A 218,034-nucleotide genomic window follows, 5' to 3' on the forward strand; every position below is an offset into this window, starting at 1 on the left:
AGTCAATTGATCTCATAGAAAAAAATACGACAATTATGAATCGCGCACTCTTATCAGTGGCAGGGCTGATCTTTACCCTTTCCTGCCTGGCACAAACGGACACGACAGGACACCGGACGGATACCGCCCGTCCTAACAAGGGGTCATCGGGCGATACCATCCGCGTTGGCAGCCTCATCATCGTCCGTGGCGGCGGCGGCAGCGACGAAATGCCACATCTCAGATTGCACAGGCACTACCACGATTATAGCCCACGCAATGTCAGCACCAACTGGGTGATCATCGACCTCGGGATCGCCAACTATGACGACAAGACCAACTATGCAACGGCCGGTGCTCAGACCTTTGCCCCTGGGTCCAACGCCAACTGGTTCAAGCTGCGCCACGGTACAAAATCCGTCGACGTCAATATATGGCTGTTCATGCAGCGCCTCAATCTGATCAAACACGTCGTCAATCTCAAATACGGACTGGGTATCGAACTCAACAATTACCGCTATATCGAAGACATCCGGTTCAAAACCAATCCGACCCGCGTCGTAATGGACACCATCCACTACAGTAAGAACAAGCTGGCCGCGGACTATCTCACCGTCCCCTTCCTCCTCAACTTCAATTTTACGCCGCACCGGCAGCAGGGCTACGGCTTCAGCGTGGGAGCCAGCGTCGGATGGCTGTATTCTTCGCGGCAGAAGTTCGTAAGTAAGGCCACGGGGAAGGAAAAGACCTTCGACGACTTCGATATGGAGCCCTGGAAGATATCCTATATAGCGGAATTACAGCTCGGTTTCCTGAAGCTCTACGGCTCGTGGGCGACCAAAAGTATGTTCAGCAAGGGATTGGATCAGACGCCCTATACGACGGGGATCAGGATCGGGTTTTGGTAGATGCTCCGCGGAGATTCGGAACGGGTTCTGGTAGTTTGTCCGGGATTCCCTGGTCATATGTTAAAACTTTTCCACATTAAAAATAATCGCCGGAGGCAGTCGTTGAAGTTGTAGTAAACAGACGTACCATGACCTCACGAAAATTGCTCCTCGGCAGCCTGCTCGTATTCACCCTTTTCTCCTTCCGCGACGCACACCATCGTGCCGCCAGCCGAAGATTTTTTCACCGCAAACCGGACGGGGACGTTTACATCCTCGTAGTAAAATCCAACTACGAATTACAGGTCTATGACAAGGACGGGTGGTACGCCACATACCCCGCAGTTTTTGGCAATAAATCGCTCGACGATAAGATGGTGCAGGAGACAGAAAAACACCCGAAGGGACGTATCATATCGTTAGCAAACGTCCCCATGAAAAATGGGACAAAATAATGGACCTCGACTATCCGACCGCATCGGATCAGGCCAAGTTCAATGATCGCAAATCAAAAGGACTAATCCCGAAGAATGCAAAAATTGGTGACGGCATCGCTATCCATGGAACCTGGGCCCACGACGATAACGCAGTAGACGCCTACCAGAACTGGACCAATGGATGTGTGTCCCTGAAATGTGAGGACATGGACGAAGTGTATAAGATCGCGCCGGTGGGTACGAAGGTTGTGATACAGCACTAGGCTGGGATCGGTTCACGCCGGCCTGCGGTTCATGCCGACGGGATCGTCGGGACTGCGGTTCACGCCGACGGGATCGTCGGGACTTGCGGATGGTTCACGCCGGAACCCGGCTCGGCCCGCGGTTTATAACCGCCCGTTCTTTATCTCCTCCACCACTGCCGGATCCAGCAGGGTCGATGTGTCCCCCAGATTCTGCAACTCGCCCTCCGCAATCTTGCGCAGGATGCGCCGCATGATCTTACCGCTGCGGGTCTTTGGCAGCCCTTTTACAAACTGTATTTTGTCCGGCTTGGCGATCGGACCGATGATCCTTGCCACCGTTTGTACGATATCTCTTCGATGCCAGGTCGTTGCCGTGTGACTCTCCGCTAAAAACGACGTATGCATAGATCCCCTGCCCTTTATTTCGTGGGGGTATCCCACCACCGCGCTCTCCACGACACCCGTATGCATGTTGATCGCATTCTCAACCTCCGCCGTACCGATGCGGTGACCGCTGACATTCAGCACGTCGTCGACACGGCCGGTGATCCGGTAGTTGCCCACCTCATCCCGCAGCGCGCCGTCACCCGTGAAGTAAAGATTTTGATAGGTCGCGAAATAGGTTTGGCGACACCGCTCGTGATCGCCCCAGGTCGTCCGGATGATCGAAGGCCAGGGGAATTTGATGCAAAGATTCCCGCTGATGCTGTTGCCGTGTAACTCCTCGCCCTTTTCGTCGACCAGCATCGGCTGGACCCCGGCAGCAGCAGGGTAGCGTAGCGCAGGCTTGCCCGGCGTAATCCCGGCCACTGCTGGAGATCGGAATGCCACCCGTCTCCGTCTGCCACCATGTATCCACGATGGGGCAGCGCTTCTTGCCGATGTTTTCGTCGTACCAGTGCCAGAGCCTCTTCATTGATCGGCTCGCCGACGGTCCCCGGGACCTTCAGCGAACTCCAGAGTCTTTATTCTTTACAAAGTCCAGCCCAAATCCCATCAGGCTGCGGATGGCCGTGGGCGCCGTATAAAGGATATTTACCTTGAACTTGTCCACCACGTCCCAAAAACGTCCTGCGTCGGGCCAGGTCGGAATACCCTCGAACATCAGCGTCGTCGCGCCGGCGGCCAGTGGGCCGTAGACGATATAGCTATGGCCCGTGATCCAGCCGATATCCGCCGTGCAGAAGTAGACATCCCCCGGCTGATACTGAAAGACGTTGACAAAACTATAAGCGGTAAAGACCATATAGCCTCCGCAGGTATGCACCACGCCTTTCGGCTTGCCCGTCGATCCGGAGGTGTACAGGATGAAGAGCACGTCTTCCGCATCCATTATTTCTGCGGGACAGACCGGGTTTCCTGCGTCTCCACCTTGCGGACCTCGTCTTCCCACCAAACGTCCCGACCCTTTATCATGCTCACGGGAACGCGTGTACGGGTAAGTACGATGACCTTTTTTACGGATGGACACTGCACCAGTGCGTCGTCGATGACGCTCTTCAGCGAGGATTTCCTTGTTACCGCGAAAGGCCCTGTCGCAGGTGATGACGAGACTGCACTGTGCGTCCTGTATCCGGTCGGCGATGCTCTGCGCAGAAAATCCGCCAAAGACCACCGAGTGGATGACCCCCAGCCGCGCACAGGCCAGCACGGCAATGGCCAGCTCGGGAACCATCGGCATATAGATGCATACCCGGTCGCCCTTCTTCAGCCCGTTGTTCTTTAGAACATTGGCGACCTGACAGACCTTAAAATGCAGCTCTTTATAGGAAAGTACACGGAAGTCTTCTTCCGGATTGTTGGGTTCCCAGATGATCGCCGGCTCGTCGCCTCTTTCCGCCAGATGACGGTCGAGACAGTTTTCCGTTATGTTGAGTTGCCCCCTGGAACCATTTGATACGGGGCTCGCTGAAATTCCAGTCCAAAACCTTATCCCACCGGCGATGCCACTGAAAATTGCCGGCGACGTCCGCCCAGAATCCCTCCGGATCTTCTATGCTTTTTTTATAGACTGAATCGTACTGTTCCCGGGACCTTATCTGATAAGGATAATTATTCATGGCTAAAACGCTGATTTAATTGGCGCCGCCGGTCTTCAACCAAATACATCCCGGCAGCGCCAATTCGCTGATGCCGGGCCTTCGGCCAAAGAGCCTGCGGCTCTTTTTTGGGCTATAAAAATAGACTTTAATCCCTAATAAAATATTATAACTTTATCCCCGGCGCAACAAAACACAACCACTAACGGTCTATGTCATCCACATCCATCGCTCCTGCAAAAGCAATCCGCAAGATCATCATCGCTTCGTCCGTAGGTACCCTGATAGAGTGGTACGACTTCTACATATTCGGAAGCCTCGCCACTGTGATCGCCGGCCAGTTCTTCCCGAAGTCGAATCCCACCGCCGCGCTGCTGTCCACACTGGCGACCTTTGCGGCCGGCTTTGTCGTTCGTCCCTTCGGCGCGCTGGTCTTCGGTCGTCTCGGCGATCTCATCGGTCGTAAATACACATTCCTGCTGACGCTAATTCTGATGGGGGTTCCACCTTCGCCATCGGTCTCGTACCGGGCTACGAAAGCATCGGGTTTCTGGCACCCCTGCTGGTGCTTCTTCTCCGGCTCATCCAGGGGACTGGCGCTGGGCGGCGAATACGGCGGCGCCGCGACCTACGTGGCGGAACATTCGCCCATTAACCAGCGCGGCTTTATACATCCTCGGATACAGGCCACGGCCACGGTAGGACTTTTTGTAAGCCTGGGTATCATCCTGCTGACCCGGCACGTCCTCGATCCCGACACAGCCAAAAGCATCGAAAAATTCAACAGCTGGGGCTGGCGCATCCCCTTTCTCGTCTCGATATTGCTGGTTGCCATCTCGGTCTATATCCGTCTGAAGATGCAGGAGTCTCCCCTATTCCAGCAGCTAAAGACCGAAGGCCGCCTGTCTGCCAACCCCTCAAAGAAAGTTTTGGGCACAAGACAAATCTCAAGGTCGTCCTGCTCGCCCTCTTCGGCGCCACCATGGGCCGTGGCGTTGTTTTCTATACGAGCCAGTTCTACGCGCAGTCGTTTCTCGAGACCGTTTGTAAGATCGACTTCGACCAGGCCAAGACGATGCTTCTCTTCGCCATTCTCCTGGCCACGCCATTCTTCGTGGTGTTCGGCGGCTGGAGCGACCGCGTCGGAAGAAAATGGATCATGATGGCGGGCATGCTGCTGGCGATCGCGACCTATCCTTTCTTATTCCGGCAACTGCTGACCATCTCCGGCACCGAAGGGAGGACCGCGCTGAATGACCAGAAAGAGATCAGGTCTTCCGTCTCCTTCATCGCCGGCAGCCGCGACCTGATCCGCACTTCGTCCACACTCCTGCACTACGACGGCGGCCTTCTGATCACGGAGACCCAAAAAGATACCGTCTACGCCAGCGGCAAAGCGGCTGCCAAACCCGCCGTCATCACCAGCAGGACCCTCGGCGACGCCGACTACTGGAAAATGGTGGGCATCCTCTTTCTGATGGTCCTGTACGTGACGATGGTCTACGGTCCGATAGCGGCCTTCCTGGTCGAGTTGTTCCCGACGCGGATACGCTATACTTCCATGTCCCTGCCCTACCATATCGGCAACGGCATATTCGGCGGTATGACCCCTTTTATCGCGACTCTGCTGACCACGCTGACCACCGGTAACAAACTGGTCGGACTCTGGTACCCCATCGCGGTGACGGGGATCTGTCTGATCATCGGAGTTCTCTATATCCCATCCAGACCCCGCGAACTAGAGGCGTAAACAAAAAAATCACTACAGTATGAACCTACTCAAAAGAGCCCTCGGTATAGTTTGGATCGTCCTGGGTCCTGTCATTCTCTACTGGCTGATCCGTACCGGCGCGGCTGAGATCGCCAAAAACCCCGCGGCCAACACCAAAATTCAATGGAGCGTATTTATCGTGATCTTTATCCCGATCGTCGCAGGGCTGGTTCTCTTCGGCTATTATTCCGTTAAAGGTGAGTACGACGACGGTAAGTAAACCACTCCATCAAATCCCCAGGGAAAAGATTTCCGCCCCGAGGCGGTCCGACGCCGCCCATGGTAAGACGGTGGGGAGGGAAAAAATTATTTTTTTTGATAATCTTTCCCGATCCCTCAAATTCGCGTAGTAATTTTTTTAAATGTCTATTGAAGTTAGGGACCTTACGAAAATCTATGGCGAGCAAAAGGCGGTCGATTCCATCTCCTTCACGGTAGGTAAAGGCGAGATCGTCGGCTTTCTCGGACCCAATGGTGCGGGCAAGTCCACCACCATGAAGATCATCACGGGCTACCTCGGACAGGATGGAGGTGAAGCCGTTGTATGCGGTATCTCCGTCAGGGAAAGGCCGCTCGAGACAAAGAAGAAGATCGGCTACCTTCCGGAAGCCAACCCGCTGTACCCGGATATGTACGTGAGGGAATATCTGGACTTTATCGCCGATGTCCACCAGGTAAAAAGCAAAAAACAGCGGATCGAGACCGTCATCACCCTCGTAGGCCTTACCGTCGAAAGCAATAAAAAGCTTGGACAGCTGTCCAAAGGCTACAAGCAGCGCGTGGGACTGGCCGCCGCGCTGATCCACGATCCGGAGGTGCTGATCCTGGACGAGCCTACCAGCGGCCTCGACCCCAACCAGATCATCGAGATCAGGGACGTCATCAAACAGCTGGGGAGGGACAAAACGGTCCTTTTCTCCTCGCATATCCTGCAGGAAGTAGAGGCGCTCTGCGACCGGGTAGTGATCATCAACCGTGGCCGCCTCGTGGCCGACAGCCGAGCTCAGCCGCCTCCGCCAGGAGAACAGCCAGTCCGGAAAGATCAGGGTGGCCTTTGAGGGCGGCCCAACAGCCGATCAGCTAAAACAGCTCGCCGGCGTCACCCGGGCAGTCTCCGTCTCTGCCCATGAATGGGAACTGGAAACCTCCGAGCCCGACGAGCTAAAAAAACTATTGCTGACCCTCGCTTTGCAGAACAATTGGAACATTGTTTCTTTGCAGAGCAAAAACCAGAGCCTGGAAGAGATCTTCCGGAGCCTGACCAGCAGCCCGCAGACCCCGATTGCCTGAGCCAGCCTTGTCAAAATATTTTAAACTACAGTAAGTAATTATTAAAACCAAGAACCAACATGAGCTACATTGCCGACATCCATGCAAGACAGATCTTAGACAGCCGGGGTAATCCTACCGTCGAAGTCGACGTCGTTACGGAAAACAACCATCGCGGCCGCGCCGCAGTGCCCAGTGGCGCTTCTACCGGTATCCACGAAGCGGTTGAGCTGAGGGATGGTGACAAAAATGTCTTTGGCGGAAAAGGGGTCCTGAAAGCAGTGGCCAATGTAAATGATATCATCGCCGACCAGCTGATCGGTTTCCCGGTCAACGAACAGGCTTCGCTCGACGCGCGTCTTATCGAAATGGACGGCACCGAAAATAAAAGCAAGCTGGGCGCCAACGCGCTGCTCGCTGTCTCTATGGCTGCAGCTAAAGCGGCGGCTAAAGAAAGCAAGTTGCCCCTCTACCGTTACCTCGGCGGCACCAACGGCACGATACTGCCCATGCCCCTGATGAATATCCTCAACGGCGGCGTGCATGCAGACAACAAGATCGACTACCAGGGAATATATGATCGTCCCCGTCGGCGCCGAGACCTTCAGCGAGGGCCTGCGCTGGGGTGTGGAGATCTTCCACCAGTTGAAATCCGTTCTCAAGAAGAAAGGTTATAGCACCAACGTCGGCGATGAAGGTGGCTTTGCCCCGGATATCCAGAGCAACGAAGAAGCCATCGAAACGGTTCTCGCGGCTATCGAAGCAGCAGGCTACAAGGTAGGCAGCCAGATCGGTATCGCCCTCGACGCGGCCAGCAGTGAAATGTTCAAGGACGGCAAATACAAATTCTATAAGAGCAGCGGCAAAGAGCTGACCAGCGACCAGATGGTGGATTACTGGACCTCCTGGGTAAACAAATACCCCATCATCTCCATCGAGGACGGAATGGCGGAAGAAGACTGGGACGGCTGGAAAAAGCTGACAGACGCCATCGGGAATAAGGTTCAGCTTGTCGGCGACGACCTGTTCGTGACCAATACCAAGATCCTGCAGAAAGGTATCGACCGCGGCGTAGCCAACAGCATTCTGATCAAGGTCAACCAGATCGGTACGATCACGGAAACGATCAACGCAGTACAACTAGCTCAGACTCATGGTTATACAACAATCATGAGCCATCGCAGCGGCGAGACCGAGGACACTACGATCGCGGACCTGGCGGTAGCCCTCAACTGTGGCCAGATCAAGACCGGCAGCGCCTCCCGTACGGACAGGCTGGCCAAGTACAACCAGTTGCTCCGCATCGAGGAAGAACTGTCTGACGTTGCTATTTATCCAAAAGGACGTATCAAATTCAAGAAATAAGTTGTAGCTTAAGGTCCCGGACTGGTGGTAAACGACCGCTCCGGGATCCTTTTTTAAGAGATCGGTTCACAAATTCCGGATCCCTAAATACGTCCCGGCTGCATTCCCGGGACAGGACATAATGAAAATTTTAACACATATCCCTCCTTTTCTCAAGAACAAGTACCTCCTTACAGGCGTTGGATTTACTGTGTGGATACTGTTCTTTGATAACCGGGATTTCATTACAAGCCATTTCAGGGAAAAGGGAGAGTTGTTGAAACTTCAGCAGAGCAAAAAGTACTATGAGCAGCAGATCGCGCTTACCAAACAGGAGCTTGATCAGCTGAAGACGAATCCGGCACTGCTGGAAAAATACGCCCGTGAAAAATATCTTATGAAACGGGACAACGAAGACCTCTTTCTGATCCGGGAAGAAAACACCGCTAACAAGCACTGATAATCAGACATTTGCACTTTCCCGCCCCTTTTTAGCTAATACAGTGGATATTGCGTCCGGCTGGCCGGAGGCCTTGAGAAAGGCTCATAATAATTTCATAACGGACAATATCCCAATCCAAATCCCGTTTTTAAGGAGGACGTTTCACTTTTACTACTTTCGGACATTATTAGGACATTAAATGGTTTTGCCTATGACACTCTTTACACCGGAGGATCTTTTGCGGTATTTGTATAAAGAGTCTTCCCGGAATTAACGGCGGCAATTGATGCTGCCCTGAAGGAGGACTGGATGCTTCGGGAAAAATTGGAAGTTTTGCGCTCTTCGACGAACGAACTGGACAAGGTTACTGTTGCACCTCGTATGGAAGTTATCATGCGCGTAATGGACTACGCGAGAAAGACTGCCGTACAGGAACCCACCGTATCACATCACTGATCGTTGTACCAAGCCGCCATTGTATTCCATAACAGACAACAAGAGGTCCTGTGAAGGACCTCGTCCGAAGGACGGACTTTAACGCATTGCCGAAGATTCGCAAAATTTTGGCAAGCGAATCTTCGGAGCGCATTTCGTAAATTCGCGGTCATTGAATATTCTCCGATGACCAGAAAGGAACGATATCAATTCGTACTGGACTACTTCAGCAAACACAATCCTGATGCAGAGACAGAGCTCTTGTATGACAGCCCTTACCAGCTGCTGGTAGCTGTTATCCTGTCTGCTCAGTGCACGGACAAGCGGGTCAATATGACGACCCCGGCGATCTTCGGGCAATACCCGGACGCGGAGTCCCTCGCGCGCGCCAGTTTTGACGAGCTGTTCCCGCTGGTGCGCAGTATCTCATACCCCAACAACAAGACTAAACACCTCATCGGCATGGCTCAAATGCTCGTGGACAAATTCCACGGCCAGGTGCCTCTTACCGTTGAGGAACTCATCGAGCTGCCCGGCGTCGGCCGCAAGACGGCCAATGTCATCACCTCCGTCGTCGACAACCAGCCCAATATGGCTGTTGACACGCACGTCTTCCGCGTCGCCGCGCAGTTGGCCTCACGCTGAACGCCAAAACGCCGCTGGCCGCCGAAAAACAACTGCTGCAGTTCATTCCCCGTGAGCAGGTGCATATCGCGCACCACTGGCTAATACTTCACGGGCGCTATGTCTGTAGTCGCCCGTACGCCGAAGTGTGAGCAGTGCCCGTTCAGGCCGGCCTGTAAGTATTATCAGAAAAATTTGAAGAAGATAGTGGAGAAAATAAAGGAGTAGGTTATTCGGGCTGAGGAAGCCAGCCTCCCTTACATTCTCTGTCCGCGGCGCCGGGCGGGAGTCTACTTCTTCTTCTTTTTCTTCCCGTGAACCGGCGCTACGGCAGATGCGCCTGCATCCACGCCCATCGCCTGGTAGACCGTCTCCTGGATCCTCCCGCGTATACTCAGACCCGACAACCGCGGATTGTTCTCAATAGGATTCACGCGGTTCGAAAGGAAGATAAAGATCAGATTATACTTCGGGTCCACCCATACGCAGGTGCCCGTGAAGCCGGTATGTCCAAAGGTTGCCGGCGAAGCCGAGAGGCAGGGATAGGGCTCCTTGCGGTGCGCGTTGTCTTTCTCCGGCTTGTCGAAGCCGAGGCCGCGACGGCTGATATCGCTGTGATAGCCTGTGAAGAGCTGGATTGTCGATGGCTTAAAGAATGTGATACCGTTCATGCTGCCACCGTTGAGAAGCATCTGCTCGAGAACAGCGAGATCGTAGGCATCGCTGAACAAACCGGCATGGCCTGCCACGCCGCCAAACATCGCCGCACCGGGGTCGTGTACGTCTCCACGGATCAGCTGATGACGAAAAATGGGCTCGTCGGCCGTTGGGGCTATACGCCACAACGGGAACCGCTGCCGCGGCTTGAATCCGGCGACCGTCATGCCCAGCGGATCATAGAAGGTCTTTTTGACGTACTGGTCGAGGGTCATCCCGCTGATCGCCTCTACGATCATTCCGAGGAAAATGAAATCGTTATCGCTGTAGATGTATTTTCGCGGCAAAAGATGGCTCTGAACGATACGCAGGTTCATCGTATCCCGCCAGTCGTTGCGCAAATACATCTTGTCGGCAACCCTTACCCCGTGGGTGCTATCGGGCGTCGGCATAAAAAAGCCAGGAAAGGGATCCTGCTGTTTCGTCGTATCGACTATCTCTTTATAAAAAACGACGTCAGGTACGAGCCCTGCCTGATGTAGCAGGATATCCCAGAGCCGCAGCGTATCCTTGTCACTTCCCTTCACCCAGGGCAGATAGTCGCCCAGCGTTTTCTGCAAGTCGAGGCGCCCCTCGTCATAGAGCTTCATCACGCTGACGGTCGTCGCGCAGATCTTGGTGCAGGAAGCCATATCATAGATGGTCTCGGGATAGACGGGCTCCTTCCGGTCGTAGGTCATATATCCAAAGGCCTTTTCATAGGCAATCTTACCGTCTTTGGCCACCAGCACGACGCAGCCCGGTGCGGCCCTTTGTCCGACGGCTTCATTGGCGATCGCGTCAATTTTTTCCAACTTCACCGAATCCAGCCCCACCGCCGAGGGTGACACATCCTTTAGCGCCCGTGCCGGAACGATGCCAGCTCCGGCCTTCCATTCGTCGCATACCGACACCGGCAGGCGGCCACGCGCCATGAATTTGCCGTTGAGAAGATCGGCGGCAACGGTCTGAGTAACGGAATCGTCTTCGTAGCACGCGATCAGCGTATGCGCGTCGCAGCTATTCCTGATCGCATAGGGATTACCAAAGAAAAAGGTGACCGCCTTTTCTTTCTGCTGCAGCTCGTGCAGCAGCCAGGCAGCGGGGCGGCTGATCGCGAAGTTGCGCGCGGGAAACCGCGCGTAGTTGTGCATGCCGATCACCACCGCCTCGTAACGGCCGCTCAGCAGTTGCAGTGCCGCGGCGGCCTTGGCGCTGTCGAGGTCGTAGTCAAAGAAATAGACATGAGCGCTGTAGTCGTTTTGCATGCGACGGCTGAAGGCATTGTCTTCTGTCAGCCCCATTCCGATATACGCGATCTTTTTCTCTTTTTTCTTCTAGCGGTCAGCCCCGTACCCACAAGGTCGATCCCATCACCGCCTTCGCTCTGCGAAGCGGAACGAAGGGGAAAAACGGAGGAGTCCTCACGTAATACGGTCAGCGCATCCACGGCCACGTCGTGCCGAATTTCCGTGATACCCGTGTTGAGGTCGGCGGTCAAATGGTCCTTCTTTACAGGCTTCCATTCGGACAGTCCCAGGTTGTACTTGGCATACAGGACTTTTTTGACCCGCGCGTCGATGTCTTTCCATTTGAGCTTTTTGTCCTTGATGGCGGCCCTGATCTTTTCCAGCGCCTGACCTATGTCTCCGGGCAGGCAGAGCATGTCGTTGCCCGCGATAAGTGACTGCACTGAGGCGTCGCCGTCGGGAAAGTACTTCGACACGCCTTTCATTTCCAGCGCATCGGTAAAGCTGATCCCGGTATAGCGCAACCGCTTGCGCAGCAGTTTCGTTACGTTATTATAAGAGAGCGAGGTCGCCCTGTTGGGCGTATTGTCGATGGCAGGGATATACAGGTGGGCGATCATCACGCTGCCGACACCGGCGTCGAACAGCTGGCGAAACGGATAAAGCTCAAGAGAGTCCAGTTGTTTTTTGCTCTTGTTGATGACGGGCAGATCGAAATGGGAGTCGACCGCAACGTCACCATGGCCCGGAAAGTGTTTGGCACAGGCCATGACGCCTTCGGCCTGCATCCCTTTAACATACTGGACGCCGTATTCGGCTACTTTGTATTTGTCTTCGCCGAAGGACCGGTCGTTAATTACCGGATTGTCGGGGTTGTTATTGACGTCGACCACCGGCGCGTAGTTGACACTGGATACCGATGCGCCTGCACTGTGCGCCGACCATCCGGCCATACCGGTGGATCAGCGCGGGATCGCTGGTTGCTCCCAGCATCATCTGCCGCGGCAGACCCCCGACGCTGTCCATACGCATGCCGAGCCCGTTCTCTGCGTCGATACAAAAAAGGATGGGCGTACGCGTGATGCTCTGGTAATAGTTGATATGATCGGCCTGGCTCAGCGGCCCCCCTGAAACATGCAGATCCCGCCCACGTTGTACTTTCGTACTGCTTCCTCCACCTGCTGGTCGTAGAACACGGCGCGGCGGGTCGTAGCGTCGATCCCGGAGCCCCGCACGACCATCAGCTGGGCAATCTTCTCGTCGGGGGAAAGGGTCTTGAAAACGCTGTCTACCCAGCTATCGGCGGTAGGTCTCTTCGTTTCCTGGGAATAGTTTTTAAGGGCCAGAGTAACCAGGGGACAGTTACAAGGAGCGACTTTCTCATAAAGGAAAATGTGTCAAAAAATATCCAAAAAAATATAATTTTTTGCCGCAATATCTCTAATATCTGTCCGCTCGGCCTTTTGGCCTCGCGTAAGAACTGGACTCCGTCCGGTTCCGCTAATAATATTCGGCGTAAATTGCACACAAATTAAGGTAGAATTGCCAGACATCATTCAATTATTGCCCGATAACATCGCCAATCAGATCGCGGCAGGGGAAGTGATCCAGCGTCCCGCCAGCGCCGTTAAGGAGCTGCTCGAGAACGCCGTCGACGCCGGGGCTACCGAGATCCGTCTCTTCATACAGGACGCCGGCAAACAGTTGATACAGGTGGTGGACAACGGTAAGGGGATGAGCGAAACGGACGCCAGGATGGCTTTTGAAAGGCACGCGACCTCCAAGATCCGCAATATTGACGATCTTTTCCATATCCGGACGATGGGCTTCCGCGGCGAGGCGCTGGCATCCATAGCCGCCGTGGCGCAGGTCGAACTGAAGACGAGAAGACCCGAGGACGAGACAGGTACCTGCATCGAAATAGAGAACAGCCGCGTCGTCCGCCAGGAGCCGGCAGCCCTCCCCACCGGCAGCAGCATCGCCATGAAAAACCTCTTCTTCAACGTGCCCGCCCGGAGGAATTTCCTGAAAAGCAACCCCGCGGAAATGCGCCATATCGTCGACGAGTTCATCCGCGTGGCGCTCTCCTTCCCTTCCATTTTCTTCTCCCTGAGCAGCAACGGGCAGGAAGTGATGCACCTCGAAAAAGGAAGCCTGAAACAACGGATCGTCCAGATCCTCGGCAGCTCGCAGGCGCCCCGGCTGGTATCGGTACAGGAGAACACGGACTATCTCAACATCTATGGCTTCGTCGGTAAGCCGGAAACGGCAAAAAAGACCAGGGGGGATCAGTACTTCTTCGTCAACAACAGATTTATACGCAGCGCCTATCTGAACCACGCGGTGATGAGTGCCTACAAGGACATGATCCCGCAGGAGAGTTTCCCCTCTACGTGCTGTTCATCGACCTCGACCCCGAACAGGTCGATATCAACGTCCATCCGACAAAGCAGGAGATAAAATTCGAGGATGAGAAGATCGTCTATGCCTTCGTCCAGGCAGCCGTAAAACACGCGCTGGCCCAGTTCAGCGTCACGCCAACCCTGGACTTCGACCTGGACCCCTCTATACAGGGCCTGGATGCGGTCAACAAGCCGATATCCGACGAAAAGAAGGCGGAGGTCGCCTCGTCCTCGCTCTATCAGACCTTTACCAAAAAGAACCAGGCGCATTTTATAGAGCCCACCAATAAGAGTGAGCTCCGTCACTGGAAAGACTTTTATGAAGCCCCGGCCGATAAGCAGGCCAGGACCGATACCGGGAACCAGGACCTGGGTGCGCTGGCGGGAGCCATTCAAAAAGATTCCTCCACGGGGGAGCAGACGGGCGCGGCCCCTACTTCCGGCGGCACCCTCCTGCAGGGTAATATCCCTGCCAAACCGATCATGCCCCTCGAGGACGCACCGCCGCAGCAGCTGCTGAAAACCTATATCTCCACCCCGACGACGCGGAGCTTTATCATCATCCACCAGCAGGCCGCCCACGAACGCATCCTGTACGAACGCTATAAGGCGGCGTCAGTCGGCAAACAGATACCCAGCCAGAAAAGTCTGTTCCCCGCGACGCTCCCGCTGTCCGCGCCGGACGCTATTCTGCTCAACGAGCTGCTGCCCGATCTTAACCAGCTGGGTTATACGATCGAGCCGTTCGGCAAAGACAGCTATATCATTCAGGGGACGCCGGCGGACACCAGCCACGGCGATGACAGGGCGGCGCTCGAGAATTTGCTGGAACAGTACAAGAATTTTACGAGCGAGATCAGGTTTTCCCGGCGGGAGAAACTGATCCGGACGATGGCCCGGCAGCAGGCCATAAAACCCAATACGGCACTCTCCGAAAAAGAGATGCGCATCCTCGTCAACGACCTCTTCGCGTGTACGCAGCACAACGTGACACCGGGTGGGGACCCGACCTTTATCGAGTTCAGGCCGGACTACGTCGAAAAGTTGTTTGGCCGTTAATAATTATCCCTGAAAGAATGGATCAGCTGTTCCATCTGGCGGCGAACCGTCACGCCGCTGCCCGTGTAGTTGTTGATCAGAATGGAAAATAAAAGAAGGTGCCCCTTCTTCGTGATCAGATAGCCGCTGAGCGCCACCACGCCGGAAAGGCTCCCGGTCTTGGCAAATATAAAGCCGCTGTCCTGACGGTAGTAAGACGACAGGGTCCCGGTACCGCCCGTGGGCAGGATCCTTTTCATGCGGTCGAGTCCGAACTCGCGCTGAAATTTATCGAGCAGCCAGACAAAATCCTGTGGCGTAAAGAGGTCGTTGCGGCTGAGCCCCGAGCCATCTACCCAGTTGGGGCGCTGCGGAAGCCCCTTCAGATCGGTCTTCAATAACGTATCGATGATGCGCGAGTCGCTCATCTCCCCCAAAAGAGAATCGCTGACCATCAGCAGCGTCTGTTCCGCGAAAAAGTTGTCGCTGTTATACATCATGGGCCGGAACATCGAGTCGACGGGGCGGGAGTGTACCAGACCAACTTTGGCAGTTGCGCCAGCTGGGCACTGGTCATCGCGCTGACCGGAGGATACGAGGTCCAGCCGGAGTTCGATACTTTCTTCACGGTCACCGGCTTTCCGACCGTGTCCTTCAGCAGCAGCGCCGCGGAATTGACGCCCTCCGTGATAGAGGGAACGTCCAGCTGCCTTGTCCTGCCTTTTCCTTCGGTGATCTCGAAGGCATTGCTGGTCCAGTCGCGCTGAACGTGAAAGGCCTTTTTGGTGGTATCGGCAGAGAACCGCACCGGCCAGTTGATATCCGGTATCGAATAGACCGACTCGGAAGCCGAGTCCTGCACCCACCGGATGAGGTTGCCATAAACGGGAAATGCGCTCCTTTCGGGCATATAGTCGTCATTGTAGTCGTCCCATGCCCAGCCCCTTCCCAGCGGCTTGTCGTTCCAGTTGTAGGAGGTGATATAAAGATTCCGCTTGGTGGCCTGCAGCACGCGGATAACGGGCTGATCGGGGTAGTCGGGATGAAGCAGCGTGGGGTCTCCCGTCGGATAGATAAAGAGCGCTGTATCCGTCACCACATAACGCATACCTATCAGCGAATCCCCGAGGTATTTCATCCCTGCGTACAGCGAGAATAGTTTCGTATTGCTCGCCGGCATAAAGTATTTGTCTCCTGGTAGTCGACCTTGAAGGTCGCGGTGGCCGGGTCATAAAGACAGATCCCGACCTGCGCCGGCCGCAGCCCAGGCTGTTTCAGCATCGAATCCAGTACCGCCGCCACTCCGGACGGAAGGGACGGGCCGCCAGCAGGGACTGCCGCGGCGGAACCCGCAGGCACCGCGGAACCCGCGGAACGCGCCGGAGAACAGGACTGGAAAATATAAAAGCCAAGGAAAATGGCCGGGGCCAACCGGGAATGCAACCTCATGAGAGACCTATTTTGAAGGAAAATTAGTTCAAATATACCAACCCTGATGGATATACGGTCGGTCTACCCCCTCTCCTGCGCCCTCAGCCATCTCTCGGGGATCTCGTTGCTGCTCGCCAGCACGTAGTCCCTGTACGAACAGGCGATGTATTTGCTGTCCGGCAGCTGCATCCACCAACGCTGGGTCTTCTTGCTCTGGAGAAAGGTCGTCTCCACCTCGGCAAAGGCCGTACGGTACTCGATAAAGAAGTCCCGGTCCGACAGCGCGGCCTCCCTGCGCCCCTTGCTCTTCCCGTCGATCAGGTACCAGAGCATGTGGCTGATCTGTTTGGCGGTCAGCTGTCCCCTGGTCGCGTCCCTTTATATAGCCGTAGATGCCCACGGTATTCACGTTGGGGCTGAGGCCGGCATAACGCATAAGTATACAGGCTTCTTCGCCGTTGAATCCATTGGGCGAAAGCTGGTTGGCCGGGGCAAAGGAGTGGGCCATGGCGGAAATGTCGAAACTGAAGAGGTGCGAGTTGCGGATGACCGGCTCCATCTCTTCGATACTGTCTTTTACGCTGCCCAGCCGGAAGCAGTCGAACCGCAGCTTGTCCATCGTCTCCAGCATATGCGGGTGCACGTAATAGCTCTGAAAACCGATATGGTTGTAGTGGTGGATATAGTTGGGTTCGCCCGTCAGCATCTCCATCAGAAAATTCTCGCTGCGGTGGCGGGATTCGATATCGAGGTCGATCAGCGCATCCACGCAGGTCGCCTCGATGATGTGTTTTTTGTCGGAATAGGTATAGTACTGGGCCAGAGTGAGGTCGTGCGAGCCACCCAGGATCACGACGGTCTTGCCGATGCCTGTCAGCTCCCGCAGGACAGTCTTCAGCGCCGCGTAAGTGTCGTTGAGGGTTGCCCCGCTGCGAATATTTCCCGCATCCGCCAGCCGGATATCGGGATGCCAGTAGTACAGCTGATAGAATTGTTCCCGGATGGCTTCAGGTCCTCCGGATTCCCTTCTGTCGCGACCGATCCCCCTTTCCTCTTCACAACCCACGAGTATCAGATCGGACTCATACAGGTCCGGAAAGGTCTCGTCATAGGCATCGATAAGCTTCCCGATCTGGCCGTCCTTATACCCCTGATCCTGGGAGATTTCGGCGAGACTTATCGGGTTGAGAAAATCGCTTATATGCAGATTCGGCGACATGAAATGGGTGTTTTTGGGGCAAAACTAGGTATCTTTGCGAACATGGACCAATTGTTACAACAGATTGAGCAATACAAACAAGAAATATCTTCCGTCGTCCCTGACGGCGCTGAAGCGCTGGAAGCATATCGCATTCGTTTTCTCGGCACAAAGGGGATCGTAAAAGGCCTTTTTGCTGAAATGAAGAATGTGCCGGGCGACCAGAAAAAGGAGTTTGGTCAGGTCCTCAACGACTTCAAGCAGCTGGCCGAAGGGAAATACGAGGACTGGAAGAACAGTCTTGGCGGAGCGGCGACTGGTAAATCAGCCGCTATCGACCTCAGTCTGCCAGGTGACGCCCTGCCCCTGGGCACGCACCACCCCATCACTCTCGTACGCGACCAGATCGTCCATATCTTTGGCCGGCTGGGCTTTTCCGTGGCGGAAGGTCCGGAGATCGAGGACGACTGGCACAATTTCACCGCGCTCAACCTGCCCGAGAACCATCCCGCCCGGGATATGCAGGACACGTTCTATATCAACCAGAATCCGGACTGGCTGCTTCGCACCCACACCAGCAGCGTACAGGCCCGAACGATGGAGAAGCAGAAGCCTCCGATAAGGATCATCTGCCCGGGACGCGTGTATCGTAACGAGACCATCAGCGCCCGCGCGCATTGTTTCTTCCACCAGACAGAAGGGCTCTATGTCGACGAGAACGTTTCGTTCGCCGACCTGAAACAGACGCTCTATTTCTTCGTGCAGGAGTTGTTCGGGAAGGACGTCAAAATCCGTTTTAGGCCATCCTATTTCCCTTTTACCGAGCCCAGCGCGGAAATGGATATCAACTGCCGTATCTGCGGCGGCAGCGGCTGTGCCGTCTGTAAACACACCGGATGGGTAGAGATCCTCGGGAGCGGCATGGTCCATCCAAAAATGCTGGACAACTTTGGCATCGACAGCAATAAATACACGGGGTTTGCCTTCGGGATGGGTATCGAGCGCATCTGTCAGCTGAAATACCGCATCAACGACCTGCGATTGTACTCGCAGAACGACGTCCGGTTCCTCAAACAGTTCACCGGCGCGGTGTAGCATCAACCGACTTGCTTATGATAAAAACAATCTGTGTTTGCGGAGCTGGTACCATGGGGAGCGGCATCGCCCAGGTAGCTGCAATGGCAGGGTATACCACCTTCCTTTACGACGTAGACGCAGCCATGGTGCAGAAGGCCGGGGATGGCATCGAAAAAAGTCTCGTTCTCCTGAAGGAAAAGAATAAGATCTCTTCAGCGGACCAAACCGCCGCCCTCAGCCGGCTCTCCTATCACTCGGGCGACGAACTTGCTGACTGCCGGGCCGGCCTGGTGATCGAAGCCATCGTGGAGAAGCCGGAAATAAAGGGAGCGCTGTTCATGAGGCTCGCGGAGATCAATGGTCACGAAACCATTTTCGCGAGCAACACGTCGTCCCTTTCGTTGACCGCCCTCGCCGAAAAGATCCCGTATCCCGAAAGATTTGCCGGCCTCCATTTCTTCAACCCGGCCCCTCTCATGAAACTGGTCGAGGTGGTCCATACTCCCCTGACAAGCGAAAAGACAAAAGAGACGCTTATAGCCGTCGCGCGGCAGATGGGCAAGACACCCGTCAGCTGTAAGGACGCCCCCGGATTTATCGTCAACCACGTCGCGCGGCCCTACTATCTTGAGGCGCTGCGTCTGGTGGAAGAAGGGCTGGCGGACTTTGTGACGATCGATAGGATCATGGAGGCTACGGGCTTCCGCATGGGCCCTTTCCGGCTGATGGACCTGATCGGTAACGACATCAATTATACAGTGAGCTGTTCGGTATGGGAAGCCATGGGCCGGCCTGAGCGACTGAAGCCGTCTTCTATCCAGGAGGCGCAGGTGCGGCAGGGTGCGCTCGGAAGAAAGACAGGAAAAGGATATTATCGGTATGAACAATAATCTGAAAGGACTGGTACTGGTCACTGGCGGCACCGGATTTCTCGGTGCTTATCTCATCAAAGAGCTGCTGGACAACGGATATGCCGTGCGCGCCATCCGCCGCGGCGACCACCTGCCCGTTTTTGTCCCTGCGCAGGTCCGGACAAATGTGGATTGGGTGTCTGCCGATATTCTCGACGTGGTCGGTCTCGGAGAGGCAATGGAAGGTGTCGACGCGGTAGTTCACTGCGCTGCAAAAGTGTCTTTCTCCGGCCGCGAACGGAAACTGCTTTTCAAGACCAACGTCGAAGGCACGGCAGACGTCGTCAACGTCGCGCTGGAAAGCAATATCAAACGCTTTATCTACGTGAGCAGCGTCGCGGCACTCGGTCGCACCGGCAATGGCGAACGCGTCACGGAAGAAAAGAAATGGACCGACAGCCGCTACAATACCAACTACGCCATCAGCAAGTATTACGGAGAGATAGAGGTATGGCGCGCCATCGGAGAGAGGCCTTCCGGCAGTCATCGTCAACCCCAGCACGATGCTCGGCTATGGCGATTGGAACAATAGCAGCTGCAAGCTGTTCCGCACCGCATACGACGAGTTCCCCTGGTATACCGAGGGGATCAACGGATTCGTCGACGTGACCGATACTGCGAAAGCGATCGTCGGTCTCCTGGACAGCGACGTCACGGCCGAACGGTATATCCTGAACGGCGACAACTGGACCTTCCGGAAGTTGTTCGACACCATGGCCGACGGATTCGGGAAAAAGCGTCCGCACCGCGAAGCCACCCCTTTTCTCGCGGGCCTCGCGTGGCGCATGGCGGGACTTAAGAGCAGCTTTACCCGCCAGCCCTCCATACTGACGCGCGAGAGTGCAAGAGTAGCCCGGAGCAAGACCTTTTTTGACAACAGCAAGATCCTCCGGCAGCTGCCTGGGTTTCGGTTCACTCCGCTGGACGTTTCGATCCGGGCCGCCTGCGAATCCTATCTGTCGGGATTAAAAAACAGTTGATTAAATAATTTGATTCGCTTTCAAATTCGCGCGTCAGTCACTACCTTACTGTCTCAAAACGATATCCATGAAATCGGGCATCACTCTTCTTTTTCTTCTTCTATCTACCGCCGTCTTTTCACAGGACAAGACCTTTACGATCGACGGCATCGTTACCGACGCCAAAACCGGCCTGCCCCTCACCGGAGCCTCGGTATTCTGTCAGAACACCACGGTAGGAACGCTCTCCAAAGAGAATGGCGGATTTCATCTCCGGCTGGCGAATGGCGGATATGACCTGATCGTGTCGTATACGGGGTATGAAACGCAGTCCCTCCGGATCGGAAAGGACCATCTGGACAGCGACACTATCCGTATCCAGCTGAAAGAGCAGGACAAAAGCCTCGAACAGGCCGTGGTCACCGGCAGTGCGGAAGTCGCGGATGGCTGGAACCAGTACGGGCAGTTCTTCCTCGACCATTTCATCGGTACTACGCCCAATGCCGCGCGCTGTACCCTCGACAATAAAGAGGTCCTGAAATTCTATTTCTATAAGAAGCGCAACAAGCTGCGCATAAAAGCCACCGCAGACCTGCAGATCACCAATAGTGCGCTAGGATACAAGATCCACTACCAGCTGGATTCCTTTGTCCACGAATACAACACCAATGTCAGTACCTACTCGGGGTACCCTTTGTTCGAGGAGATACAGGGCACGCCCGAACAGCAGGAGGCGTGGAAGGACAGCCGGTACACCGCTTATGTCGGTTCGCGCCTGCACTTTCTTCGTAGTTGGTATGACAGCACGCTGCAGACAGAAGGTTTTGTGCTGGAGGTCAGCGACAGCGTCAACAAAAAAATGAAACCGCTCGAAGACCCCTACAGCGGGAAGATCTACTCGGTGGACAGCGGTGACGCGCAGATCGATATTTCCGGAAGGCTGAGGATCAGTTTTACGGGTCAGCTCCCGGATAAAAAATACCTGCAGGAGAATAAATTCCCCCTTACTACCAAGGTACAGATATCGGCTCTGGATATCCCCAACGGATTTGTGATCCAGGAGAACGGCTATTTCTACGACCAGTCGGAGATAACGAATATGGGTTACTGGGCATGGAAGAAACTGGCTGAACTGTTGCCTTATGACTATAACCCGCCCCAATAAATGGACGGGGGTTAACCCATCACTTTCTTCCAGAGCTCGGGGATACGCTTGATCCAGACCAGCTCTTTCTTCTTTGTCAGGGCGTCTTCGGCGGGAGTGCCGAAATAGGTTTTCCCTCCTTCAAGGGAAGCCGGCACCCCGCTCTGCGCGAAAACGACGGCGTTGTCGCCGATGGCAAGGGTCTTGCTCACGCCTACCTGTCCCCAGAGAATGACGCCATTCCCGATCTCCACTGCACCTGCAATGCCGACCTGGGCGGCGAAAAGGCAATTTTTACCGGTGACCGTGTCGTGACCGATATGGATCATATTGTCCATCTTGGTTCCTGCGCCGATACGCGTATCGTGGCTCACCCCCCGGTCGACAGTACAGCCCGCTCCGATCTCGACGTTGTCTTCGATCACCACGCGGCCGCAGCTGGCCATCTTCCTGTACCACATGGGCCGGTCTTTCTTTGTGTTGTAATAGAACGCGTCCGAACCGATGACGGTACCGGCCTGGATGATCACGTTGTCGCCGATGACACAGTGGTCGAGGATGGTGACGCCGGGGTGGATCGAACAGTTCTTGCCGATGGTCACGTGATGACCGACAAAGACATTCGGATAGAGATAGGTACCCTCCCCGATGGTCGCGGTATCGCTGATCATCTTCGTCGCCGGCTCGAACGGCCGGAAATGCCCCACGATCTTCAGATAGGCCTCGAAGGGTTGGTCCACTACCAGCAACGCTTTACCCGGCGGGACTTCTACAGCCTTGTTGATGATGATGAACGTGGCGGCTGAGTGCAGACAGGTATCATAGTATTTGGGATGATCGACGAATACGAGATCGCCTTCCTCCACTTTATGTATCTCGTTGATACCCGTAGCCTGACCATTTTTATTGCCGATAAGCTCAGCGCCCAGGAACTCACTGAACCACTGGATCGCTACAGGAGATGGAAATCGCATAGACAAAATTTTCCGCGAAGTTACATTCCCGATGACCGTGAATCATCACCCTTTTCCACAGGTCAAAAAAATGTGAATAAAATTTGTTGGAAAATTTTTTTAGATAGAGAAAATTATTTTTAATATTGTGTAGGGAAATTTATTTCCCGGTACTTACTAACCCATCCATATATTGAAAGCCCGGTTTCGCACCGGGCTTTTTCTTTAGAACAACTCGCTGAAACTTGCACCAGTACTACGTTATATACAAACCCTTTCAGGTCCTCTCACAGTTCACCTCTCAGGAAGGGAAAAAAACACTAAAGGATTTCTTCCCGGTACCGGCCGATGTCTATCCCGTCGGACGGCTGGATTTCGACAGTGAAGGGCTCCTGATCCTGACAAATGACACGGCCCTCAACCACCGGCTGCTGAATCCCCGATTCGCTCACGACCGGGAATACTGGGTACAGGTCGAGGGGGCCATCACGGCCCGGGCCCTCCACCAGCTGGAGACGGGCGTGACGATCGCCATCGATGGCAAGAGCTATCGGACCAAACCCTGTACCGCCACAGCGATGACGGCAGACCCGCCGGTGCCGCAGCGCTTCCCGCCGATCCGCTACCGGGCGCAGATACCGACAAGCTGGATCAAAATGATCCTGCGCGAGGGCAAGAACCGGCAAGTACGTAAAATGACCGCGCAGGCCGGTTTTCCGACGCTGAGACTGATCCGTTACCGGATAGAAGGCATCACGGTCGGGGAACTGAATCCAGGAGAAATGAAGTCGCTGAAAAAGGCGGATATCTATTCGTTGCTGTTTGCCGAAAGGAATCACTAACTTTCCATCACAAATTCACCAATATGCTCAAATCGATGACCGGCTTCGGTCGTGCAGAACAGACAGTAGGAGACAAGACATTTCAGGTAGACATCAAGTCACTCAATGGAAAACAGTTCGAGCTGCAATTAAAACTACCCGCCTTTCTGAAACCCTTCGAGTTTACTATCCGCAAGCTGCTCTCCGACAAGCTGGGACGGGGATCGCTGGACTGCACGATCAGCCTCAAGGGGACCGGCAACGCCAAACCCGTAAGCATCAATACCGACCTGGCCAAAGCCTATTACCGGGCGCTGGCGGACCTTTCCAACGAACTAAATCTAGACCCCTCCAATATTCTTTCCACCCTGGTGAAGTTACCCGAAGTGATCACCCCGACCAGTGACACGCTGACTGACCAGGAGTGGCAGGAATTCGAAACGGTCATCCTCTCAGCCATCGACGACCTCAACGCACACCGGCTCAACGAAGGCGCCTCTCTCGAAGAAGACCTGACCCTGCGGATCGACAACATCCTCAAACACCAGGAAGAGGTCGTCAAGCTGGAACCCCTGCGTCAGCAGAAGATCCGGGAAGGCCTTAAAAAACTGCTGGAAGACAATGTCGGCAAAGAGAACTACGATCCCAACCGCCTCGAGCAGGAGCTTATCTACTACATCGAGAAAATAGACATCAGCGAAGAGCAGGTCCGCCTGAAGAACCACTTGCGACTATTTCAGGTCCATCCTCGGCGGACAGGACGAAGGCAAGGGCAAAAAACTATCCTTTATTCTCCAGGAGATCGGACGCGAGATCAATACGACCGGTTCAAAAGCATACGATTCCACCATCCAGCAGTGCGTGGTGTTGATGAAGGACGAGCTCGAAAAAGCAAAAGAACAGGTTTTGAATGTGTTATAGTATTTTTGTATAAACGCGTCTTCTTGAAAAATATCCTTTTACTTGTCGCGGCCGCTGGCTGCCTCTGCTGGATTTCCTGTTCCATACCGTCCGGCGTCTTCGAAAAGAATGTCGTAGTACCGGGACAGCAGTGGGCGAGCAGCTTCAAACCGACCATCAATTTTGAGATCTCTCCGCGGGACACCGCGGGTCTCTACAACGTCTATATCGTCTTACGCCATACCGACGCCTACAATTATAACAATATCTGGATAAGAGGGACGGTAAAGACGCCGGGAGACACCGTCGGCAGGAGCGAACGCTATGATCTCTCCCTCGCCGACAACGAAAAAGGCTGGAAGGGTTCGGGAATGGACGACATCTTCGAAAACCGGATCTGGATCCAGCAGCAGACCCGCTTCAACCGGCCGGGCACTTATTCCTATACCCTCGAGCAGATCATGTGGGACGATCCTCTGAAGAACGTCCTGAACGTCGGTATCCGTATCGAGAAGGTCCCATAACAGGGGTACTATGTTATTCAAGAAAAAACGACTGGCAGTCGCCACCACGGTCTACTGGATCCTTCTGGCCTATATCATTACGGGGCTGGCCTGGTGGTTCATCGCCCTCCAGACCACCAATCACCAGATGACCGAATACCGGTTGCGGCAGCGCGACCATGGACGATCCGCACTACCTGGCCAGGGCGGAGGCCATCCTCAAAGAACAGGACCGGAAGACAGCCGGGTACATCGGCGAAGGCAGTACATTCCTGCTGCTCATCGTCATCGGAGCTATCTTCGTCTACCGGGAAGTGCGGCGCCAGATACGTCTGCAGCTGCAGCAGCAGAACTTCATGATGGCCGTTACGCACGAACTTAAAACACCCATCGCCGTTACCAAGCTGAATCTGGAGACCCTGCAGAAGCACAAACTGGACGAAGCGAAACAGCAAAAAATGATCCAGGCGGCGCTCCAGGAGACCAACCGGCTGGACACACTCGCCAGTAATATCCTCGTCGCATCGCAACTGGAAGTGGGCGACTACGTCCAGACCAAAGAGCCGCTCGACCTCTCCGCCCTCGTCGGGCACTCGGTGCATGACTACCGGGTGCGCTTTCCCGAACGCCGCTGGGACGAGCAGCTCCAGCCCGAAATCAGCGTCGTCGGTGACCATATGCTCCTCCAGATGCTGGTCAACAATCTCGTCGAGAACGCGATCAAATATTCTCCCCGGGAAGGGGTGATCACCGTCGAACTGGCGAAAAAAGGCCGTCACACCCATTTGTCGGTAAAGGATGAAGGACAGGGGATACCCGATGAGGAGAAGAAAAAGATCTTTGCCAAATTCTATCGTGCCGGTCAGGAGACTACCCGGAGGACAAAAGGTACCGGACTAGGGCTCTATCTGTGCCGGAAAATAGCCGAAGACCACAAAGCAACTCTTAAAGTGACGGACAATTCGCCCGTTGGGAGTATTTTTACGGTAATATTTTAGCCATGAGCTCAAAAAAAACCATCTTACTGGTAGAGGACGAAGAGAACCTTCACGAAGCACTAAAGCTGAACCTCGAGCTGGAAGGCTATGAGATCACGTCGGCATTCGACGGCACCCAGGCGCTGAAGGCGATTCAGACGGAATATTTTGACCTCATCATCCTGGACGTGATGCTGCCAGGGATAGACGGCATCAGCATCGCCGAGACCATCCGGGTGCAGAACAACGACGTGCCCATACTTATCCTCAGCGCGAAGAATGCCAGCGCCGACCGCGTGCTGGGTCTGAAAAAGGGAGCGGACGACTACCTCACCAAACCCTTCAACCTCGAAGAACTGCTGCTCCGCATCCACAAGCTGATCGAGAAGAATAAGAAGATGCAGGAAAAAGATAGTTTCGGCGACGTCTATAGTTTTGGAAGGAACACCATCGACTTTAAGGCGCAGGAAGCCACGACAAAGGACGGCGAACGCATCCAGCTGAGCAAGAAGGAGGCGATGCTCCTAAAGCTGCTTATAGAGAACAGGAACGAAGTGGTCACGCGGGAAAAGATCCTGCAGGCCGTCTGGGGGTATAACGTCTATCCCACTACCCGGACTATCGATAATTTCGTGTTGAATTTCAGGAAATACTTCGAAGAGGACAGCCGTCATCCCAAATATTTTCATTCCGTTAGGGGTGGGCTATAAATACACGGAGTAGCATTTTACCCGTGGCCCGTGGCTCCTTTAGGCTAGTCTGTCGACCATCCACTCCGCCTGTCGCAGCAACTGCTGCATATTATACCGGTCGTATGCGGGGGTATAAAGATTCATCTCGCACTCGCTGAGGATATTCTCCAGAGAAATAATTGCCGTTTCGTCCCAGCCTCTTATCTGTAGCTGGCGGATAGTATTTTGCTTGTTGAGCTCGCTGGCCGGCAGGTTTAGCTTTCTTGCAATTGCTTTCCAGACGGCCCTGTTCACCTCGCGGTAAAAACCTTTCGGGTCGGCCTCTTCCAGCGAGCGTCGGGCGTCCTGCAGCGGATCGACAGCGGGAGCAGCGGGCACATAGCTGTTGCTGGCCATTCCTGGCGTATCGGGCGCGGTCGCCTTCTCCAGAGCCTGCCGCTCGCGCTCGGCGGCCTGTGCGGCCTCCCAGGGCGCAATTGGCGCATTTCCGCGCGACGCATTCATTGGCGCTTCTGCCTTTGCCGGCTCCGCCTTCTTTTCGGCGGGGGTCTTCTTCTTCAGGCGCTGATTCTGCCGCCAGAAATAGACCGCAACCCCGGAAATAAGAATGACGGCGAAGATCCATTCGAGGTGGGCCTGGACGAAACTTCCGACCCGGTCCGTCAGGGTTGGCTGGGTTCCGATGGCTGCGACGGCGCCGGACGCAGGAGAAGAATGGCCCTTTCTAACGGCGGGCGTCACCTGAATATCCTGGGGCTCCGCGCTGGCCGATTTATAGGTCTGGCTGGCGGGATCGAAATAAGAAAAACTCACCGCGGGTATGGTGTAGTGACCGGGGTCCTTTGCCGTAAAAACATAGTCGAAGGACTTTGAGCCGCTGATGGGTGCTACGGTTTTATTGATGTCCTCCTTTGCTGTAGGTTCAAAGGATTCAAAACCCGTTGGCCAGTTGACCGTGGGGGCGGTAACCATCGGGAGGTTCCCCCTGCCCTTTACGACGACGTGCAGGGTCATTTCGTCCTGTGCCGCCACGGTCTTATTGCCCAGCGAGGTCACGACCGAAAAATCGCCGACGGCGCCGTTGAACGTGGCGGGTCTGGTCTCCGGCAGAGGCTTGACGGCGATCGTTACGGGTTTGGTATCCAGCGTCACGTTCTCTTCCACTTCCGGGCCATAGCTGTTGTCGTCCATCATCTGGTCGAGCATGTCCTGAAGGCTGCCCCCGTGATGCTCCTGATGTCCCGTGCCCCGGACAAAATGAACCGTGTTCTCCACTCCACCGGATCGAGGTCGATATTGCCCGCCTGCAGCGGGATCAGCTGGGTCTTGCGGATGATGTGAACGGTATATGCCTTTCCGTTAAGCTTCTCGACGGATACCGGGTCCGAGCTGGGGTCGACCATATCATAGACGCTGAAACCGTTGAGAGAGGGTCGTTTGGTGATGCGGGATTCGCTGCTGACCCGCGTATATAGTTTGTAGGTCGCGACGATCGGCTCGCCGACAAAACAACTGTTCTTGTCTACCTGAACTTTGAGAAAGAGGTTTTTGCGGATCTTTTCCTTTACATTTTCGCCGGGCCGGAGTATGTAGTCGCGGTCGACTTCATGGGGCTCTGCCGGGCCGAAGGGATCGGCGCCAAAGGGCTGCATATATGGATTCCCACCCCCGGGGCTGCCACCGCCCTGATTTCCGGGGCTGCCGCCGGCGTGAACGTTAACCGTTACCGAATTGGACCGCATCGGGTGACCATCCACTGTGGCAGAGGCGCCGCCGATGGTAAACTTACCGGTGCGGACGGGCTGCAGTACGAAAGAAAGTCCTTTGTACTGGGACATCGCGCCATTGACGATGCTCATGCCGCTGGACTGTATCGGTCCCTGTACAACCTTGAAACCCGCGAAATTGGGAGGAGTCAGTTCGTCTATCTGCTTCGCATTCTCGACCACGTATTCCAGCTGCAGGTAGTCCTTTTGTCCGACGTCCTGGCTGCTGACCACTGTGGTAAACTTGACCTGCCCGGACGCAAAAAGTCCGGGCAGCAGGGCTATCATGATAAACAGCGAAGAGCGTACAACTGTGGCGATAACGGTTGATTTAATTGGTCTTACCGGCTTCATATCTCACTACACAAATATAAAGCTTGAATATGTTAAAGATCTCCCAATTGGGGCCGCAGCAGGATCTCTTCCACCGTAGCCTGAGGTGACAGCCGGCTGGCCGTATAGACCATCTCCGCCACGTCCGCTGCTTCCATTATGCGCTGAGGATCAACGCCACTTCCCGCCCATGAGTCGGTGTAGGCGGCGCCGGGATAGACCGTGGTTACCTTGACCCCGTGTGGCTTCATCTCTTCCCGGAGGTTGGCGGAGAAACCCGCCAGGGCGAACTTGCTGATACTGTAGGCCCCACCGTTGGGATAGGCCTTGAAGGAGGCTACGGAGCACATATTGAAGACGTGCCCTTTTCGTTGGGCCATCATCCCTGGCAGGAGCATTCGGGTGAGGTGATAGGCGCTGTACAGATTGACGGCGATCATTTTTTCCAGGGCGCCGTCGGGTTCGTCGTAAACGCCGCCCGGAATGAACTGTCCGGCATTGTTCACCAGTACGTCCACAGAAATTCCCAGACCGAGGATCCAGTTGCCAAAAGCCTGCACCTGCTCTTTTACCGCCAGATCGAATGCCGCGGCCCGGATGGTAACCGACGGGTAGCGGGAGCTAAGCTCGTCCTGGGCGGCGGAAAGTATTTCGGCGTTGCGCGAGCAAAGGCAAAGGTCGTATCCGCCCGCCGCGAATTTTTCGGCAACGGCCCTGCCCAGTCCCTTTGACGCTCCGGTGATGATACAGTTCATAATTGTTAACTTGCGGCATGCAATATAAACACCTTTTCTTCGACCTGGACCATACCCTGTGGGATTTTGAGGCAAATAGCCGGCTGACGCTGCAGCAGCTGTACCATTCGCTGGACCTGGCCGCGAGAGGGGTGGACGATTTCGATCTGTTTCACCGGCGGTACAGCGCGCACAATGACAAGCTGTGGGACCGGTACCGGAAAGGTTTTATAAAGGTCGACGAGCTGCGCGTCAAGAGGATGTGGCTCACTCTTCTCGACTTTAAGATCGGCGACGACACCCTCGCCCGGACCCTCGACGTGCAGTTCCTCGAAGGGCTGCCCAACCGGAATATCCTTTTTCCCTATACGCTGGAGATCCTGAATTACCTTACCGATAAGGGCTACCAGTTGCACCTGATCACGAACGGTTTTGAAAAAGTGCAGCAGAGCAAGCTGTATAATTCGGGGCTGAGCGGCTATTTCCGGGAAGTGATCACGTCGGAGGGATCGAATAGTCTGAAGCCGCAGAAGGAGATCTTCGAATATGCGTTTCTGAGGGCGGGGGCGGTGCCAGCGGAAAGCATCATGATCGGAGACAGCATCGAAGCTGATATACAGGGCGCGATCAATGCGGGGATCGATCAGGTCTATGTCAACCATCTGGGGGTGGCACCGACAATAAAACCCACCTATACGGTGGGTTCGTTGAAAGAGTTGGAAATGATTTTTTAGGGTGGGGCCCGCGGTTCACGGATGGCTCACGCGCGGCGGAACTAACTCCATTTGGCGAGAACGGTTACTCCTCCCTGGACGGTCTGGTTCAGCTGAACCGTCACTTTGGTTCCCGGAGGCAGCAGGACGTCGACGCGGGAGCCGAATTTGATAAAACCCATCTCTGCGCTCTGCTCGACCTTCTCTCCTACGTGCAGATAATTGACGATCCGGCGGGCCAGTGCACCGGCGATCTGTTTTATCAGTATCTCGCCGTGCGGGTTCCGGATGACAACGCTGTGACGTTCGTTCTCGGTGGAGGATTTGGGGTGCCATGCCACGAGATATTTTCCCTTGTGATACCGGCTGTAAGCCACTTCGCCGCCGACCGCGTTGCGGTTCTGGTGTACATTGGCGGGACTCATGAAAATAGAGACCTGCAGCCGCTTGTCCCTGAAATATTCTTCGTCGACCATTTCCTCGATGACCACTACTTTCCCATCGGCCGGACAAATGATCTCGTTGTCGCCGGTCGTCAGTTTGCGATTGGGCACTCTGAAAAAAGAGATCAGGAAAAGCAATACCCCCAGTGTCAGAATAAAGATGATACCGGTAAGCCAGGCCTCATGCGCGCTGATAAAATAAAAGGAGAGCAGGTTGATCACGGCAAAAGTCAACGCGCCGATAGCAATGGACTTATAGCCTTCTCTGTGGATTTTCATCCGCCAAAAATAAGGATTTCTTCGGTCATCGCGCCATGGAAGGGGTCCAAAGGCCGCGGGGTCAGCCGATGGTGAGGCAGCATTCGCAGCAGCGGGCTCAGCCGATGACCCATACCAGATAGCACCATGCGAAAGGGGTTGCGATCAGCAGGGAATCGAACCGATCCAAAAAACCTCCGTGGCCCGGCATGATCTGGCCGCTGTCTTTGACGCCCGCCATCCTTTTGAGCTTGCTTTCGAGCAGATCACCGGCGGTGCCCGTGATGGCGCAGATTGCGGCGACGGCCATCCAGTGAATGGGGGAATACAGGGTAAACCCTTCGGGATTGTGAATGCTGCGCGCGATGAGTCCCATCACCACGATGGAGAGGATGACCCCGCCGACGGTGCCCTCCCATGTCTTTTTTGGTGAGATGGAAGACAATGGCCGTTTGCCGATGAGGGAGCCGACGATATAGGCCATCGTGTCGTTGATCCAGATCGCGCCGATGATCATCAGCACGGGCACGCGATCTGCGAAAGGGGGCGCGGGAGCGCGGTACAGCAGCGTGCGCAGATAAGTGAGCAGCGCGAGGGAAAGAGATATATAAAGCAGTCCCAGCGCCGAACGGCCGATATTATTGAAGTTGATGGTCCGGTACTGCGCGACCTCGCCGACAACGAACAGCGCGAGAAATCCCATGCAGCCCCACCACGCGATATCGTGCAGGTATACCCCACCGATACTAAAGCCGCCGTTGCCGAAGTACAGCATCAGGCACCAGCCCGCAATGATCACGCTATAGCGGTGCAGGGCGGAGATATTCGCGTAGTCCTTATCGATAAGGACCATGATCTTCTCGTACTCGATCCAGCAGCCGAAATGGATAAAGGAGAACAGCACGAGAAAACTCCAGGGGACTCCACAAGAGCCCCGCCAGCATGACTGCTACGAATACGGCGGCCGTCAGCGACCGTGTCTTGAATACAGATGGATTTAGTGCCATGACGTTAATTTAGGATACAAATCCCCGGTTCAGCTATACACCTGCTCGTAGGAGGCGGTCGACTGTTTACGGATCAGTCCCAGCAAACCTACGACTAATACCAGGCTCCCCAGTCCCAGCCAGGCCGGCACGGAAGGGTTTTCGTCGATCATTTTCGGATAGTAGCTGGCGACGATGACCTGTATACCGTTGTAGAACATGTGCGCGAATATGGCCGTCCACAGACTTCCGCTATACCAGAAAGCGGCGCCCAGCAGTATACCCAACATCATCCGGGGCAGGAAGCCCTGGAATTGCATGTGAAAGGCCGAGAACAAAGCCGCCGCAACGATAATGCCTCCCCAGGGATTGCCGAATACCTGTATCAGTATCCGCTGGATCACGCCGCGAAAACAAAGCTCTTCAAAAATGGCGGGCAGAACGGCCATGATGAGGAGGTTTATGACGATATCCAGGGGCGAACGAACCTTCAGATAGGCCATCACCTGGCGGTCAGTCGCTTTTTCCAGTTCGATCATCGGGGGTGGCAGCGGGAGCTTTCTGTTGAGTACGCCCAGCCAGCCTTCCAGCGGAATGGCCAGGACCAGAAGGACGATCGCCAGAATATAAAAACCGGTATTTTGCGCCGGCCGGAGGCCCAGCTCGAATAAGGGTCGTTCCCTGAAAGTGGCCCGGGCATAGATAAGAGAGGGCAGCCCGAAAAGGCAGATGGTCCAGAGTGCCTGCATAAGTTTTTGAAGCGCAAGCACCTGGGGTTGGAAAGGTCAGGGGCAACCGATCCGCTATGGAGCGTCAGCTGTATGACGGCCGCCACTAAAATAAAAACACCCCCAGCGACAGCATAAAAATTGCCATCTGCGCCCAGGGAGAACGAATTTTAAGGTTGTTGTACATATATCATTCTTGCTCACGGCTAAACCCGCGTTTTCCGCATCCGGCTTACCCGTTACCCGCCCCCGTCGTGTTGCGCCGCTCTCACCGTGAACCATCTGGTTCACTCCTTTGGGGCGTCCCCCATCCCGTCCAAATGCCGGTTCACATTGGGAAATCCGCGGGTAAGTGCGTAAATTTGGGCTTTTATACCGTGATAAACATCGGCAAGATACAAATTCCTGAGTTCCCGCTGTTGCTCGCACCCATGGAAGACGTGAGCGATCCCCCTTTCCGCTATGTCTGCAAGCACAACGGCGCCGACCTGATGTACAGTGAGTTTATTTCCAGCGAAGGTCTGATACGCGACGCCATGAAAAGCCGGCAAAAGCTGGATTTTTTGAGTACGAGCGTCCCTTCGGTATCCAGATATTCGGCGGCGACGAGGAGGCCATGGCCATGAGCGCCCGTATCGTGGACACGGTACAGCCCGACCTCGTCGACATCAACTTCGGCTGTCCCGTAAAGAAAGTCGTATGTAAGGGGCAGGAGCAGCCGTCCTCAAAGATGTTCCCGCGATGACGCGGCTTACGGAAGCAGTCGTAAAAAGTACGAGCCTGCCGGTAACCGTCAAGACCCGTCTCGGATGGGACGACCTGTCAAAAAATATCGAAGAGGTAGCCGAAAGGCTGCAGGACGTCGGCATCAGGGCACTGACGATACACGGCCGCACCCGATCGCAGCTCTACAAGGGAGAGGCCGACTGGACGCTGATCGCAAAAGTGAAGGAAAATCCCCGCATCCATATTCCCATCTTCGGCAACGGAGACATCGATTCTCCCGAGAAAGCGCGCCTATACAGGGACCGTTATGGAGTTGACGGGATCATGATCGGCCGCGCCGCGATAGGATATCCCTGGATATTCAACGAGATAAAACATTTCCTTGCAACCGGAGAGCACCTCGCCCCTCCTACCATCGAACAGCGCATCGGGGCGATCCGGGACCACCTCCTCCGTTCGGTAGAATGGAAAGGCCCGGTAGTAGGGATCCTCGAGATGCGCCGCCACTATACCAACTATCTGAAGGGATTCCCGCATATCAAGGAGTTTCGTAACCAGCTGGTGCAAAAGGCGACGGTTGAAGAGATCGAAGACGTCCTGCGGCAGGTACAGAACCGTTATACCGGATTTGTGCCCGTTAGGATCGCTGCCGGCTTTTCGGCGGGTCAGCTCGAAGACTGCGCGTATTAGGGCTGGGAATGGAGGCTGCCATATCAGGGTCCAATGTCGCGACGGTAAGACATCGGGGAAGGTTCCCTGCTTGGGTTTTCCGGGTATCCGGAACCCCTACTTCAAAAAAAATTTGAACCATTTCATCTTCCCCTTAAATGGAGGGTACTTTACAGGAGGATCCGGAAAAGCGGGCGTCTTCATCACTGCTTTTTCGCGGGTGAACGTATCGAACGAATTTTTCCCGTGATAGGCCCCCATGCCGCTATTGCCGACCCCGCCGAAGGGAAGGTGCGGGTTTGTAAAATGCCAGTCGGTATTGTTGATACAACCTCCGCCGAATGAAACGTTTTCCGTCCACATCCTCTCCGTATCCCTGTCCCCCGTAAACAGATAAAAGGCCAGGGGATCCGGATGCCTTCTGACGACCGAGACCGCCTCCTCCATCGCATCGAATGTTACTACCGGCAACAGGGGTCCGAAGATCTCGTCGTTCATGACCGGTTGGTCCGGGGTCGCCGTCAATAGTGTGGGGGCGATAAAAAGCCGGTTCCGGTCGTACTGTCCTCCGAAGAGTACGGTGGACTGCTGCAAATATCCGACAAGCGTATCGAATCGTTTCCCGTTGATGATCCTCCCGAAGTCGGGGCTCTCTTCCGGCTTTTCTCCATAGAATTCCGCGATCACTTCCCGCAGCACTGGCCACCAGTTCGTCCCTTACCGACCTGTGTACAAGAAGGTAGTCCGGAGCTATACAGGTCTGCCCCGCGTTAGTGAATTTTCCTACTGCGATACGCCTCGCCGTTATCCGGAGGTCGGCGTCGGCAGCCACTACTACGGGGCTCTTTCCCCCGAGTTCGAGCGTAACGGGAGTCAGCTGCTGCGCGGCCAGCTGGTACACCGAGCGTCCGACGGCCACGCCGCCGGTAAAAAAGATATGGTCAAACTTAAATTGTCTGATCAGGTCGGGGACCACCGTCGCGCCGTCGCCCTGTACAACGCATATACATTCCCGTGGGAATGTCTTTATCAGCATCTTTTCGATGACGGCCGCGGTAGCGCATGCCAGCTCGGAGGGTTTGAGCACGACCGCATTTCCGCCGGCCAGTGCGGCGGCCACGGGCAGCAAGGACAACTGCAGGGGATAGTTCCATGGCGCGATGATCAGGACGACGCCAAGCGGGTCGCGGTAGACTCTGGAAGAAGAAGGCCAGTTGACGAGATTGGTTCCTACTCTGCGAGGTCTCATCCAGCGCCGCAGATGTTTCAGAGCAAACCGTATTTCCGAAAACACCAGCCCCAGCTCGGAGCCGTAGGCTTCCTCCGGGCTCTTCCCAAGGTCTTTGTGCAGCGCGGCATAGATCTCCTGTTCGTGGTCCAGTAGCGACTGGCGCAGTGCCAGCAGTTGCTGGCGCCGCCACTCATATGGGCGCGTGACGCCGGATTCGAAAAATTGCCGGAGAAGTTGTAAGTCGTGCATATGCGTATCCATTTTTCCCGCCGTGGAACACCACAAAGTTTCACAAAATTGAATTGATCAAACCATTTATTTTTGAAAAAAAGCCTTAACTTATGTCTATCATCAGGCATTCGTTACTATACGTAGGTCCGAAAGGGGAACTCCCGGACGAGTTTCCGATTGTACCCGGTCTCAGTGAAGAAGCGATCATAGGAGCGGAAACCCTGCAAAAATGGCGGATCAAACTTGACTTCGAACATGACCAGGTGTTAGTTGATCCAAAGGTTGCCAGGCTCCAATTGATTTAACTACCTTTACCCCTTTTACCCATGACCGACGAATACTACATGCAGCAGGCACTTAAGGAGGCCCGTCTTGCATATGAAGAGGAGGAAGTGCCGATCGGCGCCGTAGTTGTGATGAACAACCGCATCATCGCCCGTGGTCATAACCAGACCGAACGCCTCAACGACTGCACGGCCCACGCCGAGATCATTGCGCTCACTTCCGCCTTCAATAACCTCGGCAGCAAGTACCTTCCCGAAGCCACGATCTATGTCACCGTGGAGCCCTGTCTGATGTGCGCCGGCGCGCTTTACTGGAGCAAGATCGGCCGCGTGGTATTCGGCGCCGAGGACGACAAGAACGGCTATCGCCGCGGCAGTCCCGACGCAACGGTTGACGGCTGGCCCTTCCATCCCAAAACAGATTTGACCGGGGGCATCCTCCGGGACGAATGCGCTACCCTGATGCAGGAGTTTTTCCGCGCCCGACGATAAGTTGCTTTGTTGAACTTTTCCGGGCCCGAAGGCAAGTTTGCCCAATAAGGGCAAGTTTGCTCAATTTTACGTAGGTTTGTTATCCCTTCAGGCATTGACACAACTATAATTTTTTAATTTAAAACATTCGTTATGGCATTTACACTTCCCGCGCTCCCTTATGCGTTTGAAGCATTGGAACCGCATATCGACGCTACTACCATGCAAATACATCATGGTAAACACCATCAGGCATATATCGACAATTTGAATAAGGCAATCGCCGGCACACCCAACGAAGGCAAATCGCTCGAAGAGCTGGTTGCAAAAGCGGGTTCGATCAGCCCTGCCGTTCGCAACAACGCAGGCGGTCACTGGAACCACAGCTTCTTCTGGCAGATAATGAGCCCGAAATCGACAAAGGCTCCCGCCGGCAAGCTGGCCGACGATATCCATACTACGTTCGGCAGCTTTGATGCCTTCAAGGAAAAATTCAACGCAGCCGGCACGACCCGTTTTGGCAGCGGCTGGGCCTGGCTGATCCTGAAAGACGGCAAGCTCGAAATTACTTCCACTCCCAACCAGGACAACCCACTGATGGATGTAGCGGAAGTTAAGGGAACTCCGCTGCTGGGCGTCGACGTGTGGGAACACGCTTATTACCTGAAGTATCAGAACCGCCGCGCCGACTATCTGGGCGCATTCTGGAATTTGGTCAACTGGGAAAAAGTGGCAGAGCTGTACGCGGCTGGAAAATAAAGAATTGTATATTTATCCGGGCCGGCTCCAGCGGGGCCGGCCTTAAATTACCATAAACCATCATTACTTCGTCATGAAAAGAACATCCCGTTTCCTGTTAATCTCAGCAGTGGTCTGCTTTGCCGCCTGTAAAGGTCACGAAAAGAAAATATTGGTATACGCCAGCGGCGATATTCAGGTCGACAATACCAGGCAGCATATCACCGTAGCAGACGGCACCACCCACCATGAACAGGAACTGGATTTCACCAGCGGCGACCCCGTCAACCTGGATATCCAGGCCCCACAGGGAAAGATCACCCTTACCGCCACCGACGACGGTCTGTATATCGCCAACCTCAAGAATGACACGGTCGTCGGCAGCATGCAGCACGTCGGCGCGGAAGGCGGCGAAGCAAGGATCACCCAGGACGCACTGAAACAAAAACTCGACAGCCTGCAAAAACTGGCCGTCGGTCAGAACGTTAGCGAAGCCAATAAAAATTATTTTATCGTTCCCGGCAAGATCCAAAAGATCAGCTCCGATCCCAAAGGCAAGGTCTTCGGCCCCTTCACTACCATCCCCGGTTCTTTCGACGCGGCATCGGTACCGGAGATCTATAAATTCTACAGCATGAAAGAGATGAGAGAGATCATCGGCAATCTGGAGAAAATGGCCGGCGGAACGCCACAGGTACAAGCCGGACAGCCGGCAGACGACCAGTCAAAGAAAGCCTCCAAATAAAAAGAATTGAATTGATCGCAATCAGTAGTCCCGGTCCACCGCCGGGATTATTTTTTTGTGGGGCAACGGTAGCCGCGGCGACGGGGCGTGTCTCAGGGTACCGGATCCACCCCGTGTCCGCCCCGAGGGATGGCAGCGGCTGATCCGCCGCATCGCCAGCCAGGTTCCTTTGAAGATGCCGTGTTTCTTCAGCGCTTCGATCGCATAGTTCGAGCAGCTCGGCGTGAATCGGCAGCGAGGCCCGATGGCAGGAGAGATCACCCATTGATAGATCTTTATCAACGCGATCAATGGCAAACCAAGCACACGCAATACCTTCCTCATCGTATCTCCTTTATTAGTTTGTGTAAAGCTACGCCGATCTTTTCGGTCACGGTCGGATAATCGGGGAGGTCCCTGCCCGTATAGATAAAGAAGACGGCCATCGACAGCCCCTTTTCTTCCAGCCGCCGGAGGAGCGGCTCTTTCTGAAGGCGATAGCCTTCCCGGCTCAGGCGCTTGATCCGGTTACGGTCGACTGCCCGTTTGAAGTTACGCTTGCTGGCGCCGAAACCGGCGTGGAGGGGGCCTTTGGCCTTGTATGGTTCGCGGGCTGAGGTGGATGCGCCGGCCGGGGTTGGCCCGCTGTCTGTGGTTGGCTCGCGGTCTGGGGTTGACTCGCGGTCTGGGGTTGACTCGCGGTCTGGGGTTGACTCGCCGGCCGGGGTTGGCCCGCTGTCTTTGGTTGACTCGCGGTCTGGGGTTGACTCGCCGATCCCGGCGGTCGGATCGGGTGCCCCATTCAGCGGGTGGGAGGCGTGCCCAACCTGGGCCGTTTCGAGTAGGAAATAGACCCTGTAGGGGAAAAGCCCGAAGCTCCTCCCCTCCTTAAAAACCTGCTCGATCCGCTTGCGGCTTTTAAGTTTCTCTTTCTTCCAGGTAAAATTGCGATCCATTGGACATAACAAAAATAGCTCCGGGATACCCCGAAGCTATCAATTCTTTATTGAAGAAGACACCGCCTATTTTAATTTCGATTCGTCAGAAATAGTCAACTTCTTACGACCCTTCTTGCGACGGCTAGCCAGAACCTTGCGGCCATTGGCAGTCTGCATACGCTTGCGAAAACCGTGAACAGTCTTCCGGCGACGTCTGTGTGGTTGAAATGTACGTTTCATTCTATAAATTTTGTCTTGTCAGAAAATCAATTTCAATCATGACTACGGGTCACCATACCCGTCGCCGGTGAAAGGGACGGCAAAGGTAAGGAAAAAGTGGAAAACTATACCAACCCAACATGCTCTGAGCGCAAATTTTCCCCATAAAATATACTGGCATGATTATCAAAATCTTCCGGAGAGTCTGTGGTGTAAAAACTGAGCCGGCCCCCTTTGCTGCAGCGGGTTTCCATCTCCGGGTGACGGCCGAGGTAGTCGGCCAGACTGTCGGCAACGATCTCCCCCTGCGAGATCAGCGTCGCTCCCTGGGGCAAAAACCGGGAGATCTTGTCCTTCAATAGCGGATAGTGTGTACAGGCCAGCAGAACCGTATCGATACCGGGCGCCTGTTCCTGCAGCTGGTCGAGGTATTCCTTTACAAAATAGTCGGCTCCGGGTTTGTCGTGCTCGTTGTTCTCGATCAGGGGCACCCAGAGCGGGCAGGCCTGCTGATAAACGGCCAGGTCCGGAAAGAATTTTTCAATCTCGATAGGATAGGAGCCCGACAGCACCGTACCACGTGTAGCCAGTACTCCCACCTTGCCGCTGCGGGTAAAATTGCCGATCACTTCCGTCGTCGGCCGGATGACCCCGAGTACCCGGTTGGACGGAGCGATATTCGGCAGGTCATTCTGCTGAATGGTGCGAAGCGCCTTGGCGCTGGCGGTGTTGCACGCAAGGATCACCAGCGGGCAACCCTGATCGAATAACCAGCGGACACACTGTAAGGTATAGTGGTAGACGGTTTCGAAAGACCGGTTGCCGTATGGCGCCCGGGCGTTGTCGCCGAGATAGACATAGTCGTACTGAGGAAGACGGCCCACCATGGACTTGAGGACGGTGAGGCCGCCGTAACCGGAATCAAAAACACCAATTGGATGCCGCATGGGACAAAGATACTGGACGCGCGTGAACCGCGCAACGGAGGGACGTGAACCATGTGAACCGCAACCACGGCCAGGCCCGGGGGAGGTCAGGCCCGGGGGTGGGCCCGAGGGACCCACCCCTAAAATACGAAAGCGCCAGAGAGAACTCTCTGGCGCAAGCGTTATCGTGGTACAATGAACTCGGACTATTTAACCCCCAGCTTCTTCTTCACGAGGGGCAGGATATCTTCGGCGGGCGGGCTAACGAGCAGCGCCTCTTTCGTCAGCACGTATGCATAACCATTCTCTTTGGCTACGGCCTGAACAGCGTCAACAGCCTTTTTCTGGATCGGAGCGATCAACTCCTGCTGCTTCTGCTGATACATCTGCTGAGCCTGCTGCTGCCAGCCCTGCAGCTTGACGAGCAACTCATTCACTTCCCTTCTCTTCATTTCCAGCTGAGCTTTGGTGAACTTGACGGAATCTTTGGAGTTAAGTACGCTGTCTTTCTCGTAGTACTCCTTTCTCATATCATCGAATTGCTGACCCAGCGCACCCCTGGTAGTCGTTCAGCGCTGTATCTGCCTTCTTGTATTCAGACATGGACGGGATCAGCTCTTGCAGGCTGATATAGCCGATCTTGTTACCGGCCTGAGCCTTAACAGAATTGCCCGCCATCATCAGGCCCATAACCACCGCTACGATTGAAACAATCTTTTTCATTTTGTTTTGATGTTTGTTTGTAAAGACCGCAGGGCAAATACGCATGCCGCCTGTCTCTTATAGTTTTTGTTGTTTTGCTCCTTTATGTGAACCGCTGAACCGCCGAACCTCGGATCACCCGGGTCGGGTTATTTTATACCCAATAATTTCAGCACATCTTCGCTCTTGTCCAGTTTTGGGTCGGCAAATATAACAGTAATTCCCTCACTTTTATCCAAAATAAAGTCGTACATTCTGTTAACAGCGAGTTGTTGAATGGCATTGTAGACCTTGTCCTGGATCGGCTTCACCAGGTCCTGCCTCAATTTAAAAAGATCTCCTTCGAAGCCGAACCGCTTGCGCTGAAGGTCGCGTACTTCCTTCTCCTTGTTGAACAGCTGATCCTCCCTCTTTTTCTTCAGCGTATCGCTCAGCATAACCTGTTCTGCCTCAAAGTCCTTATACATCTTGTCCAGCGCCGACTGTCTGTCGTCGATCTCCTTCTGCCACTGCATGCTGGTCTGGTCCAGCCTCTTCTGCGCATCCTTGTAGTCCGGCATCTTGTCGAGAATGTATTTGGTGTCTACGACCGCATAGCGTGCCTGGGCATGGCCGGCGAAAGCAAAAGCCAGCGCGCAGACAACGGAAAGAATTAGCTTTTTCGACCGTACGCTACTTCTTTTAAATTGCCGGTCGGAACCTCGCAGGTCATTCGCCTGCGTCATTAAATGGGTGTTGCTCGGTTTCATGGTCAGTCCTGATTAGGAGGTCAATATAATCAATTAATCCGGTTCATATCCTAACATAAAGGTAAATCGGGTAGCGTCCCTGAGTGACCCGTTCTGGATGCGATCAAGCCCGATACCGTAGTCGAAGCCCAGCAGACCAAACATCGGGAGGAAGAAGCGCATCCCCACCCCCACACTCCTACGAAGACGGAAGGGGTTGTAATCCGTATAGTTATACCAGCCATTCGCCGCCTCGAAGAAGGTCAGACCATAGATGGTGCTGCTGGGATTCGTCGTGAAAGGGTAGCGCAGCTCAAGGGTATACTTATTAAAGATGGTAAAGAACTGGCTTGCCTGCTGCTGGTCGGGGTTGACCTTGGGATCGGAGTTCTCATATACCGGATAACCCCGCTGCGAGATAATGTCGTAGCCCAAAAGGCCGAAGTTATTGGTCAGGCCGGCATCCCCCACCTGGAAGCGCTCAAAGGGAGAGAAGCCCAGACCGGCATTGTAGCGACCCATGAAGCCGTACTTGGCAGAAGCCTTCAGCACGAACTGTCTGCTCTTGTCGGCGCCCATCGCGTTCCCGATCGGCAGGTACCAGTCGCTGGTGAAACGCCATTTGTGGTATTCCGGCAGTTTGTAACTATCCGCCTGTGTCAGCCCGTGGTCGATCGCCGAATAGGGCGGCGTGAGCTGAACGCTTAGCAACAGGTTCGAACCGCGTCTCGGATAGATCGGCTGGTCCAGATCGTACCGGCTCAGAGCCAGCTTGAAACTGAAGTTCGTAGACCGGCCGTTACGGAACGCCGAGGTGAACAGTGGGTAGTTATTCAGGTCATACTGCGTATAGTTGACGGAGTAGGTCAGCGTAAAGAAATCGTCCGGCCATTTCAGCTGCTTGCCCAGCGCGACGGTCACACCGAAGTTCTTCAGGGAGTTGGTGTCGCTGAACGAATAGGTATTGGTACGGAAGTTATAGCCACCCGTGCGGAAGACGCTGCGGTAGAGACTTACCGTCAGTGAATTTCTTTTTTGCCCCCAGCCAGGGCTCGGTGAACGAGAAGTTATAGGACTGGTAGGCCTTACCGTTGGACTGGATACGCAAACTCAGTTTTTGGCCGTCGCCTTCGGGCAGGGGCTGCCAGGCGTCCTTATGGAAAATATTCTTGATGGAGAAGTTGGCGAATGTGATACCCACGGTACCCGTCAGACCGATACCACCACCCCAGCCGGCTGAAAGCTCCAGTTGGTTACCCGACTTCTCTTCCACGGTCCAGTTGATATTCACCGTCCCGTCTTCCTCGGTTCGGAGTCACGCCGGGGTTGATCTTCTCCTGGTTGAAGAAGCCGAGGTTGGCGATCTGGCGGGTCGAACGGACGATATCGCTTCTGCTGAACTTGTCGCCGGGCACTGTGAAAAGTTCGCGACGGATCACGTACTCGTTGGTCTTGTCGTTGCCGGCGATGGTCACGTCCTTGATGGTCGCCTGAGGACCTTCCGTCATACGGATCTCAAAGTCGATCGTGTCATTATATACAGAGGTCTCTACCGGGTCGACGTGGAAGAACAGATAACCGTCATCCATATACAGACCGCTGATGTCGCCGCCTTCCGGGGACATTTGCTTGCCGAGTTTCTTGTTGAGGATGTCCAGGTTGTAGACGTCGCCCTTGTGGATACCCATGATCAGGCTCAGGATGGAATCGGAGTACTTTGTATTCCCCTTCCAGGTGATATTACCGAAATAGTATTTATGGCCTTCGTCAACCTTGATGGCGACGTTCAGGTGTCCGCGGCTGCGGAGATTGGTCGTGTCGACATAGGTCGTATCCTTTACGATGGTCGCGTCGCGGTAACCCTGCGAGTTATAGTAGTCGACGACCTTCTGCTTGTCGGTCTCGAATTTGGTAGCATTGAACTTCGCCGAGCTGAACATCTTAAAGCGGAACCACGGATCGAGGAATTCTTTGGTGCTGGTAAAGGACAAAAAGCCCCAGTTCCTCAGGTACTGTCTCAGCGTGATCGAATCGTGCGGCCCGTACGGAGTCTGGTTCGACGGCGGAAAAAGGGTCATGCGGCTGAGTTCCTTGGTGTCCTTTAGTTGCTTTTTCAACTTGTTCTCGCGGACGGCGTCGTTGCCGAAAAAGCTGATCTGATAGACCCGGACCTTGGGGCCCTTGTCGATCATAAAGGTCAGGATCTCCGAGTTGGCAACAGTTGGATCACGGACCTCCGAAGTGGTCACCGCGACAGTCTGGTATCCCTTGTCGGCATAAAAACGTTTGATCGCCTGGATGGCCGACCGCTTCATGTCCTCCGTAATAACCCGGCCCTTGATCAGCCCGGTCTTGGTCGTCAGGTCATCCCCATCACCCTTCTTCACGCCTGGTCCCCTGAAATAGAAATTACCGAGGCGGGGACGTTCCGTCACATTGATCTCAATATATATATTGTTACCTACGACGCGGGTGAAGTAGATGGCGATATCCGCGAACAATCTTTGTTTCCAGAGGTTACCAATAGCCTTGCTGAAGTTGTCTCCGCCAGGGATGGTTATCTTATCGCCGACGGTCAATCCGGAAATAGAGGTCAGAAGCGTTTCGTCGAGATATTTGGTACCGGTGATCTTTATGCCTGCAATAACGTATTCGTGTGGAGGATTTTTAGGATTGGAAAGGTCTATAAGCGCCGGGTCGATGGAAGTCGGATGCGTAGTATCGGCGGCTGGGATCGTGTCGCGTTTGGGAACGTTCGTCGTGTCCTGACTTTTTGCAGCGAATGTGTTCAGTAAGCAGTAAGTGGTCAATAAAAAAACGCAAATCAGCGATCTTCGTTGCATCCAGTCGGTTTTTTAAATGTGCCGGAAACTCGCTTTAAGAGATCGGTGCATTCCGGCAATTGCACTGATTTCTGTCCCTGGGACGCCCGCATAGCGGCTTGAGGCGGCAAATTAAGGGGATTTATACAAAGTCTTTGTTAAGAAGTTTCGTCACAGCCACTTAATCAAACTTAGTGACTGTGCCGAAAGGGTCTAACGATTGTCCTTTGGACAAAATGCCTCCGGCGTTTTAGGAGTGCCCTCAGGAGAGATCAAATCTTGTTGAATCTGAGCGCTTGTCTTTCCAAAACGCCTCTCCCGGCCTTGAAAATCGAGGATGGCCTCATAGAGATTCTTCTTACGAAAATCCGGCCAGCGAACACCGGTGAAGTATAATTCAGCATAAGCGAGTTGATATAGCAGAAAATTACTAATACGATATTCGCCACTGGTGCGAATCATGAGTTCGGGATCCGGAAAGTCCTTTGTCGAAAGGTACTGCTGGAGTGTGTCCTGGGTAATAGCGGCAGGGTCAAGCTTTCCGGCGCGTACGTCCTGGGCGAGGCTCTTAACGGCTTCGGTCAACTCCCAGCGGCTGCTGTAGCTGAGGGCCATCACGAGATTCAGTCCGGTGTTGGCGGCCGTGAGCTCGAGGGCCTCATTCAGCTCGTTGCGGGCATATTCCGGCAGCATGGTCATATCCCCGATGACGTGCAAACGAATATTGTTCTTATTCAGTGTGCCGACCTCGTTGCGAATCGTCTCGACCAGCAGCTCCATCAGTCCGGTGACCTCATAGGCCGGACGGTCCCAGTTCTCAGTAGAAAAAGCATACAGGGTAAGATAGCCGATGCCCAGTTCGGCGCAGCCTTCCACGATATCCCTCACGCTTTCCACGCCGTGAAAATGACCAAATAGCCGATCCTGACCCTTCTCCTGGGCCCAGCGACCATTCCCATCCATAATAATTGCTATATGGCTGGGCAGCTTCTTTAAGTCTATTTTTTCCTTCAGCTCGTCCATGGAAGACGTTTATGACCCCTTTCGGGATTTGGGGCACAAAGATAGGGCTATTTCGCCGAAGGGCATTTATAGGAGGTTAAATTAAAGCTCAGCGTCACCTGCGCCGTCAGATAGCTGTCCTTCTGATTGGAGTAGCCCCTTTGGCGGCCCTTGATCCCGATGGGCTCTCCCGTCGCACCCGACCGGTCCTGAAGGGCATACCACACCGTCGGCGTGCCGTCCGGCAGGGTCTGCGGACGAGCATCCGGGGCGTAGGTCGTGCTGACGTCGTCGATATAGTCGGTAGTCGTGAACCGGTAAAGAACCTCAAAACCCAGGTTCATCTTCCTGTTAAGGCTGTATTTGACGCCGACCCCCAGCGGAAAGCAAACCGCCATCGATCCGTAGGGTTTCCGGTCCGGATACAGGGAAGAGCCCTGACCCTCCGTCCCAGCTGGCGCAGATAGACTTTTGTCCCTGATAATAGGCATAGGGATCGTAGTTGAAGACCCCGACGCCGAAAGTTATATAAGGAGTAAACCGGTTGTATGCACTACCCGGAATGAATTTCAGGAAATTGAAATCGCCCTGCAGCGCCAGTTCCCAGATATTGCTGTTAAAACTGAGGTTCCGCCGGTACATGAACTCATTCGACTTGTTGTACTTGTCGGAATACCCCACGAAGCCATACTGCCCCCTATTCTGACGGCTACATAATTACCGAACTGTTTCCGGAAAAAGGCGCCCACTGCCAGTCCCGGCCTGTTAAAACGGGGGTTCGGATTCAGGTCGCCAAAATAATGTGCAGCCCCCAGCGAAACACCATACTCTCCCTCCTGCACAATCGCTTCTTCCTGCGCTGAAGCCCGAAAACAGAAGGTCAACGCCAAAAGAAGGCCCAAAAAAGACTTTTTCATCGTAGTAAAAATTTATTTACCGGAGATCCGCTTCCCCGAAAACTAGCGAATCTCCGGCAAAACGCTAATTATTGAGATCTTCGCCACCCAACACCGTTGGGTGTCTTGATCGGCGACTTCGCTATCCTCGTCCCCGGACGAGGTCTTTCCATGGCCTCGGGTAGTGTAAAATTGGCTTATATGGGATAGTTGGAGAGTGAGCTTTTTTAGTTCCCGGTATCAAGCCCCCAGGAGAGCTTTCCCCGCAATGTCTGCAGGAAGTTATTTTCGTTCAGGCGGATGAGGCTCAGCGTAAAGCTTCCCTGCGTACCGCCAGTTGAACCTGCTTGTCGACGATCTCCTTTCGGGAATCGAGGACACAGATAAAATTCTCCGCACGTCCTTCCACTTCGAAAGAGATGATATTATTATCAGGTACAACGATGGGACGCACGTTCAGATTGTGTGGCGCCACCGGAGTAATTACAAAACTGGCCGAATCGGGGAAAACTACCGGTCCCTGGCAGCTGAGGGAGTATCCCGTCGACCCTGTGGGGGTAGCGACGATCAGACCGTCAGCCCAATACGTATTGAGAAATTCTCCATTAAGATAAGTGTGGATCTTGATCATCGGAGAAGTGTCCGTCTTGTGGATCGCAAACTCATTCAGACCGTAGGGCACCTCCCCGAAAAGCGGCAGGTTGGCGTCGAGGTGTATCAGAGACCGCTGGTCCACCAGAAAAGTGCGGTTTGCCGTGGCAGTGACCGCCGTGGTGACGTCCTCCCTGCCGATGCTCGCCAGAAACCCAAGCCGGCCAAAATTAATGCCCAGGACGGGGATGTTCTTGTCCCTCACCAGCGACACCGTATCCAGCAGCGTGCCGTCCCCGCCCAGACTGATGATAAACTCGATCGACTCATCCAGATCGCCGGGATCGGTAAATGAGCCGATCCCCTCCGGCAGGTTGAGCGAAGGACCGATCTTTTCCAGGAATGGTTTGTACATCACCGGATGCAGATTCTGGCGGGTCATTTCCTCCAACAAATGCTGTACGTCTTTCTGGAACTCATACTCGATAACCCTGCTGTATATTGCTACCCTCATTTGGAATAATTATGTGCCGGACGAAACTTTTTCAGCGTTTCCTGGTCACTCAGAAATCGTTTCGGATATGTAAAAATAGCCCGTTTTGCCCTAATTGGTTAAAGCCATAGTCGAACTTGAAGGAAAGGTCGTAAAAAGTAACTATATCCAGGCCAATTCCGGCGGTATAAAGTCCCCTGTTGACCAGCGAATTTGCGGTAAAATCCCGATTGTAGGCATATCCGTAGTCGGAAAAGGCCGTGGCGAAGACCCGCAGGGGGATATGGTCGTGGGAGACGCTGCCCCGGATGGGGATATTGACGTTGACCAGTTCGCGAAACAGGGTATTACGCAGGACCATACCCGCCGTTCCGTCGATGACATAACGGTCCAGGCCCCGGATATATACGTCGCCGTAGCCGATAAGCGTCTGATTATAGAAAGGCTGGCTGAGCGGTCCTTTCAGAACATTGATGTTCTCGAAGCCAAACCATAGTTTCCTGCCCAGCGGCCAGCTGCGGACCAGACGGGTGGACAGCAGCCAAAGGTTCATATCCCGGTCGATACCCCTGCGCGTAAGCGAAGTCTCGAAGATGATCCCCCTCAGCGGATAGGATACGTAGTCCACGTCGGTGTAGTTGAGGGTATAGGTCAGCTGCGGATATACTATACTTCTTCTTTCGTTCTCCAGATAGTGCGGATTCCAGACGGTGACCGCGCTGTCGATACGGGTAGAGGTGAGTGTAAAGTTGAGGACGTGCCGCACCTTCAGGCGGGGCCGGTAAAAATAGCGGGCTGAAAATGACAGCTGTCTGCTGAGATATTTCCCTGCATAGGGAATGGTATCCGAGTTGATAAACCCCTGCTGGTTGCCCACCGTCCGGACGTCCAGTTCTTTCTGCGCGATATAGTTGAAGCCAAAGCCAAACCCGTGTTTCAGCTTGCGGTCGAGATAGGGCAGGTTGTAGTAAAGTTCCAACTGTTGGGCATAGCCGGTGATGAGCCAGTGCGGTCAGGTTGTCATTGCGGCCTGTAAAATTATAATAGGTGAATTTGGCCCCGTAGTTGATCCGGTTGAGGTTGTAGTGCTTCTGCGACCAGGCGGCGAAATTACGGTCGACGGGTTTGAAATAAGGAAGGGGGAAAATATACCATCGCTCTTTCACGTCGATCTCGACGTCGACTACCTTGCCGTTGAAGGACCTGGCAAATACTACGACCTCGTTGAAAAGATGGGTATTGATCAGCCGGTCGTGTACATCCCTGAAACCTTTTACCAGCTGACCCAGCGTGAGCGTGTCGCCTGTTTTAAAGGAGAGTTCCCGCGTCACGATATAGGTCCTCGTCTTGTGGTTGCCTTTGATCAGGAGGTCCCCCACGACACAAACGATCGGGTTGAGGGTATCGGACGCGGGGACCGCGGCGGTGTCGGGTACTGAGGGAATAGAGGGGGGTAGGGTACGTAGGGAATGGAGGGGGCCACGCAGAGGGCGGGGGTGAAGCGGGCATACCAGCCGGAAAGGAGAAATGAGGCGGGTTTTGCGCGAAAACAGAAAGATCCAGGGAAACGGCCAGGATTATAAAGAATAATCTCATCCCCGCCTTAGATATTCAGGTAGTTCATCAGGTGGTCGTAGTTGCTGCGGAGCTCGTTCTCGTACAGCTCTTCGCCAAAATAATATTTTATCTGGTATTCGTACCGCTGAAAAGTAGCGACGATATCGGAGATCTCGGCCTTGTTGATCCTTAGGGTGATATAAAAGTTGCCGGACGTGCCGTCCTTGTAGGTATTCAGCTGGATGATCTGCGCGTCGTTGGTTTCCACCAGCTTGGCTATCTCGCTGAATGAAAAGCTCACTTTTTCCATCTCCAGGACGATGATCCCTCCAAGGTCGTTGACGCCTGCCGTCCGGCCCAGCGTGTCTCAGCAGGTCGGTGGCGATGATGGCGCCGGCGTATTCCGATTCGCCCGAGACGACGGGGATTACGGTCAGGCCATTCTCGTTGACCAGCTGCACCGCTTCATAGAAGAACCCGTCGGCGTGTGCTGCGATCTTCGAGAAGGATGGCTGCAGCTGTGCCAGCAGCATTTCGTCATTCTCGACATTCAGCAGGTCGTCCTCGCTGACCAGGCCGGCCAGTTTGTCTTCCACGACCACCGGAAGATGGGTGACGTGAAAATCAGCCATCAGGTCCAGCGCCTGGGACACCGGGTCGTTAAGATGCAGGGAAGGAATGGCTGATGATATGACTTCTTTGTTTAGCAAAACTGCTGTTGTTTCCTTTATTTCGTGGCGTACTGCGTACGCCGAATATAATTCCCGTTAATAATTGTTGCCCTTCGACCCTCGCCACTTGCGCGGCCCCCGGTCGTGGGCTCCGCCCAGGGACGCAGACGCTACCGCGTCTTCCTATAGACGAAAAAATCAGGCTACCGCTGCTGGCTCGTTCAGTTTTCGCAAAAATTTAAGCAAAATAGTATTGAACTCTTCCGGCCGCTCCATCATGGGGGCGTGACCGCATTTGTCAATATAATGGAGCTCGCTGTTGGGTATCAGTTTACGGAACTCCTCTCCCACAAAAGGCGGAGTTATCGCGTCGTTCCTGCCCCAGATAAGCAGGGTAGGCTGTTTTATCTGGCTGACCTCTTCGCCGAGATTGTTCCGGATCGCGCTTTTTGCCAGGGCGATGATCTTGACGGCCTTGATGCGGACGTTGACGGTCTCGTATAATTCGTCGACGAGCTCCTTGGTAGCCATCGCCGGATCGAAAAAGGTCAATTCAGTTTTTTCCGAATATATTCATAATCCCCTCTTTTGGGGTAAGTATCGCCCATTCCGTTCTCAAAAAGTCCGGAACTACCTGTCAGGATCAGGGATTTGACCCGTTCGGGATGTCTGAGGACGTACATCAGGGCGACATGGCCGCCAAGGGAGTTACCCAGTATATTGATATTTTTATAGTCGCGGTATTCGACGAACTTATGGACAAATTTCTCCAGGCCGCCCACGGTCGTATGCAGCAGGTCCAGATCCAGCAACGGCAACAGGGGTACCACCACTTTATACTGATGGCGAAAATAGTCAAGCTGACCGCTGAAATTGCTCAAAGCCCCGAACAACCCATGCAGTAATAGCAGCGGCTCACCTTCTCCTACCTCGATGAATCTGAACTTTTCTTCTTGTTTGATTTCGTATTGCATCAGCTAATAAGATACTTTATGCCATTTATAACCGGCAAAAACTTGTCACAAAAATAGGAACTTCGATCTTGCCACCGGCAAGATCTCGTTCGCAACCTTCGGCAAAACCTCGTTTGTGCCGTAATCCGCTAATAATTTGAACCGGACTCCGTCCGGTTTGGACGCTAAAATAAACGTTTTAACCCAAATAAACACCTACCCTAAAGGTACAATCTACACTCCGGTCTCTTCCTACTCTCAGAAGGCACACAGATCACCATTATAAGGACAATTATAATTTAAAACTGCCTGCATTACAACAATAACCGACATTTTTTAAAATGGTTTTCCGGTTTTTACAGTTTGTTGCCAAGCCGGCCGAAAAAATCTTCCAGTTGGGCGAACATTCCCTTGAACCACGGTACAAATTTACCGAATTCGTCGATTACTACCGGACCCCATGGCCGGATAAAAGGGTATATAACAGAAGCGGCGACCGTATCCGCAGACAAAAGATGGATCTGCACGGCATAGAACAGCAGGACGCTCAGTATTATGGTATATATCGCCGCGAAGAAAAGAACTCCGGCCAGTTTGTTCAGCCAGCCCAGCAGGGCAAGGTCGACGGCCTTCTCCGCCAGTTTGCCACCGGCCCGCACTGCAATCACCACTGCCAGGAATACCGCCAGGAAAGCAAGTACCGGAAGCCAGCGGGAAGAAATGGAAGAGTGAACCCTTCCATAAGCGGCCACGACGGCCGATAGTTTGATGGCGGCCGCCAGCCCAATGACGAGTGCCACCGCAGAGACGATGGCGATGATGAACCCCTGCCTCAGCCCCCTGAAAACAGCCAGGACCATAAATATCAAAAACAGGACGTCGATCGTCATTATTTCGACAATAGCTGTTTTGCAGCGGCGCTGATCGCTTTTCCGTCGGCCTGACCCGCCAGCTGTTTGGTCGCGGCCCCCATCACCTTGCCGATATCGGCGGGCGAGGACGCGCCGGTCTCAGCAATGATCTTTGTCAGAGCCGCCTTCAGGGCCTCCTCGTCGAGCTGTTTGGGCAGAAACTTTTCGATGACCGCGATCTCTTCCTCTTCCTTTTTCGCCAGATCGGCCCGATTCTGCTGCTGAAAGATCTCGAGCGAGTCCTTCCGCTGCTTCACTAATTTTTGAAGCAGTTTGGTTTCGTCGTCCTCCTTTAGCTCGCCGCCGGCGCCTTCGGAGGTCTTGGCCAGGATGATCGCGGCCTTGATCGCGCGAAGTCCCCGCAGTGCGCCTTCGTCCTTTGCCAGCATAGCCGTCTTCAGTTCGGCCATTACTTTTTGTTCCAGTGCCATATGCTATGAGTTATAGTTTGTTTGTCTTCATCTGCTGTTCCCTGAACTTCTTATAGAAATCCTCGGCAAACCGTTTGATATCGCTGACCTGTATCGGGTCCTGGGTTGCCCGCTGCCAGGTGTCGGCCATTGTCATCATGGTCTGGTAAAAAAGTCGGCCATTTCGTCGATCATCATGTCTTTTGTCCAGAGATCGATACGCAGCGCGGACTTATCCTCGCCATCCCAGAAGGCCAGCATCATTGCCTTTGCCCTGCGGGCCTGTTCCGGTCCTCGAATCCGACGCATTCCAGCGGATCTCTTCGGGCACCCGGTCCTTGTCAAGGGTTACATCAATATTTATAGAAGAAGTTGCCATAGCGCGCAAGTTAACGGTTTCTTACATACTTCCCGCTGCCGGAGGCATGATCACCCGCGACAGTGCTGCCCATATGGCGTCCGAGGGACCGCTGTGGCCGGAATTCCGCGACCCGGGCTCCGCCCTTTTCTATAAGCTCCCTCCGCAGGCGCTCGTCCTTATAGATCGTCATCATCTGTGCCGCCAGTGAAGCCGGCTCCTCCATCTCCGCCACCAGTACGGCATCCCCGCCCACTGCCGGAGTCCGGGATTATTTCCGATGATCACGGGCACCTCAGACCGCCAGGCATTGAGTACCGGCACGCCCAGCGTCCTGGACGGGTACGGGAACAAAAAGCATAGGCCGCGGCGGCTAGTTTTTCTTCCGCCTCTCCCTGCTGCGTCCAGCTGACGTCCTCCCGATATTTGTAGGTCTCCAGCCGCTGACGCAGGCCCGTTTCCGGAAGGGAATCCCCACCGGCGAGGATCAGTTGTAAATTAGACAGCTGCCTTTTCTTGAAGAGGGAAAAGGATTTCAGCAGCTGGGTGATGTTCTCTTCACCAGTGGCGGACACGTTTGCCAGAAAATATTCCTTACCGGTGGCGTAGGTTTGTTTGATAGCCTCTCTTTCGTCGGGAGATAGTGGCGGCGTCTCCTGCGATGGCCAGGCGGACAATACGATGAATTTGTCGCCGCCGCCCAGACGATCTTTATCAGTCTCAGAAAAACAAAATACCAGCGAGGCCCGGGCCACGCTTTCCTTCACGCGGCTTGAATATAGCGGCAGGTATCCCCCGCCGTTCGCGGCATTCACGGGCATCCAGAGGATCTGAGGGATCGCCCCTTCGCTGCGGCTATTCCCCCCGTTAGTACGACCGCGTCGGCCCGATACTTTTTCGCCAGGCGGGGAATCAGCCAGTCGTACCATGCACGCCAGCCGGCCTTTCCGGGAATAGCCCTGCGGGCAACCACAGAAAATCCAGCGGGCAGTTCGGTGATCCCCATCCACTTCAGCAGCTGTTGGTGACCGTTGGTCCCGCCGACGAGAAGGGTCCATTGCACTCCGTGCTGGCGGCTAATCGCGGCGGCGGCGGATAAAATAAAACTAGGTCTTTCGGCGACTGAACCCTCTGCAAAAAGGGGCCGGCAATCCATCAGAATGAGCATGGTTCAAAGGTACTCCAGATGGCGGTAAACCGTGACCTGAAAGGTTTTATCCACATTTTGCGGAGATCATATATTTGATAATCAATGGAATGAGTATAACAAATAGTTTGTAAAAATGTGGTTTTTACGATCCCGGCAAATCGGGTAGTAACGCTTTGGCTCCATTCTTGTAGTTTAATAATTTTACCATGAAGCCCTTTGGGGGTTTCTTTAATCCGATATTCTCACGAAAATCCGTGCTTATGAAACGTGTGTACACTCCTGTGCTTGTCGCAATATTCCTGTCCATATTGTCGGCAAACCCCATCCACTCACTGGCCCAATGCAACTGTAGCGTTGGTCACCCAGCCACTCCCATCGACTATTATGTATCGATGCCGCTGACCAACGCTTCCACGTCGTATGTCTTCTTTCCGAAATTCGATCCTTCCGTCGGGACGTTGTTCTGTATGAGGATCAGCGATTCGGTTACCTGCGTGTCCCAGATGGACTGTTATAACAAGTCACCCGATACGACGATCTATAAATGGCTGCTCACCATGTCCGGCGATCTCACGGGGCCATCGATCGACGTCAATCAGAATACCTCGAAGATCTATGGCCCGGATACCCTGGCCGGTTACGACATCGTCAACAACGTCAACGGCCCGGGGTCTTATATTACCCATGGTCCGGATACGATCTTCAACAATACCACCGGAACGCAGCAGATAAGCTCTCCTCCCGCCGGCTACATTGGCGCGGGCAACTTTGCGTTCTCCTTCCAGCTGACAGGCGGCGCAATCCCCACTCTGGGCGGGTCGAATTACAACGCGCAGGTCGTTACTAACTACTGGGGCACATTTCATCTGACCTATTACTGGTGTCCCGCCGGGCCACTGGCAACGGATATAACAGATTTTACGGCTACCCCGGACCGCAGCATCATACTGCTGCAATGGCAAACATCCAATCAACAACCCAATACCCACTATGAGATCCAAACAAGTACAGACGGCAAGAACTTCTACAGCATCGGAGAGACACAAGGCGACGCTTCTCCAGCAGGTACTACTTCAAAATACCAGCATCAATACCACGCTGATCCGGCTAATATGGCCAAGCTCTATTTCCGGGTCCAGGAGACGAGCCTTAGCGGGAAGGTGAGTTATTCGGCGATTGTCATTATCGATCCGAAGGGCGCGGCGCCAGGACCGGATGACATCAGCTACCGGACCTTTCCCAATCCCGCTACGGGCAGCCTGACCTTTCAGTTCAATATGAACCAGACGGGTCGCTTCCTGATAGAGCTGATCAGTACCTCCGGTCAGTCCGTCCAGCAAAAGCGGTTACCCTCACCGGTACCAGCCAGATCAAACTCGACCCGGCGTCCCGGCCGGTAAAGGGGCTCTATTTTTTGAGGACCTCCGACCTGACCCATAACCGTCAATACACCAGTAAAGTGTTTATTGAATAGTTTCATAGCTTCATGTTGACTCCATGATGGCTGGGTTAGCCCCAGCCATCTTTTTGTTGCGCAGCCGGGTCCGATCCGGCGGGTATCTTATTATTGGGTCTTCGGCCCTTTTTCCTATATTTGTTACCTAAATTAAGTGTGTAATGGAATATAATACCACGCGGAACCACCTGATCATGCGTGAATACGGACGGCATATTCAAAAGATGATCGAATACCTGCTGGTCCTCGAAGACAAGGAAAAACGGCAGCGGAACGCACAGGCCGTCATCGAGCTCATGGGCTTTCTCAATCCCCACCTTAAAAACGTGGAGGATTTTCGTCATAAACTCTGGGATCACCTTTTCCTGATCTCCGATTTCAAGCTGGAGGTCGCATCCTCCTTACCCCATCCCCACCCGTGAGACGCTGCGGGCCAGGCCGCAGCCCCTGCGCTACCCGAAAAGGTATCCGAAGTTCTCCCATATGGGCAAGAATCTCGAGATCGTGATCAACAAGGCTCTCGCGGAAGAGAATCCCGACAAGCGCAACGGCTTCGCCAACGCCATCGCCTATTACATGAAGCTGGCCTATAACAACTGGCACAAGGAGACCGTCCATGACGACGCTATCCAGCAGGAGCTCTCCAACCTGACCAACGGCCAGCTGGAGTTCACCAACACGCCCTATGTCAAGTTCCGCCCCGACCAGCCCCGCGAACGCGAGCAGCGCAGCGGCAATTTCGACTACCGGAAAGGCCGCAACCAGAAGTTCCAGCAGCGGAATAACAACCGCAACGACCGGAACAACGACAACCGCGGAGGAAATAATAATAACAATAACAAGTTCAAAAAGAAAAGATACTAGCCGCTGCCCGGTGATCATTTCCGGTTAAAGCGAAAACCCTAATTTTACGGCGATACTGACCCTGGTCACTATCGCCTTTTTTGAACCGCCGGCGGCGGTTCGTCCGCAGAGACAGACGTTAGCGCATATGCTACGGGTGCGCGATTTTTTCTGGTTGCGCATCCGTAGCAAATTTTTTGAACCGCCGGCGGCAGTTCGTCATTCGCAAAAAAACCAATAGTCTGTGAACTCTTTCGAAGTCATCGGCGGCAAAAAACTAAAAGGGGAGATCATCCCACAGGGCGCAAAAAACGAGGCCTTACAGATCATAAGCGCCGTACTCCTCACGCCGGAGAAAGTAACGATATCCAATATTCCGGATATCCTCGACGTCAACCTCCTCATCGAGCTGCTGGGCGAAATGGGCGTTAAGATCGACCGGACGCAGCGGGACACCTGCACCTTCCGGGCAGATTCCGTCGATATCGACTTTCTCCGCAGCGACGCCTACCTGAAAAAGAGCGGGAGGCTGCGCGGCTCGGTAATGGTCGCCGGTCCTATGCTGGCCCGCTATCGTAAAGCCTATATCCCCAAGCCCGGCGGCGACAAGATCGGCCGCAGGCGACTGGACACGCATATCATCGGATTTGAAAAGCTCGGCGCGAAGTTCGACTACCAGGAAGCCAAGGGCATATTCCATCTGGAAGCGCCGCACCTGAAAGGCTGCTACCTGCTGCTGGACGAGCCCTCCGTCACCGGAACGGCCAATATCATCATGGCCGCGGTCATGGCCGAAGGCACGACGACGATCTACAACGCGGCATGTGAACCCTATATCCAGCAGCTATGCAAGATGCTGACGCGTATGGGCGCGAGGATCCGCGGCATCGGCAGCAATCTCCTCGTCATCGATGGGGTCAAATACCTCGGCGGTACCGAACACCGGATGCTGCCCGATATGATCGAGATCGGATCGTTTATCGGCACTGGCCGCCATGACGCAGAGCGAGATCACGATCAAAAATGTAAGCGTCGAAAATCTTGGCGTCATCCCGGACAAGTTCAGACAGCTGGGCATCCAGCTCGAGCTGCGCGGTGACGATATCTATATTCCCGAGCAGGACGTATACGAGATACAGAGTTTCCTGGACGGCTCGGTACTGACGATCTATGACCACCCCTGGCCCGGGTTTACGCCGGACCTGCTGAGCATCGTCCTGGTGGTAGCCACGCAGGCAAAGGGATCGGTGCTGATCCACCAGAAGATGTTCGAAAGCCGCCTGTTCTTTGTCGATAAGCTCATCGATATGGGCGCCCAGATCATCCTCTGCGACCCGCACCGCGCCGCCGTCATCGGCATGGGGAGGCAACACCACCTGCGGGGTATCACGATGAGCAGCCCCGATATCCGCGCCGGGGTAGCCCTGCTGATCGCCGCACTGAGCGCAGAGGGGAAAAGCACCATCCAGAACATCGAACAGATCGACCGGGGATACCAGCATATCGACCAGCGCTTGCGACAGTTGGGTGCCCAAATCAACAGAATATGAGTGAGTTAGCACATAAGATAATCATTATTACCGCCCCATCCGGCGCCGGAAAAACGTCCATCACCCGTTATCTGCTGGACAAATACCCCGGAAAGCTGGCCTTTTCAGTTTCGGCCGCCACCCGGAGCCCCCGGAGTTATGAGCAGGATGGGACGGACTACTATTTTCTTAGTCTGGACAATTTCAAACAAAAGATCCAGCACAACGAATTTGTGGAATGGGAAATGGTCTATGAAGGGAAATACTACGGTACCCTGAAAAGTGAGCTGGAACGCATCTGGAAGGCTGGGAAAACGCCCCTTCTGGATATCGAGGTCAAGGGAGCCATCCATATCCGGGAACAATACCCGGACACCACCCTCGCCCTCTTTATCGAGCCGCCTTCCGTCGACGAGCTGCGCCGGCGCCTCGAGAACCGCGGCACGGAAACGGTCGAAAGCCTGCTCGCCCGGGTAAATAAGGCCTCCTATGAGCTGTCTTTCAAGCACCATTTCGACCAGATAATCGTCAACGACGACCTAAATAAGGCCTGTAAGGAGGCGGAAGCGGCTATCGACGCTTTTGTGGGGCTACAGTAGCCCGGGGCCCGGAGTTTGCGGGCTACCTTTTTCGCGGTTCACACAGTACCGGCCAGGGGATGGGCTCCGGGCTCCCCTGATTTAAAAACCTCGGTTTTTCGAATTATCTTACAGCCGTATGCATTTCATCAATACCAATACGCTGGTCGGAATAGTGCTTTCCCTGCTGGCCCTTGCCTTTTTCGCAGGTATCGAAGTCGCCTTCGTCCGCGCCAACCGGCTGGCTATTGAGCTGAAGAAGAAACAGGGGCTCTCCAGCGGGCTCATCCTGTCGAACTTCATGGATCATCCGGCCCTGTTCATCGGCACCACCATCGCCGGGTTCAATATATTCCTCGTCATCTTCGCCCTGATGATCGGCGAGACCTTTATCCCCCTCTGGAACTGGCTGATCACTATCGTGCATATCCCGGGCGGGTACGTCAACGCCTTCCGCCTCTGCGCGGAAACGGTTTTCGCGTCGTTCATCATCATCCCTTTCGGCGAATTCATCCCAAAAGCCTTTTTCGGCGCAAAGAGCGACAGGGTCCTGAGCGTATTCGCCAGGCCGATGGAGCTGCTGAGCCGCCTGTTATACCCCATTTCCGGCTTCTTCGCCGGGATCTCGCAGTGGGTGCTGAAATACGTTTTTAACGTGCGCATCGACGACCGCAAGGCCATATTCGCCGGCATCGACGTGGACAATGTCCTCGAGCAAACGGGCGATTCCGAAGAGGACTCCAAGGACCTGAGCCTGATCAAGGCGGCGATGGCCCTGCCCAATGTCCGCATCAGGGAATGTCTCGTACCCCGGAAGGAGATCGAAGGCGTGGACATCAGTATGACCATCGAAGAGGTCAGGAAGAAATTTGTCGCGACCCGCCTCAGCAAGCTGATCGTCTACGACGGCAACCTCGACCACGTAATAGGATACGTCCACCAGCTGGACCTCTTTAAGAGCGCGCCCACTATCAAGGCTATTCTGCACACCATCCCGGCGGTACCCGAAAGTATGAGCGCCACGGACCTGATCACCAAGTTCAGCCGGGAAAGAAAAAGCATCGCCTGGGTCGTCGACGAATTCGGGGGCACGGCAGGCGTCGTGACGATGGAAGACCTGCTGGAAGAGATCTTCGGCGAGATCCGCGACGAGTATGACACGGAAGAGTTCGAAGAAAGAAAGCTTTCCAACGACGAATTCATCTTCTCCGGCAGACTAGAACTGGACTATATCAATCGTAAATACGGGCTCGACCTCCCGGAGAACGAATCGGAAACACTTTCCGGCTACATCATCAACCAGCACGAGGCTATCCCGCACCTGAAGGACCGTATCATCATCGGAGACTACGAGTTCGAGATCCTCAACGTCAGCGAGACGCGCATCGAAGAGGTGCGGTTAAAGGTGCTGAAATAGCTCTCTATCCCCTGCTCGCAGGCATTCAGTGCCCCACGTTAACCTATGTTAACCCGTGGTTAAACAGGCTCCGTTATTTCTCCATCTCTTACAAATTAGACAACTTTGTTCTCACAAGACAAAACAGTCACACACCCCTTCTTACAGAAGGTAAAGTTTTTCATAGGTCAGTTAGGAGTAAACAATGCACTCTGTCATGGAGTGCTTGTTTTTTTATACCTATACCAATGATTGACATTTTCAGGTTAACTTCGCGGAGCTTTTTGCATGGAGAATTTCAAAAATCAATGGCTTTTAATCTGTTAAACAGGAATCCTGGCCAGGAGGAAATGTCTTTTGTAGACCACCTGGAGGCTTTGCGCTGGCATATTGTCCGTTCGGCTTTTGCTATTGTCATTATTGCCATTGTGCTCTTTATCAAGATGGACTGGATCTTCGACGTTATCATCCGGGGCCCTATCCGCAATGATTTCGTCAGCTATGTCGGTCTCTGCAACCTCGGCCACAGGCTGCATCTGGGCGATGCCCTCTGCCTCCAGTCCGTCAAGGGCCTTACGCTTCAGACCACCCAGTTCGGCTCCCAGTTCATTTCCAGCATCAATATCGCCATCATCGGAGGCTTCATTGTAGCCTTCCCGTACGTTTTCTGGGAACTCTGGCGCTTCATCAAGCCCGCGCTCACCACGAAAGAGCTGAAAAGCAGCCGGGGAGCCATCTTTTGGGTCAGTTTCTTCTTCCTGACGGGAGTCGCCTTCGGCTATTTTCTGCTGGCGCCCTTTACCTTCAGCTTCCTGTATAACTATACCATCGGTACCGGCGGGGGATCCGGACGATCCCTACCCTGGACGACTATATAGAGAACCTGATTGACATCATCGTCGGCTCGGGTTTGGCCTTCCAGCTGCCCCTGGTCAGCTTTGTACTGACCACCATCGGCCTCGTCACGCCGCGTTTTCTCCGCACCTACCGCAAATACGCCTACGTCGCAATTCTCTTTATCGCCGCAGTCATCACGCCGTCTCCGGACTGGATGAGCCAGACCATCGTCGCGCTGCCCCTGATTCTTTTGTACGAACTGAGCATACGCGTCTCCGTACGGGTCACCAGGCGTCAGGAAAAACGAGACAGGGAAGAGTGGAGCTAGGTGAGACAGGGAATGAGCGAGTCCATCCCGTCGCAGTCGCAAATGATCGTCCCCGAAAGGGATCTTTCGGGGACCCAAATAAAAAGCCGGCCTCATAAAGGGGCCGGCTTCATTTTCAGCAACAGCTTATTCTCCGTGTTTCCTGCGGATATCCATCTTCATCTGACACCGCTCGATATCCGAACGGTAGTCCTTGATCTTGTCGTCGTTCTGGCTTGCCAGTATCGCCTTCTCGAAGTAGAAGATGGCCAGGTCATATTTCTGGCGCAGCTCTTCCGACATTGCAAAACGTCCGTACACCCAGGATTTGTCGATGGTCCGTACCCGCAGACATTTCTCGAGGTGTGACTGCAGCTCGTCGAAACGCTCCATATCCATCAGCAGTGCGGCTATATGAAAATAGGAGTGCGGATACAACGGGTCGCACTTGACGGCGGTCTGAAAATGGTTCTCCGCCTTGGCATAGTCGTCAAACTGCGTCTTGTACAGCCATCCCATCGAGTTGTGGGCCGGAGCGCTATCCGGCTCCTCGTACAGGATGCTTTCATATTTCTTGAACGCCTCCGCGTAGTGGTTATTCTTAATGTCCGCTTCGGCCTCCAGGTACAGCTCTTCAGAATTTGCGTTCATATTGTATATATATTTATTCTACAACCCCAATACCCACGCGAAGATCAGCGGAGCGACGATGGTGGCGTCGCTCTCGACGATAAATTTGGGGGTATTGATGTCCAGTTTACCCCAGGTGATCTTCTCGTTGGGCACCGCGCCGGAATAGGACCCGTAGGAGGTCGTGGAATCGGAGATCTGGCAGAAATAGCTCCAGAACGGTACGTCGTGCCATTCCAGGTCCTGGTACATCATGGGCACCACGCAGATGGGGAAGTCGCCCGCAATACCGCCGCCTATCTGGAAAAAGCCGACGCCTTTTCCGCCGCTGTTCTCACGATACCAGCCGGCCAGCCAGGCCATATACTCGATGCCGTTCTTAACCGTGCTCGCCTTCAGCTCATTCTTAATGACATATGATGCAAAAATGTTGCCCGTGGTGCTGTCCTCCCAGCCCGGGACGACAATGGGGATATTTTTCTTGGCTGCGGCGACGATCCAGCTGTCCTTCGGATCGATCTCATAATACTGTTCCAGCTCGCCGCTGAGGACCACCTTATACAAAAATTCGTGGGGGAAATACCGCTCTCCCTTTGCTTCCGCGTCCTTCCAGACCTTTACTAGGTGTTTCTGCAGACGGCGGAAGGCCTCTTCTTCGGGGATACAGGTATCCGTAACCCGGTTGTAGTGATTTTCCAGCAAATCCCACTCCTGCTGGGGAGTAAGGTCCCGGTAATTGGGAACCCGTTTGTAGTGACTGTGCGCCACAAGATTCATGACGTCCTCCTCGAGATTGGCACCCGTGCAGCTGATGATATCGATCTTACCCTGGCGGATCATTTCGGCCAGAGAAATACCGAGCTCCGCCGTGCTCATCGCGCCGGCGAGCGTAACCATCATCTTGCCTCCTTCCAGTAAATGCGTTTCATATCCTTTGGCAGCGTCGACCAGAGCCGCTGCATTGAAATGCCGGTAGTGGTGGGTGATGAATTGGGAGATAGGACCTTTGTTCATGATTTGCGCTTTTTTAATTGTGGACCGCAAAAATAGCTGATTTTTCCCGATCTCTATATTAAGAAAGGGACAATGGAGCGGCCCGCGAGTCACGAATGATCCGCCGGAACCGAGGCCCGCAGGCGCGGCTCCGGGCCGTTCGTACAAAAAAGAAGGGCTGCCTAAATAGGCTGCCCTTTTCCAACTAAAAACTAACCTGGGGAGAAACTATCTTTTATTTCTTTACATCGATCTTTCTTAGATCGAATCCTTTCTTGTTTTGCTGAATACGCTCCAGAAATTCGTACCCTCTGATTTCAGCACGATCTTCTTGTCGCCGTTCTCGAGCGTGATGTAGTAGGTCGTCTGGTTGTCCGTCGCCATCTCGAACAGGTCGGAGATCCAGTAGTCGGAGTAGTCCTTCTTCAGATCGGTCAGCAGGGTTATGGGCAGCTGGTCGCTCACGATATTGCGAACTACCGCCTGGAGCTCTCCGTTAGTACCATAATAAGCAAAAAGGACCTGTCCGTTCAGCGAAAACGTCGCCCGGCTGTAGCCATTTTTGACTTCCCAGCTGACGTTGCTGGCGGCCGTGAATTCGTTCCGGAATGAGCGGAGAGCCTGTTGATTGACGACTTCATCATTATTAGCGGCGAAAGCGCCGACACCCATCATAAGCATGGTAGCGATGGATAAAACAATCTTTTTCATTTTTTTATTTTTATAAGTTTATGACGTTTGGTTGATGTGAGCTCTATTATAAGACGCGCTCTTTTCTTCCATGTTGCAGCAGTCCGAAAATTTTTTTAGTGGTGCGGCCGTCGATTTATAAAAGAACTATTACTAAGACGAGGGCAAAGCTATTCAGGTTACACCCGCCGCGCAAGCCAATATTGACCAATGGCTGCAGTTGTTAAGCGGGTGTAAACAAGTGCGGGCCGGGAAAGTTTGTGCCTGGCCTAAAACCCTTGCCAGACAAGCATTAGCGCCGAATTCTTAATAAAAGTATAAAATCGTTATTCGTGCTGTTAAAATAAATCTCCGGTGTCCGGCACTCCAAAATTTGATAAATTGTATAATGAATTATCTGGCGCACGCCTTCCTGTCGTTCGGCATACCGGAAATAACGGTGGGCAACCTTATCAGCGATTTTGTAAAGGGTAAGAAAAGATATGACTTCCCGCCGCGAATCCAGCAGGGGATCTCGCTGCACCGGGCGATCGACGATTTCACGGACACCCATCCGGTCAACCGCCGGGCGAGGGCAGTTTTTAAAGAGGCCTACGGCCTCTATTCCGGCCCCATCATCGACGTGGTGTACGACTATTTTCTGGCCAACGACCCGGTAAATTTTGCCGGCGGCAACCAGCTGGCGGAATTTGCCCAAAAGACCTATACCGATATCGCCGGCTGGCAGGCCGTCCTTCCCGAACGCTTTGCCCGGATGTTCCAGTACATGCGCGCCCAGAACTGGCTCCTTAATTATCGTGAGCGGGAAGGCCTCTTTAACAGCCTGCATGGGCTTGCCCGCCGCGCCGCCTATATGGGCGATGCCGGCCGGGCGACCGGGCTCTTCGAAACCGGTTATGACGAGCTCGCCGCCTGCTATACCCTCTTTTTCCCCGAACTGAAGGATTTCGCGCTCCGCACGCTCGGACAGCTGCAGCAGGACGCCGGGGGTGGTCCTCCGGCAGGGACCTGATTTACCCCACTCCCGTACAAGAATTTTGGATAATTTTGCCCCATGAAGAAGATCGCTGTACTTGCAGGCTTTTTATTAAGCGTGGCCCTTGTCAGGGCACAATCCACCGGAGGCGCGGAACAAACGCCCACCGCCCAGTCTCCCCTCGACAGTTCGCCGCTCGACATGACCTACTACCCGGTCGACTACCCCGTCCTCAAGATACAGGACAAGGTCAGTGAGCCGTTGATCGCGAGAGTAGTATACAGCCGTCCTCAGAAAAGAGGCCGTCGGCTGTTCGGAGAGCTGGTCAACTACGGTCAGGTCTGGCGTCTCGGCGCCAACGAGGCCACCGAGATCGAATTTTTCCGCGACGTAAAGGTCGACGGAAAGGCGATCAAAAAGGGCCGCTACACCCTGTACGCCCTCGTCGATTCAGACAAATGGACCATCATCTTCAATAAAGAGACCGACACCTGGGGCGCGTTCCGCTATGACTCGTCCAAAGACGTCCTGCGCGTGAGCGAGCCGGTGGAAAAACAGTCCGGCGTGACCGAGATCTTTTCCATCGCCTTCCGGAAAGCAGCCAAAAAGGGGGCCGTCCTTTCCTTCAGCTGGGATGACGTCCTCGTAAAGCTGCCGGTCGAGCGGTAATACCAACCCTCAACCACCAAAACTTTTCGCTATGTGCGGCATTGCAGGCATCCTTTCTCCCGATCCGTCAAGGGTCACCCACCAGCGGCTGAAGGATATGACCGGCGCAATCGCCCACCGCGGTCCCGACGGGGAGAGGACCTGGGTCAACAATTCCTGCCAGGCAGGACTGGGCCACCGGCGGCTGTCGATCATCGACCTCAGCCCCGCGGGTGATCAGCCCATGCACTATCTCGACCGATATTCCATCGTCCACAACGGGGAGATCTATAACTACCGTGAGATACGCGAACAACTGCAGTCCAAAGGTTATGTCTTCGACTCCCGGACCGATACGGAAGTGATCCCGGCAGCCTACGACTGTTACGGCGCGGGATGCCTGCAACATTTCGACGGGATGTTTGCCTTCGCCATCTGGGACGAAAAAGAAAAACAGCTGTTCATCGCGAGAGATCGATTTGGCGAGAAACCGCTGTTCTACTATCAGGACGAGGAGCAATTCCTTTTCGCCAGCGAGCTGAAAGCGCTGTGGGCCGTTGGAGTGAAAAAGGAAAGCAACAAGAAAATGCTTTTCAACTTTATCACCATCGGCTATACGCAGAACCCGGCCAACGCCTTCGAAACTTTTTTCCAGGGAGTCTCCAAACTCCCTGCCCGGTCGTACCTTTTGTATAATGCCGTCACCGGTGATACGGGGATCAACTACTACTGGGACATCGAAGTCGAAAACACGCGTATCTGCAAAGAATCGAATGCCATCGACGACTTCTATCAGTTGCTGATGGGCTCGGTCAACCGCCGTCTTCGAAGCGACGTCCGCGTCGGTACAAGCCTCAGCGGAGGCCTGGACAGTTCGTCAATAGTCGCCTGTATCCAGCGCCAGCCGGACGCGCCGTCTGACATGCCGACTTTTTCCGCCGTCTTCCCCGGATTTGAAAGGGACGAATCGGCGTGGGTCCGGTCGATCACCAGCCATCTCGGCCTCGCCAATTACACGACGACGCCGCAGGTCACGGATTTGGTGAGCGACTTCGAAAAGCTGGTCCGTCATCAGGAAGAACCTTTTGCGTCTTCCAGTACCTACGCCCAGTACAGGGTATTCGGGCTCGCGGCCGGCCACCAGGTGAAGGTCATGCTCGACGGGCAGGGCGCCGACGAGCTGCTGGCCGGCTATCATAAATACTACAGCTGGTACTGGCAGGAGCTCTACCGCAGCGACAAAAAAGCGTTCGCGCTCGAGTTGGAAGCCGCCAGGGGATCGGGTATCGAATGGACGTGGAAGAACCGCCTCGCCGCCCATCTCCCCGTCTATGCCGGTCTCTTTCTGAAAAAGAAACGAACGGCCCAGCAGCGCAACAACAGTGACCTCTCCAGGGATTTCGTCCGGCAATTCGGCGTGTCCTACTATGATATCCCCCATTTCGACCGGCTCAACGGCGTGCTTTATTACAATACGTTCATGAACGGCATGGAAGAACTCCTGCGCTACGCGGACCGCAACTCCATGGCCCACGGCGTGGAGGTGCGACTACCCTTCCTCAACCACGAGCTGGTTGAATTTGTCTTTTCGTTACCTGCGCATTTCAAGATCCGCGATGGATGGACGAAGTGGTTATTGCGGATGAGCATGGACAGCCTCTTACCCGCGGATATCACCTGGCGCAAAGACAAGACCGGATTTGAGCCTCCTCAGATGAACTGGATGCAGGACCCGACGCTCCGTGAATATATCCATGAGGCCCGCCGGTCGCTGGTAAAAGCAGACGTCCTTTCCGGGTCGGTCCTGCATAAAAATTCAGCCGCATGAGGCTCATGCGGCTGAAAGTCATGACTGGCGATATCTTGTCGCCTCGGCCACTATGGCCTAGTTCGCTTTTTTGTATTTTTCAACGACCTGCATATTACCGTCGGCGTTCGATTTGACGGTTATCCAGTTGCTGGCGTCTTCCAGCTTGATATAATATTCGACTACGTTATCCGAAGTCACCTCGGTGACGCCGAATACTTTCTTGTCGGTATATTTCTTCTGCAGACGAACGAGTACGTTGACGGGGAGATTCTTTTCGGAATAGTACCGGATCGAACTCAGGAAATTTCCTTCCTTGTCGTATTCGATCTTGGTCAGGATCTCTCCCTGCTTGAAATTGACCATGTATTTATCTTCCATCTCCGCCCATTTTACCTGTTGTGCGTCGGGGAAGGCTTGTTTAAAGGCCTGCAGCAGCTTGTCGCTGATGGTGTAGGTCATGCCGCCATCCGATGCAGGTCCGGAAAGCGTTCCATTGGCAAAAACTCCGGCGCTTAGCGCGATCAGGCAACACGTCAGGAGCAGGTTTCTACGGATAAAATTCATCGGTGTCATGGTTGCATTTTTTTAAACTTTTGAATGAATCATTTTCGATTTGATACCGTAAAGCTAGTGTGATGTTTCGCGGTAGTCAAGTGAAACTACACTTCCGGCAAGCTTTGATGCGAGCGTAAACGGCGCAGTACTGACCGCATTTTCCCAAAGGCGGTAAAAGCAGAATGCGAACCGGGTTAAACTTTGCCCGAATCGGTAATTGGCATGTTGCTTTTTGGGGTTAAGCTTTTGTTAAACTGGATGATCGTGGATGAGTGGTAGCGTGATGCGGGGGTTGGGCCTCATTTGGTTTTCCTTTGTATCTTTAATCCATGAAACTCTCCACTAAGCTAATCCATGCAGGCGTAGAACCAGATCCCTCGACCGGAGCGATCATGACTCCTATCTATCAGACGTCGACATATGTTCAAACGGCTCCGGGCGTCCATAAGGGCTATGAATACGCCCGTTCGCAAAACCCGACGCGGCAGGCGCTGGAGTCGGCGATGGCGCATATCGAGAATGGTAAACACGGACTTTGTTTCAGCAGCGGCGTAGCCGCAACGGATGCTGTGCTTCGCCTGCTGGTACCCGGCGACGAGGTTATTGCGGCCAACGACATGTACGGCGGCACCTATCGCCTCTTTACAAAGATCTTCGAAAAGGTGGGCATCCGGTTTCATTTCGTCAACATGCAGGAGGTTTCGGCGATCGAGCCGTATATCAATAGCAACACGCGGCTTATCTGGGCAGAGACGCCGACCAACCCGCTCATGAATATCGTCGACATCGCGGCCCTCGCCGCCCTCTCCAAAAAACACAAGCTCCTGCTCTGTGTCGACAATACCTTTGCTTCCCCCTATCTTCAAAACCCGCTGGACCTCGGCGCCGACCTGGTGCTCCACTCGGCGACAAAATACCTCGGCGGCCACAGCGACGTCATCCATGGCTGTCTTGTCATGAATGACACGAGTCTCCGTGACCAGTTGTATTTTATCCAGAAAAGCTGCGGAGCGGTCCCGGGACCACAGGACTGTTTTCTGGTGCTGAGGGGTCTGAAGACCCTGCATGTCCGTATGGACCGCCACTGCAGCAACGGCGAGGCCATCGCCCGCTGGCTGCGCAAGCACCCCAAAGTAGGGAAGGTGTACTGGTGCGGATTTGAGGACCATCCGGGCTATGCCGTCGCCAAAAAACAAATGCGCGGTTTCGGAGGTATGATGAGTTTCACGCTGAAAGATGATAGTCTTGAGGCCGTCACCAGGCTGCTTTCTTCCACAAAACTTTTTGCCCTCGCGGAAAGTCTTGGCGGGGTAGAGTCTCTTATCAACCACCCGGCGAGCATGACCCATGCGTCGATACCCCGCGATGAACGGATAAAGAATGGTCTCACCGACTCCCTTATCCGTCTTAGCGTAGGTATAGAAGACGTGGATGATCTTATCGGAGACCTGAAACAGGCGATTGGATGACCGAAGAACTTCGCGCCTTCCTCGACCGGAAGGTAGCCGAATACAACCGGCCGTCCTTCGTACCGGACGACCCGGTCAGCGTGCCCCATCGGTATACCCGGAAACAGGATATCGAGATCGCCGGTTTTTTCGCCGCTGTCTTCTCGTGGGGGAACCGCAAGACCATTATCCGGAAGTCGCTCCAACTGATGCAGCTGATGGACGACGCGCCCCGGCAGTTCGTCCGGCACCATGAGGAGAAGGACCTGAAGAAGCTGCTCGGCTTTAAACACAGGACCTTCAACCCGACCGACCTGCTCTATTTTATTGCCTTTTTCCGGTACCATTACTCCAGGTATGAGTCCCTGGAAGATGCATTCCTGCTACCATGGGAGAAGAGAGGAATGGCAGGCAATTCCGTGACCGGGACTGCCGCGGCGACGGGGGTCAATCCGACCTATGACACCCGGTCCGCCTTCTCCGCCTTTCACCACTATTTCTTCTCGCTGGAGGAAGACGGCGAGCGTATTGCGCCTCCCCGTACAAAAACATATCTCTACGCCCGAAAAGAATTCCAGCTGCAAACGGATAAATATGTTCCTCCGATGGATGGTCCGAAAGGACGAAAACGGGGTGGACTTCGGCATCTGGCAGCGGATCCCGATGAGCCGCCTCATCTGCCCGCTCGACCTGCATGTCGCCCGGGTCGCCCGGCGCTTTGGCCTGCTGACCCGCGAAAAGGCTGACTGGCAGGCCGCCATACAGCTGACTGGGGGTTTATCCTTATTGGATAGTGAAGATCCTGTTAAGTATGATTTTGCGTTATTCGGGCTTGGCGTAATGGAGAATTTTTAAACCAAAAGGCTGTAACTTACTGTTGAATTTTATTTCGTTGAACTATGGAAAGAACGGCTGACAGGTCGGCTCTGATACAGGACCTCAACCGGTCGTATGGATGGGAGCTGGCGGACTCGCTTACGCTGCAGCAGCTGGAACAGCTACTGGCGGAAACGCTGAATGAGTGGATCCGGTCTGACTTTGACAGGCTTGTACAATTCCTGTACAGGATCGATATCAGCGAAGCGAGGCTCAAGCGGCTGCTGGAAGAGAACAAGGGACAGGATACGGGTCAGCTGCTCGCCGGGCTGGTCCTCGAAAGGCAGTGGCAGAAAATAGAAACCCGCCGCCGATTCAGGCCGGACGATTCAATCAGCGACGAAGAAAGATGGTAATATGCGACTCCTCGAAGTAACCGATCGTTTGACTGCCCAAAAATTCCTCGATCTGCCCAGGGCTTTGTACAGGGGCGATAGCGCCTGGGTATGCCCGCTCGACGGTGACATCGATGCAGTATTCGATCCCCGCCGCAATCCCTTCTTCACGCACGGCCGCTGTACGCGCTGGATACTGGTCGACGACAGCGGAAAGACCGTCGGCCGGGTAGCCGCCTTCATCAACGACCGGAAAGCGGGCAAACATACTGTGCCCACCGGGGAGTGGGTTTCTTCGAGTGCATCGACAGCGACGCTGTCGGCCACCTGCTGCTGGATACGGCCCGCCGATGGCTCGAAGCAGGCGGCATGGAGGCGATGGAAGGCCCGGTCAATTTCGGCGAGAACGACAAATACTGGGGACTGCTCGTGGAAGGTTTTCACGCGCCTTCGCTCGGCATGAACTATAACCCGCCCTACTATCAGCGTATACTCGAATCCTATGGCTTCCAGCGGCAATACGACCAGCTGACGAATTTTCTGGACGCCACCGTCCCTTTGCCCGAGCGGTTTACGAAGATCGCCGACTGGGTGATGAAGAAGCCGGGATATGCCTTCGAGCATTTTTCGGTGGCAAAGAAGGAGAAGTATTTTTCCGATTTTCTTTCGGTCTACAACGACGCATGGAGCGAGTTCGATTCCTTTACACCGCTGGAGCTTCCGACCGTGAAGGAATCCTTCCGGCAGATGCGTCCGATCATGGATGAGAAGATCATCTGGTTCGCCTATTATCAGGAAGAACCCATCGCCTTTGTCCTCTGCCTTCCGGATGTCAACCAGCTGCTGAAACCCGTCAAAGGCCGTCTCAACCTGATCGGCAAGCTGAAGTTCTTCTGGTACAAACACACGCGTACCGTCGACCGCCTTCGGATCACGATTATGGGGTGCAAGAAAAGTTTCAGCAGCACGGTCTCGAGTCGGCCCTCATCCGCTGTCTGCAGCTGGAAGTGCTACCGCGTAATACGATAAAAGGAGTGGAACTCGCCTGGGTGGGAGACTTCAATAAGAAGATGCTGGCTCTTCACGAGGCTACCGGCGCGCGGAAAGAAAAGGTACACCGCACTTATCTATACAGCTTCCCGCCCCGAAACGCTGACAGCATGGCGCAACAAAACCGGCCCGGGCGCCCGGAACAATACGCTAATTCCGGGGATGGGATCAATACATTAGTTCCTTGACCTTCTCCTTGTCTTCTTTTCCTTCTTAAGGTCGAACATAGTCCCGAAAACACGGTCCCAGATGGTGCTGCTCACACCGAAACCTTTGTGATCGTCCTTGTAGTGGTGGAGATGGTGGTTCCTCCACAATGGCTTCATCCATTTGAAAGGAGGATTCCAGGCATGAATGGCGTAGTGCATGCTGCCGTATAGCAGATAACCCAGCATAAATCCGGGGAAGAACATAAATACGTTGGTCCCGATCGCCAGGCGCATCAGGAAGAAGATCACGGAGGAGATGATCAGACTGGGTACCGGGGGCATGAAAAGCCGCTCTTTGTCCCGGGGAAAGTGGTGGTGGTTGCCGTGGAGGGTATAGATGAACTTCTGCGCCCGCTGGCTTTCCGCAATCGCGTGAAACGCAAAGCGGTGCATCAGGTATTCAAAAAAGGTCCAGAAGAACATACCACCCAGAAAAGTGAGCGCGATCCTCGCCAGCGGATATCCCAGCGACGATCCTGCGTAGTAGAGGAAATAGGAGATCACCGGCACGTACATACCCCAGATGACCAGGGGATGCGTCTTCGTCAGCATCTCGAGGTACTGATTCTTAAATAATTGAGCCTGCCCTTTGTTATTTATCTTTTCGAATTTCATGGTATCAGCATTAGGATTATCGACCCCGGGCCCCGCCCGGTCCGGCAAAAATACGAAGAAACGGCAAAACCACCCACGTCTGGCCGTCTACGCCTGCACGAAGCCTATTCTGCATCCGGCGGTGGTTTATTAGCATGGTTATCAATGGATAAGAACTGATAGGGAAGCCCGTTTTCCGTCGGGCGGCCGCTTGTGGCCTTCCGGCCCGGTGCTATTCTCCGCTGTCGTGGCCGTACTGCAGCTGAAACTTCTTCAGATCGGGGGTGGTCTCTCTTTTCCTTCCCAGTTCGTACTGATAGATGATGTCTCCCACCTCCTTAAAAAAGGGATATCCGATCTCGTCGTAGTCGTATTTGTCGTCATTCAGGACGCCATCGCTGTTGACGTAGATCGTGCCGGAGAGCATGAACTCCACGTTGTTTTTAAAGTCGGCGATATAGGCATAGTCCGTCAGGAAACCATAGGCCCAGCCAGGCTTATTAAAGACGCGAATATAGGAAGGTATCTGACCGCGACCGGACTTGAAGAGAAAGAACTTGGTATAGCTGTCGAAGTATTCGCCGGTATCGTATTTCGGATGCTCCGACTCGTGCGGGTATTCCGACATATAGCGGTAGAGGAAAGCATAGTCATCCGCGTGCAGGTTGAACTGCTGTTTCTTTGGCACCGATCCGGGGAAAAGAACGGACTGCAGGATCCGCTGACCGTCTTCGAGGGGAAAGTTGTTGTGCGTGGTGAAGTCCATCGGCTCCCTGATCAGGGAGTCGTGCCGGTCCAGATGGCCGTTCCCCATCAGCACCTTGTGGCTGAAGTCGAACGGCACCGTGCTGTAGGCCGGAGGCTGTGTATACAGGGTCTTCCCCGCCGACACGAAATCGATCTGATTGGTATGCCGGTTCTCGTCCTCATTCATGGGGACAAAGCGGCGGGTGATGCGGATATCGGGATAGCCCATCTGCCAGAGCCTCCTGTTGATCCATTCCTGTCCGAGAAATTCATACAGTCTGCTATAGGCGTCGTTGTCGCTGACCAAAAATATCTTTCGGACGTACTGCGCCACCGAGGGCAGGCTATCCGACGCGCTGGTATCTTTTATTGCCACTGACTGGCCGCTATATGAGCTATCTGTCAGCATCGGGGTGCCTCTGGTGATGCCATAACGGTGAAGGCTATTTATTTTTTCCATCGCCAGAAAGGCCAGCGGCATCTTCACCGTCGAAGCAGGATTAAAATATTCCTGTGGGTTGACGCGAAGGTAATAGTTGTGGAAGCCTGGGCGGTTGTGTTTGTCGCGGTCGATGCGCGTGTAGATCAGCTGGTACCGGAAGGAGTCCGGCTTATTCAGCACCCGCAGCAAAAAGGGGGAGGCCTTTGAACGCAAAAGATCCACCAGGAAAGGGTCGGTCTTTTCCGGGGTAGCCCCAGGGGATGCAACTGTTCGCGGCCGCGCGACCGGCGACTGAGCGGCCGCCGCCTGCGTGACTGTCGGCTGAGCTAAGGTCGGCTGCCCGGCCGACGACTGAGCTGCAGCAATCCGGGGACAAAACCCCGCCAGCAGAAGGACGTATACAATTTGCTTCATCTACCAAAGATATTCCTTTACCTTTGAGCGCCGCTCCAAAAATGGAGTTCTTCCATTTCGGATATGGAGTGGTCCGACATTACCATGAAAATTGTTTCCTATCTCAAAGAAGAGCACGAGCAGCTGGCCTTGCTCGTGGATGGTTTGGTTTATGACGCCGACCGGATCCATCCGGACCTCCCCAACACGATCAACATGGTCCTCAATTACTGGGACGATATGATCCCGGTACTGCACGCCGGAGACCAGGCGATCCGCGAGGGCCGGATGGGTCGCAGCAAGGGTACCCCAGTGGAAGACGTGCAGCTGCTGGCCCCGGTGCCGTTTCCTCCCGCTGCCGCGACGGCTATGCCTTCCGCCAGCACGTAGCAGCGGCAAGGCGCAACCGGAAAGTGCCCATGCTCCCGGAATTCGACCAGTACCCCATCTTCTACTTCACCAACCATCACAGCATACAGGGTCCGGGCGATATCCGCTGCATGCCCGACCAGCTTCGACAGACTGGACTTCGAACTTGAAGTAGCGATCGTCATATCCCGTCACGGGCGCAACATCCGCGCGGCGGAAGCGGACGACTATATCGCAGGCCTGATGATCATGAACGACATGAGCGCCAGAACCCTCCAGATGGAAGAAATGCTGCTCAACCTGGGGCCCGCTAAGGGAAAAGACTTTGCGACTGTCATCGGCCCGGCCCTCGTCACCCTTGACGAGCTCGAGCCCTTCGAAGTACCCTGTAAAGAGGGACATACCGGAAAGAACTGGAATCTGCGGATGCAGTGCAGCGTCAACGGTATTCCTGTCAGCGACGGCAACCTCTCCGACATGGACTGGACCTTTGCCGAGATCATCGAGCGGGCATCCTATGGAGCCGACCTCTACCCTGGCGACGTCATCGGCAGCGGCACAGTAGGTACGGGCTGCTTTCTGGAGCTCAACGGCACCGGCAGACTCAACGACCCCGGCTATACCGAACAGTGGCTGAAAGAGAACGATATCATCGAAATGGAAGTGGAGGGACTGGGCCTGCTGCGGAATACGGTGGTAAAAGAAGACAGCGAGCTATCGCTGCTGGCCATTAAAAAAGGTAGTACCAGCCATGCAAATCGACCTGAAAGCGCTGACTCCCGTCGAACGACAGCACTATCTGCAGTCCGCTGTCGCGCCCCGCCCCATCTGCTTCGCCAGCACCATCGACGGGGAAGGGCGGGTCAACCTCAGCCCTTTTAGTTTCTTTAACCTCTTCGGCACCACGCCCCCCATCCTTATCTTTTCCCCCTCGCGCCGGGTGCGCGACAACAGCACCAAACATACCTGGCATAACATACAGGAGGTTCCCGAGGTGGTGATCAATATCGTCGACCTTCCAATGGTGCAGCAGACCAGCCTGTCGAGCTGCGACTATCCCAAAGAAGTCAACGAATTTACCAAGGCCGGGTTCACCGAAGAGCCGGCAACGCTGGTCAGGCCCCCGATGGTGAAGGAGAGTAAGATAAAGATCGAGTGCCGGGTGGTGGAGACGAAGAGTCTGGGCGAAGAAGGCGGTTCCGGCAACCTGGTCTTCTGCGAGGCCCTGCGCATGCATATCGACCCTTCGATACTCGACGACAATAAAAAATTCATCGACCAGCGCCGGATCCGGCTGGTAGCCCGCCTGGGCGGCGACTGGTACTGCCACACGGGCGAACAGAACCTTTTTCTGGTACAAAAGCCGAATACGCGCCTGGGCATCGGTATGGACGCGCTGCCCGACCCGATCAGGAACAGCCGGATCCTCAGCGGCAACCACCTGGGGCAGCTGGCTAATGTGCATGAAATGCCCGCGGTCGACCCCTCCTTCGAAGACGACCGCCTCCGGCAGATCTTTCAGTACTATTCGGTCAGTCCGGAGGAAATGGAAAAAGAACTGCATGCCTATGCCGCCCGGCTTCTGGACGAGGGGAAGGTGGCGGAAGCATGGCAGGTGCTGCTTGCGCTGAATTGACGGGACCCGGCGCGGCCCCATTTGCGAGCCCGACCGCCTGTTCCCGTTGACAAATCGCCGCATCCGGGCATTCGCGCGGTTCACACTTGGTCCCTCTCACCGGATGCCCTATCTTCGCGTACTTTTTGAATCGTTTTATGAGCACATCACATTTATCAGAACAGGAGCTCATCCGCCGGGACAAACTGGCGGAGCTGAACCAATTGGGTATCGACGCATATCCCGCGCCTTTATTTCCCGTCAGTATAACCGCGGCCTATATTAAGGAGAACTATAAAGAAGGCCAGAATAACGCCGACTTCGCTGATGTCACCCTCGCGGGCCGCATTGTGAGGAGCCGCGATATGGGAAAAGCCTCGTTTGCCGACCTGCAGGACAGCACCGGCAGGATACAGATGTATATCAAACGGGATGAGATCTGCCCCGGAGAGGACAAGAAACTTTATGACAAGGTCTGGAAACACCTGCTCGACCTCGGCGACATTGTCGGCGTAAAAGGTTTTGTATTCACCACCAAGATGGGGGAGATATCCATACACGTAAAGGAGTTTACCCTCCTGACAAAATCACTCAAACCGCTGCCCGTACCGAAGGAGAAGGAAGGTGAGACCTTCGACACCGTCACCGATCCGGAGTTCCGCTACCGGCAACGCTATGCCGATCTTGTGATCAACCCTCAGGTGAAGGACGTTTTTGTGCGCCGGACGAAGATGATCAATGCGATGCGCAGCTTCCTCAACGAGCAGGGTGCGATCGAGGTAGATACCCCCGTGCTCCAGAGCATACCCGGGGGCGCCGCGGCGAGGCCCTTCATCACGCATCACAATGCGCTCGACATGCCGCTATACCTCCGCATCGCCAACGAGCTCTATCTGAAAAGGCTGATCGTCGGCGGGTTTGACTGGGTCTATGAATTCAGCCGCAATTTCCGTAACGAGGGCATGGACCGTACCCATAACCCGGAGTTTACCGTGCTGGAATTTTATGTGGCGTACAAAGACTATCTGTGGATGATGGAGACGACCGAAGCCCTGCTCGAGCGCACGGCGATCGCCACCAATGGTACCAGCATAGTGACGGTAGAGGGAAAAGAGATCGACTTTAAGGCGCCCTATCGCCGGATAACGATGTACGACGCGATAAAGGAATACACCGGCTTCGACATCAGCGGCATGGACGAAGCCGCGCTGCGGGAAGTGTGCCATAAGCTGAGCATCCACGTGGAGCCATCGATGGGCAAGGGCAAGCTGATCGACGAGATCTTCAGTTCCAAATGCGAAGAGCATTTCATCCAGCCGACCTTTATCGTCGACTACCCCGTCGAGATGAGTCCCCTGACGAAGAAACACCGGACCACTCCGGGGCTTGTAGAGCGGTTCGAGCTTATGGTCAATGGTAAGGAAATTGCCAACGCGTACAGCGAACTCAACGACCCCATCGACCAGCGCGAGCGCTTCGAGGCTCAACTGCAGCTAATGCAGCGCGGCGACGACGAGGCGATGTTCATCGACTATGATTTCCTGCGCGCCCTTGAATATGGCATGCCGCCGACTGCCGGCATCGGATTTGGTATCGACCGGATCTGTATGCTGATGACGGGGCAGCCGAGTATACAGGACGTGCTTCTGTTCCCGCAGATGAGACCGGAAATCCGTCCCGACGGACTGGCCGGGTCCGTTGAAAATACGTAATGGCCGGGGCAAAAATCCGCGGAGTCTGTCCCCGGAACGGAGACTCCGGGTCAATAGTTTCCGGAGGATGGCCACAAAAAGGTTGAGCAGCCGGGTACGGGAATGCCGAAGGGATGGACCTCTGGTCTGCGGCCGAAACCCGTGACCGCGTGTGCTGCGCCCGATTCACGGACCAGTTCCACTCCCGCCCAATCTACGATCAAACCCTTTCCCAGCGATCAAAGCTTCCCCCGCGGGTATTTCATGCGGTTCACGGGCCTGGGTGTCCCACGGATGACCTAACGTCGTCGCGTAACCCTGTGCAAAGATTCTAAGGGGAGTTTCCTGAAATTTCGTTAAATTGGGAGTAGCTAAAAACGATTGCCGTATGGATAATACCACGATCACCAAGATTGGAACTATTTTCTATGCCCTCGTTATTGGATTCTTCGGTGTCAATCATTTTATGCAAGGCACCGGTATGGCGAAAATGGTTCCGTCCTTCCTCCCTGGCGGCGTTGTCTGGGTCTATATTACAGGATGCTGCATGCTTTTGGCAGCCATCGCTTTTCTTATCAACAGACAGACCCGTCTTGCAGGACTTTTACTGGCGCTTTTTCTGTTGCTGATTGTTGTCACAGTTCACCTGCCCGCGGTCCTCAATGCGCCGGACATGAGCGCGCGCAGGTTTCCAATGGTTAACATGATAAAGGATACCGGACTGGCTGCCGCTGCGCTGCTGGTGGCTGGTAGGGGCTCTGTTGTCAGCGGTTAGCCACCCGACCTTATCGATGCCGGTCATACCCCGGCCAACAGTATTGAATTAGTACACGGCCTGTCCTCCCTGAAGCCAGCCAGTCGGCCAGCCAGGATATCTATGGCTCAGCCGGCGTGAACCACGCCCCTCCGGCCGCTGTCCGTGCGTGAACCAGCCGGCAACGACGCTGACGGTCCCTTATCCAGCGTGAACCGTCCCCATGTGAACTGTAATCCCCGTCCCCGCGTGAACCGGCCCGCCACGGGGCCCACTGAGCTCAGCGGTTGCTGCCGCGAGCGGTACCACCAACAAAAAACCTCCCGCTCTAAGCGGGAGGACGATGTTGCCTTTTACCCAAAAGGATTAAAATGAAAAGCGTTTGACGTGGCTGTGTTACAAAAACAGGTCATTCATCAGCTTGTGGTCGGGATTGATGGCATACTTGCCAAAATCGGAAATCCCTTCCTGCTGTAGAACGTCCTCGTCTATATAAAAATTGCCTGTCGCTTCAAAAGAAGGTTTTTGTAATATATAGTAGGCTGCGTCGGCCACGATATCGGGTGTGCGACTGCGTTGCATCAGAAAATCCCCGCCCAGCAAATTCCTAACCGCCGCGGTGGCGATAGTCGTCCGGGGCCACAGGGCATTCGCCGCTATCCGGTACTGTTTCAACTCCTCGGCCAGACCGAGCACGATCATGCTCATTCCATATTTGCTGATGGTATACGCCAGATGAGGGGCAAACCAGCGTGGGTCCAGGTTGAGGGGTGGCGAAAGATTGAGGATATGGGGGTTGTGCGCCTGCTTCAGATAGGGGATACAGGCCTGGCTCATAAAAAAAGTGCCCCTGACATTTATATCGTGCATGAGGTCCCAGCGTTTGGGCTCTACCTGCTCGGTAGGGGATATATTGACCGCGCTGGCGTTATTTACCAGGATATCGATGCCCCCGAATGTATTAACCGTCTGGTTGACAATATTATGGATGCTTTCCTCGAAGCGGATATCCCCCTTTATCGGCAGGACCTTGCCTCCGCCGGCCGCCGCAATCTCTTCGGCTGCCGTATAGATCGTCCCCTCCAGCTTGGGATTGGGCTCATCCGTCTTGCCCGCGATGGCTATATTCGCGCCCGCTGCGGCCAGCCGAATGGCAATCGCCTTGCCGATACCCCTCGTTCCCCCCGAAATAAGCACTGTCTTGTTTTCAAATGACTTCATCGGATAGAATATTAAGATTCCGGTAATATAGCATATTTCATTCAAACTCATGGCTTCCCGGATACTACTTTCGGATTTCTTCGTATTTCTACGAAATGCACCGTAAAATCAGCAGTCCAGAAATATAGCATTTTCTCTCTTGTATTGATTGATTTCCAATTGTATGTTTGTATTGTTAAGTATGATTTGATAAGCGATTCCAAGTCCAATGTCCGAAGAAAGAACCGTCCAATGAATGAATGAAAATCCAAAGAAAAACCAATCCAAATCCGAAGAAAAAACCCGTTTTGATCTAAGATCCTTTAAAAACCAAAGCAACCAAAAATCCAAAGAAAAGCCCTGAATCCTTAATCGATCAAACTTATTCTGTAAATCCAAAATCCAAGTCCAAGCATCCAAATCCTAAGAACAAGCCGATTTAAAATTTGTACCTATTGATGGCCGTGAATTGTTGGTTAAGTATCGTACAAGTAATTGAAAAGCCCCGGATAAAACCGGGGCTTTTTGTTGCATGGACTCCTGTGGTTTGAGCTGTTGGTTTGGTTTCCTGTCTAATGGTTATTTCCTTTCCTAACTATTTTGTTGGGCCGCGGCGTGAACCAGAATGTGAACCGCGGAATGTGAACTGCGCCCCGGGCTGCTAACCGCGCCACTGGCCGCTAACCGCGCCCCGGGAGTTGCCCCGGGGTCGGCTGCCGGCCCGCGCACTAGTGCGCATCCGCCGGCATCGCCGTAGGCGTCTTCTTGAATTTCTGCAGATACACTATCGGTATACAGCACAACACGAATACCCCAATGATCAGGTATAAATTATCATAGGTGACCAGCAGGGTCTGCCGGATAACCGTCCCCTCGAGCGCCTGGTTCGCCATCCTCGTAGCGTCGAACAGGCTATATCCTTTGGCCGTAAAAGCCTGTATCATCTGAGCCTTGCGCGCTACTGCGGCCGAATTATAGTCGCTGATATATGAGACCAGATCGCTCCGGACGATCCCCGATTTGATGTGGATCAGCGTGGTCAGTATGGCGATACCAAAGGACCCGCCCAGCTGACGCATCATATTGTTCAGACCCGTACCCTGTCCTATCTCGGGGCCCTTCAGGTCCTGGATGGCCAGCGTCGTCAGCGGAACGAAGAGGATCGACATCCCGACACCACGAACGATCAGCGGCCAGAAGAAATCGCTCACTCCCGACTCCAGCGTCGAGTTGGACAGCATCCACGTAAACACAAAGAACAGGAAGAACCCTCCGGTGGCCATCAGCTGCCCGGGCACGCCTCTTTTCAGCATCGCTCCCACGAATGGCATCATACAAATGGTCGCCATCCCGCCGGGGAACAGCAGTTCCCCCGTCTGCTGGGCCGAAAAACCCAAAAGGTTCTGACAAAATACCGGGAATATGAAGACCGATCCGTATAGCGCAAAACCCAGGACGAACGAAGTGACGATCCCGACCGCAAAACTTCGGTTCTTGAGGATCCGGAAATTGACCACCGGGTGATCCGTACTCAGCTCGCGCCAGATGAACAGTATGGCTGCGACTACCGTCGTAAAGGCCAGCACCGTAATATAGGTCTTCGAAAACCAGTCCTCACTCTCGCCCTTTTCCAGCACCACCTGCAGACTACCCACGCCAATGGCGAGAAATAGAATGCCCCACCAGTCGACGGGCTTGCCTTTCGCGTATTTCGGGGATTCCCGTACAAAGACCGACACACAAAAAGCGGCGATCGCACCCACGGGTATGTTTACATAAAAGATCCAGGGCCGGGAATAGTGGTCGGTGATATATCCGCCGATGGTAGGACCTACCGTCGGACCAACGACCGCACCCATACCGAAGAGGGCCGTCGCCATCCCGATCTCTTCTCTCGGCCAGGTCTCCATCAGGATCGCCTGAGCCGTAGACAGCAAGCCGCCGCCGGCCAGCCCCTGTAGCAGGCGGAACGCCACCAGCTCGGTCAGGCTATGCGCATTACCGCAGAGGAAAGAGAACAGTGTAAATGCAAGGATGGAAGTTATAAAGTAGTTCTTCCGGCCGAACCTGTCGCCAAGCCAGCCCGACATAGGGAGTACGATCACGTTGGCCACGGCATATCCGGTCACGATCCAGCCCGCGTCATCCAGGGTCGCTCCCAGGTTGCCCATGATCTGCGGCAGGGCCACATTCACGATCGTCGTATCGATCAGCTCAAGCAGGGAGGCGACGATCACCGTGATCGTGATGATCCATTTTCTAAAGCCATGTTCTGCCATGATGAATATTTTTATTTAGTATGTACGACTACGAATACGCTCATCCCCGGACGCAGGTTCCTGCGGATAAAGGAGGAGTCGGCTTCGATCTTTATCCTCACCGGCACGCGCTGTACGACCTTTACGAAGTTGCCCGTTGCATTGTCGGGAGGCAGCAGGGAGAACTTGGCGCCGGTGGCACCCGAGAACGACTCGATCGAACCCTGGAACGCGCTGTCGGGAAAGGCGTCCGCCGTAACGTCGACCTTCTCGCCGATCCGCAGTTTTTCCAGCTGCGTCTCCTTGAAATTGGCGGTTATATAAATGCCTTTGTCGTTGACGACGGCGAACAGCGTCTGACCGGCCTGTACCAGCTGACCCAGCTGGATATTACGTTTGGAAACGACCCCGGTCGCGGGAGCGGTGATCACCGTATAGGACAGCTGCAGCTTTGCAAAATCTACGTCCGCCTGGCGGGATGCGATATTGCTGGCCGTGGCGCCTACCTGCTTCTCGTTGGTGCTGACCCTGCGTGCCTGTGTAGGCACCTGGCTCTGTGCTATTGTTAGGGCAGCCTCGGCAGATTCCTTTTCCGCCTTCGCATCGTCGAACTGCGCCTTGGTGATGGCGTGGTCATTATAGAGATTTTCATAACGGGTGTAGTCCTCGCCCGCCTTCCATACCCGGACCTTCGCAGCAGCGACGTTGGCCTGGGCCGTGGCGATGCTGGTCTTTGCCTCGTCCACCTGATACTGCGACACGTCCACGTTCTGGCGGCTGGAGGACAGCGCCGCGGTGGCCTGCTGCAGCTTTACCTGATAGTCCCTGTCATCCAGTACGACAAGGGTATCGCCCTCGTGGACCAGCTGGTTGTCCTGAAACCGGATCTCCTTTACGTATCCGCCGACACGCGCAACCACAGGGCTGATGTCCGCATCCACCTGGGCGTTATCCGTCGTCTCGTGGCTCTGGTAATACAAATATTCCTTTACGGTAAAGATCAAAGCGCCCACCAGCACCAGCGAGAGGATGATGGGGAAAACCAGCTTTTTGCGACCTTTTTTCGGAGTGTTATTCTGTTCCATATAATTTACAAATGCGATTTAGAATTTAGAGATGAATTTTTCCGGTTGACCTCAGGACGTCGTAATAGGAAATAGTAGCGTCCGACTTGGCCAGTTCAAGGTTGACCCTCGCCTGATACAGCTGGGTCTGTGCGTCGATACGATCGGTCGTGTTGACCAGGTTGTTCCTGAACTTCGATTCCGTTATCCGCTCGTTCTCCGTCGCCTGATCCACGGCTACCTGGAGGATCTTTATCTTTTCCAGCGCCGTTTGATAGAGCATGAACTGCCGGTGAACGTCCTGATGGATATCGTCCATCGCCTGGTCTTTGGCCGTATTCAGCTCCTTCCGCTGCAGGGAAGCCTCGCGCTCCTTGTTCTTATTCTTATACAGTGTACCGATATCCCATGAGGCTCCGATGCCGAGGGTGATAGGGGCGATGAGGTTGTTATTCGTCGGGATCACCTGACCGGTCGGGTTGATGTAATAGGCTCCGGCAGGGCCGCAACCGTCGGCAGCCGCTGGTCGTGGATCTTCTTTACGTTGATGTCGGCGATCTTCGACTGATAGCCGAGGTCCTGCAGTTCGCGCCGGTTGGTCTCAGCCTGCTGAACCAGGTCCGTATAGACAAAGGTCTCGTTCACCTTGTAGTCCAGCTTCGGAAGAATGATCTGCGTAGAATCGGGAAGACCCAGCAGCACGTTCATGTTGTAGTTGGCAATTTTTCTGTTGTTCTCCAGCTCGACCTCGGTCAGCAGGATCTGCGACTTCTGCAGCTGATAGCGCAGCACGTCGTTCTGCGTGGCAAGACCACGGGACTCGTATTTCGTGATCTCCTCCAGCTTGCTCTGTACGTCCTGCATATTCTGCGCAACGATCAGCTGGTTTTCGAGGATCTTGTCGTAGTTGAGATAGGAATTGATCACCAGCCAGATGATGTCTTCCTTGTCCTTGTCCGCATCCAGTCTGTTCATCTGCACCAGCAGGTCCGCCGACTGCCGCGCATACTTAAACTGGTTACCGTTAAAGATCGGTTCGCTCACCGACAAGGTTCCCACATAGGCGGGGAAGTCAAACGGTATCTTGACCGGGTCTTTGGTCACGCCGGGAATGTTTATCAGACGGGAGAGCATCAGCGCGTGCAAATACTGAAAGCTGACCTTTGCATCGGGCAGACGCAGGTCTTTGGCCTGATCAAATCTTGCCAGCGCTTCGTCGATCTTATACTGTGACCTCTTGAGTTGTTTGCTGTTCTGTATCCCCATCTGCACCGCTTCGTCCAGGTTGAGCGTCCTGGTCTGGGCATCGGCGATAAAGACAGTAAAAGTAAGAAGCATAGAACTCCTAATAGCCTTTTTTCCATTTTTTGCTTTATTTAATTCTTCGGTTCGTAAGTTGGGTGATCGCAAACCTCATTCCCTATTGAGGGTCGACCTCGTTCCTGATGTCCAGGTGGGCCCTAAGCAGTTGCTTGAGGTGCGATTTGAGACGGACGGCGAGTCTCTGACGGTATGTTTCGTCGTTGACATTTTCCTGTAAGGCAAGAATCAGGCAGCTGTAAGATCGGGATTGGGTATAGGAGGAGATGGTCCCCATGATGGTTCCCACCGTCATGGGGATATCCACCTGCCGAAACAGCTTTTTCTGCTGTCCGTCCGCTATGATCTTCGTTATCTGATCCAAATTGCGCATCTTGATCGTAATCACCTTGTTTTTTATCTCATCCGATCTATAGTTCGTCGCGGACTCCTGGTACATGATGTTGTGAAAAGGAAGGTTGTTTAATATCCGGTCTACATAAAACTCTACCAGTCTGTCTATCTTATCCCAAGGACTTAGCGATTCATTTTTATTCAGTTCTTCGAGTATGCCATAGGCATACATGGCGCGAAAATTCTATCAGGGCTTCCAGTAACTTTTCCTTCGAGCCAAAGTAATAAGAGATCATTGCGAGGTTGACGCCTGCCAGTTGAGCAATATCCCGGACCGATGTCCCATCAAAACCCTTCTCTGCAAATAACTTCTCCGCCGATGTGAGAATATGTTCTCTTTTATCTGACATGTATTGATTTCTCCTGATTACCCGGCAAAGTTAAACAAACGTTTGAATTAAACAAACGTTTAATTGAATATTTTATAATTGTATCGGGTTTGGGACCGCCCGAAAACGGCAAAGGAGCCTCTTACGAGACTCCTTTTCAGTAGTTTATATATTATCGACCATATTGGAAAATTGGTCGGTTCGTCGCTAGTTGCTATCCCAGAACGGCTTGTTCTCCAGTATCCCTTCAATTTCTTCCAATACAGCGGGCGTTAATTTCGGCAATACGTCCAGCGCTCTGAAATTTTCCAGCAGCTGTTCCTTCTTCGTCGCTCCGACAATAGCGCTCGTCACGTTCTTGTTGTTGATACACCACGCGATCGCCAGCGCCGCCAGCGAACAATCCAGCCGCTGGGCCAGACTTGTCAGGCGTCCTACCTTGCCGATCCTGTCTTCCTGCAGCCAGCGCTTCTTCAGCCACTCGAAGCCAGGCAGGGACAGTCTCGAACCTTCGGGTATCCCTCCCTGATATTTACCGGTAAGGAAGCCGGCCGCCAGGGACTGAAGATGGTTGTACCCATTCCGACGTTGCGGAAGATAGAGGTATAGTCCAGCTCCATCTTGTAGCGCTCGAACATATTGTACTGGGGCTGCTCCATCGTCGGGGCTATCAGGCTGTATCGCTGGGCCACGGCGTGCGCTTCCATGATCTCCGCGCCGCTCCACTGACTGGTTCCCCAGTAGAGCACCTTTCCCTGCTGAATCAGATTGTGCATCGTCCAGACCAGCTTCCTCCATCGGCACGTTGGCGTCGGGGCGGTGACAGTAGTAAAGGTCGATGTAGTCCGTCTGAAGGCGCTGCAGCGCCTCGTTGCAGGCTTCCACCAGATGCTTGCGGCTAAGTCCGGTCTGGTTGGGCAGCAGCTTTTTCCGGGAACCGAAATAGGCCTTGGACGAAAGCACATATGACGTACGGTCCCAGCCCTTCTTCTTCAGAACCCGGCCCATCATGAGTTCGCTCTCGCCGTCGGCATAGGTCTCGGCATTGTCAAAGAAATTGATCCCCCTGTCATAGGCAATGCCCATCAGTTCGTCGGCGTGCTTGTCCTCGATCTGGCCGTGAAATGTCACCCAGCTCCCATAAGAGAGTACGCTCAGCTGTAGTCCCGATCTTCCTAAACGACGATATTCCATATTTTTTAGCTTGAATTTACGACTCGCTTCCCGCGGGTCGCCCGCGCGGCAGGCTCATAATTTACTTAGGGTGGCCCTTATTTCGGAATATTATTCCCCGCTGTCAGTACGGTACCCGTCAGCTTGCGGATGGTGTACCAGCGGAAGTTCTGGTCCGCTTCCATCCCGGTGCCGAACAGGATCTTGTCCTTAGTATAGATACGTACCGGCTTGTCGGTCGTAAACCGCTCTGTATGCTGGTCCCACCACAACTCCTGACAGCGCACGGTGTCGCCTTTCTGGATGTTCTTTACGACTACGGAGTCCCGGAGAAAGACCTTTTCCTGGTTCTGCAGGTATTTGCCATATAGGGCGTCCAGCTGGCTCTCCACCTGCATCGCAGCATTATAGAAATCCACGTGCAGGGTCCGTGGGAATTCGGCATAGGGCGAGTCCGTACGCTGATATCGGAGCATGAACGGCGCGGTCAGCTTGCCTTTGACCTTTGCATCGAGCTTTCCGGTCGAGTCATTGTTCGGCTCGCTCAGCAAACCTTCTATATTCGTCGCCTCCTCCGGCACGATCTGCCGGGGGAGGGTAACCTCCTTTTCTTTTTTCTTATCGCAAGCGGCAAAAAAGAGACCGAAGACCCCCAGCAGGACGAATATTTTTTTAGTTGATCTCACTGATGGCATATAGGCCTTTATAGATTAAGAACGGGTCTGCAAATATCTTCTTTTTCAGGTGGCGGGAAAAATAAGCCGAGTCTCCGCCGCTTAAGAGCACGTTAAAATTGTCGTATTTCTCCCCGTAAGCCTCAATGATCCCGTCGATCTCCTTCGCCATCCCCAGAATAACGCCGCTGAGGATATTCGTCCGGGTGTCATAGCCGGCCAGGGGAAGTTCCAGTCGGCCTTTACCAGCGGGAGTTTTGCCGTAAATGCGTTCAGGGATTTGAACCGCATTTCCATGCCGGGGAGATGCCGCCGCCGATGAATTCGCCGTATTTGTTGACAAAATTATACGTAATGGCGGACCCCAGACCGATCACCAGGTTGTTTTTACCGGGGAAAAGCGTAACCGCGGCGGCGGCGAGGGCGAGCCTGTCTGCACCGATAGTTTCCGGTTTACCGACGGGTGTGGTTACCGGCAGCCGCGAAAGATGACCCAGTCTGTGAAAATGGGTGGACTTTTTCAGCAGCTCTTCCATTTCCGGATCGTGTTCAATTACTGAAGACAGGATGGACCTGTCGGGTCGCCAGGCTGCGATCAGCCGACCGATGGTCTCGTGGCCGTCGTCTTCCAGCACGAGTTCTTTTGTGAAATTCCCATCTACGAATACGGCGCATTTCTTCCGGGTGTTGCCAAAGTCAAAACAGAGGGTCGTAGGCATGTCTAGTCTTCAAATTTGAATGAGGAGAGGTTTTTGAAATGGCCGTTCAATTTCACCCTTTCCTTCAGCGTCTCCATCTCGGCGATCACGGGCAGCACTTTTCCCAGGTGCCGTTTGAGATATTCCTGCCGCTGCACTTCCTGAAGCAGTCCCAGCAGCTCGTATTCCTGTTCGAGGGTCAGCCCTGCGTGATGGGCGATATCGTAGGTCGCGAGCTCTTCGTCGGGCTTGTGAAAGTCCTTGGATATGTTCAGCAGCCGGTGCAGCTCGCGTACGGCGATGATGACCTTGTTCATCAGGTCCCGCTTGCCCGGCCCTTCGATATTGTCGGGATAGTTGACGATAGCGCCGCTGAACAGCTTGTCCGGGACGGTCTTGATCAATTCGAGCACGCGGAATACGCGCATGCCCTGTGTCCTGATATCCATTTCGCCGTTGTCGTATACCTTCACCAGCTCGGTAATTCTCACCAGTGTCCCCATCTCATTCAACCTGTTATCGATCACCGTCGGGATGCCGAAAGGTTTCCCCTCTGCATGACATTCATTGACAAGTTGTTTATAACGCGGTTCAAATATATGCAGGTTCACCATCTCTCCCGGAAATACTACTATGCTCAGGGGAAAAACAGGAATGAAATTCGTCATAACTACAAAACTAGGTTTTTTTCAGGACCTGTCCCGCCGCTGAAGGGGGTTAGCTATATCCGTCAGCCGCGATAACCAAACTTCTTTGGCCTGCGCGGGGAGGATATCGCGGATACAGGTGCAGTTCATCGTTTTTCTGCAGGCGTTGCAGGCAATATCTTTTACGAGCACGCTCGCGCGGGGTCCGATCGGCGCCCAGCGTCCGGGATGTATGGGGCGAAGAGGCGGGAAGATGCCGACGGCGTAGATGCCCAGCGCAGCAGCCAGATGAAGGGGGCCGGTGCTAGCCGCCATCAGTCCGTCTGCCCGGGCGATAAAGGCCATCAGTTCAGCCAGGCTGAGCCGGCCGGTCATATCGGTGACCGATGGGCAGGCCCGAAGCAACGGCTCCAGGAGTTGGCCTTCGGCGGCTGTACCCGTGACAAAGATCTTAAAATGCCCGGGCGGAAGCAGGTCGATCAGCCCGATAAAATGGTCCAGTCCCCATTCTCTCGCGTGCCCCCGCGATTTGGGATGAAGTATTAGATTGAACCGGACGGGGTCCAGCTGATCCGCGACCTGGTCGGGTAACGGGACCAGTCTGTTCAGACCATAGTATTGCCCGATCTCTTCCGGAGAATAGAGTTCTTTGGCGCCCAGCAGTGTGAGCAGCCGGAGGTTGAGCTGCGCCTCGTGGAGCGAAGACCGTTTTCTCGTCAGCGGGATCAGCCGGTTGCAGTAGGTCCAGTGGTAGATGCGGTTCGTCGTGCCGATGCGTTGTTTTATACCCGCCAGCTTTGCCAGCCTTGCGATCTCCGGCCGTGGAAAGACGTGAATGATCGTATCGGCCCCCGTGGCCGCCAGTCTGACTGCCGCCTCTTCTTCAGGCAGCTGGTGCAATTCATCCCAGTTGAGGAACCCGTCGACGTACACACAACTGTTGATCAGGTCTTCCGTATAGCTTCGCCCCAGGAAGAGGATCCGCGCGTCCGGATACAGCTCCTTCAGTACCCCCGCGACCGGCAGTGTAAGCACGACATCTCCGATCGCGTCCGACCGGCTGATAATAAAGGTTCTTTTCATTGCTTTCTTAAATGCTTGTCGAGGCCATTGATGCACCGGGTATTGCCGAGGGCCTGTTTGGCTTTCATAATATCATAGTTGGCGTTTGCGGCCTCTTCTTCCTCGTTGAGTTTGGGCCGGTGATACAAATGATAGACGATCGCCCGGTGCTTCATCGACCGGAGTCGCGCGCCGTTGCCGAGAAGCCGCCACTCTATATCGACGTCCTCGCCTACGCCATACGACGTGTAGTCTTCGTCGAACCCGTTGATGTCAACGATGTGTTTCTTAAGTATGCCCCAGTTGCAGCCCATGAGACCGTTGCTCTTCGACTTCCTGTAGAACGGCAGATAAATGCCGTCCTCCAGCCGCGTAGATCCATACCTGACCTGGTTGACCAGCGACAGCAGCCCGAAATCACCTGTGTCGAGCAGCTGCTGCGTCAGCCTGCCGCTCATCAGCAACCTCCTCCCCGCAAAAAGGATACCTCCTGCGGCCTGTCTGTGGTATTCTTTTACCAGCCGGCTATGGGGAATACAGTCCCCGTCCAAAAAGATCAGGAACTCGCCGCTCGCGGCAGCCACGGCCTTGTTGAGGATCACATTCTTCCGGAAACCAAGGTCCTCGTGGCTGATATGCAGTATCGGATAAGGCATCTGCGCGGATACGGCTTTCAGGTAGTCGAGGGTGGCGGGAGCATTGTCGTCTTCTGCGATGATCACTTCGAAATCCTTGTGCGTTTGTCTTTTCAAGCCTTTCAGGATAAGGTCCACAAACGGGATGTTCTTATACAAAGTTATGATCACCGACATTTTCATTCCGCCAAAAGTAAGTAATTTGGGCATTCCTATGCCTGAAAATGAATTGGCCATATGGTCTGCAGTCCGGCGGGGCGAGTTCCGTGCTCTCGCGAGGGCGATATCGTTTGTTGAGAACGGTATCGGTGATTTTCATAAGCAACTGATGGGGCTGTCGCCGGATGCATCCAGCGTCATCGGCATCACGGGTCCGCCCGGCGCCGGTAAGAGTACGCTGGTCGACGCGCTGATCCGCCAGTTGGTCTCGGAGCAGAAAAAGGTGGCCGTTCTTTGCGTTGATCCCTCGTCCGCCTTTCACTCCGGCGCGCTGCTCGGCGACCGGGTGCGGATGAGCGAGATGGTATAGCAACCCCGGCGTCTTTATACGCAGTCTCTCTTCCCGCGGAGCGATCGGCGGCCTTCATCCGCAGATAGTGGAGATCGCGAGTCTGATGCAGGCGGCAGGGTTCGACTACGTGCTTTTGGAAACGGTAGGGGTAGGGCAGACAGAAGTGGAGGTCGCGGCACTCGCCGATATGACCATGCTCGTACTGGTGCCGGAAGCCGGTGATGACGTGCAGATGATGAAGGCGGGTGTGATGGAGATCGCCGACCTGTTCGTCGTCAACAAGGCCGACCGGCCGGGGGCAGACGCTTTTATCCGCCACCTCGTAGCGATGCAGGCCTACTCCAGTCGCTGGAAAGACCGTCAGATACCCGCCGTGAAAACAGTTGCTACAAAAAATGAAGGGATCGCCCAGGTTGTTCAGCTGGTACACGAACTGCTGAAAAAAGAGGAGAACCGGGAGAAAAAATGCCATATTCTGGCCGAAAGGGCCTTCCTGCTGATACAGCAGCAGCGGATGCGCAATGTCAAAAGAACGGACCTGTACCGGAAGATCGAAGCAGAGTTGTCGGCGAAAGGAACCGTCAATCTTTATCAGCTGGTCGCGGAGTGGAAGTGATCCAACGACCTATTTCTGTTCCCTCTCGTTCCTCCACCAGCGATAGCCAATAAGACCGAAGATGGCGAGCGGCGTTACTGCGAGGTATACGATCCCCTTGTTGAAGCGCCTTGGCGGGCCGCTCGCCCAATTGCTGGGCCGTGCGGGTGCAGATGGAACACTGCGCCCTGGCCGGCTCGACGCCAGCCAGGAGCAGCATTATAAAGAAGATATATAAAAGCTTACGTTTCATAAGCTACAATTTTTCAAATTCCCGCGACCGTCGGCGGCTTGTCCGGGTGTCGCATTCAACTATCCGACCTCTTCGGACTTCATGCTACGGGCGACGCGCTTTCTTTCTTCCTCGTCGAGGATGCTCTTGCGAAGACGGATCTTCTTCGGCGTTACCTCGATGCACTCGTCCTGCTGGATATATTCCATGCACTCTTCCGGGTCATTTGCTTTTTCGGAACGATCCTCACGGAGTCGTCACTTCCGCTGGCGCGCATATTGGTCAGTTTCTTTCCTTCCGTCGCGTTCACGATCAGGTCGCCCGGCTTGATGTGCTCGGCGATGATCTGACCTGCGTAGACGTCTTCGCCCGGATCGACGAAGAAGGTACCGCGCTCCTGCAGCTTGTCGATGGAGTAAGCGGTGGTTTTTCCTGGTTCTTGGAAAGCAGAACTCCGTTGTTACGGCCGGGGATCGGGCCCTTCCGGGGTTTGTATTCCAGGAAGCGGTGGGCCATGACGGCTTCGCCGGCGGTGTTGGTGAGCATATTGCTACGCAGACCTATGAGACCACGCGAAGGGATCTCGAACTCGAGGTGCTGCATATCGCCCTTGCTCTCCATGACCAGCATTTCACCTTTGCGCTGGGTAACCATGTCGATTACCTTGCCACATGAACTCGCCGGGCACGTCGACTACCAATATTTCAAACGGCTCGTTCTTCTTGCCGGCGATCTCTTTTACCAGTACCTGAGGCTGTCCCACCGTCAGTTCGAATCCTTCGCGGCGCATCGTTTCGATAAGGATGCCCAGGTGGAGGATACCACGGCCATAGACCAGGAAGCTATCGGCGCTGTCCGTATCTTCAACCTTCAGGGCCAGGTTCTTTTCGGTTTCCTTCATCAGCCGGTCACGGAGGTGACGGGACGTAACGAATTTGCCGTCCTTTCCGAAGAAGGGGGAGTTGTTGATGCCGAACAGCATGCTCATCGTCGGCTCGTCCACGCTGATGACGGGCAATGCCTCGGGATTCTCCGCATCGGCGATCGTGTCACCGATGTTGAAGTCTTCCAGACCGACCACTGCACAGATATCTCCGGCAGTCACTTCGGAGGCCTTTTTCTTACCCATACCCATGAAGGTATAGAGTTCCTTTACTTTCGACTTTTTGATCGTACCGTTCGCCTGCACCAGAGCGATATTCTGGTTTTCTTTGATCGTGCCGCGGGCGACCTTGCCCACCGCGATACGGCCTAAGAACGAAGAGTAGTCGAGGGAAGTTATCTGCATCTGCAAAGTACCTTCCGATACTTTCGGAGCGGGTACATATTGGAGGATACCATCCAGCAGGGGGTGATATCGGCGCATTGTTCGTTCTTGCAGTTGAACCAGCCATTTTTACCGCTTCCGTAGAAGGTGGGGAAATCCAGTTGTTCTTCGGTCGCGTCGAGGTTGAAGAACAGCTCAAAAACTGCGTCGTGCACTTCGTCGGGACGGCAGTTGGGCTTGTCGACCTTATTGATGACGACTATCGGCTTGAGGTTCAGCTGCAGGGCTTTCTGTAGTACGAAACGGGTCTGCGGCATCGGCCCTTCGAAGGCGTCTACCAGCAGGATGACCCCGTCGGCCATTTTTAATACGCGTTCTACCTCACCGCCGAAGTCGGCGTGACCAGGGGTATCTATTACATTGATTTTCACGCCCTTGTATTCCACGGCGGCGTTCTTGCTGAAGATGGTGATCCCTCTTTCCTTTTCGAGGTCGTTGTTGTCCATGATCAGTTCTCCGGTCTCCTGATTGTCACGGAATACGTGAGTAGCGTGTAAGATCTTGTCTACCAGGGTAGTTTTACCGTGGTCAACGTGCGCGATTATCGCAATGTTTCTGATTTCCATAATATTAATCTCTCTGGCCTCTGGCCGGTTTTTTACTCTGGCCAATGGCCGACGGGACTACGCCCCGTTTGAAGCCGCAAATGTACGATTTAACGGACGGATTTCCTAGCCGGTCAAGGAGGCCGTGGAGAAATAACACAAAAAACATACAAAACCCTTAAATTTCGTCAAATTTTGAACCCATGCGTAAAAGATGGTGGCTTCTTCTCCCTATCCTCCTGATCATTCTTTATTTTCTTGGCCCTTCCCCTGCAACTCCCGTTTATAGTAAAGCAATGCCTGTCCTGCCGTCAGAGCCGGCCGCGCTGGAAAAATATATCAGCGAACAGGAATCCCATCACCACATCAAGCCCGACAACGAGGCCCGTATTGTGTGGGCCGACACGACGCGCCGCAAAACGCCCTACGCGATCGTCTACCTGCACGGCTTTTCCGCCTCACAGGGTGAGGGCATTCCGCTGCATCGCGAAATAGCCACTCAATTTGGCTGCAATCTCTACCTTCCCCGGCTAGCCGAACACGGTCTCGACACGGCCGATGCGATGGTAGGCCTTACCGCCGACAACTACTGGGAGTCCGCCCGTGACGCGCTGGCTGTCGGCTCCCGTCTCGGCGATAAGGTGATCCTGATGGGTACTTCGACGGGGGGCACGTTTGCGCTGCAACTGGCCGCCGCATATCCGGATTCTGTCGCGGCGCTTGTCCTGCTCTCTCCCAATATTGCCATCAACGACCCCAACGCATGGCTGCTCAACGATCACTGGGGCCTGCAGATCGCGCACCTCGTGACCGGATCGAACTATATCATCAGCAAGGAAGATTTCGGCCCGCAGTGGCGGCAGTACTGGTATCCCAAATACCGGTCGGAGGCAGTCGTCGCCCTCGAAGAACTGCTGGAAACGACGATGAATAAAAAGACCTTTGCCGCCGTCACCCAGCCGGTGGGTTTGTTCTACTACTATAAAGACAGCGTTCATCAGGACAGCACGGTAAAGGTGTCGGCGTCACTCGCCATGTTCGACCAGCTGGGTACGCCCGCGGCGATGAAATATAAGCAGGCCATACCCGAAGCGGGCACGCACGTGATCGGTTCGTCCGTCCGGTCGCACGACGTCGGGGGCGTGGAAAAAGGCGTAGTCCACTTTCTTACATCCATTGTACATTTGCCGCATGCGCCAAACCGACAATAGAAAGTTCATTTTTCTCATCAATCCAATATCGGGTACCCGCGGAAAATCGTCCCTGCAGCAGCTGATCGCCCAAAAAACGTCGGAAAAGGGCATCGAATTCAATATACTTCCCACCAACGCGGAGGGGAACTATGATTTCCTCCGTTCCGTCATCGAACAGGAAGGCATAACCGATATCGTCATCTGCGGCGGCGACGGCACCGTTAGCGCCGTCATGGCTGCCCTGCAGGGCAGCCCCACCCGCGTCGGCATCATTCCGATGGGTTCGGGCAACGGTCTCGCCTTTGCGGCGCGCATCCCGAAAGATCCGGTAAAGGCCCTCGATATCATCTTTTCCGGAAAAGCATCCCTTATAGACGGTTTTCTGATCAATGGTCATTTTTCGTGTATGCTGTGCGGCATCGGTTTTGACGGCAAAGTGGCCCACGAGTTCGCTCTGGAGCATACGCGGGGGCTACAGACCTATGTGAAGGTGAGCATGAGGAATTTTTTCACCGCCCGGCCGTATCCCTTCCGGATCACGATTCCCGGCAATAGGGATCCTGGTGTTGGTGCTTCGGCCAACGGCGGGACGGTTAGCCTTTCCGTCGATGCTTTCTTCATCAGCGTCGCCAACGGCGATCAGTTCGGCAATCATTTTACGATCGCCCCGAAGGCCAGTCTGGAAGACGGCCTGCTCGATATCGTCGTGGTAAAAAAGGCGGGGAGGTTCTCGTTCCTGTTGTCCGTGATCCGTCAGGTGCTCGGGGGCTATGCCGTACAGACCAGCCCTGGCGCGAAAGACCGGCGGCAGGTCCTCTATTTCAGGACTCCCTCCCTGGAGATCGCCAACCCCGAGTACGCGCCGCTGCATATCGACGGTGATCCGGCGGCTCCTTCACGGGAGTTGAGTATAAGGATTGTACCGAAGGCAATTTGGCTGATACAGCCGTGAACCGTGCGGCTCACACATCGGCGGCTCAGTGGCCGGCAGGAGGGCCATTAGTCCGGGTCAAAGTCATTTGCCGGCTAACTCCCTAAAAGTCTGAAAGGCCTGCCGGTTCAGTTCATTGTCCAGGGACCCGGTAATATTCAGCTTCTCCTGGCGGGTGAGGTGAAAGTTTAGCGCCGCCCCCGCGTCTTCCGTCTTGGGAACATACTGGAAGATCAGTTTCCGGAAAGGAAAGCCCATCCCGTTCTGCGAAAGGCTCAGCAGGTCGTCCTGGTTGTATTCCTGCATTTTGTACCAGTTGTCCTGGAGCAGGAGAATTGGTTTTGTAACGATCTCGGTGACGTCCTCCGACTCGTAGGGATTCTCCCATCCACCCGCCTTCCGGTCTCTGATCTGCAGCAGCACGACGCCGCTGGTGTTCTCCTGGATCCATTCGCGGAAAGCGTTCAGGTACCGGATGGCGTTCATCTCCCCAAAATTATCCCTGAAGCCCGCGTCCATGACGTCGATGACCGGTCTCGTCGGCAGCCAGACATTGGGCAGCACATAGGGGAAGGTGGCATTCATCCGCAATGCGGTCAGCAGGCGCAGGTTCATCGGCTCCTGCTTCGCAAACAGCGCTCCGAAGTCCACGGCGTCGGGGTCCATCGCGGGGATCCTCGTGCTGTCGAACCTTGGGCGCATCAGAAAGCTCACCGGCTGCGTACTGATGACGAGCGCCCGGCTGTCGCGGGTGATGACGGGATTGAACAGCATCACCGGCATTTTAGCCGCGGATTCATCGGCGGCGATATCTTTTAGCTGGCGGTTGAGGACGCCGTGTGTGTTCTGATTGAGTTTTTGTTCGAAGGCAAACCCGCGGTCCTTCACGTACTCGTGTCCGTCGACGGTGAATTTCTGGGCGGGGGACGCCAGGTCGCGCGCGACAAAGGAAGAGAAAAGGGTGTTGAGCAGGTCGCGGGAAATATCGCTGATATAGCGCTTGCTTTGGAGATGGATAGAAGTGTCTCCTCTGTCGCGCAGCCTGGCCAGCTTCACGGAAATAGGCCGCACCCAGCATCCCGCCCGAAGCGCCCGTGATCAGGACGGTCTTCCGCATCAGCTGCCCGTTGCTCAGGCTGTCCAGCCTCTGCAGGATATTCATGGTGAAAGTGGCGCTGCGGCTGCCCCCTCCGCTGGTGTTGACCAGAAAAAGTATCGGCTTTGCCTCGGACTGACGGGCCTTCCACCGGTCGAGAATGCTCACCATATTCGCCCTGTCCTTCCGGAGGTTCTCTTCCGAACACAACTGCAGCAGGGTTTCCCGGTCATAGAGGGGCCGGTCTTCCTTCGTATTGTAGAACAGTCCATAGGCCTTGTTCGTCGGATCGATGACATTGTATTTGTAGAGCAGGTTCAGGATCAGAAAAATCACTACAAAAAAGGAATGCTCCAGGACTGAAGAAAATAAGAGAATGCTCCCGACAGAGAGACCAGGATGGCAAAGAAGATGAGAACGCTTGCCGCAGCGGGCAGCTGGAAAAACCTCGAGTCCATAAAGAATCCGACGACTATCAGAAAGATAAAGGCGACGAAGATGGAAAGGACCGCGGAGATATGGTGCCGGTTGAAAATGCTTTCAATAAAATCTTTGCTGTAGTGCGCCACGTCCCTTGTCTTGCGGATCGTCCGGAAAGAGTTGAGATACCAGTGTACGCGCATAAGGCGGCTCTCGTTCAGTTTCACCTCTTCTTTTTCTGAACTGCGACTTGAACAGTCTGGGGTTGCTGATCACCGGCGTCATCCGGCGAATGATGCTCTTGTCCGCGCGGAAAAAATAGAGCATCGAGACAATGACAATAAAGAAGAAGCCGGAAAGAAACCCGGCGACAAGGTAGAAGATGGGCATCGCGGATAGCAGTTCGCGGCTGACGTTGAACTGAACCGCTTTGATAAAATAGAAGACCAGAAAGATCAGCGGAAGTATTGTGTTGTTGATGCAGTATTTCAGAAAAGGCTTGGTCGTCGTCGCGAGGAAGCGGAAATGTCTGCTGAACAGGATGAAGGTCGTGATATTCCAGCTCATGATAAAGATGCCGGTCGCCATACCGACGATGGAGGTGCTGATTGGGCTTACGTCCCCCAGATATTCCGGGGAGAGAAAAGAGCCGCAGCGCCATATGCCCGCATAAAACCGCCGTTCAGGGTGCTGAAGAGGATCAGCCAGAAAATCAGCAGAATCTGGAACTTTTTTACATGCAGCAATAGCAGTTGAACCGGAAAGAAATAATAGATCGCTTTTAAGATTCGCATCATACGGTGACAGGATGTTGTTGCACAGGTATCACAAGATACAACATCCGGACCATTGTCAAAAGGAACAGCAAACCGACTATTTGGTGCAGCTGGGCCAGCCAGTCGAAGAGCCCCCAGTGCTGCGGAACGATGCCGGGACTGGTCAGCAGACTGCTGACGCCGAGCGTTACCTGAGCCAGGATCAGCGCCAGCGGGAGCCAGCGAAGACGACGAAAGGACCCCGCCACGGCAGGGTCTGCCCCCGGCCCGGAATTTCCGCCGAACCCGGCCCCGGGCCGCGGGTTGCTGCCAGACACGGGCCCGGTCACAGGCTGCGGGTTCCTGCCGAACACAGGCCCGGCCAGTACCGACCAGACGATCACCAGTGCTCACCAGCAGATAGGCCAGCCCGCGGTGGATAAAATGGATCGTGATCCGGTTGCCGGCCAGGTCTTCCAGAAGGGGATGCTGAGTGAACAGGCTTTCGGGTATCCAGCTGCCATTGATCGTAGGCCGGTCGGAGCGACCGTCGCCGCCTTATGCCCGGCCATCAGGGCTCCGTAAAGTAGCTGGAAGAACAGCACCGCGATTATGATGATCGTCCAGCCCCGTAGTTTTCGTGTATTGACGCTGAAGCGCGGGCCCTTCGGGACAGACAGCTGCAGCGCAAACCAGTAGGTATAGACGATCAGGCCCAGGGCGAAAACAAAGTGCAGCGCCAATTTTGTCGGCTTGACGTAGATCGCGTCTCCCGTCAGCCCGCTCGCTACCATGATCCACCCGATGGCCCCCTGAAGGGCGCCGAGCAGGAACAGGATGATCAGCGGCCGGACCATCCACGACTTCATTGCTCCCTTAGCGAGCAGCCAGAAAAAGCCCACCAGGAATACGACACCCACCGTCCGGGCCCAGAACCGGTGGAACCATTCCCAGAAAAAATGAATTTGAAGTCGGAAAGCGTAAACCCGCTGTTTAGCAGCTGGTACTGCGGGGTCGCCTGATATTTGGCAAATTCGGCCTGCCATTGTGAGTCATTCAGCGGCGGCACGGCCCCCGTTACGACGTTCCATTCCGTTATAGAGAGACCGGAGCCCGTCAGACGGGTAATACCTCCGAGAACGACCTGTATCAGCAACATGATGACGCCGGTGTAGACCCAGATGGCTACCGGTCGGGTGGATCGGGATTGCGAAGACTCTAGCATACTTGCGCGCAAAGGTAAGTCCGAAACTTTTCCACTGCCCATTCTTTCGATCAAAAGAAGGTCTATTTTTGGTCCATGGAAAATCCGCTGCGAAGTCACTACCAGGACGAGCTGATAGAAGCCGGCTGCGACGAGGCAGGACGGGGCTGCTATGCAGGACCTGTTTTTGCGGCGGCGGTTATCCTTCCGGCAGGTTTTTTCCATCCGCTGCTGAATGACTCCAAGCAGGTCACCCTGGAGAACCGCAACGAGCTGCGGATCTATATCGAAGCCAACGCCCTGGCCTGGGGCGTCGCCCAGGTGGACCACGACGAGATCGACCGCATCAACATCCTCAGGGCCTCCTTCAAGGCCATGCATCTGGCGCTGGACAAACTGAGCATCCGTCCCCGACTGCTACTGATCGACGGCAACCGTTTCACGAAATACAAGAGGGTTCCGCACCGCTGTATCATCAAGGGCGATGGCATTTTCGCCTCCATCGCAGCGGCCAGCATTCTTGCCAAGACCTGGCGCGACGAGTATATGCAGGGGCTGCATCAGGAATTTCCGCACTACCGCTGGGACTGCAATAAAGGCTATGGAACGAAAGAGCACCGCGATGCGATCGGGAAGTTCGGGCTCTGCAAATACCACCGAAGAAGTTTTAATATCAATCCGGAGGGGGAAGAAGAACAGCTGACGCTGCCAGTTTAGGACGGCTCGGCTCCCGCCGTGAACCACCTGTGAACTACCTCGCCGACGCGGCTCCTTAGGCCGCCTCTACTTCCGGCCATGGGCCCAGTCCTTTTCTGACGACGATGGGTTCGTCCCCGGTACAATCCACAATAGTTGAAGGCAGGATACCCCCGATGCCTCCGTCCACCACGATATCCACCAGCTTCTCAAATTTATCGTGGATCATATCGGGATCGGTGTATTCCTCTACCATTTCCCCCGGCAGGGAGGAGCTAAGTATGGGATGTCCCAGCTCCCGGACCAGGCTTCGGGTAATGATATTGTCCGGAACGCGGAGACCGATGGTATCCTTCTTGCTTTTCAGTATTTTGGGCACTTGCTTGCTGGCGGGCAGGATAAAGGTGTAAGCCCCTGGCAGATAGGTCTTTAGCATCCTGTAGAGGGGGGTGGAGATGCTCTTGGTATAGTTACTAAGGTCGCTGAGGTCGTAGCAAACAAAGGACAGCTGGGCTTTGGCCGGGTCCACCTGCTTGATCCGGCAGATCCGTTCAACCGCCTTGTGCTGAAAGATATCACAACCAAGTCCATAGATGGTATCCGTAGGGTAGATGATGACCCCGCCGTCGAGCAGACATTCCACTATGGTCTTTATGTTCCTGGGCTGTGGGTTTTCCGGATGGAGATGTAAAAGCATAAACGTGAATTTCGGCAAAAAATGGGTAGGAAGGTAATTTTTTGCCTCAATACCGCTGAAGTCTTTGACTGCGTCCAGTCGGAGGTATTAAAAAATTGCTGCAAATCGGTTGCCACTGATGGCTAACATTTCCTTAACATAGAATTAGTCTTAAATTTGTCCAAATCTTCTTTTAACGAATGCTATTACAAGCGGTAGACAGGGTGGACAGCATCAGCGCGGAAGACTTCAGGGATAACTATTATTCTCCCATGAAGCCCCTCGTGATACGGGGGATCTCCAAAGAATGGCCGGCCTACCGGAACTGGACCTGGGACTACTTCAAGTCGATCGTAGGAGACGTCAATGTAGGCGTTTACAACAACATTAAGAGCGACGCATATACCCCCATCAATACGGCGGACGATTATATGAAGTTCGGCGAATATATCGATATGGTCCGGAAAGGCCCCGCGCAAGTGGCGGATCTTCCTTTTTAATATTTTCGACCACGCCCCCGAAGCTGACCAGGGACTTCGAATGGCCGGAGCATCTGATGAAAGGATTTGTCAAACGCTACCCCATGCTTTTTGTGGGCGGAAAAGGCTCCGTAACCCATATGCACTTTGACATCGACCTCTCCCATATCGTTCATACGCAATTTGTTGGAAGGAAAAGGGTCCTGCTTTTCCCGTTTGAAGAGCAGCACAAGCTGTACCGCAAGCCATGGGAGGTATTGAGTTTTGTCAATTTTGAGAACTATTTCGACGAGAACCAGAACAAGCTGGAACTCGAAAAATATCCCGCCCTCCGGCTGGCCCGGGGATACGAGGTTATACTGGAACACGGCGACACCCTCTTTATGCCCGCCGGCTACTGGCACCATATGGAATATCTGGACAGCGGTTTTGCAATGAGCCTCCGCGCGCTGCAGACCTCTTTCACCGGGAAATTGAAGGGTATCTGGTACCTGATGGGCATGCGCAACATCGACACCCTTATGAAGCGGACGGCGCCGGAATGGTGGTTCAACCGAAAAAAGAAAAAACCTTCAAAGCGGCCGACAGAGAGCTCGAAACCCTTATTCAGTAAGGGTTTTAACGGTCCGTATTCGCGGAGTGGAGGGGTATTGCCGCCTGGGCGTAGAAAAATTGGAAAAAAATATTGCTTTTTAACAAAACTGTCTTTACTTTTACCGCGCTTACACACTCTGAATAATCGTCTTGATTACGGACAGCCACCAAAAGCTCATCCGAATCCAATTTCCTCAATTCCGACCGTCCAATTTCCATCCGAAGACTCCAATTCCATAGATATCCGGGTTCAGTCCAAACATATGAGGTTAAAATCCTTCGTATTGTTTACTTCCCTATCCCCTGTTCTGTTATAATCCCGTTGTTACCCTTTTAAATCGACACGATCCCCAATTGTCCGTCAAAACCAAATTTTACCCGATCCTGAGGACTCATTGAGCACAATCTAACAGTGCCGGATATCCGGTATGACCATTCATAGTAACTAGCGAACAATTCGCAATGAAAAATATTTCGAACTTTTTCTTTTTGTGGTTTCAGAGGTAAGCACAGGCCGGCGATGTCTATCGCTGGCTCTTTTGTTTGAAGTCCCGTCCAGCGCACCGATACGGGAAACAGAAAAATAACTTCACTGTGAAAAAACCAAAAAAAGAGGCGGCTCAATCCTGTCGAGCTGACCTCTTTCTTTACAGAAACTCCCGACCAATGGCCGGGAGTTGTTATTTTTAATATCGTAGTTCACGAACCTACCGCTGGCCGTTGTGGTTCACGCGCGTCGCGAGACGGAACCATCGCGAGACGGAACCGTCGCCGGGCGGAGCCTTCGCTAGGCGATCGTCCAGGTCTCGTTCCCCCGCAACAGTTTGTCCAGATCGCCCTTCCCCTTGCTGAGGATCACTTCCTCGACCTGAAGATTGAGCATGTCTTCGTAGCAGGGTCTGTCCGTTTCATAAAATACGCCGAATGGTCTTGGCAGGTGTCCTTCGATCCGCGGATCGTCGAACATCCGGACCAGGGCCTGAGCCTTGTAAAAATCCTTTTCGTCGTGGATCCAAAGATCGCTTTCGCTGAAACCCTGGCCCAGTTCGACGACGACGGGACGAAATCCATCCAGTCTGATCCCTTTCTCACGCTGTGCGCCAAATACGAGCGGCTTGCCTTGTTCGACCATCAGCGTCTCCACGGGCTCGGTACCCTTCTCGGTAAAGACCTCGAAGGCGCCGTCATTGAATATATTACAGTTCTGATAGATCTCGAGGAAGGAAGCCCCGCGGTGTCCGTGACTGCGAAGCAGCATTTGCTGCAGGTGTTTGGGGTCCCTGTCCATGCTGCGGGCTACAAAGCTGGCATCCGCGCCCATGGCCAGCGCCAGCGGATTGAAGGGATGGTCCAGGCTTCCGTAGGGCGTCGACTTGGTGACCTTCCGTTCTTCCGATGTAGGTGAATACTGTCCCTTGGTCAGTCCGTAGATCTGGTTGTTGAACAACAGAATATTGATGTCGAAATTCCGCCTCAGCAAATGGATGGTGTGGTTGCCGCCGATGGAGAGGCTGTCTCCGTCGCCGGTCACTACCCAAACGGACAGCTCGGGACGCGTTGCCTTCAATCCCGACGCGATCGCCGTAGCCCGGCCATGGATCGAGTGCATTCCGTAGGTGTTCATATAGTAGGGAAAACGGCTGCTGCATCCGATCCCTGATATAATTACAATATTCTCCCTGGGGATCCCCAGCGAAGGCATTACTTTCTGTACCTGTGCGAGGATGGAATAATCCCCGCATCCCGGACACCAGCGGACCTCCTGGTCTGTAGCAAAATCTTTCGCGGTCAAGGTCTGGGACGGGACTGTCTTAGTTTCACTCATGATAAATACATCCTTTCATAGAGGATGGACTGCAAAGCTACCAATTTGTGCCGTAACACGGTTTCGTATTGGGGAAATCCCACCTCGGCAAATCGTTAAAACTCCTGATTTTGACCTCCGGAAGTCGATGGCATGCATTTCGCCTTAGTAATGCCGGTACCGGTGGAGACACCGCTGCCTTAACACATCAAATCTACAGTTATGCAAAAGTTATTGATAACCATAGCAATAATAGGCTCCCTTGCGGCTACCGGCTGTGCGGTGGATGGCTATGTGGAGTCCCAGCCGGCGGATGTTTATTATACCCGGCCCACGGCGCCCGGCGCCGAATATGTCTGGATTGACGGGGACTGGGTTTGGACCGGCGGAAGATATACCTGGCGTAATGGCTACTGGAGCCGCCCGCGCGGAGGCCGCAGATGGGAACGTGGTCACTGGGATCACACCGACCGGGGTTATCACTGGAACCGCGGACACTGGAGGTAAAACATCAGGAATACTCTATATATACAGGAGCCTGGGCGAAAGCTGCAGGCTCCAATTTTTTCCGGTTGGTCCGGGATTGACACGGAGGGCCCGGGAATGGCGGACGGCCCGGGAATGGCGGACGAACTGGGACTGGCGCAACGCAAACGAGCCCGGGTCCGGCGATACTCGTTCTAGATGACCTGCTTTCCGAAGGGCATCAGGGACAGCTCCACCAACTTGAGATGCTGACGGGCAAAGGGTATCCCGATGATGGTGATGAACAGCAGCGCCGCAAAGAACAAGTGAACAACTGCCGTATACAGTCCCCCGCAGAGCAGCCAGATGATGTTGAAGATAATAGAGAAACAGCCGGTGCTGCTCCCCGTAGAAACGACCTGACGGCCAAAAGGCCAGAGGACAAGTCCGGCTATTTTAAAGCACTGAAGACCGAACGGTATTCCGACGATGGTCAGGCAGAGCAAAAGCCCTCCGACGACATATCCGAGTGCAGCGGCAAAACCGCCGAAGAGCAGCCATATAAGGTTTCCTATTAAATTCATAACCTGCTTGATTTACGGTAAAAAATAGCAAAAAAATAATTTTTCACCATAAAACCTCCAATGTCTGAACCAGACCATGTCCGGTCCAGGAATAAATCGAAAATAATTTGATCCCCACTCATAAAGTAATGACCTACTGCGTTACATTTACACAGTAAAACGTTATAGCCCTTAAAAGCCCCCTTAATAAAATCCTGTATCAATAATGGCTACTGACCTGACCACCACTATATCCCTCCATCGCTTTGTAGACGAGTTGATGACGGGCCTTCTACCACGAGCCGTAAGTCGCAAAACTCTCATTATTAATCAAATAGATAGAAATATCGAAGTCGGTTCGGACGAAAACATGCTGGCTTTCGTACTCTGGAACCTTCTCGACAAGGTCGTCGACTGTACGCAGAATGAATGTATCACTATCGAATCGGTTGATCTCGGCGGGAGCGTCATGATCCGGGTTAGGAATGCCGGGATCTATTTCTACCGGAGCTGCGCCAACTGTTTTAGGCAGGTGCAGCATGCGGCTGAGAAGATCGGCGCGACCATCAGCATCGACTATGATAGTGCGGAGACATGCACGACTGTGGCTCTGACGCTGCAACGTGCGGCGTAAGTGAACCCAGACGGGGTTGGCCCCGACGTGAACCGCGGGACTTCTCTAAAAACAAAAAAGGACCCCATCTCATCGAAAGGGTCCTGATATCTTACAAAAAGATTGACTTAGTAACGGCTGTTGCTGTAGTTGTTGTTTCCACGGCGCTGGAAAGATCCACCACCTTTGTTGCCACCTGCACCACGATCTTCGCGGGGCTTGGCTACGGATACGCCGATTGTTCTGCCGTCAACTGATGCGCCGTCCAGTTCCTGGATAGCCTTCTTTGCTGCTTCGTCATCGGGCATTTCCACGAATGCAAACCCGCGGGACTTGCCAGTGAACTTGTCCATAATAACCTTAGCAGAAGAAACCTCACCGTATTCTGCAAAATAATCCTGTAAGTCTTCGTCCGTAACGTTAAAACTTAAATTCGAAATGTAAATGTTCATACTAACTAATAACTGGTTAAAAAAAATTAAAGAGCAATAATCTGAGTAAAAAAGCAGAGAGTAAAGACGACTAACAATTGCCGGAGAGTTAATAGCGGAAACGATCATTCAATTACTTATCAGCTCAAATTTACTCCGCAAAGATAGTCCAAATTCGTGAAAAAACCATAGCTAAAATGGTCAAATCAGGCATCGGATCAATTATTAATTTGTTAAGGCCGGTCCCAATTTGCTGCTCAGGCCGCTCCGGACCAGTTGTTAAGGCCACTCCAAATTAGTTCACCAGCGGCCCCGTCGCCCTCCTGTAAGTGAGCCCATAAACTGCAAATGCCGCCGCGGTCAGCACCATCCCCGCTACACAAACCCCCGGCCATTTGGCCATGTCCCGAGCCACGACACCAAGCGCCGAGCCCAGCGAGGTCCCCGTGAAACTCACGGTCATGTATACTGTATTAAGGCGGTTGCGCGCACCAGGGTTCAGCGCGTAGACCCTGCTCTGGTTCGAGACGTGGATACACTGCATCGCCAGATCCAGCAGGACGATACCCGCGACCATACCGGTCACGTAGTCCGCCCATATATACAACAGAATAAAGGAAAACAACAACAACCCGAGCCCGTACCCGATGGTTATCCTCGGATTCCTCTTGTCGGCCGAGCCTCCGACCAGCGGCGCCGCCAGCGCACCCGCCGCGGCCGCCAGCCCAAAAAGTCCGATCAGATCGCTGCGGAAATTAAAAGGCGACCCGGAAAGATGAAAGGTCAGCGTGGTCCAAAACATCCCAAACGTCGCAAAACCCAGCGCATTGATCACCGCCGCCTCCCGCAAAACAGGCTGCTCCTTTATCAGGGTCAGCAGGGTCCGCATCAGGGAGCCATAGGATCCGCTGAAATTCGGTCTGCTCACCGGAAACGTATACCGCATGATCAGCAGCAGACACAGACTAATGCCCGCCGCCACCCAGAACATCCCGCGCCAGCCGAGCCAGGCCCCGACAAAGCCGCTCAGCGTCCGCGACAGCAGGATCCCGACCAGCAACCCGCTCATGATGGAGCCGATCACCTTGCCCGTCCGGCTGGGAGATGCCAGATGCGCCGCCATGGGCAGGATCAGCTGCGGTATGACAGAAGTAGCTCCGATCAGCACGCATGCGATCTCCATCGTCAGTAAATTGGGGGATACCGCCGCCAGGATCAGCGCCGCAACCGCGAAACCCGCCATCCAGACGATCTGTCCCCGACGCTCGAGCTTGTCCCCCAGCGGCACAAAGAACAATAGCCCCAGCGCATAACCCGCCTGAGTCAAAAATGTTATCCGGCCACCCTTACTCTCCGGTATCCCGAATGACTTGCTGATCAATACCAGCAGCGGCTGACAATAATAAATGTTGGCTACGATCAGTCCGGTGCAAACCGCCATCAGCAGAATATGCCCCCTTTTCAAAAGGTCCTCTTCCATATTTTTCATTTCGGCCGCAAAGTTACGGGACGCGGCCCATACGGTCACCGATCACCGATGCGGGTAGCTGCAGTGCGGCCGGACTACCTTTGTTTAGTCCGATTGTCAAAATATTGTCAAATATTCTGTGGATTTCTAACTGCTTTCCCTAAATTGGGGGACCAAAATTCCGAATATGTTGCATCGCAAAAAACTCATCATTTCCCTGTCCCTTTTCGCCCTCGTGCTCACCGGTCTGTCCGCCTTCCGCTCGCAGGACGAAAAACCCAAGCACAATTTCAAGGTTCTGCCCAAGGATATCAGCCATGACGACCTGAAAAAAGTGATGGACGGCTGGTGCCAGGCGCTGGGTGTAAAATGCGGGTTCTGCCACGCCCCGTCGGCGGACAGCACCAGCCATCGTCTGGATTTTGCCAGCGACGCCAAACCGGAAAAAATATCGCCCGCAGCATGTATAAGATGACCGGGAAGATCAATAAGAAATATTTTAGCTTTAATAAAGACGAGAAAGGCGACGTTATTCCCGCGATCAGCTGCATTACGTGCCACCGCGGAAACCCGCATCCCGGCGAAGTGAAATAGAAATAAGACAACTAAAAATTTTGCAGAGCGCTCCACCCGGAGCGCTTTTTATTTTTAGGCATTTCCCGACATTATTTTATTGTATCTTTTACCGTTTGTGTCTCTCCAACAACGGCTTGTCAGCCCCCGGACGTGTTTGGGATGCATAAATTACCTAAATTTAGGCCCTCATAATTCAATCATGGCAAACAATTCTTTTAAATTCGGCATGATCGGCCTCGGCGTTATGGGGCGTAACCTACTGCTTAATATGGCGGACCATGGTTTCCCCGTTGTCGGCTTTGACCTGGATGCACAGAAGACAGCAACACTGGAAACTTCCGCAACATCCAACACTACGGTGAAAGGAGTAAATACGCTCGCGGAAATGATCCAGGTACTTGAAAAACCTCGCAGGATGATGATGCTCGTTCCCGCCGGCAAGCCGGTAGACGATGTTATCAACAGTCTTTTACCCCTTCTCGAAAAAGGAGATATCGTCATCGACGGCGGTAACTCTCACTATACGGATACACTGCGCCGCGTAAAGTTCATGGAAGAAAAAGGCTTTCACTTTATGGGAGTCGGTATCTCCGGCGGTGAACAGGGCGCCCGCACAGGCCCCAGCATCATGCCCGGCGGTGACCCCGAAGCGTATCAGCACGTCAAGCCCCTGCTGGAGGCCGTGGCGGCAAAAGTCAACGGCGTCCCCTGTGTCGCCCACCTCGGAAAGGGCGCGGCCGGTCACTATGTAAAAATGGTGCACAATGGCATCGAATACGCCATCATGCAGCTGATCAGCGAAACCTACGACCTGCTGCACCGCGGACTGGGTCTGGACAACGACGAACTGCACAAGATCTATAAGAACTGGAACGACGGCGACCTGCAGTCCTTCCTCGTCGAGATCACCCGCGATATCTTCCTCAAGAATGACGACAAGACGGGCAACCGCCTCGTAGACATGATCCTCGACAAAGCCGGCGCCAAAGGCACGGGCAAATGGACCTCCCAGGACGCTATGGACCTGGGCATTCCCATACCCGTGATCGATATGGCGGTCTGTATGCGCGAGCTCTCCGCCTACAAGGATGAAAGAACCCAGGCAGCCGCTATCTACAAAACGCCTTCCACGGATATCCCCGTCCCCAGAGAGGTCTTTATCCAGCAGGTGCAGGATGCCCTCTTCTTCGCCACCATCATCAGCTATGCCCAGGGCCTGGCGATGCTGCACGTCGCGTCGAAAGAACTGGCTATGGAGATCCCGATGCAGGAAGTGGTCAAGGTATGGCGCGGAGGATGTATCATCCGGTCTTCCCTGCTCGAAGTCTTTTTCAAAGCCTACGAGAAGAACCCGCAGCTCTCCAATCTGCTGCTGGAAGGCGAGATCGCACAGCTGCTGCAGGGCAAGAAACAAAATATGCGGAACGTCATCATCCACGCCATCCATATGGGCTGCCCCGTGGCAGGCCTGATGGCGGCGCTCAGCTATTTCGACGCCTACCGCAGCGAACGTATGCCGACCAATCTCATACAGGCCCAGCGGGACTATTTCGGCGCGCATACCTATCAGCGCATCGACGAGCCCGGCATCTTCCATACGGAATGGAATAAGTAATTGACACAATAGACAGTATATGCAAAATCACAAAAGGCCACCCGCATCCCTGATCTTTATTTTCGGGGGCAGTGGCGATTTAAACTTCAGAAAGCTTTCACCCGCCTTATACAACCTGTTCATTGACGAGTGGATGCCCGAAAAATTCGGCATCGTCGGCATCGGCCGCACACCTTACAGCGACGAAGAATACCGCAAACGTCTCTGGGACGGGATCAACCAGTTCAGCCGCCGTAAAGGAGATGAGCCCAACGGCCACTGGGCCGATTTTTCCCAGCACGTCAGCTATCTCCAGATGGACGCGGAAAAGGACGCCAGCTATGACAAGATCATGGACGTCATCAAGGCAAAGGAATCAGAAATAGGCGAGCACCCCAACGTCCTCTTCTATCTCTCCGTGGCGCCCCAGCTGATGCCCGATATCGCCAAGAAGCTTGGCGCGCTCAAGACCTGCTCCGAGACGGCTACCACGCGTATCGTGATCGAAAAACCGTTTGGGCACGACCTCAAGAGCGCACACGAGCTGAACCAGCTGCTCACCAGCATGTTCAAGGAAGAACAGATCTACCGCATCGACCACTACCTCGGTAAGGAGTCGGTACAGAATATCCTGTCCCTCAGGTTTGCCAATGCGCTCTTCGAACCCATCTGGAACCGCAACTATATCGAGTCGGTACAGATCACAGCGGCTGAAACGGTTGGCGTGGAAGGCCGCGGCGGCTACTACGAGAGCTCCGGCGCCCTTCGCGACATGGTGCAGAACCATATCCTCCAGCTGATGTGTATGGTGGCGATGGAAGCCCCCGTCTCATTCGAAGCCAACGAGATCCGTAATAAGAAGGTAGACGTCCTCAACGCCATCCGCAAGATCAGCAAGGAAGACGTCAATCAGGTGGCGGTCCGCGGACAGTACGCCGAAGGCTGGATGAAGGGCCAGAAGGTTCCCGGCTACAAACAGGAGAAAAGCGTCAATCCCACTTCTCCCGTCGAAACTTTCGCCGCCGTCAAATTCTATATCGACAACTGGCGCTGGCAGGGCGTGCCGTTCTATGTCCGCACCGGCAAGCGCATGAATCAGAAGACGACCAATATCACCATTCAGTTCAAGACGGCCCCCAGCTATGCCTTCCCCCGGAAGCAGCAGAGACCTGGCGTGCCAACCGACTGACCATCAGCATTCAGCCCGAAATGGAGGTCAGACTCAGATTTCAGGCGAAACGCCCGGGTCAGTCCATGAATCTGGACCCCGTGGACATGGTCTTCAACTCTGACTCCAGGCACGAGCCGGAAGCCTACGAGACGCTGCTGCTCGACGTCATGGAAGGCAACCCGACGCTGTTCATGCGCGCCGACCAGGTGGAAGCCGCCTGGAAGATCGTCATGCCGATACTCGAGACCTGGGAAAGCCGCCCTCCTGTAGACTTCCCCAATTACACGCCCGATGCGTGGGGTCCCGAAGACGCGGAAGCCCTGATCGCAAGGGACGGACACAACTGGATCACCGTCACCCCGGCGCAATAAAATAACAGAGAGCGGGCCAGAAATGGCTCGCTCTTTTTAATCTCATAACATGGAACTACATGTATACGCGGATGCCGGCCAGCTCAGCCAGGCGGCAGCCCGGTGGATAACAGACCTTATCAGTACTACGCTGAAAAAAGAGACCGGTTCACCATCGCCCTGTCCGGTGGCAGCACCCCCAGGGCGCTGCACAAGCTGCTGGCGGCTGCGCCATACAAGGACCAGATCGACTGGTCAAAAATGCATATCTTCTGGGGAGACGAGCGTGCCGTCCCTTTCGAAGACGACCGCAACAACGCCAAAATGGCCTACGAGACCCTGCTCAATTTCGTCACCGTTCCCGCTTCACAGATCCACGTGATGCGAACGGATATCGGCCCCGACGAGTCCGCGGCAGAATACGAAAAGATCCTTCACCAGTATTTCGATTCCATTCCCGGCGCAGCCACGCTACCCAATAGCTTCGACCTGGTATTGCTGGGAATGGGTGATGACGGTCATACCCTCTCTCTTCCCGGGATTGCCGGATCGTACACGAGGAGAAAGCCTGGGCAAAGGCGTTCTGGCTGCCCGCGCAGGACATGTCCCGTATCACCCTCACAAAGACTATCGTCAACAAGGCTGCTCATATCGCTTTCCTGACGACAGGGCCCGGAAAGGCCCACGCCCTGAAGGAAGTGCTGAAAGGGGCCTACAACCCGGACCTCTATCCGTCGCAGGAGATAAAGCCGGTCAGCGGCGACCTGCACTGGTTTGTCGACGAGGCGGCGGCAGCGCTGCTGAAGTAGGTGCGGCGACGGGGAGGCCCCGTCTGCGGCCCGGCCGAAAAATAAGTGGTTAAAAGAATTTCCTGATCAACTCATCCGTGAGCTTGCGGTCTCCCTTCGTCCAGAACTCATTGGGTGGTGGGAACTCGTTGATATTATAGCCGCCCTGCGCTTCGAAGTCGAACAGCGCGTGGGCGAATCCGTCGATGACGAGCGCGCATTTCAGCCAGTCCTTCGACCAGACGATCAGCAGGGGGCGACCCCCGCCGGCTGGCGAATCCAGGGCATCCTCTTCCCGCTGATGAATATGCAGCGCGTCAAGAATCCGCAACCCCGATCCGTCCCCGTCCTTTTCCACCGCATAAAAATAGGCCGATTCACCGTCGTCCTCGAACACGACCCCATAGCGGTTCTCCGGCGCAAAACTTTCTATAAAAAGGTCCTCGCCTGGCGTCCACTGCTTCTCCTGCATCAGATATCCGTTCATGGCTTGTTCGCTATTTTTTTGAGCCAGTCCACGATGCCGAGATAGATCTTCTGCGCCACCGCTTTCTGAAATTTGGGACTAAGTATTTTTCTTCTCGTCTTCGGGATTGCTGAGGAAGGCCACCTCTACCAGGACGTTCGGGTAGTCGGTAGGACCGCTGAGCGAAAAATTGAAATTGCCTACATTGCCGAATTCCTTCAGTCCCAGACTCAGCATCCTCGTCATAACCGCCTCGCTCAGCGGCCGGAAACCGATATACCGGTAGTAGGTGCTCGTGCCGCGCACCGTGTCCTGGCCCGCGGAATTCAGATGGATACTGACCAGCAGGTGCGGGTCGTACTGTTTCAGCATCTCTATCCGTTCGGGCATACTCAGCGAAGTATCCTTCGTGCGGGTCATGAACAAATTCGTGACCCCGGCCAGCTTCAGTGTCCTGCGCAGCTGTTCGGCGATCAGCAGGGTATAGTTCTTCTCCAGTATTTTGCTGGTCACACCGCTGGCGCCGGAATTGTCCCCGCCATGTCCGGCGTCGACGGCAATCCTGAGCTTGCGGATATCCAGTACTGCCGGCTGCCTCCTGATCCGGATGACGAGCCGCCTGCCGGAACTGTCGTATGAAAGCGCGTAGCCCCAGTGCTGCGTATGCTTCAGCTGGATGTAAACGCGCAGCACGTCGTCTTCCACCTGCTCGTACCAGGTATTTTTGATCTCCTTTGCCGAACGCAGCTGGGTGATCCAGTTGGTATTGCTGGTCACTCCGAAGATATCGACCGCCACCCTCGAGGGATCCAGCAGCTGTGTGCCGCGGTAGGGGAGTCTGTCGTCGAGGCTTACCAGGACATAGTCCGAAGCCGTGTCGCCAAAGACCCTGATGCTTCCGCTGAGATGGGGATTGTGTGCCGGCAGCCGCCCCGATATCTTTGCCTGCCTCACCACGCTGCTTTTGGCAATATAGGCGTAGTGCTGGCTGGAAAGACGGATCTTATAGTCCGTCCCATTGCTGTCCACGACCCTCACGAGTACATTTGAATCCAGAAAGCCCATTTTCGCCCCGCCGAGCCGGTCGTCGCCGATGCCATATTCCATAAAAGGCAGCTGTCCCGTCGTCCGGGCAAGCCAGATACTGTCCTGCGAATGGCCGGTGCGGAAGGCCGCCAGCAGAAGGACACACAAGCATATCTTACGCATGGCCAAATATAGCCAAAAACGGAAAAGCCACGCCCGGAAACTCCGGTGTGGCCTTTCTTTCCTCATGTGTAACCCGGGATATCCTACAGCGGATACCTGTTATCGTTGATCAATTTGTCTGCAATCCTTCGTTTTGCTTCCTTGCTGTTGAACGGCTCGACCTTTGTAAACCGTTTCAGGCCCAGCAGCATCATCCGTTGTTCGTCGCCGTCCGCAAAAGCGTTGATAGCGTCCTTGCCGGATTTGTTGATGCTGTCCGCCGCGTCATACAGCCAGGTGCGCATAATGTCCAGCTCAAAAGCCGCTCCCGACTCTCCCCGCTGGTCTGCCAGCTTCCAGGCTCTCAACAGCGCGCTCTCCGCGACAAAGGTCCGGATGGCCATATCAGCGATATGCATCAGCACCTCCTGCTCCTGCTCCAGCTTCATCATCAACTTTTGAGCGGCAGCCCCGGCGGTCAGCAAAATAGCCTTTTAAAGTTCTGTACGATCTTTTTTCTTTGGAAAACGGCGTTTCTTCGCCGGGACCAAAATCCGGAATACTCATCAGCTCTTTCGAGACCGCCATCGCGGCTCCCATAATGTCCAGCCTTCCTTTCATTGCCCTCTTGAGTACCATATCGACCGTAAGCAACCGGTTGATCTCGTTGGTACCTTCATAGATCCGGTTGATCCGGCTGTCCCGATAGGCCTTCGAGATGATATATTCGTCGCTGAACCCATTGCCGCCATGGATCTGAACCCCTTCGTCGACCACGAAGTCCAGCATTTCGCTGCCAAATACCTTCAGAATGGCGCATTCGATCGCGTATTCCTCCGCGGCGCCCAGCACCGCTTCGTTGAACGGTTTGCCTTCGGCCGCCAGACCGACCTCTTTATCGTCGATCCACTTTGTCGTGCGGTACAACGCGCTCTCCGAAGTCCATATTTGGATCGCCATTTCAGCAATCTTGTTCTTGATGGCTCCGAAATTTGCGATCGGGGTTTTGAACTGCTCGCGCGTCTTTGCATATTCGATGGACGTAGTCGCAGCCCGTTTGGCTCCGCCCAGAGCCGCGGCACAGAGCTTTAGCCTTCCGATGTTCAAGATATTAAAAGCGATGATATGCCCCTTTCCGATCTCGCCCAGCAGATTCTCCGCGGGCACCTTGCAGTCCTGGAAATACAGCTGAACCGTCGACGATCCCTTGATCCCCATCTTGTGCTCTTCCGGACCCTGCGTAAATCCCTCAAAGCCACGCTCCACTATAAAGGCTGAGAATTTGTCCCCGTCGATCTTTGCGAATACGGTATAGATATCGGCAAACCCGCCATTGGTGATCCAGCATTTCTGGCCGTTGAGCAGGTAGTACTTGCCATCCGCGGAGAGCCTGGCCGTCGTCTTCGCTCCGAGCGCGTCGCTACCGCTGTTGGGCTCGGTCAGACCATAGGAACCCTTCCACTCGCCCGTGGCCAGCTTTGGAATATATTTCTTCTTCTGTTCGGGAGTTCCGAAATAAAGTATCGGCAGGGTTCCGATGCCCGTATGCGCCGAAACGCCGACTGAAAAAGAGAAACCGCCACCCAGCCCCTCATTGACCAGGGTAGCCGTGATAAAATCCTTTCCCAGTCCGCCGTATTCCTCCGGGACAGCGGCGCCGAGCAGGCCCTGATCGCCCGCCTTCTGTATCAGCGAAGGCATCAGTCCCGGCTCCAGCTTGTCAATACGGTCGATGACCGGCAATACCTCGCTGTCCAGAAACGAGTTACACATATCCTTCACCATCTGCTGCTCTTCGTTGAAATCTTCCGGGATGAACGTTTCGAAAGGAGAGCTTTCCTTTATCAGCCATTCGGCCCCCTTGAGAGCCTGCTTTTTTTCGGTAGACGTGCTCATAGATAATAGTTTTATTGGTTAGGCTTATCTCAAATTGTCATAAACAAGTTGCAACACTTCCTTACAAATATCTATACGATCCGCAGGCACCCCTTCCAGCGCCTCGTTCAGCGTAGCCTCCGCCAGCTGCATCGTCTCTTCCTGCAGCCGCTGCGCCTGTCGCGTCAGAAAGATCAGGTTGATCCTCCGGTCGTCGTCCGAGGGCACGCGTCTGACCAGCTGCAGCTTCTCCAGATTGTCCACCAGCCGGGTAATGCTGGGCTTGTCCCTGAACGTCGCATTACACAATTCCTGCTGACTTTTGCCATCCTCCTTCCACAAATGATACAGCACGCTCCACTGCTCAATGGTTATCTTCAAACCGGCCGTATTGAACTTTTTCTGCAAATTCCGCGCAATCGCCGTCGACGCTTTACCGGTGATAAAACTATAGAGCTCCCCTTTCTTAAATTGGTTGTTTGGCATACAGTTAGTTAAACAACTAAATAAAGTTAAGGATTTGCGGCGATAATTACAAGATTTAATCCAAATTAAATCGGGGCATTTTGTTATCCTTTGGGCTTTTTCGTAACTTTCCATACTCTCTTTCACCGAAGTCCTATCTTATAAAATTCTGCCTCCGCCCCTCCAGGTATCTTAATTGCTATCGGTTCCACACCCCTAAAATGACCATTTATGCGTCACCTCCTCATCCTCTTATGCTGGGTACTCCCAGTCGCGCCTGCTTATTCGCAACACAAGATCTTCGCCGGTATGGGCTCATCAACAATGGCAGGAGTAGGTTCAACGCCTACAACCCCGCCAGGTTCGAGTCAACCTCCCGTCAACGCCTGGGCAAGCATACTGACCCGATACTATCAGGCCACAGGGTATATCGACAGTCTGTACAATCTGGGCAGACCCGGGACTACCACTTACAGCGGTCTTCCCACCAGCTATACCATTCCCGACGGACTGGAGCACAATCCCGACTATGACGTGGACGGCGCTCTGAACTCCCGCTTCGCTTTTGGCCGCCCCACGGATATCGTCATCGTCAACTACGCCAACAACGATGTCGGAAATGGCTATACACTGGCACAGAGCATGGAAAACCTCCAGATCATCTATAACACGGTGATCGCTGCCGGCAAGATCGCTTTTATAACCACCACACAGCCGAGGACGGGGTATACCACCGCGCAGAAACAGCTGCTGAAAGTTGAACGGGACTCGATCATGAACCGTTTCGGCGTTTATGCGATCAATTTCTACAATCCGATCGTCGCCGCCGATTCGCTGAACATCAACCCAATTTATAGCGCCGGAGATAATATCCACGTGAACAATGCCGGTCACCAGGTGCTGTTCGAAGCGGCGAGGGACGTCATGAACAATGTTCTGTTCGGCGCTCCCCTGCCCATTACGCTGACCGCCTTCAACGCAGTGAAGCAACAGCAGAAAGTTGTCCTGAGCTGGACCGGAATGGACCAGACGGGGGCTCCCGTCTTTATCGTTCAGCGCAGCGGTGACGGCAGTTCTTTCGATGATATCGCTTCGGTGCCGGCCGTCGGCGCCGCGACAGCGCACAACTATACCTGGTCGGATGCGCAGCCGCTTGCCGGAAAAAGTTTTTACCGGATAAAAGTCACGGAGCACGGAGAGACGGACCACTATTCGGTGATCGCCACCGTTATGAATATCGCCACCAACTGGAAGATCGGAAAGCTTTACAGGGCCACGGGATCGACATGGAATATCGAGATACTGGCAGAAAAGAATACCCGGCTCCAGCTGCGGGTGGTCGACGCCAACGGTAAATCGCTGATGCAGCGCGCCGTCTCCGTCACTTCGTCGTCCCGAGCCGATCCCCCTGAATCTGTCGGGCCTGTCCGGTGGTCAGTACTTCGTGCAGCTGGTGTCCGATGAGGGGGAGGTCTCCGCGAGGGCGATCCAAAAAGAATGACGGGCTTCGCCTTTTGGACGACCGGCCAGGAGTCCGTAGATTAGCCGGGAAACCCGGGATATGCAGCATGGCTATTATCAGCTGAAGGACTCGAAGATACACTACTCCGTCGGAGGAGGCGGCAGCCGGCTGCTCATCTGTCTGCATGGCTATGGCGAATCGGCGGAATCCTTTGCCTTCCTCGAAGCCGCCCTCGGTGACGGCTACACGCTGCTGGCGATCGACTTCCCCTTCCACGGCGAGACTGTCTGGAAGGACGGGTTCTATTTTGATCCGCGCGACCTCGTTGCAATGCTGGAAGAGGTAACGCGGGGCCTTGCTGCAGACGGCTCCCCCTGGACAGTGCTCGGATACAGCATGGGCGGCCGTATCGCCCTGCACCTTCTCCGGATGATCCCGGACAAGATCGGCCGTCTCGTCCTTCTGGCACCCGACGGCCTCACCATGAATCCCTGGTACTGGCTGGCCACCCAGAGCCGGCCGGGCAGATCGCTCTTCCGCTTCACTATGGACCATCCCCACTGGCTCTTCGGCTGGCTGCGCGCTGCAAATAAATTCAAATGGGTCAACCCGGGTATTTATAAATTCACCCGCCGCTACATCGACGACGAAAAGGTCCGCCACGAGCTCTACGCCCGATGGACAACCATGCGGGGTTTCCGGCCGGACCTGGGGCAGCTCCGCAGCACCATACGCGAACGCAAGATCCCCGTATTCCTTATCTACGGCCGCTATGACCGTATCATAATAGCAAAAAGGGGAGAACGCTTCAGAAACGGCATCGAAGATCAATGCCATCTCCAGCTTCTCCCCACAGGCCACCAGCTGCTGCAGCCGGACAACCAGGATATCATAGTTACAGCGATTACTTCATAACGATCACCTGATGGATGCTGATATGTCCATCGGCCGTGGTGATCTTCAGCATATACATACCGCTGCTGAGACGGGGGTTGAGTGTCGCCAGACCGCCCGCCACCGGCGCAGTCTCCTGCAACAGCAGCTTGCCGCCCGCGTCATACCATTCTGTCCTCACGCTGCCGAGACCGGCGCCCAGACCATTTACGAATACCTGTCCCCTTGTCGGGTTGGGATAGACGGAGAGACGGGCGGCCGCGTCAAAGTTTACGACACGCACGGGTGAATAGGTTTCCTTTCCGTCCTTATCGGTCTGTTTCAACCGGTAGAAGCTGGTCCCGCCGTAGGGCTTCGCGTCGATCGCCGTGTAGTCCAGCTCCGCGTCGCTGTTGCCGTCTATCGCCTTCGTGGCCTGCTTTGTCACGTCCTCATAGCTTACGCCGTCCTTACTCCTCTCCACCGTAAACCAGGCGTTGTTGGCCTCGGAGCTTGTAGCCCATGAAAGGTCGGTCCGCCCGTTGTTGGCAATTGCGTTGAAATAGAGGAGGCCGACAGGGAGTATGTTCATGCCACCCGCCTTGTTGCCAAGCGCAAATGTCGAGAAGGAATTGAAGGGTGAAGGACCCGACATGGAGGTGATGCTTCCGGTAAGCATCGAACCCGCGCTGTATGCCGGCCCGCCCGTACCACCGATGTCTATCCAGCTGGTCGTTGCGGTATAGGTGTTCTTCACGACGGTGAGCGAGCCGCCGTCGGTCACCCAGTCATTGTATCCAAAAAGATCTGGATGGTCTGGTTGCCGCTGAGGCCCGCGTTGGGCTGGTTGGCGCCCGCAGCGTCGGTCCTTCCGATCGTATAATAGTGTACGTCGGATACGTGGTCTACGGTCGGCGGGAGCGAATAGCTCAGCAGTTTTGCGCTGGCATTGAACAACTGCGCCTGATACGTATACAGTGTGCCGTTGCTGTGACTGACCGTGAGCACCACGGGCCGGCAGTCCGGCGCCGTGCCTATCGGAAAGTTCAGCGTTGTCGCGCCCGAGGTCGATTTCTGGTAGCGCATCGGACCGTTGACATAGCTCGTCGAAAGCGCGTCGCCGGGTGCGGTTACCGAACCGTTCAGCATGGTCAGGATACGCGCCGTAGTAGTATTCAGCAGACCCGAGGTCAGCACGAGGCTCTTCGAGACGTTGATCGAGGTCGTGTTGAGGGTAACGCCGCCGCCGGTATTGGCGACGACCAGCCGGGCAAATACAGGGATCGGCGTACCCGCTGTGGCATTCATATTCTGAACCCCCGAGCCCGTCATTACAGCCGTACCGTTGCCCGCACCGAACGTTATCGCGGACGCTGAGGGGCTCGTGACGCTGATGCTGCCCGCATAGTTGCTGGTATTGTTATAGTTCGGATAGACCAGACCGGTATTACTCTGGACGAAGTTCACGTCGTTGTTATAGAAGTCGCCCGCGTTGTTGGTCATCAGGAGATAACCGGTCCCGTTGTTGGTAAAGGTGGCCGCGCCGTTAAATATGTTGTTCCCGTAGCTCTGGTCGCTGCTGGAGCCCGTTTTTGTGCAGTTGACGGTACCGTTGAAGGTGCTGTTCTGGAAGAACAGACCTGGGCTCGACGAGGTCAGCGATGCATCGAAGGAGGCGCTGTTCCCATACTGGATATAGCTGGTACCCGTGGTAGTGATATTCTGCGCGGTGTTGCCCGACTGTGTAAAACTCCGGAAGACCAAGCCACCGGAATTGAATCCACCCGATCCCACGCTGATCGTTTTCCCGCTGGAAAGAACCGACGTTCCTGTTCCGTTGCCAAAATATATACCGCCGCCGTTGACATTGTTGACGATGACATTGCCATTGTACTGGGTGCTGATCCCATAGGCGTTGGGATAGATCCACAGATTATTCGCACCGGGGCTGTTGTTGAAACTGACGTCGCCGTTGAAGACATTACCTGTACTGTTGTAGGCGACATACATATGCTGTGCCGGACTCTGGTTGTTGAAGACCGCCGTGGACTGCCAGGTGTCCGGATTGCCGTTGCCCATCATGAAATAACCCGTACCCGTATTCGTCATGGTGAATGCACCGTTGAAGAGATTGTTTCCCGGGCACTGGTCGCTGCTGGTGCCATTCTTCAGGGAAGTCACCGTTCCGTTGAAGGTGCTGCTGTTGAAGAAAAGGGTAGGGCTCACCGTGGTCAGATTTCCGCCGAAGTTCGCCAGAGGGCCAAAATACAGGCTCGCTGTACCCGTCAGAGTCAGTGACTGTGGCGTAGGCCCCGTCTGCGTAAACTGCCTCAGCAATAAAGTTCCGGCAGAGAATCCGCCAGCGCCTATCGAGATAGTCTTTCCGGCCGCCAGCGTCGCCGATGCCGAGGTCGACGAATTACAGAACGTGACTCCGGTGCCGGCTGTCGACGTGGCGACGATATTGTCGTTAAAGACGGTTCCGGAGGAATACGGACTGACGGTGATGCCCGTGTTGGCCGTAGGGCTGTTGTTGAACGTGGTCACCCCGCCGAAAACGTTATTCGGACTGTTATACGCCACAAAAATATTACTCGTACCCAGGTTGTTAAAGGTCGCCGCGGACATGAACTGGTCCCTGTTGCCATTTCCCATCAGCAAAAAGCCCGAGCCCTGATCGGTCAGGACTGCCGGACCGTTGAATATATTGTTCCCCGCGCTGTAGTCATTGGTTGCACCATTCTTCGTCGAATTGACGGCGCCGTTGAACGTGCATCCGTTGAAATACAACGACGCGCTGGTCGATGTCAGGTCGCCGCCGATCGTCGAGGTCGGCCCAAAGGTCAGCGCACTGGTGCCTGTCAGCGGAAGGTTAACGGGAACACTGCCGAGCTGAGTAAACCGCATGATCTGCAGATAGCCCGTACTGAATCCGGCTGCGCCGATCGAAATGGTCTTTCCCGCCGCCATGGTCAGATCGGTAGCAGCGCTCCAGCCGAAGGCGATGCCGACAGAAGAGCCGGTTTGCGTCAGTATGATATTCCCGTTGAACTGGTTACCCGTCGGGGAATTTCCGAAAATGACGCGCTCGGTAGAGTTATTATTTACGTACAGATCTCCATTATAAATATCCGGTGCGCCATTGGCGAAGCCGAAATAGCCGCCGCCCTGCTGGTTGATCGTGGTCGTCGAATTGAACGTGTTCCCGCCAAAAGACCATTCCCCCGCAGCGCCCGTCTTGGTCAGCGCGGTCACGCCGGAAAAAGTAGTCGTATTGAGAAGGATACGGGGAGACACAGCGGTAAAGTCCCCGCCGAAAGAGGAAGACGGACCTGTCTGCAGTAGTGTATTGGTCCCCGTCAGACTGAGGCTGGTGGGGGTGTTACCGAGCTGGGTGAATTGCCTCATATAAAGCGTACCCGTGGAGAACCCGGCCGCCCCGGTCTGTATGGAATAGCCCGCGGCCTGCACGGCCGTGGACGCGCTGTTCTGGTCGAAATAGACTCCCACCGAAGTACCGGTGCTGGAGACGGTGATATTCCCGTTGAAGGCATTTCCCGGGGAGTTCCAGCCTACGCCGATATAAGAAGAGCCGCTGCTGTTGAAGGTGACGTCGCTGTTCCAGGTGTCGGGATTCCCGTTGCCGAGGATCAGGATGCCCGATCCGCTGTTGTTGAGGGTCGTGCTGGCCTGGAATATATTGCCGCCGCTGCTGTAGTCATTGCCGGCGCCGGTCTTTGTTGCCGTGACGGTGCCGTTGAACGTACAGCCGTTGAAGAACAGATTGCTGCTGGTGGCGGTCATATTGCCATCGATGGTAGACGTCGGGCCAAAATACAGCGCCGTTGTCCCCGTCAGCGGAAGATTTACCGGGGTGTTGCCCAGCTGGGTAAACCGCATGATCTGAAGATAGCCCGCGCTGAATCCAGCCGCGCCGATGGATATGGTCTTTCCCGCCGCCATGGTCAGGTCACTGGTCGCGCTCCAGCCGAATGCGGTACCGACGGACGTACCCACCTGCGTGAGGATGATATTCCCGTTGAACTGATTACCTGTCGAGGTGTTCGCAAAAATGACCCGCTCGGTAGAGTTGTTATTGACATACAGGTCTCCGTTATAGATATCGGGAAAGCTGCTGGCAAAGCCAAAATAGCCGGCGCCCTGCTGGTTGATCGTGGTCGTCCCATTGAAAGTATTGCCGCCTGTGGACCATTCGCCGGTCGCTCCCGTTTTGGTCAGCGTGGCTGCGCCGGAGAAGCTGGTCGTATTCAGCAGGATCCGCGGAGATACGACGGTAAAATCTCCGCCAAAGGAAGAGGCAGGCCCCGTCTGTAACAGGGTCGTAGCGCCCGTCAGGCTGAGGTCGATCGCCGTATTACCCAGCTGGGTGAACTGCCGCAGCAGCAAGCTGGCCGGAAGAGAAACCGCCTGCGCCGACCGAAATGGTCTTTCCGGCCGCAAGGGTCGCAGCCGATCCTGTATTCTGACCAAAGTATATGCCGGCCGAGGTGCCCGAACTGGAGACGATGATATTCCCGTTGAACGCATTTCCCGCGGAGTTGAATCCGGCACTGATATAACTGCCGGCGCCGTTGCTGGTGAAGGCGGCATCGCCGTTAAAGACATCGGGGTTGCCGTTGCCGAAGAACAGAGAGCCCGTACCCGTATTGGTAAATGCAGCGCTGCCCTGAAAGGTATTTCCGCCGCCGCCGTAGTCGTTACCCGCCCCTGTCTTCGTTGCATTGACCTGGCCATTGAACGTAGCGCCGTTGAAATATACGTCGGGCGTGTTCGTGGTCATGTCCCCGCCGATAACCGAAGCCCGGGCAATGGCGAGATAGGTACTGGCCCCGGTGAAATTGAGATTCATCGGCGCACTACCCAGCTGCGTGAACGTATTCAGATAGAGAAAGCCGGCGCTGAAACCGGACGAGCCCACGAGGATCGTCTTGCCCGCTGCCAGTGTAGGTGTGCCTGTGCCGCCCAGCCAACCCAGATAGATGCCCCCTTTGCCGGAAGCGGTGACGATGATATTGTCGTTGAACTGGTCATTGGAGTTATATCCCAGCATAAAATAGCCGGTATTGCTCTGCTGGTCGATGGTACAGGTAGAGTTGAAAATATTTTGATACTGGTTGTTATGATTCGACGAGCCGCCCGTCTTGCTGAAAGCGGCCGGGCTGTTATAGGTGGCGCCCTGGGCCCAGATATCCGGCGCCGTGGCGGTAAAGGACCCGCCAAAACTGCTGCCAGGTCCCAGGATCAGCGAAGAGGTGCCCGAGCCTACGAGGTTGACGGGGGCGCTCCCCAGCTGTGTGAACTGTTTCAGGTACAGGTAGCCCGCGGTCAGGCCTCCTGTACCGGCCTGGATAGTTTTGGTGGCGGCTAGCGTCGCGGTTGCGGTCGTATTCCCGCCGCAGAACTGGACCCCTGTCGCGCTGCCGGAAGTATTCACATATATATTCCCGTTGAACTGGTTGCCTGTGCTGCCCCAGCAGGGTAAAAGGCGTTCGGATCCGTTATCCGAGAACGTTACGTCTTTATTCCAGATATCGGGATTGACGTTGCCCAAAAGAAAATAGCTGCTTCCGTTGTTGGTGAAGGTAGAGACGCCATTGAAGACGTTCCCGCCGCTGCTCCAGTCGCCGGTAGAACCCGTTTTGGTAAAATTCGTGACCCCGTTGAAAACGGTCCCGTTCAAAAGTATGGTCGGGCTGACGACGGTCACATCTCCGTCAAAAGAAGAGGACGGCCCCAGCGTAACGGCTCCGCCGCCGGTCAGCGACAGACTCTGTGCCGTTGGCCCGGTCTGTGTAAACTGTCTCAGATTCAAACTGCCGGAAGAAAATCCGCCCGCGCCGATCGTGATCGTTCTTGTCGCCGCCAGCGTAGTCGTCGCCGACGCGTTACCGCCGAAGATGATGCCGGCTCCGCTGGTCGAACTGACCACGATATTCCCGTTGAATACGGTCCCTGCGGAATTCTGACCGACATAGATCGCGGTATTCGAAGCCGGCGTGTTGTTAAAGGTGGTCACTCCGCCAAAAACGTTATTCGAACTATTGTATGCGACATAAAGATTGGAGTTGCCGCTATTATTGAAGGTCGCCGCGGCGTTGAACTGGTCGGGGTTGTTGTTTCCCAGCAGCAGGTAGCCGTCGCCGGCATTGGTCATGGTCGTGACGCCGTTGAAGATATTGTTGCCTGAGCTGGCGTCGTTGCTGGGTCCGGTTTTGGTCAGGGTGAGTGCTTTCTGAAAGGTCGTATTCCTTATGGTTACGGCCGACGAGTTGATCGTGACGATACAGTTCATAACGATGGGTCCGTTGCCAAAGGTCGTGGAGCTGGCCGCCGGGATGGTAACCGTTCCATTCTGTACGGTACCGGTCGTGAACGTGGCCGTGCTACCGCCGATGGTCAGGGTAAAGCCGCCCATGTCGAGGGTGCCGCTGGTCAGTTTGAAATTGGAGATTCCCACGCTGGCGGGCATCAGACAGCTGTTGCCGGCCGTCACAATGGTCACATTGTCCACTGCGCCGGGGACCCCGTTGGGGGTCCAGTTGGCGGGAGTATTCCAGTCGGTCGATACGCTGCCATTCCACGTATAGGAAGTTTGGGCGTTTGCCGTCCGGGTACAGACAATAATAAGGAGGAGGGAAAAATACAGGATTGTTAGTAGAGGTCTTTTCATAGAAACAATGAATTTTGAATAAATTCAAGTCATATTGGATTTTACATATAGGTCTATACCTAGATACGCCAATAGTATTCCAACTTTCCAATCAACTGACTGTCATTATATTGCGGTTTTATCGATATCAAATTTTTTCCCAAAACAGGAATTTCTTCCAAAAACGCAGGCATTACTATATTTACTCGTTCATCATGGGTCCTTTATACATTCTTACATTTTTAAGTTGTCTGCTCCTGATCGTTTATGGGCTCCTGATAGTCTGGTATTTCCGGGCCTGGGCCTCGATCCCTCCGGTTGCGCAGCCTGCTGCCTGGAGGACCTGGCGCACCTGGATAACCGTGGTGGTTCCCGCGCGGAATGAGGAGGAGAATATCCTTCGATGTCTCGACTCGCTGGCGGCTCAGTCCTATCCGAAGCATTTGTATGAGGTCATCGTCGTAGACGACCATTCCACGGATGGTACGGTGGAGCTGGTTGAGGCGTTTGGCGGTCGGGCTGGCGACCTCACGATAAGATGTATTCGCCTGTCTGAGCAGGAAGGGGCCAGGACGGCGCATAAAAAATGGGCGATCGAATCGGGTATAAGGCTCGCCCGGGGGCAGCTTGATCGTCGCCACGGACGCCGATTGCACGGCGGAGCGCGACTGGCTGGCGGCTATAGCGGCTTGTTATGAGGACAGGGGCGCGAAGTTTATAGCGGCGCCGGTGCGGATTGCTTCTGAGCCGGGGCATATTCTCGGGGACCCTACTGATCATCCCGGTCTTCAGGCCCGGACCACCGAAGGTTCACGGCCTCCCCGCGGTCCACGATCCCACGGCCTTCTGCCGATCTTCCAGACCCTGGACTTCATTACCCTCCAGGGCATCACCGGCGCGGCCGTATACCGCCGGGTCCATTCGATGTGCAACGGCGCCAATCTGGCCTACGAAAAGTCGGCATTCGAAGAGGTCGGCGGATTCAGCGGCATCGACTCCATTCCATCCGGCGACGACATGCTGCTGATGCACAAGATCTATTCCATGTATCCCCAAAAGGTGTTCTTCCTGAAGGACCGCCACGCCGTCGTCACGACGCGGCCACAGTCCAACTGGTCCGGGTTCCTGCATCAGCGGGTCCGATGGGCGAAGCAAGGCAGACCGGTACGACGACAAGCGGATCTTTTGGGTGCTGCTGCTGGTATATCTGGTCAACCTGCTGTTTGCGGGACTTTTCGTCGCAGCCTTCTGGAATAGCTGGTGGCTATGGATATTATTGCTGCTGCTGATCGCAAAGACGGCCGTGGAATATCCTTTTGTCCGGTCTGTTGCGGGCTTTTTCGGACAACAACGATTGATGGTGTATTTTGCGGTCTTACAGCCCATTCATATCCTTTATACCATCGTGGTCGGCTGGCTCGGGAAGTTCGGCAGCTACCGGTGGAAGGGCAGAAAAATAAGTAAATGACAAACACCCGCACACATATCGGTAAACGCCTGCTTCGCAACAAAGGAACGCTGTTCGGGCTCATCGTCATCGGCTTGTCGGTCCTTGTGTCGATCGTCGTCTATTTCATCGCCCCCGACCCTTCGCCAAATGCCAACCGCATCGTCGTGGAGATCGGCGGCCGCCCGCCGGGATTCCGCCAGACGTTCCTGCTTTTGCCCAAAGAGCGTGTACAGGCGCCGGTATCTTTCTTTAGCCGGTTGTTCAACGGCAGAGAGGACGCTTTCGACTATATCCCCATCAATAGTTATTCGGTGCAGGGGGACAGCCTCATCGTTCAAAAGTTCGTCGACGAAGGGGTAGCCGAGAGAAGGGCGTGGTTGACGGGCGGCTCCGCCCCGATCCTGAAAAACTACCGGATAAAAACCCAAACCTTCTGGGTGGGCACCGACAAATACGGCCGGGACATTCTAAGTCGGTTGCTCATCGGCGTTAGAGTAAGTCTTGCCGTGGGGCTGGTAACGGTGCTGCTTTCTCTCAGCGTAGGCGTACTGCTGGGGGCGCTCGCCGGCTATTTCAGGGGACGGGTGGACGAGATGATCCTCTGGCTGGTCAACGTCATCTGGAGTATCCCGACGCTGCTGCTGGTCTTCGCCATCATGCTGGTACTCGGAAAGGGCTTCTGGCAGGTCTTTATTGCCATAGGCCTTACGCTGTGGGTCAACGTCGCGCGGATCGTCCGCGGTCAGGTGATGGCCGTGCGGGAGAGGGAGTACGTGGAGGCAGCGCGGGCCCTGGGCTATTCCCATAGCCGCATTCTGTTCAGGCATATCCTTCCCAACGTGATGGGACCCGTATGGGTCGTAGCCGCGTCCAATTTTGCGTCGGCCATCGTGATCGAAGCGGGTCTCAGCTTTCTCGGAGTGGGAGTTCAGCCGCCGCAGCCAAGCTGGGGGCTGATGATCAAGGAGAACTATAATTTCATTATTACGCACAATCCAATGCTGGCGCTCGCGCCCGGTCTGGCGATTATGCTGCTGGTGCTGGCGTTCAACCTGCTGGGGAATGGACTAAGGGATGTGCTGGTAGGCTCAAGGGGCTAACTACTAAATTTTCGCCCTTTCGCCTACCGGCTAATGGTGGGCCTTCGGGCAGCGGACTTGTGGTCCGCTTTGGTGAGAGTGTGGAAGGCGGCACGCGCACGGGGATTGCGCCGCCCGTGAGGTCGGGGAAAACTACTCTTTAAAAACTTGTACGTTGCGCGTAAAGCTCTCATCAAGAGAGATAAAGGTCTCGGTCCGTTCGATCCCCTTTATCTTTTGCAGCTCGTCATGCAGAACAGACCGCAGCTGATTGATGTCTTTACAAACTATCTCCGCAAACATGCTGTAATTGCCCGTCGTATAATTGAGGCGGACGATTTCGGGTATCTTTTGCAGCTCCCGGGCGACACTGTCATAGAGCGAGCTCTTTTCAAGGAAGATGCCTATGAACGCAATTACGTCGTAACCAAGCTGTTTCAGATCAACGTGCAATTTTGTACCTTTGACGACGGATAGCTCCTGCAGCTTCTTGATGCGGACATGGATCGTACCTCCCGAAACGAACAGTTTCTTACCCAATTCAGCATAAGATATCTCGGCATTCTCCATCATTTCATGGATTATCTGTAAATCCAATTTGTCGAGATTCAATTTTACGGCCATCTTGAATATAGTTTTTGAATTTTCTCTACAGTGTATTGCAAATATTTGAATAAAATTGAAAATACAAAAATTTTTATTGAAAAACTACAAACATTTCCAGCATTTCTTTAATTTTACTTCATCAAGCCGATAGCCGGTCACCGACCGGTTCCCGGTCACTCACTGTGGAGTGATGAAATTTGGCAGACATGCCCTCTTGTCTCGGGGGTGGGGAATCTGGGATAAACATAGTGTAATGCCGGATCCGACCAACATCGGGTTCGACTGGGGTTGACCACCGCACATTGCGCTACTGCTAACTACCCCGTGGAGGTTCGAATCCTTCCTCTACAGCATCAGAAAGCCCCGCGTTATGCGGGGTTTTTGTTTTGGGTCCTAATAATATTCCAGTAACATATCTTTCCTTTCTTCGTGGTGACCATCATTTAACCAAACATCCTCCGATATGCGCCACAAACAGTATTATCTGACCCTCCTCTTCACCGGCTGTTTCTTCGCCTCCTGTTTCAAGCAAATGTCGCCGCGCGTTGTGCAGGCGCCGTCGACGACGGCCCGCACCACCGGGGTGGAGCTCGCCGCGGTGCAAAGCCTTTTTGAGAACTTCGAGACCGGCAGCAAGACTGCGTATGCCGCGGGTAGTGTGAACTTCTCCACCGGTTCCTGGACCCTTACCGACGCGCTCGTCGGCACCAGCGCCTCCGACGCAAAGGACGGCAGCCAATCCATCCGCGTCCGTAACACCGGCATCATCAGCATGAATTTCGACGTCACCACTGGCGCCAGTACCGTGACAGTGAAGCATGCCGTATATGGAACCGACGGCTCATCGACCTGGGGCCTGTGGGTTTCCGCCGACGGCGGCGCGACTTATTCGCAGTCAGGCCCAGCCGTTACCAGCAGCAGCACCAGCCTCGCGACGGCGACCTTTACGGTCAACGCGGCCGGCACACTGCGGTTCGATATCCGTAAGATCAGCGGCGGAACAAATCGTATCAATATCGACGACATCACGATCAACAGCAGCGCCGGTGGCGGCGGAACGGCCAGCGACAACTCCAACCTCCTGCTCGGCAATCCCAGTGGCGCGACCAACAGTATTTCCAATCCCGACAACTATCTCTACGACCTCGGCTATTATATCGAGTCCTACAACCGCGACCGCGGCGAACCCAACTGGGTCAGCTGGTATGTAGGCGATACCTCTCTCGGTTCGATCGACAGGTCCAACGACTTCCGGCCCGACCCCAATCTCCCGACGGGCTGGTACGAAGTGCCCGCAACCGCATATTCCGGTTCGGGTTTTGACCGCGGCCACAACTGCCCTTCCGGAGACCGTACAAACACGACGGCAGCCAATCAGGCCACCTTCCTTATGGATAACATGATCCCGCAGGCGCCCAACAACAACGAGCACACCTGGGCCAACCTCGAAGCCTATGGCCGGACGCTGGTCGCCGCCGGCAATGAGATCTATGTGGTCATGGGCAGCTATGGTTCGGGCGGGACCGGCTCGGGCGGCAGTGCAAGTACCGTCGACAACGGCAGGGTAGCGGTACCCGCACAGATCTGGAAGGTTATCGTCGTCCTTGCAAAGGGTAACAGCGACCTCAGCCGTATCACGACCAGCACAAGGGTCATAGCCGTCAACACCCCCAATATCAACACTATCAGCACCGACTGGACACAGTATATCTGTACCGTAAAGGACATCGAGAACGCAACGGGCTACACGCTACTGTCCAACGTCCCCGCCAACATCCGGAGCGTCCTGGAGACCAAAAAAGATGCCGGCAACTAATCGCGGTACCGCCGGTCATGGGCGCAGGCCGCCGACCAACGCCACTCCCAGTCCCGCTCCGACGGGACTGGGTTTTTTATTTACCTTTGCCCTCTTATGGGTCAGAAAAAGCTCATCCGATTTGAAGCGATCAAGAATTTCCCCAACGTCCTCCAGTACCCCGAAGGAATGGCCGGTCAGTGGGCAAAATTTTATAAGAACGACCAGCCCCTGACACTGGAGCTGGCCTGCGGGAAAGGCGAATACACGGTGGGCCTCGCGCGGATGTACCCTCACCGGAATTTCCTTGGTGTCGACATGAAGGGCAATCGCATCTATATCGGGGCAAAAAAGAGCCTGCAGGAGAACATCGCGAACGCAGCTTTTTTGCGTACGCATATCGACAAGATCGCGACCTATTTTGACAAAGGCGAGGTGGCGGAGATATGGCTGACCTTTCCGGACCCGCAGCTTCGCAAATCCCGTTTTACGCGCCGGCTGACCCATCCCAAATTCATCCGCCTCTATCAGCAGATCCTCAAACCCGGCGGATGCATCCACCTGAAGACCGATTCCCCAATTCTCTATCAGTTCACAAAATGGGTGATCGACATGTATCACCTGACCTTGCTGGAGGATTCCGACAATGTTCATGCGGAACCCGATTCCGTAAAAGACGAGCTGAAAATAAACACCCACTACGAAAACCTGGATATTGCTCAGAGCGGCCGGATACACTATCTCAGTTTTGCTGTGCCGGAAGGGCCGCTGCCTGCGGACCTGGATGGAGTGTTGCACGAGCGGGTAAAGAACGAGGAACCGACGCCTCCCGAAAGAGTAAGACCTCCGCGGAATCAGGGTGCCGGACCTGTGGGTGAGGGCACCGGCCCCTTCGGTCAGAGCATCGGACCTGTGGATCAGGCCACCGGCCCCGTGGGTGAGGCCGCACCGAATACACCCAATAAATGAAACAGCTGCAGGAAGGTATCGATTTCTATTTCAATGAACAGGGCCTGATGGTCCTGACGGCCAAATACCATCTGGAAAGGGGATATTGCTGCGGCAATGGCTGCAAACACTGCCCTTTCAACTACGAACGCGTCGGCGAACCGCGTCGCTCGCAGCTGATCGCACAACAACAACAAAATGCCACCGAAAAAAGAAGACCGCGAATAAGGCTGCGCGTAGCGCCACGGCCCGCGAAAAGCTCGCCTCTGTCAAGCCTTCGGGCGGCAGGGACGACTCTTTTTCGACCTTGTCCATGAGGTAGCGCGACAGATACCCCGCGGGCGCGTCACCTCCTACGGCGCCATCGCTGCCTGTCTCGGCACGCGCCTCTCGGCACGAATGGTCGGATGGGCCATGCTTAGCGCGCACCAGGTGCAAAAACCCGTTCCCGCTCACCGCGTAGTCAACCGGGTTGGACTGCTAACGGGTAAACATCATTATAATCCCCAGGAAGAATGCAGGAGTTGCTGGAAAAAGAAGGCGTGGTCGTAAAGAACGACAAGGTCGTGAATTTTGCCCAGTTGTTCTGGGACCCCGCGAAAGAATTGTAAACCAGCATCGCGTGACCGCCGATAGCCGGCCCGCCTCGTGAACCACGGAACTCCGAGGGGTCGGCAGGATGCCTGAACCACGAAACCTGGGCGGATGGCCCGCCTCGTGAACCACGCAGACCGTATGAACCGTCAGCGTCGACGACGTGAACCGTGAGAACTACTGAATCCCCGCGGGCGGGCTACCTGAACCGCGGGTCGACGACGTTGAACCGCTGGCCCCCTCAATAATACGGACTGATCATCACGTACACCACAACCCCCGTAACCGCGACATACAGCCACATCGGCCAGGTGATCCTGGCCAACTTCCGGTGCTTGTCGAACTTCTCCTGGTACGCGCGCTGCAGGGTAAACAGCACGAAAGGAATAATGATCCCAGAAAGGATGATATGGGAAGAGAGAATAAAATAATAGATATACCTCGCCACACCCGCCTGCTGTTTCTCCGGCTCGCTCAACAACCCGTCATGGTTCAGATCGCCGAAACGAACGGAAGGATTCGACGCGTGGTAAATAATATAAGAGACGAGAAATATGGAACTCAGGGTGATCGCCACCCAGTTGGCCCGCCGGTGTGCCTTTACCTGTCCGTTACGAATAAAGTAAAGACTCGCGAGCAGCAGGATCGCCGTACTGGAGTTCAGGACCGCGTGAAACAACGGCAACACCCGGGTATTAAAGCCAAAATCAATTTTTGCCTGCGGAACCAGGATCAAAAAAGCCACCGCCGCCGGAATAGCAATCGACACCACGATGATCGCCTTTGTAAAGTTAAACTCGCGTGAACCTTGTGAACCACCGGACCCTACAGAACCGCGCGAACCACGTGAACCACCAGACCCGACCGGACCACGTGAACCAACAGAAACCTCATTCATATCATTTCTTTTTTACTTTTCCTACTAAAATAAACCACCCCGACCACGACCAGCAGCATGATCACAGCGATCGGGATCATCAACGGCCTTAGCTCGCTAAATGCCGTCGATTTCTTCTTTTTATCCTTCTCCAGCATAATGAACACCAGGTCGTCGGCCAGCCGTGCAACCGCCGCGGTATCCGTACCATGATAGTACCCGCGGATGACCCTGTCCTTGTCCAGCAGCGCAATATAGTCCGTATGAACAAAATTGGAATCGACGCTCACGCTGTCCTGGAGCCCCAGTTTTTAGCTCGTTGAGGGCAAAATCATAGATCGTCCTCTTTGGGCCGGTCAGCAGCCACCATACGTCCGGATTGATCCCGTATTTGTCCGCATATTTTTTGATCACCGGCACGGAATCGTGCGCCGGGTCCACCGTCAGCGACAGGAACTGCACAAAGGTAGTATCAATACCCTTCATATTGTCCCTCAGCTTGAGCCCGTCCTGAAGATGACGCATATTTGTGGTCAGGATCGGACAAATACTTGCGCAGTGGGTAAAGAAAAAGTCGATGATGACCACCTTCCCCTTCAGCTGGTCGAGCGAAACGGTCTGTCCCAGCTGGTTTTGCAGCGTGAGGTTCGCCACTTTGTGCCAAACGGTATCCGTGACCTCCTTTCCATCCTGCATCTTCGTCACCACCGAATCCGGAAAATAGCGCCCCGGCATAGCCACTCCGTACTGTCTCGCGATCATGTAAAAGAACAGGGGTATCGCCACCGCTATACATATCGCCAATAATGCCTTCTTACTCACTGTCTGTATAATTAAAAAAGAACCACCGCAAGCAGCGATGGTTCCCGTAATTTATTTTCTGTTGATCCGGACTCAGGCTCTGCCTTAGTCTTGCTGTCCGGGTTTCTTCGCTGCGGGTTCTTCTCTCGGCGGAGCCTTGATCAGGTTCTGCTCGGAGTGGTGCTTGTCATAACGGTTGCGCAGTTCGCGGTAGGAATTGCCATCCCAAAGGAACGCAATGATGAACCATACGAAAAGCAGCGCCGGCACCGCGATGGTCATGATCATGTTTTTGATCTCATGACGAAGGTGCATGAACTCCGCGATGATATAGAATGCCTTGGCGCAGGTCAGGATCAGATAAAGGCCATTCAGCACTAACTTGGGGGGAAACCCGTTTTCAGGTGAATGGTCGCCAGCACCAACTCGACCATGGTGATGCCCAGCAGGATCCAGAAGGTTCTCCAGATCGGCCTGGTGTCGAAATGCGCTTCTGCAACGTGACCGGGAGGTGTTTCGATATGAGCCATATACTTATAAGTTATTAGTCGTTAAGAAATGTGCACAGGTCTTTCAGAGACTAGAGCAGATAAAAACAGGTGAACACGAATACCCAAACCAGATCTACAAAGTGCCAGTACAGACCAGCCTTCTCAATCATGAGATAGTGACCGCGCCTGGCGAAGTCGCCACGCAGGTTCTTGATCAGCATGATGATATTGATCACCACCCCCGAGAATACGTGGAAACCGTGGAAGCCCGTGATCGTAAAGAAGAAGTTGGTAAAGTTGGTAGAGGCTACAGAACCGTCCGCATTGGGGAAGGGGTTTCTTCCCCACCATGCGTGCTCACCGTGCAGGTGCGTCCATTCCCAGGCCTGACAGCCGAGGAACATCAGACCGCCGATAATCGTCAGGATCATATATTTGGTAACGCTCTTCTGGTCGTTGTTGTGACCGGCAGCCACGGCCAGTACCATGGTGACAGAGCTGGCGATCAGTATAAAAGTCATCAGGCTCACGAATACCAGGGCAGGTTCGTTTCGCCCATCAGCGGAAACGCCTTGAAAACTTCATTCGGGTCGGGCCAGCCATTGCTGGAGAAACGGATCGTGCCGTAGGAGATCAGAAAAGCGCCAAAGGTAAAGGCATCACTCATCAGAAAATACCACATCATCAGCTTCCCATACTCCACATTGAAGGGGCTCTTCCCGCCACTCCACCATTTCTGACCTGCCGGTACTGCTTGTGCCATGTTGTTAATTTGTTGGTTTGTAAAGATATTTAACTAAACTGAATATTATTTTATGGCCATAAAGAAAATGAACAGGTAGATCCACAACAGGTCCACGAAATGCCAGTACGTGCTCATCAGCTCGACGGGTACGGCATTATAACTGCGTACCCTCGAAGCGAATGCTTTTCCAAACATCACCACCAATGCAACTATCCCGCCCAGCACGTGCAGACCGTGAAGACCCGCGATAATATACAAGAACTGTCCGCCTCCCGAACCCCTCAGCGTGATCCCCGTGTGCCAGATCTGTCTAAACCCGGTCCACTGCAGGACTACGAAAAGGATCCCCAATATTGCCGTAGTGGTCAGAAGATTGCGATAACGCAGCATCTCCCTGTCCCTAAAAGCTTTTAATGCCATTTGTATCGTCAGGCTGCTCACCAGAATGACCACCGTCGAATACCAGAATGCCTTCGGGATCTCGAATGTCGTCCAGTTCGGCTGATCCCTCTTCACTACATAAGCACTGGTCAGACCGGCAAACATCATGATAATGCTGCCCAGCGCCACCCATAAGGTAAACTTATGGGGATGTATCTTTTTTCGTTGTTCGTTCACTGTCTGCTTTCCTTCAATTGTTTGTATCATACTCATTCTCCCCGTTTTTTCCGCGTGAATCGCGGAATCTTTATCCGGGCTCCGTCTCGCGGCGCGAACCGCGTGAACCGTCAGCGGTCGGACTTCCTCCGGCCTGAACCGCGGAATCCCGAAGGCCCCGGCCCTCACAGGCGGCTAGCCCATCTTATTCGCCAATAACGCCAGCAACACCACCGGCAGATATATATAACTCCCAAACATCACCCTCCTCGCGGCCTTGACCGTCATCTCACGGTAGAGCCTCACACATATCCCAACCATAAACAAATTAGCGATCAGCACGACTACCATACTCACCAGACCGCTCATCCCCGTGAAATAGGGCAGCACACCTACCGGCAACAACAACAGCGAATAGATGATCGCCTGTATCGCGGAGTATTTTGTCGGCCCCTCATTGGACGGCAGCAACTTGAACCCCGCCGCCGTATAGTCCTTGTGCGCGATCCAGGCAATCGCCCAGAAGCTGGGGGAACTGCCAGAAGAACTGCAGCGCGAAAAGTACCCAGCCGCCGGCGCTCAGATCGTCGTTCCCCGCCGCCCAGCCGATAAGACAGGGCAGGCTCCCGGGAATCGCCCCAACAAGCACCGAGATCGAGCTGACCTTCTTCAGCGGCGTATAGATAAAAGCATATACAAAAAGACTGAAAGCCGCCAGTGCGGCCGTCAGAAAATTGAAATGCCAGAGGATCAAAACGCCACCGACACCCGCCAGCACGGCAAATGTCGTCGCCTCCTGCACGCTCATCCTACCCGAAGCCACAGGCCGGTTGGCCGTCCGCTTCATCATCGCGTCGGTATCCTTCTCCACGATCTGGTTGATCGTATTGGCGGCGCCGGTAACCAGCAGACCACCCAGGAAGAAGAGACCGATCGCCGCCCAGTCGAACTCCTTCACTTTCGGTGCCAGCAAATAACTGATCAACGCAGAGAACACGACCATGAAGCTGAGGTTGAACTTGATCAGCAGTTTGTAATCCTGCAGTTTGCCGGCAAATTTTAAAGAACTAGGTTGCTTCACGGTCTCCTCCATATCAATTTATTTTCTTCAAGCGAAGGAACGCCTGCGGCGTTCCTTTTCCCATATTTTTTTCGCGCTGCGCGCGTGAATCGGCCCTTTACATTCTTCGAACTCAGGTCTATTTAATGGGCCGATTCATTAGAGCCCAACGGCTCCGTCTGCGGGATAAAATCACGTCCATCCTTCGCATAGTCATAAGGCCAGCGATGAACTTCGGGGATCTCACCAGGCCAGTTGCCGTGTCCGGGACGAATAGGCGCCGTCCACTCCAGCGTCGTAGAACCCCATGGGTTTCTCGACATTACCCTTCTGCCCTTGAAGATGGAATAGAAGAAGTTGAAGACGAACAGCAGCTGCACCGCAAAAACGATGATCGCCACGGTCGAGATGAAACGGTTCAGGCCACCGAACTGGTTAAAGGAAAGCCAGTTGCTATAGTCGAGATAGCGACGGGGCATCCCGGCAAGACCTTCATAGTGCATCGGCCAGAAGATCAGATAGGCGCCGATCAGCGTGATCCAGAAGTGAATATAGGCCAGTACATTGTTCATATATCGGCCGTACATCTTCGGGAACCAGTGATAGATGCCTGCGAACATACCCAGTATCCCCGACACACCCATTACGATATGGAAGTGGGCGATAACAAAGTACGTATCGTGCAGCTGGATATCCAGCGTAGAGTTACCAAGGAAGATACCTGTCAGACCGCCGGAGATAAAGGTGGACACGAATCCAATGGCGAACAGCATCGCCGGTGTAAACCGGATATTGCCCCTCCACAGCGTCGTCAGCCAGTTGAACACCTTAATGGCCGAAGGCACGGCGATCAGCAGGGTCAGCAGTACGAATACGGAACCCAGGAAAGGATTCAGACCCGTAACGAACATATGGTGCGCCCATACCAGGAAGGCGAGGATCGCGATCGCAAACATCGAACCAACCATCGCGATATAACCGAAGATCGGCTTGCGGGAATTGACCGACATTACTTCGGATACCAGACCCATCGCAGGCAGAATGATGATATATACTTCGGGGTGACCCAGGAACCAGAACAGATGCTGGTAGAGGATCGCGCTGCCGCCTTCGTTCGGCAGAGCCTTGCCGGTCGTAGCTAAAAAGATATCGGAAAGATAGAAGCTCGTACCACCGTGACGGTCGAACAGCAGCAGGATGAAGCCGGACAGCAGTACAGGGAAAGAAAGTACACCCAGGATCGCCGTAAAGAACAGCGCCCAGATCGTCAGCGGCAGCCGCGTCATGCTCATCCCCTTCGTACGAAGGTTGAGAACGGTAGAGATATAGTTCAGACCACCGAGCAGGGACGAGACGACGAACATGGCCATCGAAATGATCCAGAGGTCCATACCCGTCTTCGAGCCCTCGGACGCGTCACCCAGCGCACTGAGGGGCGGGTAAGAGGTCCATCCGCCGCTGGCGGGACCGGTCTCGATGAAGAGGGAAGACAGCATCACTACGCTGGCGCCGAGGAAGAACCAGTACGACAGCATATTCAGCATGGGAGACGCCATGTCGCGGGCGCCGATCTGCAGGGGTATGAGGAAGTTGGCGAACGTTCCGCTGAGACCACCCGTCAACACGAAGAATACCAGGATGGTACCGTGCATGGTCACGAGCGCATAGTAGAACTCGGGCTGGATCTGACCGCCCTTGGCCCACTTGCTGCCCGAGGATGTCCTCGAGGAACTGGAAGTGCGCGTCGGGATAACCCAGCTGAAGACGGAACAGCACAGACATCAGGCCACCGATGATAGCCCAGATCATCCCAGTGATCAGGAACTGCTTGGAGATCATCTTGTGGTCCTGGCTGAACACATATTTTGTAATGAACGTCTCCTTATGATGGTGTACACCGTGCTCGTCATGATGCGCGTCATGGGAGGTGTGTATATCAGGATGTCCGTGTAAGGTTGCTTCGTTGCTCATTAGAAAACTTTTTATGGATACTCTATACTACTCTTATTCTTTTTTATTTGGCAATGCTCGCCGTAGCCGCAGGCGCCGGTACGGTCAGCGCTGCCTTCGTGCTGTCGGCGGTTTTGGCGGGAGCCGCACTCGGGTCCTTGTCAGGAAAAACCTGGACGTAGTTTGGCTTCTGCTTCAGCAGCCACAGCTTGTATTCGTCTTCCGTGACGACTTTGATGATCGCCCGCATGGTGTAGTGGCCGCGGCCGCACGTCTGGTCACAGGAGAGCTCGTATTCAAAGTCGGAGGTTGCCCAGCTTCTTCTTCATTTCGTCCGTCGTGTGACTTCGGCACAAACCACAGCGTGGTCGGCGTACCGGGCACGGCGTCCATCTTCTGACGGAACTGTACCAGACCTACGTCATGGATCACGTCGCGGGAGTTGATGATCAGCTTTACGGCCTGGTCCTTTACGATATACATTTCATTGCCGACAACGACGTCGTCGTGCGCATTCGGGTCGTCCCATATCAGACCGAGGGAGTTGTTGTCCTTGTCGCTGATATTCTGATAGTATTTTTTACCGAAGACCTTGTCTTTACCGGGGTAGCGGAAGATCCAGCCGAACTGTTTGCCCGTCACTTCGACCTGCAGCGCGTTCTCGGGGGCGTCGCCGGTGATACGGAACCAGTAGAACAGACCAAAACCAACCAGCACCGTCAGCGCGATAGCGGGAACTACCGTCCAGATGACTTCCAGGCGGTTGTCATGCGGGAAATAGTGGGCTTGCCTTTTTTCTGAATACTGGTACTTGTATGCGAACCAGAACAGCAGGATCTGAGTGATCACAAATACAACGCCCGTGATCGCAATGGTGATATAGAGCATGGTGTCGATCTGCTCGCCGTGTTTGGAGGCGGACTCGCCGAGGATCTTACCCCTGAAGAGCTCGTTGCACCACCAGCAACCGATGAGCCCGAGCACGAGGAACACGATCATCAGGAAGCCATTGACACGGTTGTTCGCTTCGAAATTCTTTTTTCTCCTTTCAATACACCGACATACTCACTGGCCTTCGCGATCTGGAAGGTGATCAGGAAGCCGAAAAACAGGATCAGTAACAGAAAAAACGTTGACATGGTATTAAAAAGATTTTAAGTATGATGGATAATACTTTCTTTCAGTAAAGGATGGTTTCTTTCCAGCAGCGGGAACTTCGCCAGAACCCTTCCTGTCTGCCACATGATCAGCCCTACAAATCCGAGTGCGATACCGAAGTCGAACAGGTTCATAGGTACGTGGTCCTTGCTCGTCGAGCCGAAGACCATCTGGTAGAGGTCGAGCCAGTGACCGAACACCAAAAGTACGGACATAAATGTTACTGTAGTCCAGTTCCGCTTGGCGCCGCGGCTCATGAAGATCAGCAGCGGAGCCAGGAAGTTGATTACCAGGTTCAGGTAGAAGATGCCCTGATATGCCCCGACAAAACGGGTCTTGAAATATACCGTCTCTTCCGAAATATTCGCGTACCAGATCAGCATGAACTGGTCGAACCACAGATAGGTCCAAAAGATCGAAAAAGCGAACTGGAACTTGCCAAGGTCGTGCAGGTGCTCTTCGTTGACCAGCTCGAGATAGCCCTGGTTCTTCAGGAAAATGACGAACAGCGTGATCAGTGCTATACCGGAAACGAAGGTCGAGGCGAACGTATACCAGCTGTACATGGTGGAGAACCAGTGAGCGTCGAGGCTCATCAGCCACAGCCACGGAGTAACGGAAGCCACGGTCAGTCCGAACCAAACGATATATACTGCGGCCCAGATAGTAGTTTTGAACATGAACTTCCTTCCTTGCTCTACGTTTAGCGGAGTACTGTCGATCGAACGGGAGAGCGCACGCAGTTTCCAGCCGAGCACGATCCACAGACCGATGGTGAGGATCGTATATACAGTAAAGAATCCGACGCTCAGGAAGCCGCTTTTGCCGAGCAGGACCTCGTCTTTCGCAACGACGCTTTTATCCAGCCACTGATAAATGGTAGCCTTTCCTCCGAACACGATGCACATCAGGATCACGAAGGTGATCGTGCCGATGGGAATGACGCTGGCGGCGATCGCCTCGGTCACGCGGCGGAAGGCCATCTGAAAGCCACCCCACGCCAGTGTTGTTGCAGCAAAGAAGAACATCGCAGCATTCACGATCAAAAGGAAATATACGCTATTCTGCAAAAGCGCCGACCAGAAACGGGTCCCCTCGCCATGCGTACCATAGAGTGCAAATCCAACGATCAGGGAAAGTACTCCGACCGCCATCAACCCCATAGACCACTTCTTATATCGGCCGGGTATTTCAAAATGTTCTTTAAAGGATGCCATTCGACAAAGATTTAAATGTGTTCGTTATTTTTTTGCTGCTGTTGAGTCGGATTTTGTTGCTGCGGCGGCCGATGTAGCGTGGCCATCCGCCGGACCGCCCGCGCCGCTCTGACTTGCGGCGCCTGTCCGGCTTCCTCCCGATTGCTTCGACTTGATATATGCGATCACCATCCAGCGCTGTTTGGTATTGATCTGGGAAGCATAGCTGCCCATCTTGTTCTTACCATAGGTAACGGAGTAGAACATCTGTCCTTCCGGCATCGACTCATACTTGGCGTCGCCTACCAGCGTAGCGGGCTTGGCGGGGAAAGGACCATCGCCGCCCTTGTACAGCGGGCCATTGCCGTCCAGCTTGGGACCGTGGCAGATGCCGCAGTTGACCAGGTAAAGCCGCTCGGCCTCCACCGTATCCATCGAGGTCAGAGGATTCTTTATCTGACGGGAAGCAAAATAGTTGGTCGTGTCGCCGTCCTTGTCTTTGGGCAGGCCAAACGGGAACAGCTCGCCGCGCTTGATAGTGCCCGGCACGGGGTATTGCTGAAATGAATACCCTGTTTCAGCCACTCGGCCTTTTGCTCTTCAGTGACAGAGTAGGTCTCGACGGCGCGGCTATACGCCATATCCGGCATATAGATCTTGCCTGGATCGCGCTGAACACCGCCGCAGCTGACGGCAAGTACTACAACTATTACAATGGACGATGCTATGAGTAACTTTTTCATGCTTTATATGCTTAAGCTTACGCTAATACACTTCCTTCTTTTTGAAATGGGGTTTTATCCTTGGCATAGGAGCCCAGCCACCAGCCTGTTTCCGCCATCTGCGTATTGATGCCCGTAGCACCTACGCTCTGCAGGAATGCGGTCACCTCGGCTTCGCTGGTCTTGTCCGAACACTCGATGACCATCGTGAACTGGTCGTCCGTGCTCCTCAGGTTGAAATGGTGCTTGCGTACGAACGGCGCCATCTGGCAGAGATAGCAAAAGGTCAGCACCATCCCGACGGCCGAGAACAAAACCGTCAGTTCGAATGTAATGGGTATCCACGCCGGCAGATCGAAGTGGGATTTACCACCGATATTGACGGGCCAGTCGCTGTTGAAGACCCAGCCGATCCCGCTGAGAGCCGTCGTAGTCCCCGTAATGCCGTAGATGAAACCGGCGGTATGCAGAGAGGTATCCCTCAGGCCCAACGCATGGTCGAGGCCGTGGATCGGCATCGGCGTATATACGTCATGGATCTTGTAGCCCGCGGAACGAACCTTCTTGATGGCCGGGAACAGCACTTCTTCGTCTGTAAAAATGCCAACAACAAATTTTTTAACTGCCATACTATTTAGCTTTTAGCTCTTGTTATTTAAAATCTGCCGCCTGCGCGGCAACGGACTGCCCTAGTGCGCGTGTGTGTGCTCGTGTGCAAACTCCTCTATAGACTGGGCTGTCAGATGATCCATCTTGTCCTTATAGCTTTCACCGGATTTCTTCAGGATATGCTTGATCTCGGCAACCGCGATAACCGGGAAGAACTTCGAGAACAGGAAATAACAGGTGAAGAACAGACCGAAGGTACCGACGTAGAAACCGATCTCCCAGATGGACGGAGCATAGTAGGTGGACCAGCTGGACGGCAGGTAGTCGCGGTAGATGGACGTTACGATGATCACGAAGCGCTCGAACCACATACCTACGTTCACCAGTACCGACATAAAGAAGGTGACGGTGATATTGCGGCGCATCTTGCGGAACCAGAAGATCTGGGGCGAAAGAACGTTACAGCCCATCATCAGGTAGTAGCTCCAGCCGTAAGGACTGAAGATGTTGACCCTGTTCTGAGCGAAGGCCCAGTTCTCGAATTTATTCTGACCGTACCAGGAGATGAACAGTTCGGTCAGGTAGGCGATGCCTACGATCGAACCGGTCAGTACGATAACCTTGTTCATTACTTCGATGTGCTCGATGGTGATATAGTCCTTCAGGTTGAGCACCTTCCTCGTGACCAGCAGCAGGGTCTGCACCATGGCGAAACCGGAGAAGATGGCGCCCGCAACGAAATAGGGGGGAAGATGGTCGTATGCCAGCCGGGGATGACCGAGGTCGCGAAGTCAAAGGATACTATCGTGTGTACCGAAAGTACCAGCGGGGTACTGAGACCGGCGAGTACAAGGGAGAGGGCTTCGTGGCGCTGCCAGTGCTTGGCGGAGCCGGACCAGCCGAATGCCGCGACGCCGTAGAACGCCTTTCGCCATTTCAGTTTGGCGCGGTCACGAACCGTTGCCAGGTCGGGCAGCAGACCCGTATACCAGAACAGCAGAGATACAGTAAAGTACGTCGAGATAGCGAATACGTCCCAGAGCAGCGGCGAGTTGAAGTTGGGCCACAGCGGTCCGCGCGTGTTGGGGTAAGGCATGATGAAGAAGCAGAGCCATACGCGACCCATGTGCCAGATCGGAAACTGCCCCGCACACATAACGGCGAAGATGGTCATGGCTTCCGCGGCGCGGTTTACACCCGTACGCCAGCCCTGGCGGAACAGCAGAAGGATGGCAGAGATCAGCGTTCCGGCGTGACCGATACCGACCCACCAGACGAAGTTGGTGATATCCCAGCCCCAGCCGATGGTCCTGTTCAGGTTCCACTGACCGACACCATAGATGACCTGCGTGGTTACCGATATAATGCCGAACGCAAGACACGCCACGGCGACTATAAAGCCTATCCACCAGCTACGGGTCGGAGCGGCCTCGATCGGGCGTATGATGTCTTCCGTGACCTGGTGATAATCCTTTGTTCCATCTACCAGCGGGGCTCTTACCTGTGATTCGTACCTTAATGATGCCATATTATTTCAAGCTTTTTCTATGATCACTAATTTTATTAAGAATGCTTTTCAGCGGGAGCGGCCTTCTCCTCTTCCTTCTCGGCTCCATAGGCGGCTTCCGTGTGACGGACCTTGGCCAGATAGCTGACGTTGGGAAGGGTGTGTACCTCTTCGATGACGCCGTAGATTCTCCTCGAGTTCTCGACGCGGGTTTTGCTGATCAGGCTCTTGCTGTCGTTGACGTTGCCGAAGACGATGGCGTCCGTAGGACATGCCTGCTGGCAGGCGGTCTGGACGTCGACCATGTCCTGGAGTACGCGGTCTTCTCTCTTCGCCTTCAGCTTGCCTTCCTGGCAGCGCTGGATACAGAAGGAGCATTTCTCCATCACACCACGGCTGCGGACTACGACGTCGGGGTTCAGCACCATGCGCGTCAGTTCGTCGGTCATCTGGAAGATAACGGGGTCGAGCTTGCCGACCGTCGACTGGTCCCTGGTTGTTCGGGAAGCTGTCGGCGCCGGTGTAGTCCGCCCAGTTGAAACGGCGCACTTTATAGGGACAGTTATTGGCGCAATACCGGGTACCGATACAGCGGTTGTAGGCCATCTGGTTGATGCCTTCCGAGCTGTGGTTGGTAGCGTTCACCGGACAAACGTTCTCGCAGGGAGCGTTGTCGCAGTGCTGGCAGAGCATCGGCTGGAAGACCACCTGGACGTCGTCCGGGTTGTCCAGCTTGCCGCCGGGTGTAGAGTAGTAGCGGTCGATACGCAGCCAGTGCATGTCGTGGAAACGCATCACCTCGCTCTTTCCGACCATCGGAACGTTGTTCTCTGCATGACAGGCTACCACGCAGGCGCCGCAGCCAAAGCAGGTGTTCATATCGATCGACATACCCCACTTGATGCCGGGCTTGTCGTAGATGGGATAGAGTGTACCTTCTTTTTCGAAGTTCTCGATGCCGCCATAAGGTTTCAGTTCCTTTTCCCGCTCTTCCTTCACTACCTCGGGGTTCTTTTTGAACTCGTCCAGTGTTAGTTCGCGGACCACCTCTTCACGGCCTTCGTAGCCGAAGTGGGTCTGCGTTATCGCTACCTTGAACTTTTCTTTTGTATCCTCGAAGCTCGCGTCGGTGCCGAACCAATCCGTAGTCGTGCCATTGAAGCTGAGTAGCGGGAAGGCGTTCTTGCCAACTCCTGCGGCGGCGCGGCCGATATTGGCGGCTGTATTTTCAGCCTTGGCGCTCTGACGGCCAAAGCCGACGGCGATACCGATGACTTCGTTATGTGTGCCGGGAACGATCACCGCGGGAAGAGAGATCTCTTTTCCGTTGACCTTTACCTTGATGACCTGCTTCTCGGGATATACTTCGTAGCCGTCGGACTGGCGGCGGTCGGAGAGGTCGAGTTTCCGTGTCTTCTTTGCAAATTCGGGGCTGACGATCGCGTAGTTGTCCCAGGTTGCGCGGGTCAGGGGATCGGGCAGTTCCAGCAGCCAGGGGTTGTTGCCCTGTGTGCCTACGCCGAGCGATACCTTTTGGTAGAGGACCACTTCGTATGCTCCGCCTTTCTTCGCGGAAGCAAGTGCGGCGGCTGCGGCGCCGAGGCTGCCGGCATTGAAGCTGGCGCCGGCTACGGCAGGAGCCGTTGCGGGCTCTACCACACCATCCTGCAGGGCTTTCTCGTAGGCTTCCGTGCCGCCGAGCTTGCCGATCCAGTATTGTTTGAAGAATGCTTCATAAGTAGTGCTGTTGCCACTCCATTTCATCAGGGTCTCTTCGAAAGCCCTGGTCTTGAAGAGGGGAGCGATGGTTGGCTGGAGGAAGGAATAGTAGCCGGGTTTCGCTTCCGTGTCACCCCAGCTCTCCAGGAAGTGCGGTGCGGGCAGGGCGAATTTCACCAGCTCGGTGGTCTCGTCCATACGTTCGTTGAAGGAGACGGAGACCTTTGTCTTCTGCAGGCCGGCTTTGAACTTGTCGGCTGCATAGAAGTCGTAAGCGGGGTTTACGCCATAGATCAGCAGCGCTCCGACCTTTCCGTCGTTGAGGTCGCTGACCAGCTGATTCATATCTCCGTCGAGGCCCTGGCGGGTCATAAGGGGCAGCGCCCAGTCGACCGTTGTGCCGTTGGCTCCGATGGCTTCGTTGATCGCGTTGACGATCACCTGAACATTCTTGTCGTTGCTGCCGCTGACGACCAGGGCCTTGCCCTTGTTTTCGCTCAGCTCTTTTGCAGCTTTGGCGATACCGGCCTTGATGTTCTCGGGAACGGCAGGAGCGGTAACCGAACCACCCAGTGCGGCCAGCAGGGCGAGGGCTACGGCGCCGGTCTCAGAAGGACGGTGCGTAAAGCGCTCGTCGGCGTTGGCGCCGGTGACGGAAAGCAGGCTTTCGAACTGGAAGAGCTTGCTCATCTCCGGGTTTTTCTCGTCGATCCTTCTTCCCTTGGCGAAGTCCGCGCTGAACTGCTCGGGCGCCAGCCGGTACCGAGGAAATCGGCGCCAAGGCTCACGACGACCTTTGCGTTGTCGAACCGGTAGGAAGGGATCACCCTCTTACCGAAGGAGGCTTCGGAAGCCAGCAGGATGCCGCTGTAGGTGTCGGCGTCATACTGTACGTGGCGGCTGCCGGAATATTTCGCGAGGAACTCTGTGATGACCTGTTTGGTAGTCGGAGAAGTGATGGTACCGGTAAGGAGTACCACCGGGCCGCCAGCGGCAGCCAGTGCATCCCCAACCAATTTATCGAATGCTTCAAAAGTGCTTACTTCCTGTGCTTTGCCGTCCGCGATCTGTACGGGGAAGCGGAGGCGGGCGGTATCATACAGGTCCAGGACCGAAGCCTGTACCCGGGCAGAAGCGGCACCCCTGCTGGCCCCGGCAAGCGTATTTCCTTCCAGCTTGATGGGACGGCCGTCGCGAACCTTGGCGACAACGGGAACTACGTCCCCGCCGATCGTGTAGGTCGTGGCATAATAATCGGCAACGCCGGGAATGGTATTCTCCGGCTTATTGAGATAGGGGACTACGTGGCGAACGGGCATTTCGCAGCTGGCGGCCAGGGTAGCGGCGGCCGTGGAAAAGCCCAAATATTTAAGAAAGTCCCTGCGGGGTGTCTTGGCGTCGAGCAATCCTTTTCCATCCAGGCCTTCCAACGGTAAACTCTCGTTGAATTCGTCTTCCGTCGATTTCTGAAACGCTTCGCTGTTATTGCGCTCTCCGAAACTTTGCCAGTATTTTTTGTCGCTCATAGCTGAGAAGTTAAGCTAGACCCCATCTCCGGGATAAGTACCGGATAGCTTTAGGGGGCTTGTATTTTATATGATATATAATTCTTCCAATTCTTTTCTTGTCTCCGGGTCAGCGGAGGGGAGATTAGTAGTGGCATTTCTGACACTCGGTACCACCGATGTTTTCCACAGTCACGCTGTCCATCTTCCCGCTCTTCAGGTCCTTGTGGAACTTCTCGTAGATGCTGTAGAACTTGTTCCCGTTGTTGCCTGTGCTGTCGGGGAAATTGACCTTCGTGGTACGGTGACAGTTGATACACCAGCCCATGCTCAGGGGAGCGAACTGTTTTACTTCATCCATCTCCTGGATAGGACCGTGGCAGGTCTGGCACTGTACCTTGCCGGCCTTTGTGTGCTGGGCGTGGCTGAAGAATACGTGGTCAGGCAGGCTGTGGATCTTGATCCATTCAACGGGCTTGGCGGTAGCTGTATTGCTAGCGGCTGGTTTTGGGATCGTAGCCGGTGTAGGAGTACAGTTTGTTGATCTCGGCGGTTCCGTCGACCTCGCTGCCGTCTTCGCGGTACAGTTTGGGGCCGTGGGTATAGTCGTTGATCGCTGCGTGGCAGTTCATACAGACGTTCAGCGGCGGTACCGTAGCGTGTTTGGAGTCCAGCGCGTTGCTGTGACAATATAAACAGCTCACCTGGTTGATACCGGCGTGAACCTTGTGGGAGTAGAAGATCGGCTGCTCCGGCTGATAGCCCTGCTGGCGTCCCAGGCCGATAGCGCCCTGAACTACGCAGTAGCCGAAAAGCAGGAATACGACGAGGATCCCAAAAGAGATATAGACTTTATTTCTCCAGAAAGGAACCGGCTCGGAGGAGGGAATGCCTTCCTTGTCGTCGGAGAGTTTTTTCAGGCTGCTGTTCACCTGGAGCAGGACGAACATGATGACAGCGAGAATTAATGAAAGGATACCATAGAGGAGCGTGTTGTCGCTCTCCTGGTTCTGGGATTCGGGCGATTTGCCGTCCACCGCTGTCGTTTGGCCGCCACCGCCGGGAGGCGTTGCCGTTTCCACATACTTGAGGATGGCGTCGATCTCTCCATCGCTCAGTCCGGGAAAGGTGTTCATCGGAGTCTTGTTGAACTTCACGAAGAGATCGTTGAAGTACTTGTTCCCCGTAGCCAGGACTTTCTGGTTGTTGTGAATCCACTCGTGCAGCAGCTTCGTATCCGTCACCCTCGACGTAACTCCTTTCAGAGCAGGGCCGGTGATGTCTTTAAAAGGGCTGTGACACGAAGCACAATTTGTTTGGAATAACGCCTTACCATCCTGAGCAAATGAAGTATTTCCTAGTAGAACCAGAGAGGGGAGGAGGATACTGAAAATTAACGCTCTAACAATTCGTCTATGGTTGATCATATATACAATATGTTGTATAAATGTGGAAAAATCTCCTTAACAGGTTGCAAAAATAAGTCAGGATTTTAACAATATATCAACATGCGAAAAATTTTTTCCCGCTGTGGGCGTGGATTTCAGCGAATTACGCCAAATCGCCGTGACCTTCTGTCATAGTAGTGTCAAGTACCCTCCGAACAAAAAACGAGTTTCAAATTCCACGGTCTTCGGCGCTAAAATACAAGGCAGTGCAGTAGTTTTGACCAATGAAGAAGATCGCCATTTTCGCCAGCGGGGCGGGGTCCAATGCCGCAAAAATTATAGAATACTTTCAATATAACAAGGGCATCAGGGTGAGCCTCATCGTCTGTAACAAGCCCACGGCGGGGTTCTGGACATCGCCGCCAGTGGCGGGCATACCGGTCCTGCTTATTGAAAAGGAGAACTTCTTCCGTGGCTCCGCCTATCTCGGCGAGCTCGGCGAGCTCGGGATCGACTTCATCGTACTGGCCGGCTTTCTGTGGAAGATACCGGCAGCCCTGGTAAAAGCCTATCCCGGCAGGATCATCAATATCCACCCTGCACTACTGCCCAAATACGGAGGAAAGGGGATGTACGGTCATTTCGTACACGAGGCGGTGGTCCAGGCAAAGGAGACCCATACGGGGATTACCATTCACTATGTGGACGAGTTCTATGATCATGGGCAGATCATCTTCCAGGAAAAAGTGGAAGTTTCGCCCGACGATACGCCGGAAGCCGTGGCACAGAAAGTGCACCGGCTGGAGCATGAGCATTTTCCACGGATAATAGAGGCCGTGATCGAGGGGGCTGGCGGGCAGCCAAAGAATGCGACCGGTCTGCCAAATCATCGTTAAAAATTCAACCGGCAGCGCCAGTTAGCCGTTTGATAATTAATATTATCACCTAAAAATTAGCCTTTGTCTTTTTTTACCCATAAGCTCCTGCCGGTCGCCTTATCTTTCTTTCTTGTTTTCGTCGGCAGCGAGGCCCGGGCCCAGATCACCATACACGGTACCGTATATAATATGTACCGGACCAAACCCTCGACGGGGTCAGCGTCCTGACCACTTCGGGACGGGGTACTGCCACGGACTCCCTGGGTAACTACTCCATAACGGTCGCCGGTCTCGACGACTCTGTCTATTTCTCCTATCTCGGCCAGTCCACGGCCCGCTATCCGGTGAGGTCGATGAATTTTTATAATGGCTTCGACATTGCCCTGCACGTGGATCCGGTGGAGATGAAAGCCGTAAAAGTCATGCCACGGAGCTATCACAACGACTCCTTGCAGAACCGGCAGGACTATGCTAAGATCTTCAATTTCAAAAAGCCGGGTTTCAAGATCGCGGGGGCCAACCCTGACGGAGCGGGGGCGGGTGTCGACCTGGACGAGCTGATCAATGTGTTCCGCTTTGGAAGGACTAAGCGGATCCAGGCGTTCCAGCGAAGGCTGGTGGAGGAGGAGCAGGACAAATACGTCGACCACAGATTTAACAGGTCGCTGGTGCTGAAGGTTACGCATCTGCAGGGCGATACGCTCGACGCTTTTATGGCGAAGTACCGGCCGTCGTACGACTTCTGTCAGCGGGCCACGGACTATGACCTGATGGATTATATCAAGCTCGCGTTTAAGGAATACCAGAAGGACCGCAAGGAGAGACCGTGAACCATTGACTTTCCCTGCGATCCCCTCTTGAACCACGCGGTTCACGATCCTCTTTTTATATTTGCCAAAAACCCAACAATGGACCAACTAACGCTCGGTATCGGGACACGTCTTCAGCACACCCAGTTCGGGCCGGGGGTGATCGTCGGAGTAAGGTACGCCGTCTACCTCATCAGTTTTATTCACCACGGTATAAAGGAGGTCGACAAGAACGACAGCCATCTGGACGAGATATTGCCGGAGAATGTAACGGAAGAAATAGAGACCCATTCGGAAATGGAGAAGTCGTTGCTGAAGATACTTCGTCTCTGGGGCGGGCAGCAGGAGGTCGTCGCTCTTGGCGACAAGTGGAAGGGCGGCATCATGGTTCTGCAGCCCGGCGACAAGACCGTAAAGCCGAAGGAAGTTCCGGTCGAGGCCTTCTTTCACAAGATAGTGATGGCCCGTGACCGCCTCCGTGTGCTGGAACAACAGATCAACGGACACAAGAGCCTCAGCGACGAAGACAAGATCAATTTACAACAATATATAACGCGTATCTATGGCTCGTTTACGACGTTCAACGTATTGTTTAAAAATAAAGAGCACTGGTTTGTAGGGGAGAAGGGGGCAGGGGAGTAGAAACGTGAACCGTCGATCCCGTCGCGTGAACCATCAAATTAATTGGAGAAAAATGCCGGTGGGGAGTAAGTAAGATCTTATAGGACGTCAAGAAAAACCTCCCTTTGAGGGGGAGGTTGCCCTAATCAGTTCCATAACCATTAAACCTTATCCTATTTACATAAAGATATGTAATCTTCATTCATATTTCAAACAATGTGCGCTAAAAGTGCAAAACTTGACCGCTCTCGTTTGCAGCTTCAATAATCCATTAATTTCTGTACGTACTCTTCGAGACGCGACACTGCTAAAAAATTTCTTTCGAGCTGAGCGTTGAAAGGAATCGGCGTATCCAGCGACGCGCATCGCAGCACCGGCGCGTCCAGCAGCTGAAAACAAAACTCGCTGATCCACGCCGCAATCTCTGCGCCGATGCCGCCGGTAAGCGTGTCTTCATGCAGCACCAGCACTTTGCCGGTGCGTCTCACTGCAGCCCTTATCGCATCATGGTCGATCGGCAGCAGCGAACGCAAATCCAGAATATCTATAGACAGTTCCGGGTGCCCCTTTGCATAGTCCGCCGCCCAGTGCACCCCGGCGCCGTAGGTAATAATCGATACGTCCTCCCCTTCCTGCACCACTCTTGCCTTTCCGATCTCCACTTCATAATATTCCTCCGGCACGGGCCCGCTGACGCTTCGGTACAGCGCCTTGTGCTCGAAATACAACACCGGATTGGGATCATTGATCGCTGCGATCAGCAGTCCCTTCGCATCCCGCGGCGTCGAAGGATAGACGATCTTGAGACCGGGGGTATGCACGAACCAGGCCTCGTTGCTTTGAGAATGAAACGGTCCTGCAGCCACACCGGCGCCCGTCGGCATCCGGATCACCACATTGGCAGCCTGCCCCCAGCGATAGTATATTTTGGCCAGATTGTTTACGATCTGATTGAAGCCGGCGGTCACAAAATCCGCAAACTGCATTTCCATAACGCTTTTATAGCCTTCCAGGCTCAATCCGAGTGCGCAGCCGACGATCGCGCTTTCGCAAAGCGGCGTATTCCGGACCCGCGACTTGCCGAACTGCTGCACGAATCCTTCCGTTATCTTAAAGGCTCCGCCATATTCCGCGATGTCCTGGCCCATCAAAACAAGATTGTCGTGGCGAACCATCGACTGGTTCAGGCCTTCCGTAATGGCGTCGACAAAGCGTTTTTCGGGACCCCCTTCCGGTGCCTCCGCGGCCGAAGTTGCGCCGGCTTCCGCCGGTGGCCGGGTCTCGTCTTCCCCGTCCGCGAGCGGCGGCACGCCGGTCACACGCGGTGCGTACACATCCCCCAACTCGGCCTTCGTATCCGGCACCAGATTCACAGGGTCGAGAACCCCGCTCAGTTCTTCTTCGATCTCCCTTTTTATCTCTTCGTGGATATGCTGCATTGCCTCCTCCGTCAACACCCCTCCCCGCGGAGCCAGTTCTCATAATTGGCGATCGGATCCTTTTTTCCCCAGTCCTCCAGCAACTCCGGCGGTACATATTTGGTGCCACTGGCCTCCTCATGCCCCCGCATCCGGAAAGTCATGCACTCGACCAGGTAGGGTCGCTGATATTTGATACAATACTCCCGCACACCCCGTAGCGTATCGATGACGGTAAGAATGTTATTCCCGTCGATGCGAACCCCCTCCATGCCATATCCCTCCGCCTTATATACAATACTCTCGCAACGGTACTGCTCAGAAACAGGCGTGCTCAGGCCATACCCGTTGTTCTCCACCAGAAAAATAACCGGCAGGTCCCAGACCGACGCCACATTCAGCGCCTCGTGAAAATCTCCTTCACTCGTACCCCCTTCACCGGAAAAAACAAGCGCGGCCCTACTCTTCTTCGCCAGCTTGTAGGCCAGCGCGATCCCGTCGGCTACCCCGAGCTGTGGCCCAAGATGAGAGATCATCCCGCAGATGGCGTGCTCGCGGCTGCCGAAGTGAAAGCTCCGTTCGCGTCCCTTGCTGTACCCCGCAGAGCTACCCTGCCACTGGAGAAAAAGACGGGACAATGGCATCCCGCGCCCGGTGAAAACGCCCAGATTCCGGTGAAGCGGAAGGACCCACTCCTCCCTGTCCATCGCCAGTGTGGCCCCGACAGCGATAGCCTCCTGTCCGATGCCGCTGAACCACTTGCTGATCCGTCCCTGACGCAACAGCACCAGCATTTTCTCCTCAATGATCCTAGGTAATAAAAGGTTCCTGTAGATGCGGACCAGTTCGTCGTTGTTAAGCTGTTTTCTCTCGAAATACATAGGACTCCTCCCGGCTGTTTAGTATTTATCTGCCCGTTCCTCCCTGTCTCTGTCTTTGTAAAGGAGTGATGTAAGCAGGGATAACAGAAGACTGAACAGCAGGGCCCAGCCAAAGCTGTCCACTTCGAATCCCTTCACAAATTTACCGGCAAGCAATACGATGAGGGCATTAATTATAAAGAGGAAGAAACCAAAGGTGACAATCGTGATCGGAAGGGTCAGAATGATAAGTATGGGCTTCAGCAGGAAATTCAGAAAAGCCAGCACCAGCGAAAGTACGATCGCCGTCCAGAAAGTATTGATATGAATGCCCGGAAGAACTGAAGACAACGCAAATGCAACTACCGCCGTAATAACAATGCGGAGCAGGAAATTCATTTGATAGTTTTGTTCAAGTTAAGGGATATTTAAACTACCACCAACTCGAATTACTCGCCGCGTGAACCGCGGAACTCGCCACTTGAACCGCGGAACTCGCCACTTGAACCGCGGAACTCGCCGCGTGAACCGCTATACCTTGTTGCGTGAACCGCGTGGTTCACACTACCACCAAAAGGCTTACGTCACGATCATGTGTCTCAAACAACCACCAGCTCATAAAAATCCTCGGGATTCAGGTATTTTTTCGCGAGCTCCTGCAACTCCTCCGGTGTGATAGTCTTGACAATTTCGATACCTTTCTCAAAATAGTCGGAGTCCAGTCCGTTCAGGATGATATTCTTCCAGCGCCCCGCCACATGAAACGGCCCGTCCAGGTCTCCCAGCACCGTGCCGATCGCAAAGTTCCGCGCCATCTGCAGCTCTTCGTCGTCGATCGGCTCGTCACGCAGACTCTCCATCTCATTATAAACCTCCTGAATAGCCGCCGCGCAGACTTCCTTCCCTGCCTCCGTGCTGATCATCAGCCCGCTCTCCTGGATATTGTTCATCAAATAGCTGTAGATACCATAGGTGTAGCCCTTCTCCTCGCGGATATTGGCCATCAGCCTCGACCCGAAATACCCGCCAAAAACGTTGTTCAGCACCTGCACCCGCTGAAAGTCCGGGTGGTGCCGGTTGGGGAAATTCCGCGCAATACGGATAGAGCCCTGCACGCCGTTGGGATCGTTGACAATATTGTATTTCCGCGGTCCTTCGGCCGGCTTTATCGGGAAAGAAGGCCGCTGTCCCCCGGGTACCCGTAGGGGTAACTCCCCAAACCACCTGTCCGAGGAGCGTGATCAGATTGACCGGCAGCTTACCGGCGACGATGATCCGGCAGGCGCCTTTCTGATAGTAGTCATTATAGTAGCTAACCAGGTCTTCGCGCTGCGGCTGCTGATAGTCTTCCATCCTGCTGTACTTGCCGTAAGGGTGCTCCTCGCCATAGAGGTAGGCTTCGATGAGCCGGCCCGCCACAAAATCGCTCTTCTTGAGACTGACCTGCAGCCGCTGCTGGGAATTCTTCTTATAGATGTCCAGTTCTTCCTGCGGGAAGACCGAGTCCGTGACCAGTTCGGCAACCACGGGCAGCAGCTCCGCCACATATTTGTTGAGACAGTGCAGGGTGATCTCCGCCGTCTCGTGCTGCGAGCTCCGGTTGAGATAGGCGCCATAGTATTCAAAATGCTCGTTGATCTGGAACGCACTCCTCTGCGAGGTTCCGTTCTTCAGCAGGCCGCTGACGGCCGCCGCCACGCCGTGCTTCTTCTCGTAGCTGTTGCCGGCGTCAAAGATCCAGTTGATCATCATCGCGTCGACATCGCCAAGGTCGACCATAAAGACTTCGATTCCGTTCTTCAGGGTATGTTTCTGATAAGGCGGTAATACCAGCTCAAATTCTACTGCGTCCTTTATAGGTGGTGCGATCGTTCTGTTAAGCATACTCTTTTTTGTACCATTCTAGCTCTTTTTTCACTGCGGTAATACATGGTGTTGCTGTTCTTTACATCGAACAGCTGGCGGCTCGCTTCGAGGATCTCCTCCGCCGTAACGGCCTGGTATTTCCCCAGCTCGGTATTCATCATATTCACGTCTCCCAGCAACTCGTAGATCGCCAGTGAATTCGCCCGGTTCATCACGCTCATGTCCTCGAATACGATCGCCGACTCGGTCTTGTTCTTGATCTTCGTCAGCTCTTCTTCCGTGATGGGCGCGGCCATCAGCAACTCCAGCTGCTCGACCACAGCGGCGTCCGCGTCCTCGAGGCTCACGCCTTTTATCAGCTTGCCTTCAACGACGACTAGGCCGGGATCTACCGAACCCGTATGATAGCACTCTATCTGACTGAACAGTTTTTTCTTTTACCAGGGTCTGAAACAGCCGGGATGAAGCCCCGCCGCCCAGCACTTCGGTGATCAGGTCTGCTATATAGTAGCCCTTTTCTGTCCTGGACGCCATCGGATAGCATTTATAGAGTGCATCCAGCGGAACGTCCGCGGTGACGTCCATCTTCCTGGCCTCCTTTTGTACGGGCTCAGCCGGCAGGTCGCGCACATACTTCTCTCCGGCGGGAATATCCCCAAACCATTTTTCCGCCAGCTGCCTCACCTGCCCGGCGGTAACCTTCCCGGCCACGACGAGGATGGCATTCATGGGCCTGTAGTATTTGAAAAAGAAGTTCTTCACGTCTTCGAGCCGGGCCTCTTCGATATGGGACAGCTCGCTGCCGATGGTCATCCAGCGGTAGGGATGCTTTTTATACACCATCTCCCGCATCTTGAACCATACGTCCCCGTAAGGCTTGTTGATATAGTGTTCCTTGAACTCTTCCATTACCACCTTGCGCTGCACTTCGAGGCTTTTCTCGCTGAAGGCCAGCGAAAGCATGCGGTCGCTTTCCAGCCAGAAGGCGGTCTCGATATTCTCCGCCGGCAGCTGGATATAGTAGTTGGTAAAGTCGTTGGTGGTGTAGGCGTTGTTCTCTCCTCCCGCCAGCTGTAAGGGCGTTTCGAAGTCCTCGATGTTGACCGAGCCGCCAAACATCAGGTGCTCGAAAAGGTGGGCAAATCCGGTCCTTTTCGGGTCCTCGTCCCGGGCGCCGACGTCATAAAGTACATTGACAACAACCATTGGGGTGGAAGCGTCCTCGTGGACTATAACCCGTAAACCGTTGGAAAGGCTGAATTTCTCAAATTTTATCATAGTTGCGCTCCGTTCCCGGGGACCAAGAATCCCGGGCGGGGTTGCAATTTATGCTATTTAATACTCTTTACCTTCAGGAACGTCTGCTGAAGCTCGCCATTTCTCTTGACGATGATCTTTACCTTATCCCCGGGATTTTGTAGTAAGTTCTTGTAAGTCTGTATGTTATTACTGAAATTATTGCCCACTGCCAGGACGATATCGTCCTCCTTCAGCCCCGCCTTGTCTGCCGGCGAGTCCTTCATGACGTCCCCGACCCTGATCTCCCCGTCGATCCAGTAGATGCCCAGTCCGGTGTAGGAATAGTCGAACTGTTCCCGGTAGTGGGAGTTAGGCATCAGATAGATCATCCGACGGTCATAGTTGAGGATGACGTTGAACCGCCGCAGGATATCGTTGCCGATCAGTCCGCCAAGATTGGGGTAGGAGGTCACATTGTATTGATCGTCAAAAATATAGGTTGGTACCTTTCGAAATTTGTAGGGGCCGATCCTGAGTTCCCGCAGCGTCGTCAGCTTCATGGTAGCCTTTCCCCCAGGCCCTGCGCCTGGGTGAAGAACGCCGGTTTCCTTGAGTCCAGCAGGTTGCTGTCGCTGGCAAAATCTGTGGAAAGCAGGCTGCAGAGACCCGCTCCGGTGTCGAAATAAAATCTGTTCTCGACCTTCCGGGCGTCCGAGACCTGAGCCGACATGATCGGCAGACTGGCGATCACGGGCCGCAGCATAAGGCCTCCTTTGGGATAGCGGAAGGTGCCCTTGGAATATACCGATATCCGGAGGCTGTCATAGTTGATCTGGACGATATACCGGGTGAAAAAACTATACCCGATGATCCCGTCGATCTTTTCGCCATACACGCTGGTGAGAATATCGTAGTCGTTGACGTGAAAGTTCAGGCTGTCCACGGTGAGCCCCGGCAGTCGCAGCCGCTCGTTGTACAGGAATTTCACCTGCCGCACCCCCGCGATCCCGAGTATGGTCCGGTCCGAAGGTTTCGGCGTCATTTTGAGCCGCAGACAGGTCATCGAATCCAGCGAGATGCCCCCGCTGCCCGTATCCAGGATGAAATTCAGCGTGTCGGCAAAATTGTCCAGCTGGGCCTTCAGGAGGATGACGCCGCCCGTGAACATAGTAAAGGGAAATGTTGTAATAAGTTTCGCCGGCTGGGTAAATGTCTCCTGCGCGCCGGCGGACCGGCCGGTGAAGAGCACGAGAAAGACCGGCATGAAAAGGAGTTTCCGGTATGCACGGATCTTCAGCCGGTAAGACAGTGAAGGGTGTTTTTTCTGGCTAAGCATAGTTAGTGTGGACTTGGCCTCTTAAATATAGTACATTTGCACAGCATTTTCTAAACCACTGGTCACAATGAATTTATCCGTATTGTACGATAGAGCGCTGAAGAAAGAATTCCTGTCCGTTGAGGAAGGCGTATTCCTGTTCGAACAGGCTCCCCTGACCGAACTCATGTATATAGCCGACGAGCTGCGCAAGCAGCAGGTACCCCACGGAAAAGTGACCTGGCAGATCGACCGCAACGTCAACACCACCAATGTCTGCGTCGCCAACTGCAAATTTTGCAATTTCTACCGGATACCCGGCCACGCAGATGCCTATATCACCGATATCGATACCTATAAAAGAAAGATAGAAGAGACCTTCCGCTGGGGCGGCGACCAGCTGCTGCTTCAGGGCGGACACCACCCCGAGCTGGGTCTTGGTTTCTATACCAACCTGTTCCGCCAGCTGAAGGAATTATATCCGAACCTCAGGCTCCACACTCTCGGACCTCCCGAAGTTGCCCATATCTGCAAGCTGGAGAAAATGGGCCACCACGAGGTGTTAGCCCAGCTGAAGGCCGCCGGTATGGATTCGCTCCCGGGAGCAGGCGCCGAGATCCTGGTTGACCGCGTCCGCCGCCTCATCAGCAAAGGTAAATGCGGGGCCCAGGAATGGCTCGATATCATGCACGAAGCCCACAAGCTCAATATCACCACCTCTGCGACCATGATGTTCGGGCACGTCGAGACCCTGGAGGAAAGGATGGAGCACCTGATAAAGATCCGCGAGGTACAATCCCGTAAGCCGGCCGATGCCAAGGGTTTTCTCGCCTTTATCCCGTGGACCTTCCAGGACGTCGACACCCTCCTGACCCGCATCCGCGGCGTACACAATCTGACCACACCGGAAGAATATATCCGCATGATCGCCATCAGCCGCATCATGCTTCCCAACGTAAAGAATATCCAGGCTTCCTGGCTCACCGTCGGGAAACAAACGGCCCAGATCTGCCTTCAGGCGGGCGCCAATGACTTCGGCAGTATCATGCTGGAAGAGAACGTCGTGAGCGCCGCCGGCGCCCCGCATCGTTTTACAGCGAAAGGGATACAGGAGGCTATCCGCGAGGCCGGTTTCGAACCCCAGCTGCGGAATCAGCAGTACGAATGGCGGGAGATCCCGGCTGCAATCGAAGAGCAGGTCATAAACTATTAAAAATCAATAGCGACGGCCATCCCAGCTCCTTGCCGGGGCTTTTTTGGGGTCCTGGAAACTTAAAATGCCGATTTTGCGTTCCTATAGGTGAAGATCAGCTTAATATTCAATGAAAAGCCCTTTTCGCAAACTGATTCGCATATCGGTAGTTTTACTGGTGCTAGTACTCCTTTTTAATTTCTTTGGGTACTACTTTAATCATATTAAGTCCCTGGAAAACAAGGAGCTGATTGAGTCTATCAATCGGTCGGCCCAGCAGCAGGCCCTCAGCCAGCGCATCGCCAAGGAATCCATTCTTTTGCTGAACAATCCCGGACAGACCCCGGCGTCCCCCTTCCGCGACAGCCTCTCCTCGCAGCTGGAAGCCCTGCAGCGACTGCAGACCCAGCTGCAACAGCAGGCCAACACGATCCCGCCACCCGTCCCCCAGCAGATCTTCCAGATCAAGCTGCTGCTCTCGTCCTCCCAGTCCTATTTCCAGTCGATCATGGCCATCGGACTCGAGCTGACACAGGCCGACTCCGGTCTGCTGGTGATGAACAAAAAGCTCTACCTCCGCGATATCCTCTATAACGAGCAGAAATACAGCTCCCTCATGGACGAGATCAACCAGCACTATTCCGAGCTGGTCCGGGAGAAGAACTCCGAAGTCGCAACCATCGACACCGGCAAGATGATCTCACTGCTCCTCGCCATCATCGGCCTCGTTATCCTGGTGCTGGAGCCCGCGTTTAAAAAAGGCGAAAAGAATTATAAGGAGCTGCAGAAGGCCCGCAACGAGCTGCTCAACGAAAAGAAGTTTCTGGCGTCCATCCTGCGTTCGCAGACCAACTATGTCATCCGCATCAACCGCGCGGGGCAGTTCACTTACGCCAACCCCGCCTTCCTGAAGACCTTCGGCTATACGGAACAGGAGATCCACACCATACTATTTTATACAACGATCTTCCCGAAAGACCTCAACCGCTGTCAGCAGGTCGCCAACGACTGCTGGAACAACCCCGGCAAGGTAGCGCGCCTGCTGATCCGCAAGCCCATCGGCCATACAAGGGAGTTTCTCTGGACCGAATGGGAGTTTCTGGCCCTGCTGGGAGAGAACGGTGAGGTCAACGAGATACAGGGCATCGGTCTCAACGTGTCGGAAAAACTACAGATGGAACAGGGTAAAGAGGAGGCAATCCGCACCCTCTCCTATGCCATGACCTATGCCAAGATGGGCTCCTGGAAACTGGACTTCATGAACAACGAGCTTTCTCTCAGCAAGGAGTTCAAGGCGCTGCTCGCCATGGACGAGGAAGATCCGGACAAGATATCGTTCGACAGTTTCATGCACGTATACGTGGTCCCCGAGGACTTCAACCACGTGGCGGAGGAGTTTGCAAGGGCTATCCAGCACAAAGAGAATATCGGCTATGAGACCTCCCTTTCCTGCCGCGTCATCACCAAGCAGGGATGGATGCGCTATCTTTCTATAAAGGGAAAGGTGGTGGACGAGCAAATAGAGTTTGGGATCGCCCAGGATATCACCTTCCAGAAAGAGGCGGAGAACGCGCTGCTGAACAGCGAACAAAAATTCCGTCTGCTGGCCGAGAACTCCGAGGACATCATCAGCGTTCACGCCGTCGACGGGACCATCTGGTATCTTTCCCCCTCCGTCACGACGGTACTCGGCTACGAAGTGGACGATATCATCGGCCGTTCGTTCGAACAATACGTACACCCGGAGGACCGGCATAAATTCCTGCCCGTCGATCAGGTCCCGGCCTTCGCGGAGGTCTCGATCTCGCGGGAGACCAGCATCACCGTCCGCTACCGCGTACTGCGCCGCAACGGCACCTATGTCTGGCTGGAAAGTATCATCAAACCCATTGTGGACGAAGAACAGCTGGTCAAGCTGATCTGTACATCCCGGAATATCACCGACCAGAAGATCGCGCAGGAAAAACTGAAGAAGAAGGACCACCTGCTGCACGCCGTGGCGCAGGCGACCCATTCCCTGCTGATCAATACGGACCTGAACCAGGCGATCAACGATTCCATACAGGTGCTGGGAAGTACGGCGATGGTCAGCCGCGTCTATCTCTTCCAGAACCATTTCGACAAGGAGACGCGCCAGTGGTTTACCACCGAAACGCACGAGTGGACCGAAATGGCGGGCGATTTCCGGCTCAACAACGACTATATGCGGGATATCCCGTTCGATAGCATCAAAAAGATCGTAGAGCCGTTGTTCGACCACCTGCCTTTCGTCAGCTATAAGAGCAGGGAGGACGACCCTCAGCTGAAGGGTATCCTCGACAGGACGGGCGTTATCTCCAGCGTCGCCCTGCCTATTTTCCTCAAGGACGACACATTCTGGGGCTTTGTCGGGTTTGACGAGATGAAGGAAGAGCGGGAGTGGTTCGAGGCCGAGTTCGCCATCCTGCGTTCGTACGCTTCCTCGGTAGCCGCCGCGGTCGAGCGCAAGCAGATAGAGGTCGAGCTGGTGCAGGCGAAGGAAATGGCGGAGTTGGCGAGCCATGCGAAGAGCGAGTTCATGGCCAATATGAGCCACGAGCTGCGGACGCCCATGAATGGCATTATCGGTTTTACAGACCTTGTGCTGACCACCGAGCTGCAGAAGTCGCAGAGGGACTATCTGCAAAATGTCAAAAAATCCGCTTACGGGCTGCTCGAGATCATCAACGATATTCTGGACTTTTCCAAGATCGAAGCCGGCAAGCTGCTCATCGACAATACGCTGTTCAAGCTGGAAGAGCTCATCGAGGAGACGATCGACATGCTCACCATCAAAGCCTTCGAGAAGAAGCTGGAGATGCTCTACCGCGTCGATCCCACGATCCCCTCTCAGTTCTATGGCGACCCGGTCCGCATACGGCAGATCGTCGTCAACCTGCTGGGCAACGCCATCAAGTTCACCGGGGACGGCGAGATCATGGTATCCGTGCGCAGGGACGGCGACAGCTTCGCCCGGGACGGAAAGAGCTATACTCGTCTGGCGATCGAGGTGAAGGATACGGGCATCGGTATCAGTAAGGAGAAGCTGGAAAAGATCTTCGAAAGTTTTACACAGGCGGATACGTCCACTACCCGTAAATATGGCGGGACCGGCCTCGGTCTTACCATTTCGCGCAGCCTCGCCGAGCTGATGGGCGGACAGCTCACCGTACAGAGCGAGCCCGCGAAGGGCAGTGTCTTCACGCTTCACCTGCTGCTCGAGATAGCGAACGAGCAGCCCGAGGTGCAGCTGCCGGAGAAAGCCATGCTGAAAAAAGTGCTCGTGGTGGACGACAACGAGAGCAACCTTCAGCTGATGCAGGAGATCTTCGGCTACTTCCATATTCCCGCGGTGCTGGCCTCCAGCGCAGAGATGGCGCTGGAGAAGATCAGCGAGGCCCGCGCAGGCAAGGATCCGTTCAGTCTTATCATTACCGATCACCTTATGCCCGGCATGGATGGGATAACGCTGGTAAAGGAGATCAAGAGGGCATTCCCGATCATCGGCGGTCAGCAATTCATACTCATGCTCTCGTCGCTGGAAAAGAATATCTACCAGCACGAGGCGTCCAAGACGGGGATCAATAAATTTTTGTCCAAGCCGGTGAAGATGCACGAGTTGTTTGGCGCGCTGCTCTCGCTGTCGGAGATGAACCTGCAGCAGGAGAACCCGTCTTTTGCGATGCCCGGCAATGGAGTGGAGAAGATCTCTTCCGAGCCTGCCAGCATTCTGGTGGCGGACGACGACCCGATCAATATGCTGCTGATATCGGAGGTTTTGCGTCGTATGGGATTCGAGGTGATACAGGTGAGCAATGGAGTCGAGGCGCTGGAAAGGCTGCCGCACTGCGATCCTGTCATGATCTTTATGGACGTGAATATGCCCGAGATGGATGGTTATACCACGACCCGTCATATAAGGAAGATGCCCGAGCCCTGGTGCAGCCTGCCGATCATTGCCCTGACGGCCGATGCTATGAAGGGGGACAGGGAGAAATGTCTGGAGGCGGGGATGAATAAGTATATCTCCAAGCCGTTCCGGCTGGAGGAGATCGATGAAGTGTTGAGGGATTACACGTTAATGGTGTAGTTGCGGGTTCCCGCGGGTTGGCTTGCTGCCGGTTTGTGGTTCACGGGTCCCGGCCCCGCCGGCCTCGCGGTTCACATGGTTCGCGTCCCGGGTTTACGCCCCCGACCTCCGATTCGGCGGTTCACTTCCCGTAGCCCCGCGGTTCACATGGTTTACGCCCCCGACCTCCGATCCGGCGGTTCACACCGTCCAGGCTAATTCCCCATCGCTACCTGGCTATGATCCTGCAGGTCCTTGTCCTGAACGCTCAGGACGATCTTCCATCCCTTTTCTGCTTCCAGCAGGGACAGCTCGACCTTGAGGTTCTTCATTTCGCCGACCCCGGGCAGGAGGGAAAATACGACGCGGGCAGTCTTGCGGTCTTCCGTAGGCGCTTCATACTGACCGCTGAGGATAAATGTCTTTTGATTTCCGGAAGTTATGATACTGTTGCTCAGCTGAGAATAGATCTCCGAATAACGGGTCTTCGCCGTTTCAAAGTTCTCCGTATCGAGGACGACACAGACCCATCCCGAACCCGGTGCGGGAGAAGTGCTTAGGGTAACCGTGCCCGAAACGGCACCAGGCAGTTGGAGCGTACTGCGGTAACACGCCGCCTGCGACGCCTGACCGATCAGCTCACCCTTTATATTGCGGAAATGGTTGGGATAATCCTGGATGACCTTTTCCAGCACGACCTGGGTCTTGTTGGAAAAGACACTTTGCGCGGACAGAGTGGCGGATAACAGGGCCGGCGCAAACGCGAGGAGCAAAACTTTACTTCCAGTGATTGCGGTTCTCATAGTAAGGATTTGAACCGGTAAGATACGGCAGAAGTATCCCGGATGCAATAGTAAAAACCCCTTACGGGGGTCTTCGCGGTTCACGTACCCGGGAGACCCCCGATTCACCCCTTCACCGCAACAACTCTGCGTCCAACTATCCTAAATGGTTACATGTATTTAACAACCTTTTGCGAAATAATTTATTAAATTAGACGTTAAAATCCCAACTGTAACCTGTTAACCCTTAGTCTAGTAAATCCAATGACCAGAAACCACATGCAGTACGACGTGCGCAAAGCGCGTATTTACAGGGAGGCATACCGCCCCAATCCCTTCCGCTTTTTCGTCAACCTCCTCTCCATTATCCTCCTCGGTCAGTCGCAGGTAGGAGGCTCCGCCGCGCTTAACCGCAGGGCGAAATAAGCCGGGGAGGCCGGTCATTTTCTTTTGGCGCCTTCCAGGTCTATGACTGCGCGGGAGGACCGTTATGCGCATTCCGGGAGTATGCGGACCTCAAAAAATACACCACTAGCGGGATCAGGCCCAGAATACAAAACGACAATACGTCGTTCGGCTGCAGCCGGGAAGGCAGCGTCTCCGTATCGATTGCCTGATGCGTAACAAAGAATACCGAATTGCCGGCCCAGTGCATGGCCGTCGTAAACCAAAGACTACGGGTGATCATTACAGGGATCATAAAGATCACGCCCAGCAAAATAATATAGATCCAATTCCCGGGTCCCGTCCCCAGTTTGTAAATATGGTTTAGCCAATATACCAGCGCCGACACAAGGATGACCGGCAGATTCCCGATCCTCTCTTTGAGGTGAAAATAGATATATCCCCGCGTCAGGATATCTTCCGAGCACGACGAAAGGAAAACGCCGGCGACAAAGGGCAACACCTTCAGTATTAGCTCACCGGCGGCGGGTACGGCGGTCACCTTTTCGATGCCAAAAGAATATTCAGCGCCCAGGCGGCGCCATAGAGCACTATCCCCGCCAACAGCCCTGAAACAAACAATTTCACGCGTAACTGGTCGAAGCCCAGCCCCCAGGTCTTCAGGCCGCTGCCGCCTGCCACGCCGCGATAAAATAAGCCGAGGCGAAAAAAGCCAGCTGGAACGATAGAAAACCGAAAATGCTGTTCCTGAAAACGATCATATATTCTGCACTGTGATACAATAAAAAGAGGAGAAGAAACCCGACAAATGGTTTTAATAAATGTTTCATCGACCTTGGTTTACAGGCGCCGAACAGGCCTGCAATAAATATAGATCATGCCGGTATAATGATTCTTGATCAAAGTCATTTTTTTGCCGGCTGGTGACTGACGGGCATCATCCTTTGGGTCGGGCAAGTCCGCTAGCTTTATAAGGATGCCGGTAAACCGCCGGCTGTAGTTGGATACGCTATGACAAGAGGCCGTCAAATATCTGCCCCCGGGTTTCAAACCCAACTCACCGAAAGCACCGATTTTAGCCGGTTATATAGTTATCTGACAAAAATCACCCCGCAAATAAGTGAAGAAAGCTGGCGCCTGATCCAAACTGTTTTCAAATCCGGGCGGTACCGACGGAATGAAATGATCCTGCAGCCGGGCAGTACCTGCGATCACATCTGGTTTATCAATCACGGCATTGTTGAGAAGTTCCATATTATCGACGGAAAAGAACAGGTAAACGATCTGGTGGTCGAAGGCGATTTCTTTTCAGATTTCAACAGTTTCCTTTTCAGGATCCCGTCGGATTTGGGCATCAGGGCGCTGGAAGATACCGCAACGCTGATGGTCAGCTATAACGACGTTCAATCGCTGTATGCAAATATGCCGGAGGCGGACAGGATCGGCCGGCTGACAGCGGAAAGAATGCTTGTTAGCCAGGCAAAGAGGATCGAGCAGCTCACATTGCTATCGCCCGAGCAGCGGTACAGGTCCTTTCTTGCGAACCATCCCCATATCCTTCAACGGATTCCGCTGTATCTGGTTGCGTCTTACCTGTCACTGACGCCAGAGTCTCTCAGCAGGATCAGGTCACGGATAAAGAGTAGTAGGTAAGAAAAGCTTCGCCACACGCGCCTGGTTACTAAATCGCTAACGACCGGTCACCCGCTTCCAAACCAGATCCTGTCCATTCCGCCTTTCCCGCATGATCATATCTCCCGACTCGTCCCGGACAAATAGTCGCCTGCCACGCGTATCGCTCATCCGGAAGAAGACATTGTCCGTTTCCGCCAGTAGGGCCTCGGGCGGATTCCTGCCTTTTTGGATGAAGAGCGTATCCCGCTGCAGACTGACCACCGCCTGGCGATCCGCCGTCATTCGGTAGGTACCGGTATATTGCTGGAGGACCGACGTCTTTACGCGGATGGCTGAGGAGCAATTGGGGTATCTCGAAAGTGAGCGCACTCAGCATGACCCACGACGAATCGCTCTTATACCAGGTGTTGGCCATTCCATAGGTGGTATGCAGCTGCTGTCCCAGGACGGACTCGTGTTCGTCGGCCACATAGTGGATCACCGCAAGATTGCCATGAAATACCAGCACGGGTTTTGTCACCTGAATATTGCCGGAAAAGCCGCTGGGAAACGCAGAAAAACTATGTAAGAACGCCTCCCTGAAATATCCGGTGCCGTCTTCGGTCGTACAATACCAGTTGGGCGCCAGGTATTTGTTCCAGGGTATCGTATCGCCGGGCAGGGCGTTCATCAGCGTTTGCTCGATCCCGATGATCTGCCGGGCCTTTGCCGCGCTGTCATCCTGGGCGGAGCTCCACAGGGAGAACAAGATCATAAAACCGGTAATCACGAGACATTTCAACATGGCGGACAATTTCCTCGTAATATAGCAATTCGCATAGTCCTCACTTAGGGTAGCCGGAATTTTTCAATGGTCGCAGGATTATTTTCAACCACCGCGCTGGGCCCTCTGTCAACGGGGGCTATTCCTTCTCTTTATGGCTAAACCTTCCGCTGAGCGCGATGCTGATGAATGGGCTGTATGCGCCGCCGAGCCCGGGCCGCGGTCAGAGAAAGGCTAAAAGGCAGGATAGGATCAAATTTCTGGAGGATAAGTGCATACCGCACAAATATGCATTATTGCCGGAATGTTGCGCGCTCTACGCAGGATTATAAGTGTGGAGGACTACTCCGCCGGGAAAAGTCTTCGCTGATAGAAGTTTCAGATCGAGCTGTTTTGTGAGACCGGAAAAGATCGGAAGGCCACCGCCCAACGCAACCGGATGGATCACGAGGTTGTATTCGTCGATGAGGCCTGTCCCAATAAGGCTGCGCATAAATCCGGCGCCCCCGAAAGCTATGATGGGCTTACCCGTCTCTTGTTTTAGCTGCGTGATCCTTTCGGCCAGATCGCCGTCGAGAACCCTTGTCTCAGCCCAGGACTTTGCTGCCGGCGAGGAAGAGGCTGCTGGTGGCACTTTAAACCCTTTTTGGGTAAACACGGCCTTGGGAATCTCGTTCATCGCGTCGGCTAATGGACCAGTCGCGGTCGGCCAGTAGGGTGACATCTCTTCAAACGCCTTCCTACCCATGATGATCAGGCCCGACTCGCGGGTGGACTGGAGTACCAGGCCCTTGACTGCTCGTCCGAGCTCCTGAAGACCCAGTCTTTCTCGTTATTTGGACCGCTGACAAAACCGTCGACTGAAATGGACATCTTCATTATTAACTTGCGCATACGTAAATGTTTTATTTTTCAAAAATAATCCATCTACGCACGGAAGTCCGGTGGGTATAGCGACAAAGCTGGGGGGCGATCTCGCCGGCATTCCAACAAAAAGCCGGGATCGTGGACACCGGCCTTGAAATATTATGGCACATCGAACCCGCCGCCCCTCATCCCACCACCACCGCCGCCGCCACGGAACCGGCCGGGGAAGAAGCCTGGCATACGACGCTGATTGGCGCCGGCAAAATTATTGAGGTTGTAGGTAAACGTGAGCATGGCGTAACGGCTAAGCACATTGCTGCGCTGATAGGATACCGCACCCAGTGCGCCCACCGTCTTGCTGACCGAAGTGTTCTTGTTCAATACGTCAAAAACCGTCAGCCGCAGCTCGCCATTCTTCTTCTTGAAGAGCTGCTTCGCAATCGACGGCGTGAACAGCGGCACGCTGGCGTTGAAAGTTTTTGAGTGCGTATAGGTATAGATGTAGTCGAAGGTCGCCGATATCAGCCAGCCGTTGTTGGTGTAGGCGGTAAATTCCGCACCCAGCGTCTCCGAGAAAGAGTTCAGGTTCTGGTTGACCTTTGCACCCGTGCTGTCCTTGGTGGAGGTGCCGCTGCCCGCACCCGGAATGGTGGGAATGGTATAGGTGGAAGCGGCGCTCAGGTTCATATCAAAATTCTTCTTGATATTGGTCGTCCAGGAGATCGTCTCCCCGAGCGTCGTATTCTTGGTGTACAGGTGGGTATAGTGGCCCAGCAGCGCTTCCTGCTCGTTATCCGCGCGGAGGGTCTGACTCTGTGTATAGCCAAGATTGGTGATCAGGTTCATATTCGACTTCGGCGACTTCAGCGGGAACCCATAGTTGAAATATCCATTGATATTATAGGTACCGTTCAGGTTGACATAGCTGGATACGGTCCCCAGATTGCCCGGCCGGTAGTAGACGGCTGACTGGATATCGTTCACGATGGTGCTGGCATTCAGCGTGGCAAAAATGACCTTCTGCGTCGACGGATCGAAATGGGTATACAGCATCCGCAGGCTGTGTGTGAACTGCGGCTTCAGACCCGGATTGCCGCTCGTAAAGTTGACACTGTCCGAGGTCGTCGTCAGCGGCTGCAGCTGTGATGGGCTCGGCGTCCCCGTCCTTCCGTTATAAAAGAGCCTGAAATGTTCTGTCGAAGAGAAGTTGTAGAGGAAGGCGAAGGTCGGCGTCAGATTGACGTAGTTGTGCGCAACCGTGATCCCCTTGGTCGTATTGTCGCTGTTGAAATTTGTCCACTGTACGCCGGAGCCCGCAGACAGGTTGAACTTTTTGGCCGCGATGCGCCAGGCCAGCGATACCTGGTCGGAGTTGCTGCGAAATTTATAGGAGTTGCTGAATATGCTGTCGAACTGCGTATAGTCCTTTGTGGCGTCGTTGTATGCGTAGGTGTTGTTGATCGTTGTGCTCCTGGTATAGCCGTGGTTGTAGCTCAGCTGCAGGTTCATACGTTTCCCCAGCGGCTCGGTATACGAGAGGGTAGGAGACAGGTTCACCGAATGCAGCGAGTCATTGTAGTGCTGGTTCAGCGTAAAGACCGACGGCAGACTGTCTTTCCTGAACTGCGTATTGACGGAATAGTTATAGCCTTCCCCGTTGTTGACGTTGACGGTCCCGTTCACGTCGAGGGTCAGGGTCCGGCCCGGCTTTCCAAAGCGGTGGCGGAAGGTCAGGTTCGACCCATTGATATTGAAGCCGTGATTCATGCTCGAGGTATGACCCACCTGAGAAAGAGCGGGCACGCCGTGCTCGTCCGTCGTATAGGTGTCCGAGTTCCCGAAAGGCGTACTCTTCTGAAAGGCGATATTCGGGCGGAAGACCAGGGAGTTATTGCTGTCGAGCTTCGATTCGAGATTGATGGCTATCTGGTGGTTCTCGATCTTGCTGACCGACCAGCCGTGTCCGGAAGAGATCTTGCCGCTGGTATCCGAGGTCGGCGACAACGAACTGTCGGTCTGGCTCAGGCTGACGTGCTGGTTGTTATAAAAATAGCTGGCCGTAAGATCGGTGCCTCCGAAGGAGTTGCGATAGTTGGCCCCACCCGCCCAGACGGTCGTCACGCCGGTAGAAGAAGGACTGGTGCTGGCCGCAGGGCCACCGCCCCCGCCAAAACCACCTCCGCCCCCACCCCCGCCGCGCCGTCCGCCGCTGCCACCGCCGCCTCCGAGAATATCCCGGGGCGTAAAATTCTGTTTGTTGACGTCGTTGGCCTGTCCGAGCAGGGAGATCTGCTGATTCCCGTCGAAGCGGTGAAGATTTATACTTTCGTCATAGTTCTCGTTGCTGCCGGCCCCGGCCACCAGCTTACCGAAATATCCCTTTCGGCTGCCCTTCTTGGTGACGATATTGATGGTCTTGACGCGATTGCCGTCGTCAAAGCCGGAGAACTTGCTCTGATCGCTGAGGTCGTCAAAGACACTGGATCTTGTCGATGATATCGGGGGGAGGTTGCGTGTAGCCAGTTTGGGGTCGTCGCCGAAGAAACGTTTTCCATCTACCATTACGCGGGTTACGGTCTCGCCCTGGGCGGTGATATTCCCGCTCTTGTCGACCTGGATGCCGGGGAACTTCTTCAGCAGGTCCTCCGCCACGGCGTTGGGCTTCACAGCAAACATACTGGCGTTATATTCTACCGTATCTTTTTTGACGCCCATCGGCGGCCGCTGGATGACCACTTCTTCCAGCATCTTGTCGGCGTGCGCCATATACAGCGTGGAAAGGTTGATATCCATAGTGGAGTCGCCGGAGTTGGGGACCGTAAACGTCCTGCTCACCGGTTGGTATCCTTCGTAAGTAATGAGGATATGATATTTGGCGGGCTTGAGACCCCTGACCCAGAAGCCACCTTTCTTGTCGGAAACGACGAACTGCTCGGTCGTGGAGTCCGCCCCGTCAGCCAGGACGCCGATCGTCGCGTTGCTCAGCGGCTGCTTTCCCCCCGAGGTGTCGATGAGGGCGCCCTTTACGGAACCCTTCGTTTTGGTCGGTGGGTTCGTTTGTGAGAATGAATGTGTTGCGAATAACAGCCCGCTTGTTAACAGTATGAGATGGTACTTGGTCATAGCCGATCATTGACTGTAAAAATAACCGGTCGTTTACTCGGGTCATACCCGCAAATTACAAGTGGCAAAATTGACTGCCGGTAGGGTGAAGAGAGGAGCACGTGCGGCCTCGCCAAACCGGGGGAATCGGTGAATTTTTAATCCCGTATTAATGTGAACCGCAGACGGGGGTGAACCACGTGAGCCGTTCCCTTTACGAGAACAGATACTCCACGTCGGCCCGTGTCAGGCTCTTCACAAATCCGTCGTCGTCTGCGATCAGGTCCTTGGCCAGAATCCTCTTCTTCTCCTGCAGCTGCGGGATCTTGTCCTCGATCGTATCCTTACAGATCATGCGGTAGGCAAAAATGTTCTTGGTCTGACCGATACGGTGGGTCCGGTCGATGGCCTGTTGTTCCACGGCAGGGTTCCACCGAGGGGTCGACGATGTAGACATAGTCCGCGGCGGTAAGGTTGAGACCCACGCCACCGGCCTTTAGCGAGATCAGGAATACGCGGCAGGTGTCGTCATTCTGGAAGGCCTGGATCGCTCTCTCCCTCTCAATGGCGGTCGTACTGCCATCGAAGTATTCGAAGGGGATCGCCAGCTCTTTCAGCCTTTCCTTTATCAGCGCCAGCATGCCCAGAAACTGTGAGAAGATCAGCGCCTTGTGGTCCCCGATGTTCTCGCTGATCTCGCGCGCCAGTTCGTCCAGCTTGATGGAGTTGTTGGGATAGCGGTCCGACTCGTTGAGGATCGCGGGAGAATCGCAGATCTGCCGCAGCTTCATCAGGCCCTGCAGGATGGTCAGCTGCGAGCGCTGTATGCCCTGGGTCTCGATGGTGCCCGAGGATCTTGTCGCGGTAGTCGTTGCGGTAGGCCTCGTATACCTTTCTCTGCTCGTCTTCCATTTCGCAGAAAAGGATCGTCTCCGTCTTTTCGGGCAGGTCCTTGGCGACCTGTTCCTTGGTACGGCGGAGAATAAAGGGATATAATAGCTTGCGGAGGTGTTCCTTTCGGTCCTGCTCTCCGAATTTGTCGATCGGAACTGCAAATTCCTGGCGGAAGAACTCGAGGCTGCCGAGCATTCCCGGGTTCAGGAAGTTCATCTGTGCGAAGATGTCAAAGGTATTGTTCTGCAGGGGCGTACCGCTCATACAAAGGCGGTGTTTCGCCTGCAGCAGACAGGCCGCCTTCGTGACCTTGCTGCTCGGGTTCTTGATCGCCTGCGATTCATCGAGCACGGCATAGTCGAAATTCATTTCGAGCAGCAGCTTGATATCGCTGCGCAGGGTGCCGTAGGTGGTGATGATCACATTGAACTGCGACAGCGCCTCTTTGCTTCGGGTGCGGTCGCCGCCATGATGGATATGATAGGTCAGTTCGGGCGTGAACTTCTTGATCTCATTCTCCCAGTTGAACATCAGGGTGGTGGGGCAGACGACCAGTGCGGTCAGCCGGCCATGCTCCGTGCGGAAATGGTTGAGAAAGGACAGGGCCTGTATGGTCTTACCGAGACCCATGTCATCGGCGAGGATCCCACCCCAGTTGACCTCCTGAAGATAGTTGAGCCAGTGAAAACCGTGCACCTGATAGGGCCGCAGTATCGGCTCGAGATGGGCCGGCGGCGGGACTTCGCGGATCCGGTTGAACTCGCGCAGCTGCTCGTATTTTTCTTCCAGCCGGATGACCAGCTCTTCCTCGTTGCGGCCTTCATAGAGCTCGTCGATCACGCTCATATGGTACTTGGACAGGCGCAGCTGGTTGCTCTTGCCTTCCCCGACGCGGAAAAGAAGCGAATATTTCTTGATCCATTCTTCGGGCAGCACGCCGAGGGTCCCGTCGTGGAGGGGAACGAACTGCTGCCTGTTGCCAAGCGCTTTCTTGACGTCGGCGATGGTGACCTTCTGGTCGCCGAATACGATGTCTACCCCGGCGTCGAACCAGTCGGTATTGCTGCTGATATGGATCTTGGTCTGTGGCTTGGCGGTATTGAAGCGGAAATTCTTCAGCGCGTCGAAACCATATACCGGCACCTTCATCTCCTCCATGGCGTCCACGAAGAGGAAGAACCAGTTGTTCTTGAGTACGTCAGCCCCCTTCAGGGCCAGACTATGCGAACTTTCGGGGTGGATGAACTGCGAGTGAAGGGATTCCAGCTTGCGGAAGAACTGCAGCTCGGCCTCCTTGTTGCGGTGCACGATCAGCACCTGCTCGCCATCGGGGACGATGATCTCGCCCTTCCCGCCGGGTCTGGTTTCGTAGCCCTTGTAAGAGAACAGCGGCTGGAAGATGAGGTAGTCGCCCTTTTCCTGCAACAGCAGTTTCTTTTCCGGGTCGCCGTCCTTGACCTCGCGGACCACGCCATTGTCGAAGTCTACGTGGTATTCCATGGTCAGGGGCAGCACAAGATCTTTCAGCCGCGCCGGCCAGTCAGCCTTGCTGATCGACCACTTCTCCTTGCCACTGAATTTTTCCACCAGCGAGATATCTTCCGGGCGGTTCCACAGATAGATGTTGTTATTATAAAGAGAAGACCAGCGGACTCCTGCATTCGTTCTTCGCGATATCCACCGGCTGGCCGTTGATCTTGACGAAACAGGACAGCTCATACCCATCCCCGTCCCTTGCCACGCTGAAAAAAGGCGATACTACGTCGCCGGACAGACCCACCGGCTGGAGGTTGCTGGTTTTAAAAGGCTGGTGGCCGTTGAGGTAGAAAACAAAAGGATTGGCGTTGAGGTCGGAGAACAGCTTCTTCAGCTTTGGGTGAAGATATTCCACCATCAGCTTCTTAGTCTCTTCGGGAAGGTCGTCTTCCTCGTGATGGACGATATTCTCCCAGATGCCGCTGAAGGGGGAGTTGCGGTTCAGGTATTTATTGATCTCGGGGCCCTGCATCTTGCGCAGGGAGGGGATCATCTGGCGGTCGGTCTCGCTGAAGGGGTCGCTATTGACGAATTTCGTCAGGTCCATTTTCTCCACCTTGCCCGTAAAGGCCGACTGCTCGTCGTTGCTCTCGCCGGCAATTGCGTCCAGCGCGAATCCTGGAAAACCCTCGTGGTTGAAATTGAACACTACCCCCAGCCGCTGCGCGTTGCTGACCAGCGGCTTTTCTTCTTCAGAGATGACGGCGGCGGGAGCTTCTGCTTCGACCGGCCGGGGACGGCTGCTGGCCAGTGGCGCCACCCTCTTGATCGTCGTATCGAGTACGCGAAGAAAAGGCTTGCCATCCTTATAGGTAAACTCGAACTTCCCTTTCAGGTCGTCGGACAGGGAGTAGCCATAGGCTTCGAGCAATTTGTTCTTTTCCTTGTCCCAGTTGCGGATGCTGTCGAAATAGTAAGCGCCGTGCATTTGCAGCAGCTGTAAAAAGACGATGACCTTGGGTAGCGACAGCGGATGGACGGGATCGGGATAGTCGCTGCTCGTATCAAAATTCCGCTCTTCGTTCTTCCAGAAGGACCACTGGTAGACCTGTCCGTCCATCTCCACCGAGGCCTTGACGACCTCGTCCTTGGCAAATTCGATTTTCGCGCGTTCCGTCCGAAGATATTTTTCGGCATCCTGCAGCGTCTGCGGGGAACACAGCAGCCGGATGCTTTTGAGGTCGATGAACTTCATCTTAACGACAGTATGCCGCTGGTCATACTGTACCTCTTCCGCCTTGAGCATATTTCTGTCCAGCAGCTCCTGCAGCTGGATCAGCGCTCCGGCTTCGTGGCGACAGATATCTCCCAGGTTGTAGGGACAGCTGCAACGGATGGATAGTGTCTTTGGGTCCTTGAATTTCTGGACGTATACTTTGTAATAAGTGGAGTAGCTGTCGTCCTTAACCCGGAAGGTCACGGACTCGAATAGCTCGTCGTATTCGATCAGCTCAACATAACCAATAGCGTGGATCTTCTTACCCCGGCGAATTACTTCATCGGTCCCATTGGTATATACATACTTAATAAGGTGCGGTAGCGCCATACATAGTTTTAACAAATCCACCCTCCGGCACCCTGTACGCAAGCCAGGGGCCTCTCCGGAAAGGCCAATCTGCAAAACTAAAGGAAAAAAGGTGAGTGTAGAAAATAAATCCATCTTACCTTTGAAAGCCTCTGTTAAACCGGCTTTTATGAACTTTCGTACTATCTGGCTTACGCTTATCCTTGTATCCCTTGTTTTCCTCCCCGGCCGCAGTCAGTCTCCCAGTCAAACCAGTGTTCCGGCATTCCCCTCCCGGCTGAAAAAAGCCGATAAGGTCACGATTTCCAACCTGGAAAGACATATTCACTATCTGGCCGACCCCAGTCTGGAGGGAAGGCGGGCGGGAAGTCCAGGCGAGAAGGCGGCAGGCGCCTATATCAGCGCAGAATTCGCCGAAGCAGGCCTGAAACCGAAAGGCGGCGACCCCGACAACGGCTGGCTTCAGGGGTTTTCGATCGACGAGGGACGATTTACGGACAGCGGCACTTCTTTTTCGGTCAATAACCGAAATCTGGTTCTCAACCGCGATTTCTTTCCGCTGACCGTCAGTCCCGCGGGTACGGTTACGGGATCACCCGCCATTGCCCTGCAGGAGAGCGGGGGTACCTCCTGGTTTTGGACCTGCGCGAACTCATACAGGCCCATGGCCGCAGTCCCCATTTCGATCTGGAGAACGCCATCCGCGTAATGGCGGGGACGTTTGCAAAGAAGGGGGGCTACGGCGCTGATAGTTTATAATACGTCAAAAATGCCCGATGGCCTGGCCTTCGATCCCCACGAAGCGGCCCGACCCGGCCGCGATCCCGGTCCTGTATCTGACCCCTTGCCGCCAAACGGAAATATTTTAAGGACGAGTCCGCCTCGGCAGACCTGAAGATCAATATCGGGTTTTATGAGAGACAAGCGTACGGCGCATAATGTCGTCGGCTGGCTGGATAACGGCGCGCCCACAACCGTCGTCATCGGGGCCACTACGACCATCTGGGTCACGGCGAGGACAGCAATACCCTATACAGGGGCGCCGACAGGGCCGTTTTCAACGGAGCTGACGACAATGCCAGCGGTGTGGCGGGGATGATCGAACTCGCGCGGCTGCTGGGCGCTTCGAGGGCTGAAAGCGAATAACTATCTTTTTGTAGCTTTTTCAGGCGAAGAACTCGAGGCTTTTCGGATCCAAATATTTCGTGGAGCACCCGACCATCGACCTGAAATCGGTAAATTACATGGTAAATCTGGATATGATCGGACGCCTCAGTGATTCGGCGCATGTGCTGACGGTCGGTGGCTACGGCACCTCCCCGGCATGGGCAAGGGCTTTCCGGCCGGCGCGTCGTCCGCGACCGGGAGGCTTTCAATTTCCGGTTCGACAGCACCAGTCTCGGCCCCAGCGATCACACGTCGTTCTACAGAAAAGACATTCCCGTGCTCTTTTTCTTTACCGGGACCCATTCCGACTACCACAAACCCAGCGACAATTATGACAAGATCAATTTCCCCGGCGAGCTGCAGGTAGTAAAGCTGGTCTATTCCGTAGTGGAGGGGTTCAATAAAAAAGGGCGTATCGCCTTCACCCGGACCCGTGACCTTCCCGCCCCGGGGATGGCAAGCTTCAGCGTGACGCTGGGGATACTCCCCGACTATTCCTTTAGCGGCAGCGGCGTTCGCGCCGACGCCGTCAGCGAAGAGCGGCCGGCCCAGGGCGCCGGATTGCAGGCCGGGGACGTTATCGTCCAGCTGGGCGAGTATCCGGTGACATCGCTCGGCAACTATATGGAGGCCCTGGGAAAGTTCAGGAAGGGAGACAGGACGACCGTAAAATATCGCCGCGGTGACGCGATCATTGAAAGACCGGTACAATTTTGACGGACCGCTGATGACCTAACCAACAAAGACCAATGAAGCTAAAGCTGAACATAGACGACATGACCGGCGAGTTCTTCGAGGATACCCGCCTGCTGGGCATCGTGGCCCCCATTAAGGACTACCAGTTCTGCTGGCAGCTGAACAACCGTCTCCGCTTTGACTTCCGCATCAACAACGGAATCGAGATCCAGTTGACGAAGAAACAGCGGCACTATTTCTTTGCCGTCTACGAGTACCAGGAGATGGGTACCGCGCAATCGCATTTCCTGTACAATAACCAGTTCGACGGCGAATACCTGCTCCCGGAGTTCAAGCACCTGGATTTCCTGTGGCTGCTGAAGGGGGATATCGTTCAGGATGAAAAGATAAGCCAGCTGATCGAGTGTATCCGTACGATCTCCGGCGTGCAGCTGGTGATGGAACTGGTTCACGAAAAGATCAGGAACAAAGGACATCTCATTTTTTGACTGCGGGGGCACCGGACGTTGGGTCCGTGGTCCGCGCTTTGCGGCCACAATCGGTCCACCAAACTTTTTTATGTGGGAAGAAAAAAACAACACGCTCTACCGGAAGTTCGAGTTTAAGAACTTCTCCGAAGCCTTTGCCTTTATGACCCGTGTGGCGCTCGAAGCGGAAAAAATGGACCACCATCCGATGTGGACCAACGTCTATAACAAGGTAGAGATAAGCCTCTCCACCCACGACGCGGGGGATATCGTCACCGATAAAGACAGGAAACTGGCAAAAGATCGACCGCGATGGTCTGACGGCTCACGCTATGGACACGGGGTCGGCCCAGGCTGGGACCTGATCCGACGCCCGGTAAGGTTTATCCATTCATGCTGGCCGGGAACTCTTCGTTGCTCTTGGTTCCGCGCATGCGTTTGAGCAGCTCGTTCATTGCCTCTTCGGCATTCATATCGTTGAGATAGACGCGGAGCAGGTTCATGCGCTGCAGCACCTCTCTTTCGAGCAACAGGTCGTCACGACGGGTGGAAGACGCCACGAGGTCGATGGCCGGATAGATACGGCGGTTGGCAAGGCGGCGTTCCAGCTGCAGTTCCATATTACCCGTACCCTTGAATTCTTCAAAAATCACCTCGTCCATCTTCGAACCGGTGTCGATAAGGGCGGTAGCGAGTATTGTCAGCGAACCACCGTTCTCGATCTTTCTGGCGGCGCCGAAGAATTGTTTGGGTTTCTGCATTGCGTTGGCTTCCACACCACCGGAGAGTACTTTACCGGATGCAGGGGCAACTGTATTGTGTGCGCGGGCGAGGCGGGTGATGGAGTCCAGCAGGATTACGACGTCGTGGCCGCACTCGACCAGGCGCTTAGCCTTCTGGAGGGCGATGGTCGAAACCTTGACGTGTTTCTCGGCGGGCTCGTCGAAAGTAGAAGCGATGACTTCCGCCTTTACGCTGCGTTCCATATCGGTAACTTCCTCCAGGACGCTCGTCGACGAGGACGATCATCAGGTAGCACTCGGGGTGGTTGGCGGCGATGGCGTTGGCCACGGCTTTCAGCAGCATCGTCTTACCCGTCTTGGGCTGTGCCACGATGAGACCGCGCTGACCCTGCCGATCGGCGTGAACAGGTCGATGATCCTCGTGGAGTAGTCCGAAGGAGTGGTAAAGAGAGTCAGCTTTTCGAAGGGGAACAACGGCGTCAGATAGTCGAAGGGGACGCGGTCGCGGACTTCTTCGGGGCCTTTGGTTGTTGATGGTCTCTACTTTCAGCAGGGCGAAATATTTTTCACCTTCTTTCGGGGGACGTACCGAACCGAGGACGGTATCGCCGGTCTTGAGGCCGAACAGTTTTATCTGGGAAGGGGAAACATAGATATCGTCGGGAGAGGAGAGATAATTATAGTCGCTGCTGCGCAGGAATCCGTAGCCGTCGGGCATCATTTCGAGAACGCCTTCAGCGGAGATGACGCCGTCGAACTCGATGTTGAAGACCTCGTTGCGACGCTGCGGATACAGCCTGTTGGCCTGAGAGTCGCCGCCGCGGTTGTCGCCGCCGTTGTCCTGGTCTTCCGGCATATTTATTCCATCTTCCTGTTCGTGCTGCTCTTCGGATTCTTCGCCACGGTTGTCGCGGTTGGCCTGCTCGGGCCTTTCTGCGCCCTGTCTTTCCAAACGTTCCCTGTCAGGACGTTCGGCTCGTTCGGGCCTGTCGTTGCGCTCGATCCGCTCCGCACCTTGTCTTTCAGGACGCTCGACCCGCTCGGTCCTTTCGGGACGATCGTTATGACGCTCAGCGCGCTCTACTACCGGCTGGGGACGAGCCGCAGGAGCGGCTTTCGAAGGAACAGCAACTTCCTGCACTTCTTCTTTCTTCTTCGGCGCCGCCTTCTTCAGCATCGGCTTTTCTTCTTCTTTTTTATTTTTGGGAGCTTCTTTTTCGCTTCTACCTTTTAGGTTTCTCTTCTACACTTTCGACAATCGCTTCTTCTGTGGAGTTGGCTGTGGTAGCCTTTATGATGCGTTTACGTTTGGGCTTGTCGTCGGCTGCGTCTCCTTTTCCTTCACTGGCAGCAACGGCTTGTTTATCGAGGATTTTGTAGATGAGCTCCTGTTTATCCAGCTTCTTCGCGCCTGTGATCTTTAACTGCTCAGCAATATCGAGGAGTTCCGGAACGAGCATGTCGTTCAATTGGAGAATATCGTACATAAAATGACTTGAGAGTTGAAAACTATTCTCAAACAGAGGGTCTGTCTTGTTGAGAAAAATGAAATGAAATTTTGATTAAAAATGAACAGAATGAGTTAAAACTGATGAGCTGTGAGCATTGGAAAAGGAAACTAATCAGCTTAATTCCACTTGCAATTTTAATATAAAAAAATAAAAATCAAAAATATTTTTTAAAATGGCCTGAATTTCAGTGCTTTTTTCGCTCAGAATTTTACGCCTTCAGGGTCTTTCCCGCGCTTGCTCTATATTTGTCCCACTAAAAATTTCTACAGAGACCATGTTTAACACAAGAGTGAAGGTAAAAGCGCTGCTGGCTACAAAACCGGAAAATCAGGAAGTCATCGTAATGGGGTGGGTGCGGACCTTTCGCAACAACCAGTTCATCGCCCTTAACGATGGTTCTACCAATAACAACATCCAAATCGTAATAGAGTTGGGTGCTTATGATGAAAATCTTCTTAAAAAGATCACGCCTGGCGCCAGCCTCAAGGTTACCGGACAGCTGATCGCCTCCTCGGCAAGGGTCAGTCAGTAGAAATAAAAGCAACCGCTCTGGACATTCTTGGCGAGTGCAACCCGGAGAAATACCCTTTACAGCTAAAGAACAGACCGAGCCTGGAATATCTCCGCGAGATAGCACACCTCCGTTTTCGTACGAATACATTCGGCGCGGTATTCCGCATCCGTCATTCGCTGGCCTTTGCCATTCATAAGTTCTTTAACGAAAAGGGGTTTGTCTATCTGCATACTCCCGTCATCACCGCTTCTGACGCCGAGGGCGCCGGCGAGATGTTCAGGGTGAGCACGCTGCCCTTCGACAACCCGCCCCGCAAAGAGGACGGCACCATCGATTTCGCCGAGGACTTTTTCGGTCGCGCTACTAACCTGACAGTAAGCGGACAGCTCGAGGGCGAGCTCGGCGCAACGGCTTTCAGCGAGATCTACACCTTCGGCCCGACTTTCCGCGCGGAGAACTCCAACACCGCGCGTCACCTGGCGGAGTTTTGGATGATCGAGCCGGAAATGGCCTTTTGCGACCTGGAAGACAACATGAACCTCGCGGAATCCTTTATCCGCTACCTCATCCGGTACGTCATGGAAAACAACAGGGAAGACCTCGAGTTCCTCGCCACGCGCCTCGCAGAGGAAGAAAAGCAAAAACCTCAGGCCGAACGCAGCGAGATGGGTCTCATCGAAAAGCTGGAGTTCGTGGTAAACAACGACTTCGAACGCATCACCTATACCGAAGCCATCGACATCCTCCTGCAGTCTCCCGCCTACAAAAAGAAGAAGTTCCAGTACGAGGTAAAATGGGGCATCGACATGCAGAGTGAGCACGAACGCTACCTCGTGGAAAAGCATTTTAAAAAGCCCGTCATCGTCACCGGATATCCTGCCGCCATCAAGGCCTTCTATATGCGGCAGAACGACGACGGAAAGACGGTCGCGGCCATGGACATCCTCGTCCCGGGCATCGGCGAGATCGTCGGCGGCTCGCAGAGAGAAGAACGTCTCGAAAGGCTGGAAGCCAGGATGAAAGACATGCATATTCCCACGGAAGAGATGTGGTGGTATCTCGACACCCGTCGTTTCGGTACGGTACCGCACGCCGGCTTTGGGCTCGGATTTGAGCGCATGATGCTGTTCGTGACCGGTATGACCAATATCCGCGACGTCATCGCCTTCCCGAGGGCCCCGAAGAGTGCCGAGTTTTAGTTTATGGAATAAATCCGGTCTGCCATCTAATTAGTAAATCAACTTTTTTATGGCAGAGCTCAACACCCCTGCCGGCAACTCCCATAAAAGGGGAGGCCGGCGTTGCAGGAAATTGTCTACCCGTGTCGACATGACCCCGATGGTAGACCTCGGATTTCTACTGATCACTTTCTTTGTTTTCACCACGACAATGTCCAGGCCAAAAGAGCTGGAGGTGAGGAAGCCGGCCGACGGCGATCCCACAACAACTGGCGCTAACGCTACGCTCACACTCGTAGCCCTCGGAGGCAACAAGGTCTTTTACTACAACGGCGAATTCTCCGAAGCACTGCACAATGGCAGCTTTGGAACGGCGGGCTATGGTCGCAACGGCGGCATCGGCGATATCATCCGTGACAAGCAGGCGGCCATGGACCGCTATTATAAAGGCGGGAGAAAGAAATGATGCTGCTTATCAAACCGTCGCCCGAATCCAGTTACGGCAATGTTGTCTCGCTGCTGGATGAGACGCAGATCAACGACGTCAAAAGATATGCGCTAGTGGAACTGACCCCGGAAGAGAAGTCCGGTATTTCTTCAAAAAATCTTTAACTTTACCAAAGGCCCTTTTCAGGGCCTTCAATCATTAGCAACAAAAAATACCATGGCCATACCTACCGTCGACCTCGCCCAGTTCTCGGGAACTCCAAAGGAGAAAGCAGCTTTCGTGGAAGGACTCGGTAAAGCGTACGAAGACGTAGGGTTCGTCGCCGTAAAGAACCATGGTATTCCCGATTCCACGATCGAGGCGCTGTACTCCAATACAAAAGAATTCTTCTCGATGCCGCAGGAGGCCAAACGGAAATATGAGATCCCGGGTCTTGCCGGCCAGCGGGGCTATACTTCTTTCGGGAAAGAACACGCGAAGGGCAGCACCGCTCCGGACCTCAAGGAATTCTTCCAGTTCGGACAGACGGTGGTAGACGGCGATCCCATAAAGGCCGAATACCCGGACAACGTCATCGTATCGGAGATAAAAACCTTCAGCCCCATATTTGCTGACGCGTACCGGTCGTTCGAAAATTCCGGCTCCGCCCTGCTGCGGGCCATCGCCCTCTATCTGGGCCTGGACGAAAAATATTTCGACCAGTATGTGCACAACGGGAACTCCATTTTTGAGGGCTATTCATTATCCCCCGATAAAAGAAGAGCCGAAATCGGCCATCCGTGCCGAACAGCACGAGGACATCAACCTGATCACCCTGCTGATCGGCGCCAGCGCGGACGGCCTCGAGATCCCTGTCCAAGCAGGGGACCTGGGTGCCGGTGACCTCGCTCCCGGAACAGATCGTCGTCAATGTGGGTGATATGCTCCAGCGGCTGACCAACAACCGGCTGCGTTCGACTACCCACCGCGTCGTCAATCCTCCCAGAGAGTTGTGGGGCAGCCCCCGATTTTCCATCCCGTTCTTCCTGCACCCCAAAAGCAGCATGAGTCTGGCCTGCCTTCCCAGCTGTATCGACGCACAGCATCCAAAAGCCTATCCGGATGCTACGGCCGGGGAATACCCGGACGAGCGCCTGCGCGAGATCGGACTAAAGAAATAATGGTGAATTTACTGTCCTGATTCCTAGACGTGAAGGAGGTAGAGAAGCAGCCAGGCGGCAGCTGCACCTGCCAGAAAACAAAGGATAAGTTTCATCGCTGAGATAGCCATTTACGGGGTTATTATAACTGTCGTTGTCAATTTTGCAGTTTGCTCAGGTTCAGCTGTAAGGAAAGCAAACTTACTACAAATTACCGCTCGTTTTAATGCATTTTTAATCTTTTATGCCCTTTCGGGACCAATTCGTCCCTTCTATAACCGGGTCTGCCCGGCTATTCAACCATTTATATTACATTCCCGCCATTCATCCCTACATTACCTGCCTATAAAAATTACCTTCCAAAAAACAGTACTTTGTGTTGCATAGTACTGGAAAACATCCTATCTTTGGTATGTGATCACGATGAATTTTGTTTTACTTAAAAATCTCAGCGTATGAATATCGAGAACACCCAGAGCCAAATGCGCAAAGGCATTCTGGAGTTTTGTATTCTCTCCGTTATCAGACGCGGCGAAGCCTACCCCTCCGACATTGTGGAAGAGATGAAAGCCGCCAATCTGAATATTCTGGAGGGAACCCTTTACCCCTTGCTGACAAGGCTAAAGAACGCAGATATGCTCACCTACAGGTGGGTAGAAAGCAACTCCGGACCTCCAAGGAAATATTTCTCCCTGACGCCAAAAGGGGAGGATTTTTACGGTGAGCTTCAGGCCACCTGGAATGAACTGGCCAATGCGGTTCACACCCTAACCAATAATAAGTCCACCCTCTAAGACCCAATGACCGCCGGTGGCGGTCGGTCCAAAGGACAGACATTAGCGCTTTACTGTGGATGCGCTAATTTTCTGGTAAGCGCATCCACAGTAATTTGTCCAACTCTCAAACTCCAACCTCCAAATAAAAGAACATGAAAAAGATTATTAATATCAACTTTCATAGCCGGGTGATCCCTATCGAAGAAAGTGCCTATGAAATACTCCAGCAATATATAAGTAGTCTGCGCCGGTATTTCGCCAATGAAGAAGGCCGCGACGAGATCATCAGCGATATCGAGAACCGGTTCGCCGAGCTTTTCTCGGAGACGCTGAAAAAGGGCGCCGCCTGCATCACCGACGCCGACGTCAACACCATCATTGCCAGCATGGGACGTCCCGAAGAGTTTGAGGGCGAGGAAGCCCCCAGCCCGGGGCAGCTGCCGCTGCCGGTCAGCAAGCTGGTTCCGGCCCCAACTGGCAGTCCTCCGGCACAGGTGACGAACCCCGCCGCCTCTACCGCGCCGATAACGACAAGATCCTCGGGTGGCGTCTGCGGCGGCACTGGCCAGCTATCTCCGCCTCGACCCTGCCATTGTGCGTATCATCTTCGTGCTGATTACGTTTGGTTGGGGCGCCGGCTTCCTGCTCTATCTTATTCTGTGGATCGTACTTCCTACTAGGTCGCTGCCGGTCAACGTCCGCAAAAGGCTGTACCGCAATTCGGATGACCGGGTCATCGCCGGTGTAGCCAGCGGTCTGGCCGCTTATTTTCATATCGACGTCTGGATCCCCCGTCTGGTCTTCGCCCTGCCCCTGATCCTTGGTATCATAACCTCCATACTCCGAAACCTCGCATTCTGGCATTGGTATGGACCGAGTTTTATCACCGGCGGTTTTGGCGGTACCCTGTTCGTTACCTATATCGTCCTGTGGATCGTTCTGCCGGAGGCGGTTACCGCCTCTGAGAAACTGGAGATGCGCGGCGAGAAGGTCGACCTGGAGTCTATCAAGAACACCGTGAAAAGCGATCTAGAGACCTTTAAAGGCCGCGCGAAAGAAATGGGTAGCGACATGAGTGAAAAGTTCCAGCAGGCGGGCCAGCAGCTGAAGCAGGGTGCCCAGACCTTCGCCGCTGAGGCGGGTCCTGTCATCCGGAGAAGCGGCAACGGATTTGGCCACGCCATCGGCGTACTGTTCAAGGCCTTTTTTCTCTTCATCGCGGGGATCATCACCTTCGCACTGATCACGGCCCTTGCGGCCCTGGCCTTTCGCGGCGACAGCCTGCTCCACCTGAAGGGGTATATCCTTGAAGGTTTCTGGCAGAACTTCCTGGCCCGGTCAGCTTTTGTTCTGTTCCTGGTCATTCCGGTGATCGCTCTGCTGACCTGGCTGATCCGCCGCATCACCGGGGTCCGCTCGCGGAACCACTACCTCGGTTATACTTTCGCCACCCTCTGGGTCATCGGCCTCTTTTGACGATCATTCTGGGCGGTATGGTCATGAGTAATTTCCGTGCCCGCCAGCACGTCGAGGAAGGCGTGAATATGGCCCAGCCGACGCATAACAAGCTGATTGTCCGGACAACGGAGCATACCAACCGCTATGACGACACCGATTTTTGGTCCGATATCGACTTCGGCAAGCACGGCCCGCTGTACAGCATTTCTGAAGACAGCTTCCTGCTGACGACAGTTCGCCTGCGGGTGCTGAAGAGCGAGGATACGGCCTACCACGTCCAGCTGGTCAAGATCAGCCGTGGCAGTTCCGCAACCAAAGCCCGTGAGACGGCCGGCCGCATCGAGTTTCCGGTCCGGCAGACAGACAGCGTACTGACCCTGCCGCAGGGATTCGCCATCAGCAGCCACGAGCGGTTCCGGAACCAGCAGGTGATCGTAGAAGTCGCCGTACCCGTGGGCAAGCGCATCCTGATCAACCGGAGTGTCGAGGATTACCACTGGTTCACGATTAACCCCAATAACCGCCATATCCGCTGGAGGGACCGCAACTGGAACATGGACTGGGATCAGGACGACGACGACGGGGAGAGCTATTCCTGGAGCAGCAATGTGGAATACGTGATGACGCCGACGGGGTTGTCCCGGACCGGATCGGACGGGGAAGGACGCAATTTCCGCCGCAAGGATAAAAAGGATAACGGCAATAAGGAAGAGGACCTCTATAAGGAAAGGCCTGAAACACCTGAGAAAGCCGAAAAGCCCGAGAAGCCCGGCGGCAATGACGGATACCGCTACAAGGGTCCCGGAACTGCGCCGAAGGCTCCGGACACCACAATCCCCAAGAAGACGGCCCAGGTGACGGAAAAGGAGGAGGCGATGATTCAGCCCTACCCCTGCTGGCCATATTTAACTCTTAGATTATTTGGCCTCCCGAAAAGGGCCGGCATATATAAAGAGCATCGTTGGTTGAAGTTGGAACATAAGCCCCCCGTATCCACGGGGGCTTTTTCGTTGGGTCCAGTCCTGCTTTTGTCCCAGTGCCTTTCTGGTCTTATAGATAAAACCTACATTTGCGGCTCAAAACCCATTACACTACATGAAGACCACTCCCTTTACAAAGAAGCACCTGGCGCTAGGCGCCAAAATGGTTGAGTTCGCGGGATATAGCATGCCCATCAGCTATACCGGCATCAACGACGAACACCAGGCCGTACGTACCAACGCCGGCGTCTTCGACGTAAGCCATATGGGTGAATTTATCGTAAAAGGAGAACACGCCCTCGACCTGATACAGCGCCTGACCACCAATGACGCGGCGAAGCTTACCGCCGGAAAGGCCCAGTACAGCGCCCTCACCAATGACAAGGGTGGCATAGTGGACGACCTCATCGTCTATTGCATCGAAGAGAATAAGGTCTATATGCTGGTCGTCAACGCCGCCAACATCGAAAAAGACTGGAAATGGATCGTCAGTCACAATACCCGCAGCGCCGAGCTGCACAATATCTCCGACAAGACCTGTCTGCTCGCCATCCAGGGCCCTAACGCGACCCGCATGATGCAGGCCCTGACCGATATCGACATCCTCAACCTGACCTACTATACTTTTGCAAAAGGAACCTTCGCCGGGGTGGACAACGTAGTGATCAGCGCAACGGGCTATACCGGCGCCGGCGGCATAGAGATCTATTTCGAGGACAAGGACGGCGCCGCGGACAAGATCTGGGACAGGATATTCGAGGTCGGCGGTCCGCAGGGACTCAGGGCCATTGGTCTGGGAGCCCGCGACACCCTCCGGCTGGAAATGGGCTACTGTCTTTATGGGAATGATATCGACGACACGACCTCGCCCCTCGAGGCCGGGCTGGGGTGGATCACCAAGTTCACCAAGGACTTCACCGCCCGCGGGATCCTCGAAAAACAAAAAGCCGAAGGCATCCAGCAGAAGCTGGTGGGCTTCGAAATGATCGACAGGGGCATCTGCCGCCACGACTATGAGATAAAGGACTTTTCCGGCGCAACCATTGGAAGAGTGACTTCCGGCACGCAGAGTCCGACGCTTGGAAAGGCGATCGGTATGGGTTATGTCCGGCCGGCTTTTTCGCGGATCGACGCCCAGATCTTTATCAAGGTCCGGGACAAGCTGCTGCTCGCTAAGGTAGTTAAGCTGCCGTTCAGCTAGGGGGCTCTGGTCGGTTCACGGCCCCGGCGGACAGCAGCAGGTTTTTGGAGATAACCCCGTCGACGCGGCCACTCCAAAGGTTTTGGAATGATTTTTTCTTGGAAATGGACGTCTATATCCAACACCCAGCCAAAATGCCAACCATTCACCTAACGACCTTTATCGCAGCCCCTCCTGAACGAGTCTTCGATCTTGCCAGAAGCATCGACCTCCATCGGAAATCCATGGCCCATACCGGCGAGGAAGCCATTGCCGGAACCACCTCCGGCCTTATCGGGCTGGACGAGACGGTCACCTGGAAGGCAAAACACCTCGGAAAGACAAGGGTTCTGAGGTCGAGGATCACGGAAATGAAGCCTCCGTTCTCCTTTACAGACGAAATGGTAGACGGGGACTTCAGGAGCATCCGGCACGAGCATCATTTTAAGCGAATAGACAACGGGACCCTGCTCATCGATCTCTTCCACTTTGAATCTCCTTACGGGGTAATGGGCCGCCTGCTCAACCGGATCTATCTTACCAACTACATGAAAAACTTACTGGAGCTGCGCAACGAGTCCATAAAGGAATACGCAGAATCTGACAAGTGGAAATTTATTTTAGATAAATAGGTGAATGCCTACATTTGCGCTATTGATGACAAATTCCAAACCCAGTCTCTATACAGCTCTGTCCCCGGCCTTGCTGCATTTATATGATCTGAACCATGCAGTCGTGGTGATCATCGATGTCCTTCGCGCAACATCAACCATCGCCACGGCCCTCTACAACGGAGCCAGATGCGTCATCCCGGTGGACAGCGTCGCCAAATGCATCGAGCTCGGAAGACAGATCGACGGGATCACCGCCGGTGAACGCGACGGTATGATCGCGGAAGGACTCGAGCACGGCAACTCGCCCTTCGAATACCCGAAAGAATTTATCAATAACAGGACGCTGGTGCTTACCACGACCAACGGTACAAAGCTCCTCCATATGGCCCTCGACCGGGGCGCCGGTCAGATCGTCACCGGTTCCTTCCCCAACCTGCAGGCGGTCTGCGACTATTTAGTTTCTCAGAACCAGCCGGTTGTTCTGGGCTGCGCAGCCTGGAAAGACCGCGTCAACATTGAAGACATGCTCTTCGCCGGCGCCGTCATAGACCAGGTAAAGGAGCATTTTTCGATCAACTGCGACTCTTCCCAGATAGCGGCAACGGTTTATGGGCAGGCAAAGGGTGATCTTTTTGCCTTTATGCAGTCGAAGGATGCGTCCCACTATCACCGGCTGATGGGTTTTGGGCTGGAGAAGGATATCCGCTACTGCCTGACGCCGGATGTGGCGAATGTTTTGCCACTGTATGAGAATGGCAAACTGATTGTGCTTTAACGACGGACCCTGCCTCGCCCCGACCACGTCAGCTATTCTGCGTGAACCACACGGTTCACAGCTCCTCGCTGCAGCCTTGACCTTCCCCCTTTCCCGCATGAACCACACGGTTCACAACCACCATGACCTTCTTTCCTCATTTCGTAACCCCGAACGGCTGCAACATCGTACATTTGTCCCCTTGTATCATGGATCTCACGTTTGAATAAGAACAACCTCCATATCGCGCTGGTGGGCAATCCCAATAGCGGGAAAAGCTCGCTCTTTAACGCGCTGACGGGCCTCAACCAGAAAGTGGGCAATTTCCCCGGCGTTACCGTAGACAAAAAGACCGGCATCAGCCAGCTGGCCCTCGGACTTTCCGTCAATATCGTCGACCTCCCCGGTACCTACAGCCTCTACCCCAAACGGGCAGATGAATGGGTCACCTATAAGGTCCTCCTCAACCAGGACCCCTCGGTCCGGGCCGATATGGTCGTCCTGCTGGTAGACGCCAGCAACCTCAAACGGAACCTCCTGTTCTGTTCCCAGATCATCGACCTCAAGATACCGGTGGTCGTTGCCCTTACCATGATGGACCTCGCCGCCCAAAAGGGGATCGAGATCGACGTGGACGGACTGGAAAGAGAGCTCGGTATCCCCATTGTAGCCGTCAACCCCCGGAAGAACAAGGGCATACCCCAGCTGAAAAAGATCGTCGAGCTGCGGGCCCGCCAGTTGCGGCAGGCATCTCCAAGGGCTTTCATCGACAACCAGGCCCTGGCGGCCGGCGCCGTCCAGGACGTCCGGAAATTATTTCCCGAAGCCAGCGACTACACGGCCATCCACTACCTGATCAACCATGAACACTTCGACTTCAACCCGGATCTCCAGCATAAGATAGAAAGCATCGAATCGGCCCATGCCTTTAACCATACGCGTATCCAGGCCGACGAGATCCTGCAGCGCTATGGCCGGATCAAGCAGATCATGAAGCACACCGTCGCGGAGCCCGACCCGCTGGAAAAGACCCTTTTCACCGAAAAGCTGGACAGGCTGTTTTTAAACAGGACCTGGGGTATATCATCCTGCTGGGGGTACTCTTCCTGCTGTTCCAGAGCGTGTTCTGGATCGCACAGTATCCGATGGACGCCATCGACTGGACCTTCTCGAAACTGGGTGGCTGGCTAGGCCAGCTGCTGCCGGAAGCATGGTGGAGCGACCTGCTCGTCAACGGGCTCCTGGCCGGACTTAGCGGCATCCTCGTTTTTGTTCCTCAGATCATGATCCTTTTCGGCCTGATCACCGTCCTCGAAGACACGGGGTATATGGCGCGTATCAGCTTCCTGACCGATAAGCTCATGCGAAAGGTGGGGCTCAACGGCAAAAGCGTCATGCCCATGATCAGCGGTTTCGCCTGCGCCGTCCCGGCCATTATGAGCACCCGCAACATCGAGAACAAGAAGGAAAGGCTGCTGACCATCCTCATCACTCCGCTGATGAGTTGCAGCGCGCGCCTCCCCGTTTATACCATGCTGCTCGCCCTGACCATCCCGCGCAAACACGTGCTCGGCTTCCTGAGCCTGCAGGGCCTCGTGATGATGGGACTCTATATGCTGGGATTGGTGATGGCCATGATCGTCAGCTATGTGGCGAAGTGGTTCATCAAAATGAAAGAGAAAAGCTTCTTTATTCTGGAGCTGCCCATCTACCGCGCCCCCGCTGGAACAACGTCATCGTCACCATGGTCAGCAAGGCGAAGATCTTTGTCGTGGATGCCGGAAAGGTGATCATGGTCATCAGCCTCATCCTGTGGTTCCTCAGCTCGCTGGGCCCCGGAAAAAGCATGGAAACCGCCAAAACCAGATACGACCTCGAAATAAAACAACACCCCGACCAGGCCGCCGAGCTGGAGAGGTCCAGGCAGGCCGCTATCCTAGAAAGCTCTTATGCCGGGCACCTCGGCAAGATCGTCGAACCGGTGATCCGCCCCTGGGATATGACTGGAAGATCGGGGTCGCCCTCATCACTTCCTTCGCCGCCCGCGAAGTCTTCGTAGGCACTATGGCTACGCTCTACAGCGTAGGAGGCGGAAAGGACGCCGACCAGCAGACACTGCGCCAGCGTATGCAGTCGGCACGGCGCGATGACGGCAGACCCGTTTATGACCTCGCTACCGGCGTTTCGCTGATGGTATTTTACGTCCTGGCGATGCAGTGTATGAGTACGCTGGCCGTCGTCCGCCGCGAAACCCGCAGCTGGAAATGGCCGGTCATACAGCTGATATATATGACCGGACTCGCGTATGTTGTAAGCTTTATTTTTTATCAGCTTTTGAAGTAGTGGCCGCTCGCCCGCGTCACGCCGCCCCGCTTTCAGTAAGCCCGCTGTGAACCACGCGGTTCACGCCATCTAACCCGCCGGCGCCTGCTTCCGGTATTTGTCTCTATACGCGACCGGCGTGAGGCCGGTAATCTTTTTAAACAGCTCCCGAAAGGTTTGACTATCGAAATATCCTACGTCCGTCATTATTTCCTCAACAGACTTCCTGCCCGCTTCAAGTGCCTTCTTACTCGCCTCTATTCTGACTTTTTGCAGGTATTCCAGCGGTGAGCAGGTAGTACAATTTTTAAATCGCCTCTCAAAGGTTCGCCTCGTCAAAAACAACATCTCCGCGAGCCCCTCCACCGTTATCTTCTGAAAATAATACTGCTCAATAAACTCCTGAGCCTGCAACACCTTCTTATCGTTGTGCTCCTTCAGGCCATTAAAAACTATAAAAGGTGTTTGCGCAATCTTATCCAAATTCACCACGAAATATTTGGCGACCAAAATTGCCATTTCCCGGTTGACATACTTCTCAACCAAAAAGATCAGCAAGTTCCAGTAAGCATTGCTTCCCCCGCTGGAATACAGTCCATTTTGCTCGACGATGATCTTTCCATCCACCAGTGTAATATCCGGATAAAAGAACCTGAATTCATTCGCATACTGCCAGTGGGTCGTGCATTTTTTGTTTTTCAGCAGGCCTGTAAACGCCAGCATGAAAGCGCCGGTACATAAGGCAGCAACCTCTGCGTTTATCTTATATTGTTTGATGATCCAGTCTACAAAAAACCGATTGTGGTGCCCGGCACTAAGCATATCCCCCTCAGCGCGGGTATGATGATCAGATCGGTTTTGTCGATCTCGTGAGACAACAGGTCGACCGTAACGGAGACCATTCCGTCTTCAATCACCAGTTCGGAGCTTTCTCCGATGACCTGTACCTCGAACAGCTCTTTTTTACCCTGGGCTTTTAATAGCTCGTTTGCCTTTTTAAAAACCGATCTTGCATCGACGATCGAAGCATAGTTCGCATTTTTCAATGCCAGTATCGATATATGTTTCTTTTGGCTCATCGACTGCCCTGCAATATAGCCAAAAACCATGTCGCAAATGCCGTTATCAATATGTCGCATTTGCATATGTGAAGGAAGGTGTTTAGGTCATAGCTTTGTCTCCAATCAAATCAACCACGGGCATGCACGGCACAGATATTTATTTACACTTCAGGGGGAACAGCCATGACGCATTCTCCTTTTACAGATCCGTTTTCGGGGGTGAATTCATTACGGCTCAGCGCTATAAGGACGTGCCGGGGGGCGAAAAGATGGATCCGGAAACGCAGGAAAAAATGATCCATATCTCCCTGAAGATCTCGCCGCACACCACACTGATGGCAACAGACAGTTTGGGAAATGAAGGAGGCGAACTGAATTTCGGCAACAACTTTCATATTTGTTTACAGACGGACAGCGAAAAGGAAGCCGACAAACTGTTTCACTCGCTATCGAAAGACGGCAAAATAGAAATGCCGATGAACAAAACCTTTTGGGGCGCCTATTTCGGGATGTGCCTCGACAAGTTCGGCATCCAGTGGATGATCAACTATACTTTCCCTTCCCATAAATAATACAAAATGGAAATGCAGAACACCATCCCGAAACCCGTCTGGTGGACGGGCACGATCGTAAAAAGTTTGTTGTGTCTTTTTATGGCTTTCGATGCGCTCATGAAAATAATCAAGCACCCGTCGGCCGTTGAAGGCAGCGTGCAAATGGGCCTTCCTGAAAGCAGTATCCCATTCCTCGGGGTTTATTTACTGCTGGCCACGGCCCTCTATATCTACCCCAAAACCGTGATGCTGGGTATGTTGCTTCTCGCCGCCTGGCTTGGCGCTGCTGCCGGTATTATGTACAGAGACGGAATAGCGGGACATCCATACATTTTCCCAATAGTATTTGCCGTCCTGATCGTGATAGTCGAGTTCCTGAGAAATGGCAGGATCCGGACGATGGTACCTTTTACAAAATAAAAATCAGAACCATGTCATTTCAGGCATACATTGACAATATACAGGCAAAGATAGGAAAGTCGCCCGCGGATTTTAAGAAACTTGCCGAGCAAAAAGGTTTTCTCCGCAAGGGGAAATTGGTGGAGGGAATAAAAGCCGGGCAAATAGTGGCCTGGCTAAAAGAAGACTTTGATCTGGGTCACGGCCACGCCATGGCGATCTACGCGGTTTTTAAGGGAAAAAGCAAATAGTTTTTACGTTGCCCTGCCTCGGAATCCCGCACGTGAACCATGCGGTTCACGCCTCCAGCACCCCCAACCCCACCAACTCCTCCCTGAACTGCTGAGGCGAACGGAAATGGATGCCATGGAAGCCCAGCTGCTGCGCCGGCACGACGTTCCGGAGATTATCGTCCACATAAATGGCCTTTGTAGGATCGATCCGGAATCGCTCCGCCAGGCGCTGGTAGATCTCCGGCGACGGTTTCCTTATCTTCTCCTCTCCGGACACCAGCCGCCCGTCAAACCAGTGTAGGAACTCATACAGCTCCAGCGCGACAGGAAAGGTCTCCGCGCTCCAGTTGGTCAGCGCGTACAGCCGCAGTGAGGTCTTTTCCTTCAGCTCGCGGAATATTTCCACCGTCTCGTGGATAGGGCCGCCAAGCATCTCTTTCCACCGGTCGTAGTAGGCGCGGATCGCGGCTTCATGCTCAGGGAACTTCTTCACCAGGTGATCCGTCCCTTCCTGCAGGCTTCTCCCTGCATCCTGTTCCTCATTCCAATCCAGCGTACAGATCGTAGAAAGAAACCATTTCCTCTCTTCGTCGCTGGGAAAAATGTTCTTATAAAGATATTCCGGGTTCCAGTCAACCAGCACACCGCCCAGATCAAAAACCAGTACATCGAATGTTTTCATATCATTTGTTTTAAGGAACCGCTTCCAGCGGTTCGTCCGAAGGACAATTATTAGCGGTTTTGCCGGGATGCGCTAATTTTTTAGGGTGTGCATCCCGGGCAAATTTTTCCAGACATAGTATAAGACCCCGTTGTGGTCATCGGTAAAAAAGAAAGAAAGGCTGTCCGCCTGCAGCACATCACAGGGCCGTCCCTTGCGATCGGCGGTCGTCCTCCCACTCAAAAATCCGTCCACGACCGGTGCATAGCTGCCCTGCCGCGTTATCCGTACGATCGCATTCCCCGCTGGCGCGCGACGGTAGTGGAGCCGTGCAGACAAACCAACGCGTGGTCATTCAGTAAAGAGTCGCCAAACCCCCTGAACCAGGCAAACCCCAGCGGCGCCGAGTGCGCCCTGAAACCACAAAAAGCCAACGGCGGTTTCGCGGGGACCTTCACCTGCTGCTCCCGCGCCATTCGCTGCATGGCCGTATCGGCATAAACACTGTCTTTGTACTGAAAATAATAAGGCCACCCATAGAACCCGCCCATCTCTACCTGTTGGAACAGGTCTTCCGGTTTGTCGGGTCCCAGCAGGTCACGTCCCATGCTCGTAACCCAGAGCTTGTCGTCTATCCATTTCATCCCGACTGAATTCCTCAGCCCTGTTGCATACAGCGGCTGCTTGCCGCTGCCGTCCGGGTTCATCTCGACGATGGACGCCCTTACATTCTCCTGCTCTATACAGGCATTGCAGCTGCTGCCAACGCTGACATAGAGTTTGTCGTTATGGAAGGCAAGGCTTCTGGTAAGATGCCAGCCGCCGTATTTATAGCTCAACCCATAGTCAGGAAATGTCGCGACGGTGTCCGGCTTCCCGCTGACTGTCGTATCACCGGCATGATACCGCCAGCGAGTGAGCACGCCCGTTTCAGAGATATAGATGTAGTCCTGCCCTTCGTCATTATAAAACGCGACCTGGTTGGGGTTATGCAGGCTGTCCTTATAGGTGACGACTCGTCTGAATACCCGGTCTGTGCTGTCCCAGTCACCGAAAATATAGACCCGCCCTCTTTTGTTGTCGCTGGTGTTGAACATATCCGTCGCAAACAGGCGGCCATCCGGACTTTTCGTGAGAAAACGCAGCCGCCGCAGACCTTCGAAAGCGACGTCGATGCCATACCCTTTCGGAACGTTCAGGTTCAGGTCTACTCCTTTTTGTAAATGGATGGGATGCGGCTCGAGTTCGATAGCGGCGTCGCGGTCATACGACGGAGTGGTCACTACTCTTTCTGTATCCGGCTCGGAAAATACAGGCGTATCGGCGGAGTGAAGCGGTGCGCTGTCCGCCACCGTGGTCCGGATCCCGGGTCCGCCGCAGGAAATGAATAGAACAAGAATAAACAACGGGCCGTATCTCATCGGTCTAAATTTTTATCAGCCGCTCCGCCGCCTTCTCCAGCGTTTCGTCCTTCTTCGCGAAACAAAAGCGGACGACGCGGTCGTCTTTCCCCGCCGTATAAAATACCGAGACAGGGATTGTTGCCACTCCGTACTCTTTTGTAATGCGGATCGAGAACTCCTTATCCGGTTCGTCGCTGATACGGTCGTATTTGTACAACTGAAAATAGCTTCCGTAAGAGGGTAGGGGGTGAATTTCGTGGCGGTCATCAGGCTGCCGAACAGATCGCGTTTGCGCTGCAGGAAGCTGCTCAGCGACAAATAGCTATCCTTGTCCGTGAGATATTTTGCCAGCCCGACCTGCGACGGTGTATGGCAGCTGAAGCAGTTGAACTGGTGTACTTTCCGGAACTCCTTCATCAATGCCGGTGACGACACGCTATACCCCAGTTTCCAGCCGGTACAGTGATAGACCTTGCCGAAGGAAAAGGAGACAAAACTTCTTTCGAGCAGATCGGGATAACGGAGTATCGAACAGTGCGGAATCCCGTCGAAGATCAGGTGCTCGTATACCTCGTCGCAGTGAACGAAGATTGGCGTTCCCGCCACAATGCTTTGCAGCTGCTCCATATCCTCCGGTCTTAAGACAGAGCCCGTGGGGTTATGGGGGGTATTGAGCATGATCAGCCGGGTGCGGGGGGTAATCTTTCTTCTCACCTCCTCCCAGTCGATCTTATATTCCGGAAAGCTCAGTGCGATCCGCACCGCTACCCCGCCGTTAATAATGACATTGGGGATATAGCTATCGTAGGCGGGTTCAAAGACGATGACCTCGTCGCCGGGCCGCAGTATCGTCGTCAGCGCCGTATAGATAGCATATGTTCCGCCTGGAGTTATCGTGATCTGGGTATCGGGGCTCACGGCGGTGCCGTACAGTCCCGCGATCTTTTCCGCCAGCACTTCCCTGAGTGACGCGAGGCCGTTCATATGCGCGTATTGGTTGTAGCCATCCCGCATGGCCTGGTCAACAAGAGCAACCAGCCGTTCGCTCATCGGAAAATCGGGAAAACCCTGTCCAAGATTGACTGCTCCCAGCTCTGCGGCCAGCGAGCTCATAACGGTAAAGATCGTAGTGCCGACATCGGGGAGTTTGCTTTCAATTCCTGGAGTTGACGTGCTCATGATTTGATTTCTATGTTTTCGGGACGTATTTGGGTCTCGCCCTGCAGACGGAGATAGACCTGCGCCGCGGTCACCACGTCCTTTTGGCAGTAGGTCACGATCCGAAGGAGATCGCGCTGTGCCCAATAGACCTCTCCGACCTGGCTGCCGACGATATCGTCTTTCGGCGTCGGTATTCCCAGCGCGTGGGCCAGCAGGTTCAGCGAGATAAAGTTCTTGTACTCTCCGAATTTCCAGAGTTCCATCGTATCGATATGGGGTATCTCCCACGGCTTTTTACCCGAGAGGTTCAGGACGGAAGGCAGCTTCATACTGTGGATGACCATGCGCCGGCAGAGATAGGGAAAGTCGAATTCCTTTCCGTTGTGGGCGCAGAGGTATTTTTGTCCCTCCGATCCCCAGCTTGTTGAGCAGGTCGCAGAATCGGGTCAGAAGGTCTTTCTCATCGTCGCCATAAAATGACTTGATCGAAAGCTTTCTCCCGGCGGGAGGCCCGGAGAGGACGCCGCAGCTGATGCAGACGACCTTGCCGAATTCGGCATAGATAGCCGAGCGGCCATAGATCTCTTCGGGTGTAGCCGGCAGCTTGTCCCTGAGCAGGGCCTCGGCCTTATGGCGCCAGAGCTCCTGCCATTCGGGAGGAAGCTCGCCGAATGCGGAATACTGGGACACCGTTTCGATGTCGAGGAATAATATAGTATGCAGCGGATAGGGAGAGGCCATATCTTTCGGTTCTCACCTAAAGATACTGATCTCCTTTATTCCGTCTTACTTCGGCTACATATTCTTTGATCTCCTGTTCTTTATCCCGTTTGCAGATCAGCAGGACATCATTCGTGTCCACGACGATAAAATTGTCCAGACCCTGAAGGAGCACCAGTTTGTCATTGGGCGCGTGCACCATACACCGGCTGGCGTCGATGACGATGACATTGTCTCCGGCAACGGCGTTCTCCAGGTAGTCCTTTTGCAGATTTTCGTAGGCGCTGTTCCAGGTACCCAGGTCGCTCCATCCAAAAGAAGACGGGATAACATAGACATTATCCGCTTTTTCCATGATACCAAAGTCGATGGAGATATTTGTACACAGGGGATAGACGGACTGAAGCGCTTCTTTTTCGGCGGGCGTATTGAACTTGTCCTTGTCCGCGGAAAAGACGTCGTACATCTCCGGAAGATATCTTTCGAAGGCTTGTATGATATTCTTTACCTGCCAGACGAATATGCCGGCGTTCCACAGGAAGTCGCCGCTGGCAAGAAAGGTCTTGGCCAGCTCGAGGTTCGGCTTTTCGGTGAAGGTCTTTACCTTGAAAACGTTGTCCGAAACGGCGTGCTGTTCGTACTGGATATAGCCGTATCCCGTGTTGGGGTAGGTGGGCTTTATTCCGAGGGTAATAAAGGCGTTGTGCTTGTTGACAAAGCTTAGCGCCTCAAGGCAGACCTTTACAAAACCCGTTTTGTCGAGGGATCAGGTGGTCGGCAGGCGCTACGATAAGGGAGGCCTGTGGATCCTTCTGCTGGAGTTTGAAAGAGATATAGGCGATACAGGGGGCCGTGTTCTTGCGGGAGGGTTCTCCGAGGATATTCGCGACGGGCAGATCGGGCAGCTGTTCCTTTACGATCTCCGAATATTCCTGTGAGGTCACAACATAGATATTTTCCAGCGGGATAAAGCTGGCAAAACGGTCAAATGTCCATTGGATAAGCGTTTTCCCTGTGTTCAGGATGTCGAGGAACTGTTTGGGAAAGTCCTGACGGCTCATGGGCCAGAACCGGCTGCCAATGCCTCCGGCCATGATGACCACGTAGTGATGTTTGTTCATTTTTTATAAGTCTTCTGTTGTTCAACTATTCCGGCGGCGGGATCCCGTATACGGATGGTTTATAGTATCCCTTCGCTTATAAGATTATTCAAATCTACAAATCCAAGATATTGATCGCTGCTCGTCACGACAAGACGGGTTATGTCATGAACCCGCATGAGGTCGGAGCGCTTCGATGGCAAGAGACTCTGCGTCGATCGTTTTGGGTCGCACCGTCATAATATCTTTCGCCAGCAGTCCCTCCGTCATTCCCTTCGTCTCCAGCATCCGGCGGAGGTCTCCGTCGGTGATGACACCCAGCAGCTGGCCGCCTTCGTCGGTGACCGCGGTCGCGCCCAGCCGGCTTCCGGTGATCTCGATAATGACCTCGCGAAGGGCCGTTTCCGGGCTTACCCGGGGTTTTTTATTGTGGATATAAATATCCTGAACCCTTAAGTAGAGTTTTTTCCCCAGTGTCCCACCGGGATGAAAGCGGGCAAATTCATCGCTGCCAAATCCGCGCAGCTCCATCAGGGCTATGGCAAGTGCGTCTCCCATAACGAGCTGCGTCGTCGTACTGCTGGTAGGAGCCAGATTATTCATACAGGCTTCCTGCGAGACCGAGGCATCCAACACAATATCAGACTGTCGTGCAAGCACCGATTGTACATTTCCAACGATGGATATCAGGGTGTTGCCGAATCCCCGTATCAGGGAGAGCAGCACTTTGATCTCGGGGCTTTCGCCGCTCTTACTCAGTATCATGACCACGTCCTGCTCCTGCACCATACCCAGATCTCCATGTATCGCATCTGCTGCATGCAAAAAGACTGCCGGAGTTCCGGTTGAGTTAAAAGTCGCAACAATCTTTTGTGCGATAATGGCGCTTTTTCCGATGCCGCTGACGATAACTCTGCCTTTACAGGAATGGATCAACTCAACTGCTTTTTCGAACTGGTGGTCGATCAGCTGTTCCAGGGCTGCAACGGCAGCGGCCTCCATCCGGACCGAATTCTTTCCTATCTCGATGATGTTCTTGCCCCTGCTCATAATAATATAAGTCACAAACTTATATCAAATTGACTAAACGGCCTCCCATTCTCTGATACCGCATTTCTGATTTGGGGATAACTGTTCATCCTTTAGGCCCTTTATAGAATAATTGCCGGGGTTGCGAATAAAAAAGTTGAAAGACAATGAATTAGCTTTTTAGCAAACCAGAGACGTATGATGAATTTTCATATAAACTGCGATCCTGCTTCTCAATTTTAACACATTCCAGCTTCGGGCTTACCCCCTTTTTGTGTAACTTCGCCATCCCTTAAAAAACCAAGAACAGCCCGGGCTTATCCTTCACTGGACGACCTCCAGTACTGAAATATCAATATTCCTAAGGGGTTCTTTCGATAGTACGCTCCGCCTCGTGCGGGGGTACGAACTGGATTCGCTCCAGTTTTGGTAAAAAGTGAGGAAGAAAACTTTTGAGCATGGCAACAACCGAAACAAAAAAAACCACCACCACCACCAGAAAAACCAAGGCCAAGACCGTTAGTAGCAAGACTTCAACTGTCAAAGTAAACCCTGCACCGTCTACTTCTCTGCTCGCACACCTGCAGGAACAGTTTGGTTTCGACGCATTTAAAGATAATCAGGACGCTATTATCCAGAGCTTACTCTCGGGTAAGGATACTTTTGTTATCATGCCGACTGGCGGGGGCAAGAGCCTTTGCTATCAGCTGCCCGCCATCATCAGCGAGGGGGTGGCGATCATCGTAAGCCCGCTGATCGCCCTGATGAAAAATCAGGTCGATCTCGTCCGCAGCTACAGCAGCAAGGACAGCGTGGCCCACTTTCTCAACTCTACTCTCAGCAAGAAACAGATCCGCGAAGTTCACGAAGACCTCCTCAACGGGCATACCAAAATGCTCTATGTCGCGCCGGAAACGCTGACCAAGCAGGAGAATATGGAGTTCTTCAGCGATCTGAAAATATCCTTCTTCGCCGTTGACGAAGCGCACTGTATCTCGGAATGGGGACACGATTTCCGGCCCGAATACCGGCGGCTCCGCGAGATGATGGACCAGATCAGCCCCGACATTCCTGTTATTGCGCTGACCGCGACGGCCACGCCCAAGGTAAAGAGCGATATCGTCAAAAACCTCGGCCTCCGCGAACCCAACATATTCATATCTTCCTTCAACCGGCCGAACCTCTACTACGAGATCCAGCCCAAGATCAAGAAGGACCAAACGATAAAGAGCATCGTCCGCTATATTATCCAGCAAAAAGGAAAGAGCGGGATCATTTATACGCTGAACCGGAAAACGACCGAAGAGCTGGCCGACATGCTCGTAGCCAACGGCATCAAGGCGGTAGCCTACCACGCAGGCCTCGACAGCAAGCTGCGGGCGGAAAGACAAGACCTCTTCCTCAACGAGGACGTACAGGTCATCGTCGCAACCATCGCCTTCGGGATGGGCATCGACAAGCCGGACATCAGATTTGTCATTCATTTTAATATTCCCAAGTCGATTGAGAACTACTACCAGGAGACGGGTCGCGCCGGCCGCGACGGACTGGAAGGCAACTGTATCCTGTACTACTCTCACAAGGACGTCGCCAAGCTCGAACATCTGATGAAGGACAAGCCCCTCAGCGAAAGAGAGGTCGGCGCGCAGCTGATCAATGAAATGGTCGGTTTTGCGGAGGCCGGCGTCTGCCGCCGCAAGGTGCTGATGAGCTATTTCGGCGAGGAATATACGACGGAGAACTGCGGCAGCTGCGACAACTGTCTCCACCCCAAAGAGCAGGTAGAGGCTAAGGACAACGCCGTCAAAGTACTCAGGACCATCAAGGCCCTCGACGAACGTTTCGCGACAGGATATGTGATCAGCATCCTGATGGGAAGGCTGACGCCCCAGATACAGATGTTCCGCCACGAGGGTATTGCGGAGTTCGGCATCGGCAAAGACGAGCCGGAACACGTCTGGAATTCGCTGATCCGCCAGATGCAGCTCGAGGATATGCTGAAGAAAGACATCGAAGAGTATGGCGTCCTCAAGATCACCAAAAAGGGCGAAGACTTCCTGAAGAAACCGAAGTCCTTCAAGATCATTCTCAATAACCTTTTTGAAGAGGCCAACGCCGACGACGAAGAGGAGAATACAGAAGCCGCCGGTACTACCGCCACCGACGAGAAGCTGTTCGAGCTGCTGAAGGATTTGCGTCAAAAAGAGGCTAAGAAAAAAGCGCTTCCGCCGTTTGTGATCTTTTTGGAGACCTCCCTCCAGGACATGGCCACCCTCTATCCCACTACGACCCTCGAGCTGGAAAAATGCCAGGGCGTCAGCAAGGGGAAGGCCCTTCGTTATGGCAAACCCTTCATCGAGTTGATCGCCAAGTACGTAGAGGAACACGATATTCAAAAGCCCGACGACTTCATTATGAAGAGCGTCGTCAATAAGAGCGTCAACAAAGTCTATATCATTCAGCAGGTCGACAAAAAGATCCCGCTGGAGACCATTGCGAAGAACAAGGACCTCCGCCTGGATGCCCTTCTGGAAGATATGGAGACGATTGCGGCCAGCGGCACAAAGCTGAACCTCGACTATGCCGTCGACGAGATGCTCGACGAATACGAACAGGACGAGATCATCGACTATTTCAAAAGCTGTGAGACGTCCAGCCTCCAGGTGGCGCAGCAGGAGCTCTCCGAGGGCAATTTTACCTGGGAGCAGCTCAAGCTGATGCGGATTAAGTTTCTGAGTGAATATGGGATGTAACTGACGCGGCGCGGGTTCTGTGGCGGCGGTTCACTTTCCGGGTAGTTGTTCACGCCTCGCGGCGACTGGTTCAGGGACCAGGTGATCCGGCCGGTTCTCGGACCCGCGGTTCACACCCTCCGGACAATGGTTCACGTCTCCCGCGAAACCCGCGGTTCACGGACCCGGCCTGTAGTGACGGTTCACGAAATTTTTGAGGATTTCCCCTCCAATTATTTCGAAATTATACCCAAAAAACCCTATCTTCGCAACCCCAATACAAAACTTGGGTAGCTGGTGCGGTAGCTCAGTCGGTAGAGCAAAGGACTGAAAATCCTTGTGTCGGCGGTTCGATCCCGCCCCACACCACGCTTTAAAGGTCGCAGAAATGCGGCCTTTATTTTTGCAACGCACTAGTCAGGTCCCGGAAATGGGGCCTTTTTTGTATACAAGGCTTAATTTCGTGTATGGCTTTATATCAGTTCGATGAATTTATTACTGGCTGACTGGAGAATATGAGAATACAGTTTAAATTCTCTTCTTTGAGTCGGATGGTAAAGATATTCGGTATATAATGGAGGCTTCGATCCCGTCGACAAATCCGCCCAACCAAATCTCTCCGATTTTACACGCCTTTTCAATGACAGCAAGAACGCCTAGGCCAAGGACTCAGGCAGGACAGAGAAAATACTCGATCTGCGCTTCGTCTAAAACCCTTAGTGGCTTAATTTTAATATTTAAGCCAACGCCTTAAATGTTGGGGGTAGCAGGCTGCTTTAATAAACCTGTAAGTTTTCATTTATTTCCTTTTCGTGCTGAAAGTGTTAATCAGCGCAGCCCGCCGGCGCTTGTCCAGAAATTCTTCCGGGATCACAGCCTCATTAGCTTCCACCAGCACGACATAGAATCTTTCAAAGGGGATATCCTTTCCATCCACTTCAAGTGTACTCGGCCTCATCAGGTGATCAAGCATCGAGAGAAGTTCATTCCGGAAGGCCTCGTTTTCCTGATATAAGCGAACAGACTTCGCAATAACCCGGCTTCGTTGATCATATTTCACATCCAGCAGCACCCAGCCACTTGTAATCACTGTATTTGCCAGTCTTTAATATTTTTTATTCCACGATCGATCTCAGCATAAGGGTCGACAGACAGATCGCCCGACAGAGCCCTTACTTTTTTCCGGCCAATCTGCAGAAATCATTATGCGCGTAATAATCCATTGCCTCAACCGGCTCTACGCCTGCTACAGTACTGATAGGATTCTGATCGTAGTCCTTTGTGAGCCTGATCGCCGTCGAGACTCCACGAATAAACCTCCCGGACGAAAACTGTTCCACAAATAACGGTTCCCGCAAGAATTTGCTATATAGCTTCCACTCGCCATCCGGCAAACCCTCTTTCACGGAACCCACGATCTTCAACTCGGTGGTACTCGAATAGTTGCCGGTAAGCACCGTGCCTTCGAACCGACCGTTACCTTCGTGCGCCAACGTCTGAGCATCCTTGCTAAAACAGTCTATCAGATAAACACCACTGTCTGTATACTGGACAGACTTCTCTTTTTGCCCATTTTCAAAATAGAAATCCCAGATCCCTCTCCTGGCATTTTTTGTATAAATGCCTTTTTCACGAACCAGTCCATTTCTGAAATAGAACCAACAAGGCCCATCCAATACAGCATTGTCATAAGACAACCGAGCAGCAACACTATCATTGTCCAAATAGTAATCCGTCACAAGGCCGGATTGCTGATAATACCTGTTCAGGGGTGCTACCCTATAAAATGCCGCACAGGGTATCTCACTTAGCCTTGAACCCATGCTGTTAAGAAAGAATACTGCAGTATCCTTATTGACAAACGTGAGCTGGTCGTCGTAAAACACGCTGTCCGTCCGTATTCTATGGCTAAATACTCCGTTCCTAAGCAGCGTATCCCGGACGCCCGGATAGTGATGCTCCGGCGAATTGGGATTGTCATTAGTCCGGTATGTGGAGACCTGCGCGAAGAGCGTCCCGGAGCAAAGAAGAAAACTAAATAACAGATGAAATTCCAGTCGGTTGGGTCGAATCATAACTAAAAAAGGGTCGAATTCAAAAATAATGATGGTCATTAAGAGAAAGCACATTGCTACTTTGAGGGTCGCTCCAGGATCACCTTCAGCGTTTCCCTGTCCGCGGGAGCGGATGTATGCTCATGAATAATTTTCCAGGTCCCATTCCTTTTCACGCCCACCCAGGTCAGCCGGTTGAACAGGGACCGAAGCCTCTCACCGGTGTCCGATATCCCCGTATATTTTACAACGGCGTGGGCGTAACCCATTTCACCAGCCTCTGTGACCTGAATATCGCTGAACTCGACGGCGCAAGTTTCCTTGCTTTTCCCCAACCATTCAAACCAGCCATCCGCCATTCCCGCGCCAGGCGGGTAGTCCCTCAAAGGTCCATTCCCAGAGATCGAAAACATGTACGCTATCATCGAAGATAGTAGCAAACAGCGCAGCATCTTTTTTAAAGACAGCATCCTTGTAGATATCGAAGAGGGCTCTTAGTTCGGTCATAGTAGTGGTTTGGACTAAAGGTAGTTCCTTTATTTCAACCCCGCCAACCATCCATCACTCCGATCGGAGACTCTTCACGGGATTGACCAGTGCGGCGCGAACGGACTGATAACCCACAGTACAGAGCGCGATCAACGCGGACAATATACCGGCCAGCGCAAAGATCCACCAGCCGATAGCAATCCGGTAAGCGAAGTTGTGAAGCCACTCGTTCATGAAATACCAGGCCAGAGGAACGGCAACCAGCAGCGCCTCCGCTACCATGACCAGAAAATCCCTGGAAAGCAGGTATACGATGCCGGGAACCGTCGCGCCTAGTACTTTCCGAATGCCGATCTCCTTTGTCCGGCGCGCGGCAAAAAAGGAGATCAGCCCCGACAAACCGAGACAGCTGATAAGGATAGCGATCAACGCCGTAACATCGATCAACTTGTTCAGCAGCTCGTCCTTATGGTAGAAAGAATCCATTTCGTCGTTTACATAGCGATATTCAAAAACTTTATCCGGGTACGCGGCCTGCCATGTTTTTTGAATGACCCGCCGGGAATCCTCCTGCCGGCCGGCACCCAACTTAATGGCGGCATAGTTATAGCGGCCGCTGAAGGGTGTGATCATCACCGGTAACAGCTCGCCGTACAACGGTTGCACGTTGAAGTCTTTTACAACTCCCACGATGGTTCCGGGAAGGTCGCCAAGAGCCCCATTCACTACCCGGTGGCCGATCACCTCGCCCGGTTCGTGGAATCCGAATTTATGGAGCAGGGTCTCATTGATGAGCACCTCGTGGCTGCTGTCGCCGGACCGCAGGTTTCTTCCGGCGACCAGTCTCAGCTGGAAAGTATGCAGGTAGTCGGAGTCCGCAGGGATCGACCTCGAAGCAAAATTTTCCCAGGCCCGCGTATCATAGCTGATCGATCCCGCCAGATACCTTTGTCCGGTCTGCGGAGCCGCATAGCAGAAACTCACGGAGTGTATGCCCGGATCGGCCAGCAGCCGCTGCTTCAGCCAATCCAGCTTGTTTTTGTCGGGGACCGGCACCAGCAGGACCGACTCTTTATTAAAGCCGGGGTCGGCATTCTTCACGTATCTGATTTGCAGCGTAATAATGAGGGTGCAGATGATCAACGCCTGTACGACGACGTGCTGCAGAACGACGAGCACCTTCCGGAAAAGCGCAGACAGCGATCCCGAAGTCTGCTGCTTGAGTGCGGTGATCGGTTTCCACCGGCTGACGATCAGGGCCGGATAGGCTCCGGCCACCACCGTGACGAAAAAGATCAGCAGCAGCAGGAAGCCACATAACGTTCTGTCCCGAAGGAGGTCGAACGGCAGACGGGTCTGCAGCCAGTTGCGGAATACGGGAAGCGCCAGCCAGACCCAAACAAGGGACAACGCCGCCGCCAGCAACACGATACAGGCGGTTTCGATCATAAACTGCCAGAATATGGAAGCAGCCGTCCCGCCCAGCACCTTTCGCGTCCCGATCTCCCTGTGCCCGTCTTCCGCTCTGTGCCGTTGCCAGATTGATGAAGTTGAAGCAGGCGATCAGCAGGAGAAAGGCCGCCACGATACCCAATGTAACGAGAAGGGACATCCGAATGGTGTCGCCGTAGCGGGCGTCAAAATGGATCTCCTTCAGCGGCTGCAGATCAAAACGATAAACGTTCCGCACATCGGCGCTGAAATGCTGCGTCTTCAGTCGGTCAATCGTTTTTTCGATCTTGCCCGCGTTTACGCCGGACGGCATCCATACAAAGGACTGGGCCCAGGCATTGATGAATCCCCAGGAAGCGTGCATCTCCCTTTCGACTTCGGGGCGCCAGGCGGAAAAGCTCGATCTTGACAGGAACAGCTCCGTCTGCAGGTCGGTGTTGGAGGGGAGGTCTTCCAGTATGCCGGTGATCCTGGCAGTAAAGCCCTCATCGAAACTGATCGTTTTGCCGATGGGGTCTTCGTTTCCAAAATATTTTGCCGCAAGTCTTTGGGTGATGGCGACCGTATGCGGTTCCTGGAGGGAGGCCGGACTGCCTTTCAGCCAGGTATAGTCGAAAAAACTGAACCAGTTGGGTGAAACAAACGCCAGCGTCTCCTTTTCCGTGAAAAGCCTGCGTCCCGCAGCGCCGGGGAATGCAACCGTTACCGTGGGGACCTTCAGCAATACGGTATAGTCCCTTACTTCCGGGACCTGTTCCTTCAGAGAGGCGGCCAGATCCAGCGGCGCCCCCGGCTCGTACACGACCGATCCGTCATCCAGATGAAGGCTGGACACGACCCGGTACAGCTGACCCGATTTCCGGTGATACCGGTCAAATCCGAGATTCCAGGTGATGAACTGAAAAAGCAGCAGCCCTCCGGCAATGCCCAGGGATAGGCCAAGGACATTCAGCGAAGTATACCATTTTTGTTTTTTGAGCGTCCTGACGGCTAGCCTGAAGAAGTTGTAGAGCATAGTGTAATAGAATGTCCAGGGGGCAACTAATACCGTGCCCGTCTTCTACGGCGGTAGAGCTCAGATAGTTGCGCGCTCTGTGGTTCTTCCCGTCGTCCGGTTTTGATACGATACGATGTTCTGGTTTGATACACGGGATCCGACATGTCGGCGATCCGCTGTAACTTGCACGGGCGGATTGGCCAAAATTCCTTTATCGCGACGCAGGATGAAAATTCACAACCTTCCCCAGGACATATCTTCCGCCGGGCCAACCGCGGACAATAGCATCATTATTCACGCCTTCAACTCCGCCAGAAACGTAGTCCGGGAAAAAACCGTCCTCGACTGCAATGCCATCAGCCTCGTGATCGAAGGAGAAAAGACCATGACCTTCACCGAAACGACGGTCAGCCCAAATGACAGGGAGATTCATATCCTTTCCGCCGGCCGCTGCATCGCATCGGTGGACATATCGAGGCAGAAGACGTTCAGAAGCATCCTCATCTTTTTCGACGATAAAGAACTGGCCGATTTTTTCCTTCAAAACGCCGCTTTTATCGAAAAAGCTATGAGATCGGCAAAGGTAAAACCCAGCGCGTATGTGGCTTTCGGGAAAGATGAGTTTATAAATCACTATATCGATTCGCTGACGCTGATGCTGAAAAACGCCGCCCATCTCTCGTTACCCATGAAGCGCATCAAGCTGCAGGAGCTTTTGCTCTACCTGCTGGAGAACCACACGCGGGCGTTTCTGGCCTTCAAAAACAGGGCACAGCTGGGCTCCACCGAAATGATCATCCGTAAAGTCGTCGAGTCCAATCTGGTCAACAATTTGGGGATCGACGAGATGGCCTTTCTCTGCAACCTGAGCGCGTCCACATTCAAAAGGCAGTTCAACAGGATCTACGGTGAGTCGCCCAATACATGGATACTCGCGCAAAAGATGCAGCTGGCGGCGCAGATGCTGGCCAGACAAAAGGAGAAGCCCGCGGAGATCTGGTTCAAGCTGGGTTTCGAAACGCATTCAGGCTTTACAAAATCCTTCCGCAAGCATTTTGGGGTTGCACCAAAAGATTATAAGAAACGCCTGACCTTGGAGGACTAGTTTTTGGGCTGGCAGACCTAACATCACGGTGGCTCATATCCGCATCTTTGTGGGACAAAAACGTAAATATGAGCTACACTACCGAACAGAACAAGGCGATCGTGAGCCGCTTCAACCACGAATGTATCGAGCAGGGGCTGGCCACTTCCTTCGAAGAATTATTGGCCGGGGACGTGGTCAACCATTCAGCGCCGGCGGGAAGACCTAATGGCAAGGAAAGTTTTAGTGCCTTCCTCAACGGGGTTCTGCGCAAAGGGTTCCCGGACTGCAAAGTGGAGATTCTGGAGCAGGTCGCCGAGGGCGACTTTGTTACCACGCGGAAAAAGATTACCGGCACGCATACGGGAGAGATAATGGGAATAGCCCCGACCAACCGGTTTGTGGAGATACAGGTCATTGATATGATCCGGCTGGAAGACGGGAAATATAAGGAGCACTGGGGACAGACGGATTTTTTGAAGTCCTTCGAGCTCTATAATGCCGGCAGTCAAACTTCACTCTCGTGTCCCAGGTCCTCAATTCCATGCCTGCCGGCATAGTACTCTACTACAGCCCGGATATCGTCAAAACTTTTGTCCATTCTCCGGAACTTGAAATTGAAGTACCATATATCGTCCCACGCAAGACTGCCGTTTCTTCTGGACCAGATACCTCCAGCATCTATGCGTATCTTGACTCTCTTGTCAAAATAGTAGAAAAGGCAAATGGCAGGGATTGCGGCAAAAAAAATATAAAGAGGGGCTTGGCAAAGGACCAGTTGTGCAGGAAAAAATCAATCGAGTCTTTTCGTTGCCCCGGTAGGATAAATCCAGCAGACATAATGCCGATCCACGCCAACGAACATATGAGATAATATTTCTTCCAGCCTTCCCGGATCTCTATGGAATGTGTGTCCATCAAGGGGAACTCATCAAATCCAAACCAAATGAATAAGTATGAACGATTAAAGAATGAGCTGGCCGCGGCCGGCGAGGGAAGAATGAAAGCATTCGGCAATTCGATGCTGCCGGTACTAAAAAGCGGAAGCCTCCTGACATTTGTCAGGGCGGAGGACTATGAGGTAGGCGATGTCGGGAATACCAGGGAAGGGTGATCTGCGAGGGTTAGGCCGGCGGGATAGCCGATGGTACCGTTGGAATCCCACCCGCCTCCCTTGGGTCATTCCCGCCAAATCGTGGCCGCCGACGGATTAGCTTTATGGCAAAATTTGCAAGATGAAGCCGACCTATGCTCTGACACTGACGATCTGCGCGTTACTCCTGTTTGCGTGCAAAAAAGACCACCCCATCCATATGCCCCCTCCTCCGGAGCCCCAGCCGGCCCAAAAGATCCTGCTAAAGGATGTGGTGATCCCCCATCTCCCTTCGCCATTTTATCATTTCGATTACCGGCAGGACAGTCTCCCCTCCAATGTCAATTTTGCCAGCGGATTCAGCGACTATGAGGTCATTTACAACGGGAATAAGATCGCGGAGATGAGGAATATCAACCTCGCCAACCACGATACACTGCGGTATTCTTATGGCCCGGACGGCAAACTGGAACTGATCAAATTCATCAATAGGTCGAACGTCGTTTACCGGCTGGTCGAATTCCTGTACAACGGCGACCTGGTAAGAGAGATCGACTGGAGCCAGAAAGTTGAGAACGTCGGTTATTTCGTCGATCGCACGCTAAAGATGGACTACTATCCCGACGGGAATGTCAGGACGATCGCTCAGCGCCGCCCGTCGTTCGACGGCGTCACGCCGGAAACCAACGACACGACTTTATTCGAGCAGTATGACGACAAAATAAATGTGGACGACTTCAGCCTTATCCATGTCCCGTTCAACGACCATCTGCTTCTGTTCCAGCGGTTCCGCCTGCAGAAGAACAACGCGCGAAAGGAAACTTTTACGCAGGATACCCATTTGAACGACAACGTGGTTACCTATACTTTCACGTATAACAACGACAAGACGCCCTCCGCAAAAAATGGGTCCCAGACCTTTACAGGCGGCTCTCTGGCCGGACAGACATTCCAGGTCAGTACGAATTATACTTATTATTGAGGTGGGGGCCGTTATCGTTGAATTGGCGCGGGGCCTGATTGGGGTAGACCGGCCCAAAACCGGCCGGCTCAAATAAAAAACGGCGACTGCCTCAGCCGCCGCCGCCGCGATATGAGGGGGTTAACTACTTGCCATTAGCGATCCACCAGAATTTTCGTTTGTTCCGGGGTCAGCCCATCAAACCACTTGCAGAATGTAAACACCCGCGGGAAGGTTGCGGATATAGTCTATTTGTACATTATTCTGACCCGCAGCAGCTGTCTGTTGCTGCTGCCACATAAGGCTACCCTTCAGGTCGAACAGACGCAGGCTGACCATGCCGCCGGCACTGTGGTTAAAGCTGACGGTGACTGAGGTCCGGGCAGGGTTGGGATACACCGAGAGCTTGCCCGCAAGTCCGCTCTGCTGAACCGATACCGTCCTGCTATAGGCGACAGTGCCATCCACGTCTACCTCGCGGATACGATAGTAGATCTTGCCGCTACCTGCCGGGAGATCCTTATCCGAATACAGATAAGCGTTATTCAGACTATTGCCTTCTTTGAATGGGGTGCTGCCAATATCAGAGAAATTGATGCCGTCCGTGCTGCGTTCGACGACATATTTCAGCGTATTTATTTCGTATGCTACCTGCCAGTTGAGGTCCGCTGCGTCGCCATTCTTTACAGCTGTAATTCCGAGGAAGCTGACGGGCAAAGTGACACAGCTCAGCGGTACCTGGGCAGGAGCGGAAGCGCTCATGGTGGTGATCATGGCGCCGATGCTACCGGCTGTCGCCCCATAAGTGGTGGTCTGGCCGTTGGTGGTTCCGGCAGCGCCGCCTGCTACCGTGCTGGCCGCGTTCAGTGTCGCATTAGAGTAGATGACGCCGCCGCCACCGCCGCCGCCCGGGCCGTGAGAAGGACCGCTTGTAGTCTCGTTGCTGCCGCCGTTGCCGCCCTTCGCCTGGATCGTCAGGTTGCTGGTCGTGCCGTTGCCGCTATAGACAAGAACCGATCCACCGGCGCCGCCGCCGCCAGAGCCGTCGTTCTGAACGGTACTGTTGGCCGAGACACCGTTTGACTTGATGGTGCCCGTACCTGTAATACCATTCTGTCCGATAAGAATAATAATGCCGCCGCCGGCCGTGCCGCTGCTGGCAAAACCATTACCCGGCGTACCGGTAGCGTTGTTGGTTGTTCCGGCTCCGCCGCCACCGCCCATGATCAGACGGGAAGCAGAAGCCTGGGTGAAAACGGATCCCGGCCTGCCACCAACGGCAAGATTCGAATTCCGGGAGTTACCGCCATATCCGCCGGCACCGCCATTGGCGCCACCGCCACCGCCCGTATTTTCGTCGTTGTTATTGGCGGGGTTACCATCCGTGCCGCCGCCACCTGCATTTGCGGGAGCACCCTTCGCATAGCTGCCATTAGGGTAACCTTCCGTGCCGGAAACGTCGAGGAAAGAGTTGTTATGATTTAAGTATTTCGGCGTACCTGCAATCCCTTCGCCCTTGCTGCCATTCGCGTTATAAGCGGATGACGTAATATAGTCTGAACTCGTGCCTGCACCTGAACCAGTAAAGGCCCGGCCGCCACCGCCCCTGAAACCAAGACCGGAGGCATCGATAGTCTGAGAGTTCATCAGGATCTTGTCGGTTGCATAAAGGACCACAACACCACCGGAATAGCCGTCCCAACGGGGAGCAGTAATCGTACCGGTCAGCTTGAGGTCATAGTAGATCGGAACGCGGATCACCTGGTAGGTATACTGTCCGTCGGTACCGAAAGGTGTATTCTGATAGCTGTTGACCAACCCGGAAGAAATCGTCAGCGTACCACCGCCCGTGGCGAGGTTGCTGGCTGCAATCACATATTCCATATTTCCGGCCGTCAGCACGCGCGTTGCTCAGATAACCGCTGCCGTCGCCCGAACCGTCGCCGTAGTTAATGTTGTTGCTGGAGTTGATCTGAGCTCCCTGCATCTGGATGATGAGCAGGATATCTCCCGTACTGATCGGCGTCGAACCATAGTAGGCGCTGCCGAGGACGATGGAGGTGCTGCCTGCGGGAACGCTGGCCTGACTGGCGGGATAATAAGTATTCGGATAACTGTTTATATTGGTCGTTGTCGTAGAAGGACAGCTCTGGGCCGTCGCCATCTGGCTAAACAGGAGGATCGAAATGGTCAAAACCCAGGCGGGTCTTGCGAGAGCATACCCAAATATTGTGTAATCATTCTTCATCGGTAACAGATTATAGGGTGACGAGGGTATTGGCCTCGCTATAATAATATCCAATGAGGGACCAATAATTTTCTGCTTATAAATCAAACAGATATACCATATCCTAAATATGAAAACATCTCCCAACCGGAAATTTTTTCCGGGTTTGGGACAAAAAATTGCAGAAAATACGGCCGAAAAGAGGAGAATTACTGTGGAAAAACTATGTGGGGAGTTGGTAGTTTGGCGGTTGGGGGTGCGTGAACCGGGTGGTTCACCGGAGGGAAGACGGGAAGCGTGAAGAGCGAGGCGGGGCACCCTAGTGTAACCTCACCCTAAAACTAACACCACCACTCAAATTAACCCCATATTCGCTGACCTTCAACTGATCCGACGGCTTCTTGATCTGTTTAAAATGCCCCCCGGACTTGCCATGATTATTACTATAATATCCCAGCCGCCAGTGCGAGTTAAAATACATATCATACCCCACACCCCCATAAACACCGACCTGGACGCTCCCAAAACTTATCGGGTACCAGAAAGCGCGCACGCCCGGCTCTACAAAAAGACCCATGCGACGCAGGGCCAGGGGAAAAGGGTACTGTGCCGCCAACTGCTGATATTCAGGTGGTAACTGCCCGTTGAGCCGGACGATATCGTTATGGAACCCCGCACCAGCTCCCGCAACCACAAGAAACGACGGGGTCTTGACCAACGCATAATAAAGCCCGCCGAGAACATTGAAAGAACTCAGGTTACGGTCGGACTTGATAGAAGACAATTTGATACTATATAAAAGTCTGGAAGAGCTCGGCATAGCAGCCAGCTCGAAATTGAAGTTACATGGCACATGCGGCTCCGTCGGATAGCCATACTTTTCCAGCCAGCGGTTGATATGGGGATCCGTCGCGTGGCTGTAGCTGACCCCGGTATTGAACAGCAGGTAAAAGCTGGAATCCTCCCCCGATTGAGAGAAGGCCCTCCCTCCAGTCAGTAAAAGGAGCAATAAGAAACCGCCCAGTTTCATCGCTTAAATGTAGAAAAAAAGAGCGTGCCGTATAGCCCATTAACAAATAAAAACGCTTACGCGCCTAAACCCGAGAAATCAGGAATTTTGTTCAATAGTATGCCGGACAAAGTCCTGTTGAAGCTTTTCTTGTTCGATCCGACCCTGTTTCTCCAATAAAATACAGTACCCAGCCAACTCCTCCGGATGCAGTTCAAGGATAGGGCGATTGTAGCGGTAGTGTATTGATCTTATTTGATCTATGTGGTGTCGCACTGTTTTTTCGTCCATCAGGAGGCTGATAGCATGCGGATAAAAACGCCTGAACTGTTCGAGCATAATATACCCATCTTCATCCAGGTCGCCCCAATAAAAGACCCGGGCGGAGGCAAAGAAGGGAATGTCTTTCAGTCGGTGGAGGGCATAGCCTTTAGCAAAGAGAGCAAGTGCGTTCTTACGTTCTGGCACCAAATAAAGATTTGTTTCATTTTCAACTACCCATAGTTCTTCAACAATCCAGCCGGCGTTTTGCAGCGTGGTAAAAGGAAGCGCCAGCACGTCGAGCCCTGCTGTATATTTTTGGGCAAGCATCCCATCCAACCAGCGAATAGGGAATAAATGGGGCTTTTTACGTAAGCCGGCGGCCGTCTCCAAGTCGTCAATTGTCGGAGGGAATTTTTCCGGGTCAAACAATTGGAGGATGGAAAGAATCAGGTAGGCATACTTATCGATAAACTTTGTATGGACGGGTATCGGCAGGTTCCGGATATAATATGCGCTGGCGTCTTCCGATAAGAAAAAGTCGACGACAATAGTAATATCCTTCCAATCATCTGCATACTTCAAAACATCGAGTGGGTGATCCAGGAGCCATCTGGTTATCCCGCCGTTCCAAGAAACCAGCAACTGCAAGATCGATCGGAAAAAAACCAGCTCCTTCCCCTTGCCGATGAGGAAAAGAAAATCTTCTTCAGTCGTCACCTTAACGGAGGAGGGCCAGCGTTGCTTTCCGAATTTTTTTGTTTTTGTATCCTTCCAGTCAATGGTCCAGCCTAATCGTCCATTAGCCTTTTCATATTGCTGAAACGAGGCTGTCAGCTCAAACAGGGCCACGGTGTTCTCTGGCATCTTCAGGCCACCTCGCAGTGAGATCGTCTCAAACGGCTCGCCGGCAATAACTCTTCGAAGAAAATCCGGATATTTTTTCCTCAGTTGGGCAATATAGTCGATTTCACTCACTTACAAAGAGCTCCTTTTTCTCTTTCAATTCTTTTTTGGTCATATTAAAGAGGATACTGTGTCTGTTGCTCACCCTCTGGACCAAGTGAACATGCGCAATAAAGTTCTCCACGATCTGGATCTTGTCGCTGGGAGTGACTACGAGCAGCTGCAGGTGCAATTGTTTGCAAAGCTCCATCAGGTAAGTAGCCTTCTCCTCATCTTGGTTGGAAAAGCTTTCATCGACGGCAATGAAGCGCAGACTTTTCGAATTACGGCCTTCCCTCGCAATGCCGAACTGATATGCGATGGCGCTGCAAAGAATGGTATAAGTTAATTGGGCTTTTTCCCCGCCTGAAAGCTGGCCCATCTGGCGGTAGGTCTTTTTTAGCTCGTTCGTTTCCCGGAATTTTTCGTCAGCCCAGAATTCAAACCAGTTGCGTACGTCAAGTACCCGGCTCCTATATGTCTCGTTTTCGTCCAGCGCATCGACAAAGGGTTGAACATGTTGTTTGAAATGCAGGGCCTTTTCCTCAAAACGGCTTTGTTGCCAGTCTGCCGCCTGAGGCAGCGCATTCAGCAGCATGTGCCTGAACTCCTTAATTATGGTGTCCGTCACCGGGCGGATGCCCAGTTGAATATAGGTATCCGGTAGGCGATTGAAATTGATGCCAGCCAGAGACTGGTTCAACGTGATTATGCTGTTTTTTATTTTTCTTTCCCAACTCTCCAATTCTTCGTTCAATAGGCCAATTTTGATAACAGCGGTCTCGTGCAAAAGGCGCTCAAAATCCTTTCTGAAACGGGGGAGGTTTTCCGACTCTAATTTTTCCAGCCATTCGATATATTCACCGGCAAATTCCGATTCTTCCGGAAGCTGCTGGATGTCTGCGGCCCAGTCCGTAAACCGCTGGAGCAATTCCATCGAAGGCCGCTTGATCCTGGTAATAGCCTTTTCCAGGTCACGCTGTTCCTTGGCTGTCGCCTCTTCATAATGTTTACACGCCGCCTCTGCCGCTTCGGTCAGCTGCCTGTAGACAACGTCGATATTTTCAAGGGACAGCTCGAGATCAGCGAAAATAGTTCCATGTTTATGCTGGAATTGAAGTAAAAGGTCCTTGTCTTCTACTGTGATCAGCCTGACGAAGGAAGACAGTTGTTGCTGCTCCTGTTCCCGTGTCGAGAGCTTATGGTTGGCGAGTGTGATCTGGCTTACAAGTTCGTCTTTGTCTGTCTGACGTAGTTGCAACCGCTCACGAATACCTTCCAACTGTTGAGTCAGGGCTTTTAATTGATCGCTACTTCTTTTAAGTTTAGCGATCTGATCCTCCGTGCTATGGATAGCCTGAACGATGGCCGCTACATGAATGCTCTTGAATCCAGGATGTTCGTTTATATGTTTGGCTGCGAACACCTGTTCCTGCAGGCGTTTGGTCCTTTGAGCGGACCGTTGTTTGGCTTCTTCGGCCAGTTCGATCTCCTGCACCAGCTGCGAGCGTCGCTGTTGAAGCGCTGCTTTCTTCTTCTCATTGTTCCAGCCAAGAACGTAACGGCTTGGGTCGTTTCTGTCCGGCCGGTCGTCCTTTTCATGACGATCGCGATTTTTGATTAGGCCTTGCATTGTTATAGCCCTCTCATATCTTTCCAGAATCTTTTCGTTTTCTACACAGATGAAATTATATTGCTGGATCACCTGCTGGCCAACCCAGGAGCTCAAGGGGTGTTCGGGGTGAAAATCCAACTTATGCCAGGCCGTTTCATCTTCGGCGTGCTGCTTAAGGGCGATATCTTTTATATGATTGTACACCAGCCGGGCCCTTAGATTGGTATTATTGACATAACGAGTTACTTTTTTATAATGTTTGTCCGGGACTAGTAATCGAAGAGCCAGGGGTTGAGCAATTTTTCCATTGCCGGCTGCCAGTCCAGCTGGTCGCCTCTCACCTGCACCAATTCGCCAGCAAAGGGCAGTTCATGATCTTCTAATTTTAATTCTGCACATAGATCTCGGCGAAGATTGATAAGATGGCTGGGTATATTATTTTTGCTATTCAGAAGAATGTTTAGTTCCGTCTCAATTTTTTGCTTCTCTTCTGTGGCTTTTTTCAATTGGTCCTGGGCCGAATAAGCATCTTCTTCATTGTTCCTGATTTCGGTGGCGAGCCTTTTTTCTGTACGGTCTGCTTCTCTTTTGATTCGCATATAAGAGGCTTCGTCAGCCGGCTTGTTCTCATCCAGCCGCAAAAGATCGCACCATTCTGAAAATCTCTCCGAAGCCTTTTCTGCCTCCTTTACCTGTTGGTGTAGGAGTTCCCGATCTTTTTCAAGTTGCTGAAGGCGTTGTCCGGCCTTATTTTGCTCCAGCTGATTGAGGGTCGTCCGTTCCTCCTCCCGTAAATTTTGCAATTCCATCCGCGCCTCTTCATCCTTACGACGCAGAGATCGGAGTTCTTCTTCCTGCTGGCGGACATAACTGTCCAGCAAGTGATATTTTGTATATTTCAGCCAGATTTTCGAAGTATCTATTTCCGTACGCGCCTGTTGAGCAAGCCCGGACTGTTCCCGAAATGTCAGATAATGTTTTTTCAGGGGCTGCAAAAGCCGGATCTGCTCCTCTGACTTTTCAATATTGCGTTGCGCATCGATTAATGTGGAAAGATGCTTTTTAAGCTCCTGGAACTCCTGCTCCATATTCCGCGGCTCCAGCATATTGGTGCGGATGAACTCGTTCAGCTCGCCCAGCACCTTGATACCCATGGTCTGGTTGAACAGGCTTAGCGCCTGCATGCTTTGCATGCCTAGGACTTCAACCATTCGCTGTGCATAACGACTGGCGGCATCGAACCATTCCACCTGCTTGCGACTGCCCTTGTTGTATTGCTGATCGATGCGGCGTCGCCAAGTCCCACTGGTGTCGAAGGGGCGAAAATCGTCTTCGATGTGCAGCGGCTTGTGCGCAATGGCGAAAACCCTCCGCATTTCGCTTCCGCTGAACCAGCGAACCTGGAATAAAGTGACAAATTGATCCGCTTCATTGGAGAAATGAGCCAGCAGAATACTATAAGCTACTTCCTTGTTTTCCCGTAAATAGAGGGTCCTGCTGGATTGGCCATTATCAGAGTGGGTAGTACTATAGCCGCCTAGCACATACGATTCTTCAGTGCGGTCGCCTTTTTTCTCACTGCCGGAGGACTGATTATAGAATCTGTATCTTTTTTCCGGGACGATCAGCGTAAGTAGAGCGTCGACAAAAGTAGTCTTACCGCTGCCGTTGGCGCCGGTAAGTAGCGAAGGTCTCTCCACCCGGGCTTATTTTCCAGACGTTCTCGTGCGAAGGTCCCCCAGTTGTAGAGCTCCATATATTGGAGGCGAAAGCCCGATTTGTTTTCATCTGTACTAAATACGCCCAGCTGCATGAATAGTAAGTTGTTGTTTAAAGTTTTCCAGTAATTCGTTATTTACACGAGCTTTGATGATCTTTTTGATCCGAAATTTTTGTTCGTCAGAGAGGTCATGATTTTCGACTTTTTCCAGAAAATCTAGTTCTTCTACTTTGTCGATCAGCCGATCAAGATCGCGGATGAATTTTACCCGGCTGGCGTTTTCCTTGAAAAATAGTTCGGCATATTCTTTTATCTCCCTACGTTTTTTGATCAGCTCACGGCTGGTGGCCTCGCCAATTTCGAATTCAGCCATCATATCCCGCAACAATACCAGCAAGATGCTCTCTTCGTAGCCTAGCTGTACGCGACGTACCCAGCCGGCGACATTGTCTTCTTCATCCAGTCGAACTTGTTCGAAAAAGGCGTAACCGTCTTCCTTTTCCAGCACGAGCACCAAGCCAAGCTGCTGAAGAAAACGGGTTAGCTCTGTCTGATATTGCAGCAGCTGGTCCCAGGTGGATTTCTCAAGATACTCGACGGGTCCTTTCAGGAGCTTGATGAATAGCGAAGTATAGGGTAATATGGTTGACTTATCTGTACTCATAATTTGGTGATTTGTTTTTATCGGCTGAACAGCAGATATGGTACTTCTATAAACTGCGTTTTCTCCGGGTTGAGCGGGATAAGCTCAGTGATCTCCTGCATGGCCTGTGCGCGAGCCGCTTTTTCCCGCAGGAAACTGAAATAGCTCACAACTTCCGCCACACCCATGTTCTAGGCCCGCCTGTTCTATTACCTCTAATAGCGTCGCCGTCGATTTTTGTTGGAGGATCATCTCGACGTTCCCCCAAAGTTTTTTACGATCGATATACTTAGCCCCGAGCAACCGGCCAAAGCGTTCCAGGTCCTCTATTTTTTCCATGGCATTGGCCGGCTGCCGAAGGACGGATGCAGAGTGGCGTTCGGCCAGATTGAGCCTGCGTTCCATATTCATCCGGATAGGGAGGGGCTGTCGAGCCGGAGCCCGCAGGGAGGCGTCTCTTCGTCCATGAACTGAAAGACGAGCTCCTTGATGCTGCCTATCTGCTGGCGCAGGCGCCGGTGCCGGGCTATCTCCTTTTCGGTGATGATACGGCTGAGTTTCTCGGCCATCTTGTCGTTGGACTCGTATACATTGCGGCCCTGCTGCAGCAACAGGGATTTTATGTTCTGGACAAAATCGCCGTCGCTATCGATACTTCTTTCCTGCAGCAGCAACAGCAACTGGTCGGTGAGCAGCCGCCACTCTTCCTGCCCCGCGCGGGACACCAGGGAAATCCCAGAAGGCATAAAAGCTCTTGCCCTGGTCGCTCTTGCGCAGCGCGTCATAAGCTTCGAAAGCATAGCCGACGATCGCGCCTTTATTGACTTCCGCCCGCGTATGTTGCTCCACGATATGACGATGGATGAATTTGAAATTGTCTTCCACTTCGCGGAAATCGCTGAGCAGCTCATGACTCAGACGGGTAAACCATTCCAGCCGTTCGCGCAGCTGGGCATTGGTATATATCTCGGGTTTGAAACCCATCTCGATCCGCTTGATCTCCTTGTCGATCTCGGCTTTTCTGTTCTTTAACTCCTCCAGCCTTTTCAGCGAATCGTCTTCGGTATACTCGACCATCTCCCGAAGCGTCTGAAACAAAAATCGAAACCGGCTCTCCGTCCCTACAAACTGCCTCTTCTCCAGACTTACCAGCCACTGAAACAGCTTTTCCGTGTGCGAGCTCAGCTGGTACTGCGTGACAGCGTCCCCGTCGGGAAAATCCTGCAGCAGCCGGCGCTGAACCCAGTTGAGAAGGTATTTGCGGGCTCTGCTTTCTTCGTCTTCTCCGAATTCGATACGGGCCTCCTCGAGGTCTTCTATCCCTTCGGAGTGATTGCGCAGCTCCTCCGCGAGTATGCTGATCAGCGCGGGTTCCGGTAAAGAAAGGATGCTTTCGGTCTTGAATGCCTTAAAAGGAAGGGTATCACCCACTGCGCGTTCCGCATCCGGATGATCTGTACGGCGGGAGAGGTTTCAAACAAATAGGATATATCCGATATCGGCATAGGCGTTAAAAAGTATCGATTAGGGCAGAAAAAGGAATACCCCTTCCGCCGGTGGGGATAAAAAAATTCCGTTTGGGGAAAAAACCGGGAGGATTGTTGAAAAATAGCCGGGCACGCCCCGTTTGCGTCTGCCGGAGAGGCGCGGGACATCACTGCGGCCTGCATCGAACCAGGTACTGCTCCCACGGGTCCTCATAAAGCAGGTTCGCGGACCAGCCTTCCTGGCCGGCGATGTCTTTTAGCGTTTTATGATCGATAAAAAGCCAGGGGAACCAGTCCGAACGCTCGCGCCGGTATTCATACTGATGCAGGATCTCCCCATAAGTATTGTCCCTCCAGTTTTGGCGGTTTTCCGTCGTATAGATAGGCGACGTCGGAAGAGTCGAAGATCAGCTGTCCGCCGGGCTTCAGCAGGCCGCGGGCGCTGGCAAAAAATCTTCTCAGGCCATCGGTCGTGCCGGAGATGCCGATACCGTTCATGAGCATCAGGAGTGTGTCATACTTTCCGCCCCCCAGCTGAAAAAAATCCCCCTCAATTACATTTTTTACTCCCCGGGCCTTCATGATCTCCACCGCCTGCGGCGAAATATCGAGAGCCGTTATATCCTGTCCCATTTTCTGCAGGGCAAGCGCGTGGCTTCCGGCCCCGGCGCCGATATCGAGTATCCTGCCCCTGCACTGCTGGAGGGCGACCCATTCCAGCTCGGGCATTTTCTCCATATCCCTGAAGAAGACATCCACCGGCATTTCTTCCCTGGATTCTCCGTCGCCGGCCTTTTCCCGAGGGGAACCTGTCTTCGGAACACCGGCATCTTCTTCCGGCGGGATCTCTTTTGCGGAACAACGGTCAGCCGGTGACGAACCCAGAGCTTTGCGGTGGATGTCTTATTATAATGGTCTTTCAGTGCGTTACCAAGAACGTCAGTCATAGTTATTCTACGTCTACGATACCTGCACGGCGGCGAAGCTCGGGCACGGTTAGATTGATCTGCCGGCCGATGGGTTTTCCATCCCGGTAGGTGATGATCTTCAGCCAGGACGCGTCTTTGGGCACCGTCAGCGGACCCGTATATTTCGGATAGAAATTATCCGGATTGAGTTGTCCCAGCTATAAAAAATATCAAGACCAGGAACCTCCGTGGACAGCTCGATGCTGATCGATTTGTCGGAGGCATAGTCTTTATTCACCTTGATGATGGCGTCGAACATCGAGCGGGAATATTTCACCTGTTCGTAGTCCAGTCTTTGAAAGCTACCTTCCACCCTGCTGGTAAAACCCTTCCAGTCCTTCTTTTCTTTCGGCGTCCAGAGAACCTCCGCGACGGCCATGGCGCGAGGCCATATCATGTACTGCATGTGGCGGGTATTGTAGACCTGTTCGGTCCAGAGATTCGCCTGGCCGCCGATAATATATTTGGGGTCGACGCTGTCCGGAACTGGCTCGTATGAGTAGGTCTTGTTGAGACGGAGGGTAGCATATACAGGTGGTTCGAGGGCGGCATCGCCCTGCATGTAGTCCAGGTAGAAGAAAGTCGTTGGGCTCATGACAACGCTATGACCCATTTTTGCGGCCTGGATGCCACCCTTTACTCCCCGCCAGCTCATGACTGCGGCGTTGGGGGCCAGCCCTCCCTCGAGGATCTCGTCCCAGCCGATGACTTTTTTGCCTTTGGACTCAACGATCTTCTCCACGCGTTTTTCAAAATAGCTCTGTACTTCCTCCTGGGTTTTGAGTCCCTCCTTCTTCATCAGTTGTTTGACGGCGTCGCTCTCCTCCCAGAAATTCTTGGCGCATTCGTCGCCGCCGACGTGGATATAGCCGAAGGGGAACAGCTGCGCCAGCTCGGTGAAGACCTTGTCAAGAAAAGGATAGACCTTCTCATTAGCCGGGCAGAGGGTATTGTCGATGAGCGCGTCGAAGCCGCCCGTGTGCCAGTCCATGATCCTTTCGCCGCTGCGGACCTTGTATTTGTCCGCGCCCGGTGTGCAGGAGAGCTCGGGATAGGCCACGATGGCCGACAGGCTATGACCCGGAATATCGACTTCGGGAAGAATGTCGACATAGCGGTCCTTTGCATATTTCACCAGCTCGCGGATATCGTCCTGTGTATAGAAGCCGCCGTATTCGCGCGGCTCGTCGGGCGCAGGGGCGGGGAAGGTGCCGAAGGTGCCGACCCGTTTGGCGCTCCAGGCTCCTGCCTGCGTAAGACGGGGCAGACTCTTTATCTCGACCCGCCAGCCTTCGTCGTCGGTGAGGTGCATGTGCAGTAGGTTGAATTTGTATTTCACCATCTCGTCGATA

The 218,034-nt window shown here is 54.0% G+C and carries 271 protein-coding genes, 1 tRNA gene and 19 pseudogenes (2 of these 291 only partly in view); 123 read left to right on the forward strand and 168 right to left on the reverse strand.

Annotation, left to right across the window (positions count from 1 at the left end; genetic code table 11):
- The 4 genes from ACQ86N_RS43185 to ACQ86N_RS43200 form a co-directional block, all read left to right on the forward strand.
- Positions 1-10: the final stretch of a hypothetical protein gene (locus ACQ86N_RS43185; RefSeq protein ID WP_431212444.1), read on the forward strand. Its footprint begins 233 nt before the window's first position; only the last 10 of its 243 coding nucleotides appear in the window; its start codon lies off the left edge, out of view; the stop codon is at positions 8-10.
- 25 nt (positions 11-35) lie between these two features.
- Positions 36-887, forward strand: coding sequence for an outer membrane beta-barrel protein (locus tag ACQ86N_RS43190; protein ID WP_431212445.1), 852 nt, complete (start codon positions 36-38; stop codon positions 885-887).
- Positions 888-1,015: 128 nt separating this feature from the next.
- Entirely contained in the window at positions 1,016-1,321 is a 306-nt protein-coding gene (locus ACQ86N_RS43195; protein WP_431212446.1) for a hypothetical protein, read from the forward strand.
- Entirely contained in the window at positions 1,282-1,566 is a 285-nt protein-coding gene (locus ACQ86N_RS43200) for a L,D-transpeptidase family protein (RefSeq protein WP_431217833.1), read from the forward strand. The genes ACQ86N_RS43195 and ACQ86N_RS43200 overlap by 40 nt, the downstream gene beginning before the upstream one ends.
- Before the next feature lie 123 nt (positions 1,567-1,689).
- Here the strand turns inward: ACQ86N_RS43200 and ACQ86N_RS43205 are convergent, their stop codons facing one another.
- From ACQ86N_RS43205 to ACQ86N_RS43215, 3 genes are all read right to left on the reverse strand, one after another.
- On the reverse strand, positions 1,690-2,358 hold the full coding sequence (locus ACQ86N_RS43205; RefSeq protein WP_431212447.1) for an AMP-binding enzyme: 669 nt from the start codon (positions 2,356-2,358) through the stop codon (positions 1,690-1,692).
- A gap of 136 nt (positions 2,359-2,494) precedes the next feature.
- Positions 2,495-3,418, reverse strand: a complete 924-nt coding sequence (locus ACQ86N_RS43210) for an AMP-binding protein (protein WP_431217834.1) — start codon at positions 3,416-3,418, stop codon at positions 2,495-2,497.
- Positions 3,312-3,608 (reverse strand): acetyl-coenzyme A synthetase N-terminal domain-containing protein, encoded by a 297-nt coding sequence (locus ACQ86N_RS43215; protein ID WP_431212448.1) that lies wholly within the window; start codon positions 3,606-3,608, stop codon positions 3,312-3,314. The genes ACQ86N_RS43210 and ACQ86N_RS43215 overlap by 107 nt, the downstream gene beginning before the upstream one ends.
- A gap of 191 nt (positions 3,609-3,799) precedes the next feature.
- On the opposite strand from ACQ86N_RS43215, the gene ACQ86N_RS43220 reads away from it, so the two are divergent.
- The 10 genes from ACQ86N_RS43220 (at position 3,800) to ACQ86N_RS43265 (ending at position 9,493) form a co-directional block, all read left to right on the forward strand.
- Complete coding sequence (locus ACQ86N_RS43220; protein ID WP_431212449.1) at positions 3,800-4,750, forward strand: MFS transporter; 951 nt, start codon at positions 3,800-3,802, stop codon at positions 4,748-4,750.
- Positions 4,747-5,337, forward strand: a complete 591-nt coding sequence (locus ACQ86N_RS43225; protein WP_431212450.1) for a hypothetical protein — start codon at positions 4,747-4,749, stop codon at positions 5,335-5,337. The genes ACQ86N_RS43220 and ACQ86N_RS43225 overlap by 4 nt, the downstream gene beginning before the upstream one ends.
- Before the next feature lie 19 nt (positions 5,338-5,356).
- Entirely contained in the window at positions 5,357-5,578 is a 222-nt protein-coding gene (locus tag ACQ86N_RS43230) for a DUF6814 family protein (protein ID WP_431212451.1), read from the forward strand.
- A 142-nt stretch (positions 5,579-5,720) separates the two neighbouring features.
- Positions 5,721-6,416 (forward strand): ATP-binding cassette domain-containing protein, encoded by a 696-nt coding sequence (locus ACQ86N_RS43235; RefSeq protein WP_431212452.1) that lies wholly within the window; start codon positions 5,721-5,723, stop codon positions 6,414-6,416.
- Positions 6,406-6,648, forward strand: a complete 243-nt coding sequence (locus ACQ86N_RS43240) for a DUF4162 domain-containing protein (RefSeq protein ID WP_431212453.1) — start codon at positions 6,406-6,408, stop codon at positions 6,646-6,648. The genes ACQ86N_RS43235 and ACQ86N_RS43240 overlap by 11 nt, the downstream gene beginning before the upstream one ends.
- A gap of 59 nt (positions 6,649-6,707) precedes the next feature.
- Positions 6,708-7,304: a hypothetical protein gene (locus ACQ86N_RS43245; protein WP_431212454.1), complete on the forward strand. Its 597-nt coding sequence runs from the start codon at positions 6,708-6,710 to the stop codon at positions 7,302-7,304.
- Positions 7,204-7,992: a phosphopyruvate hydratase gene (gene eno, locus ACQ86N_RS43250; protein ID WP_431212455.1), complete on the forward strand. Its 789-nt coding sequence runs from the start codon at positions 7,204-7,206 to the stop codon at positions 7,990-7,992. The genes ACQ86N_RS43245 and eno overlap by 101 nt, the downstream gene beginning before the upstream one ends.
- 121 nt (positions 7,993-8,113) lie before the next feature.
- Positions 8,114-8,431, forward strand: a complete 318-nt coding sequence (locus ACQ86N_RS43255; RefSeq protein WP_431212456.1) for an FtsB family cell division protein — start codon at positions 8,114-8,116, stop codon at positions 8,429-8,431.
- A 315-nt stretch (positions 8,432-8,746) separates the two neighbouring features.
- Positions 8,747-8,869, forward strand: a complete 123-nt coding sequence (locus ACQ86N_RS43260; RefSeq protein WP_431212457.1) for a hypothetical protein — start codon at positions 8,747-8,749, stop codon at positions 8,867-8,869.
- A 165-nt stretch (positions 8,870-9,034) separates the two neighbouring features.
- Complete coding sequence (locus tag ACQ86N_RS43265; protein WP_431212458.1) at positions 9,035-9,493, forward strand: endonuclease III domain-containing protein; 459 nt, start codon at positions 9,035-9,037, stop codon at positions 9,491-9,493.
- A 269-nt stretch (positions 9,494-9,762) separates the two neighbouring features.
- Here ACQ86N_RS43265 and ACQ86N_RS43270 read toward each other — a convergent pair whose 3' ends face one another.
- Genes ACQ86N_RS43270 through ACQ86N_RS43280 form a run of 3 tightly spaced genes read right to left on the reverse strand, consistent with a single transcriptional unit; the run spans position 9,763 to position 12,450 of the window.
- Positions 9,763-11,472: a serine hydrolase domain-containing protein gene (locus ACQ86N_RS43270; RefSeq protein WP_431212459.1), complete on the reverse strand. Its 1,710-nt coding sequence runs from the start codon at positions 11,470-11,472 to the stop codon at positions 9,763-9,765.
- Entirely contained in the window at positions 11,463-12,311 is an 849-nt protein-coding gene (locus ACQ86N_RS43275; protein ID WP_431212460.1) for a glycoside hydrolase family 3 protein, read from the reverse strand. Before ACQ86N_RS43275 ends, ACQ86N_RS43270 begins: the two co-directional genes overlap by 10 nt.
- Complete coding sequence (locus ACQ86N_RS43280) at positions 12,295-12,450, reverse strand: hypothetical protein (RefSeq protein ID WP_431212461.1); 156 nt, start codon at positions 12,448-12,450, stop codon at positions 12,295-12,297. Before ACQ86N_RS43280 ends, ACQ86N_RS43275 begins: the two co-directional genes overlap by 17 nt.
- Positions 12,451-13,020: 570 nt before the next feature.
- Between ACQ86N_RS43280 and mutL the strand changes: the two are divergent.
- A pseudogene (gene mutL, locus ACQ86N_RS43285) lies at positions 13,021-13,877 on the forward strand (DNA mismatch repair endonuclease MutL); the annotation flags it as partial.
- Positions 13,878-14,303: 426 nt separating this feature from the next.
- Positions 14,304-14,879, forward strand: coding sequence for a hypothetical protein (locus ACQ86N_RS43290; protein WP_431217835.1), 576 nt, complete (start codon positions 14,304-14,306; stop codon positions 14,877-14,879).
- Here the strand turns inward: ACQ86N_RS43290 and ACQ86N_RS43295 are convergent.
- The 4 genes from ACQ86N_RS43295 to ACQ86N_RS43310 are packed head-to-tail and all read right to left on the reverse strand — an operon-like array spanning position 14,876 to position 17,508.
- Positions 14,876-15,358 (reverse strand): D-alanyl-D-alanine carboxypeptidase, encoded by a 483-nt coding sequence (locus ACQ86N_RS43295; RefSeq protein ID WP_431212462.1) that lies wholly within the window; start codon positions 15,356-15,358, stop codon positions 14,876-14,878. The genes ACQ86N_RS43290 and ACQ86N_RS43295 overlap by 4 nt on opposite strands.
- Positions 15,355-16,038: a hypothetical protein gene (locus ACQ86N_RS43300; RefSeq protein ID WP_431212463.1), complete on the reverse strand. Its 684-nt coding sequence runs from the start codon at positions 16,036-16,038 to the stop codon at positions 15,355-15,357. Before ACQ86N_RS43300 ends, ACQ86N_RS43295 begins: the two co-directional genes overlap by 4 nt.
- Positions 15,993-16,307 (reverse strand): hypothetical protein, encoded by a 315-nt coding sequence (locus ACQ86N_RS43305; protein WP_431212464.1) that lies wholly within the window; start codon positions 16,305-16,307, stop codon positions 15,993-15,995. Before ACQ86N_RS43305 ends, ACQ86N_RS43300 begins: the two co-directional genes overlap by 46 nt.
- Positions 16,308-16,335: 28 nt before the next feature.
- A complete protein-coding gene (locus tag ACQ86N_RS43310) occupies positions 16,336-17,508 on the reverse strand; it encodes an arginase family protein (protein WP_431212465.1) in 1,173 nt (390 codons plus the stop codon).
- Between the two features lie 42 nt (positions 17,509-17,550).
- Between ACQ86N_RS43310 and pheS the strand changes: the two genes are divergently transcribed.
- The 5 genes from pheS (at position 17,551) to ACQ86N_RS43335 (ending at position 21,599) form a co-directional block, all read left to right on the forward strand.
- Entirely contained in the window at positions 17,551-18,582 is a 1,032-nt protein-coding gene (gene pheS / locus ACQ86N_RS43315) for a phenylalanine--tRNA ligase subunit alpha (protein ID WP_431212466.1), read from the forward strand.
- A gap of 17 nt (positions 18,583-18,599) precedes the next feature.
- Positions 18,600-19,454: a 3-hydroxyacyl-CoA dehydrogenase NAD-binding domain-containing protein gene (locus tag ACQ86N_RS43320; protein WP_431212467.1), complete on the forward strand. Its 855-nt coding sequence runs from the start codon at positions 18,600-18,602 to the stop codon at positions 19,452-19,454.
- Positions 19,444-20,007: an NAD-dependent epimerase/dehydratase family protein gene (locus ACQ86N_RS43325; RefSeq protein WP_431212468.1), complete on the forward strand. Its 564-nt coding sequence runs from the start codon at positions 19,444-19,446 to the stop codon at positions 20,005-20,007. Before ACQ86N_RS43320 ends, ACQ86N_RS43325 begins: the two co-directional genes overlap by 11 nt.
- Entirely contained in the window at positions 19,979-20,455 is a 477-nt protein-coding gene (locus ACQ86N_RS43330) for a hypothetical protein (protein ID WP_431212469.1), read from the forward strand. The genes ACQ86N_RS43325 and ACQ86N_RS43330 overlap by 29 nt, the downstream gene beginning before the upstream one ends.
- A 67-nt stretch (positions 20,456-20,522) precedes the next feature.
- Positions 20,523-21,599, forward strand: a complete 1,077-nt coding sequence (locus ACQ86N_RS43335) for a carboxypeptidase-like regulatory domain-containing protein (protein WP_431212470.1) — start codon at positions 20,523-20,525, stop codon at positions 21,597-21,599.
- Between the two features lie 11 nt (positions 21,600-21,610).
- Here ACQ86N_RS43335 and ACQ86N_RS43340 read toward each other — a convergent pair whose 3' ends face one another.
- Positions 21,611-22,552: a UDP-3-O-(3-hydroxymyristoyl)glucosamine N-acyltransferase gene (locus ACQ86N_RS43340; RefSeq protein WP_431212471.1), complete on the reverse strand. Its 942-nt coding sequence runs from the start codon at positions 22,550-22,552 to the stop codon at positions 21,611-21,613.
- 224 nt (positions 22,553-22,776) lie between these two features.
- Here ACQ86N_RS43340 and ACQ86N_RS43345 point away from each other — a divergent pair, with 224 nt between their 5' ends.
- The 4 genes from ACQ86N_RS43345 (at position 22,777) to ACQ86N_RS43360 (ending at position 26,442) form a co-directional block, all read left to right on the forward strand.
- Positions 22,777-23,373 (forward strand): pseudouridine synthase, encoded by a 597-nt coding sequence (locus ACQ86N_RS43345; protein WP_431212472.1) that lies wholly within the window; start codon positions 22,777-22,779, stop codon positions 23,371-23,373.
- A 23-nt stretch (positions 23,374-23,396) separates the two neighbouring features.
- Positions 23,397-24,776, forward strand: a complete 1,380-nt coding sequence (gldH, locus tag ACQ86N_RS43350) for a gliding motility lipoprotein GldH (protein ID WP_431212473.1) — start codon at positions 23,397-23,399, stop codon at positions 24,774-24,776.
- Positions 24,777-24,934: 158 nt separating this feature from the next.
- Positions 24,935-25,753, forward strand: coding sequence for a sensor histidine kinase (locus tag ACQ86N_RS43355; RefSeq protein WP_431212474.1), 819 nt, complete (start codon positions 24,935-24,937; stop codon positions 25,751-25,753).
- A 2-nt stretch (positions 25,754-25,755) separates the two neighbouring features.
- Positions 25,756-26,442: a response regulator transcription factor gene (locus ACQ86N_RS43360; RefSeq protein ID WP_431212475.1), complete on the forward strand. Its 687-nt coding sequence runs from the start codon at positions 25,756-25,758 to the stop codon at positions 26,440-26,442.
- Positions 26,443-26,481: 39 nt separating this feature from the next.
- On the opposite strand, the gene ACQ86N_RS43365 is transcribed toward ACQ86N_RS43360, so the two are convergent.
- The 3 genes from ACQ86N_RS43365 to ACQ86N_RS43375 are packed head-to-tail and all read right to left on the reverse strand — an operon-like array spanning position 26,482 to position 29,278.
- Complete coding sequence (locus tag ACQ86N_RS43365; protein ID WP_431212476.1) at positions 26,482-27,699, reverse strand: BatD family protein; 1,218 nt, start codon at positions 27,697-27,699, stop codon at positions 26,482-26,484.
- Complete coding sequence (locus ACQ86N_RS43370; RefSeq protein WP_431212477.1) at positions 27,615-28,544, reverse strand: BatD family protein; 930 nt, start codon at positions 28,542-28,544, stop codon at positions 27,615-27,617. Before ACQ86N_RS43370 ends, ACQ86N_RS43365 begins: the two co-directional genes overlap by 85 nt.
- A gap of 32 nt (positions 28,545-28,576) precedes the next feature.
- Positions 28,577-29,278, reverse strand: coding sequence for an SDR family NAD(P)-dependent oxidoreductase (locus tag ACQ86N_RS43375; RefSeq protein WP_431212478.1), 702 nt, complete (start codon positions 29,276-29,278; stop codon positions 28,577-28,579).
- 17 nt (positions 29,279-29,295) lie between these two features.
- Here ACQ86N_RS43375 and ACQ86N_RS43380 point away from each other — a divergent pair, with 17 nt between their 5' ends.
- Positions 29,296-29,991: a YjjG family noncanonical pyrimidine nucleotidase gene (locus ACQ86N_RS43380; RefSeq protein WP_431212479.1), complete on the forward strand. Its 696-nt coding sequence runs from the start codon at positions 29,296-29,298 to the stop codon at positions 29,989-29,991.
- 41 nt (positions 29,992-30,032) lie between these two features.
- On the opposite strand, the gene ACQ86N_RS43385 is transcribed toward ACQ86N_RS43380, so the two are convergent.
- From ACQ86N_RS43385 to ACQ86N_RS43395, 3 genes are all read right to left on the reverse strand, one after another.
- Positions 30,033-30,692 carry a phosphatidylserine decarboxylase family protein gene (locus ACQ86N_RS43385; RefSeq protein ID WP_431212480.1) on the reverse strand — a complete coding sequence of 220 codons (660 nt, stop codon included), beginning with the start codon at positions 30,690-30,692 and terminating at the stop codon, positions 30,033-30,035.
- 97 nt (positions 30,693-30,789) lie between these two features.
- Positions 30,790-31,575, reverse strand: a complete 786-nt coding sequence (locus ACQ86N_RS43390; RefSeq protein ID WP_431212481.1) for a phosphatidate cytidylyltransferase — start codon at positions 31,573-31,575, stop codon at positions 30,790-30,792.
- A 132-nt stretch (positions 31,576-31,707) separates the two neighbouring features.
- Positions 31,708-32,406 carry a lysostaphin resistance A-like protein gene (locus ACQ86N_RS43395; RefSeq protein WP_431212482.1) on the reverse strand — a complete coding sequence of 233 codons (699 nt, stop codon included), beginning with the start codon at positions 32,404-32,406 and terminating at the stop codon, positions 31,708-31,710.
- Between the two features lie 410 nt (positions 32,407-32,816).
- Between ACQ86N_RS43395 and ACQ86N_RS43400 the strand changes: the two are divergent.
- Positions 32,817-33,130, forward strand: a pseudogene (locus tag ACQ86N_RS43400) (tRNA-dihydrouridine synthase).
- Positions 33,127-33,801, forward strand: coding sequence for a tRNA dihydrouridine synthase (locus ACQ86N_RS43405; RefSeq protein WP_431212483.1), 675 nt, complete (start codon positions 33,127-33,129; stop codon positions 33,799-33,801). Before ACQ86N_RS43400 ends, ACQ86N_RS43405 begins: the two are co-directional and overlap by 4 nt.
- A 96-nt stretch (positions 33,802-33,897) precedes the next feature.
- Here the strand turns inward: ACQ86N_RS43405 and ACQ86N_RS43410 are convergent, their stop codons facing one another.
- The gene (locus ACQ86N_RS43410; RefSeq protein ID WP_431212484.1) at positions 33,898-34,467 is read right to left on the reverse strand and encodes an aldehyde dehydrogenase family protein; all 570 of its coding nucleotides are present in this window, start codon (positions 34,465-34,467) and stop codon (positions 33,898-33,900) included.
- Between the two features lie 70 nt (positions 34,468-34,537).
- Positions 34,538-35,272, reverse strand: a pseudogene (locus tag ACQ86N_RS43415) (aldehyde dehydrogenase family protein); the annotation flags it as partial.
- 296 nt (positions 35,273-35,568) lie between these two features.
- Between ACQ86N_RS43415 and tadA the strand changes: the two are divergent.
- The 3 genes from tadA (at position 35,569) to ACQ86N_RS43430 (ending at position 37,480) form a co-directional block, all read left to right on the forward strand.
- Positions 35,569-36,018: a tRNA adenosine(34) deaminase TadA gene (tadA, locus tag ACQ86N_RS43420; RefSeq protein ID WP_431212485.1), complete on the forward strand. Its 450-nt coding sequence runs from the start codon at positions 35,569-35,571 to the stop codon at positions 36,016-36,018.
- A gap of 132 nt (positions 36,019-36,150) precedes the next feature.
- Positions 36,151-36,756: a superoxide dismutase gene (locus ACQ86N_RS43425; protein WP_431212486.1), complete on the forward strand. Its 606-nt coding sequence runs from the start codon at positions 36,151-36,153 to the stop codon at positions 36,754-36,756.
- 73 nt (positions 36,757-36,829) lie between these two features.
- Positions 36,830-37,480, forward strand: coding sequence for a hypothetical protein (locus ACQ86N_RS43430; protein WP_431212487.1), 651 nt, complete (start codon positions 36,830-36,832; stop codon positions 37,478-37,480).
- A gap of 21 nt (positions 37,481-37,501) precedes the next feature.
- On the opposite strand, the gene yidD is transcribed toward ACQ86N_RS43430, so the two are convergent.
- The 26 genes and pseudogenes from yidD to ACQ86N_RS43560 all read right to left on the reverse strand — a co-directional run bounded on the left by yidD (position 37,502) and on the right by ACQ86N_RS43560 (position 52,699).
- Positions 37,502-37,804, reverse strand: coding sequence for a membrane protein insertion efficiency factor YidD (gene yidD, locus ACQ86N_RS43435; RefSeq protein WP_431212488.1), 303 nt, complete (start codon positions 37,802-37,804; stop codon positions 37,502-37,504).
- The gene (locus tag ACQ86N_RS43440) at positions 37,801-38,415 is read right to left on the reverse strand and encodes a ribonuclease P protein component (RefSeq protein ID WP_431212489.1); all 615 of its coding nucleotides are present in this window, start codon (positions 38,413-38,415) and stop codon (positions 37,801-37,803) included. Before ACQ86N_RS43440 ends, yidD begins: the two co-directional genes overlap by 4 nt.
- Positions 38,416-38,481: 66 nt before the next feature.
- Positions 38,482-38,637, reverse strand: coding sequence for a 50S ribosomal protein L34 (rpmH, locus tag ACQ86N_RS43445; protein ID WP_303590712.1), 156 nt, complete (start codon positions 38,635-38,637; stop codon positions 38,482-38,484).
- A gap of 104 nt (positions 38,638-38,741) precedes the next feature.
- Positions 38,742-39,563 carry a glutamate racemase gene (gene murI, locus ACQ86N_RS43450; RefSeq protein WP_431212490.1) on the reverse strand — a complete coding sequence of 274 codons (822 nt, stop codon included), beginning with the start codon at positions 39,561-39,563 and terminating at the stop codon, positions 38,742-38,744.
- A 185-nt stretch (positions 39,564-39,748) separates the two neighbouring features.
- Complete coding sequence (locus ACQ86N_RS43455; RefSeq protein WP_431212491.1) at positions 39,749-40,072, reverse strand: OmpH family outer membrane protein; 324 nt, start codon at positions 40,070-40,072, stop codon at positions 39,749-39,751.
- A 1-nt stretch (position 40,073) separates the two neighbouring features.
- Positions 40,074-40,265: a hypothetical protein gene (locus ACQ86N_RS43460; protein ID WP_431212492.1), complete on the reverse strand. Its 192-nt coding sequence runs from the start codon at positions 40,263-40,265 to the stop codon at positions 40,074-40,076.
- A gap of 128 nt (positions 40,266-40,393) precedes the next feature.
- Positions 40,394-40,969 carry an OmpH family outer membrane protein gene (locus tag ACQ86N_RS43465; protein WP_431212493.1) on the reverse strand — a complete coding sequence of 192 codons (576 nt, stop codon included), beginning with the start codon at positions 40,967-40,969 and terminating at the stop codon, positions 40,394-40,396.
- A 57-nt stretch (positions 40,970-41,026) separates the two neighbouring features.
- Positions 41,027-41,893 (reverse strand): BamA/TamA family outer membrane protein, encoded by an 867-nt coding sequence (locus ACQ86N_RS43470; protein WP_431212494.1) that lies wholly within the window; start codon positions 41,891-41,893, stop codon positions 41,027-41,029.
- A gap of 55 nt (positions 41,894-41,948) precedes the next feature.
- Positions 41,949-42,263 (reverse strand): hypothetical protein, encoded by a 315-nt coding sequence (locus ACQ86N_RS43475; protein WP_431212495.1) that lies wholly within the window; start codon positions 42,261-42,263, stop codon positions 41,949-41,951.
- The gene (locus tag ACQ86N_RS43480) at positions 42,226-43,815 is read right to left on the reverse strand and encodes a BamA/OMP85 family outer membrane protein (protein ID WP_431212496.1); all 1,590 of its coding nucleotides are present in this window, start codon (positions 43,813-43,815) and stop codon (positions 42,226-42,228) included. Before ACQ86N_RS43480 ends, ACQ86N_RS43475 begins: the two co-directional genes overlap by 38 nt.
- Positions 43,816-44,007: 192 nt before the next feature.
- On the reverse strand, positions 44,008-44,817 hold the full coding sequence (locus ACQ86N_RS43485; protein ID WP_431212497.1) for an isoprenyl transferase: 810 nt from the start codon (positions 44,815-44,817) through the stop codon (positions 44,008-44,010).
- Between the two features lie 47 nt (positions 44,818-44,864).
- Positions 44,865-45,140 (reverse strand): hypothetical protein, encoded by a 276-nt coding sequence (locus ACQ86N_RS43490; RefSeq protein WP_431212498.1) that lies wholly within the window; start codon positions 45,138-45,140, stop codon positions 44,865-44,867.
- Between the two features lie 7 nt (positions 45,141-45,147).
- The gene (locus tag ACQ86N_RS43495) at positions 45,148-45,477 is read right to left on the reverse strand and encodes a DUF6089 family protein (protein ID WP_431212499.1); all 330 of its coding nucleotides are present in this window, start codon (positions 45,475-45,477) and stop codon (positions 45,148-45,150) included.
- Positions 45,478-45,999: 522 nt separating this feature from the next.
- The gene (locus ACQ86N_RS43500) at positions 46,000-46,797 is read right to left on the reverse strand and encodes an NAD kinase (protein ID WP_431212500.1); all 798 of its coding nucleotides are present in this window, start codon (positions 46,795-46,797) and stop codon (positions 46,000-46,002) included.
- Between the two features lie 49 nt (positions 46,798-46,846).
- Positions 46,847-47,755, reverse strand: coding sequence for a hypothetical protein (locus tag ACQ86N_RS43505; RefSeq protein WP_431218043.1), 909 nt, complete (start codon positions 47,753-47,755; stop codon positions 46,847-46,849).
- A gap of 235 nt (positions 47,756-47,990) precedes the next feature.
- Positions 47,991-48,155 (reverse strand): annotated as a pseudogene (locus ACQ86N_RS43510) (POTRA domain-containing protein); the annotation flags it as partial.
- Positions 48,156-48,379: 224 nt separating this feature from the next.
- Complete coding sequence (locus ACQ86N_RS43515; protein ID WP_431218044.1) at positions 48,380-48,643, reverse strand: hypothetical protein; 264 nt, start codon at positions 48,641-48,643, stop codon at positions 48,380-48,382.
- Between the two features lie 295 nt (positions 48,644-48,938).
- Positions 48,939-48,986: pseudogene (locus tag ACQ86N_RS43520) on the reverse strand (hypothetical protein); the annotation flags it as partial.
- Positions 48,987-49,202: 216 nt separating this feature from the next.
- Positions 49,203-49,556 (reverse strand): alpha/beta fold hydrolase, encoded by a 354-nt coding sequence (locus ACQ86N_RS43525; RefSeq protein WP_431212501.1) that lies wholly within the window; start codon positions 49,554-49,556, stop codon positions 49,203-49,205.
- Positions 49,553-49,978 carry an alpha/beta fold hydrolase gene (locus ACQ86N_RS43530; protein ID WP_431212502.1) on the reverse strand — a complete coding sequence of 142 codons (426 nt, stop codon included), beginning with the start codon at positions 49,976-49,978 and terminating at the stop codon, positions 49,553-49,555. The genes ACQ86N_RS43525 and ACQ86N_RS43530 overlap by 4 nt, the downstream gene beginning before the upstream one ends.
- 335 nt (positions 49,979-50,313) lie before the next feature.
- Positions 50,314-50,847, reverse strand: a complete 534-nt coding sequence (locus ACQ86N_RS43535; protein WP_431212503.1) for a CvpA family protein — start codon at positions 50,845-50,847, stop codon at positions 50,314-50,316.
- A complete protein-coding gene (locus ACQ86N_RS43540; RefSeq protein WP_431212504.1) occupies positions 50,847-51,299 on the reverse strand; it encodes a GatB/YqeY domain-containing protein in 453 nt (150 codons plus the stop codon). The genes ACQ86N_RS43535 and ACQ86N_RS43540 overlap by 1 nt, the downstream gene beginning before the upstream one ends.
- A 10-nt stretch (positions 51,300-51,309) precedes the next feature.
- Positions 51,310-51,587, reverse strand: a pseudogene (locus ACQ86N_RS43545) (gliding motility protein GldC).
- Between the two features lie 80 nt (positions 51,588-51,667).
- Entirely contained in the window at positions 51,668-51,892 is a 225-nt protein-coding gene (locus tag ACQ86N_RS43550; protein WP_431212505.1) for a hypothetical protein, read from the reverse strand.
- A 28-nt stretch (positions 51,893-51,920) separates the two neighbouring features.
- On the reverse strand, positions 51,921-52,457 hold the full coding sequence (locus ACQ86N_RS43555; protein ID WP_431212506.1) for a hypothetical protein: 537 nt from the start codon (positions 52,455-52,457) through the stop codon (positions 51,921-51,923).
- Complete coding sequence (locus ACQ86N_RS43560; protein ID WP_431212507.1) at positions 52,448-52,699, reverse strand: hypothetical protein; 252 nt, start codon at positions 52,697-52,699, stop codon at positions 52,448-52,450. The genes ACQ86N_RS43555 and ACQ86N_RS43560 overlap by 10 nt, the downstream gene beginning before the upstream one ends.
- Positions 52,700-53,046: 347 nt before the next feature.
- On the opposite strand from ACQ86N_RS43560, the gene ACQ86N_RS43565 reads away from it, so the two are divergent.
- The 9 genes from ACQ86N_RS43565 to tatC (ACQ86N_RS43605) all read left to right on the forward strand — a co-directional run bounded on the left by ACQ86N_RS43565 (position 53,047) and on the right by tatC (ACQ86N_RS43605) (position 59,753).
- A complete protein-coding gene (locus tag ACQ86N_RS43565; RefSeq protein ID WP_431212508.1) occupies positions 53,047-54,186 on the forward strand; it encodes a choice-of-anchor E domain-containing protein in 1,140 nt (379 codons plus the stop codon).
- A 217-nt stretch (positions 54,187-54,403) separates the two neighbouring features.
- Positions 54,404-54,664 carry a DUF4290 domain-containing protein gene (locus tag ACQ86N_RS43570; RefSeq protein WP_431212509.1) on the forward strand — a complete coding sequence of 87 codons (261 nt, stop codon included), beginning with the start codon at positions 54,404-54,406 and terminating at the stop codon, positions 54,662-54,664.
- A 25-nt stretch (positions 54,665-54,689) separates the two neighbouring features.
- Complete coding sequence (locus tag ACQ86N_RS43575; RefSeq protein WP_431217836.1) at positions 54,690-55,106, forward strand: DUF4290 domain-containing protein; 417 nt, start codon at positions 54,690-54,692, stop codon at positions 55,104-55,106.
- Positions 55,107-55,329: 223 nt separating this feature from the next.
- Positions 55,330-56,184, forward strand: a complete 855-nt coding sequence (locus tag ACQ86N_RS43580) for a UDP-N-acetylglucosamine 1-carboxyvinyltransferase (protein WP_431212510.1) — start codon at positions 55,330-55,332, stop codon at positions 56,182-56,184.
- Entirely contained in the window at positions 56,081-56,635 is a 555-nt protein-coding gene (locus ACQ86N_RS43585; protein WP_431212511.1) for a hypothetical protein, read from the forward strand. The genes ACQ86N_RS43580 and ACQ86N_RS43585 overlap by 104 nt, the downstream gene beginning before the upstream one ends.
- Complete coding sequence (gene gmk / locus ACQ86N_RS43590) at positions 56,632-57,213, forward strand: guanylate kinase (protein ID WP_431212512.1); 582 nt, start codon at positions 56,632-56,634, stop codon at positions 57,211-57,213. Before ACQ86N_RS43585 ends, gmk begins: the two co-directional genes overlap by 4 nt.
- Before the next feature lie 118 nt (positions 57,214-57,331).
- Complete coding sequence (locus ACQ86N_RS43595) at positions 57,332-58,609, forward strand: hemolysin family protein (protein ID WP_431212513.1); 1,278 nt, start codon at positions 57,332-57,334, stop codon at positions 58,607-58,609.
- A gap of 329 nt (positions 58,610-58,938) precedes the next feature.
- Positions 58,939-59,466, forward strand: coding sequence for a twin-arginine translocase subunit TatC (tatC, locus tag ACQ86N_RS43600; RefSeq protein ID WP_431212514.1), 528 nt, complete (start codon positions 58,939-58,941; stop codon positions 59,464-59,466).
- A 17-nt stretch (positions 59,467-59,483) separates the two neighbouring features.
- Entirely contained in the window at positions 59,484-59,753 is a 270-nt protein-coding gene (gene tatC, locus ACQ86N_RS43605; protein ID WP_431217837.1) for a twin-arginine translocase subunit TatC, read from the forward strand.
- Between the two features lie 126 nt (positions 59,754-59,879).
- On the opposite strand, the gene ACQ86N_RS43610 is transcribed toward tatC (ACQ86N_RS43605), so the two are convergent.
- The 3 genes from ACQ86N_RS43610 to ACQ86N_RS43620 all read right to left on the reverse strand — a co-directional run bounded on the left by ACQ86N_RS43610 (position 59,880) and on the right by ACQ86N_RS43620 (position 62,066).
- The gene (locus ACQ86N_RS43610; RefSeq protein WP_431212515.1) at positions 59,880-60,383 is read right to left on the reverse strand and encodes a hypothetical protein; all 504 of its coding nucleotides are present in this window, start codon (positions 60,381-60,383) and stop codon (positions 59,880-59,882) included.
- 18 nt (positions 60,384-60,401) lie between these two features.
- Positions 60,402-61,376 (reverse strand): deoxyhypusine synthase family protein, encoded by a 975-nt coding sequence (locus tag ACQ86N_RS43615; RefSeq protein ID WP_431212516.1) that lies wholly within the window; start codon positions 61,374-61,376, stop codon positions 60,402-60,404.
- A gap of 237 nt (positions 61,377-61,613) precedes the next feature.
- On the reverse strand, positions 61,614-62,066 hold the full coding sequence (locus tag ACQ86N_RS43620) for a hypothetical protein (protein ID WP_431212517.1): 453 nt from the start codon (positions 62,064-62,066) through the stop codon (positions 61,614-61,616).
- A 367-nt stretch (positions 62,067-62,433) separates the two neighbouring features.
- Here ACQ86N_RS43620 and ACQ86N_RS43625 point away from each other — a divergent pair, with 367 nt between their 5' ends.
- The 3 genes from ACQ86N_RS43625 to asnB are packed head-to-tail and all read left to right on the forward strand — an operon-like array spanning position 62,434 to position 65,497.
- Entirely contained in the window at positions 62,434-63,057 is a 624-nt protein-coding gene (locus ACQ86N_RS43625; protein ID WP_431212518.1) for an ACP phosphodiesterase, read from the forward strand.
- Between the two features lie 42 nt (positions 63,058-63,099).
- The gene (locus ACQ86N_RS43630) at positions 63,100-63,690 is read left to right on the forward strand and encodes a DUF2911 domain-containing protein (RefSeq protein ID WP_431212519.1); all 591 of its coding nucleotides are present in this window, start codon (positions 63,100-63,102) and stop codon (positions 63,688-63,690) included.
- A gap of 31 nt (positions 63,691-63,721) precedes the next feature.
- Positions 63,722-65,497: an asparagine synthase (glutamine-hydrolyzing) gene (gene asnB / locus ACQ86N_RS43635; RefSeq protein WP_431212520.1), complete on the forward strand. Its 1,776-nt coding sequence runs from the start codon at positions 63,722-63,724 to the stop codon at positions 65,495-65,497.
- A gap of 57 nt (positions 65,498-65,554) precedes the next feature.
- Here the strand turns inward: asnB and ACQ86N_RS43640 are convergent, their stop codons facing one another.
- Positions 65,555-66,052, reverse strand: coding sequence for a hypothetical protein (locus ACQ86N_RS43640; RefSeq protein WP_431212521.1), 498 nt, complete (start codon positions 66,050-66,052; stop codon positions 65,555-65,557).
- A 311-nt stretch (positions 66,053-66,363) separates the two neighbouring features.
- Between ACQ86N_RS43640 and ACQ86N_RS43645 the strand changes: the two genes are divergently transcribed.
- From ACQ86N_RS43645 to ACQ86N_RS43660, 4 genes and pseudogenes are all read left to right on the forward strand, one after another.
- The gene (locus tag ACQ86N_RS43645) at positions 66,364-67,503 is read left to right on the forward strand and encodes a cystathionine gamma-synthase (RefSeq protein WP_431212522.1); all 1,140 of its coding nucleotides are present in this window, start codon (positions 66,364-66,366) and stop codon (positions 67,501-67,503) included.
- Positions 67,500-67,847 (forward strand): annotated as a pseudogene (locus ACQ86N_RS43650) (DUF2400 family protein); the annotation flags it as partial. The gene ACQ86N_RS43645 and the pseudogene ACQ86N_RS43650, both read left to right, overlap by 4 nt.
- Before the next feature lie 229 nt (positions 67,848-68,076).
- Positions 68,077-68,337 carry a DUF2400 family protein gene (locus tag ACQ86N_RS43655; RefSeq protein ID WP_431212523.1) on the forward strand — a complete coding sequence of 87 codons (261 nt, stop codon included), beginning with the start codon at positions 68,077-68,079 and terminating at the stop codon, positions 68,335-68,337.
- 44 nt (positions 68,338-68,381) lie between these two features.
- Positions 68,382-68,714 (forward strand): hypothetical protein, encoded by a 333-nt coding sequence (locus ACQ86N_RS43660; RefSeq protein WP_431212524.1) that lies wholly within the window; start codon positions 68,382-68,384, stop codon positions 68,712-68,714.
- Here the strand turns inward: ACQ86N_RS43660 and ACQ86N_RS43665 are convergent.
- Positions 68,692-68,961 (reverse strand): hypothetical protein, encoded by a 270-nt coding sequence (locus ACQ86N_RS43665; protein WP_431212525.1) that lies wholly within the window; start codon positions 68,959-68,961, stop codon positions 68,692-68,694. The genes ACQ86N_RS43660 and ACQ86N_RS43665 overlap by 23 nt on opposite strands.
- A 17-nt stretch (positions 68,962-68,978) precedes the next feature.
- On the opposite strand from ACQ86N_RS43665, the gene ACQ86N_RS43670 reads away from it, so the two are divergent.
- Together ACQ86N_RS43670 and ACQ86N_RS43675 are read left to right on the forward strand one after the other, a co-directional pair.
- Complete coding sequence (locus ACQ86N_RS43670) at positions 68,979-69,722, forward strand: hypothetical protein (RefSeq protein WP_431212526.1); 744 nt, start codon at positions 68,979-68,981, stop codon at positions 69,720-69,722.
- Positions 69,723-69,727: 5 nt separating this feature from the next.
- Positions 69,728-69,931 carry a hypothetical protein gene (locus ACQ86N_RS43675; protein ID WP_431212527.1) on the forward strand — a complete coding sequence of 68 codons (204 nt, stop codon included), beginning with the start codon at positions 69,728-69,730 and terminating at the stop codon, positions 69,929-69,931.
- On the opposite strand, the gene ACQ86N_RS43680 is transcribed toward ACQ86N_RS43675, so the two are convergent.
- Together ACQ86N_RS43680 and ACQ86N_RS43685 are read right to left on the reverse strand one after the other, a co-directional pair.
- Positions 69,920-70,567 carry a sterol desaturase family protein gene (locus ACQ86N_RS43680; protein ID WP_431212528.1) on the reverse strand — a complete coding sequence of 216 codons (648 nt, stop codon included), beginning with the start codon at positions 70,565-70,567 and terminating at the stop codon, positions 69,920-69,922. The two genes, ACQ86N_RS43675 and ACQ86N_RS43680, sit on opposite strands and share 12 nt — an antisense overlap.
- 211 nt (positions 70,568-70,778) lie before the next feature.
- Complete coding sequence (locus ACQ86N_RS43685) at positions 70,779-72,149, reverse strand: serine hydrolase (RefSeq protein ID WP_431212529.1); 1,371 nt, start codon at positions 72,147-72,149, stop codon at positions 70,779-70,781.
- Positions 72,150-72,233: 84 nt separating this feature from the next.
- On the opposite strand from ACQ86N_RS43685, the gene ACQ86N_RS43690 reads away from it, so the two are divergent.
- From ACQ86N_RS43690 to ACQ86N_RS43715, 6 genes are all read left to right on the forward strand, one after another.
- Complete coding sequence (locus tag ACQ86N_RS43690; RefSeq protein ID WP_431212530.1) at positions 72,234-72,518, forward strand: hypothetical protein; 285 nt, start codon at positions 72,234-72,236, stop codon at positions 72,516-72,518.
- A 23-nt stretch (positions 72,519-72,541) separates the two neighbouring features.
- Entirely contained in the window at positions 72,542-72,667 is a 126-nt protein-coding gene (locus ACQ86N_RS43695; RefSeq protein WP_431212531.1) for a hypothetical protein, read from the forward strand.
- A gap of 13 nt (positions 72,668-72,680) precedes the next feature.
- Complete coding sequence (locus ACQ86N_RS43700) at positions 72,681-73,379, forward strand: fumarylacetoacetate hydrolase family protein (protein ID WP_431217838.1); 699 nt, start codon at positions 72,681-72,683, stop codon at positions 73,377-73,379.
- Positions 73,297-74,133: a flavin reductase family protein gene (locus tag ACQ86N_RS43705; protein WP_431217839.1), complete on the forward strand. Its 837-nt coding sequence runs from the start codon at positions 73,297-73,299 to the stop codon at positions 74,131-74,133. The genes ACQ86N_RS43700 and ACQ86N_RS43705 overlap by 83 nt, the downstream gene beginning before the upstream one ends.
- A 137-nt stretch (positions 74,134-74,270) precedes the next feature.
- Positions 74,271-75,824, forward strand: a complete 1,554-nt coding sequence (lysS, locus tag ACQ86N_RS43710) for a lysine--tRNA ligase (protein WP_431212532.1) — start codon at positions 74,271-74,273, stop codon at positions 75,822-75,824.
- A gap of 367 nt (positions 75,825-76,191) precedes the next feature.
- Positions 76,192-76,578, forward strand: coding sequence for a DoxX family membrane protein (locus tag ACQ86N_RS43715; RefSeq protein WP_431212533.1), 387 nt, complete (start codon positions 76,192-76,194; stop codon positions 76,576-76,578).
- 375 nt (positions 76,579-76,953) lie between these two features.
- On the opposite strand, the gene ACQ86N_RS43720 is transcribed toward ACQ86N_RS43715, so the two are convergent.
- From ACQ86N_RS43720 to ACQ86N_RS43790, 15 genes and pseudogenes are all read right to left on the reverse strand, one after another.
- Positions 76,954-77,778 (reverse strand): SDR family oxidoreductase, encoded by an 825-nt coding sequence (locus ACQ86N_RS43720; protein WP_431212534.1) that lies wholly within the window; start codon positions 77,776-77,778, stop codon positions 76,954-76,956.
- Between the two features lie 707 nt (positions 77,779-78,485).
- On the reverse strand, positions 78,486-80,036 hold the full coding sequence (locus tag ACQ86N_RS43725; protein ID WP_431212535.1) for a DHA2 family efflux MFS transporter permease subunit: 1,551 nt from the start codon (positions 80,034-80,036) through the stop codon (positions 78,486-78,488).
- Between the two features lie 11 nt (positions 80,037-80,047).
- On the reverse strand, positions 80,048-81,100 hold the full coding sequence (locus ACQ86N_RS43730; protein ID WP_431212536.1) for an HlyD family secretion protein: 1,053 nt from the start codon (positions 81,098-81,100) through the stop codon (positions 80,048-80,050).
- Positions 81,101-81,125: 25 nt separating this feature from the next.
- Positions 81,126-81,545, reverse strand: coding sequence for a TolC family protein (locus ACQ86N_RS43735; protein ID WP_431212537.1), 420 nt, complete (start codon positions 81,543-81,545; stop codon positions 81,126-81,128).
- Positions 81,542-82,417 carry a TolC family protein gene (locus tag ACQ86N_RS43740; protein WP_431212538.1) on the reverse strand — a complete coding sequence of 292 codons (876 nt, stop codon included), beginning with the start codon at positions 82,415-82,417 and terminating at the stop codon, positions 81,542-81,544. The genes ACQ86N_RS43735 and ACQ86N_RS43740 overlap by 4 nt, the downstream gene beginning before the upstream one ends.
- Positions 82,418-82,499: 82 nt before the next feature.
- A complete protein-coding gene (locus ACQ86N_RS43745; RefSeq protein WP_431212539.1) occupies positions 82,500-82,964 on the reverse strand; it encodes a hypothetical protein in 465 nt (154 codons plus the stop codon).
- Positions 82,930-83,142, reverse strand: a complete 213-nt coding sequence (locus ACQ86N_RS43750; RefSeq protein WP_431212540.1) for a TetR family transcriptional regulator — start codon at positions 83,140-83,142, stop codon at positions 82,930-82,932. Before ACQ86N_RS43750 ends, ACQ86N_RS43745 begins: the two co-directional genes overlap by 35 nt.
- A gap of 186 nt (positions 83,143-83,328) precedes the next feature.
- Positions 83,329-83,897, reverse strand: a pseudogene (locus tag ACQ86N_RS43755) (aldo/keto reductase).
- Positions 83,898-83,919: 22 nt separating this feature from the next.
- Positions 83,920-84,315: pseudogene (locus tag ACQ86N_RS43760) on the reverse strand (aldo/keto reductase); the annotation flags it as partial.
- A 77-nt stretch (positions 84,316-84,392) separates the two neighbouring features.
- Positions 84,393-84,980 (reverse strand): LPS export ABC transporter periplasmic protein LptC, encoded by a 588-nt coding sequence (gene lptC, locus ACQ86N_RS43765; RefSeq protein ID WP_431212541.1) that lies wholly within the window; start codon positions 84,978-84,980, stop codon positions 84,393-84,395.
- Positions 84,967-85,311: a hypothetical protein gene (locus tag ACQ86N_RS43770; RefSeq protein ID WP_431218045.1), complete on the reverse strand. Its 345-nt coding sequence runs from the start codon at positions 85,309-85,311 to the stop codon at positions 84,967-84,969. The genes lptC and ACQ86N_RS43770 overlap by 14 nt, the downstream gene beginning before the upstream one ends.
- Positions 85,241-85,687: a type III pantothenate kinase gene (locus ACQ86N_RS43775; protein WP_431212542.1), complete on the reverse strand. Its 447-nt coding sequence runs from the start codon at positions 85,685-85,687 to the stop codon at positions 85,241-85,243. The genes ACQ86N_RS43770 and ACQ86N_RS43775 overlap by 71 nt, the downstream gene beginning before the upstream one ends.
- Positions 85,688-85,689: 2 nt before the next feature.
- A complete protein-coding gene (locus ACQ86N_RS43780; protein ID WP_431212543.1) occupies positions 85,690-86,334 on the reverse strand; it encodes an LON peptidase substrate-binding domain-containing protein in 645 nt (214 codons plus the stop codon).
- A 21-nt stretch (positions 86,335-86,355) separates the two neighbouring features.
- On the reverse strand, positions 86,356-87,396 hold the full coding sequence (locus tag ACQ86N_RS43785; RefSeq protein ID WP_431212544.1) for a glycosyltransferase family 9 protein: 1,041 nt from the start codon (positions 87,394-87,396) through the stop codon (positions 86,356-86,358).
- Positions 87,393-88,220, reverse strand: coding sequence for a glycosyltransferase (locus ACQ86N_RS43790; RefSeq protein WP_431212545.1), 828 nt, complete (start codon positions 88,218-88,220; stop codon positions 87,393-87,395). Before ACQ86N_RS43790 ends, ACQ86N_RS43785 begins: the two co-directional genes overlap by 4 nt.
- 4 nt (positions 88,221-88,224) lie before the next feature.
- Here ACQ86N_RS43790 and ACQ86N_RS43795 point away from each other — a divergent pair, with 4 nt between their 5' ends.
- From ACQ86N_RS43795 to ACQ86N_RS43805, 3 genes are all read left to right on the forward strand, one after another.
- Positions 88,225-88,539, forward strand: a complete 315-nt coding sequence (locus ACQ86N_RS43795; RefSeq protein WP_431212546.1) for an ATP-binding protein — start codon at positions 88,225-88,227, stop codon at positions 88,537-88,539.
- Between the two features lie 43 nt (positions 88,540-88,582).
- On the forward strand, positions 88,583-89,137 hold the full coding sequence (locus ACQ86N_RS43800) for a hypothetical protein (protein ID WP_431217840.1): 555 nt from the start codon (positions 88,583-88,585) through the stop codon (positions 89,135-89,137).
- A 61-nt stretch (positions 89,138-89,198) separates the two neighbouring features.
- Positions 89,199-89,354, forward strand: coding sequence for a hypothetical protein (locus ACQ86N_RS43805; protein ID WP_431212547.1), 156 nt, complete (start codon positions 89,199-89,201; stop codon positions 89,352-89,354).
- Between the two features lie 74 nt (positions 89,355-89,428).
- Here the strand turns inward: ACQ86N_RS43805 and ACQ86N_RS43810 are convergent.
- The 4 genes and pseudogenes from ACQ86N_RS43810 to ACQ86N_RS43825 form a co-directional block, all read right to left on the reverse strand.
- A pseudogene (locus ACQ86N_RS43810) lies at positions 89,429-89,760 on the reverse strand (hypothetical protein).
- Positions 89,661-90,002, reverse strand: coding sequence for a hypothetical protein (locus ACQ86N_RS43815; protein ID WP_431212548.1), 342 nt, complete (start codon positions 90,000-90,002; stop codon positions 89,661-89,663). The pseudogene ACQ86N_RS43810 and the gene ACQ86N_RS43815 overlap by 100 nt, the downstream one beginning before the upstream one ends.
- Positions 89,980-90,636, reverse strand: a complete 657-nt coding sequence (locus tag ACQ86N_RS43820) for an EF-Tu/IF-2/RF-3 family GTPase (RefSeq protein WP_431212549.1) — start codon at positions 90,634-90,636, stop codon at positions 89,980-89,982. The genes ACQ86N_RS43815 and ACQ86N_RS43820 overlap by 23 nt, the downstream gene beginning before the upstream one ends.
- Positions 90,627-91,241, reverse strand: a complete 615-nt coding sequence (locus ACQ86N_RS43825) for a GTP-binding protein (protein ID WP_431212550.1) — start codon at positions 91,239-91,241, stop codon at positions 90,627-90,629. The genes ACQ86N_RS43820 and ACQ86N_RS43825 overlap by 10 nt, the downstream gene beginning before the upstream one ends.
- Positions 91,242-91,423: 182 nt before the next feature.
- On the opposite strand from ACQ86N_RS43825, the gene ACQ86N_RS43830 reads away from it, so the two are divergent.
- Positions 91,424-92,431 carry an alpha/beta hydrolase gene (locus tag ACQ86N_RS43830; protein WP_431212551.1) on the forward strand — a complete coding sequence of 336 codons (1,008 nt, stop codon included), beginning with the start codon at positions 91,424-91,426 and terminating at the stop codon, positions 92,429-92,431.
- Complete coding sequence (locus ACQ86N_RS43835) at positions 92,412-93,365, forward strand: diacylglycerol/lipid kinase family protein (protein ID WP_431212552.1); 954 nt, start codon at positions 92,412-92,414, stop codon at positions 93,363-93,365. The genes ACQ86N_RS43830 and ACQ86N_RS43835 overlap by 20 nt, the downstream gene beginning before the upstream one ends.
- Before the next feature lie 63 nt (positions 93,366-93,428).
- On the opposite strand, the gene ACQ86N_RS43840 is transcribed toward ACQ86N_RS43835, so the two are convergent.
- The 7 genes and pseudogenes from ACQ86N_RS43840 to ACQ86N_RS43870 form a co-directional block, all read right to left on the reverse strand.
- Positions 93,429-94,232 (reverse strand): hypothetical protein, encoded by an 804-nt coding sequence (locus tag ACQ86N_RS43840; RefSeq protein WP_431212553.1) that lies wholly within the window; start codon positions 94,230-94,232, stop codon positions 93,429-93,431.
- Positions 94,141-94,776: a hypothetical protein gene (locus tag ACQ86N_RS43845; protein ID WP_431212554.1), complete on the reverse strand. Its 636-nt coding sequence runs from the start codon at positions 94,774-94,776 to the stop codon at positions 94,141-94,143. Before ACQ86N_RS43845 ends, ACQ86N_RS43840 begins: the two co-directional genes overlap by 92 nt.
- Positions 94,776-95,009 (reverse strand): hypothetical protein, encoded by a 234-nt coding sequence (locus ACQ86N_RS43850; RefSeq protein ID WP_431212555.1) that lies wholly within the window; start codon positions 95,007-95,009, stop codon positions 94,776-94,778. The genes ACQ86N_RS43845 and ACQ86N_RS43850 overlap by 1 nt, the downstream gene beginning before the upstream one ends.
- Positions 94,981-95,448 (reverse strand): hypothetical protein, encoded by a 468-nt coding sequence (locus ACQ86N_RS43855; RefSeq protein ID WP_431212556.1) that lies wholly within the window; start codon positions 95,446-95,448, stop codon positions 94,981-94,983. The genes ACQ86N_RS43850 and ACQ86N_RS43855 overlap by 29 nt, the downstream gene beginning before the upstream one ends.
- A gap of 26 nt (positions 95,449-95,474) precedes the next feature.
- Positions 95,475-95,657, reverse strand: coding sequence for a hypothetical protein (locus ACQ86N_RS43860; RefSeq protein ID WP_431212557.1), 183 nt, complete (start codon positions 95,655-95,657; stop codon positions 95,475-95,477).
- On the reverse strand, positions 95,654-96,019 hold the full coding sequence (locus tag ACQ86N_RS43865) for a hypothetical protein (protein WP_431212558.1): 366 nt from the start codon (positions 96,017-96,019) through the stop codon (positions 95,654-95,656). Before ACQ86N_RS43865 ends, ACQ86N_RS43860 begins: the two co-directional genes overlap by 4 nt.
- A 6-nt stretch (positions 96,020-96,025) precedes the next feature.
- A pseudogene (locus tag ACQ86N_RS43870) lies at positions 96,026-96,882 on the reverse strand (COX15/CtaA family protein).
- A gap of 33 nt (positions 96,883-96,915) precedes the next feature.
- Between ACQ86N_RS43870 and ACQ86N_RS43875 the strand changes: the two are divergent.
- The gene (locus tag ACQ86N_RS43875) at positions 96,916-97,536 is read left to right on the forward strand and encodes a ribonuclease HII (protein WP_431212559.1); all 621 of its coding nucleotides are present in this window, start codon (positions 96,916-96,918) and stop codon (positions 97,534-97,536) included.
- A 55-nt stretch (positions 97,537-97,591) separates the two neighbouring features.
- Here ACQ86N_RS43875 and ACQ86N_RS43880 read toward each other — a convergent pair whose 3' ends face one another.
- On the reverse strand, positions 97,592-98,212 hold the full coding sequence (locus ACQ86N_RS43880; RefSeq protein WP_431212560.1) for an L-threonylcarbamoyladenylate synthase: 621 nt from the start codon (positions 98,210-98,212) through the stop codon (positions 97,592-97,594).
- 179 nt (positions 98,213-98,391) lie between these two features.
- On the opposite strand from ACQ86N_RS43880, the gene ACQ86N_RS43885 reads away from it, so the two are divergent.
- On the forward strand, positions 98,392-98,691 hold the full coding sequence (locus ACQ86N_RS43885; RefSeq protein ID WP_431212561.1) for a cupin-like domain-containing protein: 300 nt from the start codon (positions 98,392-98,394) through the stop codon (positions 98,689-98,691).
- Positions 98,692-98,747: 56 nt separating this feature from the next.
- Complete coding sequence (locus ACQ86N_RS43890; protein ID WP_431212562.1) at positions 98,748-99,581, forward strand: cupin-like domain-containing protein; 834 nt, start codon at positions 98,748-98,750, stop codon at positions 99,579-99,581.
- Positions 99,582-100,051: 470 nt separating this feature from the next.
- Here the strand turns inward: ACQ86N_RS43890 and ACQ86N_RS43895 are convergent, their stop codons facing one another.
- On the reverse strand, positions 100,052-101,089 hold the full coding sequence (locus ACQ86N_RS43895; RefSeq protein ID WP_431212563.1) for a 2-oxoacid:ferredoxin oxidoreductase subunit beta: 1,038 nt from the start codon (positions 101,087-101,089) through the stop codon (positions 100,052-100,054).
- A gap of 201 nt (positions 101,090-101,290) precedes the next feature.
- On the opposite strand from ACQ86N_RS43895, the gene ACQ86N_RS43900 reads away from it, so the two are divergent.
- The gene (locus ACQ86N_RS43900) at positions 101,291-101,575 is read left to right on the forward strand and encodes a hypothetical protein (RefSeq protein ID WP_431212564.1); all 285 of its coding nucleotides are present in this window, start codon (positions 101,291-101,293) and stop codon (positions 101,573-101,575) included.
- A gap of 173 nt (positions 101,576-101,748) precedes the next feature.
- Here the strand turns inward: ACQ86N_RS43900 and ACQ86N_RS43905 are convergent, their stop codons facing one another.
- Entirely contained in the window at positions 101,749-102,117 is a 369-nt protein-coding gene (locus ACQ86N_RS43905) for a YccF domain-containing protein (protein ID WP_431212565.1), read from the reverse strand.
- Between the two features lie 349 nt (positions 102,118-102,466).
- Here ACQ86N_RS43905 and ACQ86N_RS43910 point away from each other — a divergent pair, with 349 nt between their 5' ends.
- Positions 102,467-102,730, forward strand: a complete 264-nt coding sequence (locus ACQ86N_RS43910; RefSeq protein ID WP_431212566.1) for a hypothetical protein — start codon at positions 102,467-102,469, stop codon at positions 102,728-102,730.
- Between the two features lie 107 nt (positions 102,731-102,837).
- Here ACQ86N_RS43910 and ACQ86N_RS43915 read toward each other — a convergent pair whose 3' ends face one another.
- Positions 102,838-103,161, reverse strand: coding sequence for an RNA recognition motif domain-containing protein (locus tag ACQ86N_RS43915; protein WP_431212567.1), 324 nt, complete (start codon positions 103,159-103,161; stop codon positions 102,838-102,840).
- 274 nt (positions 103,162-103,435) lie between these two features.
- Positions 103,436-104,620 carry an MFS transporter gene (locus ACQ86N_RS43920; RefSeq protein ID WP_431212568.1) on the reverse strand — a complete coding sequence of 395 codons (1,185 nt, stop codon included), beginning with the start codon at positions 104,618-104,620 and terminating at the stop codon, positions 103,436-103,438.
- A 175-nt stretch (positions 104,621-104,795) separates the two neighbouring features.
- Between ACQ86N_RS43920 and ACQ86N_RS43925 the strand changes: the two genes are divergently transcribed.
- The 7 genes from ACQ86N_RS43925 (at position 104,796) to ACQ86N_RS43955 (ending at position 109,108) form a co-directional block, all read left to right on the forward strand.
- Positions 104,796-105,083 (forward strand): hypothetical protein, encoded by a 288-nt coding sequence (locus tag ACQ86N_RS43925; RefSeq protein ID WP_431212569.1) that lies wholly within the window; start codon positions 104,796-104,798, stop codon positions 105,081-105,083.
- Entirely contained in the window at positions 105,071-105,202 is a 132-nt protein-coding gene (locus ACQ86N_RS43930) for a hypothetical protein (RefSeq protein ID WP_431212570.1), read from the forward strand. Before ACQ86N_RS43925 ends, ACQ86N_RS43930 begins: the two co-directional genes overlap by 13 nt.
- A 181-nt stretch (positions 105,203-105,383) precedes the next feature.
- Positions 105,384-106,799: an NADP-dependent phosphogluconate dehydrogenase gene (gndA, locus tag ACQ86N_RS43935; RefSeq protein ID WP_431212571.1), complete on the forward strand. Its 1,416-nt coding sequence runs from the start codon at positions 105,384-105,386 to the stop codon at positions 106,797-106,799.
- 19 nt (positions 106,800-106,818) lie between these two features.
- Positions 106,819-107,967: a glucose-6-phosphate dehydrogenase gene (zwf, locus tag ACQ86N_RS43940; RefSeq protein WP_431212572.1), complete on the forward strand. Its 1,149-nt coding sequence runs from the start codon at positions 106,819-106,821 to the stop codon at positions 107,965-107,967.
- Between the two features lie 20 nt (positions 107,968-107,987).
- Positions 107,988-108,320, forward strand: a complete 333-nt coding sequence (locus ACQ86N_RS43945) for a hypothetical protein (protein ID WP_431212573.1) — start codon at positions 107,988-107,990, stop codon at positions 108,318-108,320.
- Positions 108,321-108,422: 102 nt separating this feature from the next.
- On the forward strand, positions 108,423-108,962 hold the full coding sequence (pgl, locus tag ACQ86N_RS43950) for a 6-phosphogluconolactonase (protein ID WP_431212574.1): 540 nt from the start codon (positions 108,423-108,425) through the stop codon (positions 108,960-108,962).
- Positions 108,902-109,108 (forward strand): 6-phosphogluconolactonase, encoded by a 207-nt coding sequence (locus ACQ86N_RS43955; RefSeq protein WP_431212575.1) that lies wholly within the window; start codon positions 108,902-108,904, stop codon positions 109,106-109,108. Before pgl ends, ACQ86N_RS43955 begins: the two co-directional genes overlap by 61 nt.
- Before the next feature lie 49 nt (positions 109,109-109,157).
- Here ACQ86N_RS43955 and ACQ86N_RS43960 read toward each other — a convergent pair whose 3' ends face one another.
- From ACQ86N_RS43960 to ACQ86N_RS43980, 5 genes are all read right to left on the reverse strand, one after another.
- A complete protein-coding gene (locus ACQ86N_RS43960; protein WP_431212576.1) occupies positions 109,158-109,574 on the reverse strand; it encodes a DUF2251 domain-containing protein in 417 nt (138 codons plus the stop codon).
- 78 nt (positions 109,575-109,652) lie between these two features.
- Positions 109,653-110,762, reverse strand: coding sequence for an N-acetylmuramoyl-L-alanine amidase (locus ACQ86N_RS43965; RefSeq protein WP_431212577.1), 1,110 nt, complete (start codon positions 110,760-110,762; stop codon positions 109,653-109,655).
- 83 nt (positions 110,763-110,845) lie between these two features.
- Positions 110,846-111,193: a hypothetical protein gene (locus tag ACQ86N_RS43970; protein WP_431212578.1), complete on the reverse strand. Its 348-nt coding sequence runs from the start codon at positions 111,191-111,193 to the stop codon at positions 110,846-110,848.
- Positions 111,147-112,637, reverse strand: coding sequence for an acyl-CoA dehydrogenase family protein (locus ACQ86N_RS43975; protein ID WP_431212579.1), 1,491 nt, complete (start codon positions 112,635-112,637; stop codon positions 111,147-111,149). The genes ACQ86N_RS43970 and ACQ86N_RS43975 overlap by 47 nt, the downstream gene beginning before the upstream one ends.
- 24 nt (positions 112,638-112,661) lie before the next feature.
- On the reverse strand, positions 112,662-113,102 hold the full coding sequence (locus ACQ86N_RS43980) for a MarR family winged helix-turn-helix transcriptional regulator (RefSeq protein ID WP_431212580.1): 441 nt from the start codon (positions 113,100-113,102) through the stop codon (positions 112,662-112,664).
- A 210-nt stretch (positions 113,103-113,312) separates the two neighbouring features.
- On the opposite strand from ACQ86N_RS43980, the gene ACQ86N_RS43985 reads away from it, so the two are divergent.
- Positions 113,313-114,545, forward strand: a complete 1,233-nt coding sequence (locus ACQ86N_RS43985; protein ID WP_431212581.1) for an SGNH/GDSL hydrolase family protein — start codon at positions 113,313-113,315, stop codon at positions 114,543-114,545.
- Positions 114,546-114,642: 97 nt separating this feature from the next.
- Positions 114,643-115,458 (forward strand): alpha/beta fold hydrolase, encoded by an 816-nt coding sequence (locus ACQ86N_RS43990; protein WP_431212582.1) that lies wholly within the window; start codon positions 114,643-114,645, stop codon positions 115,456-115,458.
- On the opposite strand, the gene ACQ86N_RS43995 is transcribed toward ACQ86N_RS43990, so the two are convergent.
- The 3 genes from ACQ86N_RS43995 to ACQ86N_RS44005 are packed head-to-tail and all read right to left on the reverse strand — an operon-like array spanning position 115,448 to position 122,107.
- A complete protein-coding gene (locus ACQ86N_RS43995; protein WP_431212583.1) occupies positions 115,448-116,200 on the reverse strand; it encodes a T9SS type A sorting domain-containing protein in 753 nt (250 codons plus the stop codon). The genes ACQ86N_RS43990 and ACQ86N_RS43995 overlap by 11 nt on opposite strands.
- Positions 116,197-119,877: a beta strand repeat-containing protein gene (locus tag ACQ86N_RS44000; RefSeq protein ID WP_431212584.1), complete on the reverse strand. Its 3,681-nt coding sequence runs from the start codon at positions 119,875-119,877 to the stop codon at positions 116,197-116,199. Before ACQ86N_RS44000 ends, ACQ86N_RS43995 begins: the two co-directional genes overlap by 4 nt.
- Positions 119,792-122,107, reverse strand: a complete 2,316-nt coding sequence (locus tag ACQ86N_RS44005) for a beta strand repeat-containing protein (RefSeq protein ID WP_431212585.1) — start codon at positions 122,105-122,107, stop codon at positions 119,792-119,794. The genes ACQ86N_RS44000 and ACQ86N_RS44005 overlap by 86 nt, the downstream gene beginning before the upstream one ends.
- A 194-nt stretch (positions 122,108-122,301) precedes the next feature.
- Between ACQ86N_RS44005 and ACQ86N_RS44010 the strand changes: the two genes are divergently transcribed.
- Genes ACQ86N_RS44010 through ACQ86N_RS44025 form a run of 4 tightly spaced genes read left to right on the forward strand, consistent with a single transcriptional unit; the run spans position 122,302 to position 124,636 of the window.
- Positions 122,302-122,784 (forward strand): glycosyltransferase, encoded by a 483-nt coding sequence (locus ACQ86N_RS44010; protein ID WP_431212586.1) that lies wholly within the window; start codon positions 122,302-122,304, stop codon positions 122,782-122,784.
- Positions 122,714-123,343, forward strand: a complete 630-nt coding sequence (locus ACQ86N_RS44015; RefSeq protein WP_431212587.1) for a hypothetical protein — start codon at positions 122,714-122,716, stop codon at positions 123,341-123,343. Before ACQ86N_RS44010 ends, ACQ86N_RS44015 begins: the two co-directional genes overlap by 71 nt.
- Positions 123,276-123,554 (forward strand): hypothetical protein, encoded by a 279-nt coding sequence (locus ACQ86N_RS44020; protein ID WP_431212588.1) that lies wholly within the window; start codon positions 123,276-123,278, stop codon positions 123,552-123,554. Before ACQ86N_RS44015 ends, ACQ86N_RS44020 begins: the two co-directional genes overlap by 68 nt.
- Positions 123,551-124,636, forward strand: a complete 1,086-nt coding sequence (locus ACQ86N_RS44025; RefSeq protein WP_431212589.1) for an ABC transporter permease — start codon at positions 123,551-123,553, stop codon at positions 124,634-124,636. Before ACQ86N_RS44020 ends, ACQ86N_RS44025 begins: the two co-directional genes overlap by 4 nt.
- A 132-nt stretch (positions 124,637-124,768) precedes the next feature.
- Here ACQ86N_RS44025 and ACQ86N_RS44030 read toward each other — a convergent pair whose 3' ends face one another.
- Entirely contained in the window at positions 124,769-125,212 is a 444-nt protein-coding gene (locus ACQ86N_RS44030; RefSeq protein WP_431212590.1) for an Lrp/AsnC ligand binding domain-containing protein, read from the reverse strand.
- Between the two features lie 472 nt (positions 125,213-125,684).
- Between ACQ86N_RS44030 and ACQ86N_RS44035 the strand changes: the two genes are divergently transcribed.
- The 4 genes from ACQ86N_RS44035 (at position 125,685) to ACQ86N_RS44050 (ending at position 128,516) form a co-directional block, all read left to right on the forward strand.
- Positions 125,685-127,037 carry a DNA/RNA non-specific endonuclease gene (locus ACQ86N_RS44035; RefSeq protein ID WP_431212591.1) on the forward strand — a complete coding sequence of 451 codons (1,353 nt, stop codon included), beginning with the start codon at positions 125,685-125,687 and terminating at the stop codon, positions 127,035-127,037.
- 96 nt (positions 127,038-127,133) lie between these two features.
- Positions 127,134-127,985, forward strand: coding sequence for a tRNA (guanosine(46)-N7)-methyltransferase TrmB (trmB, locus tag ACQ86N_RS44040; RefSeq protein ID WP_431212592.1), 852 nt, complete (start codon positions 127,134-127,136; stop codon positions 127,983-127,985).
- Positions 127,982-128,281 carry a DUF5522 domain-containing protein gene (locus tag ACQ86N_RS44045; RefSeq protein WP_431212593.1) on the forward strand — a complete coding sequence of 100 codons (300 nt, stop codon included), beginning with the start codon at positions 127,982-127,984 and terminating at the stop codon, positions 128,279-128,281. The genes trmB and ACQ86N_RS44045 overlap by 4 nt, the downstream gene beginning before the upstream one ends.
- A 13-nt stretch (positions 128,282-128,294) precedes the next feature.
- On the forward strand, positions 128,295-128,516 hold the full coding sequence (locus tag ACQ86N_RS44050; protein ID WP_431217841.1) for an MGMT family protein: 222 nt from the start codon (positions 128,295-128,297) through the stop codon (positions 128,514-128,516).
- Between the two features lie 283 nt (positions 128,517-128,799).
- Here ACQ86N_RS44050 and ACQ86N_RS44055 read toward each other — a convergent pair whose 3' ends face one another.
- From ACQ86N_RS44055 to ACQ86N_RS44130, 16 genes and pseudogenes are all read right to left on the reverse strand, one after another.
- Positions 128,800-129,456, reverse strand: coding sequence for a DUF420 domain-containing protein (locus tag ACQ86N_RS44055; protein WP_431212594.1), 657 nt, complete (start codon positions 129,454-129,456; stop codon positions 128,800-128,802).
- Positions 129,453-129,593: a hypothetical protein gene (locus ACQ86N_RS44060; RefSeq protein WP_431212595.1), complete on the reverse strand. Its 141-nt coding sequence runs from the start codon at positions 129,591-129,593 to the stop codon at positions 129,453-129,455. Before ACQ86N_RS44060 ends, ACQ86N_RS44055 begins: the two co-directional genes overlap by 4 nt.
- Positions 129,577-130,257 carry an SCO family protein gene (locus ACQ86N_RS44065; protein ID WP_431212596.1) on the reverse strand — a complete coding sequence of 227 codons (681 nt, stop codon included), beginning with the start codon at positions 130,255-130,257 and terminating at the stop codon, positions 129,577-129,579. The genes ACQ86N_RS44060 and ACQ86N_RS44065 overlap by 17 nt, the downstream gene beginning before the upstream one ends.
- An 84-nt stretch (positions 130,258-130,341) precedes the next feature.
- Positions 130,342-130,614 (reverse strand): cytochrome C oxidase subunit IV family protein, encoded by a 273-nt coding sequence (locus tag ACQ86N_RS44070; protein WP_431212597.1) that lies wholly within the window; start codon positions 130,612-130,614, stop codon positions 130,342-130,344.
- Positions 130,614-130,766, reverse strand: a complete 153-nt coding sequence (locus ACQ86N_RS44075; protein ID WP_431212598.1) for a hypothetical protein — start codon at positions 130,764-130,766, stop codon at positions 130,614-130,616. Before ACQ86N_RS44075 ends, ACQ86N_RS44070 begins: the two co-directional genes overlap by 1 nt.
- A 50-nt stretch (positions 130,767-130,816) precedes the next feature.
- On the reverse strand, positions 130,817-131,248 hold the full coding sequence (locus ACQ86N_RS44080) for a cytochrome c oxidase subunit 3 (RefSeq protein ID WP_431212599.1): 432 nt from the start codon (positions 131,246-131,248) through the stop codon (positions 130,817-130,819).
- 5 nt (positions 131,249-131,253) lie between these two features.
- Positions 131,254-131,490, reverse strand: a complete 237-nt coding sequence (locus ACQ86N_RS44085; RefSeq protein ID WP_431212600.1) for a hypothetical protein — start codon at positions 131,488-131,490, stop codon at positions 131,254-131,256.
- 45 nt (positions 131,491-131,535) lie between these two features.
- A complete protein-coding gene (locus tag ACQ86N_RS44090) occupies positions 131,536-132,120 on the reverse strand; it encodes a cytochrome c oxidase subunit 3 (RefSeq protein WP_431212601.1) in 585 nt (194 codons plus the stop codon).
- Between the two features lie 144 nt (positions 132,121-132,264).
- Positions 132,265-132,540: a hypothetical protein gene (locus ACQ86N_RS44095; RefSeq protein WP_431212602.1), complete on the reverse strand. Its 276-nt coding sequence runs from the start codon at positions 132,538-132,540 to the stop codon at positions 132,265-132,267.
- Positions 132,524-133,162, reverse strand: coding sequence for a protoheme IX farnesyltransferase (locus ACQ86N_RS44100; RefSeq protein WP_431212603.1), 639 nt, complete (start codon positions 133,160-133,162; stop codon positions 132,524-132,526). The genes ACQ86N_RS44095 and ACQ86N_RS44100 overlap by 17 nt, the downstream gene beginning before the upstream one ends.
- 110 nt (positions 133,163-133,272) lie before the next feature.
- Positions 133,273-135,100 (reverse strand): annotated as a pseudogene (locus ACQ86N_RS44105) (cytochrome c oxidase subunit I).
- 43 nt (positions 135,101-135,143) lie between these two features.
- Positions 135,144-135,329 carry a hypothetical protein gene (locus tag ACQ86N_RS44110; protein ID WP_431212604.1) on the reverse strand — a complete coding sequence of 62 codons (186 nt, stop codon included), beginning with the start codon at positions 135,327-135,329 and terminating at the stop codon, positions 135,144-135,146.
- Entirely contained in the window at positions 135,275-136,078 is an 804-nt protein-coding gene (locus ACQ86N_RS44115; RefSeq protein WP_431212605.1) for a cytochrome c oxidase subunit II, read from the reverse strand. The genes ACQ86N_RS44110 and ACQ86N_RS44115 overlap by 55 nt, the downstream gene beginning before the upstream one ends.
- The gene (locus ACQ86N_RS44120) at positions 136,078-136,218 is read right to left on the reverse strand and encodes a hypothetical protein (protein WP_431212606.1); all 141 of its coding nucleotides are present in this window, start codon (positions 136,216-136,218) and stop codon (positions 136,078-136,080) included. Before ACQ86N_RS44120 ends, ACQ86N_RS44115 begins: the two co-directional genes overlap by 1 nt.
- Positions 136,219-136,233: 15 nt before the next feature.
- Positions 136,234-137,454, reverse strand: a complete 1,221-nt coding sequence (locus tag ACQ86N_RS44125; RefSeq protein WP_431212607.1) for a quinol:cytochrome C oxidoreductase — start codon at positions 137,452-137,454, stop codon at positions 136,234-136,236.
- A 24-nt stretch (positions 137,455-137,478) separates the two neighbouring features.
- The gene (locus tag ACQ86N_RS44130) at positions 137,479-137,982 is read right to left on the reverse strand and encodes a c-type cytochrome (protein WP_431212608.1); all 504 of its coding nucleotides are present in this window, start codon (positions 137,980-137,982) and stop codon (positions 137,479-137,481) included.
- Between the two features lie 14 nt (positions 137,983-137,996).
- Here ACQ86N_RS44130 and ACQ86N_RS44135 point away from each other — a divergent pair, with 14 nt between their 5' ends.
- Complete coding sequence (locus tag ACQ86N_RS44135) at positions 137,997-138,167, forward strand: hypothetical protein (protein WP_431212609.1); 171 nt, start codon at positions 137,997-137,999, stop codon at positions 138,165-138,167.
- A 26-nt stretch (positions 138,168-138,193) separates the two neighbouring features.
- On the opposite strand, the gene ACQ86N_RS44140 is transcribed toward ACQ86N_RS44135, so the two are convergent.
- The 6 genes and pseudogenes from ACQ86N_RS44140 to ACQ86N_RS44165 all read right to left on the reverse strand — a co-directional run bounded on the left by ACQ86N_RS44140 (position 138,194) and on the right by ACQ86N_RS44165 (position 144,922).
- Positions 138,194-138,784, reverse strand: coding sequence for a DUF3341 domain-containing protein (locus ACQ86N_RS44140; RefSeq protein WP_431212610.1), 591 nt, complete (start codon positions 138,782-138,784; stop codon positions 138,194-138,196).
- A 60-nt stretch (positions 138,785-138,844) separates the two neighbouring features.
- Positions 138,845-140,292 (reverse strand): annotated as a pseudogene (gene nrfD / locus ACQ86N_RS44145) (NrfD/PsrC family molybdoenzyme membrane anchor subunit).
- Positions 140,293-140,340: 48 nt separating this feature from the next.
- Positions 140,341-142,680: a 4Fe-4S dicluster domain-containing protein gene (locus ACQ86N_RS44150; RefSeq protein ID WP_431212611.1), complete on the reverse strand. Its 2,340-nt coding sequence runs from the start codon at positions 142,678-142,680 to the stop codon at positions 140,341-140,343.
- Positions 142,677-143,516: a TAT-variant-translocated molybdopterin oxidoreductase gene (locus ACQ86N_RS44155; RefSeq protein ID WP_431212612.1), complete on the reverse strand. Its 840-nt coding sequence runs from the start codon at positions 143,514-143,516 to the stop codon at positions 142,677-142,679. Before ACQ86N_RS44155 ends, ACQ86N_RS44150 begins: the two co-directional genes overlap by 4 nt.
- A 124-nt stretch (positions 143,517-143,640) precedes the next feature.
- Positions 143,641-143,856 (reverse strand): hypothetical protein, encoded by a 216-nt coding sequence (locus tag ACQ86N_RS44160; RefSeq protein WP_431212613.1) that lies wholly within the window; start codon positions 143,854-143,856, stop codon positions 143,641-143,643.
- A gap of 133 nt (positions 143,857-143,989) precedes the next feature.
- Positions 143,990-144,922, reverse strand: a complete 933-nt coding sequence (locus ACQ86N_RS44165; protein WP_431212614.1) for a c-type cytochrome — start codon at positions 144,920-144,922, stop codon at positions 143,990-143,992.
- A gap of 245 nt (positions 144,923-145,167) precedes the next feature.
- Between ACQ86N_RS44165 and ACQ86N_RS44170 the strand changes: the two genes are divergently transcribed.
- The 3 genes from ACQ86N_RS44170 to ACQ86N_RS44180 all read left to right on the forward strand — a co-directional run bounded on the left by ACQ86N_RS44170 (position 145,168) and on the right by ACQ86N_RS44180 (position 147,212).
- A complete protein-coding gene (locus tag ACQ86N_RS44170) occupies positions 145,168-145,779 on the forward strand; it encodes a phosphoribosylglycinamide formyltransferase (protein WP_431212615.1) in 612 nt (203 codons plus the stop codon).
- Positions 145,780-146,114: 335 nt separating this feature from the next.
- Positions 146,115-146,591, forward strand: coding sequence for a hypothetical protein (locus tag ACQ86N_RS44175; RefSeq protein ID WP_431212616.1), 477 nt, complete (start codon positions 146,115-146,117; stop codon positions 146,589-146,591).
- Between the two features lie 78 nt (positions 146,592-146,669).
- The gene (locus ACQ86N_RS44180) at positions 146,670-147,212 is read left to right on the forward strand and encodes a hypothetical protein (protein ID WP_431212617.1); all 543 of its coding nucleotides are present in this window, start codon (positions 146,670-146,672) and stop codon (positions 147,210-147,212) included.
- Between the two features lie 239 nt (positions 147,213-147,451).
- Here ACQ86N_RS44180 and ACQ86N_RS44185 read toward each other — a convergent pair whose 3' ends face one another.
- The 9 genes and pseudogenes from ACQ86N_RS44185 to ACQ86N_RS44225 all read right to left on the reverse strand — a co-directional run bounded on the left by ACQ86N_RS44185 (position 147,452) and on the right by ACQ86N_RS44225 (position 153,910).
- A complete protein-coding gene (locus ACQ86N_RS44185) occupies positions 147,452-148,648 on the reverse strand; it encodes an alpha-ketoacid dehydrogenase subunit beta (RefSeq protein ID WP_431212618.1) in 1,197 nt (398 codons plus the stop codon).
- Positions 148,642-149,490, reverse strand: a complete 849-nt coding sequence (locus tag ACQ86N_RS44190) for a thiamine pyrophosphate-dependent dehydrogenase E1 component subunit alpha (RefSeq protein WP_431212619.1) — start codon at positions 149,488-149,490, stop codon at positions 148,642-148,644. The genes ACQ86N_RS44185 and ACQ86N_RS44190 overlap by 7 nt, the downstream gene beginning before the upstream one ends.
- Before the next feature lie 18 nt (positions 149,491-149,508).
- A complete protein-coding gene (locus ACQ86N_RS44195; protein WP_431212620.1) occupies positions 149,509-149,868 on the reverse strand; it encodes a phage holin family protein in 360 nt (119 codons plus the stop codon).
- Positions 149,869-150,068: 200 nt separating this feature from the next.
- Positions 150,069-150,638 carry a M16 family metallopeptidase gene (locus ACQ86N_RS44200; protein WP_431217842.1) on the reverse strand — a complete coding sequence of 190 codons (570 nt, stop codon included), beginning with the start codon at positions 150,636-150,638 and terminating at the stop codon, positions 150,069-150,071.
- A 304-nt stretch (positions 150,639-150,942) separates the two neighbouring features.
- A pseudogene (locus ACQ86N_RS44205) lies at positions 150,943-151,353 on the reverse strand (insulinase family protein); the annotation flags it as partial.
- Positions 151,323-151,682: a hypothetical protein gene (locus ACQ86N_RS44210; RefSeq protein WP_431212621.1), complete on the reverse strand. Its 360-nt coding sequence runs from the start codon at positions 151,680-151,682 to the stop codon at positions 151,323-151,325. The pseudogene ACQ86N_RS44205 and the gene ACQ86N_RS44210, both read right to left, overlap by 31 nt.
- A gap of 19 nt (positions 151,683-151,701) precedes the next feature.
- On the reverse strand, positions 151,702-152,613 hold the full coding sequence (locus ACQ86N_RS44215; RefSeq protein WP_431212622.1) for a M16 family metallopeptidase: 912 nt from the start codon (positions 152,611-152,613) through the stop codon (positions 151,702-151,704).
- A 53-nt stretch (positions 152,614-152,666) separates the two neighbouring features.
- Positions 152,667-153,134 (reverse strand): PDZ domain-containing protein, encoded by a 468-nt coding sequence (locus ACQ86N_RS44220; protein WP_431212623.1) that lies wholly within the window; start codon positions 153,132-153,134, stop codon positions 152,667-152,669.
- Positions 153,131-153,910, reverse strand: coding sequence for a retropepsin-like aspartic protease (locus tag ACQ86N_RS44225; protein ID WP_431212624.1), 780 nt, complete (start codon positions 153,908-153,910; stop codon positions 153,131-153,133). The genes ACQ86N_RS44220 and ACQ86N_RS44225 overlap by 4 nt, the downstream gene beginning before the upstream one ends.
- A 67-nt stretch (positions 153,911-153,977) precedes the next feature.
- Between ACQ86N_RS44225 and mqnC the strand changes: the two genes are divergently transcribed.
- Both mqnC and ACQ86N_RS44235 read left to right on the forward strand, forming a co-directional pair.
- Positions 153,978-155,102: a cyclic dehypoxanthinyl futalosine synthase gene (mqnC, locus tag ACQ86N_RS44230; RefSeq protein WP_431212625.1), complete on the forward strand. Its 1,125-nt coding sequence runs from the start codon at positions 153,978-153,980 to the stop codon at positions 155,100-155,102.
- Between the two features lie 157 nt (positions 155,103-155,259).
- Positions 155,260-159,189 (forward strand): response regulator, encoded by a 3,930-nt coding sequence (locus ACQ86N_RS44235; protein ID WP_431212626.1) that lies wholly within the window; start codon positions 155,260-155,262, stop codon positions 159,187-159,189.
- A 194-nt stretch (positions 159,190-159,383) separates the two neighbouring features.
- Here the strand turns inward: ACQ86N_RS44235 and ACQ86N_RS44240 are convergent, their stop codons facing one another.
- On the reverse strand, positions 159,384-159,971 hold the full coding sequence (locus tag ACQ86N_RS44240; protein WP_431212627.1) for a hypothetical protein: 588 nt from the start codon (positions 159,969-159,971) through the stop codon (positions 159,384-159,386).
- A 243-nt stretch (positions 159,972-160,214) separates the two neighbouring features.
- On the opposite strand from ACQ86N_RS44240, the gene ACQ86N_RS44245 reads away from it, so the two are divergent.
- Positions 160,215-160,376: a hypothetical protein gene (locus ACQ86N_RS44245; RefSeq protein ID WP_431212628.1), complete on the forward strand. Its 162-nt coding sequence runs from the start codon at positions 160,215-160,217 to the stop codon at positions 160,374-160,376.
- Positions 160,377-160,416: 40 nt separating this feature from the next.
- Here ACQ86N_RS44245 and ACQ86N_RS44250 read toward each other — a convergent pair whose 3' ends face one another.
- Positions 160,417-160,896 (reverse strand): lysostaphin resistance A-like protein, encoded by a 480-nt coding sequence (locus ACQ86N_RS44250; RefSeq protein ID WP_431212629.1) that lies wholly within the window; start codon positions 160,894-160,896, stop codon positions 160,417-160,419.
- Between the two features lie 118 nt (positions 160,897-161,014).
- The gene (locus tag ACQ86N_RS44255; RefSeq protein ID WP_431212630.1) at positions 161,015-161,185 is read right to left on the reverse strand and encodes a hypothetical protein; all 171 of its coding nucleotides are present in this window, start codon (positions 161,183-161,185) and stop codon (positions 161,015-161,017) included.
- Positions 161,186-161,366: 181 nt separating this feature from the next.
- Between ACQ86N_RS44255 and ACQ86N_RS44260 the strand changes: the two genes are divergently transcribed.
- Positions 161,367-162,008 (forward strand): Crp/Fnr family transcriptional regulator, encoded by a 642-nt coding sequence (locus tag ACQ86N_RS44260; RefSeq protein WP_431212631.1) that lies wholly within the window; start codon positions 161,367-161,369, stop codon positions 162,006-162,008.
- Between the two features lie 28 nt (positions 162,009-162,036).
- Here the strand turns inward: ACQ86N_RS44260 and ACQ86N_RS44265 are convergent, their stop codons facing one another.
- The 8 genes from ACQ86N_RS44265 to ACQ86N_RS44300 all read right to left on the reverse strand — a co-directional run bounded on the left by ACQ86N_RS44265 (position 162,037) and on the right by ACQ86N_RS44300 (position 170,698).
- Positions 162,037-162,774 carry a nuclear transport factor 2 family protein gene (locus tag ACQ86N_RS44265; protein WP_431212632.1) on the reverse strand — a complete coding sequence of 246 codons (738 nt, stop codon included), beginning with the start codon at positions 162,772-162,774 and terminating at the stop codon, positions 162,037-162,039.
- A gap of 295 nt (positions 162,775-163,069) precedes the next feature.
- Positions 163,070-163,501 carry a dihydrofolate reductase family protein gene (locus ACQ86N_RS44270; protein WP_431212633.1) on the reverse strand — a complete coding sequence of 144 codons (432 nt, stop codon included), beginning with the start codon at positions 163,499-163,501 and terminating at the stop codon, positions 163,070-163,072.
- A gap of 5 nt (positions 163,502-163,506) precedes the next feature.
- Complete coding sequence (locus tag ACQ86N_RS44275; protein WP_431212634.1) at positions 163,507-163,647, reverse strand: hypothetical protein; 141 nt, start codon at positions 163,645-163,647, stop codon at positions 163,507-163,509.
- Positions 163,648-163,779: 132 nt separating this feature from the next.
- Positions 163,780-166,743, reverse strand: coding sequence for a TonB-dependent receptor (locus tag ACQ86N_RS44280; RefSeq protein ID WP_431212635.1), 2,964 nt, complete (start codon positions 166,741-166,743; stop codon positions 163,780-163,782).
- Between the two features lie 193 nt (positions 166,744-166,936).
- Entirely contained in the window at positions 166,937-167,179 is a 243-nt protein-coding gene (locus tag ACQ86N_RS44285) for a hypothetical protein (RefSeq protein WP_431218046.1), read from the reverse strand.
- Positions 167,067-167,387, reverse strand: a complete 321-nt coding sequence (locus ACQ86N_RS44290) for a helicase-related protein (protein WP_431217843.1) — start codon at positions 167,385-167,387, stop codon at positions 167,067-167,069. The genes ACQ86N_RS44285 and ACQ86N_RS44290 overlap by 113 nt, the downstream gene beginning before the upstream one ends.
- A complete protein-coding gene (locus ACQ86N_RS44295; protein WP_431212636.1) occupies positions 167,284-169,335 on the reverse strand; it encodes a DEAD/DEAH box helicase in 2,052 nt (683 codons plus the stop codon). Before ACQ86N_RS44295 ends, ACQ86N_RS44290 begins: the two co-directional genes overlap by 104 nt.
- Positions 169,247-170,698: a hypothetical protein gene (locus tag ACQ86N_RS44300; protein ID WP_431212637.1), complete on the reverse strand. Its 1,452-nt coding sequence runs from the start codon at positions 170,696-170,698 to the stop codon at positions 169,247-169,249. The genes ACQ86N_RS44295 and ACQ86N_RS44300 overlap by 89 nt, the downstream gene beginning before the upstream one ends.
- Before the next feature lie 148 nt (positions 170,699-170,846).
- Here ACQ86N_RS44300 and ACQ86N_RS44305 point away from each other — a divergent pair, with 148 nt between their 5' ends.
- From ACQ86N_RS44305 to ACQ86N_RS44330, 6 genes and pseudogenes are all read left to right on the forward strand, one after another.
- Entirely contained in the window at positions 170,847-171,386 is a 540-nt protein-coding gene (locus ACQ86N_RS44305) for a hypothetical protein (RefSeq protein ID WP_431212638.1), read from the forward strand.
- A 293-nt stretch (positions 171,387-171,679) separates the two neighbouring features.
- Entirely contained in the window at positions 171,680-171,823 is a 144-nt protein-coding gene (locus ACQ86N_RS44310; protein ID WP_431217844.1) for a M28 family peptidase, read from the forward strand.
- Positions 171,824-171,882: 59 nt separating this feature from the next.
- A pseudogene (locus tag ACQ86N_RS44315) lies at positions 171,883-171,942 on the forward strand (hypothetical protein); the annotation flags it as partial.
- A gap of 37 nt (positions 171,943-171,979) precedes the next feature.
- On the forward strand, positions 171,980-172,561 hold the full coding sequence (locus ACQ86N_RS44320) for a PDZ domain-containing protein (RefSeq protein ID WP_431212639.1): 582 nt from the start codon (positions 171,980-171,982) through the stop codon (positions 172,559-172,561).
- Positions 172,562-172,593: 32 nt separating this feature from the next.
- Positions 172,594-173,028, forward strand: coding sequence for an IPExxxVDY family protein (locus ACQ86N_RS44325; protein ID WP_431212640.1), 435 nt, complete (start codon positions 172,594-172,596; stop codon positions 173,026-173,028).
- A 70-nt stretch (positions 173,029-173,098) separates the two neighbouring features.
- Entirely contained in the window at positions 173,099-173,449 is a 351-nt protein-coding gene (locus ACQ86N_RS44330; protein ID WP_431212641.1) for a 4a-hydroxytetrahydrobiopterin dehydratase, read from the forward strand.
- Here the strand turns inward: ACQ86N_RS44330 and rho are convergent.
- Genes rho through ACQ86N_RS44345 form a run of 3 tightly spaced genes read right to left on the reverse strand, consistent with a single transcriptional unit; the run spans position 173,391 to position 175,237 of the window.
- Positions 173,391-173,993: a transcription termination factor Rho gene (rho, locus tag ACQ86N_RS44335; RefSeq protein WP_431212642.1), complete on the reverse strand. Its 603-nt coding sequence runs from the start codon at positions 173,991-173,993 to the stop codon at positions 173,391-173,393. The two genes, ACQ86N_RS44330 and rho, sit on opposite strands and share 59 nt — an antisense overlap.
- Entirely contained in the window at positions 173,896-174,927 is a 1,032-nt protein-coding gene (locus ACQ86N_RS44340) for a hypothetical protein (protein WP_431212643.1), read from the reverse strand. Before ACQ86N_RS44340 ends, rho begins: the two co-directional genes overlap by 98 nt.
- Before the next feature lie 46 nt (positions 174,928-174,973).
- Positions 174,974-175,237 carry a Rho termination factor N-terminal domain-containing protein gene (locus ACQ86N_RS44345; protein WP_431212644.1) on the reverse strand — a complete coding sequence of 88 codons (264 nt, stop codon included), beginning with the start codon at positions 175,235-175,237 and terminating at the stop codon, positions 174,974-174,976.
- A 298-nt stretch (positions 175,238-175,535) separates the two neighbouring features.
- Here ACQ86N_RS44345 and ACQ86N_RS44350 point away from each other — a divergent pair, with 298 nt between their 5' ends.
- From ACQ86N_RS44350 to ACQ86N_RS44430, 17 genes are all read left to right on the forward strand, one after another.
- Positions 175,536-175,793, forward strand: a complete 258-nt coding sequence (locus tag ACQ86N_RS44350) for an OB-fold nucleic acid binding domain-containing protein (protein ID WP_431212645.1) — start codon at positions 175,536-175,538, stop codon at positions 175,791-175,793.
- Positions 175,794-175,816: 23 nt separating this feature from the next.
- Entirely contained in the window at positions 175,817-176,974 is a 1,158-nt protein-coding gene (gene asnS, locus ACQ86N_RS44355; RefSeq protein WP_431217845.1) for an asparagine--tRNA ligase, read from the forward strand.
- Between the two features lie 49 nt (positions 176,975-177,023).
- A complete protein-coding gene (locus ACQ86N_RS44360; RefSeq protein ID WP_431212646.1) occupies positions 177,024-177,419 on the forward strand; it encodes an ExbD/TolR family protein in 396 nt (131 codons plus the stop codon).
- Positions 177,416-177,565, forward strand: a complete 150-nt coding sequence (locus tag ACQ86N_RS44365) for a hypothetical protein (protein WP_431212647.1) — start codon at positions 177,416-177,418, stop codon at positions 177,563-177,565. Before ACQ86N_RS44360 ends, ACQ86N_RS44365 begins: the two co-directional genes overlap by 4 nt.
- 52 nt (positions 177,566-177,617) lie before the next feature.
- The gene (locus ACQ86N_RS44370) at positions 177,618-178,283 is read left to right on the forward strand and encodes a 2-oxoglutarate and iron-dependent oxygenase domain-containing protein (RefSeq protein WP_431212648.1); all 666 of its coding nucleotides are present in this window, start codon (positions 177,618-177,620) and stop codon (positions 178,281-178,283) included.
- Positions 178,280-178,561: a 2OG-Fe(II) oxygenase family protein gene (locus ACQ86N_RS44375; RefSeq protein WP_431212649.1), complete on the forward strand. Its 282-nt coding sequence runs from the start codon at positions 178,280-178,282 to the stop codon at positions 178,559-178,561. Before ACQ86N_RS44370 ends, ACQ86N_RS44375 begins: the two co-directional genes overlap by 4 nt.
- A 434-nt stretch (positions 178,562-178,995) precedes the next feature.
- Positions 178,996-179,334 (forward strand): PadR family transcriptional regulator, encoded by a 339-nt coding sequence (locus ACQ86N_RS44380; protein ID WP_431212650.1) that lies wholly within the window; start codon positions 178,996-178,998, stop codon positions 179,332-179,334.
- A gap of 134 nt (positions 179,335-179,468) precedes the next feature.
- Entirely contained in the window at positions 179,469-179,996 is a 528-nt protein-coding gene (locus tag ACQ86N_RS44385) for a hypothetical protein (protein WP_431212651.1), read from the forward strand.
- Positions 179,911-180,792 carry a PspC domain-containing protein gene (locus ACQ86N_RS44390; protein WP_431212652.1) on the forward strand — a complete coding sequence of 294 codons (882 nt, stop codon included), beginning with the start codon at positions 179,911-179,913 and terminating at the stop codon, positions 180,790-180,792. The genes ACQ86N_RS44385 and ACQ86N_RS44390 overlap by 86 nt, the downstream gene beginning before the upstream one ends.
- Positions 180,789-181,925, forward strand: coding sequence for a hypothetical protein (locus tag ACQ86N_RS44395; RefSeq protein WP_431212653.1), 1,137 nt, complete (start codon positions 180,789-180,791; stop codon positions 181,923-181,925). The genes ACQ86N_RS44390 and ACQ86N_RS44395 overlap by 4 nt, the downstream gene beginning before the upstream one ends.
- The gene (gcvT, locus tag ACQ86N_RS44400) at positions 181,870-182,955 is read left to right on the forward strand and encodes a glycine cleavage system aminomethyltransferase GcvT (RefSeq protein ID WP_431212654.1); all 1,086 of its coding nucleotides are present in this window, start codon (positions 181,870-181,872) and stop codon (positions 182,953-182,955) included. Before ACQ86N_RS44395 ends, gcvT begins: the two co-directional genes overlap by 56 nt.
- A 134-nt stretch (positions 182,956-183,089) precedes the next feature.
- Positions 183,090-183,566, forward strand: a complete 477-nt coding sequence (locus tag ACQ86N_RS44405; RefSeq protein ID WP_431212655.1) for an SRPBCC family protein — start codon at positions 183,090-183,092, stop codon at positions 183,564-183,566.
- 4 nt (positions 183,567-183,570) lie between these two features.
- Entirely contained in the window at positions 183,571-184,323 is a 753-nt protein-coding gene (locus ACQ86N_RS44410) for a 2-phosphosulfolactate phosphatase (RefSeq protein WP_431212656.1), read from the forward strand.
- Positions 184,324-184,524: 201 nt separating this feature from the next.
- Positions 184,525-185,493 (forward strand): FeoB small GTPase domain-containing protein, encoded by a 969-nt coding sequence (locus ACQ86N_RS44415; RefSeq protein ID WP_431212657.1) that lies wholly within the window; start codon positions 184,525-184,527, stop codon positions 185,491-185,493.
- Positions 185,424-186,092, forward strand: coding sequence for a nucleoside recognition domain-containing protein (locus ACQ86N_RS44420; protein ID WP_431212658.1), 669 nt, complete (start codon positions 185,424-185,426; stop codon positions 186,090-186,092). The genes ACQ86N_RS44415 and ACQ86N_RS44420 overlap by 70 nt, the downstream gene beginning before the upstream one ends.
- On the forward strand, positions 186,047-186,361 hold the full coding sequence (locus ACQ86N_RS44425) for a hypothetical protein (RefSeq protein WP_431218047.1): 315 nt from the start codon (positions 186,047-186,049) through the stop codon (positions 186,359-186,361). The genes ACQ86N_RS44420 and ACQ86N_RS44425 overlap by 46 nt, the downstream gene beginning before the upstream one ends.
- A complete protein-coding gene (locus ACQ86N_RS44430) occupies positions 186,328-186,645 on the forward strand; it encodes a hypothetical protein (protein ID WP_431217846.1) in 318 nt (105 codons plus the stop codon). The genes ACQ86N_RS44425 and ACQ86N_RS44430 overlap by 34 nt, the downstream gene beginning before the upstream one ends.
- Before the next feature lie 69 nt (positions 186,646-186,714).
- Here the strand turns inward: ACQ86N_RS44430 and ACQ86N_RS44435 are convergent, their stop codons facing one another.
- On the reverse strand, positions 186,715-187,446 hold the full coding sequence (locus ACQ86N_RS44435) for a GlxA family transcriptional regulator (RefSeq protein WP_431212659.1): 732 nt from the start codon (positions 187,444-187,446) through the stop codon (positions 186,715-186,717).
- Positions 187,410-187,763, reverse strand: a complete 354-nt coding sequence (locus ACQ86N_RS44440) for a hypothetical protein (RefSeq protein ID WP_431212660.1) — start codon at positions 187,761-187,763, stop codon at positions 187,410-187,412. The genes ACQ86N_RS44435 and ACQ86N_RS44440 overlap by 37 nt, the downstream gene beginning before the upstream one ends.
- Positions 187,764-187,825: 62 nt before the next feature.
- On the opposite strand from ACQ86N_RS44440, the gene ACQ86N_RS44445 reads away from it, so the two are divergent.
- From ACQ86N_RS44445 to ACQ86N_RS44455, 3 genes are read left to right on the forward strand one after another with little or no spacing between them, the layout of a single operon-like run.
- A complete protein-coding gene (locus ACQ86N_RS44445) occupies positions 187,826-188,257 on the forward strand; it encodes a VOC family protein (protein ID WP_431212661.1) in 432 nt (143 codons plus the stop codon).
- Positions 188,258-188,263: 6 nt separating this feature from the next.
- Entirely contained in the window at positions 188,264-188,659 is a 396-nt protein-coding gene (locus ACQ86N_RS44450) for a DoxX family protein (protein WP_431212662.1), read from the forward strand.
- An 11-nt stretch (positions 188,660-188,670) separates the two neighbouring features.
- Positions 188,671-188,889 (forward strand): DUF4287 domain-containing protein, encoded by a 219-nt coding sequence (locus tag ACQ86N_RS44455; RefSeq protein WP_431212663.1) that lies wholly within the window; start codon positions 188,671-188,673, stop codon positions 188,887-188,889.
- 46 nt (positions 188,890-188,935) lie between these two features.
- Here the strand turns inward: ACQ86N_RS44455 and ACQ86N_RS44460 are convergent, their stop codons facing one another.
- The 9 genes and pseudogenes from ACQ86N_RS44460 to ACQ86N_RS44500 form a co-directional block, all read right to left on the reverse strand.
- On the reverse strand, positions 188,936-189,553 hold the full coding sequence (locus ACQ86N_RS44460) for an HAD family hydrolase (protein ID WP_431212664.1): 618 nt from the start codon (positions 189,551-189,553) through the stop codon (positions 188,936-188,938).
- A gap of 260 nt (positions 189,554-189,813) precedes the next feature.
- On the reverse strand, positions 189,814-190,953 hold the full coding sequence (locus ACQ86N_RS44465) for a PQQ-dependent sugar dehydrogenase (RefSeq protein ID WP_431212665.1): 1,140 nt from the start codon (positions 190,951-190,953) through the stop codon (positions 189,814-189,816).
- Between the two features lie 4 nt (positions 190,954-190,957).
- Positions 190,958-191,080, reverse strand: a complete 123-nt coding sequence (locus ACQ86N_RS44470) for a hypothetical protein (protein ID WP_431212666.1) — start codon at positions 191,078-191,080, stop codon at positions 190,958-190,960.
- Between the two features lie 110 nt (positions 191,081-191,190).
- Positions 191,191-192,114, reverse strand: a pseudogene (locus ACQ86N_RS44475) (methionine aminotransferase); the annotation flags it as partial.
- Positions 192,111-192,443 (reverse strand): annotated as a pseudogene (locus ACQ86N_RS44480) (3'-5' exonuclease); the annotation flags it as partial. The pseudogenes ACQ86N_RS44480 and ACQ86N_RS44475, both read right to left, overlap by 4 nt.
- Positions 192,391-192,837 (reverse strand): hypothetical protein, encoded by a 447-nt coding sequence (locus tag ACQ86N_RS44485; protein ID WP_431212667.1) that lies wholly within the window; start codon positions 192,835-192,837, stop codon positions 192,391-192,393. The pseudogene ACQ86N_RS44480 and the gene ACQ86N_RS44485, both read right to left, overlap by 53 nt.
- Positions 192,838-192,853: 16 nt before the next feature.
- Positions 192,854-193,510, reverse strand: coding sequence for a mannose-1-phosphate guanylyltransferase (locus tag ACQ86N_RS44490; protein WP_431217847.1), 657 nt, complete (start codon positions 193,508-193,510; stop codon positions 192,854-192,856).
- A 34-nt stretch (positions 193,511-193,544) separates the two neighbouring features.
- Positions 193,545-193,937 carry a sugar phosphate nucleotidyltransferase gene (locus ACQ86N_RS44495; RefSeq protein WP_431212668.1) on the reverse strand — a complete coding sequence of 131 codons (393 nt, stop codon included), beginning with the start codon at positions 193,935-193,937 and terminating at the stop codon, positions 193,545-193,547.
- A gap of 144 nt (positions 193,938-194,081) precedes the next feature.
- Positions 194,082-194,966 carry a KpsF/GutQ family sugar-phosphate isomerase gene (locus ACQ86N_RS44500; protein ID WP_431212669.1) on the reverse strand — a complete coding sequence of 295 codons (885 nt, stop codon included), beginning with the start codon at positions 194,964-194,966 and terminating at the stop codon, positions 194,082-194,084.
- 437 nt (positions 194,967-195,403) lie between these two features.
- On the opposite strand from ACQ86N_RS44500, the gene recQ reads away from it, so the two are divergent.
- Both recQ and ACQ86N_RS44510 read left to right on the forward strand, forming a co-directional pair.
- Complete coding sequence (gene recQ / locus ACQ86N_RS44505) at positions 195,404-197,698, forward strand: DNA helicase RecQ (protein ID WP_431212670.1); 2,295 nt, start codon at positions 195,404-195,406, stop codon at positions 197,696-197,698.
- A 275-nt stretch (positions 197,699-197,973) separates the two neighbouring features.
- Positions 197,974-198,046, forward strand: a tRNA-Phe gene (locus ACQ86N_RS44510).
- Between the two features lie 430 nt (positions 198,047-198,476).
- Here the strand turns inward: ACQ86N_RS44510 and ACQ86N_RS44515 are convergent.
- From ACQ86N_RS44515 to ACQ86N_RS44545, 7 genes and pseudogenes are all read right to left on the reverse strand, one after another.
- Positions 198,477-198,749 carry a hypothetical protein gene (locus tag ACQ86N_RS44515; protein WP_431212671.1) on the reverse strand — a complete coding sequence of 91 codons (273 nt, stop codon included), beginning with the start codon at positions 198,747-198,749 and terminating at the stop codon, positions 198,477-198,479.
- Between the two features lie 100 nt (positions 198,750-198,849).
- On the reverse strand, positions 198,850-199,752 hold the full coding sequence (locus ACQ86N_RS44520; RefSeq protein WP_431212672.1) for a toxin-antitoxin system YwqK family antitoxin: 903 nt from the start codon (positions 199,750-199,752) through the stop codon (positions 198,850-198,852).
- A 56-nt stretch (positions 199,753-199,808) separates the two neighbouring features.
- Entirely contained in the window at positions 199,809-200,090 is a 282-nt protein-coding gene (locus tag ACQ86N_RS44525) for a YybH family protein (RefSeq protein ID WP_431212673.1), read from the reverse strand.
- Entirely contained in the window at positions 200,071-200,238 is a 168-nt protein-coding gene (locus ACQ86N_RS44530) for a hypothetical protein (protein ID WP_431212674.1), read from the reverse strand. The genes ACQ86N_RS44525 and ACQ86N_RS44530 overlap by 20 nt, the downstream gene beginning before the upstream one ends.
- Positions 200,239-200,292: 54 nt before the next feature.
- Complete coding sequence (locus ACQ86N_RS44535; RefSeq protein WP_431217848.1) at positions 200,293-201,321, reverse strand: ABC transporter permease; 1,029 nt, start codon at positions 201,319-201,321, stop codon at positions 200,293-200,295.
- 201 nt (positions 201,322-201,522) lie between these two features.
- Positions 201,523-201,708, reverse strand: a pseudogene (locus ACQ86N_RS44540) (hypothetical protein); the annotation flags it as partial.
- Between the two features lie 241 nt (positions 201,709-201,949).
- Positions 201,950-202,687 (reverse strand): annotated as a pseudogene (locus ACQ86N_RS44545) (ABC transporter permease); the annotation flags it as partial.
- Positions 202,688-202,895: 208 nt separating this feature from the next.
- Here ACQ86N_RS44545 and ACQ86N_RS44550 point away from each other — a divergent pair.
- The 5 genes from ACQ86N_RS44550 to ACQ86N_RS44570 all read left to right on the forward strand — a co-directional run bounded on the left by ACQ86N_RS44550 (position 202,896) and on the right by ACQ86N_RS44570 (position 205,828).
- Positions 202,896-203,774, forward strand: coding sequence for a helix-turn-helix domain-containing protein (locus tag ACQ86N_RS44550; protein WP_431212675.1), 879 nt, complete (start codon positions 202,896-202,898; stop codon positions 203,772-203,774).
- A gap of 68 nt (positions 203,775-203,842) precedes the next feature.
- Positions 203,843-204,313, forward strand: coding sequence for an ester cyclase (locus ACQ86N_RS44555; protein ID WP_431212676.1), 471 nt, complete (start codon positions 203,843-203,845; stop codon positions 204,311-204,313).
- Complete coding sequence (locus ACQ86N_RS44560; RefSeq protein WP_431212677.1) at positions 204,298-204,627, forward strand: hypothetical protein; 330 nt, start codon at positions 204,298-204,300, stop codon at positions 204,625-204,627. Before ACQ86N_RS44555 ends, ACQ86N_RS44560 begins: the two co-directional genes overlap by 16 nt.
- A gap of 72 nt (positions 204,628-204,699) precedes the next feature.
- The gene (locus ACQ86N_RS44565) at positions 204,700-204,867 is read left to right on the forward strand and encodes a hypothetical protein (RefSeq protein WP_431212678.1); all 168 of its coding nucleotides are present in this window, start codon (positions 204,700-204,702) and stop codon (positions 204,865-204,867) included.
- Between the two features lie 121 nt (positions 204,868-204,988).
- A complete protein-coding gene (locus ACQ86N_RS44570; RefSeq protein WP_431212679.1) occupies positions 204,989-205,828 on the forward strand; it encodes a hypothetical protein in 840 nt (279 codons plus the stop codon).
- Positions 205,829-206,005: 177 nt separating this feature from the next.
- Here ACQ86N_RS44570 and ACQ86N_RS44575 read toward each other — a convergent pair whose 3' ends face one another.
- The 13 genes from ACQ86N_RS44575 to ACQ86N_RS44635 form a co-directional block, all read right to left on the reverse strand.
- On the reverse strand, positions 206,006-207,454 hold the full coding sequence (locus ACQ86N_RS44575) for a T9SS type A sorting domain-containing protein (protein ID WP_431217849.1): 1,449 nt from the start codon (positions 207,452-207,454) through the stop codon (positions 206,006-206,008).
- An 88-nt stretch (positions 207,455-207,542) separates the two neighbouring features.
- Positions 207,543-208,055, reverse strand: a complete 513-nt coding sequence (locus tag ACQ86N_RS44580; protein ID WP_431212680.1) for a hypothetical protein — start codon at positions 208,053-208,055, stop codon at positions 207,543-207,545.
- A gap of 298 nt (positions 208,056-208,353) precedes the next feature.
- The gene (locus ACQ86N_RS44585) at positions 208,354-209,064 is read right to left on the reverse strand and encodes a hypothetical protein (RefSeq protein ID WP_431212681.1); all 711 of its coding nucleotides are present in this window, start codon (positions 209,062-209,064) and stop codon (positions 208,354-208,356) included.
- Between the two features lie 78 nt (positions 209,065-209,142).
- Positions 209,143-210,282 carry a Wadjet anti-phage system protein JetD domain-containing protein gene (locus ACQ86N_RS44590; protein WP_431212682.1) on the reverse strand — a complete coding sequence of 380 codons (1,140 nt, stop codon included), beginning with the start codon at positions 210,280-210,282 and terminating at the stop codon, positions 209,143-209,145.
- Positions 210,275-212,068 (reverse strand): SbcC/MukB-like Walker B domain-containing protein, encoded by a 1,794-nt coding sequence (locus tag ACQ86N_RS44595; protein ID WP_431212683.1) that lies wholly within the window; start codon positions 212,066-212,068, stop codon positions 210,275-210,277. The genes ACQ86N_RS44590 and ACQ86N_RS44595 overlap by 8 nt, the downstream gene beginning before the upstream one ends.
- A gap of 65 nt (positions 212,069-212,133) precedes the next feature.
- Positions 212,134-213,564 (reverse strand): ATP-binding protein, encoded by a 1,431-nt coding sequence (locus tag ACQ86N_RS44600; protein WP_431212684.1) that lies wholly within the window; start codon positions 213,562-213,564, stop codon positions 212,134-212,136.
- Positions 213,565-213,657: 93 nt separating this feature from the next.
- On the reverse strand, positions 213,658-214,248 hold the full coding sequence (locus tag ACQ86N_RS44605) for a DUF4194 domain-containing protein (RefSeq protein ID WP_431212685.1): 591 nt from the start codon (positions 214,246-214,248) through the stop codon (positions 213,658-213,660).
- Positions 214,249-214,332: 84 nt separating this feature from the next.
- The gene (locus tag ACQ86N_RS44610) at positions 214,333-214,632 is read right to left on the reverse strand and encodes a hypothetical protein (protein WP_431212686.1); all 300 of its coding nucleotides are present in this window, start codon (positions 214,630-214,632) and stop codon (positions 214,333-214,335) included.
- A 2-nt stretch (positions 214,633-214,634) separates the two neighbouring features.
- Positions 214,635-214,901: a DUF3375 family protein gene (locus ACQ86N_RS44615; RefSeq protein WP_431212687.1), complete on the reverse strand. Its 267-nt coding sequence runs from the start codon at positions 214,899-214,901 to the stop codon at positions 214,635-214,637.
- Positions 214,873-215,658 carry a DUF3375 family protein gene (locus ACQ86N_RS44620; protein ID WP_431212688.1) on the reverse strand — a complete coding sequence of 262 codons (786 nt, stop codon included), beginning with the start codon at positions 215,656-215,658 and terminating at the stop codon, positions 214,873-214,875. Before ACQ86N_RS44620 ends, ACQ86N_RS44615 begins: the two co-directional genes overlap by 29 nt.
- Before the next feature lie 371 nt (positions 215,659-216,029).
- The gene (locus tag ACQ86N_RS44625; protein WP_431212689.1) at positions 216,030-216,479 is read right to left on the reverse strand and encodes a class I SAM-dependent methyltransferase; all 450 of its coding nucleotides are present in this window, start codon (positions 216,477-216,479) and stop codon (positions 216,030-216,032) included.
- Between the two features lie 184 nt (positions 216,480-216,663).
- Entirely contained in the window at positions 216,664-216,786 is a 123-nt protein-coding gene (locus tag ACQ86N_RS44630) for a hypothetical protein (protein ID WP_431212690.1), read from the reverse strand.
- Positions 216,787-216,788: 2 nt separating this feature from the next.
- Positions 216,789-218,034 carry the 3' portion of a beta-N-acetylhexosaminidase gene (locus tag ACQ86N_RS44635; protein ID WP_431212691.1) on the reverse strand. Its footprint extends 560 nt past the window's final position, so only the last 1,246 of its 1,806 coding nucleotides appear in the window; its start codon lies beyond the right edge, outside the window — the gene reads right to left on this strand; its stop codon occupies positions 216,789-216,791.

This window comes from Puia sp. P3 (assembly GCF_050632245.1).
In the GTDB taxonomy this organism is placed as follows: domain Bacteria; phylum Bacteroidota; class Bacteroidia; order Chitinophagales; family Chitinophagaceae; genus Puia.

Coding starts and splice junctions, on each gene's coding strand:
- ACQ86N_RS43190 (WP_431212445.1), top strand. CDS start 36: ATGAATCGCGCACTCTTATCAGTGGCAGGGCTGATCTTTACCCTTTCC.
- ACQ86N_RS43195 (WP_431212446.1), top strand. CDS start 1,016: ATGACCTCACGAAAATTGCTCCTCGGCAGCCTGCTCGTATTCACCCTT.
- ACQ86N_RS43215 (WP_431212448.1), bottom strand. CDS start 3,608: ATGAATAATTATCCTTATCAGATAAGGTCCCGGGAACAGTACGATTCA.
- ACQ86N_RS43220 (WP_431212449.1), top strand. CDS start 3,800: ATGTCATCCACATCCATCGCTCCTGCAAAAGCAATCCGCAAGATCATC.
- ACQ86N_RS43225 (WP_431212450.1), top strand. CDS start 4,747: ATGATGGCGGGCATGCTGCTGGCGATCGCGACCTATCCTTTCTTATTC.
- ACQ86N_RS43230 (WP_431212451.1), top strand. CDS start 5,357: ATGAACCTACTCAAAAGAGCCCTCGGTATAGTTTGGATCGTCCTGGGT.
- ACQ86N_RS43235 (WP_431212452.1), top strand. CDS start 5,721: ATGTCTATTGAAGTTAGGGACCTTACGAAAATCTATGGCGAGCAAAAG.
- ACQ86N_RS43245 (WP_431212454.1), top strand. CDS start 6,708: ATGAGCTACATTGCCGACATCCATGCAAGACAGATCTTAGACAGCCGG.
- eno (WP_431212455.1), top strand. CDS start 7,204: ATGATCGTCCCCGTCGGCGCCGAGACCTTCAGCGAGGGCCTGCGCTGG.
- ACQ86N_RS43255 (WP_431212456.1), top strand. CDS start 8,114: ATGAAAATTTTAACACATATCCCTCCTTTTCTCAAGAACAAGTACCTC.
- ACQ86N_RS43265 (WP_431212458.1), top strand. CDS start 9,035: ATGACCAGAAAGGAACGATATCAATTCGTACTGGACTACTTCAGCAAA.
- ACQ86N_RS43270 (WP_431212459.1), bottom strand. CDS start 11,472: ATGGGGCTGACAGAAGACAATGCCTTCAGCCGTCGCATGCAAAACGAC.
- ACQ86N_RS43280 (WP_431212461.1), bottom strand. CDS start 12,450: ATGCGTATGGACAGCGTCGGGGGTCTGCCGCGGCAGATGATGCTGGGA.
- ACQ86N_RS43290 (WP_431217835.1), top strand. CDS start 14,304: ATGCCCCTCGAGGACGCACCGCCGCAGCAGCTGCTGAAAACCTATATC.
- ACQ86N_RS43295 (WP_431212462.1), bottom strand. CDS start 15,358: ATGATGTATAACAGCGACAACTTTTTCGCGGAACAGACGCTGCTGATG.
- ACQ86N_RS43300 (WP_431212463.1), bottom strand. CDS start 16,038: ATGCCGGCGAGCAATACGAAACTATTCTCGCTGTACGCAGGGATGAAA.
- ACQ86N_RS43305 (WP_431212464.1), bottom strand. CDS start 16,307: ATGAGGTTGCATTCCCGGTTGGCCCCGGCCATTTTCCTTGGCTTTTAT.
- ACQ86N_RS43310 (WP_431212465.1), bottom strand. CDS start 17,508: ATGTCGCCGAATCTGCATATAAGCGATTTTCTCAACCCGATAAGTCTC.
- pheS (WP_431212466.1), top strand. CDS start 17,551: ATGGACCAATTGTTACAACAGATTGAGCAATACAAACAAGAAATATCT.
- ACQ86N_RS43320 (WP_431212467.1), top strand. CDS start 18,600: ATGATAAAAACAATCTGTGTTTGCGGAGCTGGTACCATGGGGAGCGGC.
- ACQ86N_RS43325 (WP_431212468.1), top strand. CDS start 19,444: ATGAACAATAATCTGAAAGGACTGGTACTGGTCACTGGCGGCACCGGA.
- ACQ86N_RS43330 (WP_431212469.1), top strand. CDS start 19,979: ATGCTCGGCTATGGCGATTGGAACAATAGCAGCTGCAAGCTGTTCCGC.
- ACQ86N_RS43335 (WP_431212470.1), top strand. CDS start 20,523: ATGAAATCGGGCATCACTCTTCTTTTTCTTCTTCTATCTACCGCCGTC.
- ACQ86N_RS43340 (WP_431212471.1), bottom strand. CDS start 22,552: ATGCGATTTCCATCTCCTGTAGCGATCCAGTGGTTCAGTGAGTTCCTG.
- gldH (WP_431212473.1), top strand. CDS start 23,397: ATGCTCAAATCGATGACCGGCTTCGGTCGTGCAGAACAGACAGTAGGA.
- ACQ86N_RS43355 (WP_431212474.1), top strand. CDS start 24,935: ATGGACGATCCGCACTACCTGGCCAGGGCGGAGGCCATCCTCAAAGAA.
- ACQ86N_RS43360 (WP_431212475.1), top strand. CDS start 25,756: ATGAGCTCAAAAAAAACCATCTTACTGGTAGAGGACGAAGAGAACCTT.
- ACQ86N_RS43370 (WP_431212477.1), bottom strand. CDS start 28,544: ATGAAGCCGGTAAGACCAATTAAATCAACCGTTATCGCCACAGTTGTA.
- ACQ86N_RS43375 (WP_431212478.1), bottom strand. CDS start 29,278: ATGAACTGTATCATCACCGGAGCGTCAAAGGGACTGGGCAGGGCCGTT.
- ACQ86N_RS43380 (WP_431212479.1), top strand. CDS start 29,296: ATGCAATATAAACACCTTTTCTTCGACCTGGACCATACCCTGTGGGAT.
- ACQ86N_RS43385 (WP_431212480.1), bottom strand. CDS start 30,692: ATGAAAATCCACAGAGAAGGCTATAAGTCCATTGCTATCGGCGCGTTG.
- ACQ86N_RS43395 (WP_431212482.1), bottom strand. CDS start 32,406: ATGCAGGCACTCTGGACCATCTGCCTTTTCGGGCTGCCCTCTCTTATC.
- ACQ86N_RS43405 (WP_431212483.1), top strand. CDS start 33,127: ATGACGCGGCTTACGGAAGCAGTCGTAAAAAGTACGAGCCTGCCGGTA.
- tadA (WP_431212485.1), top strand. CDS start 35,569: ATGACCGACGAATACTACATGCAGCAGGCACTTAAGGAGGCCCGTCTT.
- ACQ86N_RS43425 (WP_431212486.1), top strand. CDS start 36,151: ATGGCATTTACACTTCCCGCGCTCCCTTATGCGTTTGAAGCATTGGAA.
- ACQ86N_RS43430 (WP_431212487.1), top strand. CDS start 36,830: ATGAAAAGAACATCCCGTTTCCTGTTAATCTCAGCAGTGGTCTGCTTT.
- yidD (WP_431212488.1), bottom strand. CDS start 37,804: ATGAGGAAGGTATTGCGTGTGCTTGGTTTGCCATTGATCGCGTTGATA.
- ACQ86N_RS43440 (WP_431212489.1), bottom strand. CDS start 38,415: ATGGATCGCAATTTTACCTGGAAGAAAGAGAAACTTAAAAGCCGCAAG.
- rpmH (WP_303590712.1), bottom strand. CDS start 38,637: ATGAAACGTACATTTCAACCACACAGACGTCGCCGGAAGACTGTTCAC.
- murI (WP_431212490.1), bottom strand. CDS start 39,563: ATGCGGCATCCAATTGGTGTTTTTGATTCCGGTTACGGCGGCCTCACC.
- ACQ86N_RS43455 (WP_431212491.1), bottom strand. CDS start 40,072: ATGAGAAAGGAGTACTACGAGAAAGACAGCGTACTTAACTCCAAAGAT.
- ACQ86N_RS43460 (WP_431212492.1), bottom strand. CDS start 40,265: ATGAAAAAGATTGTTTCAATCGTAGCGGTGGTTATGGGCCTGATGATG.
- ACQ86N_RS43465 (WP_431212493.1), bottom strand. CDS start 40,969: ATGACGCAGGCGAATGACCTGCGAGGTTCCGACCGGCAATTTAAAAGA.
- ACQ86N_RS43480 (WP_431212496.1), bottom strand. CDS start 43,815: ATGCAACGAAGATCGCTGATTTGCGTTTTTTTATTGACCACTTACTGC.
- ACQ86N_RS43485 (WP_431212497.1), bottom strand. CDS start 44,817: ATGGACGAGCTGAAGGAAAAAATAGACTTAAAGAAGCTGCCCAGCCAT.
- ACQ86N_RS43490 (WP_431212498.1), bottom strand. CDS start 45,140: ATGAACCTGGGTTTTGAGGTTCTTTACCGGTTCACGACTACCGACTAT.
- ACQ86N_RS43500 (WP_431212500.1), bottom strand. CDS start 46,797: ATGAGGGTAGCAATATACAGCAGGGTTATCGAGTATGAGTTCCAGAAA.
- ACQ86N_RS43515 (WP_431218044.1), bottom strand. CDS start 48,643: ATGGAAAAAGTGAGCTTTTCATTCAGCGAGATAGCCAAGCTGGTGGAA.
- ACQ86N_RS43530 (WP_431212502.1), bottom strand. CDS start 49,978: ATGCAATACGAAATCAAACAAGAAGAAAAGTTCAGATTCATCGAGGTA.
- ACQ86N_RS43535 (WP_431212503.1), bottom strand. CDS start 50,847: ATGACGATCGACGTCCTGTTTTTGATATTTATGGTCCTGGCTGTTTTC.
- ACQ86N_RS43540 (WP_431212504.1), bottom strand. CDS start 51,299: ATGGCACTGGAACAAAAAGTAATGGCCGAACTGAAGACGGCTATGCTG.
- ACQ86N_RS43555 (WP_431212506.1), bottom strand. CDS start 52,457: ATGCCCGTGAATGCCGCGAACGGCGGGGGATACCTGCCGCTATATTCA.
- ACQ86N_RS43565 (WP_431212508.1), top strand. CDS start 53,047: ATGAAACGTGTGTACACTCCTGTGCTTGTCGCAATATTCCTGTCCATA.
- ACQ86N_RS43570 (WP_431212509.1), top strand. CDS start 54,404: ATGGAATATAATACCACGCGGAACCACCTGATCATGCGTGAATACGGA.
- ACQ86N_RS43585 (WP_431212511.1), top strand. CDS start 56,081: ATGACGCAGAGCGAGATCACGATCAAAAATGTAAGCGTCGAAAATCTT.
- gmk (WP_431212512.1), top strand. CDS start 56,632: ATGAGTGAGTTAGCACATAAGATAATCATTATTACCGCCCCATCCGGC.
- ACQ86N_RS43595 (WP_431212513.1), top strand. CDS start 57,332: ATGCATTTCATCAATACCAATACGCTGGTCGGAATAGTGCTTTCCCTG.
- tatC (WP_431212514.1), top strand. CDS start 58,939: ATGTCTTTTGTAGACCACCTGGAGGCTTTGCGCTGGCATATTGTCCGT.
- ACQ86N_RS43610 (WP_431212515.1), bottom strand. CDS start 60,383: ATGAACGCAAATTCTGAAGAGCTGTACCTGGAGGCCGAAGCGGACATT.
- ACQ86N_RS43615 (WP_431212516.1), bottom strand. CDS start 61,376: ATGAACAAAGGTCCTATCTCCCAATTCATCACCCACCACTACCGGCAT.
- ACQ86N_RS43620 (WP_431212517.1), bottom strand. CDS start 62,066: ATGAAAAAGATTGTTTTATCCATCGCTACCATGCTTATGATGGGTGTC.
- ACQ86N_RS43625 (WP_431212518.1), top strand. CDS start 62,434: ATGAATTATCTGGCGCACGCCTTCCTGTCGTTCGGCATACCGGAAATA.
- ACQ86N_RS43630 (WP_431212519.1), top strand. CDS start 63,100: ATGAAGAAGATCGCTGTACTTGCAGGCTTTTTATTAAGCGTGGCCCTT.
- asnB (WP_431212520.1), top strand. CDS start 63,722: ATGTGCGGCATTGCAGGCATCCTTTCTCCCGATCCGTCAAGGGTCACC.
- ACQ86N_RS43640 (WP_431212521.1), bottom strand. CDS start 66,052: ATGACACCGATGAATTTTATCCGTAGAAACCTGCTCCTGACGTGTTGC.
- ACQ86N_RS43645 (WP_431212522.1), top strand. CDS start 66,364: ATGAAACTCTCCACTAAGCTAATCCATGCAGGCGTAGAACCAGATCCC.
- ACQ86N_RS43655 (WP_431212523.1), top strand. CDS start 68,077: ATGTTCCTCCGATGGATGGTCCGAAAGGACGAAAACGGGGTGGACTTC.
- ACQ86N_RS43660 (WP_431212524.1), top strand. CDS start 68,382: ATGGAAAGAACGGCTGACAGGTCGGCTCTGATACAGGACCTCAACCGG.
- ACQ86N_RS43665 (WP_431212525.1), bottom strand. CDS start 68,961: ATGTTTGCCCGCTTTCCGGTCGTTGATGAAGGCGGCTACCCGGCCGAC.
- ACQ86N_RS43680 (WP_431212528.1), bottom strand. CDS start 70,567: ATGAAATTCGAAAAGATAAATAACAAAGGGCAGGCTCAATTATTTAAG.
- ACQ86N_RS43685 (WP_431212529.1), bottom strand. CDS start 72,149: ATGAAGCAAATTGTATACGTCCTTCTGCTGGCGGGGTTTTGTCCCCGG.
- ACQ86N_RS43690 (WP_431212530.1), top strand. CDS start 72,234: ATGAAAATTGTTTCCTATCTCAAAGAAGAGCACGAGCAGCTGGCCTTG.
- lysS (WP_431212532.1), top strand. CDS start 74,271: ATGAGCACATCACATTTATCAGAACAGGAGCTCATCCGCCGGGACAAA.
- ACQ86N_RS43715 (WP_431212533.1), top strand. CDS start 76,192: ATGGATAATACCACGATCACCAAGATTGGAACTATTTTCTATGCCCTC.
- ACQ86N_RS43720 (WP_431212534.1), bottom strand. CDS start 77,778: ATGAAGTCATTTGAAAACAAGACAGTGCTTATTTCGGGGGGAACGAGG.
- ACQ86N_RS43725 (WP_431212535.1), bottom strand. CDS start 80,036: ATGGCAGAACATGGCTTTAGAAAATGGATCATCACGATCACGGTGATC.
- ACQ86N_RS43730 (WP_431212536.1), bottom strand. CDS start 81,100: ATGGAACAGAATAACACTCCGAAAAAAGGTCGCAAAAAGCTGGTTTTC.
- ACQ86N_RS43740 (WP_431212538.1), bottom strand. CDS start 82,417: ATGCTTCTTACTTTTACTGTCTTTATCGCCGATGCCCAGACCAGGACG.
- ACQ86N_RS43745 (WP_431212539.1), bottom strand. CDS start 82,964: ATGTATGCCTATGGCATACTCGAAGAACTGAATAAAAATGAATCGCTA.
- ACQ86N_RS43750 (WP_431212540.1), bottom strand. CDS start 83,142: ATGTCAGATAAAAGAGAACATATTCTCACATCGGCGGAGAAGTTATTT.
- ACQ86N_RS43775 (WP_431212542.1), bottom strand. CDS start 85,687: ATGCCTACGACCCTCTGTTTTGACTTTGGCAACACCCGGAAGAAATGC.
- ACQ86N_RS43780 (WP_431212543.1), bottom strand. CDS start 86,334: ATGACGAATTTCATTCCTGTTTTTCCCCTGAGCATAGTAGTATTTCCG.
- ACQ86N_RS43785 (WP_431212544.1), bottom strand. CDS start 87,396: ATGAAAAGAACCTTTATTATCAGCCGGTCGGACGCGATCGGAGATGTC.
- ACQ86N_RS43790 (WP_431212545.1), bottom strand. CDS start 88,220: ATGCCCAAATTACTTACTTTTGGCGGAATGAAAATGTCGGTGATCATA.
- ACQ86N_RS43795 (WP_431212546.1), top strand. CDS start 88,225: ATGCCTGAAAATGAATTGGCCATATGGTCTGCAGTCCGGCGGGGCGAG.
- ACQ86N_RS43805 (WP_431212547.1), top strand. CDS start 89,199: ATGGCGAGCGGCGTTACTGCGAGGTATACGATCCCCTTGTTGAAGCGC.
- ACQ86N_RS43815 (WP_431212548.1), bottom strand. CDS start 90,002: ATGGTTACCCAGCGCAAAGGTGAAATGCTGGTCATGGAGAGCAAGGGC.
- ACQ86N_RS43820 (WP_431212549.1), bottom strand. CDS start 90,636: ATGCAGATAACTTCCCTCGACTACTCTTCGTTCTTAGGCCGTATCGCG.
- ACQ86N_RS43825 (WP_431212550.1), bottom strand. CDS start 91,241: ATGGAAATCAGAAACATTGCGATAATCGCGCACGTTGACCACGGTAAA.
- ACQ86N_RS43830 (WP_431212551.1), top strand. CDS start 91,424: ATGCGTAAAAGATGGTGGCTTCTTCTCCCTATCCTCCTGATCATTCTT.
- ACQ86N_RS43835 (WP_431212552.1), top strand. CDS start 92,412: ATGCGCCAAACCGACAATAGAAAGTTCATTTTTCTCATCAATCCAATA.
- ACQ86N_RS43855 (WP_431212556.1), bottom strand. CDS start 95,448: ATGGCGACCGGCATCTTTATCATGAGCTGGAATATCACGACCTTCATC.
- ACQ86N_RS43860 (WP_431212557.1), bottom strand. CDS start 95,657: ATGATGCGAATCTTAAAAGCGATCTATTATTTCTTTCCGGTTCAACTG.
- ACQ86N_RS43875 (WP_431212559.1), top strand. CDS start 96,916: ATGGAAAATCCGCTGCGAAGTCACTACCAGGACGAGCTGATAGAAGCC.
- ACQ86N_RS43880 (WP_431212560.1), bottom strand. CDS start 98,212: ATGCTTTTACATCTCCATCCGGAAAACCCACAGCCCAGGAACATAAAG.
- ACQ86N_RS43885 (WP_431212561.1), top strand. CDS start 98,392: ATGCTATTACAAGCGGTAGACAGGGTGGACAGCATCAGCGCGGAAGAC.
- ACQ86N_RS43890 (WP_431212562.1), top strand. CDS start 98,748: ATGAAAGGATTTGTCAAACGCTACCCCATGCTTTTTGTGGGCGGAAAA.
- ACQ86N_RS43895 (WP_431212563.1), bottom strand. CDS start 101,089: ATGAGTGAAACTAAGACAGTCCCGTCCCAGACCTTGACCGCGAAAGAT.
- ACQ86N_RS43900 (WP_431212564.1), top strand. CDS start 101,291: ATGCAAAAGTTATTGATAACCATAGCAATAATAGGCTCCCTTGCGGCT.
- ACQ86N_RS43905 (WP_431212565.1), bottom strand. CDS start 102,117: ATGAATTTAATAGGAAACCTTATATGGCTGCTCTTCGGCGGTTTTGCC.
- ACQ86N_RS43910 (WP_431212566.1), top strand. CDS start 102,467: ATGCTGGCTTTCGTACTCTGGAACCTTCTCGACAAGGTCGTCGACTGT.
- ACQ86N_RS43915 (WP_431212567.1), bottom strand. CDS start 103,161: ATGAACATTTACATTTCGAATTTAAGTTTTAACGTTACGGACGAAGAC.
- ACQ86N_RS43920 (WP_431212568.1), bottom strand. CDS start 104,620: ATGGAAGAGGACCTTTTGAAAAGGGGGCATATTCTGCTGATGGCGGTT.
- ACQ86N_RS43925 (WP_431212569.1), top strand. CDS start 104,796: ATGTTGCATCGCAAAAAACTCATCATTTCCCTGTCCCTTTTCGCCCTC.
- ACQ86N_RS43930 (WP_431212570.1), top strand. CDS start 105,071: ATGTATAAGATGACCGGGAAGATCAATAAGAAATATTTTAGCTTTAAT.
- gndA (WP_431212571.1), top strand. CDS start 105,384: ATGGCAAACAATTCTTTTAAATTCGGCATGATCGGCCTCGGCGTTATG.
- zwf (WP_431212572.1), top strand. CDS start 106,819: ATGCAAAATCACAAAAGGCCACCCGCATCCCTGATCTTTATTTTCGGG.
- ACQ86N_RS43945 (WP_431212573.1), top strand. CDS start 107,988: ATGGAGGTCAGACTCAGATTTCAGGCGAAACGCCCGGGTCAGTCCATG.
- ACQ86N_RS43955 (WP_431212575.1), top strand. CDS start 108,902: ATGTCCCGTATCACCCTCACAAAGACTATCGTCAACAAGGCTGCTCAT.
- ACQ86N_RS43960 (WP_431212576.1), bottom strand. CDS start 109,574: ATGAACGGATATCTGATGCAGGAGAAGCAGTGGACGCCAGGCGAGGAC.
- ACQ86N_RS43965 (WP_431212577.1), bottom strand. CDS start 110,762: ATGCGTAAGATATGCTTGTGTGTCCTTCTGCTGGCGGCCTTCCGCACC.
- ACQ86N_RS43970 (WP_431212578.1), bottom strand. CDS start 111,193: ATGATGAAGCTGGAGCAGGAGCAGGAGGTGCTGATGCATATCGCTGAT.
- ACQ86N_RS43975 (WP_431212579.1), bottom strand. CDS start 112,637: ATGAGCACGTCTACCGAAAAAAAGCAGGCTCTCAAGGGGGCCGAATGG.
- ACQ86N_RS43980 (WP_431212580.1), bottom strand. CDS start 113,102: ATGCCAAACAACCAATTTAAGAAAGGGGAGCTCTATAGTTTTATCACC.
- ACQ86N_RS43985 (WP_431212581.1), top strand. CDS start 113,313: ATGCGTCACCTCCTCATCCTCTTATGCTGGGTACTCCCAGTCGCGCCT.
- ACQ86N_RS43990 (WP_431212582.1), top strand. CDS start 114,643: ATGCAGCATGGCTATTATCAGCTGAAGGACTCGAAGATACACTACTCC.
- ACQ86N_RS44005 (WP_431212585.1), bottom strand. CDS start 122,107: ATGAAAAGACCTCTACTAACAATCCTGTATTTTTCCCTCCTCCTTATT.
- ACQ86N_RS44010 (WP_431212586.1), top strand. CDS start 122,302: ATGGGTCCTTTATACATTCTTACATTTTTAAGTTGTCTGCTCCTGATC.
- ACQ86N_RS44025 (WP_431212589.1), top strand. CDS start 123,551: ATGACAAACACCCGCACACATATCGGTAAACGCCTGCTTCGCAACAAA.
- ACQ86N_RS44035 (WP_431212591.1), top strand. CDS start 125,685: ATGCGCCACAAACAGTATTATCTGACCCTCCTCTTCACCGGCTGTTTC.
- trmB (WP_431212592.1), top strand. CDS start 127,134: ATGGGTCAGAAAAAGCTCATCCGATTTGAAGCGATCAAGAATTTCCCC.
- ACQ86N_RS44045 (WP_431212593.1), top strand. CDS start 127,982: ATGAAACAGCTGCAGGAAGGTATCGATTTCTATTTCAATGAACAGGGC.
- ACQ86N_RS44055 (WP_431212594.1), bottom strand. CDS start 129,456: ATGAATGAGGTTTCTGTTGGTTCACGTGGTCCGGTCGGGTCTGGTGGT.
- ACQ86N_RS44060 (WP_431212595.1), bottom strand. CDS start 129,593: ATGCTGGAGAAGGATAAAAAGAAGAAATCGACGGCATTTAGCGAGCTA.
- ACQ86N_RS44075 (WP_431212598.1), bottom strand. CDS start 130,766: ATGGCTCATATCGAAACACCTCCCGGTCACGTTGCAGAAGCGCATTTC.
- ACQ86N_RS44080 (WP_431212599.1), bottom strand. CDS start 131,248: ATGACTTTTATACTGATCGCCAGCTCTGTCACCATGGTACTGGCCGTG.
- ACQ86N_RS44085 (WP_431212600.1), bottom strand. CDS start 131,490: ATGGCACAAGCAGTACCGGCAGGTCAGAAATGGTGGAGTGGCGGGAAG.
- ACQ86N_RS44090 (WP_431212601.1), bottom strand. CDS start 132,120: ATGATACAAACAATTGAAGGAAAGCAGACAGTGAACGAACAACGAAAA.
- ACQ86N_RS44100 (WP_431212603.1), bottom strand. CDS start 133,162: ATGGAGGAGACCGTGAAGCAACCTAGTTCTTTAAAATTTGCCGGCAAA.
- ACQ86N_RS44110 (WP_431212604.1), bottom strand. CDS start 135,329: ATGCGGGCGATCATCAAAGTCGTCACGGAAGACGAATACAAGCTGTGG.
- ACQ86N_RS44115 (WP_431212605.1), bottom strand. CDS start 136,078: ATGATCGTGTTCCTCGTGCTCGGGCTCATCGGTTGCTGGTGGTGCAAC.
- ACQ86N_RS44120 (WP_431212606.1), bottom strand. CDS start 136,218: ATGTCAACGTTTTTTCTGTTACTGATCCTGTTTTTCGGCTTCCTGATC.
- ACQ86N_RS44125 (WP_431212607.1), bottom strand. CDS start 137,454: ATGGCATCCTTTAAAGAACATTTTGAAATACCCGGCCGATATAAGAAG.
- ACQ86N_RS44135 (WP_431212609.1), top strand. CDS start 137,997: ATGAATACCCTGTTTCAGCCACTCGGCCTTTTGCTCTTCAGTGACAGA.
- ACQ86N_RS44140 (WP_431212610.1), bottom strand. CDS start 138,784: ATGGCAGTTAAAAAATTTGTTGTTGGCATTTTTACAGACGAAGAAGTG.
- ACQ86N_RS44150 (WP_431212611.1), bottom strand. CDS start 142,680: ATGAGCAAGCTCTTCCAGTTCGAAAGCCTGCTTTCCGTCACCGGCGCC.
- ACQ86N_RS44155 (WP_431212612.1), bottom strand. CDS start 143,516: ATGAGCGACAAAAAATACTGGCAAAGTTTCGGAGAGCGCAATAACAGC.
- ACQ86N_RS44160 (WP_431212613.1), bottom strand. CDS start 143,856: ATGGATGAAGTAAAACAGTTCGCTCCCCTGAGCATGGGCTGGTGTATC.
- ACQ86N_RS44165 (WP_431212614.1), bottom strand. CDS start 144,922: ATGATCAACCATAGACGAATTGTTAGAGCGTTAATTTTCAGTATCCTC.
- ACQ86N_RS44170 (WP_431212615.1), top strand. CDS start 145,168: ATGAAGAAGATCGCCATTTTCGCCAGCGGGGCGGGGTCCAATGCCGCA.
- ACQ86N_RS44175 (WP_431212616.1), top strand. CDS start 146,115: ATGAATTTTTATAATGGCTTCGACATTGCCCTGCACGTGGATCCGGTG.
- ACQ86N_RS44180 (WP_431212617.1), top strand. CDS start 146,670: ATGGACCAACTAACGCTCGGTATCGGGACACGTCTTCAGCACACCCAG.
- ACQ86N_RS44190 (WP_431212619.1), bottom strand. CDS start 149,490: ATGTATTTCGAGAGAAAACAGCTTAACAACGACGAACTGGTCCGCATC.
- ACQ86N_RS44195 (WP_431212620.1), bottom strand. CDS start 149,868: ATGAATTTCCTGCTCCGCATTGTTATTACGGCGGTAGTTGCATTTGCG.
- ACQ86N_RS44215 (WP_431212622.1), bottom strand. CDS start 152,613: ATGATAAAATTTGAGAAATTCAGCCTTTCCAACGGTTTACGGGTTATA.
- ACQ86N_RS44220 (WP_431212623.1), bottom strand. CDS start 153,134: ATGAAGCTGACGACGCTGCGGGAACTCAGGATCGGCCCCTACAAATTT.
- ACQ86N_RS44225 (WP_431212624.1), bottom strand. CDS start 153,910: ATGCTTAGCCAGAAAAAACACCCTTCACTGTCTTACCGGCTGAAGATC.
- mqnC (WP_431212625.1), top strand. CDS start 153,978: ATGAATTTATCCGTATTGTACGATAGAGCGCTGAAGAAAGAATTCCTG.
- ACQ86N_RS44240 (WP_431212627.1), bottom strand. CDS start 159,971: ATGAGAACCGCAATCACTGGAAGTAAAGTTTTGCTCCTCGCGTTTGCG.
- ACQ86N_RS44245 (WP_431212628.1), top strand. CDS start 160,215: ATGACCAGAAACCACATGCAGTACGACGTGCGCAAAGCGCGTATTTAC.
- ACQ86N_RS44255 (WP_431212630.1), bottom strand. CDS start 161,185: ATGAAACATTTATTAAAACCATTTGTCGGGTTTCTTCTCCTCTTTTTA.
- ACQ86N_RS44260 (WP_431212631.1), top strand. CDS start 161,367: ATGACAAGAGGCCGTCAAATATCTGCCCCCGGGTTTCAAACCCAACTC.
- ACQ86N_RS44265 (WP_431212632.1), bottom strand. CDS start 162,774: ATGTTGAAATGTCTCGTGATTACCGGTTTTATGATCTTGTTCTCCCTG.
- ACQ86N_RS44270 (WP_431212633.1), bottom strand. CDS start 163,501: ATGGGTAGGAAGGCGTTTGAAGAGATGTCACCCTACTGGCCGACCGCG.
- ACQ86N_RS44275 (WP_431212634.1), bottom strand. CDS start 163,647: ATGCGCAAGTTAATAATGAAGATGTCCATTTCAGTCGACGGTTTTGTC.
- ACQ86N_RS44280 (WP_431212635.1), bottom strand. CDS start 166,743: ATGACCAAGTACCATCTCATACTGTTAACAAGCGGGCTGTTATTCGCA.
- ACQ86N_RS44285 (WP_431218046.1), bottom strand. CDS start 167,179: ATGTCTACATCGTCGACCCCTCGGTGGAACCCTGCCGTGGAACAACAG.
- ACQ86N_RS44295 (WP_431212636.1), bottom strand. CDS start 169,335: ATGAGCTGTCCTGTTTCGTCAAGATCAACGGCCAGCCGGTGGATATCG.
- ACQ86N_RS44300 (WP_431212637.1), bottom strand. CDS start 170,698: ATGGCGCTACCGCACCTTATTAAGTATGTATATACCAATGGGACCGAT.
- ACQ86N_RS44305 (WP_431212638.1), top strand. CDS start 170,847: ATGAACTTTCGTACTATCTGGCTTACGCTTATCCTTGTATCCCTTGTT.
- ACQ86N_RS44325 (WP_431212640.1), top strand. CDS start 172,594: ATGAAGCTAAAGCTGAACATAGACGACATGACCGGCGAGTTCTTCGAG.
- ACQ86N_RS44330 (WP_431212641.1), top strand. CDS start 173,099: ATGTGGGAAGAAAAAAACAACACGCTCTACCGGAAGTTCGAGTTTAAG.
- rho (WP_431212642.1), bottom strand. CDS start 173,993: ATGGAACGCAGCGTAAAGGCGGAAGTCATCGCTTCTACTTTCGACGAG.
- ACQ86N_RS44340 (WP_431212643.1), bottom strand. CDS start 174,927: ATGCTGAAGAAGGCGGCGCCGAAGAAGAAAGAAGAAGTGCAGGAAGTT.
- ACQ86N_RS44345 (WP_431212644.1), bottom strand. CDS start 175,237: ATGTACGATATTCTCCAATTGAACGACATGCTCGTTCCGGAACTCCTC.
- ACQ86N_RS44350 (WP_431212645.1), top strand. CDS start 175,536: ATGTTTAACACAAGAGTGAAGGTAAAAGCGCTGCTGGCTACAAAACCG.
- ACQ86N_RS44360 (WP_431212646.1), top strand. CDS start 177,024: ATGGCAGAGCTCAACACCCCTGCCGGCAACTCCCATAAAAGGGGAGGC.
- ACQ86N_RS44365 (WP_431212647.1), top strand. CDS start 177,416: ATGATGCTGCTTATCAAACCGTCGCCCGAATCCAGTTACGGCAATGTT.
- ACQ86N_RS44370 (WP_431212648.1), top strand. CDS start 177,618: ATGGCCATACCTACCGTCGACCTCGCCCAGTTCTCGGGAACTCCAAAG.
- ACQ86N_RS44380 (WP_431212650.1), top strand. CDS start 178,996: ATGAATATCGAGAACACCCAGAGCCAAATGCGCAAAGGCATTCTGGAG.
- ACQ86N_RS44385 (WP_431212651.1), top strand. CDS start 179,469: ATGAAAAAGATTATTAATATCAACTTTCATAGCCGGGTGATCCCTATC.
- gcvT (WP_431212654.1), top strand. CDS start 181,870: ATGAAGACCACTCCCTTTACAAAGAAGCACCTGGCGCTAGGCGCCAAA.
- ACQ86N_RS44405 (WP_431212655.1), top strand. CDS start 183,090: ATGCCAACCATTCACCTAACGACCTTTATCGCAGCCCCTCCTGAACGA.
- ACQ86N_RS44410 (WP_431212656.1), top strand. CDS start 183,571: ATGCCTACATTTGCGCTATTGATGACAAATTCCAAACCCAGTCTCTAT.
- ACQ86N_RS44425 (WP_431218047.1), top strand. CDS start 186,047: ATGGTCAGCAAGGCGAAGATCTTTGTCGTGGATGCCGGAAAGGTGATC.
- ACQ86N_RS44435 (WP_431212659.1), bottom strand. CDS start 187,446: ATGCTTAGTGCCGGGCACCACAATCGGTTTTTTGTAGACTGGATCATC.
- ACQ86N_RS44440 (WP_431212660.1), bottom strand. CDS start 187,763: ATGCGACATATTGATAACGGCATTTGCGACATGGTTTTTGGCTATATT.
- ACQ86N_RS44445 (WP_431212661.1), top strand. CDS start 187,826: ATGCACGGCACAGATATTTATTTACACTTCAGGGGGAACAGCCATGAC.
- ACQ86N_RS44450 (WP_431212662.1), top strand. CDS start 188,264: ATGGAAATGCAGAACACCATCCCGAAACCCGTCTGGTGGACGGGCACG.
- ACQ86N_RS44455 (WP_431212663.1), top strand. CDS start 188,671: ATGTCATTTCAGGCATACATTGACAATATACAGGCAAAGATAGGAAAG.
- ACQ86N_RS44460 (WP_431212664.1), bottom strand. CDS start 189,553: ATGAAAACATTCGATGTACTGGTTTTTGATCTGGGCGGTGTGCTGGTT.
- ACQ86N_RS44465 (WP_431212665.1), bottom strand. CDS start 190,953: ATGAGATACGGCCCGTTGTTTATTCTTGTTCTATTCATTTCCTGCGGC.
- ACQ86N_RS44485 (WP_431212667.1), bottom strand. CDS start 192,837: ATGGCCTCTCCCTATCCGCTGCATACTATATTATTCCTCGACATCGAA.
- ACQ86N_RS44495 (WP_431212668.1), bottom strand. CDS start 193,937: ATGAACAAACATCACTACGTGGTCATCATGGCCGGAGGCATTGGCAGC.
- ACQ86N_RS44500 (WP_431212669.1), bottom strand. CDS start 194,966: ATGAGCAGGGGCAAGAACATCATCGAGATAGGAAAGAATTCGGTCCGG.
- recQ (WP_431212670.1), top strand. CDS start 195,404: ATGGCAACAACCGAAACAAAAAAAACCACCACCACCACCAGAAAAACC.
- ACQ86N_RS44520 (WP_431212672.1), bottom strand. CDS start 199,752: ATGATTCGACCCAACCGACTGGAATTTCATCTGTTATTTAGTTTTCTT.
- ACQ86N_RS44525 (WP_431212673.1), bottom strand. CDS start 200,090: ATGGCGGATGGCTGGTTTGAATGGTTGGGGAAAAGCAAGGAAACTTGC.
- ACQ86N_RS44530 (WP_431212674.1), bottom strand. CDS start 200,238: ATGACCGAACTAAGAGCCCTCTTCGATATCTACAAGGATGCTGTCTTT.
- ACQ86N_RS44550 (WP_431212675.1), top strand. CDS start 202,896: ATGAAAATTCACAACCTTCCCCAGGACATATCTTCCGCCGGGCCAACC.
- ACQ86N_RS44555 (WP_431212676.1), top strand. CDS start 203,843: ATGAGCTACACTACCGAACAGAACAAGGCGATCGTGAGCCGCTTCAAC.
- ACQ86N_RS44560 (WP_431212677.1), top strand. CDS start 204,298: ATGCCTGCCGGCATAGTACTCTACTACAGCCCGGATATCGTCAAAACT.
- ACQ86N_RS44565 (WP_431212678.1), top strand. CDS start 204,700: ATGAATAAGTATGAACGATTAAAGAATGAGCTGGCCGCGGCCGGCGAG.
- ACQ86N_RS44570 (WP_431212679.1), top strand. CDS start 204,989: ATGAAGCCGACCTATGCTCTGACACTGACGATCTGCGCGTTACTCCTG.
- ACQ86N_RS44575 (WP_431217849.1), bottom strand. CDS start 207,454: ATGAACTCTCAGACTATCGATGCCTCCGGTCTTGGTTTCAGGGGCGGT.
- ACQ86N_RS44580 (WP_431212680.1), bottom strand. CDS start 208,055: ATGAAGAATGATTACACAATATTTGGGTATGCTCTCGCAAGACCCGCC.
- ACQ86N_RS44585 (WP_431212681.1), bottom strand. CDS start 209,064: ATGAAACTGGGCGGTTTCTTATTGCTCCTTTTACTGACTGGAGGGAGG.
- ACQ86N_RS44605 (WP_431212685.1), bottom strand. CDS start 214,248: ATGAGTACAGATAAGTCAACCATATTACCCTATACTTCGCTATTCATC.
- ACQ86N_RS44610 (WP_431212686.1), bottom strand. CDS start 214,632: ATGGAACGCAGGCTCAATCTGGCCGAACGCCACTCTGCATCCGTCCTT.
- ACQ86N_RS44625 (WP_431212689.1), bottom strand. CDS start 216,479: ATGCCGGTGGATGTCTTCTTCAGGGATATGGAGAAAATGCCCGAGCTG.